Origin of the sequence: Streptomyces luteosporeus, from assembly GCF_039532865.1 — a bacterium.
Classification (GTDB): domain Bacteria; phylum Actinomycetota; class Actinomycetes; order Streptomycetales; family Streptomycetaceae; genus Streptomyces; species Streptomyces luteosporeus.
Genome location: NZ_BAAASL010000016.1, coordinates 1 through 162,534, shown reverse-complemented (window position 1 = coordinate 162,534; position 162,534 = coordinate 1). Strand labels below are relative to the sequence as shown.

Annotated in this window: 147 protein-coding genes, 1 tRNA gene, 2 pseudogenes and 1 riboswitch; of the genes and pseudogenes, 88 read left to right on the top strand and 62 right to left on the bottom strand. The window is 72.7% G+C overall.

Annotation, left to right across the window (positions count from 1 at the left end; translation table 11 throughout):
- The 3 genes from ABD361_RS21515 to pyk all read left to right on the top strand — a co-directional run.
- The coding region (locus tag ABD361_RS21515; RefSeq protein ID WP_344437079.1) for an SDR family NAD(P)-dependent oxidoreductase at positions 1 to 4,921 on the top strand (4,921 nt) is incomplete at its 5' end.
- Positions 4,922 to 4,997: 76 nt separating this feature from the next.
- Positions 4,998 to 5,723, top strand: coding sequence for an SIMPL domain-containing protein (locus ABD361_RS21510; RefSeq protein ID WP_344437078.1), 726 nt, complete (start codon positions 4,998 to 5,000; stop codon positions 5,721 to 5,723).
- A 145-nt stretch (positions 5,724 to 5,868) separates the two neighbouring features.
- On the top strand, positions 5,869 to 7,305 hold the full coding sequence (gene pyk / locus ABD361_RS21505) for a pyruvate kinase (RefSeq protein ID WP_344437077.1): 1,437 nt from the start codon (positions 5,869 to 5,871) through the stop codon (positions 7,303 to 7,305).
- A 150-nt stretch (positions 7,306 to 7,455) separates the two neighbouring features.
- Here the strand turns inward: pyk and ABD361_RS21500 are convergent, their stop codons facing one another.
- Positions 7,456 to 7,833 (bottom strand): cupin domain-containing protein, encoded by a 378-nt coding sequence (locus tag ABD361_RS21500; RefSeq protein WP_344437076.1) that lies wholly within the window; start codon positions 7,831 to 7,833, stop codon positions 7,456 to 7,458.
- 183 nt (positions 7,834 to 8,016) lie between these two features.
- Between ABD361_RS21500 and ABD361_RS21495 the strand changes: the two genes are divergently transcribed.
- Together ABD361_RS21495 and ABD361_RS21490 are read left to right on the top strand one after the other, a co-directional pair.
- The gene (locus ABD361_RS21495; protein ID WP_344437090.1) at positions 8,017 to 8,439 is read left to right on the top strand and encodes a MarR family winged helix-turn-helix transcriptional regulator; all 423 of its coding nucleotides are present in this window, start codon (positions 8,017 to 8,019) and stop codon (positions 8,437 to 8,439) included.
- Positions 8,440 to 8,973: 534 nt separating this feature from the next.
- On the top strand, positions 8,974 to 9,234 hold the full coding sequence (locus ABD361_RS21490) for a hypothetical protein (RefSeq protein ID WP_344437075.1): 261 nt from the start codon (positions 8,974 to 8,976) through the stop codon (positions 9,232 to 9,234).
- Between the two features lie 251 nt (positions 9,235 to 9,485).
- Here the strand turns inward: ABD361_RS21490 and ABD361_RS21485 are convergent, their stop codons facing one another.
- Positions 9,486 to 10,262, bottom strand: coding sequence for a helix-turn-helix domain-containing protein (locus ABD361_RS21485; protein WP_344437074.1), 777 nt, complete (start codon positions 10,260 to 10,262; stop codon positions 9,486 to 9,488).
- A 119-nt stretch (positions 10,263 to 10,381) separates the two neighbouring features.
- Positions 10,382 to 10,456: transfer RNA gene (locus ABD361_RS21480), tRNA-Leu, on the bottom strand.
- 97 nt (positions 10,457 to 10,553) lie between these two features.
- On the opposite strand from ABD361_RS21480, the gene ABD361_RS21475 reads away from it, so the two are divergent.
- Positions 10,554 to 11,201 (top strand): ANTAR domain-containing response regulator, encoded by a 648-nt coding sequence (locus ABD361_RS21475; protein WP_344437073.1) that lies wholly within the window; start codon positions 10,554 to 10,556, stop codon positions 11,199 to 11,201.
- A gap of 56 nt (positions 11,202 to 11,257) precedes the next feature.
- Here the strand turns inward: ABD361_RS21475 and ABD361_RS21470 are convergent, their stop codons facing one another.
- From ABD361_RS21470 to ABD361_RS21440, 7 genes are all read right to left on the bottom strand, one after another.
- Positions 11,258 to 11,974, bottom strand: coding sequence for an ABC transporter ATP-binding protein (locus tag ABD361_RS21470; protein ID WP_344437072.1), 717 nt, complete (start codon positions 11,972 to 11,974; stop codon positions 11,258 to 11,260).
- Positions 11,971 to 12,765, bottom strand: coding sequence for an ABC transporter ATP-binding protein (locus ABD361_RS21465; RefSeq protein ID WP_344437071.1), 795 nt, complete (start codon positions 12,763 to 12,765; stop codon positions 11,971 to 11,973). The genes ABD361_RS21470 and ABD361_RS21465 overlap by 4 nt, the downstream gene beginning before the upstream one ends.
- Positions 12,762 to 14,567, bottom strand: coding sequence for a branched-chain amino acid ABC transporter permease (locus ABD361_RS21460; RefSeq protein ID WP_344437070.1), 1,806 nt, complete (start codon positions 14,565 to 14,567; stop codon positions 12,762 to 12,764). Before ABD361_RS21460 ends, ABD361_RS21465 begins: the two co-directional genes overlap by 4 nt.
- Before the next feature lie 5 nt (positions 14,568 to 14,572).
- Positions 14,573 to 15,505, bottom strand: a complete 933-nt coding sequence (locus ABD361_RS21455; RefSeq protein ID WP_344437069.1) for a branched-chain amino acid ABC transporter permease — start codon at positions 15,503 to 15,505, stop codon at positions 14,573 to 14,575.
- Positions 15,506 to 15,602: 97 nt separating this feature from the next.
- Positions 15,603 to 16,838, bottom strand: a complete 1,236-nt coding sequence (locus ABD361_RS21450; RefSeq protein WP_344437068.1) for a branched-chain amino acid ABC transporter substrate-binding protein — start codon at positions 16,836 to 16,838, stop codon at positions 15,603 to 15,605.
- Positions 16,839 to 17,129: 291 nt separating this feature from the next.
- A complete protein-coding gene (locus tag ABD361_RS21445; protein WP_344437067.1) occupies positions 17,130 to 17,591 on the bottom strand; it encodes a PaaI family thioesterase in 462 nt (153 codons plus the stop codon).
- Between the two features lie 67 nt (positions 17,592 to 17,658).
- Positions 17,659 to 19,959 (bottom strand): FdhF/YdeP family oxidoreductase, encoded by a 2,301-nt coding sequence (locus ABD361_RS21440; protein ID WP_344437066.1) that lies wholly within the window; start codon positions 19,957 to 19,959, stop codon positions 17,659 to 17,661.
- Between the two features lie 260 nt (positions 19,960 to 20,219).
- Here ABD361_RS21440 and polA point away from each other — a divergent pair, with 260 nt between their 5' ends.
- From polA to ABD361_RS21420, 4 genes are all read left to right on the top strand, one after another.
- A complete protein-coding gene (polA, locus tag ABD361_RS21435) occupies positions 20,220 to 22,877 on the top strand; it encodes a DNA polymerase I (protein ID WP_344437064.1) in 2,658 nt (885 codons plus the stop codon).
- 271 nt (positions 22,878 to 23,148) lie between these two features.
- On the top strand, positions 23,149 to 23,283 hold the full coding sequence (locus ABD361_RS21430; protein WP_344437062.1) for an SPW_0924 family protein: 135 nt from the start codon (positions 23,149 to 23,151) through the stop codon (positions 23,281 to 23,283).
- Positions 23,284 to 23,298: 15 nt separating this feature from the next.
- On the top strand, positions 23,299 to 24,345 hold the full coding sequence (gene pgfA / locus ABD361_RS21425; protein ID WP_344437060.1) for a cell envelope lipid trafficking protein PgfA: 1,047 nt from the start codon (positions 23,299 to 23,301) through the stop codon (positions 24,343 to 24,345).
- The gene (locus tag ABD361_RS21420; protein ID WP_344437059.1) at positions 24,342 to 24,533 is read left to right on the top strand and encodes a hypothetical protein; all 192 of its coding nucleotides are present in this window, start codon (positions 24,342 to 24,344) and stop codon (positions 24,531 to 24,533) included. The genes pgfA and ABD361_RS21420 overlap by 4 nt, the downstream gene beginning before the upstream one ends.
- A gap of 33 nt (positions 24,534 to 24,566) precedes the next feature.
- On the opposite strand, the gene hrpB is transcribed toward ABD361_RS21420, so the two are convergent.
- Positions 24,567 to 27,113 (bottom strand): ATP-dependent helicase HrpB, encoded by a 2,547-nt coding sequence (gene hrpB, locus ABD361_RS21415; RefSeq protein ID WP_344437058.1) that lies wholly within the window; start codon positions 27,111 to 27,113, stop codon positions 24,567 to 24,569.
- A gap of 4 nt (positions 27,114 to 27,117) precedes the next feature.
- Positions 27,118 to 27,921: a class I SAM-dependent methyltransferase gene (locus ABD361_RS21410; protein ID WP_344437089.1), complete on the bottom strand. Its 804-nt coding sequence runs from the start codon at positions 27,919 to 27,921 to the stop codon at positions 27,118 to 27,120.
- A 476-nt stretch (positions 27,922 to 28,397) separates the two neighbouring features.
- Between ABD361_RS21410 and rpsA the strand changes: the two genes are divergently transcribed.
- From rpsA to ABD361_RS21375, 7 genes are all read left to right on the top strand, one after another.
- The gene (rpsA, locus tag ABD361_RS21405; protein WP_344437057.1) at positions 28,398 to 29,891 is read left to right on the top strand and encodes a 30S ribosomal protein S1; all 1,494 of its coding nucleotides are present in this window, start codon (positions 28,398 to 28,400) and stop codon (positions 29,889 to 29,891) included.
- 179 nt (positions 29,892 to 30,070) lie between these two features.
- The gene (locus ABD361_RS21400) at positions 30,071 to 31,015 is read left to right on the top strand and encodes a PAC2 family protein (protein WP_344437056.1); all 945 of its coding nucleotides are present in this window, start codon (positions 30,071 to 30,073) and stop codon (positions 31,013 to 31,015) included.
- Between the two features lie 24 nt (positions 31,016 to 31,039).
- Positions 31,040 to 31,651 carry a dephospho-CoA kinase gene (gene coaE / locus ABD361_RS21395; protein ID WP_344437055.1) on the top strand — a complete coding sequence of 204 codons (612 nt, stop codon included), beginning with the start codon at positions 31,040 to 31,042 and terminating at the stop codon, positions 31,649 to 31,651.
- 217 nt (positions 31,652 to 31,868) lie between these two features.
- Positions 31,869 to 32,450 (top strand): hypothetical protein, encoded by a 582-nt coding sequence (locus ABD361_RS21390; RefSeq protein WP_344437054.1) that lies wholly within the window; start codon positions 31,869 to 31,871, stop codon positions 32,448 to 32,450.
- Positions 32,451 to 32,464: 14 nt separating this feature from the next.
- Complete coding sequence (locus ABD361_RS21385; protein ID WP_344437053.1) at positions 32,465 to 32,779, top strand: type VII secretion target; 315 nt, start codon at positions 32,465 to 32,467, stop codon at positions 32,777 to 32,779.
- A gap of 7 nt (positions 32,780 to 32,786) precedes the next feature.
- Positions 32,787 to 33,521 carry a hypothetical protein gene (locus tag ABD361_RS21380; protein ID WP_344437052.1) on the top strand — a complete coding sequence of 245 codons (735 nt, stop codon included), beginning with the start codon at positions 32,787 to 32,789 and terminating at the stop codon, positions 33,519 to 33,521.
- A gap of 23 nt (positions 33,522 to 33,544) precedes the next feature.
- Positions 33,545 to 33,856, top strand: coding sequence for a hypothetical protein (locus ABD361_RS21375; RefSeq protein WP_344437051.1), 312 nt, complete (start codon positions 33,545 to 33,547; stop codon positions 33,854 to 33,856).
- A 185-nt stretch (positions 33,857 to 34,041) separates the two neighbouring features.
- Here ABD361_RS21375 and ABD361_RS21370 read toward each other — a convergent pair whose 3' ends face one another.
- A complete protein-coding gene (locus tag ABD361_RS21370) occupies positions 34,042 to 34,311 on the bottom strand; it encodes a DUF6343 family protein (protein WP_344437050.1) in 270 nt (89 codons plus the stop codon).
- A 66-nt stretch (positions 34,312 to 34,377) separates the two neighbouring features.
- Entirely contained in the window at positions 34,378 to 35,307 is a 930-nt protein-coding gene (locus tag ABD361_RS21365; RefSeq protein ID WP_344437048.1) for a glycerophosphodiester phosphodiesterase, read from the bottom strand.
- A gap of 245 nt (positions 35,308 to 35,552) precedes the next feature.
- Between ABD361_RS21365 and uvrB the strand changes: the two genes are divergently transcribed.
- The 4 genes and pseudogenes from uvrB (at position 35,553) to ABD361_RS21345 (ending at position 41,636) form a co-directional block, all read left to right on the top strand.
- Complete coding sequence (gene uvrB, locus ABD361_RS21360; protein ID WP_344437047.1) at positions 35,553 to 37,688, top strand: excinuclease ABC subunit UvrB; 2,136 nt, start codon at positions 35,553 to 35,555, stop codon at positions 37,686 to 37,688.
- A 151-nt stretch (positions 37,689 to 37,839) separates the two neighbouring features.
- Positions 37,840 to 38,418, top strand: a complete 579-nt coding sequence (locus ABD361_RS21355; protein ID WP_344437046.1) for a TerD family protein — start codon at positions 37,840 to 37,842, stop codon at positions 38,416 to 38,418.
- A gap of 178 nt (positions 38,419 to 38,596) precedes the next feature.
- Positions 38,597 to 40,553 (top strand): annotated as a pseudogene (locus ABD361_RS21350) (TerD family protein).
- 102 nt (positions 40,554 to 40,655) lie between these two features.
- Positions 40,656 to 41,636 carry a TerC family protein gene (locus ABD361_RS21345; protein WP_344437045.1) on the top strand — a complete coding sequence of 327 codons (981 nt, stop codon included), beginning with the start codon at positions 40,656 to 40,658 and terminating at the stop codon, positions 41,634 to 41,636.
- Position 41,637: 1 nt separating this feature from the next.
- Here ABD361_RS21345 and ABD361_RS21340 read toward each other — a convergent pair whose 3' ends face one another.
- From ABD361_RS21340 to ABD361_RS21330, 3 genes are all read right to left on the bottom strand, one after another.
- Complete coding sequence (locus ABD361_RS21340; RefSeq protein ID WP_344437088.1) at positions 41,638 to 42,921, bottom strand: MFS transporter; 1,284 nt, start codon at positions 42,919 to 42,921, stop codon at positions 41,638 to 41,640.
- A 144-nt stretch (positions 42,922 to 43,065) separates the two neighbouring features.
- Positions 43,066 to 43,722 (bottom strand): MBL fold metallo-hydrolase, encoded by a 657-nt coding sequence (locus tag ABD361_RS21335; RefSeq protein WP_344437044.1) that lies wholly within the window; start codon positions 43,720 to 43,722, stop codon positions 43,066 to 43,068.
- A gap of 10 nt (positions 43,723 to 43,732) precedes the next feature.
- Entirely contained in the window at positions 43,733 to 44,428 is a 696-nt protein-coding gene (locus tag ABD361_RS21330) for a maleylpyruvate isomerase family mycothiol-dependent enzyme (protein WP_344437043.1), read from the bottom strand.
- 224 nt (positions 44,429 to 44,652) lie between these two features.
- Between ABD361_RS21330 and uvrA the strand changes: the two genes are divergently transcribed.
- A complete protein-coding gene (uvrA, locus tag ABD361_RS21325; protein WP_344437042.1) occupies positions 44,653 to 47,553 on the top strand; it encodes an excinuclease ABC subunit UvrA in 2,901 nt (966 codons plus the stop codon).
- Positions 47,554 to 47,649: 96 nt separating this feature from the next.
- Positions 47,650 to 48,063, top strand: a complete 414-nt coding sequence (locus ABD361_RS21320) for a Rieske (2Fe-2S) protein (protein ID WP_344437041.1) — start codon at positions 47,650 to 47,652, stop codon at positions 48,061 to 48,063.
- Positions 48,064 to 48,099: 36 nt separating this feature from the next.
- On the opposite strand, the gene ABD361_RS21315 is transcribed toward ABD361_RS21320, so the two are convergent.
- The gene (locus ABD361_RS21315; RefSeq protein WP_344437040.1) at positions 48,100 to 49,044 is read right to left on the bottom strand and encodes a hypothetical protein; all 945 of its coding nucleotides are present in this window, start codon (positions 49,042 to 49,044) and stop codon (positions 48,100 to 48,102) included.
- 257 nt (positions 49,045 to 49,301) lie between these two features.
- On the opposite strand from ABD361_RS21315, the gene ABD361_RS21310 reads away from it, so the two are divergent.
- From ABD361_RS21310 to pgi, 13 genes and pseudogenes are all read left to right on the top strand, one after another.
- On the top strand, positions 49,302 to 49,940 hold the full coding sequence (locus ABD361_RS21310) for a papain-like cysteine protease family protein (protein ID WP_344437039.1): 639 nt from the start codon (positions 49,302 to 49,304) through the stop codon (positions 49,938 to 49,940).
- Positions 49,941 to 49,945: 5 nt separating this feature from the next.
- The gene (locus ABD361_RS21305; RefSeq protein ID WP_344437038.1) at positions 49,946 to 50,794 is read left to right on the top strand and encodes a hypothetical protein; all 849 of its coding nucleotides are present in this window, start codon (positions 49,946 to 49,948) and stop codon (positions 50,792 to 50,794) included.
- 170 nt (positions 50,795 to 50,964) lie between these two features.
- Entirely contained in the window at positions 50,965 to 52,944 is a 1,980-nt protein-coding gene (gene uvrC / locus ABD361_RS21300; RefSeq protein WP_344437037.1) for an excinuclease ABC subunit UvrC, read from the top strand.
- A gap of 97 nt (positions 52,945 to 53,041) precedes the next feature.
- Positions 53,042 to 53,974, top strand: a complete 933-nt coding sequence (rapZ, locus tag ABD361_RS21295) for an RNase adapter RapZ (protein ID WP_344437036.1) — start codon at positions 53,042 to 53,044, stop codon at positions 53,972 to 53,974.
- A complete protein-coding gene (locus tag ABD361_RS21290) occupies positions 53,971 to 55,032 on the top strand; it encodes a gluconeogenesis factor YvcK family protein (protein ID WP_344437034.1) in 1,062 nt (353 codons plus the stop codon). The genes rapZ and ABD361_RS21290 overlap by 4 nt, the downstream gene beginning before the upstream one ends.
- Entirely contained in the window at positions 55,023 to 56,021 is a 999-nt protein-coding gene (gene whiA / locus ABD361_RS21285) for a DNA-binding protein WhiA (RefSeq protein ID WP_344437033.1), read from the top strand. Before ABD361_RS21290 ends, whiA begins: the two co-directional genes overlap by 10 nt.
- A gap of 162 nt (positions 56,022 to 56,183) precedes the next feature.
- Positions 56,184 to 58,436: pseudogene (locus ABD361_RS21280) on the top strand (M14 family metallopeptidase); the annotation flags it as partial.
- A 264-nt stretch (positions 58,437 to 58,700) separates the two neighbouring features.
- Positions 58,701 to 59,705 carry a type I glyceraldehyde-3-phosphate dehydrogenase gene (gene gap, locus ABD361_RS21275; protein WP_344437031.1) on the top strand — a complete coding sequence of 335 codons (1,005 nt, stop codon included), beginning with the start codon at positions 58,701 to 58,703 and terminating at the stop codon, positions 59,703 to 59,705.
- Positions 59,706 to 59,821: 116 nt separating this feature from the next.
- Positions 59,822 to 61,033, top strand: coding sequence for a phosphoglycerate kinase (locus ABD361_RS21270; RefSeq protein WP_344437030.1), 1,212 nt, complete (start codon positions 59,822 to 59,824; stop codon positions 61,031 to 61,033).
- A gap of 6 nt (positions 61,034 to 61,039) precedes the next feature.
- Positions 61,040 to 61,816, top strand: a complete 777-nt coding sequence (gene tpiA, locus ABD361_RS21265) for a triose-phosphate isomerase (protein WP_344437028.1) — start codon at positions 61,040 to 61,042, stop codon at positions 61,814 to 61,816.
- A gap of 117 nt (positions 61,817 to 61,933) precedes the next feature.
- Positions 61,934 to 62,170 carry a preprotein translocase subunit SecG gene (secG, locus tag ABD361_RS21260; RefSeq protein WP_344437026.1) on the top strand — a complete coding sequence of 79 codons (237 nt, stop codon included), beginning with the start codon at positions 61,934 to 61,936 and terminating at the stop codon, positions 62,168 to 62,170.
- Between the two features lie 158 nt (positions 62,171 to 62,328).
- A complete protein-coding gene (locus ABD361_RS21255; RefSeq protein ID WP_003957010.1) occupies positions 62,329 to 62,664 on the top strand; it encodes an RNA polymerase-binding protein RbpA in 336 nt (111 codons plus the stop codon).
- Positions 62,665 to 62,833: 169 nt separating this feature from the next.
- Positions 62,834 to 64,486, top strand: coding sequence for a glucose-6-phosphate isomerase (gene pgi / locus ABD361_RS21250; RefSeq protein WP_344437087.1), 1,653 nt, complete (start codon positions 62,834 to 62,836; stop codon positions 64,484 to 64,486).
- 76 nt (positions 64,487 to 64,562) lie between these two features.
- Here the strand turns inward: pgi and pgl are convergent, their stop codons facing one another.
- Genes pgl through tkt form a run of 5 tightly spaced genes read right to left on the bottom strand, consistent with a single transcriptional unit; the run spans position 64,563 to position 71,165 of the window.
- Positions 64,563 to 65,342 (bottom strand): 6-phosphogluconolactonase, encoded by a 780-nt coding sequence (gene pgl, locus ABD361_RS21245; RefSeq protein ID WP_344437024.1) that lies wholly within the window; start codon positions 65,340 to 65,342, stop codon positions 64,563 to 64,565.
- Positions 65,339 to 66,409 carry a glucose-6-phosphate dehydrogenase assembly protein OpcA gene (gene opcA, locus ABD361_RS21240; protein ID WP_344437022.1) on the bottom strand — a complete coding sequence of 357 codons (1,071 nt, stop codon included), beginning with the start codon at positions 66,407 to 66,409 and terminating at the stop codon, positions 65,339 to 65,341. The genes pgl and opcA overlap by 4 nt, the downstream gene beginning before the upstream one ends.
- Positions 66,406 to 67,929, bottom strand: a complete 1,524-nt coding sequence (zwf, locus tag ABD361_RS21235; RefSeq protein WP_344437020.1) for a glucose-6-phosphate dehydrogenase — start codon at positions 67,927 to 67,929, stop codon at positions 66,406 to 66,408. Before zwf ends, opcA begins: the two co-directional genes overlap by 4 nt.
- A 1-nt stretch (position 67,930) precedes the next feature.
- Positions 67,931 to 69,046 (bottom strand): transaldolase, encoded by a 1,116-nt coding sequence (gene tal, locus ABD361_RS21230; protein WP_344437018.1) that lies wholly within the window; start codon positions 69,044 to 69,046, stop codon positions 67,931 to 67,933.
- Between the two features lie 37 nt (positions 69,047 to 69,083).
- Positions 69,084 to 71,165, bottom strand: a complete 2,082-nt coding sequence (tkt, locus tag ABD361_RS21225; protein ID WP_344437016.1) for a transketolase — start codon at positions 71,163 to 71,165, stop codon at positions 69,084 to 69,086.
- A gap of 477 nt (positions 71,166 to 71,642) precedes the next feature.
- Between tkt and ABD361_RS21220 the strand changes: the two genes are divergently transcribed.
- Positions 71,643 to 72,587: a heme o synthase gene (locus ABD361_RS21220; protein ID WP_344437015.1), complete on the top strand. Its 945-nt coding sequence runs from the start codon at positions 71,643 to 71,645 to the stop codon at positions 72,585 to 72,587.
- A gap of 98 nt (positions 72,588 to 72,685) precedes the next feature.
- Positions 72,686 to 72,997 (top strand): hypothetical protein, encoded by a 312-nt coding sequence (locus ABD361_RS21215; protein ID WP_344437014.1) that lies wholly within the window; start codon positions 72,686 to 72,688, stop codon positions 72,995 to 72,997.
- 200 nt (positions 72,998 to 73,197) lie between these two features.
- Here the strand turns inward: ABD361_RS21215 and ABD361_RS21210 are convergent, their stop codons facing one another.
- The 3 genes from ABD361_RS21210 to ABD361_RS21200 all read right to left on the bottom strand — a co-directional run bounded on the left by ABD361_RS21210 (position 73,198) and on the right by ABD361_RS21200 (position 75,941).
- Complete coding sequence (locus tag ABD361_RS21210; RefSeq protein WP_344437013.1) at positions 73,198 to 74,181, bottom strand: COX15/CtaA family protein; 984 nt, start codon at positions 74,179 to 74,181, stop codon at positions 73,198 to 73,200.
- Positions 74,182 to 74,247: 66 nt separating this feature from the next.
- The gene (locus ABD361_RS21205) at positions 74,248 to 75,018 is read right to left on the bottom strand and encodes an ABC transporter permease (protein WP_344437012.1); all 771 of its coding nucleotides are present in this window, start codon (positions 75,016 to 75,018) and stop codon (positions 74,248 to 74,250) included.
- Complete coding sequence (locus ABD361_RS21200) at positions 75,015 to 75,941, bottom strand: ABC transporter ATP-binding protein (RefSeq protein ID WP_344437011.1); 927 nt, start codon at positions 75,939 to 75,941, stop codon at positions 75,015 to 75,017. The genes ABD361_RS21205 and ABD361_RS21200 overlap by 4 nt, the downstream gene beginning before the upstream one ends.
- A 136-nt stretch (positions 75,942 to 76,077) precedes the next feature.
- Here ABD361_RS21200 and ABD361_RS21195 point away from each other — a divergent pair, with 136 nt between their 5' ends.
- The 8 genes from ABD361_RS21195 to ABD361_RS21160 all read left to right on the top strand — a co-directional run bounded on the left by ABD361_RS21195 (position 76,078) and on the right by ABD361_RS21160 (position 82,683).
- Positions 76,078 to 76,869, top strand: coding sequence for a helix-turn-helix transcriptional regulator (locus ABD361_RS21195; protein ID WP_344437010.1), 792 nt, complete (start codon positions 76,078 to 76,080; stop codon positions 76,867 to 76,869).
- A complete protein-coding gene (gene sufB / locus ABD361_RS21190) occupies positions 76,866 to 78,287 on the top strand; it encodes a Fe-S cluster assembly protein SufB (RefSeq protein ID WP_344437008.1) in 1,422 nt (473 codons plus the stop codon). Before ABD361_RS21195 ends, sufB begins: the two co-directional genes overlap by 4 nt.
- Before the next feature lie 66 nt (positions 78,288 to 78,353).
- The gene (gene sufD / locus ABD361_RS21185) at positions 78,354 to 79,535 is read left to right on the top strand and encodes a Fe-S cluster assembly protein SufD (RefSeq protein ID WP_344437007.1); all 1,182 of its coding nucleotides are present in this window, start codon (positions 78,354 to 78,356) and stop codon (positions 79,533 to 79,535) included.
- A complete protein-coding gene (locus tag ABD361_RS21180; RefSeq protein WP_344437005.1) occupies positions 79,532 to 79,852 on the top strand; it encodes a non-heme iron oxygenase ferredoxin subunit in 321 nt (106 codons plus the stop codon). The genes sufD and ABD361_RS21180 overlap by 4 nt, the downstream gene beginning before the upstream one ends.
- 7 nt (positions 79,853 to 79,859) lie before the next feature.
- Positions 79,860 to 80,624, top strand: coding sequence for a Fe-S cluster assembly ATPase SufC (gene sufC, locus ABD361_RS21175; RefSeq protein ID WP_344437003.1), 765 nt, complete (start codon positions 79,860 to 79,862; stop codon positions 80,622 to 80,624).
- Positions 80,625 to 80,626: 2 nt separating this feature from the next.
- Positions 80,627 to 81,880 carry a cysteine desulfurase gene (locus ABD361_RS21170; RefSeq protein ID WP_425583282.1) on the top strand — a complete coding sequence of 418 codons (1,254 nt, stop codon included), beginning with the start codon at positions 80,627 to 80,629 and terminating at the stop codon, positions 81,878 to 81,880.
- A 12-nt stretch (positions 81,881 to 81,892) separates the two neighbouring features.
- Positions 81,893 to 82,348 carry a Fe-S cluster assembly sulfur transfer protein SufU gene (gene sufU, locus ABD361_RS21165; protein WP_344437000.1) on the top strand — a complete coding sequence of 152 codons (456 nt, stop codon included), beginning with the start codon at positions 81,893 to 81,895 and terminating at the stop codon, positions 82,346 to 82,348.
- Entirely contained in the window at positions 82,345 to 82,683 is a 339-nt protein-coding gene (locus tag ABD361_RS21160; RefSeq protein WP_344436998.1) for a metal-sulfur cluster assembly factor, read from the top strand. Before sufU ends, ABD361_RS21160 begins: the two co-directional genes overlap by 4 nt.
- Before the next feature lie 75 nt (positions 82,684 to 82,758).
- Here ABD361_RS21160 and ABD361_RS21155 read toward each other — a convergent pair whose 3' ends face one another.
- Entirely contained in the window at positions 82,759 to 83,973 is a 1,215-nt protein-coding gene (locus tag ABD361_RS21155; RefSeq protein ID WP_344436997.1) for a S8 family peptidase, read from the bottom strand.
- A 260-nt stretch (positions 83,974 to 84,233) separates the two neighbouring features.
- On the opposite strand from ABD361_RS21155, the gene dapD reads away from it, so the two are divergent.
- Positions 84,234 to 85,226 carry a 2,3,4,5-tetrahydropyridine-2,6-dicarboxylate N-succinyltransferase gene (dapD, locus tag ABD361_RS21150; RefSeq protein ID WP_344436996.1) on the top strand — a complete coding sequence of 331 codons (993 nt, stop codon included), beginning with the start codon at positions 84,234 to 84,236 and terminating at the stop codon, positions 85,224 to 85,226.
- Between the two features lie 73 nt (positions 85,227 to 85,299).
- Here dapD and ABD361_RS21145 read toward each other — a convergent pair whose 3' ends face one another.
- Positions 85,300 to 87,156: an endonuclease/exonuclease/phosphatase family protein gene (locus ABD361_RS21145; RefSeq protein ID WP_344437086.1), complete on the bottom strand. Its 1,857-nt coding sequence runs from the start codon at positions 87,154 to 87,156 to the stop codon at positions 85,300 to 85,302.
- A 484-nt stretch (positions 87,157 to 87,640) separates the two neighbouring features.
- Between ABD361_RS21145 and ABD361_RS21140 the strand changes: the two genes are divergently transcribed.
- Both ABD361_RS21140 and ABD361_RS21135 read left to right on the top strand, forming a co-directional pair.
- On the top strand, positions 87,641 to 89,161 hold the full coding sequence (locus tag ABD361_RS21140; RefSeq protein WP_344436994.1) for a hypothetical protein: 1,521 nt from the start codon (positions 87,641 to 87,643) through the stop codon (positions 89,159 to 89,161).
- Between the two features lie 231 nt (positions 89,162 to 89,392).
- Positions 89,393 to 90,463 carry an MsnO8 family LLM class oxidoreductase gene (locus ABD361_RS21135; protein WP_344436992.1) on the top strand — a complete coding sequence of 357 codons (1,071 nt, stop codon included), beginning with the start codon at positions 89,393 to 89,395 and terminating at the stop codon, positions 90,461 to 90,463.
- Here the strand turns inward: ABD361_RS21135 and ABD361_RS21130 are convergent.
- Positions 90,411 to 91,592 (bottom strand): TerD family protein, encoded by a 1,182-nt coding sequence (locus tag ABD361_RS21130; protein ID WP_344436991.1) that lies wholly within the window; start codon positions 91,590 to 91,592, stop codon positions 90,411 to 90,413. The two genes, ABD361_RS21135 and ABD361_RS21130, sit on opposite strands and share 53 nt — an antisense overlap.
- A 142-nt stretch (positions 91,593 to 91,734) precedes the next feature.
- On the opposite strand from ABD361_RS21130, the gene ABD361_RS21125 reads away from it, so the two are divergent.
- Positions 91,735 to 92,901 carry a serine hydrolase domain-containing protein gene (locus tag ABD361_RS21125; RefSeq protein ID WP_344436990.1) on the top strand — a complete coding sequence of 389 codons (1,167 nt, stop codon included), beginning with the start codon at positions 91,735 to 91,737 and terminating at the stop codon, positions 92,899 to 92,901.
- A gap of 19 nt (positions 92,902 to 92,920) precedes the next feature.
- On the opposite strand, the gene ABD361_RS21120 is transcribed toward ABD361_RS21125, so the two are convergent.
- The 3 genes from ABD361_RS21120 to ABD361_RS21110 are packed head-to-tail and all read right to left on the bottom strand — an operon-like array spanning position 92,921 to position 95,861.
- Positions 92,921 to 93,613, bottom strand: a complete 693-nt coding sequence (locus tag ABD361_RS21120) for a response regulator transcription factor (protein WP_425583280.1) — start codon at positions 93,611 to 93,613, stop codon at positions 92,921 to 92,923.
- Complete coding sequence (locus tag ABD361_RS21115) at positions 93,610 to 94,863, bottom strand: sensor histidine kinase (RefSeq protein ID WP_344436989.1); 1,254 nt, start codon at positions 94,861 to 94,863, stop codon at positions 93,610 to 93,612. Before ABD361_RS21115 ends, ABD361_RS21120 begins: the two co-directional genes overlap by 4 nt.
- Entirely contained in the window at positions 94,860 to 95,861 is a 1,002-nt protein-coding gene (locus tag ABD361_RS21110) for a hypothetical protein (protein WP_344436988.1), read from the bottom strand. Before ABD361_RS21110 ends, ABD361_RS21115 begins: the two co-directional genes overlap by 4 nt.
- Before the next feature lie 155 nt (positions 95,862 to 96,016).
- On the opposite strand from ABD361_RS21110, the gene ABD361_RS21105 reads away from it, so the two are divergent.
- Both ABD361_RS21105 and ABD361_RS21100 read left to right on the top strand, forming a co-directional pair.
- Entirely contained in the window at positions 96,017 to 97,129 is a 1,113-nt protein-coding gene (locus ABD361_RS21105) for an amidohydrolase family protein (protein WP_344437084.1), read from the top strand.
- A 199-nt stretch (positions 97,130 to 97,328) separates the two neighbouring features.
- Entirely contained in the window at positions 97,329 to 98,243 is a 915-nt protein-coding gene (locus ABD361_RS21100; protein ID WP_344436987.1) for an SCO1860 family LAETG-anchored protein, read from the top strand.
- A gap of 204 nt (positions 98,244 to 98,447) precedes the next feature.
- Here the strand turns inward: ABD361_RS21100 and cobC are convergent, their stop codons facing one another.
- The 9 genes from cobC to ABD361_RS21055 all read right to left on the bottom strand — a co-directional run bounded on the left by cobC (position 98,448) and on the right by ABD361_RS21055 (position 108,432).
- Positions 98,448 to 99,509, bottom strand: coding sequence for an Rv2231c family histidinol phosphate aminotransferase CobC (gene cobC, locus ABD361_RS21095; RefSeq protein ID WP_344436986.1), 1,062 nt, complete (start codon positions 99,507 to 99,509; stop codon positions 98,448 to 98,450).
- An 11-nt stretch (positions 99,510 to 99,520) separates the two neighbouring features.
- A complete protein-coding gene (locus ABD361_RS21090) occupies positions 99,521 to 99,895 on the bottom strand; it encodes a cobalamin biosynthesis protein (RefSeq protein ID WP_344436985.1) in 375 nt (124 codons plus the stop codon).
- Complete coding sequence (locus ABD361_RS21085) at positions 99,888 to 101,237, bottom strand: cobyrinic acid a,c-diamide synthase CobB (protein WP_344436984.1); 1,350 nt, start codon at positions 101,235 to 101,237, stop codon at positions 99,888 to 99,890. The genes ABD361_RS21090 and ABD361_RS21085 overlap by 8 nt, the downstream gene beginning before the upstream one ends.
- Positions 101,231 to 101,830 carry a cob(I)yrinic acid a,c-diamide adenosyltransferase gene (gene cobO, locus ABD361_RS21080; protein ID WP_344436983.1) on the bottom strand — a complete coding sequence of 200 codons (600 nt, stop codon included), beginning with the start codon at positions 101,828 to 101,830 and terminating at the stop codon, positions 101,231 to 101,233. Before cobO ends, ABD361_RS21085 begins: the two co-directional genes overlap by 7 nt.
- Complete coding sequence (locus ABD361_RS21075; protein WP_344436982.1) at positions 101,830 to 103,941, bottom strand: putative cobaltochelatase; 2,112 nt, start codon at positions 103,939 to 103,941, stop codon at positions 101,830 to 101,832. Before ABD361_RS21075 ends, cobO begins: the two co-directional genes overlap by 1 nt.
- Positions 103,941 to 105,497, bottom strand: coding sequence for a cobyric acid synthase (locus ABD361_RS21070; protein WP_344436981.1), 1,557 nt, complete (start codon positions 105,495 to 105,497; stop codon positions 103,941 to 103,943). The genes ABD361_RS21075 and ABD361_RS21070 overlap by 1 nt, the downstream gene beginning before the upstream one ends.
- Complete coding sequence (locus tag ABD361_RS21065) at positions 105,494 to 106,465, bottom strand: cobalamin biosynthesis protein (RefSeq protein WP_344436980.1); 972 nt, start codon at positions 106,463 to 106,465, stop codon at positions 105,494 to 105,496. The genes ABD361_RS21070 and ABD361_RS21065 overlap by 4 nt, the downstream gene beginning before the upstream one ends.
- 58 nt (positions 106,466 to 106,523) lie before the next feature.
- Positions 106,524 to 106,644: riboswitch (cobalamin riboswitch) on the bottom strand.
- Between the two features lie 295 nt (positions 106,645 to 106,939).
- Complete coding sequence (locus ABD361_RS21060; RefSeq protein WP_344436979.1) at positions 106,940 to 107,173, bottom strand: hypothetical protein; 234 nt, start codon at positions 107,171 to 107,173, stop codon at positions 106,940 to 106,942.
- 26 nt (positions 107,174 to 107,199) lie between these two features.
- Positions 107,200 to 108,432 carry an inorganic phosphate transporter gene (locus ABD361_RS21055; RefSeq protein ID WP_344436978.1) on the bottom strand — a complete coding sequence of 411 codons (1,233 nt, stop codon included), beginning with the start codon at positions 108,430 to 108,432 and terminating at the stop codon, positions 107,200 to 107,202.
- 112 nt (positions 108,433 to 108,544) lie between these two features.
- Here ABD361_RS21055 and ABD361_RS21050 point away from each other — a divergent pair, with 112 nt between their 5' ends.
- From ABD361_RS21050 to ABD361_RS21040, 3 genes are all read left to right on the top strand, one after another.
- Positions 108,545 to 109,240, top strand: coding sequence for a class II aldolase/adducin family protein (locus ABD361_RS21050; RefSeq protein WP_344436977.1), 696 nt, complete (start codon positions 108,545 to 108,547; stop codon positions 109,238 to 109,240).
- Between the two features lie 49 nt (positions 109,241 to 109,289).
- Complete coding sequence (locus tag ABD361_RS21045) at positions 109,290 to 110,435, top strand: alpha/beta hydrolase (RefSeq protein WP_344436975.1); 1,146 nt, start codon at positions 109,290 to 109,292, stop codon at positions 110,433 to 110,435.
- Between the two features lie 90 nt (positions 110,436 to 110,525).
- Entirely contained in the window at positions 110,526 to 111,932 is a 1,407-nt protein-coding gene (locus tag ABD361_RS21040) for a hypothetical protein (protein WP_344436974.1), read from the top strand.
- A 28-nt stretch (positions 111,933 to 111,960) separates the two neighbouring features.
- On the opposite strand, the gene ABD361_RS21035 is transcribed toward ABD361_RS21040, so the two are convergent.
- The gene (locus tag ABD361_RS21035) at positions 111,961 to 112,383 is read right to left on the bottom strand and encodes a VOC family protein (RefSeq protein ID WP_344436973.1); all 423 of its coding nucleotides are present in this window, start codon (positions 112,381 to 112,383) and stop codon (positions 111,961 to 111,963) included.
- Positions 112,384 to 112,387: 4 nt separating this feature from the next.
- Complete coding sequence (gene ypfJ / locus ABD361_RS21030; protein WP_344436972.1) at positions 112,388 to 113,278, bottom strand: KPN_02809 family neutral zinc metallopeptidase; 891 nt, start codon at positions 113,276 to 113,278, stop codon at positions 112,388 to 112,390.
- 190 nt (positions 113,279 to 113,468) lie between these two features.
- Here ypfJ and ABD361_RS21025 point away from each other — a divergent pair, with 190 nt between their 5' ends.
- The 8 genes from ABD361_RS21025 to amaP all read left to right on the top strand — a co-directional run bounded on the left by ABD361_RS21025 (position 113,469) and on the right by amaP (position 118,847).
- Entirely contained in the window at positions 113,469 to 115,067 is a 1,599-nt protein-coding gene (locus tag ABD361_RS21025) for an ABC-F family ATP-binding cassette domain-containing protein (protein WP_344436971.1), read from the top strand.
- Between the two features lie 391 nt (positions 115,068 to 115,458).
- The gene (locus ABD361_RS21020) at positions 115,459 to 115,680 is read left to right on the top strand and encodes a helix-turn-helix domain-containing protein (RefSeq protein ID WP_344436970.1); all 222 of its coding nucleotides are present in this window, start codon (positions 115,459 to 115,461) and stop codon (positions 115,678 to 115,680) included.
- A gap of 123 nt (positions 115,681 to 115,803) precedes the next feature.
- Positions 115,804 to 116,595 (top strand): enoyl-CoA hydratase/isomerase family protein, encoded by a 792-nt coding sequence (locus ABD361_RS21015; protein WP_344436969.1) that lies wholly within the window; start codon positions 115,804 to 115,806, stop codon positions 116,593 to 116,595.
- 70 nt (positions 116,596 to 116,665) lie between these two features.
- Positions 116,666 to 117,127 carry an Asp23/Gls24 family envelope stress response protein gene (locus tag ABD361_RS21010; protein WP_344436968.1) on the top strand — a complete coding sequence of 154 codons (462 nt, stop codon included), beginning with the start codon at positions 116,666 to 116,668 and terminating at the stop codon, positions 117,125 to 117,127.
- A 10-nt stretch (positions 117,128 to 117,137) separates the two neighbouring features.
- On the top strand, positions 117,138 to 117,338 hold the full coding sequence (locus tag ABD361_RS21005) for a hypothetical protein (RefSeq protein WP_344436967.1): 201 nt from the start codon (positions 117,138 to 117,140) through the stop codon (positions 117,336 to 117,338).
- Between the two features lie 3 nt (positions 117,339 to 117,341).
- The gene (locus ABD361_RS21000; protein WP_344436966.1) at positions 117,342 to 117,698 is read left to right on the top strand and encodes an Asp23/Gls24 family envelope stress response protein; all 357 of its coding nucleotides are present in this window, start codon (positions 117,342 to 117,344) and stop codon (positions 117,696 to 117,698) included.
- Complete coding sequence (locus tag ABD361_RS20995) at positions 117,695 to 118,243, top strand: DUF6286 domain-containing protein (RefSeq protein ID WP_344436965.1); 549 nt, start codon at positions 117,695 to 117,697, stop codon at positions 118,241 to 118,243. The genes ABD361_RS21000 and ABD361_RS20995 overlap by 4 nt, the downstream gene beginning before the upstream one ends.
- A gap of 7 nt (positions 118,244 to 118,250) precedes the next feature.
- Positions 118,251 to 118,847, top strand: coding sequence for an alkaline shock response membrane anchor protein AmaP (gene amaP / locus ABD361_RS20990; protein ID WP_344436964.1), 597 nt, complete (start codon positions 118,251 to 118,253; stop codon positions 118,845 to 118,847).
- Positions 118,848 to 119,156: 309 nt separating this feature from the next.
- Here amaP and ABD361_RS20985 read toward each other — a convergent pair whose 3' ends face one another.
- The 5 genes from ABD361_RS20985 to ABD361_RS20965 all read right to left on the bottom strand — a co-directional run bounded on the left by ABD361_RS20985 (position 119,157) and on the right by ABD361_RS20965 (position 126,284).
- Positions 119,157 to 119,912, bottom strand: a complete 756-nt coding sequence (locus ABD361_RS20985) for an SDR family oxidoreductase (protein WP_344436963.1) — start codon at positions 119,910 to 119,912, stop codon at positions 119,157 to 119,159.
- Positions 119,913 to 119,916: 4 nt separating this feature from the next.
- Positions 119,917 to 121,707, bottom strand: coding sequence for a glycoside hydrolase family 15 protein (locus ABD361_RS20980; RefSeq protein ID WP_344436962.1), 1,791 nt, complete (start codon positions 121,705 to 121,707; stop codon positions 119,917 to 119,919).
- 29 nt (positions 121,708 to 121,736) lie between these two features.
- Positions 121,737 to 122,552, bottom strand: coding sequence for an SURF1 family cytochrome oxidase biogenesis protein (locus ABD361_RS20975; protein ID WP_344436960.1), 816 nt, complete (start codon positions 122,550 to 122,552; stop codon positions 121,737 to 121,739).
- Positions 122,553 to 122,608: 56 nt separating this feature from the next.
- Positions 122,609 to 123,598 (bottom strand): DEDDh family exonuclease, encoded by a 990-nt coding sequence (locus ABD361_RS20970; RefSeq protein ID WP_344436958.1) that lies wholly within the window; start codon positions 123,596 to 123,598, stop codon positions 122,609 to 122,611.
- Positions 123,599 to 123,659: 61 nt separating this feature from the next.
- On the bottom strand, positions 123,660 to 126,284 hold the full coding sequence (locus tag ABD361_RS20965) for an MXAN_6230/SCO0854 family RING domain-containing protein (protein ID WP_344436957.1): 2,625 nt from the start codon (positions 126,282 to 126,284) through the stop codon (positions 123,660 to 123,662).
- 234 nt (positions 126,285 to 126,518) lie between these two features.
- Here ABD361_RS20965 and ABD361_RS20960 point away from each other — a divergent pair, with 234 nt between their 5' ends.
- Together ABD361_RS20960 and ABD361_RS20955 are read left to right on the top strand one after the other, a co-directional pair.
- Positions 126,519 to 127,415 (top strand): sterol desaturase family protein, encoded by an 897-nt coding sequence (locus ABD361_RS20960; RefSeq protein WP_344436956.1) that lies wholly within the window; start codon positions 126,519 to 126,521, stop codon positions 127,413 to 127,415.
- Positions 127,412 to 128,089, top strand: coding sequence for a lysoplasmalogenase family protein (locus ABD361_RS20955; protein ID WP_344436955.1), 678 nt, complete (start codon positions 127,412 to 127,414; stop codon positions 128,087 to 128,089). The genes ABD361_RS20960 and ABD361_RS20955 overlap by 4 nt, the downstream gene beginning before the upstream one ends.
- Here ABD361_RS20955 and ABD361_RS20950 read toward each other — a convergent pair.
- On the bottom strand, positions 128,079 to 129,629 hold the full coding sequence (locus ABD361_RS20950) for a S8 family serine peptidase (RefSeq protein WP_344437082.1): 1,551 nt from the start codon (positions 129,627 to 129,629) through the stop codon (positions 128,079 to 128,081). The two genes, ABD361_RS20955 and ABD361_RS20950, sit on opposite strands and share 11 nt — an antisense overlap.
- Positions 129,630 to 130,006: 377 nt before the next feature.
- Here ABD361_RS20950 and ABD361_RS20945 point away from each other — a divergent pair, with 377 nt between their 5' ends.
- The 3 genes from ABD361_RS20945 to moaA all read left to right on the top strand — a co-directional run bounded on the left by ABD361_RS20945 (position 130,007) and on the right by moaA (position 133,031).
- A complete protein-coding gene (locus tag ABD361_RS20945; protein ID WP_344437081.1) occupies positions 130,007 to 130,324 on the top strand; it encodes a DUF485 domain-containing protein in 318 nt (105 codons plus the stop codon).
- Positions 130,321 to 131,952 carry a solute symporter family protein gene (locus ABD361_RS20940; protein WP_344436953.1) on the top strand — a complete coding sequence of 544 codons (1,632 nt, stop codon included), beginning with the start codon at positions 130,321 to 130,323 and terminating at the stop codon, positions 131,950 to 131,952. The genes ABD361_RS20945 and ABD361_RS20940 overlap by 4 nt, the downstream gene beginning before the upstream one ends.
- 89 nt (positions 131,953 to 132,041) lie before the next feature.
- Positions 132,042 to 133,031: a GTP 3',8-cyclase MoaA gene (gene moaA, locus ABD361_RS20935; RefSeq protein ID WP_344436952.1), complete on the top strand. Its 990-nt coding sequence runs from the start codon at positions 132,042 to 132,044 to the stop codon at positions 133,029 to 133,031.
- A gap of 16 nt (positions 133,032 to 133,047) precedes the next feature.
- On the opposite strand, the gene ABD361_RS20930 is transcribed toward moaA, so the two are convergent.
- Both ABD361_RS20930 and ABD361_RS20925 read right to left on the bottom strand, forming a co-directional pair.
- A complete protein-coding gene (locus ABD361_RS20930; RefSeq protein WP_344436951.1) occupies positions 133,048 to 133,305 on the bottom strand; it encodes a hypothetical protein in 258 nt (85 codons plus the stop codon).
- A gap of 214 nt (positions 133,306 to 133,519) precedes the next feature.
- Positions 133,520 to 133,903: a DUF3099 domain-containing protein gene (locus ABD361_RS20925; RefSeq protein ID WP_344436950.1), complete on the bottom strand. Its 384-nt coding sequence runs from the start codon at positions 133,901 to 133,903 to the stop codon at positions 133,520 to 133,522.
- A gap of 220 nt (positions 133,904 to 134,123) precedes the next feature.
- On the opposite strand from ABD361_RS20925, the gene ABD361_RS20920 reads away from it, so the two are divergent.
- Positions 134,124 to 134,399 carry a GlsB/YeaQ/YmgE family stress response membrane protein gene (locus ABD361_RS20920; RefSeq protein WP_344436948.1) on the top strand — a complete coding sequence of 92 codons (276 nt, stop codon included), beginning with the start codon at positions 134,124 to 134,126 and terminating at the stop codon, positions 134,397 to 134,399.
- An 84-nt stretch (positions 134,400 to 134,483) separates the two neighbouring features.
- Here the strand turns inward: ABD361_RS20920 and tyrS are convergent, their stop codons facing one another.
- The 3 genes from tyrS to ABD361_RS20905 form a co-directional block, all read right to left on the bottom strand.
- Entirely contained in the window at positions 134,484 to 135,887 is a 1,404-nt protein-coding gene (gene tyrS / locus ABD361_RS20915; RefSeq protein ID WP_344436947.1) for a tyrosine--tRNA ligase, read from the bottom strand.
- A gap of 92 nt (positions 135,888 to 135,979) precedes the next feature.
- The gene (locus ABD361_RS20910; RefSeq protein ID WP_344436946.1) at positions 135,980 to 137,383 is read right to left on the bottom strand and encodes a metallopeptidase TldD-related protein; all 1,404 of its coding nucleotides are present in this window, start codon (positions 137,381 to 137,383) and stop codon (positions 135,980 to 135,982) included.
- 79 nt (positions 137,384 to 137,462) lie between these two features.
- Positions 137,463 to 138,989 carry a TldD/PmbA family protein gene (locus ABD361_RS20905; RefSeq protein ID WP_344436945.1) on the bottom strand — a complete coding sequence of 509 codons (1,527 nt, stop codon included), beginning with the start codon at positions 138,987 to 138,989 and terminating at the stop codon, positions 137,463 to 137,465.
- A gap of 113 nt (positions 138,990 to 139,102) precedes the next feature.
- Between ABD361_RS20905 and ABD361_RS20900 the strand changes: the two genes are divergently transcribed.
- From ABD361_RS20900 to ABD361_RS20870, 7 genes are all read left to right on the top strand, one after another.
- A complete protein-coding gene (locus tag ABD361_RS20900; RefSeq protein ID WP_344436944.1) occupies positions 139,103 to 139,933 on the top strand; it encodes a pentapeptide repeat-containing protein in 831 nt (276 codons plus the stop codon).
- Between the two features lie 154 nt (positions 139,934 to 140,087).
- The gene (gene fabG, locus ABD361_RS20895) at positions 140,088 to 140,807 is read left to right on the top strand and encodes a 3-oxoacyl-[acyl-carrier-protein] reductase (protein ID WP_344436943.1); all 720 of its coding nucleotides are present in this window, start codon (positions 140,088 to 140,090) and stop codon (positions 140,805 to 140,807) included.
- Between the two features lie 5 nt (positions 140,808 to 140,812).
- Entirely contained in the window at positions 140,813 to 141,583 is a 771-nt protein-coding gene (gene fabI / locus ABD361_RS20890) for an enoyl-ACP reductase FabI (RefSeq protein WP_344436942.1), read from the top strand.
- Positions 141,584 to 142,045: 462 nt separating this feature from the next.
- Positions 142,046 to 142,369, top strand: a complete 324-nt coding sequence (locus tag ABD361_RS20885; protein ID WP_344436941.1) for a hypothetical protein — start codon at positions 142,046 to 142,048, stop codon at positions 142,367 to 142,369.
- Positions 142,370 to 142,403: 34 nt separating this feature from the next.
- Entirely contained in the window at positions 142,404 to 142,526 is a 123-nt protein-coding gene (locus ABD361_RS20880; protein WP_344436940.1) for an SGM_5486 family transporter-associated protein, read from the top strand.
- A gap of 177 nt (positions 142,527 to 142,703) precedes the next feature.
- Positions 142,704 to 142,901, top strand: a complete 198-nt coding sequence (locus ABD361_RS20875; protein ID WP_344436939.1) for a hypothetical protein — start codon at positions 142,704 to 142,706, stop codon at positions 142,899 to 142,901.
- Between the two features lie 85 nt (positions 142,902 to 142,986).
- Positions 142,987 to 143,505 carry a SixA phosphatase family protein gene (locus ABD361_RS20870; protein WP_344436938.1) on the top strand — a complete coding sequence of 173 codons (519 nt, stop codon included), beginning with the start codon at positions 142,987 to 142,989 and terminating at the stop codon, positions 143,503 to 143,505.
- Between the two features lie 27 nt (positions 143,506 to 143,532).
- On the opposite strand, the gene serB is transcribed toward ABD361_RS20870, so the two are convergent.
- Both serB and ABD361_RS20860 read right to left on the bottom strand, forming a co-directional pair.
- Positions 143,533 to 144,762 (bottom strand): phosphoserine phosphatase SerB, encoded by a 1,230-nt coding sequence (serB, locus tag ABD361_RS20865; protein WP_344436937.1) that lies wholly within the window; start codon positions 144,760 to 144,762, stop codon positions 143,533 to 143,535.
- 188 nt (positions 144,763 to 144,950) lie between these two features.
- Positions 144,951 to 146,546, bottom strand: coding sequence for a streptophobe family protein (locus tag ABD361_RS20860; RefSeq protein ID WP_344436936.1), 1,596 nt, complete (start codon positions 146,544 to 146,546; stop codon positions 144,951 to 144,953).
- A gap of 243 nt (positions 146,547 to 146,789) precedes the next feature.
- On the opposite strand from ABD361_RS20860, the gene ABD361_RS20855 reads away from it, so the two are divergent.
- Positions 146,790 to 149,354 carry an ABC transporter ATP-binding protein/permease gene (locus ABD361_RS20855; protein WP_344436935.1) on the top strand — a complete coding sequence of 855 codons (2,565 nt, stop codon included), beginning with the start codon at positions 146,790 to 146,792 and terminating at the stop codon, positions 149,352 to 149,354.
- Between the two features lie 88 nt (positions 149,355 to 149,442).
- Here the strand turns inward: ABD361_RS20855 and ABD361_RS20850 are convergent, their stop codons facing one another.
- Together ABD361_RS20850 and ABD361_RS20845 are read right to left on the bottom strand one after the other, a co-directional pair.
- Positions 149,443 to 150,153, bottom strand: coding sequence for a transglycosylase SLT domain-containing protein (locus ABD361_RS20850; RefSeq protein ID WP_344436933.1), 711 nt, complete (start codon positions 150,151 to 150,153; stop codon positions 149,443 to 149,445).
- Positions 150,154 to 150,523: 370 nt separating this feature from the next.
- Positions 150,524 to 151,222, bottom strand: coding sequence for a nitroreductase family protein (locus ABD361_RS20845; protein WP_344436931.1), 699 nt, complete (start codon positions 151,220 to 151,222; stop codon positions 150,524 to 150,526).
- Between the two features lie 319 nt (positions 151,223 to 151,541).
- Between ABD361_RS20845 and ABD361_RS20840 the strand changes: the two genes are divergently transcribed.
- From ABD361_RS20840 to ABD361_RS20825, 4 genes are all read left to right on the top strand, one after another.
- The gene (locus tag ABD361_RS20840; protein ID WP_344436929.1) at positions 151,542 to 152,687 is read left to right on the top strand and encodes a GAF domain-containing sensor histidine kinase; all 1,146 of its coding nucleotides are present in this window, start codon (positions 151,542 to 151,544) and stop codon (positions 152,685 to 152,687) included.
- On the top strand, positions 152,680 to 153,363 hold the full coding sequence (locus ABD361_RS20835) for a response regulator (RefSeq protein ID WP_344436927.1): 684 nt from the start codon (positions 152,680 to 152,682) through the stop codon (positions 153,361 to 153,363). The genes ABD361_RS20840 and ABD361_RS20835 overlap by 8 nt, the downstream gene beginning before the upstream one ends.
- 167 nt (positions 153,364 to 153,530) lie before the next feature.
- Entirely contained in the window at positions 153,531 to 153,770 is a 240-nt protein-coding gene (locus tag ABD361_RS20830; protein ID WP_344436925.1) for a chaplin, read from the top strand.
- 186 nt (positions 153,771 to 153,956) lie between these two features.
- Positions 153,957 to 154,301 (top strand): chaplin, encoded by a 345-nt coding sequence (locus ABD361_RS20825; protein WP_344436924.1) that lies wholly within the window; start codon positions 153,957 to 153,959, stop codon positions 154,299 to 154,301.
- A gap of 68 nt (positions 154,302 to 154,369) precedes the next feature.
- Here ABD361_RS20825 and ABD361_RS20820 read toward each other — a convergent pair whose 3' ends face one another.
- Positions 154,370 to 155,176 carry a hypothetical protein gene (locus tag ABD361_RS20820; RefSeq protein WP_344436923.1) on the bottom strand — a complete coding sequence of 269 codons (807 nt, stop codon included), beginning with the start codon at positions 155,174 to 155,176 and terminating at the stop codon, positions 154,370 to 154,372.
- Positions 155,177 to 155,298: 122 nt separating this feature from the next.
- Here ABD361_RS20820 and ABD361_RS20815 point away from each other — a divergent pair, with 122 nt between their 5' ends.
- The 4 genes from ABD361_RS20815 to ABD361_RS20800 all read left to right on the top strand — a co-directional run bounded on the left by ABD361_RS20815 (position 155,299) and on the right by ABD361_RS20800 (position 158,544).
- Positions 155,299 to 156,090 carry an ABC transporter ATP-binding protein gene (locus tag ABD361_RS20815; protein ID WP_344436922.1) on the top strand — a complete coding sequence of 264 codons (792 nt, stop codon included), beginning with the start codon at positions 155,299 to 155,301 and terminating at the stop codon, positions 156,088 to 156,090.
- A gap of 105 nt (positions 156,091 to 156,195) precedes the next feature.
- Complete coding sequence (locus tag ABD361_RS20810; RefSeq protein WP_344436921.1) at positions 156,196 to 156,618, top strand: NfeD family protein; 423 nt, start codon at positions 156,196 to 156,198, stop codon at positions 156,616 to 156,618.
- A 128-nt stretch (positions 156,619 to 156,746) separates the two neighbouring features.
- Positions 156,747 to 157,694 (top strand): SPFH domain-containing protein, encoded by a 948-nt coding sequence (locus ABD361_RS20805; protein ID WP_344436920.1) that lies wholly within the window; start codon positions 156,747 to 156,749, stop codon positions 157,692 to 157,694.
- An 82-nt stretch (positions 157,695 to 157,776) separates the two neighbouring features.
- The gene (locus tag ABD361_RS20800; RefSeq protein WP_344436919.1) at positions 157,777 to 158,544 is read left to right on the top strand and encodes a sulfite exporter TauE/SafE family protein; all 768 of its coding nucleotides are present in this window, start codon (positions 157,777 to 157,779) and stop codon (positions 158,542 to 158,544) included.
- Positions 158,545 to 158,973: 429 nt separating this feature from the next.
- On the opposite strand, the gene ABD361_RS20795 is transcribed toward ABD361_RS20800, so the two are convergent.
- Positions 158,974 to 159,513, bottom strand: coding sequence for a YbhB/YbcL family Raf kinase inhibitor-like protein (locus ABD361_RS20795; RefSeq protein ID WP_344436917.1), 540 nt, complete (start codon positions 159,511 to 159,513; stop codon positions 158,974 to 158,976).
- 117 nt (positions 159,514 to 159,630) lie between these two features.
- Between ABD361_RS20795 and ABD361_RS20790 the strand changes: the two genes are divergently transcribed.
- Both ABD361_RS20790 and ABD361_RS20785 read left to right on the top strand, forming a co-directional pair.
- Positions 159,631 to 160,056 carry a guanyl-specific ribonuclease gene (locus ABD361_RS20790; RefSeq protein ID WP_344436916.1) on the top strand — a complete coding sequence of 142 codons (426 nt, stop codon included), beginning with the start codon at positions 159,631 to 159,633 and terminating at the stop codon, positions 160,054 to 160,056.
- On the top strand, positions 160,053 to 160,484 hold the full coding sequence (locus ABD361_RS20785; protein ID WP_344436915.1) for a barstar family protein: 432 nt from the start codon (positions 160,053 to 160,055) through the stop codon (positions 160,482 to 160,484). Before ABD361_RS20790 ends, ABD361_RS20785 begins: the two co-directional genes overlap by 4 nt.
- A gap of 101 nt (positions 160,485 to 160,585) precedes the next feature.
- On the opposite strand, the gene ABD361_RS20780 is transcribed toward ABD361_RS20785, so the two are convergent.
- Entirely contained in the window at positions 160,586 to 161,368 is a 783-nt protein-coding gene (locus tag ABD361_RS20780) for a sporulation protein (RefSeq protein WP_344437080.1), read from the bottom strand.
- A gap of 52 nt (positions 161,369 to 161,420) precedes the next feature.
- Between ABD361_RS20780 and ABD361_RS20775 the strand changes: the two genes are divergently transcribed.
- A complete protein-coding gene (locus ABD361_RS20775; RefSeq protein WP_344436913.1) occupies positions 161,421 to 162,083 on the top strand; it encodes a DNA-3-methyladenine glycosylase in 663 nt (220 codons plus the stop codon).
- A gap of 166 nt (positions 162,084 to 162,249) precedes the next feature.
- On the opposite strand, the gene ABD361_RS20770 is transcribed toward ABD361_RS20775, so the two are convergent.
- A partial coding sequence (locus tag ABD361_RS20770) for a hypothetical protein (protein ID WP_344436912.1) occupies positions 162,250 to 162,534 on the bottom strand: 285 nt, incomplete at its 5' end.

Sequence of the window (162,534 nt, the reverse complement as noted above, 5' to 3'; positions counted from 1 at the left end):
CCTCGGCGACCGCCTCCCCACCCACCCGCCCACCTGGCGCGGCCCCGTCGAACCCGTCCTCGTCCCCTGGCTCGGCGACCACCGCATCACCGGATCCGTCGTCATGCCCGCCGCCGCCTACGCCGAAATGGCCCTCGCCGCAGGCCGGCGCATCCACCACGCCCCCGTCGAAGCACGCGGCCTCCACCTGCGCCTCCTCGTCGTCCCCTGGGACGACCCCGGCCGCACCCACCTCCAGACCACGCTCGCCGACGTCGGCACCCTCACCATCGCCACCGCCGAAACCCCCACCGCCCTGCCCCGCCCCCACGTCCGCGCCCGAGTCCGCCGCCTCCTCGCCCCACCCCCCGCCCCCCTCGACATCCCCGCCCTGCAGGAGCACTGCGGCCCACCCACCGACGCCGACCGGCTCTACGCCACCCTCTCCGCCGCCGGCCTCGACTACGGCCCCCGCCTACGCCTCCTGCGCGACGTACGCGCCACCGCCGACGAAGCCCTCGCCACCTACCACAACCCCCACCCCGACGACGCCTGCACCGCCCACCCCGCCGTCCTCGACGCCGCACTCCAAACCGCCGTCACCCTCATGACCGAACTCGTCACCGACGCCTCCACCGCCTACCTTCCCAGCGCCATCGACGCCGTACGCCTCTGGCGCCCACCACCCCCCGACGGACACATCCACGTCCGCCAACGCACCCGCACCGCCACCGAACTGTGCTGGGACATCGTCCTCACCGACCCCACCGGCAACACCACAGCCGTCATGGAAGGCTGCCGCCTCAGCCGCGTCGACCGCATGCGCTCCACCCCCGTGCTCCGCTACGCCCACACCATGCGCACCGCACCCCACCCCGGCACCCCCTGCGCCCCCAGCCCCCTGCCCACAAACACCGCACTCCTGGACGCCATCCGGCCCCGCATCGCCGACCCCGACCGGACCCGCAGCCGCCGCCACGCCGAACGCGGCACACGGCTGCTGCGCCGCGTCAGCGCCCACGCCTACGCCGCCACCCTCACCGAACTGCTCCCCGGCAGCAGCCCCTTCACCGTCGACGACGTCCTCGCCCACGGGGGAGTCCTCCCACGCCACCGGCACCTGATCGACCTGATGGCCCACGTCGCCGAACGCCACGGACTGCTCGCACGCACCACAACCCACCAGTGGCACACCACGAACACCATCGCCCCCTGGCAGACCTACGCGCAGACGTACCTCACCCGGTTCCCCGAATCAGTGGCCCTCATCGACCTCTACAGCCGCATGTTCCGCGTCCTGCCGCAACTGCTGCGCGGCGAACTCGACCCCACCGAGGCCCTGCTCGCCGACGACGGCATCGAACGACTCGAGCAGTTCTACGACACCGTCCCCTACACCCGCGACCGCAACCTCACCCTGCGCGACCTCGTCCGCGAAATGGTCCACCACTGGCCCGCCGACCGGCCCCTGCACATCCTCGAAGCCGGCGCCGGCACCGGCGGCACCACCGCAGCCGTCCTGCCCGTCCTGCCCCCCGAACGCACCCACTACCTCTTCACCGACGCCTCCCCCCTCCCCTTCCCCCGCGCACAAGCCCGCTTCGCCGCCCACGACCACGTCCGCTACCGCACCTTCGACCTCGACCACGACCCCGAGGAACAAGACCTGACACCCGGCGGATTCGACCTCGTCATCGCCGCCAACGCCCTCCACACCGCCAAGGACCTGACCGCCGCCCTCCGCCGCGTCCACCGCCTCCTCGCCCCCGGCGGACGCCTCCTCGCCGTCGAACTGCACGACGCCGTCCTCGTCGCACCCCTCTTCGGAACGATGGAGAGCTTCTGGTCCTTCACCGACCGCGACCTGCGCCCCACCACCCTCATGCCACCGGCCCGCCGCTGGCCCCGGCTGCTGACGCAATGCGGCTTCACCGACGTCCTGCGCGCCGACGACGGACACCCCGCACGCGACACCACGATGTCCGTCCTCCTGGCCGCCGTACCCACCACCGACCGCCGCACCGGTACGAGCACCACCGCACCGCCCTCCGGCCCACGGCCCTCCGGCGCACGGCCGTCTGTGCCGCCGCCGTCCGGCTCACGGCCCTCCGGCCCACGGCCGTCCGCGCCACTGCCGTCCGGCCCACCGTCACCCGCTCTCCCGGCACCCGCCCTTCCGTCACCTGCCTCCGACAGCACCTGGATCATCACCGGCGACCCCGCCCGCGACCTGCCCCGCGCCGTGGCCCACGCCCTGCACACCGCAGGCGCCCACCCCACCCCCACCCCCGCCACCACCGACCCCGACCACTGGCACCACCTGCTCCCCACCACCGGAACCGCCACCCTCGTCCTCCTCCACGACGCCGACGACGACCCCGACCCCACCGACCCCGCAACCCTCCTCACCCGCGCCACCCGCAAAGCAGCCGTCCTGCGCGCCGTCGCCATCGCCTGCGACCGCCTCCCCGACGCCGTACACGTCCACCTGTGGCTGGTCACCCGCCCCAGCGGCGTCCTGCCCGTCCCCGAAAAACCCCAGGCCCCCCTCGACGCCGTCCCCTGGGGCATCGCCCGCACCCTCGCCCACGAACACCCCCGCATCACCGTCCGCCGCCTGTCCCTCGAACGCACCGACGACCCGGCCACCGACGCCCACCGCCTCCTGCGCGAGGTGCTCACCCCCACCGACGAGGACGAGATCTGCCTCACCGCCCACGGACGCTTCGTCCCCCGCCTCACCGACGTCACCGACACCCCCCAGGGCACCACCGACCGCCACCACGCCCCCGCCCACGCCCTCACCATCCGCGACCCCGGCCTCGCCCACCGGCCCGTCTGGCGCGAAACCCCACCCCCGGCCGCCCCCGGCCCCGGCGAAGTCGTCATCGCCGTACGCGCCGCGGCCCTCAACTACAAGGACGTCCTGCACGCCCTCGGCGTCCTGCCCGCCGAACCCTTCCCCGGCACCTCCCACGTCCCCGGCCCCGGCCTGGAATGCAGCGGCATCGTCACCGCCACCGGCCCCGGCGTCACCACCGTCGCCCCCGGCGACCGCGTCCTCGCCCTCGCCCCCGACGCCCTCGCCTCACACGTCCGCACCGTCGAACACGCCGTCGGACGACTGCCCGACACCATGACCTTCACCGAAGCCGCCACCCTCCCCGTCGTCTTCCTCACCGCCCACTACGGCCTCGGCCACCTCGCACGCCTCGCCCCCGGCGAAACCCTCCTCATCCACAGCGCCGCCGGCGGCGTCGGCCTCGCCGCCCTCCAGTACGCCCGCCTGCACGGCGCCCACGTCATCGCCACCGCCGGCACCCCCGCCAAACGCGCCTTCCTGCACGACCTCGGCGTCCAACACGTCCTCGACTCGCACAGCCTCGCCTTCGCCGACACCATCCCCACCCTCACCGGCGGCGTCGACGTCGTCCTCAACTCACTCGCCGGCGAAGCCATCCCCCGCGGCCTGGAAACCCTCCGCCCCGGCGGCCGCTTCATCGAACTCGGCAAACGCGACATCCACCAGGACAACTCCCTGCCCCTGCGCCCCTTCGACCGCAACATCACCTTCCACGCGGTCGACCTCCCTCTCCTCCTCCACCGGCCCGACCAGGCCGCCACCCACTTCGCCCAGGTCACCCACCACATCCGCACCGGCCGCTACCGCCCCCTGCCCCACACCACCTACCCCGCCGCCCGCATCACCGAGGCCTACCGCCTCCTCCAACACTCACGCCACATCGGCAAAGTCGTCATCACCGTCGACCCCGACGACGACCCCCTCACCATCGAACGCCACCAGCCCCCACCCACCCTCGACCCCACCGCCACCTACCTCGTCACCGGCGGCCTCACCGGCCTCGGTGCCGCCACCGCCCGCCACCTCGCCCACCGCGGCGCCCGCCACCTCGCCCTCGTCGGCCGCCGAGGCCCCCACACCCCCGAAGCCCACCAACTCCTCACCGACCTGACCGGCCTGACCGACGCCACCGGCGAAGGAACCACCGCCCACGCCCACACCGCCGATGCCACCGACCCCACCGCCCTCCAGGCCATCGCCGACCAGGCCGCAGCCGACGGCCACCCCCTGCGCGGCATCGTCCACTCCGCCATGCACCTCGACGACGCGCCCCTGACCGACCTCACCGACGAACGCCTCCGCGCCGTCCTCGCACCCAAACTCGCCGGAGCAGCCGCCCTCCACCACCTCACCACCCACCACCCCGTCGACCTCTTCCTCACCCACTCCTCCGCAGCCGCCACCATCGGCCACCTCACCCAGGCCCCCTACGTCGCCGGCAACCTCTACCTCGAAGCCCTCACCCGCCACCGGCACGCCCACGGCCGACCCGCCACCACCATCGCCTGGGGCGCCCTCGGCGAAACCGGCTACGTCGCCCGCAACAACCTCACCCGCACCCTCGCCCAAGCCGGCCTCGAACCCCTCGCCACCGCCGAAGCACTCACCGCCCTCGACGACGTCCTGCGCGGCAGCCCCGCCACCGTCATCGGCCGCTTCGCCTGGTCACCCATGGTCAGGCTGCTCCCCGGACTGCACGCACCCCGCTTCACCACCCTCCTGCCCGTCCTCGTCGACAGCGCAGGACAAAGCCGCGACGACATCCTCGCCGCCCTCGCCGCCCTGCCCCCCGACGAAGCCCTGCAATCCATCACCGACACCCTCACCACCCTCCTCGCCGACGTCCTCCAGATGCCCACCGACCAACTCGACCCCCACCGCCGCCTCGACCAGTACGGCCTCGACTCCCTCATGGGCAGCGAACTCCTCGTCACCGTCCGCCAGCAGTTCGACATCGACGTCCCACCCATGGAAATCCTGCGCAGCAACGGCACCATCACCGACATCGCCCGCATCGTCCACACCCGCCTGGGCCTGGACCGGCAGCACCCCGAGGAGACGGCACCACCACCCCCGTGACCGCCCCCGTTACCGGACCGAACCCCGGACCCCGGCCCCGCTCCCGCAAGACCTCAAGCTCTGCAACCCTCGACCCATGACCACCCACCCCACCACCCCGGCGGACACGGCCCCCCTGCCCTATGGCACCCCCGACACCCCCCGCATCGCCGTCCGCGGCGAAGCCCGCATCGAAGCCGACCCCGAAATCGCCCACCTCGGCATCACCATCACCGCCCGCGGCACCGACCGACGCACCACCCTCGACGACCTCACCCGCCGCAACCACCACGTCCTCGAACTCCTCAAGACCTACGGCGACGCCGTCGAGAAAACCGAAACCGGCACCTTCACCCTCACCCCCCAGCTCCACGACAAAGGCCGCGGCGAACGCATCCGCGCCTACCACGGCCACGTCCACCTCACCACCACCCTCACCGACTTCACCGCCCTCGGCGAACTCGCCACCCGCCTCGCCGACCTCGACCTCACCCGCATCGACGGACCCTGGTGGAGCCTGCGCCCCGACTCACCCGTCCACGGCGAAGCCCGCCGCCGCGCCGTCCAGGAAGCCGTCCAACGCGCCCGCGAATACGCCGCCGCCCTCGGCGCCGAACTCGTCGCCGTCGTCGAGCTCGCCGACATCGGCGCCGAGAACACCCCCGCCCCCGGACCCGTGCCCGCACCCCCCGGCGCCGTCATGCGCTCCGCCGCCTACGGCGGCGCCCCCGACAGCGCCCCCGCCCTCGACCTCGAACCCCGCCGCCAGACCGTCCACGCCCACGTCAACGCCCGCTTTACGATGACCCGACCAGTGCTCTGAAAACACCGTCGGAGAACACCCCGGGGCGCTCATCGGAGCGCCCCCTTGCACGTTTCACAAGGTGTCAACAACGGTTCATACAAACGACGTTGGCAGGTTATGGCGGGCGAACTCTCTACCGGTCAGTAGGTCCTAGAGTCGAGACATGCGCCGAGCGAAAATCGTCTGCACCCTGGGCCCCGCCACCGACACGTACGAGCAGATCAAGGCACTGATCGAGGCCGGCATGGACATCGCCCGCCTCAACCTCAGCCACGGCACCCACGCCGACCACGAGGCCCGGTACCAGCGCGTACGCAAGGCCGCCGAAGAAACAGGCCGCAACGTCGGCATCCTCGCCGACCTTCAAGGCCCGAAGATCCGCCTCGGCCGCTTCCACGAAGGCCCCGTACTCCTTGAACGCGGCGACACCTTCACCATCACCGTCGAAGAAACCCAGGGCGACCGCCACCACTGCGGCACCACCTACCCCGGCCTCGCCGCCGACGTCACCAAAGGCGAACGCATCCTCGTCGACGACGGCCGCGTCACCCTCGAAGTCGTCGAAATCGACGGCCCCCGCGTCAAGACCCTCGTCCTCGAAGGCGGCATGGTCTCCGACCACAAAGGCCTCAACCTCCCCGGCGTCGCCGTCTCCGTCCCCGCACTCTCCGAAAAAGACGTCGAAGACCTCCGCTGGGCCATCCGCACCGGCGCCGACATCATCGCCCTCTCCTTCGTCCGCAACGCCCACGACATCGACGACGCCCACCGCGTCATGAACGAAGAAGGCCGCCGCCTCCCCGTCATCGCCAAAATCGAAAAACCCCAAGCTGTCGACAACCTCGACGACATCGTCGCCGCCTTCGACGGCATCATGGTCGCCCGCGGCGACCTCGGCGTCGAAATGCCCCTCGAAACCGTCCCCATCGTCCAAAAACGCGCCATCAAACTCGCCAAGCGCAACGCCAAGCCCGTCATCGTCGCCACACAAATGCTCGACTCGATGATCGACGCATCCCGCCCCACCCGAGCAGAAGCCTCCGACGTCGCCAACGCCGTCATCGACGGCACCGACGCGGTGATGCTGAGCGGCGAAACCAGCATCGGCAAGCACCCGGTGGAAACGGTGCGCACCATGAGCCGCATCCTCGCCGCCGCGGAAGAAGACATCCTCGCCAAGGGCCTGCCACCCCTCACCGAACGCAGCAAGCCCCGCACCCAAGGCGGCGCCGTAGCCCGCGCCGCCGCAGAAATGGGCGACTTCCTCGGCGCCAAGTACCTGGTGGCCTTCACTCAATCCGGTGACACGGTACGCCGCCTCTCGCGCTACCGCTCACCGATCCCGCTGCTGGCGTTCACCCCGGAACCGGCGACACGCTCGCAACTGAACCTGACGTGGGGCGTCGAGGCGTTCCTCGGCCCCATGGTCCAGACAACGGACGAAATGGTGAACCAGGTCGACGAATACCTCCTGCGCATCGGGCGCTGCCGGCCCGGCGACATGGTCATCATCACGGCAGGCTCACCCCCCGGCACCCCCGGCACGACGAACCTGGTGCGGGTCCACCACATCGGAGAGGACGACGCCCCCAAGGGGTAGGCCGTTCCTTTCGGATCATCTCCTGGACGACCTGCCGGCCCCGCGGCACCGAGTGATCGTGGACCGTGCCGCCACGACGCTCGGCATGCCGGTCCGTGCCGGTACGGCCGTGCCGCGCCGGCACGGGGTAGCCGGCGGCGGAGAGGGCGCTCAGACGGCCCAGGGGAGCGCGCGCGAGCCCGGCTGCCCCGGTACGGACACCTGCCCGTCGGCGCGCATGGCGACGAGCGCCTCGGCGCCCGCGTCGTCCGCCGTACGCACCTGGCGCACCACGCCGGGCGGCAGGACGGCCGTGCCGCCCACGCGGACGGTCGTGGTGGTCCCGTCGGCGGTGAAGGAGAGCGCGCCGTCGAGCACCGTCCACACCTGCTCGCGGTCCATGACGTGCTCGGGGCCGGCGGCGCCCGGCTCCATCCGGACGCGCCACGTGCTCAGTTCCGCACTGCCCGCACTGGGGGCGGCGAGGTGGGTCATGACGGCGTTGGGGGTGGTGGTCGTGCGGTCGGGGGACGGGCTGATGACGTGCATCGTTGCTCCAGGGGCTGCTGCGGGAAGGGCGACGCCGATACGAGTAAAGCTGCTTTACTCGCAGGGCGGCGGGATGAGTAAAGCAGCTTTACTTTCGTGTGTCAGCATGTTTCCGTGACCGACGACCCGATCAACCGAGCCGACGACCCCTTCCCCGGCCTCGAACTCACCTTCCTGCTCGGCATGGGCTTCCAGCTCCTGCTGGGGGAGTTCAACGCGCGCCTGGCGGAGGCCGGTTACGGGGACCTGCGGCCCGTGCACGGCATGGCGTTCCAGCTCCTGCGCGGGGGCGGCGCCACCGCGAGCGAGCTCGCGGGGCGGCTGGGGGTGACGAAGCAGGCGGCAGGGCAGCTCGTCGACCAGCTGGAGGCGGCGGGTTACGTCCGCAGGGTGCCGCATCCGGCAGGCGGGCGGCGGAAACTGGTCGTCCTCACCGAGGCGGCCCACACCCATCTGGCCGTCGCCGGACGCGTCATGCACCGGCTGGAGGCGGAGCTCGGCGACCGGTCCGACGGCCCCGACCTGCCCGCCCTCCACGCCGAACTCGCCCGGCTGGTCCGCGCCCTGGGCGGTGACGAGCCGCCGCCCCTGCGCCCCGTGTGGTGAACCCCGCGCTCGTCACCCAGGCCGTTCTTTCGGTCCGGCGGGCCGTGGCACCATCTACCGGGCCCCTGCCGGCGCTACGTACGCGCCGGCCTTCCGGCTCCCTCGCGAGCGGACCGGTCGGGGATCCCACACCCCCTCCTGGCTGCTGGCGGCGGCAGCGAACCGGCACCACTGCGGTGGAGCGCTCGTCGACGACGACGAACCACCTGACCCCTTGCACCCCATGCCGCGCGAGGTTGCGCTCCCTCGGTGAATGGTCCAGATGTTTGGGCGGTCGCCCGATGGTTGCGGCGCGGAGGGCTGGCAACAAGCGCGGGGAGCCTTCCTGGGCGGGAAATCGTGTGGTGGGGAGGGCCATGCGGCGGGTCGGGGGACGGGCTGGAGCCGCGGCATCGGGGCGGTGCCCCTCCTGCCGTTGCTGACCCTCAGCGTCGAGGCTGTCCGCGCCGGACGGCTACCACCGGGCCCGCGTGCGCCGGAGGGCCTTGCACACCGTGGTACGGGCCCAGGACCAACGACAAGAAGGAGCTGGTCATGAACAAGCCGGAGATCATCCGCCGCCTGGCCAAACGGGCCGCCATGGCAGCTGTGCTCACCGCGACAGTGATGCTCGCCGGAGCCGCCACCGCTCACGCCGCCCCCGCCGCCGCTCCAGCCCAGGGCGGCGGAATCATCGGGGCTGTGGAAGACGAAGGCGGGGACGTCTACAACGAAGTCGACGAGGACGTTCACCAGGTCGAAAACCGGGTCGTAAATGATCTGGGCCTGATTCACGCATTGCGCCTTGGAGACTGATGCGACACCGGTGGTGTGGGACGCCGCCTGCTGGGCCCGGGCTGCGCCAGCGGGACCGCAGCAGAGCGCATCCGGGCGCGGCGGGCGGCGACCAGGGCGCCCCGTCAGGGGCGCGGGGAACTGCGCGACAAGCCACGACGCGCCCGCGGACGGAGTGCCGTGCGGTGCCCGGACCCCGCCGGTGGTGCTTCGGCTGCGGGCCGTGGGTGGCTGATCGCGCAGTTCCCCGCGCCCCTTCGGGGTGCTGGCCCCTAGTACTTGGGGCCGATGTGGGCGTCCATGAGGGCGACGGAGGCGCGGCGGGCGACGGAGATGTTCGGCGCCTTACGGCTCTGATGGGTGGACTTCCACTCGACACCGACCTTGTCGAGGGTGTCGGTGAACAGCTGCCTGATATCGGCGGATGTGTTGGTGAAGAAGTACCGGGGGTACTCGTACCGCTTGGTCACTCCGTTCGTGACACGCGTGGTCCAGTTGGTGATGCGGCAGCCGTCGGAGTGGATGAGGCCCGCCAGGAGCCTCCAGGGAAAAGCGTCGACGAGGTCTTGTTGCCATGCTTGCAGGGCGATGAGCCGTTCGTGCTTCTTGCCCGGTCCGTGCTGAGGAAACAGGCATGGCAGGTGCTTCGAATAGACCTTCACGTAGGTGCACCCGGTCCCGCGGACCCGGAACGGCTTGTTGTTGGGGAAGACGGTGCTCACGCTCTCCGCCGCGGCATCGATCAGTCCTGGCCAAGCGTCGCCGCAGGCGATCGAGAGGCTGGGGCTTCGATGCTTGCGGTAGTGGATGATGTGCCCGTCACCCAGATAGAGGCCGAGCAGGTAGACGTAGGCGGCGGGCTCCGGCGGTGCGTGCGGAGTCGGGGAGCAGCGGGCACACGTAGTGGGGGCGCGTGACGTCGGTTCCAGCTTGGTCTGCCACGAGCGGATGGCGTACCGGGATATCCCGGTTTCCTTGCTGACGGAGTTGAGGCTGCGCCCTTGAGCAACGAGTGCGAGGGCGCGCCGCCGCGTTTCGATGTCGTACACAGACGCGAGCGTGCCTCGGGCCTGCCGCGGACGAGCCGATTCGAAGCAATGTTCACCGGTGGGGATGAAGATCCCCAATCGAACAGGCCCGCTAGCCGACCTTCGAATCGAAGGTAAAGTGCCCCGGGTCGGACTCGAACCGACACTGTATGGGTTTTGAATCCATCGCCTGCTGCCAATTGGGCTACCGGGGCCTTGCAATCCAAGGGCAGTCTATACCCCCTCTGTGCTCAAAACTACACGACCTAGGTAGGCTCATGCGAGCAGCATCTGCCCGTACCGAGGAGACCCGTGAGCGCCGCCGAGCCCCAGCCGCCTGTCGACGACGAGCCGCAGCACACCCCTCCGCAGACCACCCGTGTCGTGATCGCCGAGGACGAGGCGCTGATCCGTCTCGATCTGAAGGAGATGCTCGAGGAAGAGGGCTACTCCGTCGTCGGTGAGGCGGGCGACGGGGAGACCGCCGTGGCGCTGGCCCGGGAGCACCGCCCCGACCTCGTGATCCTGGACGTGAAGATGCCCGTCCTGGACGGGATCTCCGCGGCCGAGCGGATCGCGGGGGAGTCGATCGCGCCGGTGCTGATGCTGACCGCGTTCTCGCAGCGGGAGCTGGTGGAGCGGGCGCGGGATGCGGGCGCCATGGCGTATCTCGTGAAGCCGTTCAGCAAGAGCGATGTCGTGCCGGCGATCGAGATGGCGGTGTCGCGGTTCGCGGAGTTGCGGGCGTTGGAGAAGGAGGTCGCGGATCTTTCGCTGCGGCTGGAGACGCGCAAGCTGGTGGACCGGGCGAAGAGCATTCTGCAGACGCAGTACGGGCTGACGGAGCCGGCGGCGTTCCGGTGGATTCAGAAGACGTCGATGGATCGGCGGATGTCGATGCAGCAGGTGGCGGAGGCTGTGATCCAGGACGCGGAGGAGAAGAAGGCTCAGCGAGGGTAGTGCGTCCCCTGGCCCAGGGGCCCTGATCTGGTCGTTTGGCCAGGTCGGGGCCCTTTTTAGTCTTCGCCGAGGTAGGCCTTGCGGACGGATTCGTCGTGGAGGAGGTCGGCTCCTGTTCCGGAGAGGACGATTTTTCCGACTTCCATGACGTGGCCGTGGTCGGCCAGGGAGAGTGCCGCTTGGGCGTTCTGTTCGACGAGCAGGATGGTCGTGCCGGTGGCTTTGAGTTCGGCGATGGTGTCCATGATCTTGCGCATCATGATCGGTGAGAGGCCCATGGAGGGTTCGTCGAGCATGAGGAGTTTGGGTCGGGACATGAGGGCGCGGCCCATGGCGAGCATTTGTTGTTCGCCGCCCGAGAGTGTGCCTGCGGCTTGGTTGCGGCGTTCGCCGAGGATGGGGAAGAGGTCGTAGACGCGCTGGGTGTCCTTGGTGATTCCTGCGGTGTCCTTGCGGAGGAAGGCGCCGAGCTGGAGGTTTTCGGCGATGGTGAGGCGGGGGAAGATGTGGCGGCCTTCGGGGGAGTGGGCGAGGCCGCGGGCGACGATGTCGTGGGCGGGGATGCCGGTGAGGGGTCGGCCGTCGAAGTGGATGGTTCCGGCGAGGGGTGGGTGGAGGCCGGAGAGGGTGCGCAGGGTGGTGGTTTTTCCGGCGCCGTTGGTGCCGATGAGGGTGACGACCTGGCCGGTGTGGACGGTGAAGGTGATGCCTTTGACGGCTTCGATTTTTCCGTAGGCGATGCGGAGGTTTTTTACTTCGAGGAGTGCGGTCATCGGTCCGTGTCCTTGGGGGTGGGGGTGCCGAGGTAGGCGGCGATGACGCGGTCGTCGTTCTGGACGGTTTGTGGGGTGCCTTCGACGAGTTTTTCGCCGTGGACGAGGACGGCGACGTGGTCGCAGAGGTTGAAGATGAAGCGCATGTCGTGCTCGATGACGAGGACGGCGATGCCTTGGTCGCGGATGGCGCGGACGAGGTGTTCGGCGGCGCGGCTTTCCTGGGGGTTCATGCCGGCGGTGGGTTCGTCGAGGAGGAGGAGTCCGGGGTCGCTGGCGAGGGCGCGGGCTATTTCGAGTTTTCGTTGTTCGCCGTAGGGGAGGTTGCGGGCGAGGTGGTCGCGTTTGGGGGCGAGTCCGGTGAAGTGGAGGAGTTCCATGGCGCGTTGTTCGGAGGTTTTTTCGGCGTTGCGGAATCGGGGGCCGCGGAGGAGGGCGGAGAGGAGTCCTTCTTTGGTGCGGGTGTGGCGGCCGACGAGGACGTTTTCGAGGACGGTCATGTTGGCGAAGAGGCGGATGTTCTGGAAGGTGCGGGCGATGCCGGCTTGGGTGACGAGGTGGGGTTTGGGTGGGAGGACGGTGCCTTGGTAGGTGACGGTGCCTTCGGTGGGGACGTACAGGCCGGTGAGGCAGTTGAAGAAGGTGGTTTTTCCGGCGCCATTGGGGCCGATGAGGCCGACGATTCGGCTGGGGTGGACGGTGAGGTCGACGGCGCGTACGGCGGTGAGGCCGCCGAAGCGCATGGTGACGCCGGTGGCGGTGAGGACGGGGGGCGGTGGGGTGGTGGTCATGCTTCCGCCTTGGTGAGTGTGGTGGCCGTGGCGGCCGTTGTGTCCTCGTGGAATTCGAGTTGTTGCCGGCGGCTGGGGATGATGCCTTCGGGGCGGAAGCGCATGAGGAGGATGAGGGCGATTCCGAAGGCGAGGAGTTGGTAGTCCTGGAGGAATTGGAGTTTGGCGGGGATGAGGTAGAGGAGGGCGGCGCCGAGGAGGGGGCCGGTGATGGTGCCCATGCCGCCGAGGATGACGGCGGCGAGGAGGAATGCGGAGTTGGGGGGTACGGGGCCGGCGAATACGTAGAGTTCGGGGACGACGGTGCGGGAGACGTGGGCCTGGACGGTGCCGGCGAGTCCGGCGAGGGTGGCGCCGAGGGCGAAGGCGATGAGTTTGAGGCGGAATCCGTTGATGCCCATGGCGGTGGCGGCGGTTTCGTCCTCGCGGATGGCGACCCAGGCGCGGCCGATGCGGCTGTTTTCGGCGCGGCTGAAGATGAGGATGACGAGGACGGTGAAGAGGAGCATGAGGAGGTAGTAGTTGGCGAAGGGGGTGAGGGTGATTCCGGCGAGGGTGTGGGTGTTGCCGAAGTCGTAGCCGAAGAGGTTGAGGTCGGGGATGTTGGGGATTCCGTTGGGGCCGTTGGTGAGTGTGGGTCCGGATTCGCCGTTGAGGTTGCCGACGGCGATGCGGAAGATTTCGCCGAAGCCGAGGGTGACGATGGCGAGGTAGTCGCCGCGCAGGCGCAGGGTGGGGGCGCCGATGAGGACGCCGAAGACGAGGGAGGCGGCGGCGCCGGTGAGGACGGCGGCCCAGAAGGGGAAGTGGAGGTGGAGGGTGGAGGCGGTGGAGCCGGAGACGAGGGCGGCGGTGTAGGCGCCGACGCCGAGGAAGGCGACGTAGCCGAGGTCGAGGAGGCCGGCGAGGCCGACGACGACGTTGAGGCCGAGGGCGACGGTGGAGAAGATCAGGATGTTGACGATGATGAGGGTGTATTCGTCGGTGTTCTGGGTGAGGGGGAAGGCCACGGCGGTGGCGAGGGCTGCGGTGAGGGTGATGCCGCGGTGTTTTCGGGTGAGGGTGGTCAGGCGTCGGCCGAGGCCTGCGGTGGCGAGGGCGGTGGCGGTGAAGCCGGTGAGGAGCAGGAAGCCGGTGAAGAGTTCGCCGTATTCGGTGGCGATGCCGTAGGTGAGGACGTACAGGCCGAGGCCGAAGGCGGCGGCGATGACGAGGATCTCGGCCCAGGTGGGCAGGGGCTTGGGCGGTGGCAGGGGGGTCTGTCCGGGGCGCAGGGTGTGCAGGAGTGCTTCGGTGGTGGTGCGGAGCCGGCCGGGTGTACGGGCGCTGTCGTCGCCGTCGGTTGCCGGTGTGTGGCGTGCGGGCAGGGCGAGGGCGCCGGTGGTGGCGAGGAGGGTGGCGGCGCCGGCGATCCAGCCGCCGGGTTCGAGGTTGACGAGGCCGCCGAGGTGGGTGGCGATGGTGATGAGGGTGTACCAGGTGGTGGCGAGGGTGCCGAGGGTGAGATGGAGGGTGGGTGTGTGGGTGTGTGAGGGGTTGAGCCAGCGGAGGCCGGGGATGCCGGCGGTGGCGAGGAGTTGGGCGAGGGTGAGGAGGGCGCCGGTGAGGGTGAGGAGTTGGAGGCCGCCGGGGTAGCCGGTGACGGTGAGGTTGCCGGGGAAGGCGGTGGTCCAGGTCCAGGGGAGGAAGGTGGAGGCGAGGGCGAGGGTGGCGCCGCCGGCGGTGATCAGGCGGGCGGTGGCCGGGGGGAGGGGGATCACTGCGTGGTGTTCCCCGGTGGCGGGGTGTTCGGTCCTGGTCATGTCTCTCACGCCCGATCCGCGACGCGTTCGCCGAGCAGGCCCTGGGGCCTGACGAGGAGGACGACGATCAGCAGGACGAAGGCCCAGACGTCCTTCCAGCCTGCGCCGCCGAGTTGCTGCATGCCGGGTATGTGCTGGATGTAGGTGGTGGAGAGGGCCTCGGCGATGCCGAGGACGACGCCGCCGAGCATGGCGCCGTAGATGTTGCCGATGCCGCCGAGGACGGCGGCGGTGAAGGCCTTGAGGCCGAGGATGAAGCCCATTTCGAAGTTGATCTGTCCGGCGCGCAGTCCTTGGGCGACGGCGGCGACGGCGGCGAAGGCGCCGCCGATGGCGAAGGCCAGGACGATGATGCGGTCGGTGTTGATGCCCATGAGTTTGGCGGTGTCGGGGTCCTGGGCGGTGGCCTGCATGGCGCGGCCGGTGCGGCTGCGGGCGACGAAGAGGCCGAGGGCGAGCATGCACAGGGGGGCTGCGGCGAGGACGAAGAGGTCGTCGCGTTGGAGGTGGAGGCCCGCGGTGATTTCGAGGGCGTCGCCGTGGAACTGGGGGAAGCTGCGGGATTTCTTGGCGTCGGGGTAGAAGGCCCAGACGAGTTGCTGGAGGGTGATGGACAGTCCGATGGCGGTGATGAGGGGGGCGAGGCGGGGGGCGCCGCGCAGGGGGCGGTAGGCGAAGCGTTCGGCGGCGGTGGCGACGGCGACGGAGGCGAGGGCGCCGCCGAGGAGCATGAGGGGGAGGGCGGCGGCGAGGGGGACGGTGTCGGGGAGCCACAGTCGTACGGTGAGGGCGCCGAAGCCTCCGATCATGACGATCTCGCCGTGGGCGAAGTTGATGAGTTGGACGATGCCGTAGACCATCGTGTAGCCGATGGCGATCAGGCCGTAGAGGGTGCCGAGGGCGAGTCCGCTGACCAGGGTTTGCGGCAGTTCGTGCACCGCGTGCCTCCCCGTTGGGTGTGGGTCGCGGCCCCGCGCGGGTGGGTTGCGCGCGGGGCTGGGCCGGGTGTGGGAGCGAGGGTGGTGCGGGGCGGGGTCAGTCCTTGAAGGTGGCGCTCTTGAGGGTGGTCCAGGCGTTGTTCTTGACCTGGTAGACCGTGAGCTGTTTGTTGGTGGTGTCGCCGTACTGGTCGAAGGAGACCTTGCCGGTGACGCCGTCGAAGGAGACGCTGCTCATGGCGTCGAGGACCTTGGCGCGGGGGTTGTCGGGGAGTTTGCCGTTGTTGTCCGCGACGGCCTTCTTCACTGCCTCGATGATGGCCCAGGCGCCGTCGTAGGCGTAGCCGCCGTAGGTGGCGTAGGGGTCCTTGTAGCCGGCGTCCTTGTAGCCGGTGACGAATTTCCTGGCGGAGTCGAGGTCTTCGACGGGGTAGCCGACGGAGGTGGCGAGGTCGCCGTCGTTGCTTTCGCCGGAGGCGGTGATGAAGCCGGGGTTGTACATGCCGTCGCCGCCCATGAGGGGGATGTGGGCGCCGGCCTTTTTGACCTGGTCGGAGAGCAGACCGCCTTCGGGGAACTGGCCGCCGAAGTAGACGGCGTCGGCGCCGGAGTTCTTGATTTTGTTGGCGGTGGCGGAGAAGTCGGTCTCCTTGACGGTGAGGTGGTCGGTGCCGACGACGTCGCCGCCGAGGCGTTTGAATTCCTGGGCGAAGATGGTGGCGAGTCCGACGCCGTAGGTCTGTTTGTCGTCGACGACGAAGACCTTGCGCTTGCCGGCGTCCTTGTAGAGGTACTGGGCGGCGAAGCGGCCCTGGATGATGTCGGTGGTGGCGGTGCGGAAGTAGGTCTTGAAGGGGCGTTTCTTCTCGCCGGTGGCCCAGTTGTCGCCCTGGCTGAGGGCGGGGTTGGTGTTGGCGGGGGAGACCTGGGTGAGGTCGGCCTTGGCGAGGACGTCCTGCATGGACTGGGCGACGCCGGAGTTGACGGGGCCGACGACGCCGATGACGTTCTTGTCGGCGGCGAGTTTGGCGGCGTTCTGCTGGCCGGTGCCGGGCAGGGCCTGGTCGTCGAGGGCGGTCATGGCGAAGGTGACGCCTTTGACCTCGTTGTTCTTGTTGGCGGTTTTGACGGCGAGGTCGACGGAGTTCTTGATGCCCTGGCCGAAGGGGGAGAGGGAGCCGGTCAGCGGGACGGTGATGCCGATGGTGACGGTGGTCTTCCTGCCGTCGTCGCTGTTGCTGTTGTTGCCGCTGTCGCGGGAGCCGCAGGCGGTGAGGATGAGGGCGCCGGTGGTCAGCGTGGTGGTGAGGGCGAGGAGGGAACGGTGTCGCACGGTGAGTCCTTTCCCTGGCGCGGCGGCCTCTGCTGAGGTGCCGTGTCGCTCGCCGGGCGGGGACGGCGGTGCGCGGTGCTGGGTCGGGCTGCCCGGCGGGGTGTGGTGCGCCGTGACTTTAAGGGCTGGGGGAGCGCGGGGGGCAGGGTGGCGACGGCGATGTGACTCTCTTGTTATGACGAAGATCACATTCCGCGTGGGTGCGCGGCGACCTGGGGCGGAGTGCGGGGAGGCAAGCGAACGGCCGGCCGCGGGTGCCGCGGCCGGCCGTCGGGGGAGTGGGAGTGGGTGTCAGGCTTCCTGGGCGTCGCGCAGGAGGCAGGTGAGGCGGGCGGAGCACACGCGCTTGTCCTGCTCGTCGGTGACGACGATTTCGTACGTGGCCGTGGTGCGGCCGCGGTGGACGGGGGTGGCGACGCCGGTGACCAGGCCGGAGCGTACTCCGCGGTGGTGGGTGCAGTTGAGGTCGACGCCGACGGCGATGCGGCCGGGGCCGCCGTGGAGCATGGCGCCGACGGAGCCGAGGGTCTCGGCGAGTACGGCGGAGGCGCCGCCGTGCAGCAGACCGTAGGGCTGGGTGTTGCCCTCGACCGGCATGGTGCCCACGACGCGCTCGGGGGAGGCCTCGACGACGGTGACGCTCATGCGCTCGCCGAGGTGGCCCGCGGAGAACAGGGCGCCGAGGTCGAGCCCGCTGTCGGCCCACTGGTCGAGGATCTCCTGCGGGAACGTGGTCTTGCTGTGCTCGCCCATGCGCTGCGGCTCCGATCGCCCGTGGTCATTGTGATGTGAACGTTTTTTCAGCAGGAGCGTCCTGGCGTCAACTGCCGTCGGTCCCTGCGGATGCGGTGGCCGGTTCGAGCCGGATGACGACGGATTTGCTGGCCGGGGTGTTGCTGGTGTCGGCGGTGTGGTCCAGCGGCACCAGGACGTTGGTCTCGGGGTAGTAGGCGGCCGCGCAGCCGCGTGCGGTGGGGTAGTGCACGACGCGGAAGCCGGGCGCGCGGCGCTCGGTGCCGTCGGTCCACTCGCTGACGAGGTCGGCGTAGGCGCCGTCGGCCAGGCCGTGGGCGCGGGCGTCGTCGGGGTGCAGCAGGACGACGCGGCGGCCGTTCTTGATGCCGCGGTAGCGGTCGTCGAGGCCGTAGATGGTGGTGTTGTACTGGTCGTGCGAGCGCAGGGTCTGCAGCAGCAGCCGGCCCTCGGGTACGTGGGGGTGCTCGACGGGGGCGGCGCTGAAGTTGGCCTTGCCGGTGGCGGTGGGGAAGCGGCGGGCGTCGCGCGGCGCGTGGGGCAGGGTGAAGCCGCCGGGCCGGGCGACGCGGGTGTTGAAGTCCTCGAAGCCGGGGATCACGCGGGCGATGCGGTCGCGGATCGCGGCGTAGTCCTTCTCGAACTCCTCCCAGGGCGTGCTGCTGGCGGCGCCCAGGACGTGGCGGGCGAGGCGGCAGACGATGGCCGGCTCCGACAGCAGGTGCTCGCTGGCGGGGGCGAGGCGGCCGCGGGAGGCGTGGACCATGCCCATGGAGTCCTCGACGGTGACGAACTGCTCGCCGGCGGCCTGCCGGTCGCGCTCGGTGCGGCCGAGGGTGGGCAGGATCAGGGCGCGGGCGCCGGTGATGACGTGCGAGCGGTTGAGCTTGGTGGAGACGTGCACGGTCAGGCGGGCGCGGCGGATCGCGGCCTCGGTGACGTCGGTGTCGGGGGTGGCGGCGACGAAGTTGCCGCCCATGGCGAGGAAGACCTTGGCGTCGCCGTCGCGCAGGGCGCGGATGGCGCGGACGACGTCGAGGCCGTGGTGGCGGGGCGGGGCGAAGCCGAATTCCTTCTGGAGGGCGTCGAGGAAGGCGGGGGCGGGGCGTTCGAAGATGCCCATGGTGCGGTCGCCCTGGACGTTGCTGTGGCCGCGTACGGGGCACACGCCGGCGCCGGGGCGGCCGATGTCGCCGCGCAGCAGCAGGAGGTTGACGACTTCCTTGATGGTGTTCACGGCGTGCTTGTGCTGGGTCAGGCCCATGGCCCAGCAGACGATGGTGCGGCGGGAGGCGAGGATCATGCGCAGGGCGCTTTCGATCTCCTCGCGGCGCAGACCGGTGGCGGCGAGGGTCTCGTCCCAGTCGGCGGTGCGGGCGGCGTCGGCGTACGCCTGGAAGCCGTGGGTGTGCTCCTCGATGAAGGCGGTGTCGAGGGCGCCTTCGGTCTCCAGGAGGAGCTTGCCCAGCATGCGGAAGAGGGCCTGGTCGCCGCCGAGGCGGATCTGCAGGAAGAGGTCGGTCAGGGGGGTGCCGCGGCCGGCGAGGCCGCGGGCGTTCTGGGGGTTGTTGAACCGTTCGAGGCCGGCTTCCGGCAGCGGGTTGACGGTGATGATCTTCGTACCGCCGCGCTTGGCCGTCTCCAGGGCGCTGAGCATGCGCGGGTGGTTGGTGCCGGGGTTCTGCCCGGCGACGATGATCAGGTCGGCCTTGTGGAGGTCGTCGAGGAGGACGCTGCCCTTGCCGATGCCGATGGTCTCGCTCAGTGCGGAGCCGGAGGACTCGTGGCACATGTTGGAGCAGTCGGGCAGGTTGTTGGTGCCGAATTCGCGGGCGAAGAGCTGGTAGAGGAAGGCGGCTTCGTTGCTGGTGCGCCCGGAGGTGTAGAAGACGGCTTCGTCGGGGGAGGTGAGGGCGGCCAGTTCCTCGGCGATGATGTCGAAGGCGCGCTCCCAGGTGACGGGTTCGTAGTGGGTGGCGCCTTCTGCGAGGTACATGGGGTGGGTGAGGCGGCCCTGCTGGCCGAGCCAGTAGCCGCTGCGGGTGGCGAGTTCGGCGACGGGGTGGGCGGCGAAGAAGGCGGGGGCGACGCGGCGCAGGGTGGCTTCCTCGGCGACGGCCTTGGCGCCGTTCTCGCAGAATTCGGCGGCGTGGCGTTTGTCGGGTTCGGGCCAGGCGCAGCCGGGGCAGTCGAAGCCGTCCTTCTGGTTGACCTTGAGGAGGGTCAGGGCGGTGCGGCGCAGGCCCATCTGGTCGGTGGCCACGCGCAGGGTGTGGGCGATGGCGGGCAGTCCGGCGGCGGCGTGCTGTGGTGCGGTGACCTCGGGGGCGTCCTGTACGGGATCGCCTGTGGGTGGTTTGCCTGCCATCTCGCTCCCCCTTGAGCGGCTCGGTGGGCACGGGGGTTCGTACCCGTCGGGGCCGATCCTGTCACGGGGGCGGGGTGCGGCTCGGGGAGGGGGGACGCCGGTGGCCGGCGCGGTCGGTTCGGCGGTCGGGTTTGTCAGTGGGTCGTGGCAGGATCGGGTGCGTGGCAGCAAAGGCAGCGAATACCGCATCCAAAGCGGACGAAGCGAACGAAACGACCGGAACCGGGGCAGTGGAGGGAGGCCGGCGCCGTCTGCTGTTGATGGACGGGCACTCCATGGCGTACCGGGCGTTCTTCGCGCTGCCCGCGGAGAACTTCACGACCTCGGCCGGGCAAACGACGAACGCGGTGTACGGCTTCGCGTCGATGCTCGCCAACACGCTGCGTGACGAGCAGCCCACGCACTTCGCGGTGGCCTTCGACGTCTCGCGCAAGACGTGGCGCTCGGAGGAGTTCCCGGAGTACAAGGCGACGCGGTCGAAGACCCCCGACGACTTCAAGGGCCAGGTCGCCCTGATCGGCGAGCTGCTGGACGCGATGAACGTGCCGCGGTTCGCCGTCGACGGCTTCGAGGCCGACGACGTGATCGCCACGCTGGCCACCGAGGCGGAGAAGGAGGGCTACGAGGTCGCGATCGTCACCGGCGACCGGGACTCCTTCCAGCTGGTGACCGACGCCGTCACGGTGCTCTACCCCACCAAGGGCGTCTCGGAGCTCACCCGTTTCACGCCCGAGAAGGTGCAGGAGAAGTACGGCCTGTCCCCCCGGCAGTACCCCGACTTCGCGGCGCTGCGCGGCGACCCGTCGGACAACCTGCCCGGCATCCCCGGCGTCGGCGAGAAGACCGCCGCCAAGTGGATCAACCAGTTCGGTTCGTTCGCCGAGCTGGTGGAGCGCGTCGAGGAAGTCAAGGGCAAGGCCGGGCAGAACCTGCGCGACCACCTGGAGGCGGTCAAGCTCAACCGCCGCCTGACCGAGATGGTCCGCGACGTGGAGCTCGCCACCCACCCCGACGACCTGGCGCGGCAGGCCTACGACCGGCTCGCGCTGGCGACGTTCCTGGAGCGCCTGGAGATCCGCAACCCCGGCCTGCGCGACCGCCTGCTGGCCGCCGACCCGGGCGCCGAGTCGGCCGAGGAGGCCGCCCCCGAGGCCGGCGCCGAGGTCGAGGGCGTGGTCCTGGCCACCGGCGATGTGGCCCCCTGGCTGGCCGAGCACGGCACCGGGCCGCTGGGCGTGGCCGTCACCGACGCCTGGGCGCAGGGCGCCGGCCGCGCCGTGGAGGTCGCGCTGGCGACCGCCGCGGGCCCGGCGGCGTGGTTCGACCCGGCCGAGATGGACGAGTCCGACGAGCGGGCGTTCGCCGCCTGGATCGCGGACGGGGCGCGGCCGAAGGTGATGCACGACGCCAAGTCCGTGATGCGGGTCTTCGCCGAGCACGGCTGGCCCGTCGAGGGCGTGACCATGGACACCGCCCTGGCCGCGTACCTGGTCAAGCCGGGCCGGCGCTCCTTCGCCCTGGACACCCTGTCGGTGGAGTACCTGGGCCGCGAGCTGGCCTCGGCCGCCGCCGGCGACGGCCAGCTGGCCTTCGGCGCGGACGAGCAGGCCGAGGCCGAGGCGCTGATGGGCCGCGCCCGTACGGTGCTGGATCTGGGCGAGGCGTTCGCCGGGCGGGTCGCGGAGGTGGGCGCCGCCGGTCTGCTGACCGACGTGGAGCTGCCGACCAGCGCGGTGCTCTCGGGCATGGAGCGGGCCGGCATCGCCGCCGACCGCGCCTGGCTGGAGCGCATGGAGCAGCAGTTCGCCGCCGCGGTGCAGCAGGCGGTGCGCGAGGCCCACGAGGCCGCCGGGCGCGAGTTCAACCTGGGCTCGCCCAAGCAGCTGCAGGAGGTCCTCTTCGGCGAGCTGGGCCTGCCGAAGACGAAGAAGACCAAGACCGGCTACACCACGGACGCCGACGCGCTGGCCTGGCTGGCGGCGCAGACCACCAACGAACTGCCGGTGATCATGCTGCGGCACCGGGAGCAGTCCAAGCTGCGCTCCACGGTCGAGGGCCTGATCAAGGCCATCGCCCCCGACGGCCGCATCCACACCACCTTCAACCAGACGGTGGCGGCCACCGGCCGGCTCTCCTCCACCGACCCGAACCTGCAGAACATCCCGGTGCGCACCGACGAGGGCCGGGCCATCCGGCGCGGCTTCGTCGTCGGCGAGGGCTTCGAGTCGCTGATGACCGCCGACTACAGCCAGATCGAGCTGCGGGTGATGGCGCACCTGTCGGAGGACGAGGGCCTGATCGAGGCGTTCACCTCCGGCGAGGACCTGCACACCACGGTCGCCTCGCAGGTCTTCGGCGTCGCCAAGAGCGAGGTCGACCCGGAGATGCGCCGCAAGATCAAGGCCATGTCCTACGGCCTGGCGTACGGCCTGTCGGCGTTCGGGCTCTCGCAGCAGCTGAACATCGCGGCGGACGAGGCCCGGCGCCTGATGGACACCTTCTTCGAGCGCTTCGGCGGGGTCCGCGACTACCTGCAGCGCGTGGTCGAGGAGGCCCGGGCCACCGGCTACACCGAGACCATGCTCGGCCGCCGCCGCTACCTGCCGGACCTCAACAGCGACAACCGCCAGCGCCGCGAGATGGCCGAGCGGATGGCGCTGAACGCGCCGATCCAGGGCACCGCCGCCGACATCGTCAAGATCGCGATGCTGCGGGTGGCCGAGGCCCTGGAGGCCGAGAAGCTCGCCTCCCGGATGCTGCTCCAGGTGCACGACGAAATCGTGCTGGAGATCGCCCCGGGCGAGCGGGAGAAGGTCGAGGAGCTGGTCCGCCGCGAGATGGCCGGCGCGGTCGCCCTGCGCGCCCCGCTGGACGTGTCGGTGGGCGTCGGCAAGGACTGGGAGTCCGCCGCGCACTGATGTGGTGCGCCGCGCACGACGCGGTCGGCTTTCGCGGTGCCCGGCCGCGGCCGGCGGCCGGGTGCGCCGTCCGTCGCGGCCCCTGCCGTCCCGGTTCCCGCCGGGACGGCAGGGGCCGCGGCCGTTCGCTGCGACCGCGGTGGCGCGCGGTTGCGGCCCGGTCGCCGTGGTTCTCATCCGCGGCGCGGGTTGCTACCGTGCCCGTTGCCTGACGGCCCGTCAGGTGCACGCGATGCCTGCACAGGGGAAGACCCCGCCGGGAGGCCGACACATGCGCGCACTGGCCGCCGCGGCCGCGGGAGCGGCCGCCGCCCTCGCCCTCGTCCTCGCCGTCACCGCCGTCGGCCCGCCCGACAGCGGCACCTCGCCCGAGCCCCTGCTCACCTCCGCACCCGCCCACCCCTGAGCAGGGAGGCCGGCCGTGCGCCGCACCGCGAGCCTGGTCCTGCTCGGCCTCGCCGTCTTCTTCGCCGCCCTCGCACCCCTGCTGCGGTACTACGCCTACCCCCGGCTCGCCGAGGTCCCCACCGGCCGCTACCAGAGCATCGTCATGGAGGCCAAGGACGCCACCCTCGTCGACTACGGCACCCTGCGCCCCCGGCAGGTCCCCCGCGTCACCATCACCCAGACCCTCAAGGGCAACGCCGAGGAGGCCCGGCGGATCAAGGACGCCACCGGCCGCGACGTCGTCGTCTGGGACACCCTCTCCCACGCCGCCGGCCCCGACGGCGCCATGGTCTCCAGCATCCCCGAGCGCTACGTCTTCGACGCCCACACCCAGCAGCCCGTCCACGCCGGCGGCGAGCACGTCGACGGCACCCCGGTACGGCGCGACGGCATCGAGTTCAAGTGGCCCTTCGGCGTCGAGAAGCGCGACTACCGCTACTTCGACCTCATGACCCGCACCTCCGCACCCATCCACTACCGGGGCACCCGCACCTTCCACGGCCTGGAGGTCTACTACTTCGAGCAGACCGTCCCCTGGACCCAGGTGCCGCTGCCGCGGAAACTGCCGCTCGGTATCAGCCCCGACACCGTCCGGCAACTGGGACTGGAGCGCTGGTACACCACCCGGCGCATGTTCTGGGTCGACCCCGTCACCGGCGCGCCCGTCAACGGCGAGGAGGTCCACCGCGAGGAGCTGCGCTGGACCGGGCAGCCGGGCAAGGAACCCATCACCGCCTTCGCCGGGCACGTGACGATGCGGCCCGACTACCTCGACCACACCGTCTCCCTGGTCGCCTCCCAGCGACAGCTGGTGCTGCTGCTGACCACCTACCTCCCGTGGGCCTTCGCCGCCCTGGCCGCCGCCCTGCTGGCCGCCGCGCTCCTGCTGGAGGCGCGCGACCGTCACCGAAACCGTCACCACGACCGGCGTGCACACGCGACACGCAGGGCACACGATGGAAGGAAACCCGAACGGGCGACCCCCGGCGAGGGGTCGCCGAGCAGAGGAGGCCCGCCGTGAAGGAGACCCCCGAGGAGACGTCCACGACGTCCCGGCCGAGCCGGTTCTACACCGGCGGAGAACGCCCCTTCGACCCCGAGGACCTGGTCATGGCCTCCGGGCACGACGTGACGCCCGAACGCATCGAGGCGGCCAAGCGGCTCATCGAGGAGAAGGGAGCGGCCGCCGTCGAGCGCTACCTGCCCTAAGGCATGTGCAGCGCCCCGCGCCCCTACGGGGCGCTACGCGCGACGCGCGTTGGTGCGGCGCGTCGCCGTGGCCCCGGCCGGATCCTCCGGCCACGGATGACGGGGGTAGCGGCCGCGCAGCTCGGCCCGCACCGACCGGTAGCCCTCCCGCCAGAACGATGCCAGATCCGCCGTGACGGCCGCCGGCCGGCCCGCCGGCGAGAGCAGGTGCACGAGCACCGGCACCCGCCCGCCGGCCACCCGCGGCGTCTCCTGCAGCCCGAACATCTCCTGCAGCTTCACGGCCAGCACGGGCTGCTCGCCGGCGTAGTCGACCCGGATCCGCGAGCCGCTGGGCACCTCGAGGCGCTCCGGCGCCAGCTCGGCCAGGCGCACGGCCTGCCCGTCCGCCCACGGCAGCAGCCGCTCCAGCGCCGCACCGGCGTCCACCCGCTCCAGGTCCGCGCGCCTGCGGGCGCGGTCCAGCTCCGGGCCGAGCCACTCCTCGGCGCGGGCGAGCAGCGCCGCGTCCGACACGTCGGGCCACGGCTCGCCCAGCACCCGGTGCAGGAACGCCAGCCGCTGCCGCAGCCCCGTCCCTTCCGCGCTCCAGCGCAGCAGCCCCGGACCCTCCCGGCGCAGCCCCTCCAGCAGTGCCGCCCGCACCAGCGCCCCGTCCGGCGCGGTCAGCGCGGCCGACGCCAGCTCCACGGCGCCCAGGCGCGCCACGCGGCGCGCCACCACGTCGCCCCGCTCGGGCGACCAGTGCACTTCCTCGCCCTCGCCGAACAGCGCCCCCGCGGCCGTACGGGCCGTCTCCTCGTCGATCACGGCGCCGAGCCGTACCCGGGCGGAGGCGGCCGCGACGGGCCGGTCCGCGACGGCCACCGCGAGCCACGGCGCACTGCGCAGCCGTGAGCCCTCGCCGAGCTCGGCCCGGGTGCCGGAGGCCATCAGGTACGACCCGCCCCCGCGCGCGTGCGCCACCCGCTCGGGGTACGCGAGCGCGGCCACGAGCCCGGCGACGACGTCGTCGGTGGGGGAGTGCCTCCGGTCCGGGGCGTCGGTCGCCGGCTCGTCGGGGGTGGTCACCGCCGCCAGGGCCTTCTCCAGGCGGCCGGCCTCGGCGCGCCAGCGCGCGGCGTAGGCATCGGTGGCGCGGCGTGCCGTGCGCCAGGCCGCGGCGAGGTCGTCGCCGTACTCGCGGGGCGGTTCCTCGCTCAGCAGCGCCACCACCTCCGCCGCGCGGCGTGCGCCCACCTCCCGGGCGCCGTCCAGGAGGGCGCGCGCGAGGCGGGGGTGCACGCCCAGGCGCGCCATGCGCCGGCCGCGTTCGGTGGGGCGCCCCGCCTCGTCCACGGCGCTCGTGGCCTGCAGCACGGCGCGCGCGGCGGCCAGTGCGCCGGCCGGTGGCGGGTCGAGCAGGGCCAGGCCGCTCGCGTCGGGATCGCCCCAGCACGCCGCCTGCAGCGCGAACGCCGTCAGGTCGGCCACCGTGATCTCCGCCGGCGGGAACGCCGGCAGCCGGGCCTCGTCGGCCTCGGCCCAGCAGCGGTAGACCGTGCCCGGCGCCTCGCGCCCCGCCCGGCCCGCGCGCTGCCGGCCGGCCGCCCGGGACGCCCGTACGGTCGTCAGCGCGCTCAGGCCCCGGGCGTGGTCCGTGCGCGGCTCGCGGGCCAGGCCCGCGTCCACCACGACCCGTACCCCCGGCACCGTCAGGCTCGACTCGGCGACCGCGGTCGCCAGCACCACCCGGCGCGGGCCCGTACCGCCGGCCAGGACGGCGTCCTGGACCGCCGCCGGGGCCCGCCCGTGGACCTGGAGGACCTCCGCTCCCAGCTGCTCCGGGCCGCCCAGCAGGCCGGCCACGCGGCCGATCTCGCCGACGCCCGGCAGGAAGCACAGGACGTCGCCGGTGCGCTCGCGCAGGGCGCGGCGCACCACGCCGGCGACGTGCTCCAGCAGCACCGGGTCCACCCGCAGGCCGTGCGGCGGGCGCACCGGCCGCTCCGGCGGCGCCCAGACCACGTCCACCGGATGGGTGACGGATCGCGCCTCGACGACCGGCGCGCCGCCCAGCAGCCGGGCCCAGCCCTCGGCGTCGGTGGTGGCCGATGCCGCGACCAGGCGCAGTTCCGGGCGCAGGGCGGCCCGGACGTCCAGCAGGAAGGCGGCGGCGGTGTCCGCGTCCAGGTGCCGCTCGTGGCATTCGTCGAGGACGACGACGTCGGCGCCGGCGAGCTCGGGGTCGCGCTGCAGGCGCTGCAGGAGCACGCCCGTGGTGACGACCTCGACGACGGTGGCGGGCCCGGCCCGCCGCTCGCCGCGCACGGTGAAGCCGATCCGCCCGCCCACCGGCTCGCCCAGCAGGTGGGCCATGCGCCGGGCCGCGGCCCGGGCGGCGATGCGGCGGGGCTCGGCGACGACGACGCGCCGCGGCGCTCCGCCGCCAGGCACCAGGCCGGCGAGCACCAGCGGTACGAGGGTGGTCTTGCCGGTGCCGGGCGGCGCGCACAGCACGGCCGTGCCGTGGTCGTCCAGGGCGCGCGTCAGGGCCGGCAGGGCACTGCGGACGGGCAGGTCCAGGAGGTCCTCGCGCATCGGGTCAGTCGCGGGCGCAGACGAAGACGGCGGTGCCGGGGATCAGGTGCCCGCGCAGCGGGGACCAGCCGCCCCACTCCTGCCGGTTCCAGGCGGGCCACTCCGGCTCGACCAGGTCGAGCAGGCGGAAGCCGGAGGCGACGACGTCGCGGACCCGGTCGCCGAGGGTGCGGTGGTGCTCGACGTAGACGGCCCGGCCCTCCTCGTCCTGTTCGACGTAGGGCGTGCGGTCGAAGTAGGAGGCGGACACGGACAGCCCCTCGGGCCCGGGCTCGTCGGGGAAGGCCCAGCGGATGGGGTGGGTGACGCTGAAGACCCAGCGTCCGCCGGGCCGCAGCACGCGGTGCACCTCGCGCATGACCCGCGCCGGGTCGGCGACGAAGGGCACCGCCCCGTAGGCGGAGCAGGCCAGGTCGAAGGAGGCGTCGGCGAACGGCAGGGCGCCGGCGTCGGCCTCGACCAGCGGGAAGTGGGCGCCGATGCGCAGGGCGTGCTGGAGCTGGCGGTGGGAGAGGTCCAGGGCGACGGGCCGGGCGCCCTCGGCGGCCAGCCAGCGCGAGCACTGGGCGGCGCCGGCGCCGATCTCCAGCACGTCGCGGCCCGCGAGGGAGCCGGCGGGCCCGAGCAGGCGGGCCTCGGCCTCGTCGAGGCCCTCGGGGCCCCACACGAAGCGGTCGTCGCCCAGGAAGCCGCCGTGCTCGCTCTGGTACTCGTCGGCGTTGCGGTCCCACCAGCCGCGGCTGGCCCGGCTGCTCTCCGTGTCGCCCGTTTCCCGGCGGGTCGCCTCGGGCTCGTACTCTTGGATCATGTCGGTGGTCGCGTCCCCGGCCTCGGCTGTGTCGCTCTGCATGCTCTGCGGTGGTCCTGCCCTGGATGGTCGTGCTCGGCTCGATCTTCGCAGGCTCGTGCCCGAGCGTGACGCTACGGGGTGGTAGGGAGCCGGTGCGCGGTGCGTTCCCGTGTCCCGGGAGGCCCTCGTGGCCTCGCACAACCCGAGTTGTGCCGGATTTATGATGTTTCATCCGGGGTGGGCGCCTTCGCGCATTGACCGTGTCCGGCTGCCCCCGTATGCTACAAGTTGCGCTGCGGGCCTGCGCGCCTCAGACGGAGCAGGTCGCGCTCGCACTTGTTGTATGTCCCCTCGGTTTCCGAGGCGCTCCCGGTGGTCTTCGGGCTCTTTGCGGAGAGTGCGCCTCCAAAGCTGTCCGGCTTCGGCAGTGCGATACGGGCTCTCGGCGTAGCAGTACCTACGACTTCAATGTCCGTACCGGAGCCCTTTCCCACATGACGAGCAGCACCGAGACCACCGCCACCACTCCGCAGGTTGCGGTCAACGACATCGGTAACGAGGAAGCCTTCCTCGCCGCGATCGACGAGACGATCAAGTACTTCAACGACGGCGACATCGTCGACGGCGTCATCGTGAAGGTCGACCGGGACGAGGTCCTGCTCGACATCGGTTACAAGACCGAGGGTGTCATCCCCTCCCGCGAGCTCTCGATCAAGCACGACGTCGACCCGAACGAGGTCGTCAAGGTCGGCGACGAGATCGAGGCCCTCGTCCTTCAGAAGGAGGACAAGGAAGGCCGCCTGATCCTCTCGAAGAAGCGCGCCCAGTACGAGCGTGCCTGGGGCACCATCGAGAAGATCAAGGAAGAGGACGGCATCGTCACCGGTACCGTCATCGAGGTCGTCAAGGGTGGTCTCATCCTCGACATCGGCCTCCGTGGCTTCCTGCCGGCCTCCCTGGTCGAGATGCGTCGCGTCCGCGACCTCCAGCCCTACGTGGGCAAGGAGCTCGAGGCCAAGATCATCGAGCTGGACAAGAACCGCAACAACGTGGTCCTGTCCCGCCGTGCCTGGCTGGAGCAGACCCAGAGCGAGGTCCGCCAGACCTTCCTCACCACCCTGCAGAAGGGTCAGGTGCGCTCCGGCGTCGTCTCCTCCATCGTCAACTTCGGTGCCTTCGTGGACCTGGGCGGCGTCGACGGTCTCGTCCACGTCTCCGAGCTGTCCTGGAAGCACATCGACCACCCGTCCGAGGTCGTCGAGGTCGGCCAGGAGGTCACGGTCGAGGTCCTGGACGTCGACATGGACCGCGAGCGCGTCTCCCTGTCGCTCAAGGCGACCCAGGAGGACCCGTGGCAGCAGTTCGCCCGGACCCACCAGATCGGTCAGGTCGTCCCGGGTAAGGTCACCAAGCTCGTTCCGTTCGGTGCGTTCGTCCGCGTCGACGAGGGCATCGAGGGCCTGGTCCACATCTCCGAGCTGGCCGAGCGCCACGTGGAGATCCCGGAGCAGGTCGTCCAGGTCAACGACGAGATCTTCGTCAAGGTCATCGACATCGACCTCGAGCGCCGCCGCATCAGCCTCTCGCTGAAGCAGGCCAACGAGTCCTTCGGTGCCGACCCGTCCGTGGTCGAGTTCGACCCGACCCTGTACGGCATGGCCGCGTCCTACGACGACCAGGGCAACTACATCTACCCCGAGGGCTTCGACCCCGAGGCCAACGACTGGCTGCCGGGCTACGAGAAGCAGCGCGAGGAGTGGGAGCGCCAGTACGCCGAGGCGCAGGCCCGCTTCGAGCAGCACCAGCAGCAGGTCATCAAGTCCCGCGAGGCGGACGCCGAGGCTGCCGCCGCTGGCGACCAGGCCGCTGCCCAGGCCGCTCCGGCCGGTGGCTCGTACTCCTCCGAGTCGGCCGACACCTCCGGCGCCCTGGCGTCGGACGAGGCGCTGGCCGCCCTCCGCGAGAAGCTCGCCGGCGGCCAGAGCTGAGGCTCGGCACCGCAGGCAGCTGACCGCAGCTGATTGATGTAAGGCCCGCTCTCCTTGGAGAGCGGGCCTTACTCATATCCGCACGCGTGTCCGTGACTTCCACCTCGCGCGGTCGCCCGGGAATGGTCCGGGCCACCAAATGCGTTCCCTCGTACGGAACATGAGGAGGAACGGTCACTGTGTTGGATCCGCAGGGTTTGTACGAATGGGAGCCCAAGGGGCTCGCCGTGGCCGACCTGGCCCTTGCCCAGGACTCGGCCGGTCTGGTCATGCTCTACCACTTCGACGGGTACATCGACGCGGGGGAGACCGGTGACCTGATCGTCAGGCACCTCCTCGACGGCCTGCCGCACCAGGTCGTCGCCCGCTTCGACCACGACCGGCTCATCGACTACCGCGCCCGGCGCCCGCTGCTGACCTTCCGGCGCGACCGCTGGACCGCGTACGAGACGCCCCGGCTCGAGCTGCACCTGGTGCAGGACGCCACCGGCGCCCCGTTCCTGCTGCTCGCCGGGCCCGAGCCGGACGTGGAGTGGGAGCGCTTCGCCGTCGCCGTCCGCGAGATCGTCGAGCGGCTCCGGGTGCGCCTGGCCGTCAACTTCCACGGCATCCCCATGGGCGTCCCCCACACCCGCCCCGTCGGCATCACGCCGCACGGCAACCGCACCGACCTGACGCCCGGCCACCGCAGCTGGTTCGACGAGGCCCAGGTGCCCGGCAGCGCGGAGGCGCTCGTGGAGTACCGGCTGGCCCAGGCCGGCCACGACGTCCTCGGGGTCGCCGCCCACGTGCCCCACTACGTCGCCCGCTCCGCCTACCCCGACGCGGCGCTGACCGTGCTGGAGGCCGTCACGGCCGCCACCGGGCTCGTCCTGCCCGGCACCGCGCACGCCCTGCGCAGCGCGGCCCACCGCACGCAGGAGGAGATCGAGCACCAGCTCGCCCGGGGCGACGAGGAGCTGGTCTCCCTGGTGCGCGGCCTCGAGCACCAGTACGACGCCGTGGCCGGCGCGGACACCCGCGGCAACCTCGTCGCCGAACCCGCCGAGCTGCCCTCCGCCGAGGAGCTCGGCGCCGAGTTCGAACGCTTCCTGGCCGACAGGGAGGGCGACAGCGGCCACTGACCGCCCGCCCGATAGCGTGGGCCCATGCTGAAAGTGGGCCTGACGGGCGGAATCGGTGCCGGCAAGAGCGAGGTCTCGCGGCTCCTCGCCGCGTACGGAGCGGTGATCGTCGACTCCGACAGGATCGCCCGGGAGGTGGTGGAGCCGGGGACACCCGGACTCGCGGCCGTCGCCGCCGAGTTCGGCCCCGGCGTCCTGACCCCCGAGGGCGCCCTCGACCGGCCCCGGCTCGGCGCCGTCGTCTTCAACGACCCCGACCGGCTCGCCGCCCTGAACGCGATCGTGCACCCCCTCGTCAGGGCCCGCTCCGCCGAACTCGAAGCCGCTGCCGGGCCGGACGCCGTCGTCGTCCACGACGTGCCGCTGCTCGCCGAGAACGGACTGGCCCCGCTGTACGACCTGGTGGTGGTCGTCGACGCGAGCACCGACACCCGGCTGGAGCGCCTGGTGCGGCTGCGCGGCATGACGCCCGACGAGGCCCGTGCCCGCATGGCCGCCCAGGCCACCCGCGCACAGCGGCTGGCCGTGGCCGACGTCGTCATCACCAACGACGGCCCCCTCGACGCGCTCGAACCCCAGGTGCGGGCCCTGTGGGAGCAGTTGCGGGAGCGGGCCGGACACGACACCGAGGAGTGATCGGTTCGTCCTATCGGGTGGTGCTCGCCGCGACCCGCCGGACCCCGCCCCACCCCGCTCCGGCCTTGTCGTACAAGCATCCCGGCGGCCTCGGGGGAGCGCCACGGGCGGCCCAGCGCCCGTCGTGGCGCCCGTGCACCCCCCTCCCCCCTCGGTAACGTGACGCCCCTCGCACGGCAACAGCGGCCCACGGGCCCGTCCTTCGAGGGGAGTGCCCATGGTCACGCCGGAACTGCTGGGGGCCGGCCCCTTCGCGCCCCCGCCCGCGCGCACCCTCAAGGCGCGCCTCGGCGGCGTGTGCGTCGTCCTGCTGGGGATCTACCTCATGGACGGCGCGCTCACCAACGCCTGGTGGGCCGCCGGGTACGCCGAGCACCAGGGCATGCTGACGGTCCGCCACTGCCACGTCGAGCACACCGGGCACTCCGGCGACGAGCAGAACGTCTGCGAGGGCGTCTTCCACCCCTCCGACGGCGGACCCGCCCGCATCGACGCCGCCCTGAACGGCTCCTACGTGCCCGGCGAACGCGTCAAGGTCTACCGCGACGACGCCCGCTACGCGCCCGTGAGCCTGCGCTCCTGCTGGGGCTGGCTGTTCTTCTTCTTCCTCCTGCTGCTGATCGCCACGTACGGCGTCGTGGTGACCGCGGTCGGATTCAGCCCCAAGGACTCCGGTCGGCGCACCGCCGCCCGCGAGCGGCTGCGGGGGACCGTCCTGGCCGCCCCTGTCACCTGGCTGCTGCGCCTGGGCGGCGCCGGTGCGGTGGTGTGCTTCCTGCTGGCCTGCGTGGTGCCATGAGTGAGGGGGAGTCCGTGCGACTGAGGGTGGACGCGGAGCGGCTGGCGGAGTTCGCGGGCCAGGTGCAGCGGGGTGCGGAGGACGCCGGCGCGATGCTGCAGTACCTCACGCGGTTCGGCCGCCTGACCGGCCCCCAGGGCGGGCTGCTGTCCGTCGCCGCCGGAGGGCACGAGAACGTGCGCGGCACCGTCCACGGCGCGCTGCAGCGGCTGGACGCCGTCCTGCGCGAATCCGCGCGGGAACTGCACGCCGCGGCCGCGTACTACCGCCGCACCGATGCGGGCGTCGCCGCCGACATGGACGCCTCCTACGCCACGGCACGGCGCTGACGGCCCCATGAGCTTCCACGACGTCGCGTCCCCCACGGCCGCGCTGACGCCGCCGCACAAGCCCGCCGGGTTCGTCGACCCGCTCCACGCCGTCAACGCCGTGGGCGACGTGCTCAGCCCCACGGGCTGGCTCGTGAAACTCGCCGAACTCGTGCTCGGCGAGGACCCCGTCGCATGGCTGGAGGCCCACCTGGCCGGGGACTGGGAGAGCTTCGCCCGCTGTGCCGAGACCTGGCACAACCTCGCCCGGGCCGTCGACGCCCTCGCCCGCAACATCGGCTCCGGCACCGCGGCCAGCGAGAACGTGTGGGAGGGCAACGCGGCCGACGCCGCGCGCACCTACTTCACCGTCCTGCGCACCCACCTCGAAGGGATCCGCGACGAACTGCACGCCGTGGGCGAGGAGTACCTCGTCATCTCCCGCTCGGTCTGCGCCACCGGCCAAGCCGTCGGCGAGGGACTGTCCCTGCTGCTGGACGCGCTGATCACCGGTGCCCTCGCGGCAGCCGTCGGCACGGTCTCGGGATGGACCGGCTGGGGCGCCGCGATGGGGTACGCGCTCGGGGCCGCCGAGGCCCGGGCCGCGCTGAAGGAGTGGGAGCGCATCACCGCACTCGTCAACGCCGCACAAGTGGTCATGAACACCAGCTGCGCGGTCATCGGCAGGTCGGGCGGCGAGATCGCGGCACGGCTGGGCACCTTCCCGCTGCCGCGCACGGGATACGACCACCCGGCGGTCTGACGGCGCACGAGAGAGGGGTAACCATGGCCGAAGCGGAAGTCCCCCCGGAGGAGTTCGTCACCCCCGGACGCGACCGGGCACGCGCCCGCGTGGTCCACGACGCGCTCCGGCAGCTCGCGGCGGGCAGCGCCGGCGACGTCCTGCAGGAGATGGCCCGCGAGGTGCTCGCCGGCCGCACGGGCCTGCGCGAGGCCGTGCAGGTCGGCGCGTACGCCGATGCCCTGCTGGAGCGGTTCGTCCAGGCGCGGGCCGCCTGGGAACGCCTGCCGGAAGCCGAGCGCGAACACCACGCCGAGCAGGCCCGCCGCCACCTCGCGGGGGACGGCGAGCACTGACGCGGGCGGCCGGCGGATCGTGCGTGCCCCGTAGGGGCGCGGGGCAGTGTCAATCTGCGGCTGCCGCCGCGTGGGCGCGATCGGCCACCGACGGCCCGCAGCCGACGCGCCACCCCGGGGCCCGGGAGCAGCACGGCACCTGTGTGCGGGTACGTCGTGGCTTGTCGCGCAGTTCCCCGCGCCCCCTACGGGGCGCCGTGGCGGGACGGCGGTTCGTAGGGTGGCACGTCCGGGCCGGGCTGGTAGTGCGGCCCCTGCCGGATGTGCCGCACGATCACACAGATGTCCACCACGCTGACCGCGGCCACCACCGCGCAGGCCACCGCCCAGCCCACCCGCCCGGCCAGCGCGAAGGCGGCGGTACCGGCCGCCGTGCACACCAGCCCGAAGGCGGCCAGCCCCAGGCGCAGCCGCAGCGGGCTGCGCGCCGTGACGGGTTCGTTGCCGCTGCGCATGCCCATCACCTCCCGTACTCCAGGATCCCGGCTCCAGGGTCCCGCCGCAGGGCCGGGGGCGTCGGCTCAGGCGGCCGGGTCCGGCAGGAAGGAGGGGTCGTCGGCCTCGTCGGCGAGGGCCTCGGCGATCGTGTGGGCGGTGTTGCTGATGATGCCGTCCACGCCCAGGCGGGCCAGGGCGACGGCGTCGTCGCCGTCGTCGACGGTCCAGGCGCAGACCTCCAGCGGGCGCCCGTGCGGGCCCTTCAGGGCGTGCACGTCGCGCACCCACTGCGCGGTGACCTTGGTGTGGTCGGGGTTGATCTGGTCGGCGAAGGCGGCGTAGGAGCGCAGGTCGGCGGCCTGGGGGGCGCCGAGGAAGCCCTTCTTGATGTCGGGCCGCAGCGCGTGCAGCGTCTTCAGGGACGCCGCGTCGAAGCTCTGGACGACGAGCCGGTCGGCGACGTGGTCGCCGTCCAGCCAGCCCGCGCGGTCCAGCTCGGCCGTCAGCTGCCGTTCGATGCCCGGGTAGAGCTCGGGGGCCTTGACCTCCAGCAGGAGCTTCTGCCGGTTGTGGTCGACCTGCCGCAGGTAGCCGGCGAGGGTGGGCACCCGTTCGCCGGCGAAGCGGCGGTCGTACCAGCTGCCGGCGTCCAGCGTGCGGATCTCGGCGAGCGTGAAGTCGGCGACCTTCCACGGGGCGCGCCCCGGGTAGCGCTGTTCGACGTCGGTGGTCCGGGCCAGGGTGGTGTCGTGCACGACGATCAGGGCGCCGTCCTTGGTGCGCTGGACGTCGTTCTCCACCCACTCGGTGCCCAGTTCGGCGGCTCTGTCGATGGAGGCCAGGGTGTTCTCCGGGGCCTCGGAGGGCACGCCGCGGTGGCCGATGGCGACGGGGAGCGGGGCGCGCCCGGCGGCGCCCGGGGCCGGGGCCGCGGAGGTGGCGGCGGGGACGAGCGCGGCGAGGGACAGGCCGACGAGCGCGCCGGTCACGGCGGCGAGGGGACGGATGCGCATGGGGGCTCCTTGCGGCGTCCGGGCCGGGCGCGGCGGTGACGCTCCCGGGGGCGTGTACGGAACGTCGTACGGGGTGCACGGAAAGTCGTACACGCAACACCTACGTGATCGCGACGGGCCCGGCACCCCGGAACGGTGACCCTTTGCCGTCTCTTCGCCCTGTGTTCGCCGGGGAACGGCCGTGGCGGGGCGGGCTGCGCGAGGGAGACGAGCACGTTGTCAGTGGTGGGCCGTACGGTGGTCTCATGCGGCCCGTATCCCAGATCGAACGCAAGGTGGCGCCCTTCGAGGTCGTCAGCCCCTACCGCCCCAGCGGTGACCAGCCGGCGGCCATCGCGGAGCTGGAGCGGCGCATCCGCGCCGGCGAGAAGGACGTCGTCCTGCTGGGCGCGACCGGCACCGGCAAGTCGGCGACCACGGCGTGGATGATCGAGAAGCTGCAGCGGCCGACGCTCGTGATGGCGCCGAACAAGACGCTCGCGGCCCAGCTCGCCAACGAGTTCCGCGAGCTGCTGCCCAACAACGCCGTCGAGTACTTCGTCTCGTACTACGACTACTACCAGCCCGAGGCGTACGTCCCGCAGTCGGACACCTACATCGAGAAGGACTCCTCGATCAACGAGGAGGTCGAGCGGCTGCGGCACTCCGCGACGAACTCCCTGCTCACCCGGCGCGACGTCGTCGTGGTGGCGTCGGTGTCCTGCATCTACGGCCTGGGCACGCCCCAGGAGTACGTCGACCGCATGGTGCCGCTCAAGGTCGGCCAGGAGATCGACCGCGACCAGCTGCTGCGGCGGTTCGTGGAGATCCAGTACACGCGCAACGACCTCGCCTTCACCCGTGGCACCTTCCGGGTGCGCGGCGACACCATCGAGATCTTCCCGGTCTACGAGGAGCTCGCCGTCCGCATCGAGATGTTCGGCGACGAGATCGAGGCCCTGTCGACCCTGCACCCGCTCACCGGCGAGGTCATCTCCGACGACCAGGAGCTCTACGTCTTCCCCGCCAGCCACTACATCGCGGGCCCGGAGCGCATGGAGAAGGCGATCGCCGGCATCGAGGCGGAGCTGGAGGCACGCCTGGCCCAGCTGGAGAAGCAGGGCAAGCTGCTGGAGGCCCAGCGGCTGCGCATGCGCACCACCTACGACATCGAGATGATGCGCCAGGTCGGCTCCTGCTCCGGCATCGAGAACTACTCGCTGCACATGGACGACCGGGAGCCCGGCTCCCCGCCGAACACCCTCCTCGACTACTTCCCCGAGGACTTTCTTCTCGTCATCGACGAGTCGCACGTCACCGTGCCGCAGATCGGCGCCATGTACGAGGGCGACGCCTCCCGCAAGCGCACGCTCGTCGAGCACGGCTTCCGGCTGCCGTCGGCGATGGACAACCGCCCGCTGAAGTGGGAGGAGTTCACCGAGCGCATCGGGCAGACCGTCTACCTGTCGGCCACCCCCGGGCCGTACGAGCTCTCGCGCAGCGACGGGTTCGTGGAGCAGATCATCCGCCCCACCGGCCTGGTCGACCCGGAGGTCGTGGTCAAGCCCACCGAGGGCCAGATCGACGACCTGGTGCACGAGATCCGCAAGCGCACCGAGCGCGACGAGCGCGTCCTGGTGACCACCTTGACCAAGAAGATGGCCGAGGACCTCACCGACTACTTCCTGGAGCTGGGCATCGCCGTGCGCTACCTGCACAGCGACGTCGACACGCTGCGCCGGGTCGAGCTGCTGCGCGAGCTGCGCGCCGGCGAGTTCGACGTGCTCGTCGGCATCAACCTGCTGCGCGAGGGCCTCGACCTGCCCGAGGTGTCGCTGGTGGCCATCCTGGACGCCGACAAGGAGGGCTTCCTGCGCTCGGGCACCTCCCTGATCCAGACCATCGGCCGCGCGGCGCGCAACGTCTCGGGCCAGGTGCACATGTACGCGGACAAGGTCACGCCGGCGATGGAGAAGGCCATCGACGAGACCAACCGCCGCCGCGAGAAGCAGGTCGCGTACAACAAGGCCAACGGCATCGACCCGCAGCCGCTGCGCAAGAAGATCGGTGACATCGTGGCGACCCTCGCGCGCGAGGAGCTCGACACCGAGGAGCTGTTGAACACCGGCTACCGCCAGGCGCCCGCGGGCAAGGGCAAGGGCAAGGCCCCGACCCCCGCCAAGGGCAAGGCCAAGGCCGCCGCGAAGGCCGGCGCCAAGAACAAGGCGGAGGTGCTCACCGACCGGCCGGCCGCCGAACTCGCGCAGACCATCGAGGAGCTGACCGACCGCATGCGGGCCGCGGCGGCGGAGCTGCAGTTCGAGGTGGCGGCACGACTGCGCGACGAGGTGAGCGAGTTGAAGAAGGAGCTGCGGCAGATGCGGGAGGCCGGGATCGCCTGAGCGGTCGCCCCGCGTCGCGGGCGCGTGTTGCAAGACCGCCACAAACCCACCGGGGGTGTCGGAGCACTCCTCGGTTGTGCGTAGGGTCGTTCACGAGGACCGCGCGGACGTGCGGTCACGGGGGAAAGAACGAACGAGAGAGGGACTGCGCGTGACGGTCAACTTGTCCAAGGGCCAGGGCATCAGCCTGCAGAAGGCCGACGGGGGCACCCTGACCGCGGTGCGGATGGGGCTGGGCTGGCAGGCGGCCCCCCGCCGTGGCCTGTTCGGTACGCGGACGAAGGAGATCGACCTCGACGCCTCGGCGGTGCTCTTCGCCGACAAGCAGCCGGTCGACGTGGCCTTCTTCCAGCAGCTGGTCAGCAAGGACGGCTCGGTGCGCCACACCGGCGACAACCTCGTCGGCGGCGCGGGCCAGGGCGGCGACGACGAGTCCATCCTCGTCGACCTGCAGCGCGTCCCCGTGCACGTCAACCAGATCGTCTTCACGGTGAACTCCTTCACCGGCCAGACCTTCTCCGAGGTCCGCAACGCCTTCTGCCGGCTGGTCGACGAGACCACCGGCCAGGAGCTGGCCCGCTACACCCTCGACGGCGGCGGCCCGTACACGGCGCAGATCATGGCCAAGGTCCACCGCGTCGGCAACGGCTGGCAGATGACCGCCATCGGCACCCCGGCCAACGGCCGCACCTTCCAGGACCTGCTCGCGGAGATCCAGGCCGTCCTGTGACACCCCGGCCGGCCCCGCGGCGCGGGGCCGGCACGGTGAGAAGCACAAGGGCCCGGCGGAGCGCCATCCGCCGGGCCCGTCGCACAATGGGCGCGATCATGCACGGGCGCAGGCGCGGGCATGAGCACGAAAGCAAGCACGACGAGGCGCGCCGGGCGCGCAAGGGGGACGAGCGGCGATGACGGCCGAGCTGGTGCGGGGCCAGAACCACCCGCTGACCGGGAGCCGACTGCAGGTGCGGATCTCGGCGGGCCACCCGGTGATGGCCGCAGCGGTCCTCACCGGTGAGGACGGCACGGTGTCCGGCCCCGAGTGGGTCGCCCACCCGGGCTCGCCCCGCCTGCCCGGCGCCGAGGTGCCCGGCCGGGCCGCGGCCGAACACGTGCTGACGGTCGACCTGGACGCCGTCCCGCAGGCCGCGCACCGGCTGGGCGTGCTGCTCGCCCTCGTCCCGCAGGCGGGCGGCCCCGCGAGCTTCGGGGCACTGGCCGGGCCGTACGTCGCCGTCGCCGCGGAGGCCGGCGAGGAGATCGCCGGGTACACCGTCACCGGCCTGGACGCCGAGACGGCGGTCGTCGCCGTGGAGCTCTACCGCAGGCAGGGCGCCTGGAAGGTGCGCGCGGTGGGCCAGGGCTACGCGGAGGGCCTGGCGGCCCTCCTGCGCGACCACGGCCTGTCCACGGCCACCGAGACCGCGGCGGCCGCGGAGCGGGCGCTGGCGGTGCCCGCCGAGGCCGCGGAGGCCGCGGTGCCGGTGGCGCCCGCGGCGGGTGAGCGGGCGGCGGCGCCGGCCGCGGCGGTCCGGGCCCGGGGCCGCCGCGGCGGCCGAGGGTGCCCGGGATGTGTCCGCGGGCCCTGTCAGCTACCGGCACCCGGGCCGGCACCGCACGCCCGCCGGGCCCGGGCCCGAAGCCGGCGCCACAGCGGGAGCGCCGTCCGCCGCGCCGTCCGCCGCACTGCCGCCCGGGACGGTGCCCGAGCACGATCATGCCGAGCGCAGTGGCCCCGTCGCCGGGGACGCCACCGGGTGGTCGATGGACGAGCGGCTCTACAACCAAGTCCGGGGCATGTTCGAGGACCTGGCCCGGGCCGTCGCGGCCTACCGCAGCGCGGTCGACTTCGCCGAGTCGCGCCTGGACCGGGAGCTGGACCAGGTGCTGACGGATCCGGCCACCCGGGTCGGGCCGGCCGCCGACGCGGCGCGGCAGGAGGCCCGCGACCGTCACCGGCAGCTGGTCGAGCAGGCGCGGGCCGTCCTGGACCGGGACCTCGCCCAGCTCGCCGAGGAGGCCGAGGTCGTCGAGCACGCCCTGCCGCCCTCGTGCGCCCGCTGGGACCACCCCGTCTGGCAGGGCTACCAGGTGCCGCTGGAGCGGCCGCTGGCGCTGCGGCTGGGGGACGTTCACCTGCCCGAGCGCACGGATCTGCGCATTCCGCTGCTGGTGCGGCTGCCGCTGGAGCGCGGCCTGTGGGTGGACGCCGGCCGGCCCGCCGGCGGCCCCGGGGCGGCCCTGTGGGACCCGGCGGAGCTGCGCGCCTCCGCCGTGAGCTGTGCGGTGAACCTCGCGGTGCGGCTGCTGGCCGTCCACCCCGTCGGCGACTACGCGCTGCACGTCATCGACCCGGCGGGCGCGGCCGCTGCGGCGCTGGCCCCGCTGCTGGAGTCGGGGGCGTTGCGGGAGGCGCCGCCGGCCGGGGCGCGGGGCGTGAGCGAGACGCTGGAGCGGCTGACGCGCCGTGTCGACCTGGTGCAGATGGCCGTGCGCAACCGCGCGCTGGATTCGTTGCCCGAGGACGTCGACACCGGGGAGCAGGTGCTGCTGGTCAACGACTTCCCGCACGGTTTCGACGACCGGGCCGTCACCCAGCTGAGGTACCTGGTGGACGAGGGCCCGTCGGTGGGCGTGCACGTGGTGCTGGTCGCCGACCGGGACGACGCGCGGGCGTACGGGCCGGTGCTCGATCCGCTGTGGCGGTCCCTGCTGAGGCTCACCCCGGTGCCGGACGACCACCTGGCGGACCCGTGGGTGGGGCACGCCTGGACGTACGAGCCGCCGGTGGTGCCGCCGGGCAGCGACGTGGTCCGCGACGTGCTGCGGAAGGTGGGCCAGTCGCGCCGGGCGTACGGCATCTGAAACCCTCTGGCCTGGTCTTTTGGGTTTCTCTTTACTTTTCTTTGGGGTTTCCTGTACGGTTCTCGGAGTTGCCGTACGCCCGTACGACACCCCGGAGGAACAGTGGACGTCACCCTGACGCTGTGGGTGCTGACCGTGCTCGGTCTGTGCGCCCTCGTCGCCGCCGACTTCTTCATCGGAGGCCGCAAGCCGCACGAGGTCTCCTTGAAGGAGGCCGGCACCTGGACGGTGGTCTGGGTGGTCCTGGCCGGGCTCTTCGGGCTCGGCCTGCTCGTCTTCGGGGGCGGGAAGCCGGCCGGCGAGTTCTTCGCCGGCTTCATCACCGAGAAGTCGCTGAGCGTCGACAACCTCTTCGTCTTCGTGCTGATCATGTCGAAGTTCGCGGTGCCCTCGATCTACCAGCAGCGGGTGCTGATGGTCGGGGTGCTCATAGCCCTGGTGCTGCGGGCCGGCTTCATCGGCGCGGGCGCGGCCGTCATCGCCAACTTCTCGTGGATCTTCTACATCTTCGGTGCCTTCCTCGTGTGGACGGCGTGGAAGCTGATCCAGGAGGCCAGGTCCGGCGAGCAGGAGGAGGAGTTCGAGGAGAACCGCTTCCTGAAGATCGTCGAGCGTCGCTTCCCCTCCACCGACCGCTACCACGGCACGCGGCTGTTCGTCGTCGAGAACGGCAGGCGGCTGATGACGCCGATGCTGATCGTGATGCTGGCGATCGGCACGACGGACGTGCTGTTCGCACTGGACTCCATACCGGCGATCTTCGGCCTCACCCAGGACCCGTACATCGTCTTCACCGCCAACGCCTTCGCGCTCATGGGTCTGCGGCAGCTGTACTTCCTGATAGGCGGCCTGCTGCAGAAGCTGGTGCACCTGTCCTACGGCCTGTCGGTGATCCTCGGCTTCATCGGCGTCAAGCTGGTGCTGCACGCGCTGCACGAGAGCGGTGTGGCGGTCCCGGAGATCAGCACCGCCGTCTCGCTCGGCGTCATCTGTGCCGTGCTCGTCGTCACCACCGTCACCTCCCTGCGTGCCTCGGCCCGCAAGGAGCGGGCCGAGGCGGTGCCGGCCGGCTCGCGCGGCTGACTCACGCCGGCGAGGGGTCGGCGGCCGGCCGGACGGCGACCGCCGGCCGGGTCTCGGGCAGCAGCAGGAAGCAGCCGAGGCTGAGCAGCGCCATGCCGGTGAGGTAGACGGCCACGCCCCAGGGCGTGCCGTCGCCCCGGGCCGCCGCGGTGGCCACGAGCGGGGTGACCGCCCCGCCCAGCACGCCGGCCAGGTTGTAGCCGACGGCGGCTCCGGTGCAGCGCACCCGGGCCTCGTACAGCTCCGGCAGGTACGCGCCGACGACGCCGAAGGTGATGACGAAGGCCAGCATGGCGACGACGAAGCCCAGCAGCATCAGCGCCGGCCGGCCGGTGTGCAGCAGGCCGACCAGAGGGAACATCCACAGCGCCACGGCCACGCAGCCGGCCAGGCACAGCGGCCGGCGGCCGAGGCGGTCGGCGGCCAGGGCCACCAGCGGGGTGGCCAGGCCCGAGGCGGTGACCGCGACCATGATGCACACGAGCAGGACGGTGCGGTCCACCCCCAGGTGCTCGCTGCCGTAGGCCAGGGACCAGGTGGTGACGGTGTAGAAGACGGCGTAGCCGAAGGACAGCGCACCGGCCGTCAGCAGCACCAGCCGCCAGTGGTCGCGCACGACCTCGGCCAGCGGCAGGGACGCCCGGGCCTCGCCGGCGGCCAGGGCCCGGAAGTCGGGGGTCTCCTCCAGCCGGCTGCGCAGCAGCAGCCCGGCCACCGCCAGCAGACCGGCCACCCAGAACGGCACGCGCCAGCCCCAGTCGAGGAACTGCGCCCGGTCGAGGGTGACCGACAGGGCGAGGGCGATGCCGTTGGCGAGCAGGAAGCCGATGGTCGGGCCGGTCTGGGGGAAGCTGGACCACAGTGCGCGCCGGTGCGCGGGGGCGTGCTCGGCGGTGATGAGCATGGCGCCGCCCCATTCCCCGCCGAGCCCCAGGCCCTGCAGGAAGCGCAGGCCGACCAGCAGCAGCGGGGCGGCGGGGCCGGCGTCGTGGTAGGTGGGCAGCAGGCCGACGGCGACGGTGGCGGCTCCGGTCAGCAGCAGTGAGGAGATCAGGACCGGGCGGCGGCCGAGCCGGTCCCCGATGTGCCCGAAGAGCATCGACCCCAGGGGGCGGGCGATGAAGCCGATGCCGAAGGTGGCGAAGGCGGCGAGGGTGCCCATGAGGGGGGAGGCGGTGGGGAAGAACAGCCGGCCCAGGACGAGGGCGGCGGCGGTTCCGTAGGTGAAGAAGTCGTAGAACTCAATGGCGGTGCCGGCCATGGACGCCGCCGCGAGGCGGAGCATGGCCGGTGACTGGTCCCGGTTCATGTACTGCCCAACTTCCCCGGGCCGAGGGGGAAACGGGGCGTGGGGGAGCGTTGCCGGGGGCGCACCGGAATCGCGCCGTCCGCCTGCGGGGCGGGCGACGCGCTCCCCCCTGCCGGGCTGCTACCAGCCGCGCTCGCGCCACTCCGCGAGGTGCGGGCGCTCGGCGCCCAGCGTGGTGTCGTTGCCGTGGCCGGGGTAGACCCAGGTCTCGTCCGGGAGCTGCCCGAAGAGCTTGGTCTCCACGTCGCCGATCAGGCTGGCGAAGGCCTCCGGGTCGTCGTGGGTGTTGCCCACGCCGCCCGGGAAGAGGCAGTCGCCGGTGAAGACGTGCGGGTGGCCGTGCGGGTCGTCGTAGACCAGCGCGATGCTGCCCGGCGTGTGGCCGACCAGGTGGCGGGCCGTCAGTTCCACACGGCCGACGCGGATGACGTCGCCGTCCTCGACCGGCACGTCGGTCGGCACCGGGATGCCCTCGGCGTCGTGCCGGCCGGCGTACGTACGGGCGCCGGTGGCCTCCACGACCTCCTGCAGGGCGCCCCAGTGGTCCTGGTGCCGGTGGGTGGTGACCACCGAGGCGATGCCGCTGTCACCGATCAGGGTGAGAAGCGTCTTCGGCTCGGCAGCGGCATCGATGAGCAGCTGCTCGTCCGTCGCGCGGCACCGCAGCAGATAGGCGTTGTTGTTCATCGGGCCGACCGCGACCTTGGAGATCATCAGATCGGTCAACTCGTGCACGTCCGCGGGTCCGCCGACCTCTACCACTCCGGTGTACGTCATGGAAGTCACCCTATAGCGAGGGAAGTACGGGCAGCTTGACGCCACCGGCTTCGAGCCCCGCGCCGTCGCGCCGGCCCGCCAGCCAGCCCAGCAGGTCGGCGGCGGAGCCGGTGACCGTCAGCGGATCGCCCTCGGCGCGGCCGCTGCTCCACCGGCCGCCGCCGGTCGCCTCCAGCCGCAGCGCGGGGACGTCGGGGTTGCCGGTGAACCGCCGGGCGAGGAAGTCGATCTCGTCCGCGGTGAAGCTGGCGGGCAGGTCCTCCAGCTCGTAGCCGATGCCGAGGTCGACGTGGTGCAGTTCCACCTCGACCAGGCGGCGGAAGGGGACGCGCGCGGCGACGTCGGTGACGCCGCCCCGCAGGGTGACGGTGCGCGTCCAGTCCGCCGGTGCGTCGGCGGCCGCGAAGAAGCGCTCCGCGCTCTCGCGCAGGTCGGTCAGCTGCTCCGCGAGCGGGCGCGGGGCGCCGCGCTCGATGTCGGCCTCGCGGGCCTCGGCACTGGGGTACATCGGACGGCCTTCGAGCACGTTGACCAGGGCGTCGGCGTTGCGGGCCAGGTGGGCCAGGACGTGCCCGCGGCTCCAGCCGGGCAGCCGGGACGGCGCGGTGACGGCCGAGCCGCCGTGATCGTCCAGTCCGTCGAGCGCGGACACCAGTCGCTCGGTCGCCTCGCGCAGGGAAGCGAGGTCCTGCACATGATCAATCATGGGCCGACCCTAGCCCTCGCCACTCCTTCGGGTGAAGGGATCGGCTCGTGCCCGTAAATCGAATGTGCGTGCTATACGCTCGGGGGTGGCATCGCTTTACGACGTCCGCGCGGCCCCCTCGTTGTCAGTGGCCCCCCGTACTCTGGATCGGGGGTGGCATCCGGGGGTGCGGCCCACCCCCTGCAGCTCTTCAGAGCCGACTCTCAAGAAAGGTGCCGACCGGCGTGGCTGACCGTCTCATCGTCCGTGGCGCTCGCGAGCACAACCTCAAGAACGTCTCGCTCGACCTTCCGCGCGACTCCCTGATCGTCTTCACGGGTCTGTCGGGGTCGGGCAAGTCCTCGCTCGCGTTCGACACGATCTTCGCCGAGGGGCAGCGTCGCTACGTCGAGTCGCTCTCCTCCTACGCACGGCAGTTCCTCGGGCAGATGGACAAGCCCGATGTGGACTTCATCGAGGGCCTGTCCCCGGCCGTGTCGATCGACCAGAAGTCGACCTCGCGCAACCCGCGCTCGACGGTCGGCACGATCACCGAGGTCTACGACTACCTCCGCCTGCTCTTCGCCCGGATCGGCAAGCCGCACTGTCCCGAGTGCGGCCGCCCGATCTCCCGGCAGTCGCCGCAGGCCATCGTCGACAAGGTGCTGGAGCTGCCCGAGGGCAGCCGCTTCCAGGTGCTCTCGCCGCTGGTGCGCGAGCGCAAGGGAGAGTTCGTCGACCTCTTCGCCGACCTGCAGACCAAGGGCTACAGCCGGGCGCGCGTGGACGGGCAGACCATCCAGCTCACCGACCCGCCCAAGCTCAAGAAGCAGGAGAAGCACACCATCGAGGTGGTCGTCGACCGCCTGACCGTCAAGGACAGCGCCAAGCGCCGGCTGACCGACTCGGTCGAGACCGCGCTCGGCCTGTCCGGCGGCATGGTCGTCCTCGACTTCGTCGACCTGCCCGAGGACGACCCCGAGCGCGAGCGGATGTTCTCGGAGCACCTCTACTGCCCGTACGACGACCTGTCGTTCGAGGAGCTGGAGCCGCGGTCCTTCTCCTTCAACTCGCCCTTCGGCGCCTGCCCCGACTGCACCGGCATCGGCAGCCGCATGGAGGTCGACCCCGAGCTCGTCGTCCCCGACCCGGACAAGTCCCTCGACGAGGGCGCCATCAGCCCCTGGTCGCACGGCCACACCAAGGACTACTTCGCCCGCCTGGTCGGCGCCCTCGCCGACGCGCTGGGCTTCCGCACCGACATCCCCTGGTCGGGGCTGCCGCAGCGGGCCAAGAAGGCCCTGCTCAACGGCCACCGCACCCAGATCGAGGTGCGCTACCGCAACCGCTACGGGCGCGAGCGGGCGTACACCACGGCCTTCGAGGGCGCGGTGCCCTTCGTCAAGCGGCGCCACTCCGAGGCGGAGTCCGACTCCAGCCGCGAGCGCTTCGAGGGCTACATGCGCGAGGTGCCCTGCCCCACCTGCGAGGGCACCCGCCTCAAGCCGATCGTCCTGGCCGTCACCGTGCAGGGCCGCTCCATCGCGGAGGTCTCCGCGATGTCCATCAGCGAGTGCGCCGACTTCCTGTCCGGCATGAAGCTCACCGGCCGCGAGAAGAAGATCGCCGAGCGGGTGCTCAAGGAGGTCAACGAGCGCCTGCGCTTCCTCGTCGACGTCGGCCTGGACTACCTCTCGCTCAACCGCGCCGCCGGCACCCTCTCCGGCGGTGAGGCCCAGCGCATCCGCCTCGCCACCCAGATCGGCTCCGGCCTGGTCGGCGTGCTGTACGTGCTGGACGAGCCCTCCATCGGTCTGCACCAGCGCGACAACCACCGTCTGATCGAGACCCTGGTGCGGCTGCGCGACATGGGCAACACCCTCATCGTCGTCGAGCACGACGAGGACACCATCAAGGTCGCCGACTGGGTCGTGGACATCGGCCCCGGCGCCGGTGAGCACGGCGGCAAGGTCGTGCACAGCGGCCCGCTGAAGGAGCTGCTGAAGACCGAGGCGTCCATGACCGGGCAGTACCTGTCCGGCAAGAGGTCCATCCCCCTGCCGGACGTGCGCCGGCCCGTCGACCCCCAGCGGAAGCTGACCGTGCGCGGCGCCCGCGAGAACAACCTGCGCGACATCGACGTCTCCTTCCCGCTCGGCGTGCTCACCGCCGTCACCGGCGTGTCGGGTTCGGGCAAGTCGACGCTGGTCAACGACATCCTGTACACCCACCTGGCGCGCGAGCTGAACGCCGCCCGCGCGGTGCCCGGCCGGCACACGCGCGTGGAGGGCGACGACCTGGTCGACAAGGTCGTCCACGTCGACCAGTCGCCCATCGGCCGGACGCCGCGCTCCAACCCCGCCACGTACACTGGCGTCTTCGACCACATCCGCAAGCTGTTCGCGGAGACGATGGAGGCCAAGGTCCGCGGCTACCTGCCCGGTCGCTTCTCCTTCAACGTCAAGGGCGGCCGCTGCGAGAACTGCGCGGGCGACGGCACCATCAAGATCGAGATGAACTTCCTGCCGGACGTCTACGTGCCGTGCGAGGTCTGCCACGGTGCGCGCTACAACCGCGAGACGCTGGAGGTGCACTACAAGGGCAAGTCCATCGCCGAGGTGCTGGACATGCCCATCGACGAGGCGCTGGAGTTCTTCGAGGCGGTGCCCACCATCGCCCGCCACCTGCGCACGCTCAACGAGGTCGGCCTCGGGTACGTCCGGCTCGGCCAGTCCGCGCCGACGCTCTCCGGCGGCGAGGCCCAGCGCGTCAAGCTCGCCAGCGAGCTGCAGAAGCGCTCGACCGGGCGGACGGTGTACGTCCTGGACGAGCCGACCACCGGTCTGCACTTCGAGGACATCAGCAAGCTGATCTCGGTGCTCTCCGGGCTGGTCGACAAGGGCAACACGGTCATCGTCATCGAGCACAACCTCGACGTGATCAAGACCGCCGACTGGGTCGTCGACATGGGGCCCGAGGGCGGCTCCGGCGGTGGCCTCGTCGTCGCCGAGGGCACACCGGAGGAGGTGGCGGCGGTGCCGGCGAGCCACACGGGCAAGTTCCTGCGGGACATGCTCGGCGACCGCGTCAGCGACGCACCGGCGCCGCGGCGCAAGGCCACGAAGCGGGCCGCCGCGCGGCGGTAGCAGGTCTTTTCCGTCCCGGGGGCCGCGCCTCCGGGACGGAAACGGACGTCGGTTATTGTCACTGCGTTCCACCGCGCCTCCCCGTTGGAGTCCCCCATGACTTCCCCCGCTCGCCGTACCGTGCTGCGCGGAGCGGCCCTCGCCGGCGCCGCCGGGTTCTGTGCCGCCGCCTGCGGGTCGGCCAACGGCCGGGACGCCGCCCTGCCCACCGCCCCCGTCGAGCTGGGCGCGGCCAGCGAGGTGCCGGTGGGCGGTGCCCGGCTCTACCGGGACCACAAGCTCGTCGTCTCGCAGCCCAGCGAGGGGCAGTACAAGGCGTTCAGCGCGGTGTGCACCCACGCCGGCTGCGTCGTCGACAAGGTCGAGAAGGGGCGGATCAGCTGCCCCTGCCACGGCAGTGCGTTCGACGCCGCCACCGGCAAGGTGCTCGCCGGCCCGGCCGGCGCGCCCCTGCCCGAGTGCCCGGTGAAGGCCGAGGGCGGCCGGCTCGTGGCGGGCCCCGCGGCCTGAGGCCGAAGGGCGGCCCGAGGCCGCAGGCGCCAGGCGCTACGACCAGTCCCAGGAGATCCCCACGATCCCCGGGCGCACCACCTGTTCCACCAGGTGCACTCCGTGGTGCCGTCCCGACAGCGTCAGCTCCTGCTGGCCGCAGCGCGGGGCGCCGGCCCCGGCCTGCTCGAAGCGGCGGCAGCGCACCGGCAGGGCCGCGTCGTCGAAGCGCACCTGCAGGACGTACTGCCCGCCGGCGAAGCTGAAGCCGCGCACGTACTCCCGGCTCGTGCCGCCCGTCGCGTCGTCGAAGCCGTAGCCGAAGACGTAGGTGTCCCCGGCGCGCAGCCGGGCGTCGAAGAGGAGCTCGGCGACGAGCACGCCGGAGGCGGCGTGCCAGCGCACCCGTCCCACCCGGCAGTTCTCCTCGGCGCGCACCGCCATGCGGGCCGGGTCGCAACCCGGGTCGCCGTGGTGGATGGCGAGGTAGCGGTCGACGCCGTCGCGGTGGGCCCGCACCACGTGGTGCGAGTCGCGGCCGTGCAGGACGCGGTCCGGCCCGATGCGGACGCGTTCGAGGTGGCAGACGGTGTGCAGGCCGCCGTCCTGCGGGGCCTCCAGGTCGGCCAGCAGCCGTTCGACGGCCCGGGCCTCCTCCACCAGCGCGCGGTAGGAGCGCGTGGCGGGCCGGCCGGCGGCCGGTCGTCCGGCGGCGGGCTCGGTGAGCAGCCGGGTCAGGGCGTGGGCGGGCAGGTCCAGGACCTCCTCCAGCATCCGCACGGCCCGCAGGGACTCCGGGCGCCGGGGCCGGCGCAGGCCCTGCTGCCAGTAGCTCAGGCTGGTCACGCCCACCTTGACGCCGCGCTGGGCGAGCCGGTGCTGCACGCGGTGCAGGGCCAGGCCGCGGGCCGACAGGGCGGTGCGCAGGGCGAGGTGGAAGGGGCCCGTCCGCAGCGCCCGCTCCAGGTCGCTCCCGTCGGCGCGGGGGGTGCTGCGTGCCATCGCCGTGCTCCTTCGTCCCCCTGGGAAGCCCCCGGCGCGATGTGAACATTCACGATCGGCAGGGGCCGCCGCCCTGGTCGGATTGGTACGGACCATTTGGTGGGGCGCAGGTCGTTCACTTTCCCGTCGAACCGTTCACACCGTGCCCTCAGGCCGTATTGAAACTGGTTGACCGGTTCCCGACAACATCCGATGCTCCTCACACGCGTCCGGACGCGCTCCTCCACCCCACCCCCCAACACGGGAGGAACGCGAAGATGTCCCGTGCATCGGCATCGGCAACTCCAAGGAAGTCCCGCCCCCGCGGCAGACGGCTCTGCCTCGCCGCGCTCGTCGCCGCCGTCCTGCTCGCCGTCCCCACCACGGCGGGCGCGGCCACCGGCGACCGGCACGATCTGACGGCGGCCAAGAAGCTCGACATCACCATGCAGGTACAGGAGAAGAGCAACTGGTGCTGGGCGGCCTCCGGCAACACCATCGCCACCTGGTTCGGCCGCACCTACAGCCAGAACCAGTTCTGCAACGCCGCCTTCAACCGCTCCCAGGGCACCACCTGCCCCAACAACCAGGCCACGCTGGGCAATGTGCAGAATGCCCTGTCCTGGGCCGGCATCAACGAGGGCCTGTACGTGAGCGGCTGGCTGCGCTACCCGACCGTGCAGAGCGAGATCAACGCGGGCCGGCCGGTGGAAACACGCATCCAATGGACCTCCGGCGGCGGCCACATGCACGTCCTGTACGGCTACGACGACTCCCGGAGCCTGGTCTACTGGGGCGACCCGTGGCCGTCCAACACCCGCTACAACTGGGCCTCGCACAGCTGGTACGTCGGCGGCGACGGCAGCGGGAACGAACGCTTCTCCTGGACCCACTCGCTCTACCGGATCGGAGCGTGAGGGCGATGCAGCACCCCACCGCACGCACCGCGGCCCGTACGGCCGCCGCCGGCGCCCTGACCGCCGTGGTGCTGGGCCTCGCGCCCCTCGCCCACGCCGCCCAGGCACCGGCCGCCCCCCTCGCACCGCCCGCGGACTCGGTCACCGCCGCCCACCGGGCGGCCGAGGCCCCCGCGTCCCTGGAGACGCTCGCGCGCTTCTTCGCCGGCGCTCCCGGCGCCGCCGCCCGGCAGGACGCGCACCCCAGGATCGACGGCGCGACCGTGCCTGTCTACACGCTGTCCCCCGACTTCGTGGCGGGCAAGGACGGCGCGCCCCTCGCCCGGCTGGAGTTCCTCGCCAGCACGGCCGTCTCGGCCGACGGACGCAAGGCGTCGGTGTGGACGGTCCCGGCCGACCCCGCCGCCAAGGGCGCCGGCTGGAAGAGCGGCAGCTGGAAGGTCGTCAACATCGCCACCGGCGACGACGAGACGCGCTACGCCGCCGAGGGCGCGCGCAGGCTCGCGGGCGGCACGGTCTTCCGCGAACCGCAGATCGACGCCTGGTACGTCCAGCGCGGCGACCGCGTCCTGCCGCTCGATGCGGACGCCGAGCACGCGATCGGCGCCCGCGGCACCACCGTCGACGCCTATCGCGACCGCGTCCACCGGGCGTACGGCGACCAGCTGCCCGGCTCGGCCTACGACCGGCGCGGACTGGCCGGCGGCGGGCAGGCCGCCGCCGGACCGGCCGCCGCGGCGGCGCAGCAGGACGAAGGGTCCCCGGCGCCGGCCGCACTGGCCGGCGGGGCGGCCGCTGCCGCCGCCCTGGGACTCGCCGCGCTGGCGGCCCGCGGGCGACTGCGGCGCCGCTGACCGGAGACGGGCTCCCGCCCGGCCGTGCGGGCCGGGCGGGGGCACCCCCCACGTTCCGCTCCGGTCGCCCTCCGGCCCCGGCGGCACCCGCCGCCGGGGCCGGAACCCGCCCGCCACCTCCGCGGCCGACCGGGCCCCGGATTGTCACTGCCCGCAAGTAGGGTTGTGGCATGGCCGACCCCAGCAGCTACCGACCCAAGCCGGGACAGATCCCCGACTCGCCCGGGGTCTACAGGTTCCGCGACGAGCACGGCCGGGTGATCTACGTCGGGAAGGCGAAGAGCCTGCGCCAGCGCCTCTCGTCGTACTTCCAGGACCTCGCCGGCCTGCACCCGCGCACCCGCACCATGGTCACCACGGCGGCCTCCGTGGAGTGGACGGTGGTCTCCACCGAGGTCGAGGCGCTCCAGCTGGAGTACTCCTGGATCAAGGAGTACGACCCGCGCTTCAACGTGAAGTACCGCGACGACAAGAGCTATCCCTCGCTCGCCGTCACGCTGAACGAGGAGTTCCCCCGGGTCCAGGTCATGCGCGGCCCCAAGAAGAAGGGTGTGCGCTACTTCGGCCCCTACGCCCACGCCTGGGCCATCCGCGAGACCGTCGACCTGATGCTGCGGGTCTTCCCCGTCCGCACCTGCTCCGCGGGCGTCTTCAAGCGCTCCCACCAGATCGGCCGCCCCTGCCTGCTCGGCTACATCGGCAAGTGCTCCGCCCCCTGCGTCGGCCGGGTCAGCCCCGCGGAGCACCGCGAACTGGCCGAGGAGTTCTGCGACTTCATGGCCGGCCGTACCGGTGCGTACATCCGCCGTTTGGAACGGCAGATGCACGATGCCGCCGAGGACATGGAGTACGAGAAGGCGGCAAGGCTCCGCGACGACATAGAGGCGCTCAAGCGCGCCATGGAGAAGAACGCCGTCGTCCTGGCCGACGCCACCGACGCCGACCTGATCGCGGTCGCCGAGGACGAGCTCGAAGCGGCCGTGCAGATCTTCCACGTCCGCGGCGGGCGCGTGCGCGGCCAGCGCGGCTGGGTCACCGACAAGGTCGAGGCCGTCGACACCGCCGGCCTCGTCGAGCACGCCCTGCAGCAGCTGTACGGGGAGGAGAGCGGCGACGCCGTTCCCAAGGAGGTCCTCGTCCCCGCCTTGCCCGACCCGCTCGAACCGGTCGTCCAGTGGCTGGGCGAGCGCCGCGGCTCCCGGGTCGACCTGCGCATCCCGCAGCGCGGCGACAAGAAGGACCTGATGGCCACGGTCCAGCGCAACGCCCAGCAGGCGCTGGTGCTGCACAAGACCAGACGCGCCTCCGACCTGACCACCCGCTCCCGGGCCCTGGAGGAGATCGCCGAGGCCCTCGCGCTGGACTCCGCACCCCTGCGCATCGAGTGCTTCGACATCTCCCACCTGCAGGGGCAGGACGTGGTGGCGTCCATGGTCGTCTTCGAGGACGGCCTGGCGCGCAAGAGCGAGTACCGCCGCTTCCAGATCAAGACCTTCGAGGGGCAGGACGACGTCCGCTCCATGCACGAGGTCGTCTCCCGGCGCTTCCGCCGCTACCTGCAGGAGAAGCTGAGGACGGGGGAGTGGACGGAGGAGGACGGCGGCGACGGCGAGGTCCCGGCGGGGACGGACGACGGCAGACCCAAGCGCTTCGCCTACCCGCCGCAGCTGATCGTGGTCGACGGCGGCAAGCCCCAGGTCATGGCGGCCCACCGGGCGCTGGAGGAGCTCGGCGTCACCGATGTGGCCGTCTGCGGCCTGGCCAAGCGCCTGGAGGAGGTCTGGCTGCCCGGCGAGGACGACCCGGTCGTCCTGCCGCGCACCAGCGAGGGGCTGTACCTGCTGCAGCGCGTGCGCGACGAGGCGCACCGCTTCGCGATCTCCTACCAGCGCAGCAAGCGCGGCAAGAGCATGAAGGCCGGGCCTCTGGACGCGGTGCCCGGCCTGGGCAGCACCCGCAAGCAGGCGCTGCTGAAGCACTTCGGTTCCCTCAAGCGGCTGCGCGCCGCGACGGTCGAGCAGATCTGCGAGGCGCCGGGCATCGGCCGCAAGACGGCCGAGACCATCGTCGCGACGCTCGCCGCGGCGGCACCCGCCGCACCCGCCGTCAACACGGCGACCGGCGAGATCATCGACGACGCGGAGGAATGATGGACCTCCTGCCCTCCGGGCCCGGAGCCCGGAGAAGCAGCAGTATGGAAGAGGAGACGGCGCGGGGGCGCCGTCCGCGGACACGGGGGAAGGCAGCATGAACGCGACAGAGCGGGACGGAGCAACGGTGAGTACGGGCACGACGGCGGACACGGCCGCGGAGACGACGGGCATCCCCGAGCTGGTGATCATCTCCGGCATGTCGGGGGCGGGCCGCAGCACCGCCGCCAAGTGTCTGGAGGACCTGGGCTGGTTCGTCGTGGACAACCTGCCCCCCGCCCTGATCCCCACCATGGTGGACCTCGGCGCCCGCTCCCAGGGCAACGTGGCGCGCATCGCCGTGGTGGTGGACGTGCGCGGCCGCGGCTTCTTCGACAACCTCCGGGAGTCGCTGGCCGACCTGGCGGCCAAGAAGGTCAAGCGGCGGGTGATCTTCCTGGAGGCGTCCGACGACGCCCTGGTGCGCCGCTTCGAGTCGGTGCGCCGCCCGCACCCGCTGCAGGGCTCGGGCCGCATCGTCGACGGCATCGCCGCCGAGCGCGACCTGCTGCGCGAGCTGCGCGGGGACGCCGACCTGGTCATCGACACCTCCAGCCTCAACGTCCACGAGCTGCGGGCGAAGATGGACGCCCAGTTCGCGGGCGAGGAGGAGCCGGAGCTGCGGGCCACCGTCATGTCCTTCGGCTACAAGTACGGCCTGCCCGTCGACGCCGACCTCGTCGTCGACTGCCGCTTCCTGCCCAACCCGCACTGGGTGCCGGAGCTGCGGCCCTTCACCGGCCTGAACGAGGAGGTCTCGGGCTACGTCTTCAACCAGCCCGGCGCCAAGGAGTTCCTCGACCGCTACACCGAGCTGCTCCAGCTCATCGCCGCCGGCTACCGCCGCGAGGGCAAGCGGTACGTGACCATTGCGGTCGGCTGCACCGGCGGCAAGCACCGCTCGGTCGCCATGTCCGAGAAGCTCGCCCACCGCCTGGTCTCCGAGGGCGTGGAGACCGTCGTCGTGCACCGGGACATGGGGCGCGAGTGACCGGACGCAGCTTCCGCATGCGCCGCGTGAGCCGCCTGGTGGCGGGCCGGCCGCGCGGCGACGCGCAGCGGGCCCGCCGCCGGCCCGTCCGCGGCGCGCAGCCCAAGGTCGTCGCCCTGGGCGGCGGCCACGGGCTGTCGGCCTCGCTGGCCGCGCTGCGGCGCATCACCGGCGATCTGACGGCCGTGGTCACCGTCGCCGACGACGGCGGCTCCAGCGGCCGGCTGCGCGACGAGCTCGGCGTGCTGCCCCCCGGCGACCTGCGCAAGGCCCTGGCGGCCCTGTGCGGGGACGACGACTGGGGCCAGACCTGGGCCCGGGTGATCCAGCACCGCTTCGTCAGCGAGGGCGAGCTGCACGGCCACGCCGTGGGCAACCTGCTCATCGTGGCCCTGTGGGAGCAGCTGGGCGACCACGTGCAGGCGCTGGACCTGGTCGGCAAGCTGCTGGGCGCGCACGGCCGGGTGCTGCCGATGTCCGCCGTGCCGCTGGAGCTGCAGGCGCTGGTGCGCGGCCACGACCCGGCCGATCCCGAGGCGGTCACCACCGTGTGCGGGCAGGCCACCGTGGCGCTGACCCCGGGCGAGGTGCAGTCGGTGCACCTGGTCCCGGAGGACCCGCCGGCCGTGCCGGAGGCGGTGGAGGCCGTGCTGGACGCCGACTGGGTGGTGCTCGGCCCCGGCTCCTGGTTCTCCTCGGTGATCCCGCACCTGCTGGTGCCCGAGCTGCTGCAGGCGCTGCAGGAGACCCGGGCCCGGCGGGTGCTCTCGCTGAACCTCGCGCCGCAACCCGGCGAAACCGATGGCTTCTCCCCGCAGCGTCATTTGGAGGTTTTGGCCCGACACGCCCCTAAACTCGCCCTGGACGTGGTGCTGGCCGACGAGGCCGCCGTGCCCGATCGGGACAGCCTCGGCGAGGCCGCCAAGCGGCTCGGGGCTGCGGTCGAGCTGGCGCCGGTCGCCTCGCCCGACAGCTGCCAGACGCACGACCCGGAGCTGTTGGCCGCCGCGTACGACCGTATTTTTCGGATGCATGGAAGGATCGGCCCATGGCGATGACGGCTGCGGTGAAGGACGAGATCTCCCGGCTCCCCGTCACCCGCACCTGCTGCCGGAAAGCGGAGGTCTCGGCGATCCTGCGGTTCGCGGGGGGCCTGCACCTGGTCAGCGGCCGCATCGTGATCGAGGCGGAGCTGGACACCGGGATCGCGGCCCGGCGGCTGCGCAAGGACATCCTGGAGATCTTCGGGCACTCCTCCGACCTGGTGGTGATGGCCCCCGGTGGGCTCCGGCGGGGCAGCCGGTACGTGGTGCGGGTGGTGGCGGGCGGTGACCAGCTGGCCCGCCAGACCGGCCTGGTCGACGGCCGCGGCCGGCCGATCCGCGGGCTGCCGCCGCAGGTCGTCTCCGGCGCCACCTGCGACGCGGAGGCGGCCTGGCGCGGCGCCTTCCTGGCCCACGGCTCGCTGACCGAGCCCGGCCGCTCCTCCTCGCTGGAGGTCACCTGCCCCGGCCCGGAGGCGGCCCTGGCGCTGGTCGGCGCGGCCCGCAGACTGCAGATCGCCGCGAAGGCCCGCGAGGTGCGCGGGGTGGACCGCGTCGTCGTCCGGGACGGTGACGCGATCGGCGCCCTGCTGACGCGCCTGGGCGCGCACGAGTCGGTGCTGGCCTGGGAGGAGCGGCGGATGCGCCGCGAGGTGCGGGCGACCGCCAACCGCCTGGCCAACTTCGACGACGCCAACCTGCGCCGCTCGGCCCGGGCCGCCGTCGCCGCGGGGGCCCGGGTGCAGCGTGCGCTGGAGATCCTCGGCGAGGAGGTGCCCGAGCACCTCGCCGCCGCGGGCCGGCTGCGCATGGAGCACAAGCAGGCCTCCCTGGAGGAGCTGGGCGCCCTGGCCGACCCGCCGCTGACCAAGGACGCCGTCGCGGGCCGCATCCGCCGCCTGCTGGCCATGGCCGACAAGCGCGCCCAGGACCTGGGCATCCCCGGCACCGAGTCGAACCTGGCCGAGCTGACCGAGGAGATGGCCGAGGGCATGGTCGGCTGATCGCACCGCCGTACGGCGCCCCCGTCACCCCCGTGGTGGCGGGGGCGCCGCGCTGTGCGCGGACGGCCGGGGAGGGGCGCAAAAGGCGTCGTTGACATGATCATGAGCCCGCCAAGAGCCTGACCCCCGAACCCCAGTGGCCCACAACGACAAGGGGGGCACATGAGACGCACGACCGGAACGGTCGTCACCGTGGCCGCGCTGTTAATCGGCGGCCTCACGGCAACACCCTCGGCCCACGCCCGCAGCGCCGCACCCGGCACGGCCGCCGAGAGCCTGGCGGTGTGGACCGCCGACGTCACCGCCGCACAGGTCCCGCTGCTGCTGCGCGCCGGCGTCGACGGCCACGAGCTCGGCGAGCGCGTCCCCGAGCGGGGGACGAAGGCCGTCGAGCTCTACCTCACCCCGTCCCAGGCCCGCGAGCTCCAGCAGCAGGGCATCGACGTCAAGGAGAAGCGCACCTCCGACGCCGCCCGCAAGCGCCTCGCGGCGCAAGGGGACGGCGTCTTCCGCCCGTACAGCGGGAAGAACGGCCTGCAGCAGGAGATCCGGGAGACCGCCCGCACCCACCCGGCCCTCACCAAGGTCGTCAGCATCGGGAAGACGGTGCGCGGCCAGGACATCCTCGCCGTCAAGGTCTCCAAGGACGCCGGCCGCACCCCCGACGGCGCCCGGCCCGCCGTGCTGTACATGTCCAACCAGCACGCCCGGGAGTGGATCACCCCGGAGACGAACCGGCGGTTGCTGCACCACGTCCTCGACCGCTACGGCAAGGACGCCCGCGTCACCCGCCTCGTCGACCGCACCGAACTGTGGTTCCTGCTGTCCGCCAACCCCGACGGCTACGACTACACCTTCCAGAGCCCCGCCACCCGCCTGTGGCGCAAGAACCTGCGCGACAACGACGGCGACGGCAGGATCGCTGCCGGCGACGGCGTCGACCTCAACCGCAACTTCCCCTACAAGTGGGGCTACGACAACGACGGTTCCTCCCCGCGCCCGGCCTCCGAGACCTACCGGGGCCCGGCCCCGGCCTCCGAGCCCGAGACCCGCGCGCTGGACGCCTTCGAAAAGCGCCACGACTTCGTCTACGCCGTCAACTACCACTCCGCGGCCGAACTGCTGCTCTACGGCGTCGGCTGGCAGGAGGCCACCCCCACCCCCGACGACGTCGCCTACCGGGCCCTGGCCGGCACCCCGGGGAACTCCGCGATCCCCGGCTACCGCCCGCAGCTGTCCTCCGAGCTCTACACCACCAACGGCGAGGCCGACGGCCACGCGGCGAACGTCAACGGCACGATGATGTTCACCCCTGAGATGTCGACCTGCGAGACCGCCTCGAAGGCCGACACCACCGGCCGCTGGAACCCCAAGGACTGCCCCTCGGTCTTCAACTTCCCCGACGACGAGAAGCTGATCCAGCGGGAGTTCACCAAGAACCTCCCCTTCGCCCTCGCCGTCGCCGAGAGCGCCACCCACCCCGACCGGCCCTCCTCCCCGGTCGGCCTGGCCGCCCCCGACTTCACCCCGCACGCCTTCACCACCTCCTACGCCCGCGACGGCCGCCAGATCGTCGCCGTCACCGCCCGCAAGAGCCTGACCGACACGCGCCTGAACTACCGCGTCGACGGCGGCCCCGTGCGCAGCGCCCCGCTGCGCGCCTGGAACGGCGGCGACCGCTACGGCGGCGAGGACAACATCCGCTTCGACGAGTACCGGGCCACCGTCGAGGGCGCCCATCCGGGCGCGAAGGTCACCGTGTGGTTCACCGGCCGCACCCACAAGGGCGGGTCCGCGGCCGCCGAGCCCTTCACCTTCACCGTGGCCCGCACCGCGCCGCGCGCCGACACGCTGGTCGTCGCCGACGAGGGCGGCACCGCCGCGGCCCGCAACACCGCCGCGTACGTGAAGGCGCTCGCCGACAACGGGCGCGAGAGCGCCGTGTGGGACGTCGCCACCCAGGGCGCGCCGCCCGCGCTGGGCGTCCTCGGCCACTACGACACCGTCGTGTGGTACGCCACCGGCCGCCCCGACGGGGCCACCCTGCTGGCCGTGCGCGACTTCCTCAACGAGGGCGGCAAGCTGATCACCGCGGGCGTCCGGGCGGGCAGCAGCACCCGGGTCGCCGGCGTGGAGAGCGACGACTTCGCCCGCTTCTACCTGGGGGCCGGCTCGCACACCGCGCAGGCCCGGCCCGGCCGCTTCACCGGTGCGGGTGAGCTCGCGGGCACCACGGCACACCTCGGACCGCTCGCGTGGGCCGGTGCCTTCAGCCCGCTGTCCGAGCAGCTGCCGCCGGAGACCTTCCCGCAGTTCCGCAGCGCCGCGGCCGGTGCCTACACCCCCGCGGCCATCACGCAGCGTGATGGAAAGGCGGCGCCGGTGCCGTCCGCGGCGGCCGTCACGACGCGCGACACGGTGCTGTTCGGCTTCGGTCTGGAGCACGTCGCGGACCCCCGCGAGAGGGCTGCGCTGACCGGTGGAGCCCTGCGCGCGATCGGTGGATGAACCCCTTGTTCCGCCCACCTGAGCAGGCCCTCTTTCACCTGCGAGGGGGCCGGACGGGCCCGCGCGGCCAATGTCACGTACCTCCCTTCTTAGAGGTAGGGTCGGTGGTGGTCGGGGACATCCCATACAGCCGCCGGGGACAGCCCGGCACACCAACGAGGAGATCGGTTCGTGACGATCCGCGTAGGCATCAACGGCTTTGGCCGTATCGGTCGTAACTACTTCCGTGCGCTCCTGGAGCAGGGTGCGGACATCGAGATCGTCGGTGTCAACGACCTGACCGACAACGCCACCCTGGTGCACCTGCTGAAGTACGACTCCATCCTGGGTCGTCTCAAGCACGAGGTCAGCCACACCGACGACACGATCACCGTCGGCAACATGACCTTCAAGACGATGGCCGAGCGGGACCCGGCCGCCCTGCCCTGGGGCGAGCTCGGTGCCGACATCGTCATCGAGTCCACCGGCATCTTCACCAAGCGCGAGGACGCCGCCAAGCACCTCGCCGCCGGTGCCAAGAAGGTCCTGATCTCCGCGCCCGCCTCCAACGAGGACATCACCATCGTGATGGGCGTGAACCAGGACAAGTACGACGCGGCCAACCACCACGTCATCTCCAACGCCTCCTGCACCACCAACTGCGTGGCGCCGATGGCGAAGGTGCTGGACGAGAGCTTCGGCATCGTCAAGGGCCTGATGACGACGGTCCACGCGTACACCAACGACCAGCGCATCCTCGACTTCCCGCACAAGGACCTGCGCCGCGCCCGCGCCGCCGCGGAGAACATCATCCCGACCTCGACCGGTGCCGCCAAGGCCACCGCCCTGGTCCTGCCGCAGCTCAAGGGCAAGCTGGACGGCATGGCCATGCGCGTCCCGGTCCCCACCGGCTCCGTGACCGACCTGGTCGTCGAGCTGGAGCGCGAGGTCACCAAGGACGAGATCAACACCGCCTTCCAGAAGGCCGCCGAGGGCCAGCTGAAGGGCATCCTCGAGTACACCGAGGACCCGATCGTCTCCGCGGACATCGTCAACTGGCCGGCCTCCTGCACCTTCGACGCCTCGCTGACGATGGCGCAGGGCAAGCAGGTCAAGATCATCGGCTGGTACGACAACGAGTGGGGTTACTCCAACCGCCTGGTGGACCTCACCGTCTTCGTCGGCGGCCAGCTCTGATCTCCGCCTGACCCCTCAGGCGCCGAGATGGTAAGGACGGGGCTCGTACGACGCGATGACGCGTCGTCCGGGCCCCGTTCCATGGCTGTTCCTTACCGAAGTCACGGAGTCACTGCATGAAGACGATCGACGATCTCATCCGGGACGGTGTCGAAGGCAAGCGAGTCTTCGTCCGCGCCGACCTGAACGTGCCCCTGGAGGGCACCGTCATCACCGACGACGGCCGCATCCGCGCCGTCGCGCCGACGATCGCCAAGCTGGCCGAGGCCGGCGCCAAGGTGATCGTCGCCTCCCACCTGGGTCGTCCCAAGGGCGCCCCGGACCCCGCGTTCTCCCTGGCCCCGGTCGCCGGCCGGCTCGGCGAGATCCTGGGCCGCCCCGTCGCATTCGCCACCGACACCGTGGGTGACAGCGCGAAGGCCACCGTCGCCGGTCTCGGCGACGGCGAGGTCACGCTGCTGGAGAACCTGCGGTTCAACGCGGGCGAGACCAGCAAGGACGACGCCGAGCGCGGCGCCTTCGCCGACGCCCTCGCCTCGCTCGCCGACCTCTACGTCGGCGACGGCTTCGGCGCCGTGCACCGCAAGCACGCCTCGGTCTTCGACCTCCCGGCGCGCCTGCCGCACGCGGCCGGCGGCCTGATCGCCGCCGAGGTCGGGGTGCTGAAGAAGCTCACCGAGGAGGTGCAGCGCCCGTACGTGGTCGTCCTGGGCGGCGCCAAGGTCTCCGACAAGCTGGGCGTCATCGACAACCTGCTGAAGAAGGCCGACCGCATCCTCATCGGCGGCGGCATGTCGTACACCTTCCTGGCCGCCAAGGGCCACGAGGTCGGCATCTCGCTGCTGCAGGAGGACCAGAAGGCCACCTGCCTCGCGTACCTGGCGGAGGCGGAGAAGCGCGGCGTGGAGTTCGTCCTGCCCGTCGACGTCCTGGTCTCGGCCGAGTTCCCGGACCTGAAGGGCAAGACCCCGGCCGACTACGAGGTCGTCGCCACCGACGCCATCCCGGCCGACAAGGAGGGCCTGGACATCGGCCCGAAGACGCGTGAGCTCTACGCGTCCAAGCTCGCCGACGCCGGCACCGTCTTCTGGAACGGCCCGATGGGCGTCTTCGAGCACCCCGACTTCGCGGGCGGCACGAAGGCCGTCGCCCAGGCCCTGGTGGACACGGACGGCTTCACCGTCGTCGGTGGCGGTGACTCGGCCGCGGCCGTGCGCATCCTGGGCTTCGACGAGAACGCTTTCGGCCACATCTCGACCGGTGGTGGCGCCAGCCTCGAATACCTCGAGGGCAAGACGCTCCCCGGCCTCGCCGCACTGGAGGACTGAACCACCGTGACCGCACGCACCCCGCTGATGGCGGGCAACTGGAAGATGAACCTCAACCACCTCGAGGCCATCGCCCACGTCCAGAAGCTCGCCTTCTCCCTCGCCGACAAGGACTACGACCGCGTCGAGGTCGCCGTCCTGCCGCCCTTCACCGACCTGCGCTCGGTGCAGACGCTGGTGGACGGCGACAAGCTGCAGATCAAGTACGGCGCCCAGGACATCTCGGCGCACGACTCCGGCGCCTACACCGGCGAGATCTCCGGCGCCATGCTCGCCAAGCTCAAGTGCACCTTCGTCGCCGTCGGGCACTCCGAGCGCCGCCAGTACCACGGCGAGACCGACGAGATCTGCAACGCCAAGGTCAAGGCCGCCTTCAGGCACGGCATCACCCCGATCCTGTGCGTCGGTGAGGGCCTGGACGTCCGCAAGGCCGGCAACCAGGTCGCCCACACCCTCGCCCAGGTCGACGGCGGCCTGAAGGACGTGCCGGCCGAGCAGGCCGCCACGGTCGTGATCGCCTACGAGCCGGTGTGGGCCATCGGCACCGGCGAGGTCGCCACGCCCGAGGACGCCCAGGAGGTCTGCGGGGCCATCCGCGGCCGCCTGGCCGAGCTCTACGACCAGGAGCTGGCCGACAAGGTCCGCATCCAGTACGGCGGCTCGGTCAAGTCCGGCAACATCGCCGCGATCATGGCCCAGCCCGACGTGGACGGCGCCCTGATCGGCGGCGCCTCGCTGGACGCCGACGAATTCGTCAAGATCGTCCGCTTCGGCGATCAGTAGCGGCTATGACGACGGGTGCTCCCCGTCGTACCCTGTCGGGGCCGGGACCGGCACGAATGCCGGTCGCCGGCCCCGCAGCACTTTCCATTCAGTCAGTCCGAGAGAGTTGGTCCAGCCGTGGTCATCGGGTTCTCGATCGCCCTCATCGTCTTCAGCGTGCTGCTGATGATGCTGGTGCTCATGCACAAGGGGAAGGGCGGCGGCCTGTCCGACATGTTCGGTGGCGGCATGCAGTCCTCCGTCGGCGGATCCTCGGTCGCCGAGCGGAACCTCGACCGGATCACCATCGTGATCGGTCTGCTGTGGTTCGCGTGCATCATCGCGCTCGGCGTCCTGATGAAGCTCGACAGCTGACGCGTCGTCGCGACCGCGGCCTATGATGGGGCTGCGTCCTTCGCGGCCGGGCTGTAACTCCTGCCACTGGACGCGCGTTGGGCCTTACGTAGACTGAGGCGCCCGCAGCGGAGCCGACCACCTGGCTCCGCGGCACCATCACGCAGGGAGTTACGACCGTGGCAAGTGGCAACGCGATCCGAGGAAGCCGGGTCGGGGCGGGGCCGATGGGCGAGGCCGAGCGGGGCGAATCCGCACCGCGCCTGCGCATCTCCTTCTGGTGCTCGAACGGGCACGAGACGCAGCCCAGCTTCGCCAGCGACGCCCAGGTGCCCGACACCTGGGACTGCCCCCGCTGTGGCTTCCCCGCCGGACAGGACCGGGACAACCCGCCGGACCCGCCGCGCACCGAGCCCTACAAGACCCATCTGGCCTACGTCCGCGAGCGGCGCAGCGACGCCGACGGCGAGGCGATCCTCGCCGAGGCGCTCGCCAAGCTGCGCGGGGAGATCTGAGGCCGGATCACCCGGACGGACGCACAGCGGCCCGGTCGCACACCCCACACGGTGTGCGGCCGGGCCGCTGTGCTGTGCGCTGGGCCGTGCACGTGCGAGGAATCGACGGCAGATCAATTAGGTTGGAAACGGCGGGGACCAACCGAGTAGAAGTGGGCTGATGTCCGAGATGAACGCACAGGGCCGCACCAGGCCGGACCGCACCCGCGAGTGGCAGGCACTGGCCAAGCACCGCGCCGAACTGGGGGAGGTGCACCTGCGTCAGCTGTTCGCCGACGATCCGCGGCGCGCCGAGAGGTACACCCTGACCGTCGGCGACCTGTACCTCGACTACTCCAAGCACCTCGTCACCGACGAGACCCTCACCCTGCTGCGCGAGCTGGCCGCCGCGATGGACGTGGCCGGTCTGCGCGACGCGATGTTCCGCGGCGAGAAGATCAACACCACCGAGGGCCGCGCGGTGCTCCACACCGCCCTGCGCGCCCCCGAGTCCGCCGTCGTCGAGGTCGACGGGGAGAACGTCGTCCCCGCCGTGCACGCCGTGCTGCGCAAGATGCAGGTCTTCACCGACCGCATCCTTTCGGGTGATTGGAAGGGTCACACCGGCAAGCGCATCCGCAACATCGTCAACATCGGCATCGGCGGCTCCGACCTCGGCCCGGCGATGGCGTACGAGGCGCTGCGCCCCTACACCCACCGCGATCTCACCTTCCGCTTCGTCAGCAACGTCGACGGCGCGGACCTGCACGAGGCCGTGCGCGACCTGGACGCCGCCGAGACGCTGTTCATCGTCGCCTCCAAGACCTTCACCACGATCGAGACCATCACCAACGCCACCTCCGCGCGCAACTGGCTGCTCGACCGGCTGGGCGCCGGCGAGGAAGCGGTGGCCAAGCACTTCGTCGCGCTGTCGACGAACGCGGAGAAGGTCGCCGAGTTCGGCATCGACACCGCCAACATGTTCGAATTCTGGGACTGGGTCGGCGGCCGCTACTCCTTCGACTCCGCCATCGGCCTCTCCCTGATGATCGCCATCGGCCCCGACCGCTTCCGCGAGATGCTGGCCGGCTTCCACCTCGTCGACGAGCACTTCCGCACCGCGCCCTTCGAGGAGAACGCCCCCGTCCTGCTGGGCCTGCTCGGCATCTGGTACGGCAACTTCCACGGCGCGCAGTCGCACGCGGTGCTGCCCTACAGCCACTACCTGTCGAAGTTCCCGGCCTACCTGCAGCAGCTCGACATGGAGTCCAACGGCAAGTCCGTCGACCGCGACGGAACGCCCGTCACCTGGCAGACCGGGCCGGTGGTCTGGGGCACGCCCGGCACCAACGGGCAGCATGCGTACTACCAGTTGATCCACCAGGGCACCGAACTCATCCCCGCCGACCTGCTGGGCTTCGCCCGGCCCGTCGAGGAGCTGGAGCCGCGGCTCGCCGCCCAGCACGACCTGCTGATGGCCAACCTCTTCGCCCAGGGCCAGGCGCTCGCCTTCGGCAAGACGGCCGAGGAGGTCGAGGCGGAGGGCGTACCGGCCGACCTGGTGCCGCACAAGACGTTCCGGGGCAACCACCCGACGACGACGATCCTGGCGAACGAGCTCAGCCCGTCGGTGCTGGGGCAGCTGATCGCACTGTACGAGCACAAGGTGTTCGTACAGGGGGCGATCTGGAACATCGACTCCTTCGACCAGTGGGGCGTCGAGCTGGGCAAGGTCCTCGCGAAGCGGGTCGAGCCGGCGCTGACGGAAGGCACCGCGGTGCCGGGGCTCGACGCCTCGACCGCATCCCTGGTCGCGCGCTACCGCGCGGCGCGGGGCCGCTGACGCGCCGCGCACGCAAACAGAAGCGCCGGGCGGGCTGCATCGCAGCCCGCCCGGCGCTTCTGTTCGTTCGTGCCGGTTACGGCGACGCCGGGGGGTACAGGCTGCGCGGCAGCTGTGCCGCCGCGGCCTGGTCCAGGAGCCACAGCGTGCGGCGCGTGCCGCGGGCACCCGCGGCCGGGGCCTGGACCTCGCCCGCGCCGGAGAGGGCCATCGCCACCGCCGTGGCCTTGTCCTCGCCGGCCGCCAGCAGCCAGACCTCCCGTGCCGCCCGGATCGCCGGGAGCGTCAGCGACACCCGCGTCGGCGGCGGCTTGGGAGAGCCGTGGACGCCGATGACCGTGCGCTCGGTCTCCCGTACGCCCGGGTGCTCCGGGAAGAGGGAGGCCACGTGCGTGTCGGGGCCGACGCCCAGCAGCAGGACGTCGAACGCCGGCACCGGGCCGTGGTCCTCCGGCCGGGCGGCGGCGGCCAGTTCGGCCGCGTACGCCTCGGCCGCCGCGTCGGCGTCCTCGTGCGTGCCGTCCGGGGCCGGCATGAAGTGCACCCGGGCCGGGTCGAGGCCGACCCGGTCGAGGAGGGCCTCGCGCGCCTGGGTGTCGTTGCGCTCGGGGTCGCCCTCGGGCAGGAAGCGCTCGTCGCCCCACCACAGGTCGAGCCGGGACCAGTCGATCGCGTCCCGGGCGGGCGCGGCGGCGAGGGCCGCGAGGAGCGCGTTGCCGTTGCGCCCGCCGGTCAGGACGACGGAGGCGCAGCCGCGGGCGGCCTGGGCGTCCACGATCTTCGTGATCAGCCGGGCCGCCGCGGCCTGGGCCATCAGCTCCTTGTCGCGGTGGACGACGATCTGCGGGGTGCTCACTTGCCCGCCCGCTTCCTGGCCGGCTTCTTCGCCGCCGGTTCGGCCGCCTCGGCCGGCTCGGCCGCCTCGGCGGCTTCGGCCGGCTGTTCCGGGTCGGCCGGCTCGCCGCCGCCCCCGGCGGGGGTCGCGGCGGGCAGCGGTTCGCCCAGGGCCTCGACGCCGTACTTGACCGCGGACTCGTAGATGAGGTCCGGGTCGAGCCGGCGCAGCTCCTCCGCGAGGAGGTCGGCGGTGTCGCGGCGCTTGAGCGCGACCGACCGGTCGGGCTGGCCGCGCATGGTGAGCTTGGCCAGGGAGCCGTCGGCGCGGTCGAGGGTGATGACGCCGTCCTTGGTCTCCATGCGCACGGCGGTCAGGCCGGGCCCCTCGGAGACGGTGCGCCGGGCGGTCACCCCGAGCCGGTCGGCCAGCCACATGGCCAGCAGCTCGCCGCTGGGGTTGTAAGCCTCGCCCTCGACCTCGGCCGCGGTGATCTCGATGCCGGGCTGCTGGTCGAGCGCGGCGGCGAGGACCGAGCGCCACGGCGTGATGCGGGTCCAGGCCAGGTCCGTGTCGCCGGGCGTGTAGGTGGCGGCGCGGGTGGCGAGCTCGGCGACGGGGTCCTCGGCGGTGTAGGCGTCGGTGACCCGGCGCTGGCCGAGCGCGCCGAGGGGGTCCTTGGCGGGGTTGGCGGGGGAGCCCACCGGCCACCAGACGACGACGGGGGCGTCCGGCAGCAGCAGGGGCAGCACCACGGACTGGGCGTGGTCTATGACCTCGCCGTACAGCCGCAGCACCACCGTCTCGCCGGCGCCGGCGTCGCCGCCCACGCGGACCTCGGCGTCCAGGCGGGCCTGGGCGCGGTCGCGGGGCGAGCGGCTGACCCGCTTGATGACGACGAGCTTGCGCGAGGGGTGCTCGCGGGACGCCTCGTTGGCGGCCTTGAGCGCGTCGTAGGCGTGCTCCTCGTCGGTGACGATGACCAGGGTGAGGACCATGCCGCTGGCCGGGGTGCCGATGGCGCGGCGGCCCTGGACCAGCGCATTGTTGATCTTGCTGGCCGTGGTGTCCGTAAGGTCGATCTTCATGGCCGACGCCAGCTCCGTCCGTCTCGTGCGAGCATCTCGTCCGCCTCGACCGGCCCCCAGGTGCCGGCCGGGTACTGCGCGGGCCTGCCGTGCTTGTCCCAGTACTCCTCGATGGGGTCGAGGATCTGCCAGGAGAGCTCGACCTCCTTCAGGCGCGGGAAGAGGTTGGACTCGCCGAGCAGGACGTCGAGGATCAGCCGCTCGTACGCCTCGGGGCTCGACTCGGTGAAGGACTCGCCGTAGGCGAAGTCCATCGAGACGTCCCGGACCTCCATCTGGGTGCCCGGCACCTTCGAGCCGAAGCGCACGGTGACGCCCTCGTCCGGCTGCACCCGGATCACCAGGGCGTTCTGCCCCAGCTCCTCGGTGGCGGTCTGGTCGAAGGGGGAGTAGGGGGCGCGCTGGAAGACGACCGCGATCTCGGTGACGCGGCGGCCCAGCCGCTTGCCGGTGCGCAGGTAGAAGGGGACGCCCGCCCAGCGGCGGTTGTCGATGTCCAGCTTGATCGCGGCGTAGGTGTCGGTCTTGGAGTTCGGGTCGGTGCCCTCCTCCTCCAGGTAGCCGACGACCTCCTCGCCGCCCTGCCAGCCGTGCGTGTACTGGCCGCGCACGGTCTCCTTGCCCAGGTCCTTCGGCAGCCGGACGGCGCTGAGCACCTTGGTCTTCTCGGCGGCCACGGCGTCGGCGTCGAAGGAGACGGGCTCTTCCATCGCCGTCAGCGCCAGCAGCTGCAGCAGGTGGTTCTGGATGACGTCGCGGGCGGCGCCGATGCCGTCGTAGTAGCCGGCGCGGCCGCCGATGCCGATGTCCTCGGCCATGGTGATCTGCACGTGGTCGACGTAGGACCGGTTCCAGATCGGCTCGAAGAGGGTGTTGGCGAAGCGCAGGGCCAGGATGTTCTGGACCGTCTCCTTGCCGAGGTAGTGGTCGATGCGGAAGACCGACTCGGCGGGGAAGACGTCGTGGACGATCCGGTTGAGCTCCTGGGCGCTGGCCAGGTCGTGGCCGAAGGGCTTCTCGATGACGGCGCGCCGCCAGGCGCCCTCCTGCTGCTCGGCCAGGCCGTGCTTCTTGAGCTGCTGGACGACCGTGGGGAAGAACTTCGGCGGTACCGACAGGTAGAAGGCGAAGTTGCCGCCCGTGCCCTGGGCCGCGTCCAGCTCCTCTATGGTCGCCTTGAGGGTCTCGAAGGCCGTGTCGTCGTCGAAGTCGCCCTGGACGAACCGGCAGCCCTGCACCAGCTGCGCCCAGACCTCCTCACGGAAGGGGGTGCGGGCGTGCTGCTTGACGGCCTCGTAGACGACCTGGGCGAAGTCCTCGTCCTCCCACTGCCGGCGGGCGAAGCCGATGAGGGAGAAGCCCGGCGGGAGCAGGCCGCGGTTGGCCAGGTCGTAAACGGCCGGCATCAGCTTTTTACGTGACAAATCACCCGTGACGCCGAAGATGACCAGGCCCGACGGCCCCGCGATGCGCGGGAGCCGTCGGTCCAGAGCGTCACGCAGCGGATTGCTGCTGCTCAATTCATGCCTCCGGTGCCAGGCGCTTGAGCTCCGCCTCGGTGGACTTCAGAAGGTCGTTCCAGGACTGCTCGAACTTGTCGACGCCCTCGTCCTCCAGGAGCTGGACGACCTCGTCGTACGAGACGCCCAGGCGGGCGAGCGCGTCGAGCTCGGCCTTGGCCTGCTCGTACGTGCCGCGCACCGTGTCACCCGTGATCCGGCCGTGGTCACCGGTGGCCTGCAGCGTGGCCTCCGGCATGGTGTTGACCGTGTTGGGGGCGACCAGGTCGTCGACGTACAGCGTGTCCTTGTAGGCCGGGTCCTTCACACCGGTCGAGGCCCACAGCGGACGCTGCTTGTTGGCGCCGGCCTTCTCCAGCTCGGCCCAGCGGTCGGAGGAGAACACCTCCTCGTACGCCTGGTAGGCCAGACGGGCGTTGGCCAGGGCGGCCTTGCCGCGCAGCTCCTTGGCCTCGTCCGTGCCCAGCGCGTCCAGGCGCTTGTCGATCTCGGTGTCCACGCGGGAGACGAAGAAGGACGCGACCGAGTGGATCAGCGACAGGTCCAGGCCCGCGGCCTTGGCCTTCTCCAGACCGGTCAGGTAGGCGTCCATCACCGCGCGGTAGCGCTCGAGCGAGAAGATCAGCGTGACGTTGACGCTGATGCCCAGCCCGATGGTCTCGGCGATGGCCGGCAGGCCCGCCTTCGTCGCGGGGATCTTGATCAGGGTGTTGGGCCGGTCCACCAGCCAGGCCAGCTGCTTGGCCTCGGCCACGGTGGCGCGGGTCTTGTGCGCCAGGCGCGGGTCGACCTCGATGGAGACCCGGCCGTCACGGCCGCCGGTGGCGTCGAAGACCGGGCGCAGGATGTCGGCGGCGTCGCGGACGTCCGCCGTGGTGATCATGCGAATGGCCTCTTCGACGGTGACCTCACGGGCGGCGAGGTCGGCGAGCTGCTGCTCGTAGCCGTCGCCGCTGGAGATCGCCTTCTGGAAGATCGACGGGTTGGTCGTCACGCCCACCACGTGGCTCTGGTCGATGAGCTCGGCCAGGTTGCCGGACGTGATGCGCTTGCGGGACAGGTCGTCCAGCCAGATCGCGACGCCTTCGTCGGAGAGGCGCTTGAGTGCGTCTGTCATGGGGTCTGCATCTCCTAGCAGGTGTGTGTACGAAGCGTCAGCGGCGGGCGGCGTCGGCGATCGACTCGCGGGCGGCCTCGACCACGGCCTCGGGGGTCAGGCCGAACTCGCGGTAGAGCACCTTGTAGTCGGCGGAGGCGCCGAAGTGCTCCAGCGAGACGATGCGGCCGGCGTCACCGACGTAGCGGTACCAGGTCAGACCCACACCGGCCTCCACGGCGACGCGGGCCTTGACGTCCGGCAGCAGCACGCCGTCCCGGTACGCCTGGTCCTGCTCCTCGAACCACTCGACGGACGGCATCGACACCACGCGGGTCGGCACGCCCTCGGTCTGCAGGGTCTCGCGGGCCTCGACGGCCAGCTGCACCTCGGAGCCGGTGGCGATCAGGATGACCTGCGGGCGGCCGCCCTCGGCCTCCAGCAGCACGTAGCCGCCCTTGGCCACGCCCTCGTTGGGCTCGTAGGTCGGCACGTTCTGGCGGGTGAGGGCCAGGCCGTGCGGGGCCGGCTTGGCGACGTGGCGCTTCATGATCTCGCGCCAGGCGATCGCCGTCTCGTTGGCGTCGGCCGGACGGACCATGTTCAGGCCCGGGATGGCGCGCAGCGCGGCCATGTGCTCGACCGGCTGGTGGGTCGGGCCGTCCTCGCCCAGGCCGATGGAGTCGTGCGTCCACACGTAGGTGACCGGCAGCTTCATCAGCGCGGCCAGGCGCACGGCCGGACGCATGTAGTCGGAGAACACCAGGAAGGTGCCGCCGTAGACGCGGGTGTTGCCGTGCAGCGCGATGCCGTTCATGGTCGAGCCCATGGCGTGCTCGCGGATGCCGAAGTGGATCGTGCGCCCGTACGGGTTCGCCTCCGGCAGCGGGTTGCCCGCCGGGAGGAAGGACGACGACGGGTCGATCGTGGTGTTGTTCGAGCCGGCGAGGTCGGCCGAGCCGCCCCACAGCTCGGGCAGCACGCCGCCGAGCGCCTTGAGGACCTCACCGGAGGCCTTGCGGGTGGCGACGTCCTTGCCGGCCGGGAAGACGGGGATCTCCTTCTCCCAGCCGTCCGGGAGCTCGCCCGCGGCGATGCGGTCGAACTCGGCGGCGCGCTCCGGGTTGGCCTCGCGCCACTTCTGCAGCTGCTTCTCCCAGGTCGCCCGGGCCTCGCGGCCGCGGTCGACGACCTTGCGGACGTGGGCGAAGACCTCGTCCTCGATCTGGAAGTGCTGCTCGGGGTCGAAGCCCAGCACCCGCTTGGTCGCGGCGACCTCGGCCTCGCCCAGCGCCGAGCCGTGGGAGGCCTCGGTGTTCTGGGCGTTGGGGGCCGGCCAGGCGATGATCGTGCGGGCGGCGATGATCGACGGCCGCTCGGTCTCGGCCTTGGCCGCCTGGAACGCCGCGTACAGCGCCTGGACGTCGAAGTCGCCGTTGGCGGCCTGCTCGATGCGCTGGACGTGCCAGCCGTAGGCCTCGTAGCGCTTGAGGACGTCCTCGGAGAAGGCGGTCTCGGTGTCGCCCTCGATCGAGATGTGGTTGTCGTCGTACAGCGCGATCAGGTTGCCGAGCTTCTGGTGGCCGGCGAGCGAGGACGCCTCGGCCGAGATGCCCTCCTCCAGGTCGCCGTCGGAGACGATCGCCCAGATGGTGTGGTCGAACGGGGACTCGCCCTGCGGCGCCTCCGGGTCGAACAGACCGCGCTCGTAGCGCGCGGCCATCGCCATGCCCACGGCGTTGGCGATGCCCTGGCCCAGCGGGCCGGTGGTGGTCTCCACACCGCGGGTGTGACCGTGCTCCGGGTGGCCCGGGGTCTTGCTGTCCCAGGTGCGGAACGCCTTGAGGTCCGCCAGCTCCAGGCCGTACCCGGCCATGAACAGCTGGACGTACAGGGTCAGGCTGGTGTGACCCGGGGAGAGGACGAACCGGTCGCGGCCGGTCCAGTCGGCGTCACTGGGGTCGTGGCGCATCAGCTTCTGGAACAGCAGGTAGGCCGCGGGCGCCAGGGACATCGCCGTGCCGGGATGGCCGTTGCCGACCTTCTGCACGGAGTCCATCGCCAGGACGCGGGCGGTATCGACGGCCCTCTGGTCCAGTTCGGTCCATTCGAGGTCTGTGGTGGTCGGCTTCATGCTCACCCTCGGATCAGGGCTCCTCTCCACATGATCAATCTGCCGGGGGCGGTATGTTCCGCCACGACGCGGCGGACCCGAGCCTACCCCCGCCTGGACGCGCATCTTTTCGACGTACAGTCGGGCTCACCGGCACTCATTTGAGACGTGTCAAACGTGTCGGGCGGCTCTCATGTGATCGGTACGGACCGCCGGTGCATCAGCGGGATCCTCGACCATTCGATCGCCGACCGGGGCAACCTCATCCTGATGTGAATCATTCCCGCCGCGGGGCACGGCGGGTCCTCCTCTCCAGCCTGCCGGGCGCAGCGCCCGCGCGCCTGTCGAGGGCGGCTGTTCCGGCCGGGCCCCGGGGGGAAACACGACCCACCCCGGCGAAGGCCGTGCTACCCCCTGCGTCTAGAGTGGCGTAGTACGCGCAAGCCTTTACCCGGGATTCAGGCCCGGACGCGCTTGCTGGCCTTATCTCTGTCAGGGGTGTGCGTGACGGCCGTCGAATCCCGTCCTGCAGGGGTGCTCGTCGACGAGCGCCCCGCTCACCGGCCGTTGGGCGCCCGGGTCAAGGGCTTCGTGGCGCTGACGAAGCCGCGCGTCATCGAGCTGCTGCTGATGACGACGGTGCCGGTGATGTTCCTGGCGGCCCAGGGCGTGCCCGACCTGTGGCTGGTCCTGGCCACCTGCATCGGCGGCTACCTCTCCGCGGGCGGTGCCGGGGCGTACAACATGTACATCGACCGGGACATCGACGCGATGATGGACCGCACGTCCCAGCGTCCGCTCGTCACCGGCATGGTCTCCCCCCGCGAGTGCCTGGTCTTCGCCACCGCGCTGACCGTCGGCTCGACGGTGTGGTTCTGGTATCTGGTCAACCCCCTGTCGGCGATGCTCTCGCTCGGCGCCAATGCGTTCTACGTCATCGTCTACACGATGATCCTCAAGCGGCGTACGGCCCAGAACATCGTCTGGGGCGGCATCGCCGGCTGCCTGCCGGTGATCATCGGCTGGTCCGCGGTGAAGAACGAGGTCTCCTGGGCCTCCCTGATCCTCTTCCTGGTCATCTTCTTCTGGACGCCGCCGCACTACTGGCCGCTGTCGATGAAGGTCAAGGACGACTACGAGCGCGTCGGCGTGCCGATGCTGCCGGTCGTCGCGGGCAACAAGGCCGTGGCCAAGCAGATCGTCCTCTACAGCTGGGTGATGGTCGGCGTGTCGCTGCTGCTCACGCCCCTGGGCTACACCGGCTGGTTCTACACGCTGGTCGCCGTGGTCTGCGGCGCACTGTGGCTGAAGGAGGCGCACGCGCTGCAGGCGCGCGCCAAGGCGGGCGTCACCGGGCCCAAGCTCAAGGAGATGCGCCTCTTCCACTGGTCGATCACGTACGTGTCGCTGCTCTTCACGGCCGTGGCCATCGACCCCTTCCTGCGCTGACACGCACCAGGGCGTCCTGACGACGGGCGCTTCGGGTGGCCAAGGCCACCCGAAGCGCCCGTCGCCGTATGGGGCTACTCGTCGGTAGCATCCTGGCCATGGCAGACAACAAGGCAGCAGCAAAGCTCGCCCGGCAGATCACCGCCTTCGCCAAGCAGCACGGCGGCAGCGCGGAGGGGCAGCTCGCGCACATCGGCCGCGGCACGACGCGCATCGCCCTGGTCGGGGCCGACGGACAGTGGGGCAACCTCGTCGCCCGCACGCACGAGACCGCGCGCGAGGCGGCCGAGCTGGCCGGGCTCACGCTGCGGGACGACTTCGACGGCGAGATGGCGGCGAAGGTGCGCACGGGCCCGTACGAGTGGAAGCGCATGGCGGGCCTGCAGATCGGCGGCCCGAGCAACGGGTAGCCCTGCGGGCGGCTGAGCCCCGGTCCCGCCGCCCCCAGCTACCGCTGGGAGGTGCGCCCCGTCAGGGGCGCGGGGAACTGCGCGATCGGCCACGGACGGCCTGCAGCCGACGCACCACCCCGGGGCCCGGGTGCGGCACGGCACCCACCTGCGGGCGCGTCGTGGCTTGTCGCGCAGTTCCCCGCGCCCCTACGGGGCGCCTAGCGGCCGGCGGCCGCGAGGGCCGTGGCGGCCTCGGCCGCCGGCGCCGGCAGTGCCGGCGCCTCGCCCCGCGTCCGGAGCGACAGCGACACCCGCAGGACCGCGATCCACACCAGGCACGAGCCGAACATGTGCGTGCCCACCACGATCTCGGGCGAGTCGTTGAAGTACTGCACGTACCCGATGACCCCCTGCAGCATCAGCACGACGAACAGCTCCGCCACCCGCCGCCGCGGCACCGCCGGCGCCCCCACGGCCCGCAGGACGAACCACAGGGCCGCCGTCAGGCCGACGACGACGAAGACGAAGTCGACGTGCAGCTGGGTGATCTGGTGCCAGTCCAGCGGGATGCGGTGGACGTTCTTCTTGGCGTCGCCCGCGTGCCGGCCCGAGCCGGTCACCACGGTGCCGGCGACGATCAGCAGGGCGGTCGTCGCGACCAGGACCCAGCCGAGCTGCCGTACGGGGCGGGCCACCAGGTCGCGGGGCTCCTCGTCGCCCTCGTGGGAGCGGTGCCACATCACCACGGCGACCGTCAGCAGTGCCGTGGAGGCGAGGAAGTGCGCGGCGACGATGTACGGGTTGAGGCCCGTCAGTACGGTGATGCCGCCGATGATGCCGTTCGCGGCGATGATCCAGAACTGGATCCAGCCCAGGCGGGTGAGGCCCTGCCGGCGCGGCAGGTGGGCGCGCGCCGCCACGATCGCCACGCCGACGACGGCGCACAGCACGTACGTCAGCATGCGGTTGGTGAACTCGATGACGCCGTTGATGCCCATGGCGGGCGTGGGCGTCAGGCTGTCCTCCGTGCACGTCGGCCAGGTCGGGCAGCCGAGGCCCGACTGGGTGAGCCGGACCGCGCCGCCGGTGACCACGATGACGACGGCCATGACGACGGTGGCGAGCGCGGCGCGTCGGACGAAGCGGGCGGAGGGCTGCCAGCGGTCGGCGACGAGCTGGAGGGGGTTCAGCGTTTTCGGCACGCCAGTCATCGTACGGGGGCGTTTGTGCACGGATTCACGAGCCCCCCGGAGCGTGCCGCGCCCGCCTCACTCCCAGCGGAAGAAGCGGCCCGCGGCACCCAGCCCCAGCACGGCCCAGGCCGCGAGGATGCCCAGGTCGGCCCAGGGCATGCCGGCGCCGTCGCGCAGCACGTCCCGCAGGCCGCCCGAGAGCGCGGAGATGGGCAGCAGGCCGAGGAGGGACTGCACCGCGCCCGGGAACTTCTCCAGCGGCACGATCACCCCGCCGCCGACCAGCAGGAGGAGGAAGACGAGGTTGGCGGCGGCCAGGGTCGCCTCCGCCTTGAGCGTGCCGGCCATCAGCAGTCCCAGGCCGGAGAACGCGGCGGTGCCGAGCAGCAGCAGGGCCACGACGGCGAGCGGGTTGCCGTGCGGCGACCAGCCCAGTGCGAAGGCGATCACGGTCAGCAGCGCCACCTGCAGCACCTCGGTGACCAGCACCGAGCAGGTCTTCGCCGTCATCAGCGCCCAGCGCGGCAGCGGCGAGGCGCCCAGCCGCTTGAGCACGCCGTAGCGGCGCTCGAAGCCGGTGGCGATGGCCTGGCCGGTGAACGCGGTCGACATCACCGCGAGCGCCAGCACGCCGGGGGTGAGGAAGTCGACGGCCTTGCCGTCCCCGGTGTCGATGATGTCGACGGAGCTGAAGAGCACCAGCAGGAGCGTGGGGATGACCACGGTCAGCAGCAGCTGTTCGCCGTTGCGCAGCAGCATCCGCGTCTCCAGGGCGGCCTGCGCACGGATCATCCGTCCCAGCGGCGCGGCGCCGGGACGGGGGGTGAACGTACCGGTGGCGGTCATGCGCGCAGCTCCTTGCCCGTGAGCTCCAGGAAGACGTCTTCGAGCGTGTGCCGCTCGACCGTTATGCGGTCCGGCATGACGCCGTGCTGGGCGCACCAGGCCGTGACCGTCGCCAGCAGCTGCGGGTCGACCGTGCCGCTCACGCGGTACGAGCCGGGGGTGGCCTCCGCGGCGGCGGAGCCGGTGGGCAGTGCCTTGAGCAGCGAGGCCAGGTCCAGGCCGGGCCGGCCGGTGAAGCGCAGGGTGTTCTCGGCGCCGCCCCGGCACAGCTTCTCGGGGCTGCCCTGGGCGACGACGCGGCCGCCGTCGACGATGGCGACGTCGTCGGCCAGCTGCTCGGCCTCGTCCATGTAGTGGGTGGACAGCACGACCGTCACGCCGTCGGTGCGCAGCTCGCGGACCAGGTCCCAGGTGGCGCGGCGGGCCTGGGGGTCGAGGCCGGCGGTGGGCTCGTCGAGGAAGACGAGCTCGGGGCGGCCGACGACGGCCATCGCGAGGGACAGGCGCTGCTGCTGGCCGCCGGAGAGCCGGCGGTAGTTCGTGCGGCCGCACTCGGCCAGGCCCAGGCGTTCGACGAGCGCGTCCACGTCCAGGGGGTGGGCGTGCAGGGCGGCGACGTGCCGCAGCATCTCGTGGGCGCGGGCGCCGGCGTAGATGCCGCCGCTCTGCAGCATCACGCCGATGCGGGGGCGCAGCCGGGCGGCGTCGGCGACCGGGTCCAGGCCCAGGACGCGGACGGTGCCGGCGTCGGGGCGGCGGTAGCCCTCGCAGGTCTCGATGGTGGTGGTCTTGCCGGCCCCGTTGGGGCCGAGGACGGCGGTGACGCCGCCGCGTGCGACGGTCAGGTCCAGTCCGTTCACCGCGGTCTTCGTCCCGTACCGCTTGACCAGGCCGTGGACCTCGACCGCGGGCTCTTCATGCATGCGGGAAGTCTACGGAGCCCGCGCCCGGACGGACCCCGCCGGGGTCGCCGGTTAGGTAACCCTAAGTGATCAAAGCCACCGTTCCGTGATCCCTCGGCGCTTGTCGGGCTTCGGGCAATTACGCAACAATGGTGTTGTGAAATACGCGGGCGAGGCACCGGAGGCTCCCGCGGCCGGCCAGGCCGCCGGGCCGGCCGCCGCCGTGCCCGGGCCCGCCCCTGCGCGCGACGCGCGCGACCGCGACGAGCAGCGCGGCACCCGCAACCGCGTGGCCCGCTCCATCCTCGATCACGGCCCCTCCACCGCCGCCGAGCTGGCCGAGCGCCTGGAGCTCACCCAGGCGGCCGTGCGCCGGCACCTGGACACCCTGGTCGCCGAGGGGATCGTCGAGCCCCGTGAGAAGCGGGTCTACGGGGCCCGCGGCCGCGGCCGCCCCGCCAAGGTCTTCGCGCTCACCGACTGCGGCCGGGACGCCTTCGACCAGGCCTACGACCAGCTCGCCCGGGACGCCCTGCACTGGATCGCCCGGGCCGCCGGCGGCGGCGAGGCCGGGGAGGCCGCGGTCGCGGCGTTCGCCCGGGCCCGCATGGCCGCGCAGGCCGAGGCGTACCGGGAGCGGGTGCAGGCCGCGCCCCCCGAGGAGCGCACCGAGGCCCTCGCCCGGGCATTGACCGCGGACGGGTACGCTGCTACGGCGCGCAGCGCACCGGTCGGCGAACAGCTCTGCCAGCACCACTGCCCGGTCGCCCACGTAGCCGAGCAGTTCCCGCAGCTGTGCGAGGCGGAGACCGAGGTCTTCTCCCGCCTGCTCGGGACCCATGTGCAACGTCTCGCCACCATCGCCCACGGCGACGGTGTGTGCACGACGTTCATCCCCAAGACGATCAACACCGCATCCACCAGCACGGCCGGGAGGAACCCCGCATGACTCTCCCCACGGAGACTGCCCACCCTGAGCTCGAGGGCCTGGGCACCTACGAATACGGCTGGGCCGACTCCGACGTGGCCGGTGCCGCCGCCCGGCGCGGCCTCAACGAGGACGTCGTCCGCGACATCTCGGCCAAGAAGTCCGAGCCCGAGTGGATGCTCAAGCTCCGTCTGAAGGGCCTCAAGCTCTTCGGCAAGAAGCCCATGCCGACCTGGGGCTCCGACCTCTCCGGCATCGACTTCGACAACATCAAGTACTTCGTGCGCTCCACCGAGAAGGCCGCGGCCTCCTGGGAGGAGCTGCCCGAGGACATCAAGAACACCTACGACAAGCTGGGCATCCCCGAGGCGGAGAAGCAGCGCCTGGTCGCCGGTGTCGCCGCGCAGTACGAGTCCGAGGTCGTCTACCACCAGATCCGCGAGGACCTGGAGCAGCAGGGCGTCATCTTCCTGGACACCGACACCGCCCTGAAGGAGCACCCCGAGCTCTTCCAGGAGTACTTCGGCACGGTGATCCCGGCCGGTGACAACAAGTTCGCCGCGCTGAACACCGCCGTGTGGTCCGGCGGCTCCTTCATCTACGTCCCGCCGGGCGTCCACGTCGATATCCCGCTGCAGGCCTACTTCCGCATCAACACGGAGAACATGGGCCAGTTCGAGCGGACGCTGATCATCGTCGACGAGAACGCCTACGTGCACTACGTCGAGGGCTGCACCGCCCCGATCTACTCCTCCGACTCGCTGCACAGCGCCGTGGTGGAGATCATCGTCAAGAAGGGCGGCCGCTGCCGCTACACGACGATCCAGAACTGGTCGAACAACGTCTACAACCTGGTCACCAAGCGCGCCGTGGCCTACGAGGGCGCGACCATGGAGTGGGTCGACGGCAACATCGGCTCCAAGGTGACCATGAAGTACCCGGCCGTCTACCTGATGGGCGAGCACGCCAAGGGCGAGACGCTCTCCATCGCCTTCTCCGGCCAGGGCCAGCACCAGGACGCCGGCGCCAAGATGGTCCACATGGCGCCCAACACCTCCTCCAACATCGTCTCCAAGTCGGTGGCCCGGGGCGGCGGCCGCACCTCCTACCGCGGTCTGATCGAGATCGCCGAGGGCGCCCACGGCGCGAAGTCCAACGTGCTGTGCGACGCGCTGCTGGTCGACACGATCTCCCGGTCGGACACCTACCCCTACGTCGACGTCCGCGAGGACGACGTCTCCATGGGCCACGAGGCGACCGTCTCCAAGGTCAGTGAGGACCAGCTCTTCTACCTGATGAGCCGCGGCCTGTCCGAGGACGAGGCCATGGCGATGATCGTGCGCGGCTTCGTCGAGCCGATCGCCCGCGAGCTCCCCATGGAGTACGCGCTGGAGCTCAACCGGCTGATCGAGCTGCAGATGGAAGGCTCGGTCGGCTGACGCCACCGCCCCTTTCCACACGACGCAGCGAAAACTTTGTGACAGGAAGAGAGCACGACGACAGCCATGGCTGACAACACTCCCGTCGGCAGCACCACCGACGGCGCCATCCAGGTGGGCGGGGCCGAGCAGCCCATCGAATCCCGCTTCTCCGCCCTCGCCTCCTACGACGTCGCCGACTTCCCCGTGCCGCACGGCCGGGAGGAGGAGTGGCGCTTCACCCCGCTCGCGCGCCTGCGCGGCCTGCACGACGGCACCGCGGTCGCCGACGGCGCCGGGGTCAAGGTCGAGGTGAGCGCCCCCCAGGGCGTGACCGTGGAGACCGTCGGCCGCGACGACGCCCGCCTCGGGCGCGCCGGCAAGCCCGTCGACCGGGTCGTCGCCCAGGCGTACAGCTCCTTCGAGAAGGCCTCGGTCGTCACCGTCCCCAAGGACGTGCAGCTGACCGAGCCGGTGCGCATCTCCGCGCACGGCGAGGGCGGGGTCGCCTTCGGCCACCTGCAGGTCGAGGTCGGCGCCTTCGCCGAGGCCGTCGTCGTCATCGACCACACCGGTGACGCCACCCTGGCCGCCAACGTCGAGTACGTCATCGGCGACGGCGCCAAGCTCACCGTCGTCTCCGTCCAGGACTGGGCCGACACCGCCGTCCACGTCGCCCAGCACACCGCGCTGGTCGGCCGCGACGCCTCGTTCAAGTCCGTGATCGTCACCTTCGGCGGCGACCTGGTGCGCCTGCACCCGCGGGTCGTCTACGGCGCCCCCGGCGGCGAGGCCGAGCTGTACGGCCTGTACTTCACCGACAACGGTCAGCACCAGGAGCACCGCCTCTTCGTCGACCACGACACCCCGCACTGCCGCAGCAACGTCGTCTTCAAGGGCGCGCTGCAGGGCAAGGACGCGCACGCGGTGTGGATCGGCGACGTCCTCATCCGCGCCGCGGCCGAGGGCACCGACACCTACGAGCTCAACCGCAACCTCGTCCTCACCGACGGCGCCCGCGTCGACTCGGTCCCCAACCTGGAGATCGAGACCGGCGAGATCGTCGGCGCCGGCCACGCCTCGGCCACCGGCCGCTTCGACGACGAGCAGCTGTTCTACCTGATGGCCCGCGGCATCCCCGAGCAGGAGGCCCGCCGCCTGGTCGTGCGCGGCTTCTTCGCCGAGCTCGTCCAGCAGATCGGCATCCCCGAGCTGGAGGAGCGCCTGATCGCGAAGATCGAGGAAGAGCTGGAGGCGTCGGTCGCATGAGCGAGTTCGTGAAGGTGGCCTCCCTGGCCGAGCTGGAGGAGGACACCCCCAAGCGGGTCGAGGTCGACGGCACCCCGGTGTCGCTCGTGCGCACCGAGGGCGAGGTGTTCGCGATCAACGACATCTGCTCGCACGCCAACGTCTCGCTCTCCGAGGGCGAGGTCGAGAACTGCCACATCGAGTGCTGGCTGCACGGCTCCAGCTTCGACCTGCGCACCGGCAAGCCCGACTGCCTCCCCGCGACGCAGCCCGTCCCCGTATACCCCGTCAAGATCGAAGGGGACGACGTGCTCGTCTCCGTCACCCAGGAGTCCTGAGTTCCCCATGGCAACGCTTGAGATCCACGACCTGCACGTCTCCGTCGAGGCCGAGAACGGCTCCCGGGAGATCCTCAAGGGCGTCGACCTGACCGTGAAGCAGGGCGAGACCCACGCCATCATGGGCCCCAACGGCTCCGGCAAGTCGACCCTGGCCTACTCGCTGGCCGGCCACCCCAAGTACACGATCACCGGTGGCACCGTCACCCTCGACGGCGAGGACGTCCTGGAGATGTCCGTCGACGAGCGGGCCCGCGCCGGCGTCTTCCTCGCCATGCAGTACCCGGTCGAGGTCCCCGGCGTCTCGGTCTCCAACTTCCTGCGCACCTCCGCCACCGCCGTCCGCGGCGAGGCCCCCAAGCTGCGCACCTGGGTGAAGGAGGTCAAGGAGGCCATGGAGCGTCTCCAGATGGACCCCGCCTTCGCCGAGCGCAACGTCAACGAGGGCTTCTCCGGCGGCGAGAAGAAGCGCCACGAGATCCTCCAGCTGGAGCTGCTCAAGCCGAAGCTGGCGATCCTCGACGAGACCGACTCCGGCCTGGACGTCGACGCCCTGCGCATCGTCTCCGAGGGCGTCAACCGGGTGCGCGAGACCGGCGAGGTCGGCACCCTGCTGATCACCCACTACACGCGCATCCTGCGCTACATCAAGCCCGACTTCGTGCACGTCTTCGCGGGCGGCCGCATCGTCGAGTCCGGCGGCGCCGAGCTCGCCGACAAGCTGGAGAACGAGGGCTACGAGGCGTACGTGAAGGGTGGCGTCACGGCGTGACCATTCAGCTGCCGGGTCTCCTCGACACCGACGCGATCCGCAAGGACTTCCCGATCCTGGACCGGATCGTCCACGACGGGAAGAAGCTCGTCTACCTGGACAACGCGGCCACCTCCCAGAAGCCGCGCCAGGTGCTCGACGTGCTCAACGAGCACTACGAGCGGCACAACGCCAACGTCCACCGCGGCGTGCACGTGCTCGCCGAGGAGGCCACGGCGCTGTACGAGGGCGCCCGTGACAAGATCGCGGCGTTCATCAACGCGCCGAGCCGCGACGAGGTGATCTTCACCAAGAACGCCTCCGAGTCGCTCAACCTCGTGGCGAACATGCTGGCCTGGGCCGACGAGCCCTACCGCGTGGACCACGAGACCGAGATCGTCATCACGGAGATGGAGCACCACTCCAACATCGTGCCCTGGCAGCTGCTCGCGCAGCGCTCGGGCGCGAAGCTGAAGTGGTTCGGCCTCACCGACGACGGCCGCCTCGACCTGTCGAACATCGACGAGATCATCACCGAGAAGACCAAGGTCGTCTCCTTCGTGCTGGTCTCCAACATCCTCGGCACCCTCAACCCCGTCGAGGCCATAGTCCGGCGGGCCCAGGAGGTCGGCGCGCTCGTCGTCGTCGACGCCTCCCAGGCCGCTCCCCACATGCCGCTGGACGTCCAGGCCCTGCAGGCCGACTTCGTGGCCTTCACCGGCCACAAGATGTGCGGCCCCGACGGCATCGGCGTCCTGTGGGGCCGCCAGGAGCTGCTGGAGGACCTGCCGCCCTTCCTCGGCGGCGGCGAGATGATCGAGACCGTCTCGATGCACTCCTCCACCTACGCCCCGGCACCCCACAAGTTCGAGGCCGGTACGCCCCCGATCGCCCAGGCCGTCGGCCTCGGCGCCGCGGTGGACTACCTCACCTCGATCGGCATGGAGAACATCGCCCGGCACGAGCACGCCATCACCGAGTACGCGATCCGCCGCCTGCAGGAGGTGCCGGACCTGCGCATCATCGGCCCCACCACGGCCGAGGACCGCGGCGCGGCCGTCTCCTTCACGCTCGGCGACATCCACCCGCACGACGTCGGCCAGGTTCTCGACGAGCAGGGCATCGCCGTGCGCGTCGGCCACCACTGCGCCCGCCCCGTCTGCCTGCGCTACGGAATTCCGGCGACCACGCGAGCGTCGTTCTACCTGTACTCCACGCCCGGTGAGGTCGACGCCCTCATCGAGGGCCTGGAGCACGTCCGGAACTTCTTCGGCTGACGAGGGCTGACTGTGAAGCTTGATTCGATGTACCAGGACGTCATCCTGGACCACTACAAGAATCCGCACGGGCGCGGCCTGCGGGACGGCGACGCCGAGGTCCACCACGTCAACCCCACCTGCGGCGACGAGATCACGCTGCGGGTGCGGCTCGACGGTGAGACGATCGAAGACGTCTCCTACGAGGGCCAGGGCTGCTCCATCAGCCAGGCCAGCGCCTCCGTGCTCAACGAGCTGCTGGTCGGCAAGGGCCTCGACGAGGCCCGGCGGATCCAGGAGACCTTCCTGGAGCTGATGCAGTCCAAGGGCCGCATCGAGCCGGACGACGCCATGGAGGAGGTGCTGGAGGACGCCATCGCGTTCGCCGGCGTCTCCAAGTACCCCGCCCGGGTCAAGTGCGCCCTGCTGAGCTGGATGGCGTGGAAGGACGCGACAGCGCAGGCGCTGTCCGAGAGGAAGACCGCATGAGCGACAACGCTGAGACCACGACCAAGCCGGCCACCGAGGAGGAGGTCCGCGAGGCCCTCTACGACGTCGTCGACCCCGAGCTCGGCATCGACGTCGTCAACCTGGGCCTGATCTACGGCATCCACATCGACGACGCCAACATCGCCACCCTCGACATGACGCTCACCTCCGCGGCCTGCCCGCTCACCGACGTCATCGAGGACCAGGCGAAGTCCGCCACCGACGGCATCGTCAACGAGCTGCGCATCAACTGGGTCTGGATGCCGCCGTGGGGCCCCGACAAGATCACCGACGAGGGCCGCGAGCAGCTGCGCGCGCTGGGCTTCAACGTCTGAAAGCCCCGGTCGCTCCCGCACGACGCCCGGCAGCCCGTCTCCCCGCAACCGCGAGGAGGCGGGCTGTCGCCTTTTCTACGGGTTCCCCGTGTACAGCAGCCTGTTCGGGGTGCCCGGCTTGAGGTCGGTGACCGTGTCCTTCGTGGACTGTGCGAGCAGCCAGTTGATGACCGCCGACGAGGTCGCCGAGGGGTTCCGCGCCTTGTACAGGGCCGCCACGCCCGTCGTGAAGGGCGTCGCCTGGGAGGTGCCGCTCTTGACGGTCGAGCCGCCGCCCACGCGGTCGGAGACGATGTCCTCGCCCGGCGCCATGATGCGGGCGCAGGGGCCGTAGCTGGTGAAGTCCGTCATCTGGTCCATGCGGTTGGTCGCCCCCACCGCAAGGGCCGTCAGCGCCGCGCCGGGGGAGTGGGTGCAGGCGCTGTCGTTGCTGTTGCCGGCCGCGACCAGCGGCGGTACGCCCCTGGAGGCGACGTTGTCGACGGCGGAGTCCATGCTGCGCGACAGCGGCCCGACCAGGGAGGCGTTGAGGACGGAGGCGGCCGGCGCGTTGGTGGCCACCCAGTCCAGCCCGGAGAGGATGCCCGACGTGGTGCCCCGGCCCTGGCAGTCCAGCACCCGGACACTGACCAGCGTCGCCCGCCGCGCCACGCCGTACGTCGCACCGCCCACGACACCGGCCACATGGGTGCCGTGGCCGCTGCCGGAGGGGCAGTCGCTCGCGTCGCCGCCCTGGGAGACCAGGTCGGCGCCCCGGTGGGCGCGGCCGCCGAAGTCCGGGTGGGAGTAGTCGATCCCGGTGTCCAGGATGAAGGCGGTGGCGCCCTCGCCGGTGGCACTCACGTCGAACCGGCCGTTCAGCGGCAGCGAGCGCTGGTCGATCCGGTCCAGGCCCCAGGAGTCGGTCGGGGCCCGGGCGCCGGCCGTGGCGGGCCCGTCCGCCTCGGCGAAGACCGCGTCCTCCTCCACCGCCTCGACGTCCGGCGAGCTGCGCACCGCCTCCAGTTGCTGGGGCGTCAGCGTGGCGGCGAATCCGGTCAGGGAGTGGGTGTAGACGCGGTCGGGCACCACGCCCAGCGCGGCGGACAGGGTCCTGGGGCTGGAGCCCTTGCGCAGGGTCACGATGTAGTGCCCGGGCACCCGCTGGCCCGCGGTGCGTTCCAGCGGCGCCAGGTGCGCGGCCCGCCCGGGTTCGGGGTCGGAGGCGGTGGCCGGGTAGATGGCGAGGTGCACGGTCAGCGCGGCGGACAGGGACAGGGCTGCGATCAGACGGCGTCTGAGCGGTGTCATGCTGTTTTCCGTTCAGGGGGCTGGTGCGGCGGGGACCATTCGTACGGGTCGTACGGGTCGGGCGGTCCCCGGGCCGGGAGCGTTGTCCCGGGGGCCGCCCTCCCTATGGATATGTCGACTATTTCGGGAGTGCGACGCGGGCGGGGCCGTCCGGCTGGCGCCGTGCGCCATCCGCGTGACACGAGCGGCGGCCGGGCGGCCAGCGCACCGCGGAGTGGCCGGTTCGCCTTCGGCGGGCCCGTCCGGTTAGGTTTTCGCACATGACCGATGCTGTTGCTCCCCGTACCACCACCGGCGCCGTCGCCGCCGGCCTCGCCACCGTCGCCGCGGACGGCACCGTCCTCGACACCTGGTTCCCGGCCCCCGAGCTGACCGAGGCCCCCGGCCCGGCCGGCACCGAGGTGCTCGACGCAGCGCGCGCCGCCGAGCTGCTGGGCGAGGCCGCCGTCAAGGCCGTCGGCCCGGACGCCCGCCGGGGCGTCGACGTGGTGGCCGTCCGCACGGTCATCGCCTCCCTGGACGACAAGCCGCTCGACACGCACGACGTCTACCTGCGCCTGCACCTGCTCTCGCACCGCCTGGTCAAGCCGCACGGCCAGAACCTGGACGGCATCTTCGGGCTGCTCGCCAACGTCGCCTGGACCTCGCTCGGCCCCGTCCCGGTCGACCAGGTGGACCGCGCCCGCCTGAACGCCCGCGCCGAGGGCCTGCACCTGCAGGTCACCAGCGTCGACAAGTTCCCGCGGATGACCGACTACGTCACGCCCTCCGGCGTGCGCATCGCCGACGCCGACCGCGTCCGCCTCGGCGCGCACCTGGGCGCCGGCACCACCGTCATGCACGAGGGCTTCGTCAACTTCAACGCCGGCACCCTGGGCACCTCCATGGTCGAGGGCCGCATCAGCGCGGGCGTCGTCGTCGGCGACGGCTCCGACATCGGCGGCGGCGCCTCCACCATGGGCACCCTCTCCGGCGGCGGCAAGCAGATCATCTCCATCGGCGAGCGCTGCCTGCTGGGTGCCGAGTCCGGCATCGGCATCGCGCTCGGCGACGACTGCGTCGTCGAGGCCGGCCTGTACGTCACCGCCGGCACCCGCGTCTCCCTGCCCGACGGCGAGGTCGTCAAGGCCCTCACCCTCTCCGGCGCCAGCAACATCCTCTTCCGCCGCAACTCCACCACGGGCGCCGTCGAGGCCCACCCGTACAAGAGCAGCTGGGGCGGCCTGAACGAGATGCTGCACAGCAACGACTGACGCGGACGGGCAGCACGAAGCGGCCGTACGGCGGGAGCCCTCCCGCCGTACGGCCGCTTCGTTGTTCAGCAGGTCACGGCGTGAAGCGCAGCACCTGGGGGTCGTGGTCGCTGGCCTGGTCGGCGAACTCGGCGTTGATGTGGACGATGTCGTAGTCGACGCGGCCCACGCGGCGGCTGGTCAGGATGTGGTCCAGGACCTGGGAGTTGCCCTGGTAGACGTAGCCGTAGCGCTCCTTGCGGGGCAGGCGGGTGACCTGGTCGGTCAGGACGCCGCCGGCGGTCAGGGCGCCCAGGGCCGGGGAGAACTGGTAGTCGTTGAGGTCGCCGGCGACGACCACCTCGGCGTTGCGGTCGGCAGCGAGCAGCTGCTTGACGAAGCCGTTGACGAGCCGCGCCTGCCGGGTGCGCTGCACCTCGGAGGTGCGGGCCGGGGGCTGGAAGCGGCTGTCGAGGCCCTGGTCGCCGCCCTTGGAGTTGAAGTGGTTGGCGACGACGAAGACGTCCTTGCCGCGGAAGGAGAACTGGCCCACCAGCGGCTTGCGGCTGTTGGTCCATGCGGTGTCACCCGGCTCGATGCGGCCGGGGGAGGCGGACAGGACGGCCTTGCCGCCGGCGCGGGTGACCTTCACGGCCGTGGTGGAGTCCCCGCCGGGGATGTCCTTGAAGGAGACGCGGGCGGGGTTGAAGAGGAAGGCGGTACGGATGTTGCCGCCCGGCTGGCCGCCGTCCTGGCCGTCGACCGGGTCGATCTGCCGCCACTGGTAGGCCGGGCCGCCCGCCGCCTTGATGGCGTCGGTGAGCCTGGTCAGCGTCTGCGTGGCGTCGACGACGTGGTCGTTGGCCGGACCGCTGTTGTCCTGGACCTCCTCCAGCGCCACGACGTCGGGCGAGGCGAGGTTGTTCACCAGGGCCGTCGCCAGGCGGTCGAACTTCGCCTGCGGGGTCTTCGGGGAGAGGTTCTCCACGTTGTACGTGGCCACGGCGAGCTCGCCGTCCTTCTGCTTGCGCGTGGTCTCCCGCTGCAGCTTGCGGTCGGTGAGGGTGCCCAGCGCGGTGGCCTGGAGGGTGTAGCCGCCGAAGTTGTCGTAGTCCAGCGGGCCCGTGGTGGTGCCGGTCAGCTCGTCGCCGACGTTCGCCACGGGGAAGGGGCGCTGGGCGAAGGGGATGAGCGAGGCGACCTTGACGCGGCCGGCGTTGGGGTCGGTGTACGAGCCGTAGAGGGTGCCGCCGCGGGCCGTGCGGTTGTGGCAGGGCTCGGCGGTGACCCACAGCTCGTGGTGGTCGTTGGTGGCGCCGGTGACGAGCGCGTCGCGCACCTCGACGCGCATGCCCTCCAGGGACTCGTAGCGGTCCAGGGCGTAGCGGGCCGGGCGCAGCGGGAGGTTCTCGATGGAGCCGCCGTGGGCGTCCGGGGCGTACCGGTCCGGGAGGGTGGCGGGGCTCAGCACGACGGGCGCCGGCAGGACGTTGCCGGAGGAGGTGACACTGACGGCGGCCTTGGTGATCTGGGTCACCGACTGGCCGCCCGCGGCCTCGCCGCCGGGGTAGTACTCGGTGACGGTGCCGGAGACCAGCACCGCGTCGCCGACGGCGACGGTCGGGGTGGTGGAGCCGGTGAAGACGAACACGGCCTCGCTGGTGGCCTCGTCGCGGTCGGGCTGCGGGTCCTGGACCCAGAAGCCGCGCGAGGAGCCGAAGGCGCGGACGGCGGTGACGATGCCGGGGACGCCGGTGACCTGGCGGCCGGCGAACGGCGAGATGCGGGTGGTGCCCTGGATGTCGTGGATGCGGGTGCCGGCGGGGGCGGAGTCGGCGCTCGCGGCGTTCGCGCTCACGGGGGAGAGCAGCCCGGCGGCGAGCGCCCCGGCTATGAGGGAGCCGACGGTCGCGGTGCGTCTGGTCAGGGTGCGGCGGTTGCGGCTGGGCAGCACGAGGTCCTCCGGGTGGGAGTGGTCGGAACGGCGCTGGTCGGGCGCCGGCCATGCGTCGGCCAGGGGTGGGGCGTGCTCGGGTGCGATCAGGCGCTGGTCAGGGCCCTGACAACGGCATGCGTCGGGGCCCCTGCCGCCGATTGATCACGGATGGTGCGGGTCTGGCCAAAAATAGTGCGAGGTGATTACTAGCCGTTGTGGGGTCGACACGCAATCTACGCGCGTCAATTTCCGGTGCGGACGGGTCAGTTGTCAAGGGTTTCGCCGGCAACCGGCCGCCGGTCGCCCGACCCGGCGCGCGGGGCGGAACGCGGCCGGATCCTATCGGGGCCCGGTGACGGCCCGGTGAACGACAGGTGGGACACCGGCGCCGTCTAGGCTTGGCCACGGCACCGGGGCCGAACACGCAGCGGATCCCGGCCCACGACAGTGAACCCGGCCCGGCCCGGTGCGGCCGCCCGACGAGGAGTTGACCCCCCTGATGTCCGCAGAGCGCCCGACCATGCCGCCGGTGCGGCTGCCCTCCGACGCGGAGCTCGCCCGCGACGCGCTCAGCGCGCCGCTGTTCGCCCGCGCGGCCCGCCTCGCCCGCTGGGCCGGCGAGGGCACCCCGGTCGGCCGCGACGGCGAACTCCTCGCCGGCCAACTGCACACCGCCGCCTGTCTCCTCGGCCTCGACGACGAGAACGGCACCGGGTACACCGCCGAGGCGTGGCAGCTGGCCCTGGACACCGGCCTGGTGGAGTTCACCGAGGACCCCGACGCCGAGCAGGCCCTGGAGGCCGCCGACGCCACCGGCGACGAGCCCGCCGGCACCGCCGCCGCCGGCGAGGAACTCGCCACGCTCACCTCCGGCAGCCCCCAGGACGTGCTGGAGCTGTGGCTCGGCGGCCTGGAGACCGTCCTGGCCGACGCCGCCGCCCCCGACCTGGCCGACCTCGTCGACCAGCTCACCGGCTCCGCCGAGGACGGCGACCTCGACCTCGACGCCCTCGACTGGAACCCCGAGGAGGAGGCCGACTTCCTCGACGGCGTCCTCGGCAACCTCTACCTGCTCACCGCGCTCGAACAGGGCTCGCCCGAGCGGCCCGTGCCGCTGCCCGCGCTCGCCGCGTCCATGATCGTGCCGGACGACATGGACGAGCCCACGGACGAGGTCCTGGAGGAGGTCTCCGAGGCGATGATGCGCCTGGACGACCAGTTCCGGATCCTGGAGCCCACCGGCATCGTCCACTACCGGCCCGTCGACGAGTCCCTCATCGAGGTCGTCGACGGCGAGGGCCACATCAAGGAGTCCGTCGACGGCATCCCCTCCGACCTGCCCGAGGACGAGGACGTCAGCCGCTACGGCATGGTCGCCCTCACCCCCCTCGGCCTGTTCGCCGTGCGCGCGCGCATGCTCGACGCCGGCATCGACGCGCCCGCCGTCGGCGACCTCGCCGAGGCCGGCGCCGACGAACTGCTCGCCGCCCTTCCGCACCACCCCCGGGGCGCCGCACACGCCGAGGCCCGCCTGTGGCTGGAGCGCCGCGGCGACCTTGACGCGGCCCGCGAACTGCTCGCCGCCGCCCGCGGCGACGACCCGGAGAGCCCCGGTCGCCGACTGGCCTGCCAGCAGGTGCTCGCACTCGCCGGCCCCGAGGCCGAACCCGCCCTGCGCGAGGCCGTCACCGACCCGCACCTCGGCGGACTGGCCCGGGTCTGGCTCGCCGAGCGCGGCATCACCGACGTCCCCGAGCCGGACGCGGCGACGGTCCTGTGGCTGACCGTCGACACGATCGCCGCCCAGCTCGACTCGGCCACGACCGAGGAGGACGAGGAGGACCTCCGCGAGCTCGCCGAGAGCGTGGTGAGCCGGCACGGCGGCTTCTTCGACGCGGCGTGGAAGGTGGACCACCCGGCGACCGGCGACGTCCTGGAGGCGATGGGCCGGCTGCTGGCCGACAAGACGGCGGCCAAGCAGGCCCGCAAGGCGGCCTTCAAGGCCCGCTCGCGCGCGTAGCGCCCCGTAAGGGGCGCGGGGAACTGCGCGACAAGCCACGACGTGGCCGCAGACGAAGTGCCGTGCTTCAGTGGCACGTCGACTGCGGGCCGTCGGTGGCGGATCGCGCAGTTCCCCGCGCCCCTGACGGGGCGCCGTGGTACCGAGTGACGAAGACCCGCCGGAGAACCCGGCATCACGCTCGCGATCGCCGGCCCCCGGCGCGACCAGGGCAGCCGGGAATTCTGGGCGGTGGCCGCTGTTGACGTGGGGGTGAGCCTTCGGATCTCGGTACTGGACCGCTCCCACACCCGCCGCGGCCGCCCGCCCGGCGAGGCGCTGCGCGAGACCGTACGGTTCGCGCAGCAGGCCGAGGCGCTGGGCTTCCACCGCTTCTGGGTCGCCGAGCACCACAGCGTGCCCGGGGTCGCCGGGTCCGCGCCCACCGTGCTCGCGGCGGCCGTCGCCGCCGCGACCTCGCGGATCCGGGTGGGCACGGGCGGCGTGATGCTGCCCAACCACCGCACGCTCGTGGTCGCCGAGCAGTTCGGGGTGCTGGAGTCGCTCTTCCCCGGGCGCATCGACATGGGCCTGGGGCGTTCCGTGGGCTTCACCGACGGCATCCGGCGGGCGCTGGGCACCGGCAAGGAGGCGATGGGGGACTTCGGCGCGCAGCTCGCCGAGCTGGCCGACTGGTTCACGGGCGACCCGCTGCCGTACGCCGGGGTGCACGCCCGTCCCGCCGAGGGCCTGCGGCTGCCGGTGTTCGTGCTCGCCAACGACGCCGGCGCCGACGTGGCCGCCCGCGCCGGTGCCGCGCTGGTGATCGGCGGGCTGAAGCGGGACGGTGCGGCGCTCGCCGCGATCGAGCGCTACCGCGAGGGCTTCCGGCCGTCGGTGTGGTGGCAGGAGCCCTACGTGGTCGTCGCCGGCAACGTCGCCGTGGCGGACACGCGCGAGGCGGCCCTGCGGCTGCTGATGCCGGAGGCGTGGGCGCTGGCCCGCTCCCGTACGCACGGGGTCTTCCCGCCGCTGGTGCCGGCCGAGGAGGTGGCGGCGCTGGAGATGACCGACCGCGAGCGGGAGTTGTACGAGTCCTCGCTCGCGGGTCACCTGCACGGTACGCAGGAGGAGGTGGCCGCCGCCCTCGCCGACCTGGTGCGGCGCACCGGGGCGGACGAGGTGCTGGTGACCACCGGTTCCTACGACAGGGCCGCGCTGCTGGACTCGTACGGCAGGCTGGCGCAGCTGGCCGGTTCGGCGGGCGGCGTCACAGCGCCTGGGCGGCCGGCTTCACCAGATCCCGTACCGTCTTGGACTTGACGAACTCGCCCATCGCCGTCATCTCCCACTCGCCGGAGAACTGGCGGATGAACTTGCACATCAGCACGCCCGTCGTCGGCTCCGAGCCGGTGAGGTCGAAGCGGACGAGCTCCTCGCCCGTCTGCGCGTCGAGCAGCCGGCAGTACGCCTTGGCGACCTCGGTGAACTTCTGGCCGGTGAAGGAGCTGACGGTGAAGACCAGGCCGGTGACCTCCGGCGGCAGGCCGCCCAGGTGCACGGTGATCGACTCGTCGTCGCCCGAGCCCTCGCCGGTGAGGTTGTCGCCGGAGTGCTGGACGGCACCGTTCAGGATCTGCAGGCGGCCGAAGTAGCAGGCGTCGATCATGTTGCGGTCGGGGCCGTAGGCGATGACCGAGGCGTCCAGGTCGATGGCCCGGCCGTTCCAGGCCGGCTCCCAGCCCAGGCCCATGCGCACCGAACGCATCAGCGGCTGACCGTTCTTGACGAGCGAGACCGTCTCGTTCTTGCGGAGGCTGACCCGGCCCTTGTCCAGGTTCACCTTGCCGGGTGCGGCGGGCGGCGCCGGGGGCGCCGCGGGGACCGGGGGGACGACAGGGGCCGCGGGCGCCGTGGGCGCCGTGGGGGCGACGGCCGCCGGGGCCGCCGGCTCCTCCACGCTCACGCCGAAGTCCGTGGCGATGCCGGCCAGCCCGTCGGCGTAGCCCTGCCCGACCGCCCGCACCTTCCACGCCCCGCCCCGCCGGTAGACCTCCACGATCACCAGAGCCGTCTCCGTCGCCAGCTGCGGCGGTGTGAAGGTGGCGATCACGGTGCCGTCGTCGGCGTTGCGCACGGTCGCCGTGGGCTCGATGCCGGCGAAGGTCGCCCCGGGGGCGTCCGGGCTGGCCGTGACCACGATCTTGTCGATCTCCGCGGGCACGGCCGTGGTGTCGACGGTGATCGCGTCGGGCGAGGAGCCGGAGGCGGCACGGTGGGTCACGCCCGGGCCGGTGGGCTGGTTGTAGAAGACGAAGTCGTCGTCGGAGCGCACCTTGCCGTTGGGAGCGAGCAGCAGGCCCGAAACGTCGAGCCGCACCGGGGCGGTGACGTCCACCGTCACGCGGGCGACGGAGAGCGGCAGGTTCGAGCCGGGTGTCATAGCGGTCATGACCCGGGTAACGCGCAAGGTCCCTTTACGGTTCCATGACCTGGGGAGCCGTCCGACAGGAATGCGCGCACCACAGGAATATCCGAACGCCGCCCGCTGCTGCATCCACCGTTCTGTGATCATGATGAACGGGGGAACGAACATGTCCGATGGAGACGGGATCGTCAGCCACGGCACCGTGGCCGAGGGGTTCGAGCCGGTGCGCGAGGCCTTCGAGGCCACGCTCGCCGAGGAGCGCGCGGGCCACTCCGCCCAGCTCGCCGCCTACGTCGACGGCCGTCAGGTCGTCGACCTGTGGGGCGGGCCGGAGATCACGGGGGACTCGCTCACCGGCGTCTTCTCCTCCACCAAGGGCGCCGCCCACCTCGCCGTCGCCCTCCTCGTGCAGGACGGGACCCTCGACCTGGACGCGGAAGTGCGCCACTACTGGCCCGAGTTCGCCGCCGCGGGCAAGGAACACGTCACCTTGCGGGACCTGCTCGCCCACCGCGCCGGCGTGGTCGGCGCCGACGGCGGCTTCACGCCCGAGGAGCACCTCGACGACCGCGTCGTGGCCGAGCGACTGGCCCGCCAGCGCCCGTACTGGCGGCCGGGCACGGCCTTCGGCTACCACGCCCTCGTCATCGGCGCGCTGACCGGCGAGGTGGTGCGCCGGGTCACCGGGTCGAGCATGCAGGAGTTCTACGACGAGCACATCCGTGCCCCGCACGACCTCGACTTCTACATGGGCCTGCCCGAGGAGCACGAGCACCGCTGGCTGAGCACCCAGCCCATGGACCCCACGCCCGAGCAGAAGCGGGCACTCGCCGCGAGCGGGGCCGGACCGCTCGGCCTGAAGGGCATCGCCTTCAACCTCAACCACCCCGAGCACCCCACCGTGCTGCAGGACGCGCCCAACTCCCGTGCCTTCCGCGCCGCCGGGCCCGCCTCCTTCGGCGGCGTCGCCTCCGCCCGCGGCATGGCCCGGATGTACGCGGCGGCCATCAGCGGCATCGACGGCAAGGCGCCCCTGCTCACCCCGGACACCGCCGCGCGGTTCGCGGAGGTCCACTCGGTCGGGCATGACCTGGTGCTCGGCATGTTCAACGCCTTCGGCCTGGGCTTCGGCGCCCTGTCCGTGGACACCTACCCCTTCCTCGGGGCACGGGCCTTCGGGCACAGCGGCGCCGCCGGCTCCCAGGCCCTCGCCGACCCGGCCACCGGCCTGGCCTACGCCTACAACCGCCGCCGCTGCGCCTTCCCCGGCGGTGCGGCGCCCGAGAACGCCGTCCTGATCAAGGCGGTGCACGACTGCGTCACCCGCCGCTGACGCCCCTCGCCCCGGCCGGTCACCGCTCGCCGGCCGGGGCGACGAAGCCGCTTTCGTAGGCGGCGATGACGGCCTGCGTGCGGTCGCGGACGCCGAGCTTGGCCAGGACGGCCGCCACGTGCGTCTTGACCGTGGCGGCACCCACCCCCAGGCGGTCGGCGATCTCGGCGTTGGTCATGCCGGCCGTCATCAGGCGCAGCACGTCCGCCTCCCGCTCCGAGAGCCTCTCCCGCAGGGCGGCCGCGCGCGCCCGCCGGGCGCCGCGCCCGGCGTGGGCGGCGGCCAGGTCCCGTACGGCGGCGGGGAACAGCAGCGAGTCGCCGTGCGCCACCAGGTGCAGGGCGCGCACGAGTTCGTCCGCGCCCGCGCGCTTGAGCAGGAAGCCGGTGGCGCCGGCGCGCAGCGCGTCGTAGACGTAGGAGTCGTTCTCGAACGTCGTCAGCACCACCACCCGCGGCGGGGCCTCCATGCCCGAGAGGATCAGTTCCGTGGCGCGGATGCCGTCGACCTCCGGCATCCGTACGTCCATGAGCACGACGTCGGGGCGCACCTCGCGGGCGAGCGAGACCGCCTCGGCGCCCGTCGTGGCCTCGCCGACGACCTCCAGCCCCGGCTCGGCGCCCAGGACGGCCCGCAGGGCGGTACGGACCAGGCGCTCGTCGTCCGCCAGCAGGACGCGCACCGGCCCCCCGCGCACCGGCCCCGCGCTCACCGGGCGTCCCCGCGCAGCGGCAGCCGCACCGCCAGCCGCCAGCCGTCCCCGTCCGCGCCCCACGAGGCGCTGCCGCGCAGCAGCCGGGCGCGCTCGGCGATACCGGGCAGGCCCCTCCCGCCGCCGCGGCGCCGGGAGGAGCCCGGCCCGAGCGGATTGGCCATGGTGACCTCCACATGGTCGTCGTCGGTGGTGATCAGCAGCCGGACGGGCACCGGGCCCGCGTGCCGCAGGGCGTTGGCGAGCCCCTCCTGCACGATGCGGTACGCCTCGCGGGAGACGTGCGGGGGCACGTTCCCCAGCCCGGCGGGCACGGTCGCCTCCACCGTGCCGCCGGCGGCACGGGTGCGCTCCAGCAGGCCGTCGAGGTCCGTCAGGCAGGGGGTGGGGGAGTGCTGCGCGGTGCCGTCCTCGCGCAGCAGGCCGAGGACGGTGTCGAGTTCGCCGACGGCCGCGCGGGTGGTCTCCTCGATCGCCTCCAGCGCCTGGCGGACGAAGGCGGGGTCGCTCTCCAGCAGCCGGCGCGCGGCGCCGGCCTGCAGCGTCACCGCACTGAGCGCGTGCCCGACCGAGTCGTGCAGTTCCCGCGCCAGCCGGTTGCGCAGGGCCAGTTCGCGGGCGCGCCGCTCGCTGGCCGCCAGCCGTTCGGCGGCGGTCGGGCCCAGCAGGACGGGCGCGCAGGCCGCCAGCAGCGCACCGACCGCCCACGAGGTGACGACGATCAGCGCCAGCAGCGCGGCCCCGGCCAGGGGCGCCAGCGCCGCGCCCGGCCCGTCGAAGACATGGAGCCACGCCACGTCGTGCGTCCGCCAGGGCCGGCCGAGGACCGGCAGTGCGAGCAGCACCAGGGCGGCCGGCGGTGCGGCCAGCGACATGCCGCTGACCAGGCCCCCAGCCAGTAGGTGCAGCGCGTACCACAGTGCCGTGCGCCCCCGTGCCGCCCAGGTGCGGGCCGGGCCCCCGGCCGGCCCGTCCGCCGGCAGCACGAGCAGCGCCCGCGCGGCACCGCCCTCCAGCGGCCGTGCGAGCGGGTGAAGGGCGGTGACGGCGGCCGGCGGCAGCGCAAGCAGGAGCGCCCCGAACTGCCAGCGGACGCTGGGGTTCATGAACACGTTGGTCGTCGGCAGGAACACCGACAGCACGGTGTTGGTCAGCAGGTAGTACGGCATGAGCAGGGCGCCGCCCAGCAGCAGGTGCACCCAGCGCAGCCGGGCACGGCGCCCCAGGAGGCCCGCCAGGGCGGCCCTCACCGCGTACGGGCCGGGGCCGCTGCCGTTCGCCGGGTGAAATACCGTGCGCCGGCGGCGAGCACCAGAAGTCCGATGATCACTTGGACAGCGTAGGTGACGAGCATCAGCGGGGTGGCCGCCCGCTCGTGCCGGTCCGTGGCGGTGAGCGCGGCGACGATCAGCCAGCCGCCCCAGCAGCTGAGCGCCGCCGAGGGAACGGCCGTGCACAACAGGGCCGTCCGCAGCCGCCAGCCGCCGCCGCGGCGCCGCAGGAACTGCAGCAGCCCGGCCGCGGCGGCCGCGGCGGCGAGCACGAAGGCGGCGTCCAGGACGGCGGCTTCGGCATGGCGGCCGGCGGCGATGTCCGCGGGCAGCCCGACCGTGGATCCGGTCGCCCACAGCAGGTGCACCACCAGCGGCAGCGGGGCCAGCGCCACCGCAGCCAGCGCCGGCAGCCGCTCGCCCCGGCCCCGGGCACGACGGCCCGCCTCCCCCGCGCGCCCGCGCCACAGGTGCCCCCAGCGGTCGCGGGCGTACAGCGCGAACAGGGCACCCAGGCACAGCCCCTGGGCGATGAAGCCGCCGTAGACGACGCGGAAGACCCAGTCGGCGAGGAACGGTTCGGCCGCCTTCGCCGGCGTCGCGCCGTGCCCGGCACCGACGGCGCGCAGCAGCAGCTGGGCGGGGAAACCCACCATGATCGGCGTCAGCAGCCCGGCCGCCCCGTACATCGGCAGCACCAGCAGCCACGCCGGCACCCGCGTGCCCCAGGGCCGCGTCAGCAGCAGGGCGAGCACGATCACGCACAGGTCCATCGCGACGGTGGCCGCGTTGATCGCGTTCAGCATCGCGCCGCCGGTCAGCAGCGGACTGCCGTCGGGGATCCCGGCCCGGCTGCCGCACAACCAGGCGACCTTGAGCGTCAGATAGGGAGCGCAGGCCAGGACGGCGACGGCCCGCAGCAGACGGCGGGCGGTGCCAGGGGCGCTGTGCCGGGACGGAGCGAGGACGTGCGTCATGCCACCCAGACTTCCGCGGCGCCGCAGCCGGCGCCTCGGCCCCGACGGCGGACCCGCTCCGCCGCGCGGCGGAGCTGCCCTCCTCCCGGCGAACGGGCCCGGCCGGGGGTGGCGCCCGGGGGCGGGGCGGCTCGTACAGTGCGTGCATGGCCTCCATGAACGACAGCGCGGCAGCGGCACCGGTGCTGCACATCAAGGGACGGATATTGACCGGTCCGGACCCCCTGAGCGGGGTGCGCGACGAGATGTGGGTGATCGGCGGACGGATCACCTACGACCGGCCGGCCGGCGCGCACGACGTCACCACCCTCCACGGCTGGGCCCTGCCCGGACTCGTCGACGCCCACTGCCACGTCGGGCTCGACGCCCACGGCGCCGTTGACGACTCGACCACGGAGAAGCAGGCCCTGACCGAACGGCACGCCGGGGCCCTGCTGCTGCGCGACGCCGGCACGCCCGCCGACACCCGCTGGATCGACGACCGCGAGGACCTGCCGCGCATCATCCGCGCCGGCCGCCACATCGCCCGCACCAAGCGCTACATCCGCAACTACGCCCATGAGATCGAGCCCGAGGACCTCGTCGCGTACGTGGCGCGCGAGGCCCGCCGGGGCGACGGCTGGGTCAAGCTCGTCGGCGACTGGATCGACCGCGAGACCGGCGACCTGGCCGCCTGCTGGCCCCGCGGCGCCGTCGAGGCCGCGATCGCCGAGGCGCACCGGCTCGGCGCGCGCGTCACCGCGCACTGCTTCGCCGAGGAGACCCTCGCCCCGCTGGTGGAGGCGGGCATCGACTGCATCGAGCACGCCACCGGACTGACCGAGGAGACCATCCCGCTCTTCGCCGAACGGGGCGTGGCCATCGTGCCGACCCTGGTCAACATCGCCACCTTCCCGCGGCTCGCGGACGGCGGCGAGAAGAAGTTCCCGCGCTGGGCCGACCACATGCGCCGCCTGCACGCCCGCCGCTACGACACCGTCGGCGCCGCCCACGACGCCGGCATCCCCGTCTACGTCGGCACCGACGCGGGCGGCGCGCTGCCGCACGGCCTGGTCGCCCAGGAGGTCGGCGAGCTCGTCAAGGCCGGCATCCCGCCCCTGGAGGCGCTGTCCGCCGCCTCGTGGGGAGCGCGCGCGTGGCTCGGCCGGCCGGGCCTGGAGGAGGGCGCCCCGGCCGACCTGGTGCTCTACGACGCCGACCCCCGCGCGGACGTACGGGTGCTGGGCGCGCCGCAGCGCGTGGTGCTGCGGGGGCGCGTGGTGCAGTAGCCCCTACGGGGCGCTGTGGTGCCCTAGGCGCTCCAGAGGGTGACCGTCAAATGAAACCCACCCTTTGGAGTGAACGGGCCCTGGATTGACGCGGGTTCACCCACACGGCACCCACCATGGCGAGGTCGATGCCGTCGGCGCGCGATGTCCCCCATTGGCGCGCCGGCGGCTCCTTGTCTCCCGTGGGGGTTCCACACACGTGTCCAGCACCACCAGCCCGTCCTTCGGCATGCCCGCACGCCGCCCGGCGGCCCTCCTCGCGCTCGTCCTCGGCGCGCTGACCCTCGGCGCCGCGCCCGCGCCCGCGCAGGCGACCGGGACGACCGGCGCCGCCGGCACCGCCGAAGCCACCGTCCTGCGCACCGGCCTCGACGTCGCCGTGCTCGGCCGGACCGCGCACGTACCCGTCGACGCCGTGCTCAACGACGTCCGCGCACCCGGCGACGCCACGAGGACCACGCTCGCCGTCAGCCTCGACGGCATCGAGGAGGGCCGCCCCGTCGGCATCCTGCGCGCCGACGCCGCCACCGCCCACGCCACCGCCGACCGCACGGCGGCCAAGGCCCGCGCCGAAGTCGCCGGCGCCGTCGTCCGCCTGCCCGGCCTGCCGGTCCGCCCCCTGCTGCAGGCCCGGCAGATCACCGCGGAAGCCGTGTGCGAGACCGGCCGCACCCCCGCCGCGAACGCCCACGTCCCCGGCAGCGTCTCGGTGCTCGGCAAGAAGGTCACCCTCACCGCGAACGGACCGACCGACGTCACCGTCCCGGGCGTCGGCCACGTGCGGCTGGCGCTCTCGCAGAGCACCACGACGACGCGCACCGCCGCGGCCACGGCACTCGACCTGGACGTCGCCGTCGACCCGCTGGCCCTGGGCGTGGCCAAGGTGACCGGCAAGGTGACACTGGCGCGGGCCACATGCAGCACGCCGGAGGCGCAGGCCCCGGACGTCAAGCCGCAGACGGCGGCCACGCGGGCGGCGTCCGCCGCGCCGGTGGGCAGGAACCTCGCGGAGACCGGGGGCAGTTCCACGACGCCGTACCTGCTGGGCGGGGCGGGACTGCTCGTCGCGGCGGGCGGCGCGGCGCTCATCGCAGCGCGCCGGCGCAAGGGCTAGCGCCCCGTCAGGGGCGCCCCGCAAGGGGCGCGGGGCAGTGACGATCTGCGGCTGCCGCCGCGCGGGCCTGCGGCACTTAGTCTGCGGGCGCGTCGTGGCTTGTCGCGCAGTTCCCCGCGCCCCTTTGGGGCGCCCCGTAAGGGGCGCGGGGAACTGCGCGATCGGCCACCGACGGCCCGCAGACGCGCCACCCCGAGGGCCCGGCTAGGACAAGGCCTGCTTCAGGGCCTCGATGAAGCGGTCCGTCGTCTCGCGGTCGCGGACCGCCAGACGCACGTACTCCGGGCCCAGGCCCGGAAACGTGTCGCCCCTGCGCACCGCGAAGCCCAGGGCGCGCAGGCGCAGCCGTACCGCCGCCGCGTTCGGCAGGCGTATCAGGACGAACGGGGCCGCCGCCGGGCCGACCGCCGCCACCTCGGCGAACTCCGCGAGCCGGGCCAGCAGGTGCGTCCGGTCGGCGGCGGTCTCCTGCGCCGCCCGCTCGGCCTCCGCGACCGCGAGGGCCGTGCTGCACGCCTCGGCGGCGGCCAGTGCCGGCGTCGACACCGGCCACAGCGGCTGCGCGCGTTCGAGGGCGGCCACCGTGTCCGGGGCCGCCAGGACGTACCCGATGCGCAGCCCCGCCAGACCCCACGTCTTGGTGAGGCTGCGCAGGACGACGAGCCCCGGCAGGTCCGTACGGCAGGCCAGCGACTCCCGCTCGCCCGGCACCGCGTCCATGAACGCCTCGTCCACCACCAGCGTCCGGCCCGGCCGGGCCAGCCGGGCCAGGTCGCGGGCCGGATGCAGCACGGAGGTGGGGTTGGTGGGATTGCCGACGACCACCAGGTCCGCGTCGGCCGGCACCGCCCGCGGGTCGAGACGGAAGCCGCCCGCGGCGTCCAGCACCACGCGCTCCACCGCGTGCCCCGCGTCCCGCAGCGCCGACTCCGGCTCCGTGAACTGCGGATGGACGACCACCGCCCGCCGCACCCGCAGCGCGCGGGCCAGCAGCACGAACGCCTCCGCCGCGCCGGCCGTCAGCAGCACCCGCTCCTCCGGCAGCCCGTGCCGTACGGCCACCGCGCGCCGCGCCGCCCGGCCGTCCGGGTACGCGGCGAGCGTGCCCAGCGAGTCGGCGATCCGCTCCCGCAGCCACTGCGGGGGCGTACCGGCGCGCACATTGACCGCCAGGTCGGTCAACTGCGCGCCCAGGCCGCGCACTTCGGCGTCCCCGTGATGGCGCAGGTCGAGGTCGGGGGCTGTTTCAGGGGATATGGGGTGCACGAGCGGATACGTTACCGGCGGGCGACGGCACAGGTCGCACGCGGTGACGTCCGCTTGCCGACGAGGAGGACGGCCCCCTGACCGGCGGCGGCGAGCGCCGCCGCCTCCGCCACGCCCGGGACGCCCACGGCGGCCAGTGCCGCCGGCGACGGCCGGCCCGGGCCGGGGCGGGCGGCCAGCGCGGCCGCCGGGTACGCGAGCAGCGGCACGCCGAGGTGCCGGGCGGCGGCCACGATGCCGGGTTCGTCCGCCTTGGCGTCGACGGTGGCCAGAGCGACGACGGCCGTCGCCCCGCCGGCCTCGCGGAGGGCACGCCCGATCAGTGCCAGCACCTCGTCGGCGCTCACGCCGCGGCGGGCGCCGACGCCGACGTACACGTCAGGCACGGGCGGCTGCGACGAGGCGGGCCGCCGTGCCGGGGGCTCCCGCCCAGTGGACGTGCAGGTACGAGGCGTGCACGGTGCCGCCGTGGACGAAGCCCTCGACCTGGCGGCGCGGGTGGGTGAACCCCCACGCCGGAGTCGCGCCGGCAGCCGGCTCGATCACCGTGCGGTGGAACTCGTGCCCGCGCACGCGGGTACCGGCGGCGGCGAGCGGACTGTCGGCCACGGCGACGGCCTCCCGGTAGCCGAGCGTCAGCCGCTCGGACATGCGCGCGTCGGCGGGCAGCACCCCGCACATGGGCCTGCCGTCCAGGGACCGGGCGAGATAGAGCAGGCCCGCGCACTCGGCGGCGATCGGCGCGCCCGAGCGGGCCAGCTCCGCCACGGCCTTGCGCAGGGGCTCGTTGGCGGAGAGCTCCGCCGCGTACATCTCGGGGAAGCCGCCGCCGATCACGAGGGCTCGCGTGCCGTCGGGGAGCGACTCGTCGCGCAGGGGATCGAAGGTGACGACCTGTGCGCCGGCGGCGGTGAGCAGCTCGGTGTGCTCGGCGTACGAGAACGTGAACGCGGCACCGCCGGCGACGGCGACGACCGGCCCCTTCGTACCCGGGTGCGGCCCGGTGGCGCTCCACGCCTCCTCCGCGAGCGGCGGGGCGCTGCGCGCCAGGGCCAGGAGGGCCTCCAGGTCGCAGCCCTGGCGTACCCTCGCCGCGAATTCCGCCACCGCGTCCACCGCATCGGCGTGCCGTTCCGCCACCGGCACCAGGCCCAGGTGGCGGGACGGGGTGTGGACCGCTCCGGCGCGCCGGACGGCGCCCAGCACCGGCACCCCGGCGCCGCCCAGCGCCTCGCGCAGCAGGTCCTCGTGGCGGTCGGAGGCGACCTTGTTGAGGATGACGCCCGCGACCCGTACCTCCGGGTCCCACGAGGCGAAGCCGTGCACCAGGGCCGCCACCGACCGCGACTGCGAGGACGCGTCGACGACGAGCACCACGGGGGCGCGCAGCAGTTTGGCCACGTGGGCGGTGGAGGCCATCTCGCCCTGGCCGGCGGCGCCGTCGAACAGGCCCATCACGCCCTCGACGACGGCGATGTCGCAGCCCGCGGCTCCGTGCAGGAACAGCGGGGCGACCCGCTCCGGCCCGCACAGGTACGCGTCGAGGTTGCGGCCCGGGCGGCCGGTGGCGAGCGCGTGGTAGCCGGGGTCGATGTAGTCCGGGCCGACCTTGTGGGGGGAGACGGCCAGGCCCGCGTCGGCGAAGGCCCGCATCAGCCCGGTGGCCACGGTGGTCTTGCCGCTGCCGGAGGCCGGGGCGGCGACGACCAGGCGGGGGACGCTCACCACTCGATGCCCCGCTGGCCCTTCTGGCCGGCGTCCATGGGGTGCTTGACCTTGGTCATGTCGGTGACCAGGTCGGCGGCGTCCAGGAGCTGCTGCGGCGCGTTGCGGCCGGTGATGACGACGTGCTGGGTGCCGGGCCGGTCGCGCAGGACCTCGACGACCTCGGCCACGTCCACCCAGCCCCAGTGGATGGGGTAGGCGAACTCGTCCAGCACGTACAGCTTGTACTTCTCCGCCGCCAGGTCGCGCTTGACCTGCTCCCAGCCCTCCTTGGCCTTCTCCTCGTTGCTGAGCTCGCTGTCGCGCTGGATCCAGGACCAGCCCTCGCCCATCTTGTGCCAGTCGACCGTGCCGCCCTCGCCGGAGGCGCCGAGCACGCGCAGCGCGTTCTCCTCGCCGACCTTCCACTTGGCGGACTTCACGAACTGGAAAACACCGATCGGCCAGCCCTGGTTCCAGGCCCGCAGGGCCAGCCCGAAGGCGGCCGTCGACTTGCCCTTGCCGGTGCCGGTGTGGACGAGGAGCAGCGGGCGGTTGCGGCGCTGGCGGGTGGTGAGCCCGTCGTCGGGAACGACGGTCGGCTGTCCCTTGGGCATCAGGCGGCCCTCCTGGTGTGGGTGTCGCGGACGGTGCGGACGAGCGCGGAGACGGTGTCCGCGCGCAGGTCGTCGAGGGTGACGACCGGGCCGCCGAGGGCCCGGCCGAGGTCGCCGGCGAGCCCCAGGCGCACCGGCCCGGCCTCGCAGTCCACGACCACCGAGGCCGTGCCCGCGGCGGCGAGCAGGCCGGCCGCGCGCCGGGCGCGCTGCACGGGCTCGGGGCCGCCGGTGGCCCGGCCGTCGGTGACCACGACGACCAGGGGGCGGCGCGAGGGGTCGCGCAGGCGCTCCACGCGCAGCACCTCGTGGGCCTGCAGCAGGCCCGCCGCCAGCGGGGTGCGGCCGCCGGTGGGCAGCTGCTGCAACCGGGCGGCGCCCGCCTCGACCGACGAGGTCGGCGGCAGCGCGAGCTCCGCCGCCCCGCCCCGGAAGGTGATCATGCCGACCTTGTCGCGGCGCTGGTAGGCGTCCATGAGCAGCGACAATACGGCGCCCTTGACGGCGCTCATCCGCTTGCGCGCGGCCATGGAGCCGGAGGCGTCGACGACGAACAGCACGAGGTTGCCCTCCCGGCCCTCGCGCACCGCCTCGCGCAGGTCGTCGCGGCGCACCACGAGCCCCCGCCCGGCGCGCCCGCGCGCCCGCTGGTGCGGGGCGGCGGCCTGCACGGTGGCGGCCAGGTGCAGCGCGGACAGCACGCGCCCGCGGGGGCGGCGCGCCCCCGTCGTACGCCCGTGCGCGGTCAGGGCGCGCGAGCGGCGCCCGTCGGCGCCCTCGCCGAGGCCGGGCACCGAGAACCGGCGGGTGCGGAAGGGGTCCGCGGCGGCCACGGCGGGGGCCTCGGCGGCCTCGCCGCCGCCGGCCGCCGGGGCGTCCTGCGGGCCGCCGTCCGGCGCCCGCTCCTCCCGCTCCTCCCGCTCTTCCCGCTGGGACGGTACGTCCGGGGTGACGGGGCCGTCGCTCCCGCCGTCGGGACCGCCACCGGGGCCGTCGTCCGGACCACCGCTCGGCCCGTCGTCCGGCCCCTCGGGCCCCTCCGGGCCGGGGTCGGGCTCGGGGTCCGGATCGGGCTCCGGCTCCGGCTCCGGGTCCTCGTCCTCGAACTGCGCGAGGATCTCGTCCAGTTTGGCCTCGTCCAGGCCCGGCGCGTCGAACGGCGCGCGCCGCCGCCGGTGGGGGAGCGCGAGCAGGGCCGCCTGCCGCACGTCCTCCGTCAGCACCCGGGTGCGCCCCGCCCACGCGGCCAGGGCCGCGGCCGTCCGCGCGGTGACGATGTCCGCGCGCATGCCGTCCACCTCGAAGCCGGCGCACACCGCCGCGATCCGGCGCAGCGCGCCGTCCCCGAGCCGGACGCCGGGCAGCAGCGCCCGGGCCGCGGCGAGGCGGGCGCGCAGCGCCTCCTCCTCGGCGGCCCACCGCCCGGCGAAGCCCGCGGGGTCCTCGTCGAAGGCCAGGCGCCGGCGCACGACCTCGACCCGCTCCTCGGTCTCGCGCGAGGCCGCGACCTCGACGGTCAGCCCGAAGCGGTCGAGGAGCTGCGGGCGCAGCTCGCCCTCCTCGGGGTTCATGGTGCCCACGAGCAGGAAGCGGGAGGCGTGCCGGACGGAGACGCCCTCGCGCTCGACGGAGGAGACACCGGTGGCCGCCGCGTCGAGGAGCGAGTCGACGAGATGATCCCCCAGGAGATTGACCTCGTCGACGTAGAGCACGCCCCGGTGGGCCGCGGCCAGCAGGCCGGGCTCGAACGCCTTGACGCCCTCGCCCAGGGCCCGCTCGATGTCGAGCGAGCCGACGAGCCGGTCCTCGGACGCGCCGACGGGCAACTCCACCATCCGCGCGGGGCGCACGGCACGGTCGGCGCCCGCGTGCGGCCCGTCCGGGCAGTGCGGGTCCGGTGCCGCCGGGTCGCAGGAGAACCGGCAGTCCGCGACGGTCTCCACCTCGGGCAGCAGCGCGGCGAGCGCCCTGACGGTGGTGGTCTTCGCGGTGCCCTTCTCGCCCCGCACCAGGACGCCGCCGATCGACGGCGAGATCGCGTTGAGCAGCAGACCCAGCCGCATGTCGGCCATGCCGACGACGGCGGTGAAGGGGTAGGTGGACGAGGACATCAGCGGTTGCCTCCCTGGAGGGAACGGGTCAGTGGCGGCGCCCCCGGCGGGATGAAGGGGGCGCCGGCCGGCACCCCGTCCTCGATGAGGCGCAGCAGCGCGTCCGTGTCCGCGTGTTCCTCGATCAGATCGCCGAGCCGGTCGAGCTGTTCCTCCCGCAGCGCGGCGAAGGACGTGCCGGGCGCCGGGACGAACGCCCGTCCCGCCGCGCGGGCGACCTCGCGCAGGAACGCCCGGCGGAAGCCGTCGCTCTCCAGCGAGCCGTGCCAGTGCGTGCCCCACACGGCGCCCACCCGGCAGCCGTCCAGGAACGGTTCGTCCCCGCCGCGTACGTCCGCCACGCCGTGGTGGATTTCGTACCCCTCCACGGGCTCGCCCAGGGCCTCGCCGACGGGCCGGGCCAGGGTCTTCTCCGCCGCGAACCGCACGTGCACCGGCAGCAGGCCCAGCCCCTCGACCGTGCCCGCCCGCGACTCGACCTCGTCGTCGATGCGCTCGCCCAGCAGCTGGAAGCCGCCGCAGATGCCCAGGACGGGGCGGCCCTCGGCCGCCCGCCGTACGAGGGCGTCGGCGAGCCCGCGTGTCCGCAGCCACGCCAGCGCCCGCACGGTGCCGCGCGTGCCGGGGACGACGACCAGGTCCGCGTCGGCGAGCTCCTCGGGGCGGTCCACGAACCGCACGACGACGCCCGGTTCGGCCGCCAGCGCGTCCACGTCCGTGAAGTTCGACATCAGCGGCACCGCGCACACGGCCACCCGCAGCACGTCCGCGCCGTGCGGGGCGGCGACCACCGACTCGCGGACGGCGCCGCGCAGCGACACCCGCAGGCCGTCCTCCTCGTCGATGCCCAGGCCGTGGGCGAACGGCAGTACGCCGAACGTCGCCCGGCCCGTCAGGTCCCGCAGCATCGCCAGCCCCGGCTCCAGCAGCGACACGTCGCCACGGAACTTGTTGACCACGTACCCCGCTATCAGCTCCTGGTCCTCGCGGGAGAGCAGCGCCGTCGTACCGAAGAAGGACGCGAACACCCCGCCCCGGTCGATGTCGCCGACCACGACCACGGGCAGCCGCGCGGCCTGGGCCAGGCCCATGTTGACGATGTCGGAGCGGCGCAGGTTGATCTCCGCCGGGCTGCCGGCGCCCTCGCAGATCACCGCGTCGTGCGTACGCCGCAGCTCGGCCAGGCACTCCGTGACCGTGGCGAACAACTGCTCCTGACGCCCCTGGTGGTAACCGCGGGCGCTCAGCTCGCCCACTGCTCTGCCCATCAGCACGACCTGGCTGCTGCGGTCGCTGCCGGGCTTGAGCAGCACCGGATTCATCAGCGCACTCGGCTCGACGCGCGCCGCGGCCGCCTGCATGGCCTGCGCACGCCCTATCTCCGCGCCCTCGCGCGTCACGAACGAATTGAGCGACATGTTCTGCGCCTTGAACGGCGCGACCTTGACGCCCTTGCGGGACAACCAGCGGCAGATGCCCGCCGTCACCACGCTCTTGCCCGCGTCCGAGGTGGTCCCGGCCACCAGCAGGCCCCCGCCCCGCGGTTGCGATGTCACCGGTTCCTCGCTTTCCCAGTCCTCGTCGTCCCGGCCTTCAGAAGGCTGCCCACAGCCCGGCCCCCGATCGCACAGCCCAGCGCCAGCAGCGACACCCGGCGCGAAAGGCGCACCGCGCGCTCGATGTCCCCGGTGCGCACGGCGCGCAGCTCCGCGCCCAGGACGGGCCGGTGCTCGACGCGGCCCCCGTACGCCAGCGTCCCGCCCAGACGCACCCCCAGCGCCCCCGCGAACGCCGCCTCGACCGGGCCGGCGTTGGGGCTCGGGTGACGGTGCGCGTCCCGCCGCGCCACCCGCGCGGCACCGCGCGGATCCGGCGCGGCGAGCACCGCCAGGGCCGCGGTCAGCCGCGCCCCCGGCCAGCCGACGACGTCGTCGAGCCGGGCCGACGCCCAGCCGAAGCGGCGGTGCCGCGGCGACTTGTGACCGACCATCGCGTCCAGCGTGTTCACCGCCCGGAAGCCCAGCAGACCGGGTACGCCCGCGAGCGCGCCCCACACCAGGGCGCCGACGACGGCGTCCGAGGTGTTCTCGGCCACCGACTCCACCACGGCACGGGCGATCTGCTGGGCGTCCAGCGACGACGGATCACGGCCGCACAGATGCGGCAACCGCTCCCGGGCCACCTCCAGATCGCCGGCGGCCAGCGCCCCGCCGATCGCCCGGGCCTCCCGGGCCAGCGACGTCCCACCGATCACCGCCCACGTGACGGCCGCCGTCAGGGCGACGTCCGCGCCCCGCCGGCCGCGCACCGCACGAGCCAGCAGCGCGGCGCCCGCCACGGTGGTACCGGTGCACACGGCGGCGTACAGCGCACCGCGTCCGCGGTCGTCGCGCCACAAGCGCTGCTCCAGGGCGTGGGCCGCACGCCCGAACGCGGCAACAGGGTGCCCCCTGCGGGGGTCACCGACAACCAGGTCGCCCAGGAATCCGAGGGCGGCGCCGCAGGCGAAACCGCGACAGGGCATGGCCGATGCGTGTCCTCACTCAGGGTCCTCGCCCTGGCTCGACGTGACCGGCGACCAGAGTCTCCTGGCTCCCGGATCCGCGTCGCCCCCGGCCTTCCGGCTCGCGCCGTGGCCCTGCGGGTGGGGGGACACTCCCCGGTGACAGTGGCGGGACCGCGCCGGATTCGCACCGGCTTCCTCTGCTGTCGCCGTTTGGCCCGGGCAGTCCACCATGGGCCTGGAAGGCCCGTCAACTCGCGGCCGGGGGCGGGGCCCTGCGGGCGGCCGAGCCCCTGACCCGCCCTTTCACCGTTTCCCGGGGGCGAGCCCCCGGACCCCCGGACCGGGCTGCGCCCGGTGTCCTCAAACGCCGGACGGGCTGAAATCAGCCCGTCCGGCGTTTGAGGACCGGGGTCCGGGGCGGAGCCCCGGGAAACGGCGAAAGGGCGGGACCGGGGCCGAAAACCCCCGTCCCGCCCCTCCGGGCGCGTGGCCTCAGGCCACGATCAGCGAGATGCCGTATCCGACGGCCGCCGCGCACAGCGCGAAGCACGCGTACGCGCCGGTGCGCGCCAGCGCGCCCGCGGCCGCCGTACCGCCCGCCGCATCCGCGGCGTCCGCCTTGCGGGACGTGCCGACGATGCCGAGCGTGAACAGGCCCACGAGCCCGACGGTCACCACGAGGCTGACCCCGAAGACCTCTGCGAAAGCTGCCCAGTCGATGTGCATGGTGTTTCTTCCTCCGTGCCCGGCGCTCAGCCGGTCGTCGCGGGGGCGGGGGCGGGGGCGGCCGCGGGGCCGGCCGGCGGCGGGGCGACGGCCTGGAGGGCCGCGGTGACCACGCCGACGGGCTCGGCGGCGGGGGCGGCGATGCCCTGCGGCTCGTTGAGGTCGTTGACGTTGTCGTGGGTGACCGGCTTGCGGCGCGAGGCCGCCCAGATGCCGCCGCACACGGCGAGGCCGAGGACGGCGACGGCGGTCACGCCCCACTGGCCCTGGTCGGCCAGGAGCGCCGCGCCGGCGGCGACGAGGCCGGCGGCCGGCAGGGTCAGACCCCAGGCGGCGACCATGCGGCCGGCGGTCGACCAGCGCACGACGCCGCCCTTGCGGCCGAGGCCGGCGCCCATGATCGAGCCGGAGCAGACCTGGGTGGTGGAGAGGGCGAAGCCGATGTGGGAGGAGGCGAGGATCACCGTGGCGGCGCCGGTCTGGGCGGCGAAGCCCTGGGCGGGCTTGATGTCGGTGAGGCCCTTGCCGAGCGTCTGGATGATGCGCCAGCCGCCGAGGTACGTACCGAGCGCGATGGCCAGGCCCGCGGAGACGATGACCCACATGGGCGGGTCGGAGTGCGGGGCGACGACGCCGCCGGCGACCAGGGTGAGGGTGATGACGCCCATGGTCTTCTGGGCGTCGTTGGTGCCGTGGGCGAGGGAGACCAGGGCGGCCGAGGCGATCTGGCCGGCGCGGTAGCCCTTCGCGGTGTCGCGCTCGTCGCGGCCCTTGGCCAGGCGGTAGGTCAGGCGGGTGGCGACGGTGGCGGCGATGCCGGCCACGATCGGCGCGGCGACCGCCGGGATGAGGACCTTCATGACGACCTTGTCGGCGTTGACCGCGTGGAAGCCGACGGAGGCGACGGTGGCGCCGATCAGGCCGCCGAAGAGGGCGTGCGAGGAGCTGGAGGGCAGGCCGGCCAGCCAGGTGAGCATGTTCCAGACGATGGCGCCGACGAGGCCGGCGAAGATCACTTCGGGCCGGATGCCGGCACTCTCATCGATGATGCCCCCGGAGATCGTCTTGGCGACCTCGACGGACAGGAACGCACCGACGAGATTGAGGACGGCCGACATGGCGACCGCGGTCTTGGGCTTGAGCGCTCCGGTGGAGATGGTGGTGGCCATGGCGTTGGCCGTGTCGTGGAAGCCGTTCGTAAAGTCGAACACCAAGGCCGTGACGATCACGATCCCGATGAGAAGCGTGATGTGTTCCATTCACCCAGGCAATCAGTTCGATGGTCAGTACGCGGCGACCGTAGGGACTCAGGGTGAACGGAAGGTGAACGGGGTCGCGATCAGTGGCGAAGGCGTCCGGAGGTGGAGATCGATGAAGCTGTCCGAACCGTCCCCGGGGATCCCCGGGCAAGGGGTCCCGGCCCCCGACGACATCGCCCGTACCTGGGCGGATGTGGTCTCCACGGCCCGTCGCAGCACCGCCGATCAGCTGGTGGTGGGCACGTCGGGAAACGTCTCCGCGAGGGTCGGGGACGTGGTGCTCGTCACGCCCAGCGGCGTCCCGTACGACCGGCTGGGCCCCGCCGACGCCGTCGGCGTCGACCTCGACGGCCGGCAGGTGCTCGGCACCCTGGCCCCCACCAGCGAACTGCCCATGCACCTGGCCGTCTACCGCGCCACCGGTGCCGCCGCGATCGTGCACACCCACGCCGTGCACGCCACGGCCGTCTCCCTGCTGGTCGGCGAGCTGCCCGCCGTCCACTACATGACCGCGGCCCTCGGCGGCCCGGTGCGCGTGGCCCCGTACGCCCTGTACGGCACCGAGGAACTGGCCGGGCACGTGCTGGCCGCCCTCGACGGCCGCACCGGCTGCCTGATGCGCAACCACGGCACCCTCACCCACGGCGACACCCTCGACCAGGCGTACGACCGCACGGCCCAGCTGGAGTGGATGTGCCGGCTGTGGCTCGCGGCCTCCTCCGTCCCTGGCGGCACCCCGGCCCTGCTCTCCCCGGACCAGCTGGCGCAGGCGGCGGAGAAACTCTCCGGCTACGGCCAGAAGCCGTAGGTCGCCCGCCCACTGGCCGGTGGCGCCGACGCCGCCCACACTGGAAGGCGTGAGCGCCCGCCGAGCGGCCGCGTGGGCCGCGACCACACTGATCGGCCTCGGCGCAGCCGCCGTCGCCGTCGGCCGCTACGCCGGCGACGCCGCCCTGAAGGCCGCCCCGGGCCACCCGCTGCCGGGTGAGCCCCGGCTCACCGTGCACGACGTGGCGTCCGGCACCGTCACCCTCACCCGTACCCCGGCCGCGCTGCGCCCCGGCACGTACGGCCTGGCCGGCCGCCGGGTGCACGCGGTCGTCGGGCCGGTCGTCCCGGACGTCTCGCATCCGCACGACTGCGTGGTGCGGCGCCTGGAGAAGGTGGTCACGGGCACGTTGCAGCCCGGCGACCGGGTCCGGCTCACCCCGCAGCTGCACACCGGCACGCCCCGGGACGCGCTCGGCATCGACCACGAGGACGTGACGGTGCCGGGCGAGCTGGGGCCGCTGCCCGCCTGGTTCGTGCCGGGCGGCCGCGACACGTGGGTGATCAGCGTGCACGGCCCGTTCGCCGGCCGCGAGCACGCCATGGTGCTGATGCCGTTCCTGCACCGGCATCGTCTGCCGGTGCTCGCCGTCACCTACCGGGGTGATCCCGGGGCCCCGCGCCAGGCGCACGGAATCAGCCACTTCGGCGCCCGGGAGTGGCGGGATGTGGATGCCGCCGTCCGGTACGCGGTGGCGAGCGGTGCCCGCCGCGTGGTGCTGCACGGCTGGTCGACCGGGGCGACGATGGCGCTGCTGGCCGCCGTCCGCGAGGCGGAGGGGAGCTCCGGCCCTGAGATACGGGGGCGCGTCAGCGGGCTCGTCCTGGACTCCCCGGTGCTCGACTGGCCCGCCCTGATGGGGGCGCTGTCGGTCCACCGCGCCCCGGCGCCGCTGATTCCGCTTGCGGTCCGGGCGGCCGAGGGCCGCCTCGGTCTCGCCCCCGACGGACTCGTCGAGGCCGCCGACCCCGGCCCGCTCCAGGTGCCCGTCCTCGTCCTCCACGGCACCGAGGACACCCTCGCGCCGCTGGAGCGCTCCCGCGCGCTCGTCGCCCGCAAACCGGCGCTGTTCTCCCTGCAGACCGTGCGCGGCGCCGGCCACGCCGGCGCCTGGAACACCGATCCGGAGCGCTACGAGGAGGCGCTGCGGCGCTTCCTCGTCCCCCTCATGTGAGGCGCCCCGTGGCACCCCGCCAGGGGCCCCGCGCGGCCGGATAGTTGATTCCGATTGGGTTTTCGGAGCGTGAACGGCAAGACTGCTCCTGTGACGTCCCGTACTCCGCGCGACTCCCGGCTCAGACTGGTCCCCCGACAGCCGATCACGGCCGCCCGCCGGGCCGTGGCGGGCCGCGGCGCCCGTCCGGCGCCCCGCCCGCCCGCCGGCACCCCGGACCGGCAGGAACTCGCCCGGCTGGCCCGGGCCGGCCTCACCGGCGCGGTCCGGCTGGCCCGTTGGGCGGCCGAGGAGTGCGCCCGCGGCGCCGTGCTGCGGCCCGGCGCGGAAGGCGGGCTGTGCGGCCCCACGGCCGAACGCGCCACTGCAGCACTGGGGCTGACGCCGCACGAGGTGCGCCACCACTGGGACCGCGCGCGCCTGGCCGGCCTGCTGGAGCTGCACGGCGACACCGCCCGGCCCGGCTGGCGGCTGCAGGCGTGGGACCGCGACGACAGCGCCGTGCTGCGCGGCTGGGTCGCCCTCTTCGACGCCTGGTCCCTGGCCCACCCCGAGCCCGCCGACGCCGACCCGACGGTCGCCGCCGAGGTCGTGGAGGCCGTCCCGCAGCTGCTGTCCGTCATGCACCTGTCGGCCGGGCCGGTGTCGCTGGCGATGCTGCTCGACCTGCTGCAGCAGCGCGTCGCCGAGATCCGCGCCGAGCGGTGCGAGGTGCCCTACGGGGGCCCGACGCCGCCCGCCCCCGCCCGCGCCGCCGCCGGCGACCCGCTGCCCGGCCTGCTGCACTGGGCCCTCGCCGCCCTGGAGGCGGTCGGCGCCCTGGTCGTGCGCGGCACGGGCCCGGCCGCCGAGGCCGTGCTGACCCCGCTCGGCAACTGGGCGGTGTGGGTCAAGCTGGAGCAGATCTGCGTCGCCGCCCAGAGCCCCGCCGGCAACATCGAGCTGTCCGCGCAGGCCATGCTGCTCGGCTGCGCCGACCTCACCCCCGGGCCCGCCCGCGCCGAGTACCGCGCCTGGCTGGCGGCCCGGCCCGTGCGCAGCGCCGTCACCGAGCTGCTGGAGGCGGCCCGCGGCGACGACGCCATGGTCCGCGGCCTGGCCTTCGAGGCGCTGCGCGCGGTCGGTGCGCCCGCCGAGCCCGCCGTGCGGGCCGCGGCCGCCGAGCCCGTCCTGCGGCCGTACGCGCTGCTGTGGCTGGCCGAGCACGAGGGACACGACCCCGAGGAAGCCGCGGAGGTGCTCACCCGCGAGGAGGCCACCTGGCTGTGGGTGGACACGGCGGCGGCCGTGGCCGACCACGGGGAGGGGCGCCTGCTGGTGCGCCACCTGGAGTCGGCGGTGCAGGGCACCGTGCCGGGGCTGCTGGAGGAGGTACGCGCGGTGGGCCACCCCCGCACCGTCCAGGTGCTGGTCGCCCTCGCCGCCGCCCACCCCGACCCGGCCCTGGCCAAGGCGGTGCGCCGGGCGGCGTTCCAGGTGCACCGGGGCGGCGCGTAGCAGGCCCCGCGCCGCTGCGGGCGCGCCCTCAGCCCGCCACCTGCGGCCCCTGGGGCGCGTACGTGCCGAAGCTCCAGACGTTGCCGCCGAGGTCGCGGGCCATGTAGTCGCGCGAGCCGTACTCCTGGTCCGTCGGCGGCATCACGATCTCCACGCCGTGCTCCACCGCCCGCTTGTGGTGCGCGTCGGTGTCCTCGACGACCACGTAGACGCCGACGGGCCCGGCGCCCGCCATCGCGTCGTCGAAGACGCCGCCGCGGCCCCTGGAGCCGACCATGACGATGCCGTTGCCGTAGACGAGCTCGGCGTGCAGGACGGTGCCGTCCTCGCTCTCGTACAGCGCGGCCCGCGTGAAGCCGAAGGCCTCGGTGAGCTGGTCGATCGCGGCCTTCGCGTCGTCGTACAGCAGTGCCGGGCTGATCGTGGGCGCGGCGGTGCTCGTCCCTGTCATGAGGTCACTCCTTGAAGGTGTCGCAGCGGGTCGTGTCCCCCGTCGTGTACCCGGTGGTGAACCACTGCCGGCGCTGGGCCGCCGAGCCGTGCGTCCAGCTCTCGGGCGTGACCTTGCCCTGGAACCGCTCCTGGATGCGGTCGTCGCCGACGGCGGCCGCGGCCGACAGGCCGTCGTCGATGTCCGCCTTGGTCAGCTGCTTGACCAGCGGCCGGCCGGTGGACTTCTCCGGGGTCGTCGTCGCGTGATGCGCCCAGACGCCGGCGTAGCAGTCGGCCTGGAGCTCGACCTTGACCGAGTTGCTGCCGGCGCCGGTGAGCCGGTCCTGGGCGCGGGAGAGGGTGCCGGTGAGGTTCTGGACGTGGTGCCCGTACTCGTGGGCCACCACGTACGCCTGGGCGAAGGGCCCGCCGCTCGCCCCGAACTTCGTGCGCAGCTCGTCGAAGAATCCCAGGTCCAGGTAGACCTTGCGGTCGCCGGGGCAGTAGAAGGGGCCGACGGCCGAGGTCGCGGGGCCGCACGCGGTGGAGACCCGGCCGGTGAACAGCACGGTCGAGGCCGGCGTGTAGGTGCCCGAGCGGCGCGTGAGCTCCCCGCTCCAGAACGACTGGGCGCTGTTGACGATCCCGACGATGCGGCAGTCCTGCCGGGTGTTGGCGTCCTTGCCCGTACGGCAGCTGCGGGCGACCTCGGCCTCCGTGCTGGCGGAGGCGTGCGGCGCCGGAGCGCCGCCGCCGAGCCCCAGCTCCTGCGGCCCGACGCCGAAGATCAGCCCGAGCGCCAGGGCGATCAGCCCGACGATGCCGCCCCCGACGGTCAGCCCGCCACCGGGGATGCCCGAGCGCCGGTCCTGCACCTGCGAGGTGTCGAGATCCGCGTCGTCGTCGAACTGCATGCGCGCACCGCCCTCCGGGCTCGCCGTCCTCCCGGAACGAGTATCGGCGAAGCGCACGGACCCCGCCCGGGAAAACGGCTTGCACGCCCCCGTTAGACTGGCTCCATGGCCATTCTCCTCGTGCATTAGACGGCGTCGACCGACTGCAGCCCGTCCCTCCGCCGTCCATCCTGCTCAGGAGTACCACCCCGTGATCACCGCTTCCGGCCTCGAGCTGCGCGCCGGCGCACGTGTCCTCATCGAGTCCGCCAGCTTCCGCATCGCCAAGGGCGACCGCATCGGCCTCGTCGGCCGCAACGGCGCCGGCAAGACCACCCTCACCAAGTGCCTGGCCGGCGAGGGCCAGCCCGCCGCCGGCACCATCACCCGTTCGGGAGAGGTGGGCTACCTCCCGCAGGACCCGCGCACCGGCGACCTCGACGTCCTCGCCCGCGACCGCGTCCTGTCCGCCCGCGGCCTCGACGCGGTGCTGCGCAAGATGCGCGAGAACGAGGACCGGATGGCCAACGGCAAGGGGGCCACCCGCGAGAAGGCGATGAAGAAGTACGAGCGCCTGGAGACGGAGTTCCTCACCAAGGGCGGGTACGCCGCCGAGGCCGAGGCCGCCACCATCGCCGCCAGCCTGGGCCTGCCCGACCGCGTCCTCGGCCAGCCCCTGCACACCCTCTCCGGCGGTCAGCGCCGCCGCGTCGAGCTGGCCCGGATCCTGTTCTCCGACGCCGACACCCTGCTGCTGGACGAGCCGACCAACCACCTCGACGCCGACTCGATCGCCTGGCTGCGCGACTACCTCAAGACCTACCGCGGCGGCTTCGTGGTCATCTCCCACGACGTCGACCTCGTCGAGACGGTCGTCAACAAGGTCTTCTACCTCGACGCCAACCGCTCGGTGATCGACGTCTACAACATGGGCTGGAAGCTGTACCAGCAGCAGCGCGAGGCCGACGAGAAGCGCCGCCGGCGCGAGCGGCAGAACGCCGAGAAGAAGGCCGCCGCCCTCAACGCCCAGGCCGACAAGATGCGCGCCAAGGCCACCAAGACCGTCGCCGCGCAGAACATGGCCCGCCGCGCCGAGAAGCTGCTCTCCGGCCTGGAGGCCGAGCGCGCCGCCGACAAGGTCGCCAAGCTGCGCTTCCCCGAGCCCGCGCCCTGCGGGAAGACGCCGCTGATGGCCGAGGGCCTGTCGAAGTCCTACGGCTCCCTGGAGATCTTCACCGACGTCGACCTCGCGATCGACAAGGGCTCCCGCGTGGTCATCCTCGGCCTCAACGGCGCCGGCAAGACCACCCTGCTGCGCCTGCTGGCCGGGGCCGAGCAGCCGGACACCGGTCAGGTCACGCCCGGTCACGGGCTGAAGATGGGCTACTACGCGCAGGAGCACGAGACGCTCGACCCGGAGCGCACGGTCCTGGAGAACATGCGCTCCGCGGCGCCCGACCTGGACCTGGTCGAGGTCCGCAAGGTGCTGGGCTCGTTCCTCTTCTCCGGCGACGACGTCGACAAGCCGGCCGGGGTGCTCTCCGGCGGCGAGAAGACCCGTCTGGCGCTGGCCACCCTCGTCGTCTCGTCCGCCAACGTGCTGCTGCTGGACGAGCCCACCAACAACCTCGACCCCGCCAGCCGCGAGGAGATCCTCGGCGCCCTGCGCACCTACAAGGGCGCGGTCGTGCTGGTCACGCACGACGAGGGCGCCGTCGCGGCGCTGGAGCCGGAGCGGATCATCCTGCTGCCCGACGGCGTGGAGGACCTGTGGGGTCCGGACTACGCCGACCTGGTGGCGCTGGCCTGACCGGCGCCGCCGGGCCCGCCCGGCACCCCGTGCCACCGTCTTGATCGGTCGCCTCCCGATCATTCGGCCGAGTCGTGATCCATCATCTGAGTGAGGGCGGCTGGTACCCCCGCGCCACCGGACGCTCCGGCGCGCGCGCTGTGCGAGGTGCGGGGCGCCGTTTGCGCCGGCCGCGCGGGGGGCCCGTCTGACCTGCCCGTTCGCCGCACCACCCGTACGGCCGTACGAGCCGGAAACGAATCAAATCCCCTGTTCCGGGCGTTGTCCTGGCCCGATGGCGCGGCGCTTTCCGCCGGCGGACTTCGGATCGACCTTGCCGAATGGGTGGCCATGACGCGCCCTAGGGGTGATCATGAGAGACAAGAGGCGCATCTCCCATGAGGAGGCACGGGTGGCCGAGACTCTGAAGAAGGGCAGCCGGGTGACCGGCGCCGCGCGCGAAAAGCTCGCGGCAGACCTGAAGAGGAAGTACGACTCCGGTGCGAGCATCAGGGCGCTGGCCGAAGAGACCGGCCGCTCCTATGGCTTCGTCCACCGGATGCTCACGGAATCCGGCGTGGTCCTGCGCGGCCGCGGCGGAGCAACGCGCGGCAAGAAGGCCGCCTCGGTCTGACGCCGCGCATCCCGCAGCAAGCGAGCACAGCAGTCAGGACAGCCCACCCGGTCGGCCGACCGGCCGCCCGGGTGGTTACTGTGCAGTCACCATTACGCGACTGCGGCCCATCCGGAGGCCTCCATGACTGCCCGCAACACCCTGCTCGACCAGGACGGCGTACAGCTCACCGTCGACGACGCGGTTGCCACCGTCACGCTCACCAACCCCGCCAAGCGCAACGTCCAGTCGCCCGCGCTGTGGCGGGCGCTGACCGAGGCGGGCCGGCTGCTGCCGGGCACCGTGCGGGTCGTGGTGCTCAGGTCGCAGGGCACGTCCTTCTCGGCCGGCCTCGACCGTCAGGCCTTCACGCCCGAAGGCTTCGACGGCGAGCCGTCCTTCCTGGACCTCGCGCGCGGCACCGATGCGGCACTGGACGCTGAAATCGCCGGCTACCAGGAGGCGTTCACCTGGTGGCGGCGCCCCGACATCGTCTCCATAGCCGCCGTCCAGGGCCACGCCGTCGGCGCCGGCTTCCAGCTCGCCCTCGCCTGCGACCTGCGCCTGTGCGCCGAGGACGCCCAGTTCGCGATGCGCGAGACCAGCCTGGGCCTGGTGCCCGACCTCACCGGCACCCACCCCCTGGTCGGCCTGGTCGGCTACGCCCGCGCCCTGGAGATCTGCGCCACCGGGCGCTTCGTCCACGCGGCGGAGGCCGAGCGCATCGGCCTGGCCAACGTCGTCGTCCCGCTCGACGAGCTCGCCGCCGCCACCGACGACCTCACCGCCGCCCTGCTCGCGGCCCCGCGCGACGCCGTCGTCGAGACCAAGGCCCTGCTGCGCGGCGCGCTCGAGCGCACGTACGACGAGCAGCGCGTGGCCGAGCGCGCGGCGCAGGCACGCCGGCTGCGCGACCTGGCGGGCCTCGGCGAATAGCGCCCCCTTCCGCCCGGGCGGGGTGTAGCGACCCCGCCTAAGGTGGCAGAAGGACTGGAGGAGGATCGAGATGACCGACACCACCGACCAGAGCCACCCGGGCCGGACCGCCGCCGTGACGGGCCGCGGCGGCAAGGAGCTGCCCGCTCCCGCCGAGCGGGGGCGCACCACGATCGCCGACGGCGTCGTGGAGAAGATCGCCGGTATGGCGGCCCGCGACGTCCTGGGCGTCCATGCCCTCGGCAGCGGCCTGAGCCGCTCCTTCGGCGCCGTGCGCGACCGCGTCCCCGGCACCAGGTCGGTCACCCGCGGGGTGAAGGCCGAGGTCGGGGAGGTGCAGACGGCCCTCGACCTGGAGATCGTCGTCGACTACGGCGTCGCCATCGCGGACGTGGCCCGCGCCGTACGGGAGAACGTCGTCACCGCCGTGGAGCGCATGACCGGGCTCGAGGTCGTCGAGGTCAACATCGCCGTCACCGACGTCAAGCTGCCCGACGAGGAAGAGGAAGAGCCCGAGCCGCGGATCCAGTGAGGAGCGCGTGATGAGCATGGCCGTGGCCGGCCTCGCCGCCGGCATGGCACTCGGCTTCGCCGGATACTTCGGCGGGTTCGGCGCCTTCCTGCTGGTCGGCTCGCTGGGCGCCATCGGTTTCGTCGCCGGCCGCTACTTCGACGGCGACCTCGAACCGGGGGAGTTCGCGCGCCTGCTGCGCCCCCGCGACCGCGACGGACGCGGGAGGTAGCCGGTGGCCGCACCACCGCACCCGGTGGAGCCCGCCGACCGCGGGGCCACCCGGATCGCCGACCGCGTCGTCGCCAAGATCGCAGGTCAGGCGGCGCGCGAAGCGCTCACCGGCACCCTGCCCGAGGACCACGAACCGCCCTACGCCGCCGTCGACGTGCACGACGGCACCGCCCGCGTCCGCGTCGCCGTCGAACTCGACTACCCCGCCGACATCGCCGCCCGCTGCCGGGACGTCCGCGAACGCATCGTCGAAAGGGTCCGCACCCTGGCCGGCATGGAGGTGCCCGAAGTGGCGGTCACCGTCGAACGGCTGCACTCCGTCCACACCGCGCGCACGACCGGGGAGCGGGTGCGATGAGCCGTGGCGACCGGCGCCCGTGGTCCGCCCGCCGCCTGCCCGCGGCCCTGCTCGCCGCCGCGCTCCTCGCCGCCGCCGGCCTGCTGTTCTACGACACCGCCGCGGTACGGGCCGGCCACCGGGCCATGGCCTGGCGCCGCGCCCTCGCCCGCGACCTGGCCACCGTGCCCCTGCACAACCCCTGGATCGTCACCGGCGCCGCGCTCTGCGTCCTCGCCGGCGGATGGCTGATCGCGCTCGCCCTGACCCCCGGCATGCGCCACCTGCTGCCGATGCGGCACGACGACGCCGACGTACGCCCCGCGCTCGAACGCCGCGCCGCGGCCCTGGTGCTGCGCGACCGCGCCCTGGAGGTGCCCGGCGTGCGCTCGGTGCGCGTCGACGTCGGGCGCCGGGTCGTGCGGGCCCGCGCCGAGGCCCACTTCCGTGACCTGGACGAGGTGCGCACCGACGTGGGCTCCGCCCTCGCCGACGGCGTCCGCGCCCTGGGCCTGGTCCGCGAACCCTCCCTGTCCGTGCACGTCCGCCGGCCGCCGAAGGAGTGAGCCCACGGTGCTCAGGACCGTCAACCGGGTACTGCTCGCCCTCGCCGGACTGCTGCTCGTGGCACTGGGCGCCGCCGTCCTCGTCGGGGCGCTCGACCTGCAACGGCGCTGGGACGTCCGGCTGCCGGCGGCCTGGCCCTTCGATGGGCCCGACGACGTCCTGCTCACCCCGGCACGGAGGCAGCGGTGGCGGGGACGGCCGTGGTGGTGGCCGGCGGTCCTGGCCACCCTGGCCGTCACCGTACTGCTCGCCCTGTGGTGGCTCTGGGCCCAGGGCCGCCGTCGGCGGCTGCGGGAGGTGGCCGTCGTCAGCGGCGGCGGAGAGGTCGACGTCGTGCGGGGCCGGGCCCTGGAGGAGGCCATGGCGGCGGAGGCCGGGGCGCTCGACGGCGTGGACCGGGCCCTGGTCCTGCTGACCGGGCGGCGCACGGCACCAAGGGTGCGGATGTCCGTGGTGCTGGGGGCACGGGCGGCGCCGGCGGGCGCGCTGGCCCGGCTGACCGGGGAAGTGCTGCGGCACGCGCGCGCCTCGGCGGGCCTCGGCCGCCTGCCCGCGGAGATCCGCCTGCGCGCGACGCGCCACCGCGCGGAGCGGGTGGGGTAGGGCCCCGAAGGGGCGCGGGGCAGTGTCGACCTGCGGCTCCGCCGCGTGGGCGCGACCAGCCACCGGCGGCCTGCGGCCGGTGTGCGGCACTTCGTCTGCGGGCGCGTCGTGGCTTGTCGCGCAGTTCCCCGCGCCCCTTACGGGGCGCCCCGTAAGGGGCGCGGGGAACTGCGCGATCGGCCACCGACGGCCCGCAGCCGACACGCCAGCCCAGGGCCCGGGCGCAGCACGGCTGGTCGCGCCCACGCGGCGGAGCCGCAGATCGACACTGCCCCGCGCCCCTACGGGGCGCTACCGCCGCCCCTGCCCTCAGAAACCGTGCCGGGCCCCGCCGTCCACCGACACGACCACCCCCGTCACGTACGACGCCGCCGGGGAGAGCAGGAAGGCCGCGGTGCGGCCGAACTCCTGCGGGGTGCCGTAGCGGCCCAGGGGGATCTCCGCCTCGCGGCGTGCCTTCGTCGCCTCCGCGTCGCCCGACAGGGCGTCCAGTTCCTTCAGCCGGTCGGTCGCGATGCGGCCCGGGGCGAGGCCGATCACGCGGATGCCGCGGGGGCCCAGTTCGCGGGAGAGGGACTTGGCGAAGCCGGCCAGGCCCGGGCGCAGGCCGTTGGAGATGGTCAGGCCGGGGATCGGTTCGTGGACGGAGCCCGAGAGGACGAAGCCGATCACGCCGCCCTCGCCCAGCTGCGCCGCGGCCGCCCGGGCCAGCCGTACCGCGCCGAGGAAGACGGAGTCGAACGCGGCCCGCCACTGGTCGTCGTCGTTGCCGAGGGCGGTGCCCGGCGGCGGGCCGCCGACGCTGATGAGGACGCCGTCGAGCCGTCCGAAGTGCTCGCGCGCCGCGCTCAGCAGCCGCTCGGCCGCCGTGGGGTCGGCGTTGTCCGCGCCGAGGCCGATCGCGCCGGGGCCGAGCTCCCGTGCCGCCGCCGCGGCGGCGTCCGCGTCGCGGCCGGAGAGCACCACGCGGGCGCCGTCGGCGGTCAGTTCGCGTGCGGTGGCGTGGCCGAGGCCGCGGCTGGCTCCGGTCAGGACGTACACCCGGTCCTTCAGTCCAAGATCCATGCCCTCAGTGTGCCGGTCCGGCCCCGTCGAGCAGCAAGGCGGTGCCCACCAGGCCGATGTGGCTGAACGCCTGCGGGAAGTTGCCCAGCTGCCGGCCGGCGGCCGGGGCGTACTCCTCGGCCAGCAGGCCGACGTCGTTGCGCACGGCCAGGAGCCGCTCGAAGAGTGCGCGGGCCTCCTTGGGGCGCCCGGTCAGCTGCAGCGCGTCGGCCAGCCAGAAGGAGCAGGCCAGGAAGGTGCCTTCGGTGCCGGAGATGCCGTCCACCGCCGTGTGGGCGAGGCCGTCGCCGTAGCGGCGCACGAAGCCGTCGTCGGTGAGCTCCCGCCGTACCGCGTCGACGGTGGCCAGGACGCGCGGGTCGTCGGGCGGCAGGAAGCCGGTGCGGGGGATGAGCAGGGTGGCGGCGTCCAGTTCGGTGGAGCCGTAGGACTGGACGAAGGCGCCGCGCCCGGCGTCGTACCCCTTCTCGCACACCTCGCGGTGGATCTCCTCGCGCAGGGCCCGCCAGCCGTCCAGGTCGCCGTCCAGGCTCGGGTCGGCCTCCAGCGTGCGCACCGCGCGGTCGGCGGCGACCCAGGCCATGACCTTGGAGTGCACGAAGTGCCGGCGCGGGCCGCGCACCTCCCACAGGCCGGCGTCGGGTTCGCGCCAGTGCTCGCGCAGGAAGTCCAGGAAGCAGCGCTGGATGTTCCAGGCGTGCGGCTTGGCGCGCAGCCCGCCCTCGCGGGCGGCGTGCAGGGAGTCGACGACCTCGCCGTAGACGTCGAGCTGCAGCTGGGAGACGGCGCCGTTGCCGGTGCGTACGGGGTAGGAGCGCTCGTAGCCGGCCAGCCAGGGCAGCTCCGTCTCCGGCAGCCGGCGCTCGCCCGCCAGCCCGTACATCGTCTGCAGGTCGGCGGGGTCGCCGGCGACGGCCCGCACCAGCCAGTCGCGCCAGGCGCGGGCCTCGTCCTCGTAGCCGAGGGCGAGCAGCGAGTTCAGGGTGAGGGTGGAGTCGCGCAGCCAGCAGTAGCGGTAGTCCCAGTTGCGCACGCCGCCGATCTCCTCGGGCAGGGAGGTGGTGGGGGCCGCGACGATGCCGCCGGTGGGGGCGTAGGTGAGGGCCTTGAGGGTGAGCAGCGAGCGGACGACGGCCTCGCGGTAGGGGCCGCGGTAGCGGCAGCGGCCGGCCCAGGCGCGCCAGTCGGCGAGGCTGTGGTCGAGGGCCTCGTGGGGGTCGATGAGGGCGGGCCGGGGCTCGTGGGAGGGGTGCCAGGTCAGGACGAAGGCGATCTTCTCCCCGGCGGCGACCGTGAACTCCGAGCGGGTGCTCGGGCCCTCGCCGCGGGTGGGCACCTCCGGTTCGCTGCGCAGCCAGGCGGAGTCGGGGCCGGCGACGGCGACGCGGTGTCCGTCGGTGCGGCGCACCCAGGGCACGATGGCGCCGTAGTCGAAGCGCAGCCGCAGCACGCCGAGCATCTCGACGCGGCCGCTGAGACCCTCGACGATGCGCACCAGGTCGGGGGCACGGTCGCGCTGCGGCATGAAGTCGGTGACCTTCACCGCGCCGCCGGCGGTCTCCCACACGGACTCCAGGACGAGGGAGTCCTCCAGGTAGGCGCGCCGGGTGCAGGCGCCGGCGCCGGCCGGGGCCAGGCGCCAGTGGCCGTTGTCCTCGTCGCCGAGGAGGGCGGCGAAGCAGGCGGGGGAGTCGAAGCGGGGCAGGCAGAGCCAGTCGATCGAGCCGTCGCGGCCGACGAGGGCCGCGGTCTGGAGGTCGCCGATGAGCGCGTAGTCCTCGATGAGTGCTGCCACGCGGGGCGTCTTCCCAGCTGGGAGGGTGGTTACTCCGTGCCGGGGGCTGTCCGGGCGACCGGTTCGGGTGCGCCGGGCGGCGCACTCGTCTCCTGCTGTGCGGCCTGCGCGGCCCGGTCGCGGCGCTCACGGCGCACGAGCACGACCCAGCCGACGGGGACGAAGGCGGAGAACAGCCACCACTGGATCGCGTACGCCATGTGGTTGCCGATGCTGCTGTGATCCGGGTCGGGCACGACCTGGGGCTGGCCGGCGGCGGTGGGGGAGATCAGCTCCAGGTAGCCGCCGAGCAGGCTCCGGTGCAGCGTGGCGGCCTGGCGCTCGCTGTTGATCCGCATGATCATGCGGGGCGGCAGGCCCTTGGTGTCCTTGATGCCGCTGCTGGCCGTCTCGTCGGCGCGCAGCCGGCCGGTCACGGTGATCGTCCCGGCCGGGGGCGCGGGGACCTCGGGGAACGTCAGCTGACCCGCGTCGGCCGGGATCCAGCCGCGGTTGACCAGCACCGCGCGGCCGTCGGCCAGCACGAGGGGGGTGATGACCATGTAGCCGGACTTGCCGGAGGCGTCCGTGCGGTAGCGGGCGACGACCTCGCCCTTGGCGTCGTACGTGCCGGTCGCGGTGACCCGGCGCCAGACGGCGTCCTGCGGGACGTCGCGCCCCGGGGCGGCCAGCTCGGTGACGGGCACCGGGGGCCGGGTGAGGCTGCGGGCGATGTGGTCGTTGCGCGCCACCCGGGCCTCGTGGCGATGCAGCTGCCAGAAGCCCAGTCTGATCATCGCCGGGATCAGGGCGAGCCCCACGAGGGTGAGGATCACCCACTGCCGGGTCAGCAGGAAGCGGTACACGCATTTGACGGTACCTGGTGGGATTCGCACCCCGGCCGGTGGGTGCCGCTTGCCGGTCAGACCCGGCTCTCGGCCGGGATCACATGGGACAGGAGCTGGACGAAGGCCGCCTCGTCGATCACGGGGGTGCCGAAGGTGCGGGCCTTGGTGACCTTGGAGGTGGGGGAGTCGGGGTCGTTGGTGACCAGCACGCTGGTCAGCCGGGAGATGCTCGTGGCCACGTGCAGCCCGGCCTCCACGGCCCGGTCCTCCAGCAGCTCGCGGTCGATGGAGGTGTCGCCGGAGAACGCCACCCGCATGCCCTGAATGAGCTGTTCGCCCGGTTTGTAGTGCCCGGGGTTGGGATACGGGCACGCCGGACGCTTGCGGCTCGCCCGCCACGTCGAGCGGAACGACGGCTGATAACCGGCCCTCGGCGACGGGACGGGAGCCGGGGAGTCGGACCACTCCGTCAGCGGCTGGCAGGCCAGCAGCGGCAGCCGCAGCCCGCTCCGGGCCGCCCGGTGCAGACTCGGCCGGAACGCCTCCGCCAGCACCCGGGCGTCGTCCAGCGCGTGGTGGGCGCGCTGCTGCACCACGCCGTAGTGCGCGGCGAGCGACTCCAGCTTGTGATTGGGCAGCGGCAGCCCGAGCTCCTTCGACAGCGCGATCGTGCACAGCCGTTGGCGCACCGGCGCGGCCGAGCGCGCCCGGGCGTACTCACGGGCGATCATCGACCAGTCGAAGGCCGCGTTGTGCGCCACCAGCACCCGGCCCGCGAGCCGCTCCGCGAACTCGCCGGCGATCTCCGCGAAAAGCGGCGCGCCGCCCAGGACTTCGGAGGTCAGACCGTGGATCCACACCGGCCCCGGATCGCGCTCGGGGTTGACCAGTGTGTACCACCGGTCCTCGACCCGGCCCCGGGCGTCCAGCTGGTAGACCGCCGCCGACACTATCCGGTCGTCCCGGGCGAGCCCGGTGGTCTCCACGTCGACGACCGCGTACCCCTCGGGATAGGCGGCCGGCCACGGGTCGGGCAGGGGTGTGTCGGTGCGGTCGTCGAGCATGGTCCAAGAGCTTAAGGGCCCGCACTGACAGCGCGGGATCCGGCCGTCGCGATCGACACCTTCAGGCCAGTGCCGACAGCAGCCCGCCGGCCGTCACCCGCACCGTGCCCTCGCACCCGTCGACCGCGCCCGGCAGCAGACGGTAGACCGTACCCGTCGCCTTGCGCACGCCCACCGCCCCCTCCAGCAGGGCGACGAAGGCGTGCCGGCCCTCGACCGCCGCCGCGGCCAGCTCGTGGGCGTCCCCCACCGGCTCGCAGAAGTCGGGCGGCGCCGTGCGCAGCCGCGCCGCGAAGGCACCGGTGCCCTCGCCCTCCCGGCGCCCGTACCGCCACAGCTCGGCGGCCCCGCCCGGCACGCGCCGGATCACCGCGACCTCGCCCGCCCGGGCGGCCGCGTGCCAGCAGCACAGCTCCCACAGGCTCACCCGCGCACCGGAGGAGAAGTAGCCGGTCAGCTCGCGGCCCAGCGCCCCCATCGCGTCGCCGTGCCGGCCCACGGTGTGCAGGCCCGTGCCACCCGGAAGGTGGACATCGGTCCACAGCGCACGCCCCTCCGCCAGGTCGACGACCATCGGCACGCACGCCCGCGACCGCCCGGTCAGGTCGAAGCGCTGCCGCACCGTGCGCGGGTCGTACGACGCGCCGCGCGCCCCCGTGCCCGGCAGCGTCATGAACCCGGCGAAGGCGTCCGGCAGCTCCTCGAAGGGGATGTTGTTGTAGCTGAAGACCACCGGCACCGCGTAGCGCACGTCCGCCTCCAGCAGGGCGAGCACGTCCAGGTCGACGTACTCGGTCGCGCCGTCGGGCGCCGGCGCGGAGGTGAGGTCGCCGGAGTGCACCGCCGCGTCGTGCCCGAACCGCAGCTTCGTGTAGTCGCACAGCCCGACGCCGTTCCACTCCTCGTCGAAGAAGGCCACCGACAGGTCGAGGTCCACCCGCTCGCCCTCGGGCTCCATCCAGTGCAGGAACAGCCGCAGCACGTCCCCCTCGGGCAGGTCCAGGGTGCTGCCGCGCGGCACCGCCACCAACGACGCGGCCGCGGAGTGCTCGGTGAAGGGCACCGTCAGAGCGGCCAGGGCGGAGTCCAGCAGCGCCACCTCGAACGGCGGGGCGGCCGACAGCCGCCGCAGCGCCTCCGCCTCCAGCAGCGCGCACACCCGCTCGACCACCGGCCCGGCCAGCGCAGGGCGCGCCTCGTCCACCGCGTGCACGCGCGTCACCGCTCCCCGGGGGAAGAACACCCGGCGCGCCGACGGCAGGTGCCGCCCCCGCAGGGCGCCCAGCGCCCCCAGCAACGCCCCCGGGCCCACCTTGGGCAACCCCTGCTCCAGCGCCTCGGCCACATCCGGCGCGAGCTCGCCGCCGCCGTACAGCCGCAGCACGTGGTCCAGGCGCCGCACCAGCTCGCCGGGCCGCTGCCGCAGCAGCGCCACGGCCGCCGCCGGATCGCCGGCGCGCAGCGCCTCCTCGACCCGCCCCGCCCAGGTGCGCGGCACGATCCGCGCACGGCCGTCGGCCGCCGCCCGCAGCGCCACCGCCTCCGGGTGCCGCTGCGCCGTCGCCGACAGCGCGCGGGCCAGCGGGCCGGTGCCGCAGACGTCCGTGCTGCGCAGGGCCGCGAAGGCCAGTGCCGCCCGCGGGTGGCGCGTGTGCTGCTCGAAGGGGTGCAGCAGCTCGGCGGCGCGCAGCCACGCGGCCCGGTGCCGCAGCAGGTCCTCGACGAGGGAGGCGGTGTGCAACGCGTCCAGCACGCCCAGCAGTTCGCGCCGCAGCGGCCGCGGCAGGCCGCGCTGGCGCGGTGGCCGCAGCAGGTCCGCCTCGCCGCCGGACCACACGCACAGCAGCCGCAGGACGTCCGTCGCGGTCGTCAGCCGCAGCGGCAGCAGCTCGCGCACCGCCGCCACGGTCGCCGGGCCGCCGTCGCGCAGCAGCGTGCCCAGCACCAGCGCCTTGGTCTCGCGCACCGGGACGTCCTCGGGCAGCCACGCGAGGCCCCCCGGCTCGGCGTGCGCCAGCAGCACCTTGAGGTCGTCCCGGTCCTGCGGCGACAGCGGCGTGGCGCGGGCGAGCAGCGCGGTCAGCTCCCGTGCGGCGTCCGCGGTGCGCGACGTCCCCAGCACCAGCAGCTTCAGCGGGCCCGCGGACGGCACGCCCTGGTCCGCAACACTGCGCGACGGCCGAAGGAACGGGTCGTCGCGGTCGATGCGCCGGTGGCACAGCGGGCACCCGGCGTAGTCCGCGCCGTCCCAGCAGGAACGGCACACCAGGTGCGCGCACGGTGCGACCGGGTGCACCTGCCCGACCGTCCCGCACAGCACGCACGGCTGCTCCGGCCGCTGCAGCAGCAGGGCGAAGACCCGGTCGACGTACAGCGCGAGCGTGTCGTGCGGCACCGAGGCGGGGAAGTCGCGGAACAGCGGCATGTGCGTACGGTCCGCCCCCAGCTGCGCGTCGAGCGCCCGCAGCAGGCCGCGCCCGGTGTCGGCGAGGGCCTCGGCCCCGGCGCCGGCCAGCACCGAGCGCAGCGGCTCGGTCAGCGCGTGCCCGCGCGCGAGCAGCTCGGCCTCCAGGGCCGTCAGCCCCGCGGCGGTGCGCGCGTCGCCGGCGGCCGGGCCCGTCGCCGGCTCGTGGTCGATGTGGACGATCTGGGCGCGGCGCAGCAGAACGGCCTGGAGCGTGGACACGAAGAACCCCCCGGAGAAAACGAAGCGGGGGCGGGAAGTGGGCGCGCTCGTTTCTTTGGAGGAAAAGGAGAAGGAAGCACACCGCGGAGCCGCCCCCGCGCCACGATTCTAGGAGCCCGCCGATCACGGCCGCGAACGGTTTTCCGGCGCCCGGCGACCGCCGGTAACAAAGATTCGGTACCCGAGGGTAACAACCCCTAGCGGCAAGGCCGTCGGCGTGTTTATGGTGCGCCCATGCCGCACCTACCCGACGTGGTCCTGTGGTCCATACCCGCCTTCGTCGTGCTCACCGCGCTGGAAGCGGTGAGCTACCGGATCCATCCCGACGACCGCCTGGAGGGATACGCGGCCAAGGACGCGGCGACCAGCATCGGCATGGGGCTCGGCAGCCTCGTCTTCGACGCCCTGTGGAAGATCCCGATCGTCGCGCTCTACACGGCCCTGTACGAACTGACCCCGCTGCGCGTGCCCGTCCTGTGGTGGACGCTCCCGCTGATGCTGCTCGCGCAGGACTTCTTCTACTACTGGTCGCACCGCGGCCACCACGTGGTGCGCATCCTGTGGGCCTGCCACGTGGTGCACCACTCCAGCAGGAAGTTCAACTTCACCACCGCCCTGCGCCAGCCATGGACGTCGCTGACCGTGTGGCCGTTCTACGTGCCCATGGTGCTGGCCGGCGTGCACCCGGCGGCATTGGCGTTCTGCTCGTCCGCCAACCTCGTCTACCAGTTCTGGGTGCACACCGAGCGCGTCGGCAAGCTGCCCCGGCCGCTGGAGTTCGTCCTCAACACGCCCTCGCACCACCGCGTCCACCACGCGTCGCAGGGCGGCTACCTCGACCGCAACTTCGGCGGCATCCTCATCGTCTGGGACCGGATGTTCGGCTCCTTCGTGCCGGAGGGCGAACGCCCCGTCTACGGGCTGACGAAGAACATCGCCACCTACAACCCGCTGCGCGTGGCCACGCACGAGTACGCCGCGATCGCCCGCGACGTGCGGGCCGCCCGCAGCTGGCGCGAGCGCGCCGGCCGCCTCTTCCGCGGCCCCGGCTGGCAGCCCCTCCCTCCGGCCGCCGAGAGCGCCGTACGCACCGAGCGCCCGGCGGCCGTGCAGCCCGAGCGGGCCGCGTGAGGGCCGCCCGGGCGGTGCCGGCGGCCTTCGGCGCCGCCGCCGCGGCCCACCTCGGCGCGCTGCTCGCCCACGCCACGACCCTCGCCCACCTGACCAAACCGGCCCTGATGCCGCTGCTGGCCGCCGCCGTGCTGCTGCACGGCGGCTCCCGCCTGCTCGCCGCGGCCCTGCTGTGCGGCTGCGCCGGCGACGCCCTGCTGCAGGCGGAGGGCCGTACGCCGTTCCTGCTGGGCATGGCGGCCTTTGCCGCGGGGCACCTGTGCTACCTCGCCCTGTTCGCCCGGCACGGCACGCCGGGCGGCAGCCGTACGTACCGGCTCGCCGCCGCCTACGCAGCCGCCTGGCTCGCCACGGTGGCCCTGCTGTGGCCCGGCCTGGAGGCCGGTATGCGGCTGCCCGTCGTCCTGTACAGCCTGCTGCTGACCGCCATGGCCCTGGCCGCGACCCGGGCCGGGGCGTGGGCCGCGGCCGGCGGGCTGCTGTTCCTCGTCTCCGACTCGCTGCTGGCCGGCGGGCTCGCCGGCTGGCCGCAGGCGCCCGCCGCCCAGTTCTGGGTGATGCTCACCTACGCCGCCGCCCAGGCCCTGCTCGCGTACGGCGTGCACCGGTGCGTCGCGGCGGCGGGAGCCGGCAGCGGCCGGCCGGCCCCCGCGCGGGCGGCGGTCAGTCCGTGACGGCCGCCAGGGCGTCGACGATGCCGTAGCCGTAGAAGCTGTTGACGTGCTTGGTGCCGGTGCACGCGGCCTTCCACTTGCCCGTGCCGTCCGGGTCGTAGCCGGCGGCGGGGCAGCCCGGGTTCTTCGCCTGGGCCTTCAGGAGCCACTGGATCTCCTGCGGACTGGAGCCCGGGTGGGCGCTCTTGAGCAGCGCCGCCACGCCCGCCACGTGCGGGCTGGCCATCGAGGTGCCCTGCAGGAAGCCCCAGTCGCCGCCGGGCAGGGTGGACAGGATCCGGCCGTCCTTGGCGGGCAGCTCGGGTATCTGCAGGGAGTCGCCGCCGGGGGCGGCGACGTCTATCGCGTTCAGACCGTAGTTGGAGTAGAAGGACTTCCCGGACTTCACACCGGTCGCGGCGACGGTGACCACGCCGGGCAGGGAGGCGGGGACGTCCAGGCACTGCCGCGGGTCCACCTTGCGCGGCACCGGCTTGGAGTCGTTGGGGCTGGAGGCGTCGTCCAGCTGCGGCGCCGCGAGGTCCAGGTTGGAGTTGCCGGCGGCGGCGACGTTGACCACGCCCTTGTCCTGGGCGTACTTGGCGGCCCGGCCGACCGCCTCGGCTATCGCCTTCTGGTCGCCGTCGTCGGGGCAGTTGAACAGCCACGGGTCGACGTAGTAGCTGTTGTTCGTCACCGACACGCCGTGGTCGGCGGCGAAGACGAACGCGCACACCACGCTCTCCGCGTAGAAGAAGGCGTTCTTGTCGGGCGTGCTCACCTTGATGCCTGAGACCTTCACACCAGGAGCAACACCGGAGACGCCCAGACCGTTGCGGGCCGCGGCTATCGTCCCGGCGACGTGCGTGCCGTGGTAGTCGTCGGCCGGGTTGTGCGGACGCCAGGCGCCCGGGCTCGTGTCGGCCTTGCCGGACACGCAGCTCGCGGACTGCCCGGCGGAGAAGTTCGGCGCCAGGTCGGGGTGGGTGTCGTCCACGCCGGTGTCGATGACGGCGACGGTGACCTTCCTGCTGCCCGCGTTCACCTTCGCGGCCTTGTCGGCGCCTATCGCGCCCAGGTCCCACTGCAGGCCCTCCAGCGGCTCCTTGCCGGCCGCCAGCGACCGGGCGGCGGCCCCCTTCTCCTCCTTCGACAGCTTCAGCCGCTCGGGCTTGCCGTAGTCGGTGGTGGCCGCCGAGGTGATGGGCGCGGTGCGCGTGGCGCCCGCCGAGGACACCCCGGACACCGACCGCATGGTCTTGGCGAAACCGGCGTCGCGGGAGTGCACGACGATGACGCCGATGCGGTCGTAGGACACCACGATGCTGCCGCCCGCCTTCGCGACGGCCTTCTTCACCCGCGCCAGCGTGCCCCGGTCCGTGGCCGTGTTCACCACGTACGACAGCAGCGGGCCCGTCGCGGTCGCGGCGGCGGAAGGGGAGGCGGGGGCCTGCGGGGCGGCGCTGGCCGCGCCGGGCAGGAAGCCGAGGGAGGCGGTGAGCGCCAGTCCGAGCGGGGCGGCGAGGAGCGCCTGCCGCCGTCTGAGACGCAGATGGGCCATGGCCATGAAGGTCTCCACATCATCCGGGAATCCGCCCACCGCACAGACGTGCGGGGGCGGTCGCGCATGACGAGTGAAGCTAGCGCCGATCAGCGGCGGCGGGCAATGAATTCACCGAGACTGGAGGTCGCCCCTCCGGCGCCCCTCCGACTGCCCCGGCCGTCAACCCGGCGTTTTCACACGGCCGTCCGCAGGGGGACGGCAGGACGCCGCCCCCTGTCGCATACTGCGGTGTCACCCTACGATGCGTGATCCGGGTCACAAGATCCCGGCTCGCGCCCCCATCCACCTCGTCAGGAGAGGCCGTGGACCCAGAAGAGGCCGTGGGTGCCCCACCCAGCGCACCCCAGGGGCCGGACGAGCCGCCCCGCCCCGCCATCCCCGCCCAGCCCGACACCTTCACCGACCTGCAGCGCAGCGCCGAATTCGGCGAACTGCGCCGGGCGCACCGCTCCTTCGCCTTCCCGCTGACCATCGCCTTCGTCAGCTGGTACCTGCTGTACGTCCTGCTGTCCAACTACGCGGGCGGCTTCATGGACACCGTCGTGCTGGGCAACATCAACGTCGCCTTCGTCCTCGGCCTGGCCCAGTTCCTGACCACCTTCCTGATCGCCTGGTGGTACGCCCGGCACGCCGCGGCACGCATCGATCCCAAGGCAGAGGCCCTCAAGGCCCGGCTGGAGGCGGGGGAATGAGCACCGGAACCACCGAACTGCTCGCCGCCGGCGGCGCGGGCGAACACCGCACCCTGATCATCACCCTCTTCTCCGTCTTCGTTGCCGTGACCCTCGGCATCACCGTCTGGGCCGGCCGGCAGACCAAGGACGCCACCGACTTCTACGCCGGCGGCCGCTCCTTCACCGGCTTCCAGAACGGGCTGGCGATCTCCGGCGACTACATGTCCGCCGCGTCCTTCCTGGGCATCGCCGGCGCCATCTCCCTCTACGGCTACGACGGCTTCCTGTACTCCATCGGCTTCCTCGTCGCCTGGCTGGTCGCCCTGCTGCTCGTCGCCGAACCGCTGCGCAACTCCGGCCGCTTCACCATGGCCGACGTCCTCGCCCACCGGCTCGAACAGCGGCCGGTGCGCACCGCGGCCGGCACCTCCACCATCGTCGTGTCGATCTTCTACCTGCTCGCCCAGATGGTCGGCGCAGGCGCCCTGGTGGCCCTGCTGCTCGGCGCCACCGGCGAGAGCTCCCGGCGCTGGATCATCGTCCTGGTCGGCCTGGTGATGGTGCTGTACGTGACCATCGGCGGCATGAAGGGCACCACCTGGGTGCAGATCGTCAAGGCCGTCCTGCTCATCGCGGGCACCGTGCTGATCACCGTGCTCGTCCTGACCAAGTTCCACTGGAACCTCTCCACCCTGCTCGGCCGCGCCGCCGAGGCCAGCGGCAAGGGCAGGGCCTTCCTGGAACCGGGCCTGCAGTACGGCAAGGACGGCACGTCCAAGCTCAACTTCATCTCGCTCGGCCTGGCCCTGGTCCTGGGCACCGCCGGACTGCCGCACATCCTCATCCGCTTCTACACCGTGCCCACCGCCCGGGCCGCCCGGACGTCCGTGAACTGGGCCATCGGCATCATCGGCGCCTTCTACCTGATGACCATCGCCCTCGGCTTCGGCGCCGCCGCCCTCGTCGGGCCCAAGGCCATCACCGCCTCCAACGAGTCCGGCAACACCGCCGCCCCGCTGCTCGCCCAGGAGATCGGCGGGGGAGCGGGCTCCACCGGCGGGGCCGTCCTGCTCGCCGTGATCTCGGCGGTCGCCTTCGCCACCATCCTCGCCGTGGTCGCCGGCCTGACCCTGGCCTCCTCCGCGTCCTTCGCCCACGACCTGTGGGCCAACGTCATCCGCAAGGGGCGCACCGGCGAGAAGGAGGAGATCCTCACCGCCAAGCTCGCCGCGGTCGTCATCGGCGCGATCTCCATCGCCCTCGGCATCTTCGCCCACCGCCTCAACGCCGCCGCCCTGGTGGCCCTCGCCTTCGCCGTCGCCGCCTCGGCCAACCTGCCGACGATCCTCTACAGCCTGTTCTGGAAGCGCTTCACCACCCGCGGCGCGCTGTGGTCGATCTACGGCGGACTGATCTCCTCCGTCACCCTGGTGATCCTCTCCCCGGTCGTCTCCGGCAACCCCAAGGCGCTCTTCCCCGGCCTGAGCTTCGACTACTTCCCGCTCGGCAACCCCGGCCTGGTCTCCATCCCGCTCGGTTTCCTCCTCGGCTGGGCCGGCTCCCTGGCCTCGAAGCCGGCACCGGACCAGGACAAGCGGTACGCGGAGCTGGAGGTGCGCTCCCTGACGGGCTACGGAGCCCACTGAGCCCCCTCCCGGCGCCCTCTCCCGCGGCCGATCGCGTACGCTGCGATCCGGCGGTTCCACTGTCCAGTCCGCGGGAGGGGGCGTTCGCCGTGCTCACCGACACCTACGGCCGCGTCGCGACGGACCTGCGCGTCTCCCTGACCGACCGCTGCAACCTGCGCTGCACGTACTGCATGCCCGCCGAGGGCCTCGCCTGGCTGCCCAAGCCCGAGCTCCTCACCGACGACGAGATCGTCCGCCTCGTCCACGTCGCCGTCGCCCACCTCGGCGTACGCGACGTCCGCTTCACCGGCGGGGAACCCCTGCTGCGGCCCGGGCTCGCCGGCATCGTCGCCCGCTGCGCCGCCCTCGCCCCCCGGCCCCGGCTGTCGCTGACCACCAACGGCATCGGCCTCGCCCGCACCGCGGCCGCCCTGCGCGCCGCCGGCCTGGACCGGGTCAACGTCTCCCTCGACACCCTGCGCCCGGACGTCTTCGCCACCCTCACCCGGCGCAAGCGCCACCAGGACGTCCTCGACGGCCTCGCCGCCGCCCACGCCGCCGGACTGACCCCGGTCAAGGTCAACGCCGTCCTGATGCGCGGGCACAACGACGACGAGGCACCCGAGCTGCTGGCCTGGGCCCTGGAGCACGGCTACGAGCTGCGCTTCATCGAGCAGATGCCGCTGGACGCCCAGCACGGCTGGCAGCGGGACGGCATGATCACCGCCGAGGAGATCCTCGCCGGCTTGAGCACCCGCTTCGCGCTCACCCCCGAGCCGGACGACGCACGCGGCTCCGCCCCCGCCGAACGCTGGCTCGTGGACGGCGGCCCGGCCCGCGTGGGCGTCATCGCCTCGGTCACCCGCCCCTTCTGCTCCGCCTGCGACCGCACCCGGCTGACCGCGGACGGGCAGATACGCACCTGCCTGTTCGCGCGCGAGGAGTCCGACCTGCGCGGAGCGCTGCGGGCGGGGGCGACGGACGAAGAGCTGGCCGGGCTGTGGCGTACGGCGATGCGGGGCAAGAAGGCGGGCTCGGGCCTGGACGCCCCGTCCTTCCTCCAGCCGGCCCGCCCCATGTCGGCGATCGGCGGCTGAGCCCGCGCGCCAGGCCCTACGCGCCCGCGGTGGGGCCCTGCCGCTCCCACTCCTCCAGCGTCACGACGTCCTTCAAGAACCCCCGCACCGCCAGGAACTGCGACAGGTGTTCGCGATGCTCCTCGCACGCCAGCCACGTCTTGCGCCGCTCCGGCGTGTGCAGCTTGGGGTTGTTCCACGCCAGCACCCACACCGCCGCCTCGCGGCAGCCCTTCGCGGAACAGATCACGGCGGGGTTCGGAGCGGGACTCGGAGCAGGATTCGGGGAGTTCACGCCCCGACCTTACGCGGGAGTGCGTGGACACGGCGACGCCGGGCAGCCACGGGGGGAGCCGCCCGGCGTCGGTCTGTCGCTCCGACGGGGGATGCGGAGCGCCTACGAAGTATGTCACGGGGGGCCCGGAACGGGGCACCGATCCACATGATTGATCTGAGGTTTTCTTGAGCTTGTCACACCGCTCCCGGCGCCTCCCGCCGGCTGCCGACGGTCAGCCCTGGTCGCGGCCTTGATCGCGGCCGGGCGCCTCACCGGCTTCCGCGACCGGTTCCGCAGGAGCCCCCGCAGGCGTCGCCGGCCCCGTCGTGAGCACCGGCCGGCTCGGCCCGCCGACGAACGCGGTCGGCAGCGAAGGGGCCCTCTCCCGGCCCGCGTTGGCGATGACGACGGCCACGTAGGGCAGCAGCGCACCGAGGACCAGCGTCCCGATCGCCACATGGCGCTCCACGTTCCACAGCACTACCGTGAGGATCACGGAGATCGTGCGAACGCCCATCGAAATGACGTACCGGCGCTGGCGGCCGCGCACGTCCTCCGCCAGGCCCTGCCGGGCTCCGGTGATCCGGAAGACTTCGTCTCCACCGTGCTTCCGCATCACGTTCCACCACCCGATTGCCGTGCGACGCCCCTCGGGCCGTTACGGGATCCACGTTACGCCGCGCATGTGCCGGGTACGAGACCGGGTCGCCCGCCGCAGGCTCGCGCACGGGCGCTCGACGTGCACATACGGCGTACGGATGGCTCCGACGTGCGCCGTAGGGGGCAGCGCCCCACAATGGCGGAGCACGGCACGTCGCTCCGTACGAGGAGGCGAAATGAGCTGGTTGTGGGCGATCATCGTGGGACTGGTCCTGGGCCTGATCGCCAAGGCGATCCTGCCGGGCAAACAGCACATCCCCATCTGGTTGACGATCATCTGCGGTCTGATCGGCGGCCTGCTCGGCAACTGGGCCGCTGCCGCACTGGGCGTGGGGGAGACCAAGGGCATCGACTGGATCAGGCACGCCCTGCAGCTCATCGGCGCGGTGATCATCGTCGGCATCGGCGACCGCCTGTGGGTCGGCCTCCGCGGAAACCGTCAACGGGCGTGACGCACGAGGCGGCCGGTGCGCGCATCGCGCACCGCCCGCCTCGTCATGGCGTCATGCTCGTCGTGCCGTCCTGGCAGACCGCGGCTAGAGCCCGCGCAGCTCCGCGATCCTGCGGCCGGCCTTGAGGTAGACCCCGTCCACCGTGCGCCCGCCCAGCAGCTCCCGGGCCACCTCGCCCAGCGGCCGCAGCGCCTCCGCCTCGGCGAGCACCACGGCCTCCTGGCCGTCGGCCGTCTGGAGGACCAGCCGCAGACCGTTCTGCTTGGCCACCCGGCGCGCGGCCGAGGCGCTCGGCTGGAAGCCCAGCACCTTGCTCAGCACCGCCGTCGCCGGCTCCGCGCCGTGCTCGGCGAGGTCGACCACCGGCGTCTCGACGTCACCGAAGCTCTTCTTGGAGAACTGGGCCACGAACCCCGCCCGCGCCGCCATCGCCGCCTCCACGCCGTACAGCGCGGCCACGACCTCGCCCGCCAGGACCTTCTTCAGGTCCATCGGGTGCAGCGCCTTGTCCTCCAGACGGGAGAGCACGAGCGCGATCTCCTCGTCCGTCCACTCCGTCCACGCCTTGAGGTAGGGCTCCATCAGCCGGTCCGGCACCGACATGATCTTGCCGAAGACGTCGTCGGCCGGCGCCGACAGGCCCACGTAGTTGCCCTTGGACTTCGACATCTTCGCGCCGGTGCCGTCCGTGCCCTCGATCAGCGGCATCGTGACCACCAGCTGCGGCGTCTGCCGGTGCACCTCCATGAGCTTGCGGCCCATCTGCAGGTTCAGCAGCTGGTCGGCACCGCCGAGCTCCACGTCGCACTCCAGCGCCACCGAGTCCAGCGCCTGCGCGATCGGGTAGAGCATCTCCGTCATCGTCAGGCCCGAGCCGGCCGCCAGCCGGTTGCGGAAGTCCTCGCGCTGCAGCAGCTGCGAGACCGGCACCTGCGCCAGGACGCCCAGCAGCTCCGGGAAGGTGTACGGCGCCAGCCACTCGCTGTTCTGCCGGAAGCTGACCTTCTCGAAGTCGAAGAACGGCCGGACCTGGTCCCGGTAGGAGGCCAGGTTCCGCGCGATGTCGTCGTCCGTCAGCGGCGGACGCTCCGCCGTACGGCCCGTCGGGTCACCGATCTTCGCGGTGAAGTCACCGATCAGCAGGGTGACGTCGTGGCCCATCCGCTGGAACCGGCTGAGGATGATCATCGGTACGGCGTGCCCCAGGTGCACGTCCGTGCCCGTCGGGTCGATGCCCAGCTTGATCCGCAGGCCCTTGCCCTCGGCACGGCGCGCCTCGATGCGGTCGGCCAGCTTGCTCACACCGGGCAGCACCTCGACCGCACGACCGGCGATCAGCGCGGCCTGGTCCTTCGGCGACAGGTCGGACAGGTCCAGATAGCGCCTCGCCTTCGTCTCCGTGAGCAGCTGCTCCACGGCCGAATCGGTGGAGAGGTCCTGCGCCAGCAGGGCGCTGACGCGTGCGACGGAGTCGCCGAGGCGTGTCATCGTGGCGTTCCTGTAGAGGGTTGTCGGACAAAGGACAGGGCCGAGTCTAATTTGCCGGGCGGCCCGGCCGCCCGGCAGTTCGTTCCCGGCCGCTACACGCCCCGGCTCACCGAGCTCATGTTGAAGTCGGGAACGCGCAGCGCGGGCATCGCCGCCCGGGTGAAGTAGTCCCCCCACTCGCGCGGCAGCGTCCGCTCCGTACGGCCCGCCTCCGTCGCCCGCGAGAGCAGCGAGACCGGGGACTCGTTGAAACGGAAGTTGTTGACCTCCGCCACGACCTCCCCCTTCTCCACCAGGTACACCCCGTCCCGGGTGAGCCCCGTCAGCAGCAGCGACGCCGGATCCACCTCGCGGATGTACCACAGGCACGTCAGCAGCAGCACCGGCCCGTCATGGCCACTGGCCGCCACCATCTCCTGCAGCGACCGGGTACCCCCCGCGTCCAGCACCAGGTTGTCCGTGTACGGCCGGACCGGCAGGCCCGTCAGCCCGGCACTGTGCCGCGTGGTGAGCAGATGGGTGAGCACACCGTCGCGGATCCAGTCCGTGGCGGCGATCGGCAGACCGTTGTCGAACACCGACGCGTCGTCCCCCGAAGCCCCCGTCAGCACGAACGGCGCGCACTGCAGGCCCGGTGCCTGCGGATCGCTGCGCAACGTCATCGGCAACTCCGAGAGCCGCTCCCCGACCCGGGTGCCACCACCCGGCCGCGAGAAGACCGTACGGCCCTCGGCCGCGTCCCGCGCCGAGGCGGACCACTGCTGGTACACCAGCAGATCGGCCACCGCCGTCGGCGGCAGCAGCGTCTCGTACCGCCCCGCCGGCAGCTCGGTGCGCCGCCGCGCCCACCCCAGCCGCTCCGCCAGCTCGGCGTCCAGCGCCAGCGGGTCGACGTCGGCGAAGTCCCGCATGGCCCGCCCCGCCCACGCGCTGCGCGTACGGTCCGGGCTCTTGGCGTTGAGCTCCAGCGTGCCCGTCGGCTGGTCGTGGCGCAGCCGCAGCCCCGCGGAGGTGCCCAGGTAACTGGAGACCACCTCGTGATGGGCGAAGCCGTACAGCTCCCGCTGCGCCGCCCGCGCCCGGGCGAAGGACTCGCCCAGCGCCGGTGCGAAGGCGTCGAAGACGGCCGAGGAGGTCTCGGCGGGCGGCTCCGTGAACGCCGCGTCCTGCGGCACCCCCGTCACCAGCGGCTGCGCGTCCTCCGCCGGCCCGGCCTCCCGCGCCGCGGCCTCCGCCGCCCGCACCAGCGGCTCCAGCTCGTCCACGGTGACCGCCGACCGCGACACGACCCCCGAGGCCGTGCCCTCGGCACCGTCGACGGTCGCCACGACCGTCACGCTCCGCCCCCGGGTAACACCGTTGGTCGTCAGGGCGTTGCCGGCCCACCGCAGATTGGCGGTCGACCGCTCCTCGGCGATGACGACGCACCCGTCGGCGCGCGACAGCTCCAGCGCGCGCTCGACGATCTCGTGGGGCTTGTGCTGGCGAGGGCTCACTGACCGGCCTCCTGCGTCGTGTTCGCTGTGTTTACCCGGGGGACGACCCCCGGACCCCCGGCAGGGGCGTGCGTGCCGCTCATTGACCGGCCTCCTGAGTGGTGTTCAGTACGTTCACGCCCTGGAACAGGGCGGACGGGCAGCCGTGCGAGACGGCGGCGACCTGGCCCGGCTGGGCCTTGCCGCAGTTGAAGGCGCCCCCCAGGACGTACGTCTGCGGGCCGCCGACCGCCGCCATGGAGCCCCAGAAGTCCGTCGTGGTCGCCTGGTAGGCGACGTCCCTCAGCTGTCCGGCCAGCCGGCCGTTCTCGATCCTGAAGAACCTCTGACCCGTGAACTGGAAGTTGTACCTCTGCATGTCAATGCTCCACGAGCGGTCGCCGACCACGTAGATGCCCCGTTCCACGCCCGCGATCAGCTCCTGCGTCGACGGCCCGGCGGGGGCCGGCTGGAGGGAGACGTTGGCCATGCGCTGGACGGGGACGTGGGCGGGGGAGTCGGCGTAGGCGCAGCCGTTGGAGCGGCCGAGGTTCATGAGGCGGGCGATGCGGCGGTCGGTCTGGTAGCCCACCAGGACGCCGTCGCGCACGAGGTCCCAGGACTGGGCGGCCACGCCCTCGTCGTCGTAGCCGATCGTGGCCAGGCCGTGCTCGGCCGTGCGGTCGCCGGTCACGTTCATGATCTGCGAGCCGTACTTCAGCGTGCCCAGCAGGTCCGGCGTCGCGAACGACGTGCCCGCGTAGGCGGCCTCGTAGCCCAGGGCCCGGTCGAGCTCGGTGGCGTGGCCGATGGACTCGTGGATCGTCAGCCACAGGTTGGACGGATCGATGACGAGGTCGTACGCGCCCGGCTCCACGCTCGGCGCGCGCATCTTCTCCGCCAGCAGCGAGGGCATCTGCGCGAGCTCCGCGTCCCAGTCCCAGCCGCCGGCGCCGGTCAGGTACTCCCAGCCGCGCCCGGCGGGCGGGGCCAGGGTGCGCAGGGAGTCGAAGCCGCCGCCGTCCTCGTCGACGGCCACGGCCGTCACCTGGGGGTGCAGGCGCACCCGCTGCTGCGTGGTGACCGTGCCCGCCGAATCCGCGTAGAACTTGTTCTCGTGGACCGTCAGCAGCGACGCGTCCACGTGCGCGACGCCCTCCGCGCCCAGCAGCCGCTCGCTCCAGTCGGCCAGCAGGCCACTCTTCTCGCCGTCCGGCACCTCGAAGGGATCGATCTCGTAGGAGGAGACCCAGGTGCGCTCGGAGTGCACCGGCTCCTCGGCCAGCTCCACCCTCTCGTCGGACCCGGCGGCCGCGATGACCTTCGCCGACAGCTTCGCCATGGCCACCGCCTGCGACGCCACGCGCGCGGCCGCGTCCATCGTCAGCTCCACGCCGGAGGCGAACCCCCAGGTCCCGTTGTGGACCACCCGCACCGCGTAGCCCAGGTCCGTGGCGTCCGAGGAGCCCGCCGGCCGGGCGTCCCGCAGCCGCCACGAGGCGCTGCGCACCCGCTCGAGACGGAAGTCCGCGTGCTGGGCGCCCAGCGCCCGCGCCCGCGCGAGCGCCGCGTCGGCCAGGGGGCGCAGCGGCAGCGCGAGGAAGGACGGATCGATCTCATGCGGCACGGTCCACGCTCCTTATCGGTGTGATTGCAGTGAACGATGCCGTTAAGGTGTCGTGGCCTGCAACGTCACCCACCCGGCCGTCCACCCGCGCGGCCCCCGGAAGGAAGCCCACCGTGCCCGCGACGACACCCGACCGGACGGCCCTGCGGGGCGACTGCGCCAGCTGCTTCGGGCTGTGCTGCGTGGCCCTGCCCTTCGCCGCCTCCGCGGACTTCGCCGTGGACAAGCCCGCCGGCAAGCCCTGCACGAACCTGCAGCAGGACTTCGGCTGCGGCATCCACGCGCGGCTGCGCGAGAAGGGCTTCACCGGCTGCACCGTCTACGACTGCTTCGGCGCCGGGCAGAAGGTCTCGCAGGTCACCTTCGGCGGCCGCGACTGGCGCAGCGAGCCCGCGCTGCGCCAGCCGATGTTCGAGGCGTTCCCCGTGGTGCGCCACCTCCACGAGCTGCTGTCGTACCTCACCGAGGCGCTGGCCCTGCCGCAGGCCCGGCCCCTGCACGCCGAGCTGCGCACCGCGCTGGAGGAGACCGAGCGCCTGACACTGGGCACCCCCGAGGAGCTCGCCGCCCTCGACCTGGCGGCCCACCGCGAGGGCGTCAGCGCCCTGCTGCTGCGCACCAGTGAGCTCGTACGCTCCGCGGCCGGCCGCAAGACCCGCAACCACCGGGGCGCCGACCTCATGGGCGCCCGGCTGCGGGGGGCCGACCTGCGCGGGGCCAACTTGCGCGGCGCCTACCTCATCGCCGCCGACCTCGGCGGTGCCGACCTGCGCGGCGCCGACCTCATCGGCGCGGACCTGCGGGATGCGAACCTCGCCGGCGCCGACCTGACCGGCAGCCTCTTCCTGACCCAGCCGCAGCTCCACGCCGCCCGTGGCGACGCGGCCACCAAGCTGCCCGCGGGCCTGACCAGGCCCGCCCACTGGACGTCCGCGGGTCGCTGACCTCGGGCTGCTTCCCGCAGAGATTTTCTGTAGAGATCCAACAGCGACCGCCGGTTCCCCCTGTCGCAGGTCGCTTCTCGCTTCGGCGACCTCTACCGATACGTTCGGTGTAGTCCGCCAGGATCCAGGGATACGACAACGGAAGGGTGATCCTTTGAGCCGCTCGGTTCTCGTCACCGGAGGTAACCGGGGCATCGGCCTCGCCATCGCGCGAGCCTTCGCCGACGCCGGCGACAAGGTCGCCTTCACCTACCGCTCCGGGGAGCCGCCGGCCGAGCTCGTGGACCTCGGCTGCCTGCCCGTGAAGTGCGACATCACCGATCCGGAGCAGGTCGAGCAGGCCTACAAGGAGATCGAGGAGAAGCAGGGCGCCGTCGAGGTGCTGATCGCCAACGCCGGCGTCACCCGCGACCAGCTGCTGCTGCGCATGTCGGAGGAGGACTTCACCTCCGTCATCGACACCAACCTCACCGGCACCTTCCGCGTCGTCAAGCGCGCCTCCAAGGGCATGCTCCGCGCCCGCAAGGGCCGCGTCGTCCTGATCTCCTCCGTCGTGGGCCTCCTGGGGTCCGCCGGTCAGGCGAACTACGCCGCCTCCAAGGCCGGCCTGGTCGGCTTCGCCCGCTCGCTCGCCCGCGAGCTGGGCTCCCGCAACATCACCATCAATGTCGTCGCGCCCGGCTTCGTGGACACCGACATGACCCGTGTGCTCTCCGACGAGCAGCGCAAGGGCATCGTCGCCGGCGTCCCGCTGGGCCGCTATGCGCAGCCCGAGGAGATCGCGGCCTCGGTCCGCTTCCTCGCCTCCGACGACGCCGCATACATCACCGGAGCCGTCATTCCCGTCGACGGCGGATTGGGCATGGGTCACTGATCGCCATGAGTGGAATCCTTGCAGGCAAGCGCATCCTGGTCACCGGAGTCCTCACCGAGGCCTCGATCGCCTTCCAGGCCGCCAAGGTCGCCCAGAACGAGGGCGCCGAGGTCATCCTCACCGGCTTCGGCCGCCTCTCGCTCGTCGAGCGCATCGCCAAGCGCCTGCCGAAGCCGGCGCCGGTCATCGAGCTGGACGTGACCAACCAGGAGCACCTCGACGGCCTCGCCGACAAGGTGCGCGAGCACCTGGGCGACGGCGTCCCGCTGGACGGCATCGTGCACTCCATCGCCTTCGGCCCGCAGGGCGCCTTCAACTTCCTGGAGGGCACCTGGGAGGACGTCTCCACCGCCGTCCAGGTCTCGGCGTACTCCTACAAGTCGCTGGCCATGGCCCTGCTGCCGCTGATGCCGGCCGGCTCCTCGATCGTGGGCCTGACCTTCGACGCGCAGATCGCCTGGCCGAAGTACGACTGGATGGGCGTGGCCAAGGCCGCCCTGGAGTCCACCAACCGCTACCTGGCCCGCGACCTCGGCCCCAAGGGCATCCGCTGCAACCTGGTCTCGGCGGGCCCGCTGAAGTCGATGGCCGCCAAGTCCATCCCCGGCTTCGAGGAGCTGGCGGACGTGTGGAACCACCGCGCCCCCATCGGCTGGGACCTCACCGACCCGGAGCCGGCCGGCCGCGGCGTCGTCGGCATGCTGTCGGACTTCTTCCCCCGCACGACGGGCGAGATCGTCCACGTCGACGGCGGCGTGCACATGATGGGCGCCTAGCCACCCACTTCGCCGGACGGAGTCCGGCGCAGCCGTCCGAAGCCTGTGAGGCCCTCCGGGGCCGAGCAGTGCGAGGGCGGCACGCGGAAGGCGTCGGTGGCGTGCACATGATGGGTGCCTGACCCTTCCGGACCCCCGGGTACGCCCCGTACACCCCCGCGCTGCCCGCGCCGGCGGGCCGCCGGCGCGGGCAGCGCGCGTTCCCGGGTCGTGCGGACGGCGTCGCGCCCGCACACTGGTGGCGGGAGCTAGGCCGTGTCCGGCGGGTCTCGTCACGCGCCACCACGGCGCCCCGTAGGGGCGCGGGGCCCTGTCGATCTGCGGCTCCGCCGCGTGGGCGCGACAAGCCACGACGTGCCCGCAGATGTCGGCTGCAGGCCGCCGGTGGCCGATCGCGCAGTTCCCCGCGCCCCTACGGGGCACTGCATGATCCGCCGGACAGGTCCTAGGAGGTGGACGGTCATGCGCTTCCCGTTCCGCCGGGCGGCGCTCACGGTGGCGCTGGGCGCCGTCGCCCTGACGGCCGTCACGGCCGCGGCACCCTCGCCCGAGCCGGCGCGCGAGGCGGAGTGCCACACCCGCGTGCGCGGCTCCCACGTCACCGCCCGCTGCTACAACGGCAACGCCACCACCGACCGCGTCCAGCTGCACGTGCAGTGCACCCACTGGTGGGATCCGGCCATGGACACCGCCGCGGTCGCCGTCGGGCCCGCGGCCCGCGTCGTCCTCGCCCAGCGCTGCTGGCTGCAGGTGCGCAGGGCGTGGGTCACCCACACGCCCGGGTGAGGCGGGCCCCGGCCGGGATGGGACACTGGGTGCCATGCCCGTCCTCGAACCGCACCCGGACCCCAAGAAGGGCCAGAAGGCCCTGCTGACCATCCTCGGCGCGATGCTCGGCATCACCGTCGTCATCGCCGTGATCGCCACCTTCGCCGCCGGCTGAGGCGCGGCGCGCAGCGGCGCGACCCCCGCCCGGGGGTGGGGTTGTCCCCACCGTCCCCTAGGGGATGACGCCAGGGTCGTCTGGGTGGCTCACCGGATGGGAGCCGCCCGCCCGGCTCCGTAGCGTCGAAGGTGCACCGCGGCCCCGCGGTGCGTCCGACGTCCGGAGGCGATACGCGTGTCCCCCAACCGGCTGCCCTGGTGGGCCGTGGCGCTGCCCGTCGTGGTGTTCGTGGCGCTCTTCTGCCTGCCCGCGCTGCGCCCGCCGGCCTCCGCCGCCCCCGCGGACGGCGAGCGCCCGGCCGGCGGCGCCGGTACCGTCGTCGTACAGGTCCTGCGCCTGGCCCGGCAGGTCACCGGGCACCCGGTGCCGTGAGCACCCGGTCGGCCCGCCGTCCGGCGGGGGACGAGGCCGTCAACACCCCGCGCCCCGCCACGGGTTTCGTGCGAAGCTGGACGGCATGAGCTCCGAACCGACCCGCAGGATCGTCATCCTCCGGCACGCCAAGGCAGAATGGTCCGACGCCAACGACCACGAACGCCCTCTCGCCGAGCGCGGCCGCAAGGACGCCCCCGTCGCCGGCCGCTGGCTCGCCGGTTCCGGCATCACACCCGACCTGGCCCTGTGCTCCACTTCGGTCCGTACGCGCGAGACCTGGAAGCTCGCCGTGGGGGAGCTGCCCGAGCGCCCGCGCACCGTCTACGAGGACCGGATGTACGAGGCCTCGCTCGGCGAGCTGATCGCCCTGCTCAACGAGGTCCCCGAGGACGTGCAGGACGTCGTGCTCGTCGGTCACAACCCGGGCATGCACGCCCTCGCCGACGCCCTCGCGGGAGAGGCCGAGGGCGACCTGCTGGCCCGGATGAACCGTTCCGGCTTCCCCACGGCCGCGATCGCGGTGCTCGGCTTCACCGGCTCCTGGAAGTCCGTCGAGCACGGCGTCGGCAGGCTCCTCGCCTTCTGGGCGCCGCACGCCTGAGCAGGGCCCGGCCGGGCCCTGCAGGGGTCACTCGTGGGTGTTGGCCGCCTCGACCTCTTCGCGGGTGACCCCCAGCAGGTACAGCACGGTGTCCAGGAAGGGCACGTTCACGGCGGTGTGCGCCGCCTCGCGCACGACGGGCTTGGCGTTGAAGGCCACGCCCAGGCCGGCCGCGTTGAGCATGTCGAGGTCGTTGGCGCCGTCACCGACGGCCACCGTCTGCGCCAGCGGCACGCCCGCCTCGGCCGCGAACCGGCGCAGCAGCCGCGCCTTGCCCGCGCGGTCCACGATCTCGCCGGTCACCCGGCCGGTGAGCCTGCCGTCCACGATCTCCAGGGTGTTGGCGGAGGCGAAGTCCAGGCCGAGGCGCTCCCGCAGGTCGTCCGTGACCTGCGTGAAGCCGCCGGAGACGACGCCCACCTGGAAACCGAGCTGCTTGAGCGTCTTGATCAGGGTGCGGGCGCCGGGGGTCAGGCGCACCTCGGCGCGGACCTTGTCCACCACCGACTCGTCCAGCCCCGCCAGCAGGGCCACGCGCTCGTGCAGCGACTCCTCGAAGTCCAGCTCGCCGCGCATGGCCCGGGCGGTCACCTCGGCCACCTCGGCCTCGCAGCCGGCGTGCGCCGCGAACAGCTCGATGACCTCGTCCTGGATGAGGGTGGAGTCCACGTCCATCACCACCAGCCGCTGCGCCCGCCGCTGCAGGCCGGCGGCCACGACCGCCACGTCCACGCCAAGTGCGGCGGACTCGGTGGCCAGCGCCGTGCGCAGCTTCTCCGTCTCGGTGCCGGAGACCGCGAACTCCACGGCCGTCACCGGGTACTTCGCGAGGCGGAAGATGCGGTCGATGTTGCCGCCGGTGTCGGTGATGCAGGCCGCGATGGCGGCCGTCGACCCGGCGGTCAGCGGGTGACCGAGCACGGTGACGTGGGAACGGCCGGTTCCGCGCGGCCTGTTGTCGCCGCGGCCCGAGATGATCTCGGTCTGCAGTCGCATCGACTCGGCCCAGCTGTGCACCGTCGCCCGCAGGTTCCCCTCGGCGGGCGCGCCGCCCGCGGGGGCGGTGACCAGGGCGCACAGCGTGATGCGGCCCCGGGTGACGATCTGCTCGATGTCTATGACGTCCACTGCGAAGGCGGCAAGCGTGTCGAAGAGGCCGGCGGTGATGCCGGGGCGGTCCTTGCCGAAGATCTTGACGAGGAGGGTGGGGGCGTCGTCGCCGGCGGCGACAGGCGGGGTCTGCGATGCGGCGCTCATGGTGCTTCTACGGTAGCCGCCCCGGGTTGCGGCCCCCCTGACCGGGGCGGCACGGGGTGCGCCGTAGGGGCGCGGGGCGGTGTCGATCTGCGGCTGCCGCCGCGTGGGCGCGATCGGCCACCGATGGCCCGCAGCCGACGTGCTACCCCGCGCCCCTACGGGGCACCGCATGATCCGCCGGGCAGGCCCTAGCGGCCGCTTCGCGGCGGGGGCGGGGGCCCTTCCGGCGGGGGCGGGGGCGCCTGCCAGCCGTACCGCTGCGGCTCGCGCCGCGGCCGCGGCGGCGGGGGCGCCTTCGCCGTCTGCGTCGGGGCCCCGAAGGCGCCCCCCTGCAGGTAGGGGTTGGTCTCCTCGCGGGCCGGCCGGTACCCCGGCGACGGGTTGTACGGCCCGGGGGCGTACGCCGCGTCCGGGTACGCCCGCGCCGCGTGCCGTACCGCCCGCCGGCCCGCCGCCCCCGCCGCGCACGCCAGCAGCGCCCCGGCCGTGCCGGCGCCCAGCCCCCACGCGGCGCCCAGGCCGGCGGCCGCCGGCAGGTCGCCGGTCAGCTGCAGCCCTGCCCCGGCCGCGTCGATGCCGAGGACGGACAGGCCCGCGTCCGCCCGCAGCCGTACGGCGGCCACCAGCAGCACCAGCGCCACCGCCGTGGCGGCGCCCAGCCACAGCCCGCAGCGCACCGCGTACGCCCCCGCCCGTGCGTCCTCGCGCGGCGTGCGCACCGCGGTGAGCACGCCCGCGGTGAGCATCAGCAGCACGCAGCCGGCCGGCAGCAGCCACACCGCCGACTCGAGGTCGGCGAGGCGGCCCACGGTCACCGGCAGGTCCGTCCCGGCGCGCAGCAGGTCGTCCAGGGGGTGCGGCAGCATCTGCAGCAGGGAACCGGTGGCCGCGCCGTGGAAGGGCACGAAGAGCCCGAGGGGGACGCCCAGCCACACCCCGTTGGGGGCGCCCAGCAGGGCGGCGCCGAGCACCCGCCGCGGATGGTCGTCGCCGGCCGCCGCGACCACGGCGGCCGCGAGGCCGGCGGCGACGGCCAGGAGCAGCACCGTCCGCAGGGCCGAGACGGCCGGGCGCACCGTGCGGTGGGCGGCCCGCAGGGCGGGCGGCAGGGGGGCCCGGCGGGCGCCGGCGAGGGTGACGAGCAGGACGCCGGTCACCCAGGCCAGCCCGCCGAGGAGGGAGGGGCCGGTGCGGACGGAGAAGCCGACGGACGCCTTGGCGTCGGCGAGCCCGGCGAGCCGGTCCGGCAGGCCGCCGCCGATGTTCCCGATGTCCCCGAGGCCGGGAATGTCCAGCCCGGTGCCGCCCGGTCCGCCGCCGAGGCCGAGCGCGGCGCCGTCGAAGGTGACGGTGGAGGAGCCGGCCCAGGCGAGCAGCCCCAGGACGAGCAGGAAGAGGACGACGACCGCCCCCGCGCGGGCGGCGAGTTCGAGGCCGGGCACGACGGGGCCCGCGGCGCGCAGCGAGCGGGCCGTGACCCAGCCCAGCAGCAGCGCCCCCACCAGCCCGACGCCCAACGGGGCGATGTCGATGGTGGTGTGCGCCCCCGCGCCCGTCAGCCCGAATGCTTCGACCGAGCCGGAGGGGGTGACGGAGCCGCCGACCGCCAGCACCACCACGGCCGCGGTCATCGGGCCGAGCGAGCCGGCCGCGTCCGCGCCCAGCAGGTGCAGCCCGGCCGCCGCGACGCCGGCCATCGCGAGGAAGGCCCAGCTGACCCCGGCCACCGCGGTCAGTACGAGATCGGCGCCGCGCCCCGCACGGCCGCCGCTGGTCATGGTCATCACGGCCCCCCGCCTCCACGCACCGGTTGCCCGGGATGGTCGTGGTCCGTGCGCATCCACCGCATCCGTGGGCGATTCCTACTGTCGGGGCGGGTTCGGCGCCGGTCAACGGGGCCTGTTACAGGGCCGGTACACCTCAGGGGCGCTCCCGACTTTTGGTTGGGGGACTGCGCCTGAAATAGTTCCTCCCGATGTTCGCCATCCCTAGACTCCCCGTGCAGGGGGCTCATCGGGGGACAAGTAGTGGGGCGTGGAGTGCCGGAACTCGTACTGGAATTGAATGGACAGACCTGGGCGCTGGATCCGTCCAGGTCGTACACCCTGGGTCGTGACCCGCAGGGTGACATGGTGCTGGAGGACGCCCGAGTCTCCTGGCGGCACGCCACCATCCGCTGGAACGGGCGCAGCTGGGTCCTGGAGGACCACGGCAGCACCAACGGCACCTACGTGCAGGGGCAGCGGATCCACCAGCTGGAGCTCGGCCCGGGCGCGGCCGTGCACCTGGGCAACGCCACCGACGGCCCGCGGATGAGCCTCTCGGCCGCGGCGGCCCCGGCCGCTCCGGCAGCGGACATCTACAGCGCCCAGACGGCGATCGCTCCTCCGCTGCACCAGCAGGGCCCGCCGCCGCAGCAGTACCAGCAGCCCCAGCACGGCGGCGCCGGCCAGGGCTGGCCGGGCCAGCAGTACCAGCAGCCCGCGCAGGCGCAGGGCGGCTGGCAGCAGCCGCACCAGCCGCACCAGCCGTACGTGCCGCAGCAGGCGCAGCCCGAGCAGGGTTCCGCCGGGGCACCGCCGGTCTACGGCGACCGCAGCCCGACGAGCTTCCACCAGATGGCGGTCGGCCGGGTCATGCGCATCGGTCGTGCCCTGGACAACGAGCTGGTCGTCTCCGACCTGCAGGTCTCCCGCCACCACGCGGAGTTCCGGGCCACCAGCGACGGCCGCTTCGAGATCGTCGACCTCGGCAGCCACAACGGCACCTATGTCAACGGTCAGCCGGTCAGCCGGCAGATCATCGGCCCCCAGGACACCGTCGGTGTCGGTCACTCCACCTTCCGTCTGGTGGGTGACCGCCTCGAGGAGTTCGTCGACACCGGTGACGTCTCCTTCTCCGCCCGCCACCTGACGGTCACGGTCGACGGCGGCAAGCAGATCCTCAAGGACGTCTCCTTCGGCGTCCCGGAGAAGTCGCTGATCGCCGTCATCGGCCCCTCCGGCTCGGGCAAGTCGACCCTGCTCAAGGCGCTCACCGGCTACCGCCCGGCCAACCAGGGCGACGTCCTCTACGACAACCGCAACCTGTACAAGCAGTTCGCCGAGCTGCGCCAGCGCATCGGTCTGGTCCCGCAGGACGACATCCTGCACAAGGACCTCACCATCCGTAAGGCGCTGCGCTACGCGGCCAAGCTCCGCTTCCCCGGCGACACCGCGACCTCCGAGCGCGAGGCGCGCATCGACGAGGTGCTGCGCGAGCTCAAGCTCGACATCCACAAGGACAAGAAGATCACCGCCCTGTCCGGCGGCCAGCGCAAGCGTGTCTCGGTGGCCCTGGAGCTGCTGACCAAGCCGTCGCTGATCTTCCTGGACGAGCCCACCTCCGGCCTCGACCCGGGCATGGACCGCGACGTGATGCAGCTGCTGCGCGGCCTGGCCGACGACGGCCGTACGGTCCTGGTGGTCACCCACTCCGTGGCCGAGCTCGCACTGTGCGACAAGCTGCTGGTGATGGCGCCCGGCGGCGCGGTGGCCTACTTCGGCCCGCCCGAGGAGGCGCTGAACTTCTTCGGCTACGAGACCTGGGCCGACGTCTTCTCCGCCTTCGAGAACTACCGCGACTACGACTGGTCGGGCCGCTGGAAGGGCTCGCAGCACTACCAGATGTACGCGGCCGACATCGACGCCGTCGCCCCGCAGTCGGTGCACGTCCAGCCGCAGATGGTGCGCCCGCCGGTGCCGCAGAGCTGGATGTCGCAGCTGTGGACGCTGATGCGCCGCTACGTGTCGGTCATCGCCTCCGACCGCGGCTTCCTGGGCCTGATGCTCGCCCTGCCCGCGGTGCTCGGCGGCGTCAGCACGCTGATCCCCTCCGACTTCGGTCTCGGTGCGCCCACCAAGGGCCACTTCAACCAGGACGCCGGCACGATCATGCTGATCCTCGCGGTCGGCATGTGCTTCTCCGGCGCGGCCAACTCCGTCCGTGAGTTGATCAAGGAACGGGTCATCTACGAACGGGAACGCGCCGTCGGCCTGTCCCGGACCGCCTACCTGATGTCCAAGGTGATCGTCCTGGGACTGATCACCGCGGTGCAGGGCGCCATGATCTGCGCCATCGGCTTCTCGGCCCGCAAGCTGCCCGAGCACGGCCTGGTGCTGAAGAACCTGCCCGCCGTCGAGCTGTGCCTGGTGATCATCGCCCTCGGCTTCACCTGCATGATGATCGGCCTCGTGATCTCCTCGCTGGTGAAGACCACCGAGAAGACCATGCCGCTGCTGGTCATGTTCGCCATCGTCCAGGTCGTCTTCACCGGCATCCTGTTCAAGATCTACAACTCGCCGGGCATCGAGCAGGTCGCCTGGCTGATGCCGGCCCGCTGGGCCATCGCCGGCGCCGGCACCACGCTGGACCTCTCGCACGTCATGGCCCCCTTCGACAAGGGCGACCCCACCAACCTCGACCCGCTGTGGGCGCACTCGGTCTCCCAGTGGGGCATCGACATCACCGCGCTCGTGGCCATCGGCGTCGTCTGCGGCTTCGCCGTCGTCCGCCTGCTGCGCCGCCACGAGCCGGAGGTCATGCGCAAGTAGGGCCCGGGAGGCCCTGCCGGACACGCCGAAGGGCGGCACCCGTGATGCGGGTGCCGCCCTTCGGCGTGCTGCAAGCGTGCGGAAGACGTCAGTACGCGGAGTTGACGTTGTCCATGGAGCCGTAGACCTTCGCCGCGTAGTTGCAGGCGGCGGTGATGTTGGCGACCGGGTCGTAGATGTCCCAGGAGGTGCCCTCGACGTGGTACGCCTTGAAGGTCGGGTCGATCACCTGGAGCAGGCCCTTGGAGGGGATGCCCTTGGCGGCGTTGGAGTCCCAGAGGTTGATGGCCTTCGGGTTGCCGGTCGACTCCCGCATGATGTTGCGGTAGATGCCGTTGTAGCTGCCCGGGATGCCCTTGGCCTTCATGATGTCCAGGGACTCGCGGATCCAGCCGTCGAGGTTGTTGGCGTAGGTCTTGGGCGCCGGGGCGGCGGGGGCGGCCTGGGCGGCCTCGACCGGCTTGCGCTCGGCCGAGCGGCTCGCGGCCTCCTTCTCGGCGCGCTCCTTGTCGGCCTTGGCCTTGGCGGCCGCCTCGGCGTCCGCCTTCTTCTTGGCCTCGGCCTGCGCCTTCGCCTTCTGGGCGGCGGCGTCGGTCTGCTTGCTCAGCTCCTGCTGCTGCGTCTCGCCGAACGCGGCGGCGTTCCACGCGACGGGCTTGACGGCGGCGGCCTGGTCGCCCTCGGCGGCGGCCGGGACGACGGCGTACGCCAGGGCGGCGATGCCGGCGGCGGCGACGCCCGCGGCGGAGAGCTTGTGGACCTTGGTCAGACGGGTATAGCCGGAGATGGGGGAGCGCATGCTGAGCTGAACCTCTTCCAATCGCGTGAGTCGCAGGCCCGTCCTGGCACGGATGTGGCGCGAAAGAAGCGCCGTCCCTCGGTTGGCGGCGCCATGCGACGCGGCAATTCTTAGCGGCCGTAAATACGGCTGGCAAAGGTCCTTCGTACTATCCGGCTTCGTTGCGGTGCGCACGCCAGAGGCGCCCCCGGAGGGGCGCCCCAGCAGTTGGCAGCGCTTCTTAAGCGCTGTTTACGCGTCCACTATGCCGCTTCGTACGTGATGTGCGTCCCATGAGCGGGCTCACACCGGGAGCGCTCCCGGGTCACCCGGTGTGCCCGCCTCCGTACGATGTGTTTGCGATCAGAAACGCTAGATCAGGAACGCTTGATCAAAATTCCACCAGTACTTGGTCGAGGCTCTTGCGCACCAGGTCCGGGACCGTGCAGTCCGGCGCCGGATAGCCCACCGGCACCACCGCGAACGCCTTCTCGTTCACCGGCCGGCCCAGCACCTCCCCCAGGAAGCGCATCGGGCTGGGCGTGTGCACCAGGGCCGCCAGCCCCGCCAGGTGCAGCGCGGTCAGCAGCATGCCGACGGCGATGCCCACGGACTCGTCCACGTAGTAGTGCTTGCGCCGCTCCCCGTCCTCGCCCAGCCAGTACCGCTGCTGGAAGACCACGATCAGGGCGGGCGCGTCCGTCAGGTGCGGCTTGACCTCGTCCGTGCCCAGCGGCCGCAGCGCCGCCAGCCACTCCTCGCCCAGCCGCCCCGCGTACGAGCGCTGCTCCTCCTCCTCGGCCGCCTCCCGGATCCGCCGCCGCACCTCGGCGTCCTTGACCAGCACGAACGTCCACGGCTGCTGGTGCGCCCCGGACGGCGCCGTCGCCGCGCACGCGATCGCGTCCCGGACCACCTGCTCGGGCACCGGATCGGAGGAGAACTGCCGCACGGTCCGGCGACGCCCCATCCGCTGCCTCAGCTCGGCCGCGCGGGCCAGCGACTCCTCGACGGGCATCCGCTCGGGGCGGTAGGGCACGGGCCGGTAAGGAGCGCCGTGCGTGGGCGTCCACTGCGTTGGTATAGACATGACCGGAGTCTGCCCGGGACGCCTCCCGGCCAGTCCGACCCGGCCGGCCTAGGGCCTGTCCGGCGGATCATGCAGTGCCCCGTAAGGGGCGCGGGGAACTGCGCGATCAGCCGGCGACGGCCTGCAGCTGACACGCCACCCCGGGGTCCGGGCCATCTGCGGGTGCGCGGTGGCTTGTCGCGCAGTTCCCCGCGCCCCTTACGGGGCGCCGTGGTGGCGCGTGACGAGGATCCGCCGGACACGGCCTAGGCCCGCAGGACCAGGACCGGCCCCCCGCAGGCCCGATCCGCGCCCCGCGGCGGCTCGGTACGGTGCGCACATGACCAACGGCCCCCGCTCCGGCCTCACGGCCGTGAGCACCGCACTCCTCGCCATGAGCAGACACCTGGAGGTGCGCGAGGTCCTGCAGACCATCGTCGCCTCCGCCCGCGAGCTCCTCGACGCCCGCTATGCCGCCCTCGGCGTCCCCGACGACCACGGCGGCTTCGCCCAGTTCGTCGTCGACGGCGTCACCGACGAGGAATGGAAGGCCATCGGCCCGCTGCCCCGCCAGCACGGCATCCTCGCCTCCATGCTCCAGGACGCCACCCCCCAGCGCCTGGACGACGTCCGCAAGGACCCCCGCTTCGGCGGCTGGCCGGACGCCCACCCCGACATGCGCGACTTCCTCGGCATGCCCGTCGCCGACGGCGAGGAGATCCTCGGCGCCCTCTTCCTGGCCAACAAGAACTGCCCCGACCCCGCCGGCGGCTGCGCCTTCACCGCCGAGGACGAGGAGCTGCTGGGCGTCCTGGCCCAGCACGCCGCCATAGCCCTCACCAACGCCCGCCTCTACGAGCGCAGCCGCGAACTGACCATCGCCGAGGAGCGCACCCGCCTCGCCCACGAGCTGCACGACGCCGTCTCACAGAAGCTGTTCTCGCTGCGCCTGACCGCCCAGGCCGCCACCGCCCTCGTCGACCGCGACCCGGCCCGCGCCAAGGACGCCCTGGGCGAGGTGGCCCGGCTCGCCGCCGAGGCCGCCGACGAGCTGCGCGCCGCCGTCGTCGAGCTGCGCCCGGCCGGGCTGGACGAGGACGGGCTCGCCGCCACCCTGCGCGCCCAGGTCAAGGTCCTCGACCGGGCCCACGCCGCGCGCGTCACCTTCGTCACGCACGGCGTACGCGCCCTGCCGGCCGCCCAGGAGGAGGCCCTGCTGCGCGTGGCCCAGGAGGCGCTGCACAATGCCCTGCGGCATTCGGGAGCCGGCCGCGTGGAGGTCGCCCTCACCCGGCTCGGCCCCGGCGCCGCCCTGCGCGTCAGCGACGACGGACGCGGCTTCGACCCCTCCGCCGTCCGCAGGGCCGGCCGTCACCTGGGTCTGGTCTCCATGCGCGACCGGGCCCACGGGGTGGGCGGCCGGCTGACCGTCGACTCCGAGCCCGGCAAGGGGACCACGATCGAAATGGAGGTGCCCGGTGGCTGACACGTCCGGCCGGGAGCCCGGGGGGCGTCCCCCGGGAAAGCACGGCATCAAGGTTCTGCTGGTGGACGACCACCAGGTGGTCCGCCGCGGCCTGCGCACCTTTCTGGAGGTGCAGGACGACATCGAGGTCGTCGGCGAGGCCGCCGACGGCGCCGAGGGCGTCGAGCAGGCCGAGCAGCTGCGCCCCGACGTCGTCCTGATGGACGTGAAGATGCCCGGCATGGACGGCATCGAGGCCCTGCGCCGGCTGCGCGAGCTCGGCAACGCCGCCCGGGTGCTCGTCGTGACCAGCTTCACCGAACAGCGCACCGTGATCCCCGCGCTGCGCGCCGGCGCGGCCGGCTACGTCTACAAGGACGTCGACCCCGACGCCCTGGCCGGGGCCATCCGGTCGGTGCACGCCGGGCACGTGCTGCTGCAGCCGGAGGTCGCCGACGTCCTGCTGGCGCAGGAGGAGACCGGCGGCGGCCAGGGCCGGAGCAACGGGCTGACCGAGCGGGAGCGCGAGGTGCTGACGCTGATCGCCGACGGGCGCTCGAACCGGGAGATCGCCCGGGCCCTGGTGCTGTCGGAGAAGACGGTCAAGACCCACGTCTCCAACATCCTGATGAAGCTCGACCTCGCCGACCGTACGCAGGCGGCCCTGTGGGCCGTGCGGCACGGGATGGGGGCCTGAAGGACGCCGTGGCGCCGCGATCAGCGCGCCGACCGGAGATTCATGCGGTCGTGTGATAACCGGCCCGGTGGCGCAACCCGAATGGCCCAGGCCCGTTCTCCATGGCGTAACCGCGGCGGCTGGCCGTGGCGACACTCTGGCAATACACCAGGAAGGTCATAGGAAGAGTGAACAACATCAAGAAGGCCGCTGCTGTCACGCTCGCCGTCGGCGGTCTCGCCCTCGCCGGTGCGGGTGCGGCCTCCGCCCACGGGCAGGCCCAGGCCGAGTCGAAGGGCAACCCGGGCGTGGCCTCGGGCAACGTCGTGCAGGTGCCGGTGAAGGTCGCGACGAACGCGTGCGGCAACACCGTCAGCGTGGTGGGCCTGCTCAACGGCACGCACGGCAACCTCTGCGTCAACGAGTAATCAGCTGCTCCCGCCCCCGGGCGTCGGCTCCGCACCCGGCGGAGCCGACATCCGGGTGGTGGTCAATCGTCCAAAAGAGGGCAAACACCGTCGATGGCCGTGCCGTCGGCGGTTCATTGGCGTTCATCGGTACAGGGCCCCGTGGCAGGGGTCGACAAGGTCAGTCATCAGAAGGAAGACCACCACATGAACAGTGCCAAGAAGGCCGCCCTCGCTCTCGCCGCGGCCGGCGTTGCCCTCGGTGCCACCGTCGTACCCGCCGCCGCCACCGACGACGACTTCAGCGGGGCGGGGGCCTCGGGCGTCGCCACCGGCTCGCCGGGTGTCGTCTCGGGCAACGTCATCCAGATCCCGATCGACATCCCCATCAACCTCTGCGGCAACACCATCGACATCATCGGGCTGCTCAACCCGACGTTCGGCAACACCTGCATCACCAACCCCCCGCGCGAGCACGTCCGCATCACCGAGCACGAGCACCACGGCGGCCACCACGACGAGGGCCGTCACCACGACCGCGACCGTCACTGACGACGAGGCGCGTACGCAACGGCGAGGCCCCGCGGACAGCAGTCCGCGGGGCCTTCCCGCGCCCGGTGTCAGTCCCGGCGCCGCTCCCGCTCCTCCACGATCGCGTTGTACGCCGCCACCCGGGCCCGCCGCGCCGTGCGCTCCACCGGCCGCAGCGCCGCGGCCCGCGCCGCGATCTGCGAGGCGCTCACCGCCGCACCGTGCTCGCGGCCCTCGCGGTCGCCGGGCTCGTACGCGATGGCGATCAGCGCCCCCACCCGCTGGGCCAGCTCCAGCACCCGTGCCGCCCGCGGCGGGTAGCCCGGCGCCAGCACCTCGCGGCCGCGCTCCGCCCGCGCCCGGTACGCCTCCAGAGCTGCCTGGGCCACCGGGCCCGAACCGGCCACGTCCAGCCGGGTGAGCACCTCCGTCGCCTCCCGCAGGGCCTCGGCCAGCTCCCGCTCCGCCTCCGAGAGCGTCGGCGTGTCCGCCGGCGGGGTGTCCCGCACGGGCAGGCAGTGCCACTCCACCTCGGTGTGCACATCGCCCTCGGGCCCGGCCTCGCGCACCTCCGGCACCAGGCCCAGCCCGGCGCCGACGGCGATCACCGCCTCCTCGGCCTCCATCGCCCGGGCGTTGAACTCCGGCGGCCCGCTCAGGCCCAGGGGGTGTCCGGGCACCGGCAGCGCCAGGCGCAGCCCCGTCGCCCCCAGGGCGCGCAGCCGGCCCAGCGCCAGGGTCAGGCCGACCGGGCCCGCCTCGCCCGGCAGGCCGGTCACGCGGTGGACCGCGTCACGTCCGGTGATGCGGTGGGCGGCGTCGTCCGGGGCGGCAAATCCGGCAAGCAGGGCATTTCCCCACGCGGTGAGGCGTCCTGAGCGGTGTTCGTCGAGCATGGCCACCAGCCTAAGGACTGCCATCCGCGACCAGTGGCGTAGGTTTTCTCTGGGGGTCACCCCAGGGGACTGCGCCGACAGGCGCAAGCGACGACGCGACTGCAATGGGAGACAAGGCGCTCATGAGCGATGTGCTGGAACTGGTGGACGTATCCGTGGTCCGCGAGGGCCGGGCTCTGGTGGACCAGGTCTCCTGGTCGGTCAAGGAGGGCGAGCGCTGGGTGATCCTCGGCCCGAACGGCGCCGGCAAGACCACCCTGCTCAACGTCGCCTCCAGCTACCTCTTCCCGACCAAGGGCACCGCCACCATCCTCGGCGAGAAGCTCGGCTCCGTCGACGTCTTCGAGCTGCGCCCGCGCATCGGCATGGCCGGCATCGCCCTGGCCGACAAGCTGCCGCGCAGCCAGACCGTGCTGCAGACCGTCCTCACCGCCGCCTACGGCATGACCGCCACCTGGCAGGAGGACTACGAGGAGGTCGACGAGCAGCGCGCCCGCGCCTTCCTCGACGTCCTGGGCATGACCGACTTCCTCGACCGCAAGTTCGGCACCCTCTCCGAGGGCGAGCGCAAGCGCACCCTCATCGCCCGCGCGATGATGACCGACCCCGAGCTGCTGATGCTCGACGAGCCCGCCGCCGGCCTCGACCTCGGCGGCCGCGAGGACCTGGTGCGCCGCCTCGGCCGGCTCGCCCGTGACCCGCTCGCCCCCTCGATGGTCATGGTCACCCACCACGTCGAGGAGATCGCCCCCGGCTTCACCCACGTCCTGATGATCCGCCAGGGCAAGGTGCTCACCGCCGGCCCCATCGAGCTCGAGCTCACCTCCCGCAACCTCTCGCACTGCTTCGGCCTGCCGCTGGTCGTCGAGCAGCGCGGCGACCGCTGGACCGCCCAGGGCCTGCCCCTGTCCTGACCCCCCGCACGTCCCGCCGGCCCGGGCGATCCGGGCCGGCGGACGGAGCCCGGCGCGGCCCTCGCGCCCTGTCCGCCGAGCCGCGCACGCCCCTACCATGACCACGTGGACACGTGGGTGTGGTGGCTCGTCGCCGCCGTAGGGCTCGGCATTCCCCTGGTGGTCACCGCCATGCCGGAATTCGGCATGCTCGCGGTCGGCGCCGTCGCGGCCGCGGTCACCGCGGCCCTCCACGGCGGCGCCGTGGCCCAGTTCGTGGTCTTCGCCGTCGTCTCCGTCGCCCTCATCGCCGTCGTACGCCCCATCGCCAACCGGCAGCGCACCCAGCGCTCCGGACCGGCGATGGGCATCGACGCGCTGCGGGGCCGGCAGGCCGTCGTCCTGGAACGGGTCGACGGCAACGGCGGCCGCATCAAACTCGCCGGCGAGATCTGGTCCGCCCGCTCCCTGGACGCCGAGCGCACCTACGAGGTGGGCCAGCACGTCGACGTCGTCGAGATCGACGGCGCCACCGCCGTCGTCCTGTGACACCGCCCGGGGCCGACGGCATGCCGACCGGACGCGCCCAACGCCTGCACGACGGCACCGTGTTCTGAAAGACTGATCAAGACCACGCACGACAACCGACGACACAGGCACGGGGAGCTGGAGCCACGATGGAACCGATCATCATCGTCCTGATCATCCTGGTGGTGCTCGTCTTCATCGCCCTCATGAAGACGGTGCAGGTCATCCCACAGGCCAGCGCCGCCATCGTGGAGCGCTTCGGCCGCTACACCCGCACCCTCAACGCGGGCCTGAACATCGTCGTCCCCTTCATCGACACCATCCGCAACCGCATCGACCTGCGCGAACAGGTCGTGCCGTTCCCGCCCCAGCCGGTCATCACGCAGGACAACCTCGTCGTCAACATCGACACCGTCATCTACTACCAGGTGACCGACGCCCGCGCCGCGACCTACGAGGTCTCCAGCTTCATCCAGGCCATCGAGCAGCTCACCGTCACCACCCTGCGCAACATCATCGGCGGCATGGACCTGGAGCGCACCCTCACCTCCCGCGAGGAGATCAACGCCGCCCTGCGCGGCGTCCTCGACGAGGCCACCGGCAAGTGGGGCATCCGCGTCAACCGCGTCGAGCTCAAGGCCATCGAGCCGCCCACCTCCATCCAGGACTCGATGGAGAAGCAGATGCGCGCCGACCGGGACAAGCGCGCCGCCATCCTCACCGCCGAGGGCATCCGCCAGTCGCAGATCCTCACCGCCGAGGGCGAGAAGCAGTCGGCCATCCTGCGCGCCGAGGGCGAGGCCCGCGCCGCCGCCCTGCGCGCCGAGGGCGAGGCCCAGGCCATCCGCACGGTCTTCGAGTCCATCCACGCCGGCGACCCCGACGAGAAGCTGCTGTCCTACCAGTACCTCCAGATGCTCCCGAAGATCGCCGAGGGCGACGCCAACAAGCTCTGGATCGTCCCCAGCGAGATCGGCGACGCCCTCAAGGGCCTCAGCGGCGCCGTCGGCAGCTTCGGCTCCCGCCCCGGCGGCGGCGGGGAGAACCCCCGGCCCGCCAAGGAGAGCCCGCGCCGCGAGCAGCCGCCCATCGACTGAGGCCCCGCCCTGCGGCAAGATCAGTGCGGCCCCCCGACCGGTCGACGGCGGGGAGGCGACACACTGATCAAAGGAGATGGCCTTGTCCATCTGGGAAGCCCTCGCGGTCTTCACCGCCGGCATCGGCGCCGGCACCATCAACACCATCGTCGGCTCGGGCACCCTGCTGACCTTCCCGGTGCTCCTCGCCACCGGCCTGCCGCCCATCACCGCGAACGTCTCCAACACCCTCGGCCTGGTCACCGGGAACATCAGCGGCGCCGTCGGCTACCGCCGCGAACTGCGCGGCCAGGGCCGCCGCATCGCCCTCTTCGGCACCACCGCCCTCGCCGGCGGCCTCACCGGCGCCGCCCTGCTGCTCGCGCTGCCCTCCTCGGCCTTCGACGCGATCGTCCCCGCGCTCATCGGCCTCGCCCTGGTGCTTGTCGTCCTCCAGCCCCGCCTCGCCCGAGCGCTCGCCCGGCGCCGGGAACGCAACGGCACCGCGGCTCCCACCGACGGCGGCCCCGCCCTCCTCGCCGGCCTGCTGCTCGCCAGCGCCTACGGCGGCTACTTCGGCGCCGCACAGGGCGTGCTCTACCTGTCCCTCATGGGCGTCCTGCTCCACGACGACCTGCAGCGCATCAACGGCCTCAAGAACATCCTCGCCGTCGTCGTCAACGGCGTCGCCGCCCTGTTCTTCGTCTTCGTCGCCCCCGTCGACTGGACGGCCGTCCTGCTCATCGCCGTCGGCTCCACCCTCGGCGGACAGCTCGGCGCCCGGCTCGGCCGCCGCCTGCCGCCCACCGCGCTGCGCGCGGTCATCGTGGTCGTCGGCATCGTCGCGATCGTCCAGATGCTGCTGAGGTAAGAGGAGAACGCTCCGGGCCCTTCCCCCGTGTCGAACAGGGCCCGGAGCGTTACGGCAGTGAGCGCGGCCGCCCGGCGTCGAAGCCGGACTCCGGCAGACGGCCGGCGCCACACACACCTGCGCGCCGAACCGCCCCCGCCACTGCGGTACCCACTGCCCGACGGCGACGTGAGCAGCCGTCAGTCCAGCAGGAACACTGTGCGATCCCGGCGCGGTGCGGCGCAACGGATTTTCCGGCCCGGCGGAGGCAGCGCCCCGTAGGGGCGCGGGGCCCTGTCGATCTGCGGCTCCGCCGCGCGGGCGCGACAAGCCACGACGCGCCCGCAGGCGAAGTGCCGTGCTGCGCCCGGGCCCCGGGGTAGCGCTTCGGCTGCGGGCCGTCGGTGGCCGATCGCGCAGTTCCCCGCGCCCCTTACGGGGCGCCGTGGCTCAGCCCCGGGCCGGGTTCTCGTACTCGCCGACCAACTGCGCCCGCCCCAGCGCGTGGAAGCGCAGGTGGAAGCCCACCACGGCCGGCGAGGCGGCCTCGTCCGGCCCCAGCTTCTCCTGGTCCACCGCGTACACCGTGAACACGTACCGGTGCGGCCCGTCCCCCGGCGGCGGCGCGGCCCCGCCGAAGTCACGCGTCCCGTAGTCGTTGCGCGCGTGCACCGCGCCCGCCGGCAGTCCCTTCATGTCACCGCTGCCCGCCCCCGCCGGAAGCTCCGTCACGTCCGCCGGGATGTCGAACAGCACCCAGTGCCAGAAACCGCTGCCCGTCGGCGCGTCCGGGTCGAAGCACGTGACGGCGAAGCTCTTCGTCCCCTCCGGGAAGCCCTCCCAGCGCAGGTGCGGCGAGACGTTGCCGGCCGCGAGCACCTGATCCTCCTTCAGTCGCGCCCCGGGAGCCACGTCGTCGCTCGCCACCTGGAACGAGGGCACCGGCGGATGAAAATCGTGGGGGAGCGGCCGTCGCTTCTGCTCGGACACCAGAAGACCTCCAATACACGCACGGACTGAAGGCGCCAGCCTAACGAGGGCCGGGCCGCCCGCACTGCGACCATATGGAGCGTGCTTCATGTACTTCGACAATTCGGACGACGCGTCATGCGCCCGCTGACCGTCCTGCTGACCGCGCTGCCCCTGCTGCTCCTGCCCGCCTGTTCGACGGGCGGTCACCACAAGGCGGAGCGCCCCAGAACCCCCGCCGCCGGCGCACCGGCCCCGGCCGGCACGCCCTCCTGGGCCAAGGGCATGAAGACCGTCTCCCGGTCCGAGCTGCCCCCCGAGGCACGCCGTACCCTCGAACTCATCGAGAAGGGCGGCCCCTTCCCGTACGACAAGGACGGCACGGTCTTCGGCAACCACGAGAACCGGCTCCCCAAACAGGCCCGCGGCTACTACCACGAGTACACCGTGCCCACCCCCGGCTCACGCACCCGCGGCGCCCGCCGCATCATCACCGGGGAGCACACCGAGCGCTACTACACCAGCGACCACTACCAGACCTTCGAAGCGGTGGTGCAACCATGACCGGCACACTGCCCGCCCCCGGCCTCCCCGCACTCCTCGCCGGCACCACGCCCCCCGGCGTCTACCGCCTGCCCCCCACCGAGGCCCCCGCCGACGCCCTCGCCCTGGCCACCGAGGCCGACTGGCGCGGCGCCCACCTGCGCCTGGACGGCGTCCACGACAAGGCCGCCTTCCTCGACGCCTGCGCCCGCGACCTCGACCTGCCCGACTGGTTCGGCCGCAACTGGGACGCCCTGGCCGACTGCCTCACCGACCTCTCCTGGTGGCGCGAGACCGGAAAACCGCACGGCTACCTGCTGCTGGCGGAGGACTGGGGCACCTTCCACAAGTCCGCCCCCGCCGACGCCCGCACCGCGGAGGCGATCCTCACCGACGCCGTCGACTACTGGGCCGAGAGCGACTCCCCGCTGGCCGTGATCCTCGCCTGAGCCGAAGGCCCGAGCCGTACGCCGTCGCGAGCCGGCAGCCGGCCGGGGCGGTGGACCCGCCCCGGCCCCGCGATCACAGGCAGTCGGTCACAAGCAGTCGATCACAGCCAGTTGCGCTTGCCGCCCACCTCGGCCAGCCACTGGTGCAGATAGGCCGCCCAGTCCGTCTGCCCGTACGTCTGCAGGTCCACCGTGAACGAGCGGTACGTGTCGCTGCCCGAGCCGAACAGCCCCGGCTTCTTGTCCATCTCCAGCACCACGTCCATCTGCCGGTCGTCGGCCACGAACGACAGCTCCACCTCGTTCAGCCCCCGGTACTGCGCCGGCGCGTGGAACTCGATCTCCTGGTAGAACGGCAGCCGCTGCCGCGTCCCACTGATGTGCCCCCGCTCCAGGTCCGCCGCCTTGAACGCGAAGCCCAGCTGCCCGAAGGCGTCCAGGATCGCCTGCTGGGCCGGCAGGGGGTGCACGTTCACCGGATCGAGATCACTGGAATCCACCGCCCGGGCGATGGCCAGGTGCGTGGTCACCCCCACCGCCATCCCGGTCAGGTGCCGCCCCAGGAACACCGTCACCGGCGTCTCCCACGGCACCTCCAGCGCGAACGGTACCGTGTGCACCGCACCCGGCTGCACCTCGAACGCCCCGCCCAGACGCACCCGGGTGAACTCGACGTCCTGCTTGTACTCCCCGTCGTCGCCCTCGACCTCGACCCGGGCCTGCAGACCGACCGACAGGCCCTCGATCTGCTGCGCGACCGTCCCGCCCTGGATGCGCACCTCGCCCTGGACCACGCCGCCGGGCACCACGTTCTCCTCGAACAGCACCGTCTCGACGGACGCGCCGCCGGCCCCCAGGCTCGCCAGCAGCTTCTTGAACACCATCGTCATCCCTCCCGGAACCGTTTCCCGGTCCCTTCCACTACGCTCGACCGGCATGATCTGCGCGCCTGACCGTATGCCACTGCCCCGGGACTTCTTCGACCGTCCCGTCCTGGAAGTCGCCCCCGAGCTGCTCGGCCGCACCCTCGTCCGCACCCTGCCCGAAGGCCGCATCGAACTGCGCATCACCGAGGTCGAGGCCTACGCCGGCGAGGCCGACCCCGGCTCGCACGCCTTCCGGGGCCGCACGGAACGCAACGCCTCGATGTTCGGCCCGCCCGGCCACGCCTACGTCTACTTCATCTACGGGATGTGGTTCAGCCTGAACCTCGTCTGCGGCCCCGAGGGCCACGCCAGCGGTGTCCTGCTGCGCGGCGGCGAAGTGATCGAGGGCGTCGACCTCGCCCGCGCCCGCCGCCCCAAGGCCCGCCAGGACCGCGACCTCGCCCGCGGCCCCGCCCGCCTGGCCACGGCCCTCGACGTCGACCGAGCGCTCAACGGCACCGACCTGTGCGCCGGCGACGGCGCCCCCCTGTCCGTCCTCGCCGGCACCCCCGTCACCCCCGACCAGGTACGCAGCGGCCCCCGGGTGGGAGTCGGCGGCGACGGCGCCCACCACCCCTGGCGCTTCTGGACGGACGGCGACCCCACGGTCAGCCAGTACCGCCCACACGTACCCCGCGACCGGTCCCGGACACGCGGCAAAGCCGGAGCTTGACTCTGCGGCGGCGAAGACCTAACGTAGGCAAGCCGCTTGAGACGGAGCCGCGCCGTGGGTGCGGACCGTTGGACGGCACAACCACTACTCCACGAGGACTATCCCGGACCGGGATGTGTTTCGCTGCGTCGAAAGCCGCATCGAAATGCGTGCCGCTCGACTCCGATTAGGAGCCGCCGGAGAAAGCCGCTAAAGTAGTGGACACCCCGCCGACAGGGGAATCGGAAAAGGTTTTCGAGCCGGAAACGGAACGGAAAGCGATCTGATAGAGTCGGAACACGAAATACCGAAGGGAAGCGCCCGGAGGGCCCGGTGAAACGGGACCGAAGGAAGCGTCCGTTCCTTGAGAACTCAACAGCGTGCCAAAAGTCAACGCCAGATATGTTGACACCCCGTCCATCATCACGGTGGATGAGGTTCCTTTAAAAGTCCTTCCGTAAGGAAGGCGCAC

Excerpts from the sequence above, each read along its gene's own strand:
- ABD361_RS20805 (WP_344436920.1), top strand. The coding sequence starts at position 156,747 with ATGGAACCGATCATCATCGTCCTGATCATCCTGGTGGTGCTCGTCTTC.
- ABD361_RS20780 (WP_344437080.1), bottom strand. The coding sequence starts at position 161,368 with ATGGTGTTCAAGAAGCTGCTGGCGAGCCTGGGGGCCGGCGGCGCGTCC.
- rpsA (WP_344437057.1), top strand. The coding sequence starts at position 28,398 with ATGACGAGCAGCACCGAGACCACCGCCACCACTCCGCAGGTTGCGGTC.
- ABD361_RS21460 (WP_344437070.1), bottom strand. The coding sequence starts at position 14,567 with ATGACCAGGACCGAACACCCCGCCACCGGGGAACACCACGCAGTGATC.
- serB (WP_344436937.1), bottom strand. The coding sequence starts at position 144,762 with ATGAGCGCCGCATCGCAGACCCCGCCTGTCGCCGCCGGCGACGACGCC.
- uvrC (WP_344437037.1), top strand. The coding sequence starts at position 50,965 with ATGGCCGACCCCAGCAGCTACCGACCCAAGCCGGGACAGATCCCCGAC.
- ABD361_RS21270 (WP_344437030.1), top strand. The coding sequence starts at position 59,822 with ATGAAGACGATCGACGATCTCATCCGGGACGGTGTCGAAGGCAAGCGA.
- ABD361_RS20970 (WP_344436958.1), bottom strand. The coding sequence starts at position 123,598 with ATGCTCGACGACCGCACCGACACACCCCTGCCCGACCCGTGGCCGGCC.
- ABD361_RS20825 (WP_344436924.1), top strand. The coding sequence starts at position 153,957 with ATGAACAGTGCCAAGAAGGCCGCCCTCGCTCTCGCCGCGGCCGGCGTT.
- ABD361_RS20960 (WP_344436956.1), top strand. The coding sequence starts at position 126,519 with ATGCCGCACCTACCCGACGTGGTCCTGTGGTCCATACCCGCCTTCGTC.
- ABD361_RS21440 (WP_344437066.1), bottom strand. The coding sequence starts at position 19,959 with ATGGCAGGCAAACCACCCACAGGCGATCCCGTACAGGACGCCCCCGAG.
- tal (WP_344437018.1), bottom strand. The coding sequence starts at position 69,046 with ATGACAGACGCACTCAAGCGCCTCTCCGACGAAGGCGTCGCGATCTGG.
- ABD361_RS21330 (WP_344437043.1), bottom strand. The coding sequence starts at position 44,428 with ATGATTGATCATGTGCAGGACCTCGCTTCCCTGCGCGAGGCGACCGAG.
- ABD361_RS20940 (WP_344436953.1), top strand. The coding sequence starts at position 130,321 with ATGAGCACCGGAACCACCGAACTGCTCGCCGCCGGCGGCGCGGGCGAA.
- ABD361_RS20985 (WP_344436963.1), bottom strand. The coding sequence starts at position 119,912 with ATGGATCTTGGACTGAAGGACCGGGTGTACGTCCTGACCGGAGCCAGC.
- ABD361_RS21445 (WP_344437067.1), bottom strand. The coding sequence starts at position 17,591 with ATGGGCGAGCACAGCAAGACCACGTTCCCGCAGGAGATCCTCGACCAG.
- ABD361_RS21160 (WP_344436998.1), top strand. The coding sequence starts at position 82,345 with ATGAGCGACAACGCTGAGACCACGACCAAGCCGGCCACCGAGGAGGAG.
- ABD361_RS21060 (WP_344436979.1), bottom strand. The coding sequence starts at position 107,173 with ATGCACATCGACTGGGCAGCTTTCGCAGAGGTCTTCGGGGTCAGCCTC.
- rapZ (WP_344437036.1), top strand. The coding sequence starts at position 53,042 with ATGAACGCGACAGAGCGGGACGGAGCAACGGTGAGTACGGGCACGACG.
- pgi (WP_344437087.1), top strand. The coding sequence starts at position 62,834 with ATGAACGCACAGGGCCGCACCAGGCCGGACCGCACCCGCGAGTGGCAG.
- ABD361_RS21365 (WP_344437048.1), bottom strand. The coding sequence starts at position 35,307 with ATGCGCATCCGTCCCCTCGCCGCCGTGACCGGCGCGCTCGTCGGCCTG.
- ABD361_RS21380 (WP_344437052.1), top strand. The coding sequence starts at position 32,787 with ATGAGCTTCCACGACGTCGCGTCCCCCACGGCCGCGCTGACGCCGCCG.
- ABD361_RS21050 (WP_344436977.1), top strand. The coding sequence starts at position 108,545 with ATGAAGCTGTCCGAACCGTCCCCGGGGATCCCCGGGCAAGGGGTCCCG.
- ABD361_RS20870 (WP_344436938.1), top strand. The coding sequence starts at position 142,987 with ATGAGCTCCGAACCGACCCGCAGGATCGTCATCCTCCGGCACGCCAAG.
- ABD361_RS21065 (WP_344436980.1), bottom strand. The coding sequence starts at position 106,465 with ATGCCCTGTCGCGGTTTCGCCTGCGGCGCCGCCCTCGGATTCCTGGGC.
- ABD361_RS21335 (WP_344437044.1), bottom strand. The coding sequence starts at position 43,722 with ATGACGTACACCGGAGTGGTAGAGGTCGGCGGACCCGCGGACGTGCAC.
- ABD361_RS20950 (WP_344437082.1), bottom strand. The coding sequence starts at position 129,629 with ATGGCCCATCTGCGTCTCAGACGGCGGCAGGCGCTCCTCGCCGCCCCG.
- ABD361_RS21315 (WP_344437040.1), bottom strand. The coding sequence starts at position 49,044 with ATGGCACGCAGCACCCCCCGCGCCGACGGGAGCGACCTGGAGCGGGCG.
- tyrS (WP_344436947.1), bottom strand. The coding sequence starts at position 135,887 with ATGACACGCCTCGGCGACTCCGTCGCACGCGTCAGCGCCCTGCTGGCG.
- coaE (WP_344437055.1), top strand. The coding sequence starts at position 31,040 with ATGCTGAAAGTGGGCCTGACGGGCGGAATCGGTGCCGGCAAGAGCGAG.
- ABD361_RS21470 (WP_344437072.1), bottom strand. The coding sequence starts at position 11,974 with ATGACCGCACTCCTCGAAGTAAAAAACCTCCGCATCGCCTACGGAAAA.
- ABD361_RS21005 (WP_344436967.1), top strand. The coding sequence starts at position 117,138 with ATGAGCATGGCCGTGGCCGGCCTCGCCGCCGGCATGGCACTCGGCTTC.
- ABD361_RS21465 (WP_344437071.1), bottom strand. The coding sequence starts at position 12,765 with ATGACCACCACCCCACCGCCCCCCGTCCTCACCGCCACCGGCGTCACC.
- ABD361_RS20845 (WP_344436931.1), bottom strand. The coding sequence starts at position 151,222 with ATGTCTATACCAACGCAGTGGACGCCCACGCACGGCGCTCCTTACCGG.
- hrpB (WP_344437058.1), bottom strand. The coding sequence starts at position 27,113 with ATGCGCGAGGACCTCCTGGACCTGCCCGTCCGCAGTGCCCTGCCGGCC.
- ABD361_RS20775 (WP_344436913.1), top strand. The coding sequence starts at position 161,421 with ATGATCTGCGCGCCTGACCGTATGCCACTGCCCCGGGACTTCTTCGAC.
- ABD361_RS21130 (WP_344436991.1), bottom strand. The coding sequence starts at position 91,592 with ATGACCGCTATGACACCCGGCTCGAACCTGCCGCTCTCCGTCGCCCGC.
- ABD361_RS21140 (WP_344436994.1), top strand. The coding sequence starts at position 87,641 with ATGTCCGCAGAGCGCCCGACCATGCCGCCGGTGCGGCTGCCCTCCGAC.
- ABD361_RS20820 (WP_344436923.1), bottom strand. The coding sequence starts at position 155,176 with ATGCTCGACGAACACCGCTCAGGACGCCTCACCGCGTGGGGAAATGCC.
- ypfJ (WP_344436972.1), bottom strand. The coding sequence starts at position 113,278 with ATGCAGTTCGACGACGACGCGGATCTCGACACCTCGCAGGTGCAGGAC.
- ABD361_RS21370 (WP_344437050.1), bottom strand. The coding sequence starts at position 34,311 with ATGCGCAGCGGCAACGAACCCGTCACGGCGCGCAGCCCGCTGCGGCTG.
- fabI (WP_344436942.1), top strand. The coding sequence starts at position 140,813 with ATGAGTGGAATCCTTGCAGGCAAGCGCATCCTGGTCACCGGAGTCCTC.
- pyk (WP_344437077.1), top strand. The coding sequence starts at position 5,869 with ATGCGCCGAGCGAAAATCGTCTGCACCCTGGGCCCCGCCACCGACACG.
- ABD361_RS21510 (WP_344437078.1), top strand. The coding sequence starts at position 4,998 with ATGACCACCCACCCCACCACCCCGGCGGACACGGCCCCCCTGCCCTAT.
- ABD361_RS21490 (WP_344437075.1), top strand. The coding sequence starts at position 8,974 with ATGAACAAGCCGGAGATCATCCGCCGCCTGGCCAAACGGGCCGCCATG.
- ABD361_RS20995 (WP_344436965.1), top strand. The coding sequence starts at position 117,695 with ATGAGCCGTGGCGACCGGCGCCCGTGGTCCGCCCGCCGCCTGCCCGCG.
- whiA (WP_344437033.1), top strand. The coding sequence starts at position 55,023 with ATGGCGATGACGGCTGCGGTGAAGGACGAGATCTCCCGGCTCCCCGTC.
- ABD361_RS21310 (WP_344437039.1), top strand. The coding sequence starts at position 49,302 with ATGTCCCGTGCATCGGCATCGGCAACTCCAAGGAAGTCCCGCCCCCGC.
- ABD361_RS21410 (WP_344437089.1), bottom strand. The coding sequence starts at position 27,921 with ATGATCCAAGAGTACGAGCCCGAGGCGACCCGCCGGGAAACGGGCGAC.
- ABD361_RS21500 (WP_344437076.1), bottom strand. The coding sequence starts at position 7,833 with ATGCACGTCATCAGCCCGTCCCCCGACCGCACGACCACCACCCCCAAC.
- sufC (WP_344437003.1), top strand. The coding sequence starts at position 79,860 with ATGGCAACGCTTGAGATCCACGACCTGCACGTCTCCGTCGAGGCCGAG.
- opcA (WP_344437022.1), bottom strand. The coding sequence starts at position 66,409 with ATGAAGATCGACCTTACGGACACCACGGCCAGCAAGATCAACAATGCG.
- ABD361_RS20840 (WP_344436929.1), top strand. The coding sequence starts at position 151,542 with ATGACCAACGGCCCCCGCTCCGGCCTCACGGCCGTGAGCACCGCACTC.
- ABD361_RS21035 (WP_344436973.1), bottom strand. The coding sequence starts at position 112,383 with ATGACAGGGACGAGCACCGCCGCGCCCACGATCAGCCCGGCACTGCTG.
- dapD (WP_344436996.1), top strand. The coding sequence starts at position 84,234 with ATGACCGATGCTGTTGCTCCCCGTACCACCACCGGCGCCGTCGCCGCC.
- ABD361_RS20920 (WP_344436948.1), top strand. The coding sequence starts at position 134,124 with ATGAGCTGGTTGTGGGCGATCATCGTGGGACTGGTCCTGGGCCTGATC.
- ABD361_RS20885 (WP_344436941.1), top strand. The coding sequence starts at position 142,046 with ATGCGCTTCCCGTTCCGCCGGGCGGCGCTCACGGTGGCGCTGGGCGCC.
- ABD361_RS21495 (WP_344437090.1), top strand. The coding sequence starts at position 8,017 with ATGGGCTTCCAGCTCCTGCTGGGGGAGTTCAACGCGCGCCTGGCGGAG.
- ABD361_RS21320 (WP_344437041.1), top strand. The coding sequence starts at position 47,650 with ATGACTTCCCCCGCTCGCCGTACCGTGCTGCGCGGAGCGGCCCTCGCC.
- ABD361_RS21340 (WP_344437088.1), bottom strand. The coding sequence starts at position 42,921 with ATGCTCCGCCTCGCGGCGGCGTCCATGGCCGGCACCGCCATTGAGTTC.
- ABD361_RS21215 (WP_344437014.1), top strand. The coding sequence starts at position 72,686 with ATGGCAGACAACAAGGCAGCAGCAAAGCTCGCCCGGCAGATCACCGCC.
- ABD361_RS21305 (WP_344437038.1), top strand. The coding sequence starts at position 49,946 with ATGCAGCACCCCACCGCACGCACCGCGGCCCGTACGGCCGCCGCCGGC.
- ABD361_RS21155 (WP_344436997.1), bottom strand. The coding sequence starts at position 83,973 with ATGACACCGCTCAGACGCCGTCTGATCGCAGCCCTGTCCCTGTCCGCC.
- ABD361_RS20790 (WP_344436916.1), top strand. The coding sequence starts at position 159,631 with ATGCGCCCGCTGACCGTCCTGCTGACCGCGCTGCCCCTGCTGCTCCTG.
- cobO (WP_344436983.1), bottom strand. The coding sequence starts at position 101,830 with ATGCCCAAGGGACAGCCGACCGTCGTTCCCGACGACGGGCTCACCACC.
- ABD361_RS21110 (WP_344436988.1), bottom strand. The coding sequence starts at position 95,861 with ATGACGCACGTCCTCGCTCCGTCCCGGCACAGCGCCCCTGGCACCGCC.
- ABD361_RS20785 (WP_344436915.1), top strand. The coding sequence starts at position 160,053 with ATGACCGGCACACTGCCCGCCCCCGGCCTCCCCGCACTCCTCGCCGGC.
- ABD361_RS20880 (WP_344436940.1), top strand. The coding sequence starts at position 142,404 with ATGCCCGTCCTCGAACCGCACCCGGACCCCAAGAAGGGCCAGAAGGCC.
- ABD361_RS20860 (WP_344436936.1), bottom strand. The coding sequence starts at position 146,546 with ATGACCATGACCAGCGGCGGCCGTGCGGGGCGCGGCGCCGATCTCGTA.
- sufB (WP_344437008.1), top strand. The coding sequence starts at position 76,866 with ATGACTCTCCCCACGGAGACTGCCCACCCTGAGCTCGAGGGCCTGGGC.
- ABD361_RS21075 (WP_344436982.1), bottom strand. The coding sequence starts at position 103,941 with ATGTCCTCGTCCACCTACCCCTTCACCGCCGTCGTCGGCATGGCCGAC.
- ABD361_RS21200 (WP_344437011.1), bottom strand. The coding sequence starts at position 75,941 with ATGCATGAAGAGCCCGCGGTCGAGGTCCACGGCCTGGTCAAGCGGTAC.
- uvrB (WP_344437047.1), top strand. The coding sequence starts at position 35,553 with ATGCGGCCCGTATCCCAGATCGAACGCAAGGTGGCGCCCTTCGAGGTC.
- ABD361_RS21015 (WP_344436969.1), top strand. The coding sequence starts at position 115,804 with ATGACTGCCCGCAACACCCTGCTCGACCAGGACGGCGTACAGCTCACC.
- ABD361_RS21375 (WP_344437051.1), top strand. The coding sequence starts at position 33,545 with ATGGCCGAAGCGGAAGTCCCCCCGGAGGAGTTCGTCACCCCCGGACGC.
- ABD361_RS21055 (WP_344436978.1), bottom strand. The coding sequence starts at position 108,432 with ATGGAACACATCACGCTTCTCATCGGGATCGTGATCGTCACGGCCTTG.
- ABD361_RS20815 (WP_344436922.1), top strand. The coding sequence starts at position 155,299 with ATGAGCGATGTGCTGGAACTGGTGGACGTATCCGTGGTCCGCGAGGGC.
- ABD361_RS21125 (WP_344436990.1), top strand. The coding sequence starts at position 91,735 with ATGTCCGATGGAGACGGGATCGTCAGCCACGGCACCGTGGCCGAGGGG.
- ABD361_RS21105 (WP_344437084.1), top strand. The coding sequence starts at position 96,017 with ATGAACGACAGCGCGGCAGCGGCACCGGTGCTGCACATCAAGGGACGG.
- ABD361_RS21180 (WP_344437005.1), top strand. The coding sequence starts at position 79,532 with ATGAGCGAGTTCGTGAAGGTGGCCTCCCTGGCCGAGCTGGAGGAGGAC.
- ABD361_RS21010 (WP_344436968.1), top strand. The coding sequence starts at position 116,666 with ATGACCGACACCACCGACCAGAGCCACCCGGGCCGGACCGCCGCCGTG.
- ABD361_RS21205 (WP_344437012.1), bottom strand. The coding sequence starts at position 75,018 with ATGACCGCCACCGGTACGTTCACCCCCCGTCCCGGCGCCGCGCCGCTG.
- ABD361_RS20850 (WP_344436933.1), bottom strand. The coding sequence starts at position 150,153 with ATGCGCTCCCCCATCTCCGGCTATACCCGTCTGACCAAGGTCCACAAG.
- ABD361_RS20925 (WP_344436950.1), bottom strand. The coding sequence starts at position 133,903 with ATGCGGAAGCACGGTGGAGACGAAGTCTTCCGGATCACCGGAGCCCGG.
- ABD361_RS21430 (WP_344437062.1), top strand. The coding sequence starts at position 23,149 with ATGCGCGCACTGGCCGCCGCGGCCGCGGGAGCGGCCGCCGCCCTCGCC.
- ABD361_RS21390 (WP_344437054.1), top strand. The coding sequence starts at position 31,869 with ATGGTCACGCCGGAACTGCTGGGGGCCGGCCCCTTCGCGCCCCCGCCC.
- polA (WP_344437064.1), top strand. The coding sequence starts at position 20,220 with ATGGACGGGCACTCCATGGCGTACCGGGCGTTCTTCGCGCTGCCCGCG.
- sufD (WP_344437007.1), top strand. The coding sequence starts at position 78,354 with ATGGCTGACAACACTCCCGTCGGCAGCACCACCGACGGCGCCATCCAG.